Source organism: Bradyrhizobium sp. GW821-FHT13H06, assembly GCF_058803975.1.
Window position 1 is genome coordinate 169564 of record NZ_JBXAPN010000006.1, and the last position, 223428, is coordinate 392991.

General features: G+C 65.3%; 213 protein-coding genes, 3 tRNA genes and 2 pseudogenes (2 of these 218 cut by a window edge). 106 read left to right on the forward strand and 112 right to left on the reverse strand.

Annotation, left to right across the window (positions count from 1 at the left end):
- The 4 genes from ctrA to AC1RQP_RS24710 form a co-directional block, all read left to right on the forward strand.
- Nucleotides 1–246, forward strand: the final stretch of a protein-coding gene (ctrA, locus tag AC1RQP_RS24695; RefSeq protein WP_016848562.1) for a response regulator transcription factor CtrA. It extends 456 nt beyond the left edge of the window; only the last 246 of its 702 coding nucleotides appear in the window; its start codon lies off the left edge, out of view; its stop codon occupies nucleotides 244–246.
- A gap of 211 nt (nucleotides 247–457) precedes the next feature.
- Nucleotides 458–862 (forward strand): DUF350 domain-containing protein, encoded by a 405-nt coding sequence (locus tag AC1RQP_RS24700; RefSeq protein WP_239621571.1) that lies wholly within the window; start codon nucleotides 458–460, stop codon nucleotides 860–862.
- A 1-nt stretch (nucleotide 863) separates the two neighbouring features.
- Complete coding sequence (locus tag AC1RQP_RS24705; RefSeq protein WP_492938880.1) at nucleotides 864–1250, forward strand: hypothetical protein; 387 nt, start codon at nucleotides 864–866, stop codon at nucleotides 1248–1250.
- Nucleotides 1251–1253: 3 nt separating this feature from the next.
- Complete coding sequence (locus tag AC1RQP_RS24710) at nucleotides 1254–2414, forward strand: glutathionylspermidine synthase family protein (RefSeq protein ID WP_492938882.1); 1161 nt, start codon at nucleotides 1254–1256, stop codon at nucleotides 2412–2414.
- 48 nt (nucleotides 2415–2462) lie between these two features.
- Here AC1RQP_RS24710 and AC1RQP_RS24715 read toward each other — a convergent pair whose 3' ends face one another.
- The 7 genes from AC1RQP_RS24715 to chpT form a co-directional block, all read right to left on the reverse strand.
- Nucleotides 2463–3005 (reverse strand): hypothetical protein, encoded by a 543-nt coding sequence (locus AC1RQP_RS24715; protein ID WP_239621568.1) that lies wholly within the window; start codon nucleotides 3003–3005, stop codon nucleotides 2463–2465.
- A gap of 286 nt (nucleotides 3006–3291) precedes the next feature.
- A complete protein-coding gene (locus AC1RQP_RS24720; RefSeq protein WP_492938884.1) occupies nucleotides 3292–4164 on the reverse strand; it encodes a CheR family methyltransferase in 873 nt (290 codons plus the stop codon).
- Nucleotides 4161–5357 carry a protein-glutamate methylesterase/protein-glutamine glutaminase gene (locus tag AC1RQP_RS24725; protein WP_492938886.1) on the reverse strand — a complete coding sequence of 399 codons (1197 nt, stop codon included), beginning with the start codon at nucleotides 5355–5357 and terminating at the stop codon, nucleotides 4161–4163. Before AC1RQP_RS24725 ends, AC1RQP_RS24720 begins: the two co-directional genes overlap by 4 nt.
- Nucleotides 5358–5432: 75 nt before the next feature.
- Nucleotides 5433–5798, reverse strand: a complete 366-nt coding sequence (locus tag AC1RQP_RS24730) for a response regulator (protein WP_007600538.1) — start codon at nucleotides 5796–5798, stop codon at nucleotides 5433–5435.
- A gap of 72 nt (nucleotides 5799–5870) precedes the next feature.
- The gene (locus tag AC1RQP_RS24735) at nucleotides 5871–6344 is read right to left on the reverse strand and encodes a chemotaxis protein CheW (RefSeq protein ID WP_239620020.1); all 474 of its coding nucleotides are present in this window, start codon (nucleotides 6342–6344) and stop codon (nucleotides 5871–5873) included.
- Between the two features lie 24 nt (nucleotides 6345–6368).
- Nucleotides 6369–9161, reverse strand: coding sequence for a hybrid sensor histidine kinase/response regulator (locus AC1RQP_RS24740; protein WP_492938888.1), 2793 nt, complete (start codon nucleotides 9159–9161; stop codon nucleotides 6369–6371).
- A gap of 197 nt (nucleotides 9162–9358) precedes the next feature.
- Entirely contained in the window at nucleotides 9359–10012 is a 654-nt protein-coding gene (gene chpT / locus AC1RQP_RS24745; protein ID WP_239621564.1) for a histidine phosphotransferase ChpT, read from the reverse strand.
- Between the two features lie 178 nt (nucleotides 10013–10190).
- Here chpT and AC1RQP_RS24750 point away from each other — a divergent pair, with 178 nt between their 5' ends.
- Nucleotides 10191–11021, forward strand: a complete 831-nt coding sequence (locus AC1RQP_RS24750) for a 3'(2'),5'-bisphosphate nucleotidase CysQ family protein (RefSeq protein ID WP_492938890.1) — start codon at nucleotides 10191–10193, stop codon at nucleotides 11019–11021.
- Here AC1RQP_RS24750 and AC1RQP_RS24755 read toward each other — a convergent pair.
- The gene (locus AC1RQP_RS24755; protein WP_492938892.1) at nucleotides 11015–11500 is read right to left on the reverse strand and encodes a YHS domain-containing (seleno)protein; all 486 of its coding nucleotides are present in this window, start codon (nucleotides 11498–11500) and stop codon (nucleotides 11015–11017) included. The genes AC1RQP_RS24750 and AC1RQP_RS24755 overlap by 7 nt on opposite strands.
- A 138-nt stretch (nucleotides 11501–11638) precedes the next feature.
- Here AC1RQP_RS24755 and AC1RQP_RS24760 point away from each other — a divergent pair, with 138 nt between their 5' ends.
- The 3 genes from AC1RQP_RS24760 (at nucleotide 11639) to AC1RQP_RS24770 (ending at nucleotide 13911) form a co-directional block, all read left to right on the forward strand.
- Nucleotides 11639–12244: a DUF1134 domain-containing protein gene (locus AC1RQP_RS24760; RefSeq protein ID WP_035679986.1), complete on the forward strand. Its 606-nt coding sequence runs from the start codon at nucleotides 11639–11641 to the stop codon at nucleotides 12242–12244.
- Nucleotides 12245–12363: 119 nt separating this feature from the next.
- Nucleotides 12364–13677 (forward strand): hypothetical protein, encoded by a 1314-nt coding sequence (locus AC1RQP_RS24765; RefSeq protein ID WP_492938894.1) that lies wholly within the window; start codon nucleotides 12364–12366, stop codon nucleotides 13675–13677.
- Between the two features lie 159 nt (nucleotides 13678–13836).
- Nucleotides 13837–13911, forward strand: a tRNA-Val gene (locus AC1RQP_RS24770).
- A 284-nt stretch (nucleotides 13912–14195) separates the two neighbouring features.
- Here AC1RQP_RS24770 and AC1RQP_RS24775 read toward each other — a convergent pair.
- The 8 genes and pseudogenes from AC1RQP_RS24775 to AC1RQP_RS24810 all read right to left on the reverse strand — a co-directional run bounded on the left by AC1RQP_RS24775 (nucleotide 14196) and on the right by AC1RQP_RS24810 (nucleotide 22391).
- Complete coding sequence (locus tag AC1RQP_RS24775) at nucleotides 14196–15500, reverse strand: HlyD family type I secretion periplasmic adaptor subunit (protein ID WP_239621560.1); 1305 nt, start codon at nucleotides 15498–15500, stop codon at nucleotides 14196–14198.
- A complete protein-coding gene (locus AC1RQP_RS24780; protein ID WP_492938896.1) occupies nucleotides 15497–17260 on the reverse strand; it encodes a type I secretion system permease/ATPase in 1764 nt (587 codons plus the stop codon). Before AC1RQP_RS24780 ends, AC1RQP_RS24775 begins: the two co-directional genes overlap by 4 nt.
- A 184-nt stretch (nucleotides 17261–17444) precedes the next feature.
- Nucleotides 17445–18917, reverse strand: a complete 1473-nt coding sequence (locus AC1RQP_RS24785; RefSeq protein ID WP_492939285.1) for a PhoX family protein — start codon at nucleotides 18915–18917, stop codon at nucleotides 17445–17447.
- Nucleotides 18918–19100: 183 nt separating this feature from the next.
- Nucleotides 19101–19400, reverse strand: a pseudogene (locus AC1RQP_RS24790) (calcium-binding protein); the annotation flags it as partial.
- A 383-nt stretch (nucleotides 19401–19783) separates the two neighbouring features.
- Nucleotides 19784–20461, reverse strand: a complete 678-nt coding sequence (locus AC1RQP_RS24795; protein ID WP_239621559.1) for a hypothetical protein — start codon at nucleotides 20459–20461, stop codon at nucleotides 19784–19786.
- Between the two features lie 341 nt (nucleotides 20462–20802).
- Nucleotides 20803–21285, reverse strand: coding sequence for a transcription elongation factor GreA (greA, locus tag AC1RQP_RS24800; protein ID WP_492938898.1), 483 nt, complete (start codon nucleotides 21283–21285; stop codon nucleotides 20803–20805).
- Between the two features lie 60 nt (nucleotides 21286–21345).
- Complete coding sequence (locus AC1RQP_RS24805) at nucleotides 21346–21825, reverse strand: hypothetical protein (RefSeq protein WP_492938900.1); 480 nt, start codon at nucleotides 21823–21825, stop codon at nucleotides 21346–21348.
- 227 nt (nucleotides 21826–22052) lie between these two features.
- Nucleotides 22053–22391 carry a hypothetical protein gene (locus tag AC1RQP_RS24810; protein WP_492938902.1) on the reverse strand — a complete coding sequence of 113 codons (339 nt, stop codon included), beginning with the start codon at nucleotides 22389–22391 and terminating at the stop codon, nucleotides 22053–22055.
- A 254-nt stretch (nucleotides 22392–22645) separates the two neighbouring features.
- Between AC1RQP_RS24810 and AC1RQP_RS24815 the strand changes: the two genes are divergently transcribed.
- Nucleotides 22646–22879 carry a DUF3551 domain-containing protein gene (locus AC1RQP_RS24815; protein WP_239621555.1) on the forward strand — a complete coding sequence of 78 codons (234 nt, stop codon included), beginning with the start codon at nucleotides 22646–22648 and terminating at the stop codon, nucleotides 22877–22879.
- Nucleotides 22880–23269: 390 nt separating this feature from the next.
- Nucleotides 23270–25201 carry an AI-2E family transporter gene (locus tag AC1RQP_RS24820; protein ID WP_492938904.1) on the forward strand — a complete coding sequence of 644 codons (1932 nt, stop codon included), beginning with the start codon at nucleotides 23270–23272 and terminating at the stop codon, nucleotides 25199–25201.
- Nucleotides 25202–25301: 100 nt separating this feature from the next.
- Here AC1RQP_RS24820 and AC1RQP_RS24825 read toward each other — a convergent pair whose 3' ends face one another.
- Nucleotides 25302–25820, reverse strand: a complete 519-nt coding sequence (locus tag AC1RQP_RS24825; RefSeq protein WP_492938906.1) for a hypothetical protein — start codon at nucleotides 25818–25820, stop codon at nucleotides 25302–25304.
- A 38-nt stretch (nucleotides 25821–25858) separates the two neighbouring features.
- On the reverse strand, nucleotides 25859–27406 hold the full coding sequence (locus AC1RQP_RS24830; RefSeq protein WP_492938908.1) for an acetolactate synthase large subunit: 1548 nt from the start codon (nucleotides 27404–27406) through the stop codon (nucleotides 25859–25861).
- A 263-nt stretch (nucleotides 27407–27669) separates the two neighbouring features.
- Here AC1RQP_RS24830 and AC1RQP_RS24835 point away from each other — a divergent pair, with 263 nt between their 5' ends.
- Nucleotides 27670–28248 carry a L,D-transpeptidase gene (locus AC1RQP_RS24835; protein ID WP_061878977.1) on the forward strand — a complete coding sequence of 193 codons (579 nt, stop codon included), beginning with the start codon at nucleotides 27670–27672 and terminating at the stop codon, nucleotides 28246–28248.
- A 94-nt stretch (nucleotides 28249–28342) separates the two neighbouring features.
- Nucleotides 28343–29158 (forward strand): DUF2927 domain-containing protein, encoded by an 816-nt coding sequence (locus tag AC1RQP_RS24840; RefSeq protein WP_492938910.1) that lies wholly within the window; start codon nucleotides 28343–28345, stop codon nucleotides 29156–29158.
- Between the two features lie 116 nt (nucleotides 29159–29274).
- Here the strand turns inward: AC1RQP_RS24840 and AC1RQP_RS24845 are convergent, their stop codons facing one another.
- Nucleotides 29275–30402, reverse strand: a complete 1128-nt coding sequence (locus AC1RQP_RS24845) for a threonine synthase (protein WP_492938912.1) — start codon at nucleotides 30400–30402, stop codon at nucleotides 29275–29277.
- 385 nt (nucleotides 30403–30787) lie between these two features.
- Here AC1RQP_RS24845 and AC1RQP_RS24850 point away from each other — a divergent pair, with 385 nt between their 5' ends.
- From AC1RQP_RS24850 to upp, 3 genes are all read left to right on the forward strand, one after another.
- Nucleotides 30788–32044 carry a GTP cyclohydrolase II gene (locus AC1RQP_RS24850; protein WP_492938914.1) on the forward strand — a complete coding sequence of 419 codons (1257 nt, stop codon included), beginning with the start codon at nucleotides 30788–30790 and terminating at the stop codon, nucleotides 32042–32044.
- Nucleotides 32045–32051: 7 nt separating this feature from the next.
- A complete protein-coding gene (locus AC1RQP_RS24855; RefSeq protein WP_492938916.1) occupies nucleotides 32052–33290 on the forward strand; it encodes a URC4/urg3 family protein in 1239 nt (412 codons plus the stop codon).
- Between the two features lie 165 nt (nucleotides 33291–33455).
- Entirely contained in the window at nucleotides 33456–34085 is a 630-nt protein-coding gene (gene upp / locus AC1RQP_RS24860) for a uracil phosphoribosyltransferase (RefSeq protein WP_239621548.1), read from the forward strand.
- Nucleotides 34086–34198: 113 nt separating this feature from the next.
- On the opposite strand, the gene AC1RQP_RS24865 is transcribed toward upp, so the two are convergent.
- Together AC1RQP_RS24865 and AC1RQP_RS24870 are read right to left on the reverse strand one after the other, a co-directional pair.
- Nucleotides 34199–35302 (reverse strand): M48 family metallopeptidase, encoded by a 1104-nt coding sequence (locus tag AC1RQP_RS24865; protein WP_492939266.1) that lies wholly within the window; start codon nucleotides 35300–35302, stop codon nucleotides 34199–34201.
- Between the two features lie 12 nt (nucleotides 35303–35314).
- Complete coding sequence (locus AC1RQP_RS24870; RefSeq protein WP_492939267.1) at nucleotides 35315–36460, reverse strand: YjgN family protein; 1146 nt, start codon at nucleotides 36458–36460, stop codon at nucleotides 35315–35317.
- A gap of 311 nt (nucleotides 36461–36771) precedes the next feature.
- On the opposite strand from AC1RQP_RS24870, the gene AC1RQP_RS24875 reads away from it, so the two are divergent.
- On the forward strand, nucleotides 36772–38037 hold the full coding sequence (locus tag AC1RQP_RS24875; RefSeq protein WP_239621546.1) for a cytochrome P450: 1266 nt from the start codon (nucleotides 36772–36774) through the stop codon (nucleotides 38035–38037).
- Nucleotides 38038–38280: 243 nt separating this feature from the next.
- Nucleotides 38281–39555: a cytochrome P450 gene (locus tag AC1RQP_RS24880; protein WP_492938918.1), complete on the forward strand. Its 1275-nt coding sequence runs from the start codon at nucleotides 38281–38283 to the stop codon at nucleotides 39553–39555.
- A gap of 235 nt (nucleotides 39556–39790) precedes the next feature.
- Here the strand turns inward: AC1RQP_RS24880 and AC1RQP_RS24885 are convergent, their stop codons facing one another.
- Nucleotides 39791–40711 (reverse strand): LysR substrate-binding domain-containing protein, encoded by a 921-nt coding sequence (locus AC1RQP_RS24885; RefSeq protein ID WP_492938920.1) that lies wholly within the window; start codon nucleotides 40709–40711, stop codon nucleotides 39791–39793.
- A gap of 125 nt (nucleotides 40712–40836) precedes the next feature.
- On the opposite strand from AC1RQP_RS24885, the gene AC1RQP_RS24890 reads away from it, so the two are divergent.
- From AC1RQP_RS24890 to mdlC, 4 genes are all read left to right on the forward strand, one after another.
- The gene (locus tag AC1RQP_RS24890; RefSeq protein ID WP_061878966.1) at nucleotides 40837–42006 is read left to right on the forward strand and encodes an acyl-CoA dehydrogenase family protein; all 1170 of its coding nucleotides are present in this window, start codon (nucleotides 40837–40839) and stop codon (nucleotides 42004–42006) included.
- Between the two features lie 10 nt (nucleotides 42007–42016).
- Nucleotides 42017–43117, forward strand: a complete 1101-nt coding sequence (locus tag AC1RQP_RS24895) for a CaiB/BaiF CoA transferase family protein (RefSeq protein WP_492938922.1) — start codon at nucleotides 42017–42019, stop codon at nucleotides 43115–43117.
- 14 nt (nucleotides 43118–43131) lie between these two features.
- Nucleotides 43132–43983 (forward strand): HTD2 family dehydratase, encoded by an 852-nt coding sequence (locus tag AC1RQP_RS24900; protein WP_492938924.1) that lies wholly within the window; start codon nucleotides 43132–43134, stop codon nucleotides 43981–43983.
- Between the two features lie 168 nt (nucleotides 43984–44151).
- Nucleotides 44152–45774 (forward strand): benzoylformate decarboxylase, encoded by a 1623-nt coding sequence (mdlC, locus tag AC1RQP_RS24905; RefSeq protein ID WP_492939269.1) that lies wholly within the window; start codon nucleotides 44152–44154, stop codon nucleotides 45772–45774.
- Nucleotides 45775–45860: 86 nt separating this feature from the next.
- Here the strand turns inward: mdlC and AC1RQP_RS24910 are convergent, their stop codons facing one another.
- A complete protein-coding gene (locus tag AC1RQP_RS24910; RefSeq protein WP_492938926.1) occupies nucleotides 45861–46637 on the reverse strand; it encodes an SDR family NAD(P)-dependent oxidoreductase in 777 nt (258 codons plus the stop codon).
- A 77-nt stretch (nucleotides 46638–46714) separates the two neighbouring features.
- Here AC1RQP_RS24910 and AC1RQP_RS24915 point away from each other — a divergent pair, with 77 nt between their 5' ends.
- Nucleotides 46715–47176, forward strand: coding sequence for a MarR family winged helix-turn-helix transcriptional regulator (locus AC1RQP_RS24915; RefSeq protein WP_492938928.1), 462 nt, complete (start codon nucleotides 46715–46717; stop codon nucleotides 47174–47176).
- A 131-nt stretch (nucleotides 47177–47307) separates the two neighbouring features.
- Here the strand turns inward: AC1RQP_RS24915 and AC1RQP_RS24920 are convergent, their stop codons facing one another.
- On the reverse strand, nucleotides 47308–48102 hold the full coding sequence (locus tag AC1RQP_RS24920; RefSeq protein ID WP_131869338.1) for an SDR family oxidoreductase: 795 nt from the start codon (nucleotides 48100–48102) through the stop codon (nucleotides 47308–47310).
- Between the two features lie 57 nt (nucleotides 48103–48159).
- Entirely contained in the window at nucleotides 48160–48855 is a 696-nt protein-coding gene (gene trhA, locus AC1RQP_RS24925) for a PAQR family membrane homeostasis protein TrhA (RefSeq protein WP_239621538.1), read from the reverse strand.
- Between the two features lie 181 nt (nucleotides 48856–49036).
- Here trhA and AC1RQP_RS24930 point away from each other — a divergent pair, with 181 nt between their 5' ends.
- Together AC1RQP_RS24930 and AC1RQP_RS24935 are read left to right on the forward strand one after the other, a co-directional pair.
- Nucleotides 49037–50506, forward strand: a complete 1470-nt coding sequence (locus AC1RQP_RS24930) for a YcjX family GTP-binding protein (RefSeq protein WP_239621537.1) — start codon at nucleotides 49037–49039, stop codon at nucleotides 50504–50506.
- Nucleotides 50503–51531, forward strand: a complete 1029-nt coding sequence (locus AC1RQP_RS24935) for a YcjF family protein (RefSeq protein ID WP_239621536.1) — start codon at nucleotides 50503–50505, stop codon at nucleotides 51529–51531. Before AC1RQP_RS24930 ends, AC1RQP_RS24935 begins: the two co-directional genes overlap by 4 nt.
- Before the next feature lie 181 nt (nucleotides 51532–51712).
- Here the strand turns inward: AC1RQP_RS24935 and AC1RQP_RS24940 are convergent, their stop codons facing one another.
- The gene (locus AC1RQP_RS24940) at nucleotides 51713–53218 is read right to left on the reverse strand and encodes a glycosyltransferase family 39 protein (RefSeq protein ID WP_492939270.1); all 1506 of its coding nucleotides are present in this window, start codon (nucleotides 53216–53218) and stop codon (nucleotides 51713–51715) included.
- A gap of 410 nt (nucleotides 53219–53628) precedes the next feature.
- Between AC1RQP_RS24940 and AC1RQP_RS24945 the strand changes: the two genes are divergently transcribed.
- The 4 genes from AC1RQP_RS24945 (at nucleotide 53629) to AC1RQP_RS24960 (ending at nucleotide 57618) form a co-directional block, all read left to right on the forward strand.
- Nucleotides 53629–55362 (forward strand): adenylate/guanylate cyclase domain-containing protein, encoded by a 1734-nt coding sequence (locus AC1RQP_RS24945; RefSeq protein ID WP_492938931.1) that lies wholly within the window; start codon nucleotides 53629–53631, stop codon nucleotides 55360–55362.
- 328 nt (nucleotides 55363–55690) lie between these two features.
- Nucleotides 55691–56890, forward strand: a complete 1200-nt coding sequence (gene sorA / locus AC1RQP_RS24950) for a SorA family sulfite dehydrogenase catalytic subunit (RefSeq protein WP_239621534.1) — start codon at nucleotides 55691–55693, stop codon at nucleotides 56888–56890.
- 12 nt (nucleotides 56891–56902) lie between these two features.
- A complete protein-coding gene (gene sorB / locus AC1RQP_RS24955) occupies nucleotides 56903–57211 on the forward strand; it encodes a SorB family sulfite dehydrogenase c-type cytochrome subunit (RefSeq protein WP_239621533.1) in 309 nt (102 codons plus the stop codon).
- A gap of 206 nt (nucleotides 57212–57417) precedes the next feature.
- Entirely contained in the window at nucleotides 57418–57618 is a 201-nt protein-coding gene (locus tag AC1RQP_RS24960) for a cold-shock protein (RefSeq protein ID WP_008563500.1), read from the forward strand.
- Nucleotides 57619–57786: 168 nt separating this feature from the next.
- Here AC1RQP_RS24960 and AC1RQP_RS24965 read toward each other — a convergent pair whose 3' ends face one another.
- Nucleotides 57787–58248, reverse strand: a complete 462-nt coding sequence (locus AC1RQP_RS24965) for an Lrp/AsnC ligand binding domain-containing protein (protein ID WP_028182007.1) — start codon at nucleotides 58246–58248, stop codon at nucleotides 57787–57789.
- A 114-nt stretch (nucleotides 58249–58362) separates the two neighbouring features.
- Here AC1RQP_RS24965 and putA point away from each other — a divergent pair, with 114 nt between their 5' ends.
- The gene (gene putA, locus AC1RQP_RS24970; RefSeq protein ID WP_492938934.1) at nucleotides 58363–61362 is read left to right on the forward strand and encodes a bifunctional proline dehydrogenase/L-glutamate gamma-semialdehyde dehydrogenase PutA; all 3000 of its coding nucleotides are present in this window, start codon (nucleotides 58363–58365) and stop codon (nucleotides 61360–61362) included.
- Between the two features lie 328 nt (nucleotides 61363–61690).
- Nucleotides 61691–62896, forward strand: coding sequence for a CaiB/BaiF CoA transferase family protein (locus tag AC1RQP_RS24975; RefSeq protein WP_492938936.1), 1206 nt, complete (start codon nucleotides 61691–61693; stop codon nucleotides 62894–62896).
- Between the two features lie 15 nt (nucleotides 62897–62911).
- Here the strand turns inward: AC1RQP_RS24975 and AC1RQP_RS24980 are convergent, their stop codons facing one another.
- Entirely contained in the window at nucleotides 62912–63460 is a 549-nt protein-coding gene (locus AC1RQP_RS24980) for a TetR/AcrR family transcriptional regulator (protein ID WP_492938938.1), read from the reverse strand.
- Between the two features lie 144 nt (nucleotides 63461–63604).
- Here AC1RQP_RS24980 and AC1RQP_RS24985 point away from each other — a divergent pair, with 144 nt between their 5' ends.
- Nucleotides 63605–64252 (forward strand): glutathione S-transferase family protein, encoded by a 648-nt coding sequence (locus AC1RQP_RS24985; RefSeq protein ID WP_492938940.1) that lies wholly within the window; start codon nucleotides 63605–63607, stop codon nucleotides 64250–64252.
- Nucleotides 64253–64377: 125 nt separating this feature from the next.
- Here the strand turns inward: AC1RQP_RS24985 and AC1RQP_RS24990 are convergent, their stop codons facing one another.
- From AC1RQP_RS24990 to AC1RQP_RS25015, 6 genes are all read right to left on the reverse strand, one after another.
- Nucleotides 64378–64542 (reverse strand): hypothetical protein, encoded by a 165-nt coding sequence (locus tag AC1RQP_RS24990; RefSeq protein WP_165935865.1) that lies wholly within the window; start codon nucleotides 64540–64542, stop codon nucleotides 64378–64380.
- A 24-nt stretch (nucleotides 64543–64566) separates the two neighbouring features.
- Nucleotides 64567–66117: a hypothetical protein gene (locus tag AC1RQP_RS24995; RefSeq protein ID WP_492938942.1), complete on the reverse strand. Its 1551-nt coding sequence runs from the start codon at nucleotides 66115–66117 to the stop codon at nucleotides 64567–64569.
- A gap of 92 nt (nucleotides 66118–66209) precedes the next feature.
- Nucleotides 66210–67184: a hypothetical protein gene (locus tag AC1RQP_RS25000; RefSeq protein ID WP_492939272.1), complete on the reverse strand. Its 975-nt coding sequence runs from the start codon at nucleotides 67182–67184 to the stop codon at nucleotides 66210–66212.
- Between the two features lie 324 nt (nucleotides 67185–67508).
- Nucleotides 67509–68006, reverse strand: coding sequence for a TPM domain-containing protein (locus AC1RQP_RS25005; protein WP_492938944.1), 498 nt, complete (start codon nucleotides 68004–68006; stop codon nucleotides 67509–67511).
- 5 nt (nucleotides 68007–68011) lie between these two features.
- A complete protein-coding gene (locus AC1RQP_RS25010; RefSeq protein ID WP_239621526.1) occupies nucleotides 68012–68926 on the reverse strand; it encodes a TPM domain-containing protein in 915 nt (304 codons plus the stop codon).
- A 129-nt stretch (nucleotides 68927–69055) separates the two neighbouring features.
- Nucleotides 69056–69664, reverse strand: a complete 609-nt coding sequence (locus tag AC1RQP_RS25015) for a LemA family protein (protein WP_061028633.1) — start codon at nucleotides 69662–69664, stop codon at nucleotides 69056–69058.
- A gap of 270 nt (nucleotides 69665–69934) precedes the next feature.
- Between AC1RQP_RS25015 and AC1RQP_RS25020 the strand changes: the two genes are divergently transcribed.
- The 3 genes from AC1RQP_RS25020 to AC1RQP_RS25030 are packed head-to-tail and all read left to right on the forward strand — an operon-like array spanning nucleotide 69935 to nucleotide 73155.
- Nucleotides 69935–70789 (forward strand): enoyl-CoA hydratase, encoded by an 855-nt coding sequence (locus AC1RQP_RS25020; RefSeq protein WP_247800612.1) that lies wholly within the window; start codon nucleotides 69935–69937, stop codon nucleotides 70787–70789.
- Between the two features lie 5 nt (nucleotides 70790–70794).
- On the forward strand, nucleotides 70795–71943 hold the full coding sequence (locus AC1RQP_RS25025) for an acyl-CoA dehydrogenase family protein (protein WP_492938947.1): 1149 nt from the start codon (nucleotides 70795–70797) through the stop codon (nucleotides 71941–71943).
- 15 nt (nucleotides 71944–71958) lie between these two features.
- Complete coding sequence (locus tag AC1RQP_RS25030) at nucleotides 71959–73155, forward strand: acyl-CoA dehydrogenase family protein (protein WP_492938949.1); 1197 nt, start codon at nucleotides 71959–71961, stop codon at nucleotides 73153–73155.
- Nucleotides 73156–73259: 104 nt separating this feature from the next.
- On the opposite strand, the gene AC1RQP_RS25035 is transcribed toward AC1RQP_RS25030, so the two are convergent.
- The 3 genes from AC1RQP_RS25035 to AC1RQP_RS25045 all read right to left on the reverse strand — a co-directional run bounded on the left by AC1RQP_RS25035 (nucleotide 73260) and on the right by AC1RQP_RS25045 (nucleotide 77848).
- The gene (locus AC1RQP_RS25035) at nucleotides 73260–75584 is read right to left on the reverse strand and encodes a xanthine dehydrogenase family protein molybdopterin-binding subunit (protein WP_492938951.1); all 2325 of its coding nucleotides are present in this window, start codon (nucleotides 75582–75584) and stop codon (nucleotides 73260–73262) included.
- A gap of 125 nt (nucleotides 75585–75709) precedes the next feature.
- The gene (locus AC1RQP_RS25040) at nucleotides 75710–76801 is read right to left on the reverse strand and encodes a S1C family serine protease (protein ID WP_239629565.1); all 1092 of its coding nucleotides are present in this window, start codon (nucleotides 76799–76801) and stop codon (nucleotides 75710–75712) included.
- A gap of 171 nt (nucleotides 76802–76972) precedes the next feature.
- The gene (locus AC1RQP_RS25045) at nucleotides 76973–77848 is read right to left on the reverse strand and encodes a dihydrodipicolinate synthase family protein (RefSeq protein WP_492938953.1); all 876 of its coding nucleotides are present in this window, start codon (nucleotides 77846–77848) and stop codon (nucleotides 76973–76975) included.
- A gap of 174 nt (nucleotides 77849–78022) precedes the next feature.
- On the opposite strand from AC1RQP_RS25045, the gene AC1RQP_RS25050 reads away from it, so the two are divergent.
- On the forward strand, nucleotides 78023–79159 hold the full coding sequence (locus tag AC1RQP_RS25050) for a diguanylate cyclase domain-containing protein (RefSeq protein WP_492938955.1): 1137 nt from the start codon (nucleotides 78023–78025) through the stop codon (nucleotides 79157–79159).
- Between the two features lie 15 nt (nucleotides 79160–79174).
- Here the strand turns inward: AC1RQP_RS25050 and AC1RQP_RS25055 are convergent, their stop codons facing one another.
- Nucleotides 79175–80140: a VOC family protein gene (locus AC1RQP_RS25055; RefSeq protein ID WP_492938957.1), complete on the reverse strand. Its 966-nt coding sequence runs from the start codon at nucleotides 80138–80140 to the stop codon at nucleotides 79175–79177.
- Nucleotides 80141–80323: 183 nt separating this feature from the next.
- Here AC1RQP_RS25055 and AC1RQP_RS25060 point away from each other — a divergent pair, with 183 nt between their 5' ends.
- A complete protein-coding gene (locus tag AC1RQP_RS25060; RefSeq protein WP_492938959.1) occupies nucleotides 80324–81190 on the forward strand; it encodes a S1C family serine protease in 867 nt (288 codons plus the stop codon).
- Complete coding sequence (locus AC1RQP_RS25065; RefSeq protein WP_035674777.1) at nucleotides 81187–81558, forward strand: response regulator transcription factor; 372 nt, start codon at nucleotides 81187–81189, stop codon at nucleotides 81556–81558. The genes AC1RQP_RS25060 and AC1RQP_RS25065 overlap by 4 nt, the downstream gene beginning before the upstream one ends.
- 12 nt (nucleotides 81559–81570) lie before the next feature.
- Here AC1RQP_RS25065 and AC1RQP_RS25070 read toward each other — a convergent pair whose 3' ends face one another.
- The 4 genes from AC1RQP_RS25070 to AC1RQP_RS25085 all read right to left on the reverse strand — a co-directional run bounded on the left by AC1RQP_RS25070 (nucleotide 81571) and on the right by AC1RQP_RS25085 (nucleotide 86436).
- A complete protein-coding gene (locus tag AC1RQP_RS25070) occupies nucleotides 81571–82644 on the reverse strand; it encodes a sensor histidine kinase (protein ID WP_492938961.1) in 1074 nt (357 codons plus the stop codon).
- A complete protein-coding gene (locus tag AC1RQP_RS25075) occupies nucleotides 82631–83323 on the reverse strand; it encodes a response regulator transcription factor (RefSeq protein WP_492938963.1) in 693 nt (230 codons plus the stop codon). The genes AC1RQP_RS25070 and AC1RQP_RS25075 overlap by 14 nt, the downstream gene beginning before the upstream one ends.
- Nucleotides 83324–83423: 100 nt before the next feature.
- On the reverse strand, nucleotides 83424–83897 hold the full coding sequence (locus AC1RQP_RS25080; RefSeq protein ID WP_492938965.1) for a hypothetical protein: 474 nt from the start codon (nucleotides 83895–83897) through the stop codon (nucleotides 83424–83426).
- 202 nt (nucleotides 83898–84099) lie between these two features.
- Nucleotides 84100–86436 carry a Tex family protein gene (locus AC1RQP_RS25085; protein WP_492938967.1) on the reverse strand — a complete coding sequence of 779 codons (2337 nt, stop codon included), beginning with the start codon at nucleotides 86434–86436 and terminating at the stop codon, nucleotides 84100–84102.
- Nucleotides 86437–86719: 283 nt separating this feature from the next.
- On the opposite strand from AC1RQP_RS25085, the gene atzD reads away from it, so the two are divergent.
- Both atzD and AC1RQP_RS25095 read left to right on the forward strand, forming a co-directional pair.
- Nucleotides 86720–87832, forward strand: a complete 1113-nt coding sequence (gene atzD, locus AC1RQP_RS25090; RefSeq protein WP_492938969.1) for a cyanuric acid amidohydrolase — start codon at nucleotides 86720–86722, stop codon at nucleotides 87830–87832.
- 130 nt (nucleotides 87833–87962) lie between these two features.
- A complete protein-coding gene (locus tag AC1RQP_RS25095; protein ID WP_492938971.1) occupies nucleotides 87963–89432 on the forward strand; it encodes an amidase in 1470 nt (489 codons plus the stop codon).
- Nucleotides 89433–89472: 40 nt separating this feature from the next.
- Here AC1RQP_RS25095 and AC1RQP_RS25100 read toward each other — a convergent pair whose 3' ends face one another.
- On the reverse strand, nucleotides 89473–89793 hold the full coding sequence (locus AC1RQP_RS25100) for a hypothetical protein (protein WP_028179329.1): 321 nt from the start codon (nucleotides 89791–89793) through the stop codon (nucleotides 89473–89475).
- Between the two features lie 150 nt (nucleotides 89794–89943).
- Here AC1RQP_RS25100 and AC1RQP_RS25105 point away from each other — a divergent pair, with 150 nt between their 5' ends.
- On the forward strand, nucleotides 89944–90852 hold the full coding sequence (locus tag AC1RQP_RS25105) for a PaaI family thioesterase (RefSeq protein ID WP_492938973.1): 909 nt from the start codon (nucleotides 89944–89946) through the stop codon (nucleotides 90850–90852).
- Between the two features lie 67 nt (nucleotides 90853–90919).
- Nucleotides 90920–91285, forward strand: coding sequence for a hypothetical protein (locus AC1RQP_RS25110; RefSeq protein WP_492938975.1), 366 nt, complete (start codon nucleotides 90920–90922; stop codon nucleotides 91283–91285).
- A gap of 65 nt (nucleotides 91286–91350) precedes the next feature.
- Here AC1RQP_RS25110 and poxB read toward each other — a convergent pair whose 3' ends face one another.
- From poxB to AC1RQP_RS25125, 3 genes are all read right to left on the reverse strand, one after another.
- Entirely contained in the window at nucleotides 91351–93087 is a 1737-nt protein-coding gene (gene poxB / locus AC1RQP_RS25115) for a ubiquinone-dependent pyruvate dehydrogenase (protein ID WP_492938977.1), read from the reverse strand.
- 107 nt (nucleotides 93088–93194) lie between these two features.
- Nucleotides 93195–93827 carry a 2-dehydro-3-deoxy-6-phosphogalactonate aldolase gene (locus AC1RQP_RS25120; RefSeq protein ID WP_492938979.1) on the reverse strand — a complete coding sequence of 211 codons (633 nt, stop codon included), beginning with the start codon at nucleotides 93825–93827 and terminating at the stop codon, nucleotides 93195–93197.
- A 1-nt stretch (nucleotide 93828) separates the two neighbouring features.
- Nucleotides 93829–94755, reverse strand: coding sequence for a 2-dehydro-3-deoxygalactonokinase (locus AC1RQP_RS25125; RefSeq protein WP_492938981.1), 927 nt, complete (start codon nucleotides 94753–94755; stop codon nucleotides 93829–93831).
- Between the two features lie 219 nt (nucleotides 94756–94974).
- Here AC1RQP_RS25125 and AC1RQP_RS25130 point away from each other — a divergent pair, with 219 nt between their 5' ends.
- The 4 genes from AC1RQP_RS25130 to AC1RQP_RS25145 all read left to right on the forward strand — a co-directional run bounded on the left by AC1RQP_RS25130 (nucleotide 94975) and on the right by AC1RQP_RS25145 (nucleotide 99056).
- On the forward strand, nucleotides 94975–96072 hold the full coding sequence (locus tag AC1RQP_RS25130) for an LLM class flavin-dependent oxidoreductase (protein WP_492939274.1): 1098 nt from the start codon (nucleotides 94975–94977) through the stop codon (nucleotides 96070–96072).
- Nucleotides 96073–96129: 57 nt separating this feature from the next.
- Nucleotides 96130–96681 carry a flavin reductase family protein gene (locus AC1RQP_RS25135; RefSeq protein ID WP_492938983.1) on the forward strand — a complete coding sequence of 184 codons (552 nt, stop codon included), beginning with the start codon at nucleotides 96130–96132 and terminating at the stop codon, nucleotides 96679–96681.
- A 213-nt stretch (nucleotides 96682–96894) separates the two neighbouring features.
- Entirely contained in the window at nucleotides 96895–97281 is a 387-nt protein-coding gene (locus tag AC1RQP_RS25140) for a hypothetical protein (protein ID WP_492938985.1), read from the forward strand.
- Between the two features lie 119 nt (nucleotides 97282–97400).
- Nucleotides 97401–99056, forward strand: a complete 1656-nt coding sequence (locus tag AC1RQP_RS25145) for a YecA family protein (RefSeq protein ID WP_492938987.1) — start codon at nucleotides 97401–97403, stop codon at nucleotides 99054–99056.
- Between the two features lie 68 nt (nucleotides 99057–99124).
- Here AC1RQP_RS25145 and AC1RQP_RS25150 read toward each other — a convergent pair whose 3' ends face one another.
- The 5 genes from AC1RQP_RS25150 to AC1RQP_RS25170 all read right to left on the reverse strand — a co-directional run bounded on the left by AC1RQP_RS25150 (nucleotide 99125) and on the right by AC1RQP_RS25170 (nucleotide 107886).
- Complete coding sequence (locus AC1RQP_RS25150) at nucleotides 99125–101002, reverse strand: sigma-54-dependent Fis family transcriptional regulator (RefSeq protein ID WP_492938989.1); 1878 nt, start codon at nucleotides 101000–101002, stop codon at nucleotides 99125–99127.
- A gap of 267 nt (nucleotides 101003–101269) precedes the next feature.
- Nucleotides 101270–104575 (reverse strand): acetyl-CoA carboxylase family protein, encoded by a 3306-nt coding sequence (locus AC1RQP_RS25155; protein WP_492938991.1) that lies wholly within the window; start codon nucleotides 104573–104575, stop codon nucleotides 101270–101272.
- A gap of 12 nt (nucleotides 104576–104587) precedes the next feature.
- A complete protein-coding gene (locus AC1RQP_RS25160) occupies nucleotides 104588–106309 on the reverse strand; it encodes an AMP-binding protein (protein WP_492938993.1) in 1722 nt (573 codons plus the stop codon).
- Nucleotides 106310–106457: 148 nt separating this feature from the next.
- Nucleotides 106458–107114: an aspartate/glutamate racemase family protein gene (locus AC1RQP_RS25165; RefSeq protein ID WP_492938995.1), complete on the reverse strand. Its 657-nt coding sequence runs from the start codon at nucleotides 107112–107114 to the stop codon at nucleotides 106458–106460.
- Between the two features lies 1 nt (nucleotide 107115).
- Nucleotides 107116–107886 carry a GntR family transcriptional regulator gene (locus AC1RQP_RS25170; RefSeq protein ID WP_492938997.1) on the reverse strand — a complete coding sequence of 257 codons (771 nt, stop codon included), beginning with the start codon at nucleotides 107884–107886 and terminating at the stop codon, nucleotides 107116–107118.
- Nucleotides 107887–108086: 200 nt separating this feature from the next.
- Between AC1RQP_RS25170 and AC1RQP_RS25175 the strand changes: the two genes are divergently transcribed.
- Genes AC1RQP_RS25175 through AC1RQP_RS25195 form a run of 5 tightly spaced genes read left to right on the forward strand, consistent with a single transcriptional unit; the run spans nucleotide 108087 to nucleotide 112818 of the window.
- On the forward strand, nucleotides 108087–109208 hold the full coding sequence (locus tag AC1RQP_RS25175) for an ABC transporter ATP-binding protein (protein WP_492938999.1): 1122 nt from the start codon (nucleotides 108087–108089) through the stop codon (nucleotides 109206–109208).
- 1 nt (nucleotide 109209) lies between these two features.
- Complete coding sequence (locus AC1RQP_RS25180) at nucleotides 109210–110259, forward strand: ABC transporter substrate-binding protein (RefSeq protein WP_492939001.1); 1050 nt, start codon at nucleotides 109210–109212, stop codon at nucleotides 110257–110259.
- Nucleotides 110260–111117, forward strand: a complete 858-nt coding sequence (locus AC1RQP_RS25185; RefSeq protein ID WP_492939003.1) for an ABC transporter permease — start codon at nucleotides 110260–110262, stop codon at nucleotides 111115–111117.
- Nucleotides 111107–111916, forward strand: coding sequence for an ABC transporter permease (locus tag AC1RQP_RS25190; protein ID WP_492939005.1), 810 nt, complete (start codon nucleotides 111107–111109; stop codon nucleotides 111914–111916). The genes AC1RQP_RS25185 and AC1RQP_RS25190 overlap by 11 nt, the downstream gene beginning before the upstream one ends.
- 2 nt (nucleotides 111917–111918) lie before the next feature.
- Nucleotides 111919–112818, forward strand: coding sequence for a polysaccharide deacetylase family protein (locus AC1RQP_RS25195; protein WP_492939007.1), 900 nt, complete (start codon nucleotides 111919–111921; stop codon nucleotides 112816–112818).
- On the opposite strand, the gene AC1RQP_RS25200 is transcribed toward AC1RQP_RS25195, so the two are convergent.
- Nucleotides 112815–112970 carry a hypothetical protein gene (locus AC1RQP_RS25200; RefSeq protein WP_492939009.1) on the reverse strand — a complete coding sequence of 52 codons (156 nt, stop codon included), beginning with the start codon at nucleotides 112968–112970 and terminating at the stop codon, nucleotides 112815–112817. The two genes, AC1RQP_RS25195 and AC1RQP_RS25200, sit on opposite strands and share 4 nt — an antisense overlap.
- A 170-nt stretch (nucleotides 112971–113140) precedes the next feature.
- On the opposite strand from AC1RQP_RS25200, the gene AC1RQP_RS25205 reads away from it, so the two are divergent.
- The 4 genes from AC1RQP_RS25205 (at nucleotide 113141) to AC1RQP_RS25220 (ending at nucleotide 115131) form a co-directional block, all read left to right on the forward strand.
- On the forward strand, nucleotides 113141–113641 hold the full coding sequence (locus tag AC1RQP_RS25205) for a hypothetical protein (protein ID WP_239621492.1): 501 nt from the start codon (nucleotides 113141–113143) through the stop codon (nucleotides 113639–113641).
- Between the two features lie 11 nt (nucleotides 113642–113652).
- Nucleotides 113653–114126: a hypothetical protein gene (locus tag AC1RQP_RS25210; protein ID WP_492939011.1), complete on the forward strand. Its 474-nt coding sequence runs from the start codon at nucleotides 113653–113655 to the stop codon at nucleotides 114124–114126.
- 239 nt (nucleotides 114127–114365) lie between these two features.
- A complete protein-coding gene (locus AC1RQP_RS25215) occupies nucleotides 114366–114734 on the forward strand; it encodes a hypothetical protein (RefSeq protein ID WP_492939013.1) in 369 nt (122 codons plus the stop codon).
- 1 nt (nucleotide 114735) lies between these two features.
- Entirely contained in the window at nucleotides 114736–115131 is a 396-nt protein-coding gene (locus tag AC1RQP_RS25220; RefSeq protein ID WP_492939015.1) for a GFA family protein, read from the forward strand.
- Nucleotides 115132–115178: 47 nt separating this feature from the next.
- Here AC1RQP_RS25220 and AC1RQP_RS25225 read toward each other — a convergent pair whose 3' ends face one another.
- Complete coding sequence (locus AC1RQP_RS25225) at nucleotides 115179–116108, reverse strand: CobW family GTP-binding protein (protein WP_492939017.1); 930 nt, start codon at nucleotides 116106–116108, stop codon at nucleotides 115179–115181.
- Nucleotides 116109–116111: 3 nt separating this feature from the next.
- Nucleotides 116112–117602, reverse strand: a complete 1491-nt coding sequence (locus AC1RQP_RS25230; RefSeq protein WP_492939019.1) for an amidohydrolase family protein — start codon at nucleotides 117600–117602, stop codon at nucleotides 116112–116114.
- An 862-nt stretch (nucleotides 117603–118464) separates the two neighbouring features.
- Here AC1RQP_RS25230 and AC1RQP_RS25235 point away from each other — a divergent pair.
- From AC1RQP_RS25235 to AC1RQP_RS25255, 5 genes are all read left to right on the forward strand, one after another.
- Nucleotides 118465–118926: a type II toxin-antitoxin system TacA family antitoxin gene (locus AC1RQP_RS25235; RefSeq protein WP_492939021.1), complete on the forward strand. Its 462-nt coding sequence runs from the start codon at nucleotides 118465–118467 to the stop codon at nucleotides 118924–118926.
- A complete protein-coding gene (locus AC1RQP_RS25240) occupies nucleotides 118923–119126 on the forward strand; it encodes a hypothetical protein (protein ID WP_492939023.1) in 204 nt (67 codons plus the stop codon). Before AC1RQP_RS25235 ends, AC1RQP_RS25240 begins: the two co-directional genes overlap by 4 nt.
- 187 nt (nucleotides 119127–119313) lie before the next feature.
- Nucleotides 119314–120267, forward strand: a complete 954-nt coding sequence (locus AC1RQP_RS25245; RefSeq protein ID WP_492939025.1) for an alpha/beta hydrolase — start codon at nucleotides 119314–119316, stop codon at nucleotides 120265–120267.
- A gap of 856 nt (nucleotides 120268–121123) precedes the next feature.
- Nucleotides 121124–121843, forward strand: a complete 720-nt coding sequence (locus AC1RQP_RS25250) for a response regulator (protein ID WP_131869289.1) — start codon at nucleotides 121124–121126, stop codon at nucleotides 121841–121843.
- Entirely contained in the window at nucleotides 121840–123348 is a 1509-nt protein-coding gene (locus AC1RQP_RS25255; RefSeq protein WP_492939027.1) for a sensor histidine kinase, read from the forward strand. The genes AC1RQP_RS25250 and AC1RQP_RS25255 overlap by 4 nt, the downstream gene beginning before the upstream one ends.
- Nucleotides 123349–123591: 243 nt before the next feature.
- Here AC1RQP_RS25255 and AC1RQP_RS25260 read toward each other — a convergent pair whose 3' ends face one another.
- Nucleotides 123592–127650: an autotransporter domain-containing protein gene (locus AC1RQP_RS25260; RefSeq protein ID WP_492939029.1), complete on the reverse strand. Its 4059-nt coding sequence runs from the start codon at nucleotides 127648–127650 to the stop codon at nucleotides 123592–123594.
- 653 nt (nucleotides 127651–128303) lie between these two features.
- The gene (locus AC1RQP_RS25265; RefSeq protein ID WP_239621470.1) at nucleotides 128304–128999 is read right to left on the reverse strand and encodes a VIT1/CCC1 transporter family protein; all 696 of its coding nucleotides are present in this window, start codon (nucleotides 128997–128999) and stop codon (nucleotides 128304–128306) included.
- 276 nt (nucleotides 129000–129275) lie between these two features.
- On the opposite strand from AC1RQP_RS25265, the gene AC1RQP_RS25270 reads away from it, so the two are divergent.
- Complete coding sequence (locus tag AC1RQP_RS25270; RefSeq protein WP_239621468.1) at nucleotides 129276–130139, forward strand: transglutaminase family protein; 864 nt, start codon at nucleotides 129276–129278, stop codon at nucleotides 130137–130139.
- Nucleotides 130140–130265: 126 nt separating this feature from the next.
- Here AC1RQP_RS25270 and AC1RQP_RS25275 read toward each other — a convergent pair whose 3' ends face one another.
- Nucleotides 130266–130448 carry a hypothetical protein gene (locus tag AC1RQP_RS25275; protein WP_239621466.1) on the reverse strand — a complete coding sequence of 61 codons (183 nt, stop codon included), beginning with the start codon at nucleotides 130446–130448 and terminating at the stop codon, nucleotides 130266–130268.
- 258 nt (nucleotides 130449–130706) lie between these two features.
- Here AC1RQP_RS25275 and AC1RQP_RS25280 point away from each other — a divergent pair, with 258 nt between their 5' ends.
- From AC1RQP_RS25280 to AC1RQP_RS25295, 4 genes are all read left to right on the forward strand, one after another.
- The gene (locus AC1RQP_RS25280; RefSeq protein WP_239621464.1) at nucleotides 130707–131123 is read left to right on the forward strand and encodes a BA14K family protein; all 417 of its coding nucleotides are present in this window, start codon (nucleotides 130707–130709) and stop codon (nucleotides 131121–131123) included.
- A 192-nt stretch (nucleotides 131124–131315) separates the two neighbouring features.
- A complete protein-coding gene (locus AC1RQP_RS25285) occupies nucleotides 131316–131567 on the forward strand; it encodes a hypothetical protein (protein WP_239621463.1) in 252 nt (83 codons plus the stop codon).
- A 188-nt stretch (nucleotides 131568–131755) separates the two neighbouring features.
- Nucleotides 131756–132112, forward strand: a complete 357-nt coding sequence (locus AC1RQP_RS25290; protein ID WP_239621461.1) for a hypothetical protein — start codon at nucleotides 131756–131758, stop codon at nucleotides 132110–132112.
- Between the two features lie 159 nt (nucleotides 132113–132271).
- Complete coding sequence (locus AC1RQP_RS25295; RefSeq protein ID WP_239621453.1) at nucleotides 132272–132472, forward strand: CsbD family protein; 201 nt, start codon at nucleotides 132272–132274, stop codon at nucleotides 132470–132472.
- A gap of 25 nt (nucleotides 132473–132497) precedes the next feature.
- Here AC1RQP_RS25295 and AC1RQP_RS25300 read toward each other — a convergent pair.
- Together AC1RQP_RS25300 and AC1RQP_RS25305 are read right to left on the reverse strand one after the other, a co-directional pair.
- A tRNA-Glu gene (locus AC1RQP_RS25300) sits at nucleotides 132498–132572 on the reverse strand.
- A 57-nt stretch (nucleotides 132573–132629) separates the two neighbouring features.
- On the reverse strand, nucleotides 132630–132974 hold the full coding sequence (locus tag AC1RQP_RS25305; protein ID WP_061880466.1) for a hypothetical protein: 345 nt from the start codon (nucleotides 132972–132974) through the stop codon (nucleotides 132630–132632).
- On the opposite strand from AC1RQP_RS25305, the gene AC1RQP_RS25310 reads away from it, so the two are divergent.
- Entirely contained in the window at nucleotides 132973–133980 is a 1008-nt protein-coding gene (locus AC1RQP_RS25310) for an RluA family pseudouridine synthase (protein ID WP_239621451.1), read from the forward strand. The genes AC1RQP_RS25305 and AC1RQP_RS25310 overlap by 2 nt on opposite strands.
- A gap of 219 nt (nucleotides 133981–134199) precedes the next feature.
- Nucleotides 134200–135099, forward strand: a complete 900-nt coding sequence (rpoH, locus tag AC1RQP_RS25315) for an RNA polymerase sigma factor RpoH (protein ID WP_061880464.1) — start codon at nucleotides 134200–134202, stop codon at nucleotides 135097–135099.
- 237 nt (nucleotides 135100–135336) lie between these two features.
- On the opposite strand, the gene AC1RQP_RS25320 is transcribed toward rpoH, so the two are convergent.
- The 4 genes from AC1RQP_RS25320 to AC1RQP_RS25335 all read right to left on the reverse strand — a co-directional run bounded on the left by AC1RQP_RS25320 (nucleotide 135337) and on the right by AC1RQP_RS25335 (nucleotide 138948).
- Nucleotides 135337–135963, reverse strand: a complete 627-nt coding sequence (locus AC1RQP_RS25320; RefSeq protein ID WP_492939033.1) for a peptidoglycan recognition protein family protein — start codon at nucleotides 135961–135963, stop codon at nucleotides 135337–135339.
- Nucleotides 135964–136054: 91 nt separating this feature from the next.
- Nucleotides 136055–137257, reverse strand: a complete 1203-nt coding sequence (locus tag AC1RQP_RS25325) for a GGDEF domain-containing protein (RefSeq protein WP_239621447.1) — start codon at nucleotides 137255–137257, stop codon at nucleotides 136055–136057.
- A gap of 648 nt (nucleotides 137258–137905) precedes the next feature.
- The gene (locus AC1RQP_RS25330) at nucleotides 137906–138517 is read right to left on the reverse strand and encodes a LysE family translocator (protein WP_492939036.1); all 612 of its coding nucleotides are present in this window, start codon (nucleotides 138515–138517) and stop codon (nucleotides 137906–137908) included.
- A gap of 56 nt (nucleotides 138518–138573) precedes the next feature.
- Entirely contained in the window at nucleotides 138574–138948 is a 375-nt protein-coding gene (locus tag AC1RQP_RS25335) for a response regulator (RefSeq protein ID WP_492939037.1), read from the reverse strand.
- Nucleotides 138949–139067: 119 nt separating this feature from the next.
- On the opposite strand from AC1RQP_RS25335, the gene AC1RQP_RS25340 reads away from it, so the two are divergent.
- A complete protein-coding gene (locus AC1RQP_RS25340; RefSeq protein ID WP_492939038.1) occupies nucleotides 139068–139898 on the forward strand; it encodes an SDR family NAD(P)-dependent oxidoreductase in 831 nt (276 codons plus the stop codon).
- Between the two features lie 183 nt (nucleotides 139899–140081).
- Here the strand turns inward: AC1RQP_RS25340 and AC1RQP_RS25345 are convergent, their stop codons facing one another.
- A complete protein-coding gene (locus tag AC1RQP_RS25345) occupies nucleotides 140082–140888 on the reverse strand; it encodes a lytic murein transglycosylase (RefSeq protein WP_035674099.1) in 807 nt (268 codons plus the stop codon).
- Nucleotides 140889–141046: 158 nt separating this feature from the next.
- Between AC1RQP_RS25345 and AC1RQP_RS25350 the strand changes: the two genes are divergently transcribed.
- The 3 genes from AC1RQP_RS25350 to AC1RQP_RS25360 all read left to right on the forward strand — a co-directional run bounded on the left by AC1RQP_RS25350 (nucleotide 141047) and on the right by AC1RQP_RS25360 (nucleotide 142767).
- The gene (locus AC1RQP_RS25350; RefSeq protein WP_492939041.1) at nucleotides 141047–141571 is read left to right on the forward strand and encodes a hypothetical protein; all 525 of its coding nucleotides are present in this window, start codon (nucleotides 141047–141049) and stop codon (nucleotides 141569–141571) included.
- A 102-nt stretch (nucleotides 141572–141673) separates the two neighbouring features.
- Nucleotides 141674–142027, forward strand: a complete 354-nt coding sequence (locus AC1RQP_RS25355; RefSeq protein WP_492939042.1) for a hypothetical protein — start codon at nucleotides 141674–141676, stop codon at nucleotides 142025–142027.
- 503 nt (nucleotides 142028–142530) lie between these two features.
- Nucleotides 142531–142767: a hypothetical protein gene (locus AC1RQP_RS25360; RefSeq protein WP_239621431.1), complete on the forward strand. Its 237-nt coding sequence runs from the start codon at nucleotides 142531–142533 to the stop codon at nucleotides 142765–142767.
- Between the two features lie 102 nt (nucleotides 142768–142869).
- On the opposite strand, the gene rpoD is transcribed toward AC1RQP_RS25360, so the two are convergent.
- On the reverse strand, nucleotides 142870–145014 hold the full coding sequence (rpoD, locus tag AC1RQP_RS25365) for an RNA polymerase sigma factor RpoD (protein WP_239621425.1): 2145 nt from the start codon (nucleotides 145012–145014) through the stop codon (nucleotides 142870–142872).
- Between the two features lie 372 nt (nucleotides 145015–145386).
- Complete coding sequence (gene dnaG, locus AC1RQP_RS25370; RefSeq protein WP_492939044.1) at nucleotides 145387–147408, reverse strand: DNA primase; 2022 nt, start codon at nucleotides 147406–147408, stop codon at nucleotides 145387–145389.
- Nucleotides 147409–147671: 263 nt separating this feature from the next.
- On the opposite strand from dnaG, the gene AC1RQP_RS25375 reads away from it, so the two are divergent.
- On the forward strand, nucleotides 147672–148235 hold the full coding sequence (locus tag AC1RQP_RS25375) for a chlorite dismutase family protein (protein WP_239621416.1): 564 nt from the start codon (nucleotides 147672–147674) through the stop codon (nucleotides 148233–148235).
- A gap of 75 nt (nucleotides 148236–148310) precedes the next feature.
- Here the strand turns inward: AC1RQP_RS25375 and AC1RQP_RS25380 are convergent, their stop codons facing one another.
- Nucleotides 148311–148709 carry a gamma-glutamylcyclotransferase family protein gene (locus AC1RQP_RS25380; protein ID WP_239621415.1) on the reverse strand — a complete coding sequence of 133 codons (399 nt, stop codon included), beginning with the start codon at nucleotides 148707–148709 and terminating at the stop codon, nucleotides 148311–148313.
- Between the two features lie 76 nt (nucleotides 148710–148785).
- On the opposite strand from AC1RQP_RS25380, the gene AC1RQP_RS25385 reads away from it, so the two are divergent.
- Nucleotides 148786–149589: an N-formylglutamate amidohydrolase gene (locus AC1RQP_RS25385; protein WP_492939046.1), complete on the forward strand. Its 804-nt coding sequence runs from the start codon at nucleotides 148786–148788 to the stop codon at nucleotides 149587–149589.
- A 3-nt stretch (nucleotides 149590–149592) separates the two neighbouring features.
- Here the strand turns inward: AC1RQP_RS25385 and AC1RQP_RS25390 are convergent, their stop codons facing one another.
- On the reverse strand, nucleotides 149593–150213 hold the full coding sequence (locus AC1RQP_RS25390) for a LysE family translocator (protein ID WP_239621412.1): 621 nt from the start codon (nucleotides 150211–150213) through the stop codon (nucleotides 149593–149595).
- 148 nt (nucleotides 150214–150361) lie between these two features.
- Here AC1RQP_RS25390 and AC1RQP_RS25395 point away from each other — a divergent pair, with 148 nt between their 5' ends.
- Entirely contained in the window at nucleotides 150362–150676 is a 315-nt protein-coding gene (locus tag AC1RQP_RS25395; RefSeq protein ID WP_028178721.1) for an ArsR/SmtB family transcription factor, read from the forward strand.
- A gap of 27 nt (nucleotides 150677–150703) precedes the next feature.
- Nucleotides 150704–151216 (forward strand): SRPBCC family protein, encoded by a 513-nt coding sequence (locus AC1RQP_RS25400; protein WP_492939048.1) that lies wholly within the window; start codon nucleotides 150704–150706, stop codon nucleotides 151214–151216.
- An 18-nt stretch (nucleotides 151217–151234) separates the two neighbouring features.
- On the opposite strand, the gene AC1RQP_RS25405 is transcribed toward AC1RQP_RS25400, so the two are convergent.
- Complete coding sequence (locus AC1RQP_RS25405) at nucleotides 151235–151411, reverse strand: hypothetical protein (RefSeq protein WP_194391648.1); 177 nt, start codon at nucleotides 151409–151411, stop codon at nucleotides 151235–151237.
- 376 nt (nucleotides 151412–151787) lie between these two features.
- Between AC1RQP_RS25405 and AC1RQP_RS25410 the strand changes: the two genes are divergently transcribed.
- The gene (locus AC1RQP_RS25410; protein ID WP_239621408.1) at nucleotides 151788–152594 is read left to right on the forward strand and encodes a transglutaminase-like domain-containing protein; all 807 of its coding nucleotides are present in this window, start codon (nucleotides 151788–151790) and stop codon (nucleotides 152592–152594) included.
- A gap of 99 nt (nucleotides 152595–152693) precedes the next feature.
- Here the strand turns inward: AC1RQP_RS25410 and AC1RQP_RS25415 are convergent, their stop codons facing one another.
- On the reverse strand, nucleotides 152694–153467 hold the full coding sequence (locus tag AC1RQP_RS25415) for a DUF2189 domain-containing protein (protein ID WP_239621407.1): 774 nt from the start codon (nucleotides 153465–153467) through the stop codon (nucleotides 152694–152696).
- Nucleotides 153468–153706: 239 nt separating this feature from the next.
- On the opposite strand from AC1RQP_RS25415, the gene AC1RQP_RS25420 reads away from it, so the two are divergent.
- Nucleotides 153707–155938 carry an ATP-binding protein gene (locus AC1RQP_RS25420; RefSeq protein ID WP_492939051.1) on the forward strand — a complete coding sequence of 744 codons (2232 nt, stop codon included), beginning with the start codon at nucleotides 153707–153709 and terminating at the stop codon, nucleotides 155936–155938.
- Nucleotide 155939: 1 nt separating this feature from the next.
- On the opposite strand, the gene AC1RQP_RS25425 is transcribed toward AC1RQP_RS25420, so the two are convergent.
- The 7 genes from AC1RQP_RS25425 to AC1RQP_RS25455 all read right to left on the reverse strand — a co-directional run bounded on the left by AC1RQP_RS25425 (nucleotide 155940) and on the right by AC1RQP_RS25455 (nucleotide 161643).
- A complete protein-coding gene (locus tag AC1RQP_RS25425) occupies nucleotides 155940–156383 on the reverse strand; it encodes a hypothetical protein (protein WP_492939053.1) in 444 nt (147 codons plus the stop codon).
- Nucleotides 156384–156385: 2 nt separating this feature from the next.
- Nucleotides 156386–156754 (reverse strand): nuclear transport factor 2 family protein, encoded by a 369-nt coding sequence (locus tag AC1RQP_RS25430; protein WP_492939055.1) that lies wholly within the window; start codon nucleotides 156752–156754, stop codon nucleotides 156386–156388.
- Nucleotides 156755–156828: 74 nt separating this feature from the next.
- Complete coding sequence (locus AC1RQP_RS25435) at nucleotides 156829–157296, reverse strand: MarR family winged helix-turn-helix transcriptional regulator (protein ID WP_492939058.1); 468 nt, start codon at nucleotides 157294–157296, stop codon at nucleotides 156829–156831.
- A gap of 9 nt (nucleotides 157297–157305) precedes the next feature.
- Complete coding sequence (locus AC1RQP_RS25440; RefSeq protein WP_492939060.1) at nucleotides 157306–158916, reverse strand: acyl-CoA synthetase; 1611 nt, start codon at nucleotides 158914–158916, stop codon at nucleotides 157306–157308.
- A 244-nt stretch (nucleotides 158917–159160) separates the two neighbouring features.
- Complete coding sequence (locus AC1RQP_RS25445; protein ID WP_492939062.1) at nucleotides 159161–160297, reverse strand: epoxide hydrolase family protein; 1137 nt, start codon at nucleotides 160295–160297, stop codon at nucleotides 159161–159163.
- A gap of 128 nt (nucleotides 160298–160425) precedes the next feature.
- A complete protein-coding gene (locus AC1RQP_RS25450; RefSeq protein ID WP_492939064.1) occupies nucleotides 160426–160881 on the reverse strand; it encodes a GatB/YqeY domain-containing protein in 456 nt (151 codons plus the stop codon).
- Nucleotides 160882–160932: 51 nt separating this feature from the next.
- Complete coding sequence (locus AC1RQP_RS25455) at nucleotides 160933–161643, reverse strand: alpha/beta fold hydrolase (protein ID WP_492939066.1); 711 nt, start codon at nucleotides 161641–161643, stop codon at nucleotides 160933–160935.
- A gap of 146 nt (nucleotides 161644–161789) precedes the next feature.
- Between AC1RQP_RS25455 and carA the strand changes: the two genes are divergently transcribed.
- Complete coding sequence (gene carA / locus AC1RQP_RS25460) at nucleotides 161790–162980, forward strand: glutamine-hydrolyzing carbamoyl-phosphate synthase small subunit (protein ID WP_492939068.1); 1191 nt, start codon at nucleotides 161790–161792, stop codon at nucleotides 162978–162980.
- A gap of 46 nt (nucleotides 162981–163026) precedes the next feature.
- Here carA and AC1RQP_RS25465 read toward each other — a convergent pair whose 3' ends face one another.
- Nucleotides 163027–163242, reverse strand: coding sequence for a hypothetical protein (locus tag AC1RQP_RS25465; RefSeq protein ID WP_028178734.1), 216 nt, complete (start codon nucleotides 163240–163242; stop codon nucleotides 163027–163029).
- Between the two features lie 145 nt (nucleotides 163243–163387).
- On the opposite strand from AC1RQP_RS25465, the gene AC1RQP_RS25470 reads away from it, so the two are divergent.
- Complete coding sequence (locus AC1RQP_RS25470) at nucleotides 163388–163909, forward strand: hypothetical protein (protein WP_492939070.1); 522 nt, start codon at nucleotides 163388–163390, stop codon at nucleotides 163907–163909.
- Between the two features lie 129 nt (nucleotides 163910–164038).
- On the opposite strand, the gene AC1RQP_RS25475 is transcribed toward AC1RQP_RS25470, so the two are convergent.
- Nucleotides 164039–164560: a Dps family protein gene (locus AC1RQP_RS25475; RefSeq protein WP_239621392.1), complete on the reverse strand. Its 522-nt coding sequence runs from the start codon at nucleotides 164558–164560 to the stop codon at nucleotides 164039–164041.
- Between the two features lie 114 nt (nucleotides 164561–164674).
- Here AC1RQP_RS25475 and AC1RQP_RS25480 point away from each other — a divergent pair, with 114 nt between their 5' ends.
- Nucleotides 164675–165376: a class I SAM-dependent methyltransferase gene (locus AC1RQP_RS25480; RefSeq protein WP_492939072.1), complete on the forward strand. Its 702-nt coding sequence runs from the start codon at nucleotides 164675–164677 to the stop codon at nucleotides 165374–165376.
- A 234-nt stretch (nucleotides 165377–165610) separates the two neighbouring features.
- Here AC1RQP_RS25480 and AC1RQP_RS25485 read toward each other — a convergent pair whose 3' ends face one another.
- A complete protein-coding gene (locus tag AC1RQP_RS25485; RefSeq protein ID WP_239621389.1) occupies nucleotides 165611–165982 on the reverse strand; it encodes an ArsR/SmtB family transcription factor in 372 nt (123 codons plus the stop codon).
- 108 nt (nucleotides 165983–166090) lie between these two features.
- Between AC1RQP_RS25485 and AC1RQP_RS25490 the strand changes: the two genes are divergently transcribed.
- From AC1RQP_RS25490 to greA (AC1RQP_RS25500), 3 genes are all read left to right on the forward strand, one after another.
- Nucleotides 166091–167260 (forward strand): MFS transporter, encoded by a 1170-nt coding sequence (locus AC1RQP_RS25490; RefSeq protein WP_492939074.1) that lies wholly within the window; start codon nucleotides 166091–166093, stop codon nucleotides 167258–167260.
- 142 nt (nucleotides 167261–167402) lie between these two features.
- On the forward strand, nucleotides 167403–170867 hold the full coding sequence (gene carB / locus AC1RQP_RS25495; RefSeq protein WP_492939076.1) for a carbamoyl-phosphate synthase large subunit: 3465 nt from the start codon (nucleotides 167403–167405) through the stop codon (nucleotides 170865–170867).
- Between the two features lie 214 nt (nucleotides 170868–171081).
- Nucleotides 171082–171555: a transcription elongation factor GreA gene (greA, locus tag AC1RQP_RS25500; RefSeq protein ID WP_035710309.1), complete on the forward strand. Its 474-nt coding sequence runs from the start codon at nucleotides 171082–171084 to the stop codon at nucleotides 171553–171555.
- A 309-nt stretch (nucleotides 171556–171864) separates the two neighbouring features.
- Here greA (AC1RQP_RS25500) and AC1RQP_RS25505 read toward each other — a convergent pair whose 3' ends face one another.
- Nucleotides 171865–172344, reverse strand: a complete 480-nt coding sequence (locus tag AC1RQP_RS25505) for an Lrp/AsnC family transcriptional regulator (protein WP_028178740.1) — start codon at nucleotides 172342–172344, stop codon at nucleotides 171865–171867.
- A 266-nt stretch (nucleotides 172345–172610) separates the two neighbouring features.
- Here AC1RQP_RS25505 and trxB point away from each other — a divergent pair, with 266 nt between their 5' ends.
- From trxB to AC1RQP_RS25530, 5 genes are all read left to right on the forward strand, one after another.
- Nucleotides 172611–173576: a thioredoxin-disulfide reductase gene (trxB, locus tag AC1RQP_RS25510; RefSeq protein WP_492939079.1), complete on the forward strand. Its 966-nt coding sequence runs from the start codon at nucleotides 172611–172613 to the stop codon at nucleotides 173574–173576.
- Between the two features lie 4 nt (nucleotides 173577–173580).
- Complete coding sequence (locus tag AC1RQP_RS25515) at nucleotides 173581–174504, forward strand: LysR family transcriptional regulator (RefSeq protein ID WP_028178742.1); 924 nt, start codon at nucleotides 173581–173583, stop codon at nucleotides 174502–174504.
- A 440-nt stretch (nucleotides 174505–174944) separates the two neighbouring features.
- Entirely contained in the window at nucleotides 174945–175853 is a 909-nt protein-coding gene (locus AC1RQP_RS25520) for a 4-hydroxy-tetrahydrodipicolinate synthase family protein (protein WP_492939081.1), read from the forward strand.
- Between the two features lie 424 nt (nucleotides 175854–176277).
- The gene (locus tag AC1RQP_RS25525) at nucleotides 176278–176427 is read left to right on the forward strand and encodes a hypothetical protein (RefSeq protein WP_165935876.1); all 150 of its coding nucleotides are present in this window, start codon (nucleotides 176278–176280) and stop codon (nucleotides 176425–176427) included.
- Nucleotides 176428–176555: 128 nt separating this feature from the next.
- On the forward strand, nucleotides 176556–176702 hold the full coding sequence (locus AC1RQP_RS25530) for a hypothetical protein (protein ID WP_162131096.1): 147 nt from the start codon (nucleotides 176556–176558) through the stop codon (nucleotides 176700–176702).
- 77 nt (nucleotides 176703–176779) lie between these two features.
- On the opposite strand, the gene AC1RQP_RS25535 is transcribed toward AC1RQP_RS25530, so the two are convergent.
- Nucleotides 176780–177457, reverse strand: coding sequence for an AAA family ATPase (locus tag AC1RQP_RS25535; protein WP_061880428.1), 678 nt, complete (start codon nucleotides 177455–177457; stop codon nucleotides 176780–176782).
- Nucleotides 177458–177796: 339 nt separating this feature from the next.
- A complete protein-coding gene (locus AC1RQP_RS25540) occupies nucleotides 177797–178147 on the reverse strand; it encodes a hypothetical protein (RefSeq protein ID WP_492939083.1) in 351 nt (116 codons plus the stop codon).
- 472 nt (nucleotides 178148–178619) lie between these two features.
- On the opposite strand from AC1RQP_RS25540, the gene AC1RQP_RS25545 reads away from it, so the two are divergent.
- The 3 genes from AC1RQP_RS25545 (at nucleotide 178620) to AC1RQP_RS25555 (ending at nucleotide 180975) form a co-directional block, all read left to right on the forward strand.
- Nucleotides 178620–179786 carry a CaiB/BaiF CoA transferase family protein gene (locus AC1RQP_RS25545; RefSeq protein ID WP_492939085.1) on the forward strand — a complete coding sequence of 389 codons (1167 nt, stop codon included), beginning with the start codon at nucleotides 178620–178622 and terminating at the stop codon, nucleotides 179784–179786.
- Nucleotides 179787–179788: 2 nt separating this feature from the next.
- Nucleotides 179789–180712 (forward strand): HpcH/HpaI aldolase/citrate lyase family protein, encoded by a 924-nt coding sequence (locus AC1RQP_RS25550; protein ID WP_492939087.1) that lies wholly within the window; start codon nucleotides 179789–179791, stop codon nucleotides 180710–180712.
- 116 nt (nucleotides 180713–180828) lie between these two features.
- On the forward strand, nucleotides 180829–180975 hold the full coding sequence (locus AC1RQP_RS25555; RefSeq protein WP_492939089.1) for a hypothetical protein: 147 nt from the start codon (nucleotides 180829–180831) through the stop codon (nucleotides 180973–180975).
- A 79-nt stretch (nucleotides 180976–181054) separates the two neighbouring features.
- On the opposite strand, the gene AC1RQP_RS25560 is transcribed toward AC1RQP_RS25555, so the two are convergent.
- Complete coding sequence (locus AC1RQP_RS25560; RefSeq protein WP_256456200.1) at nucleotides 181055–181189, reverse strand: hypothetical protein; 135 nt, start codon at nucleotides 181187–181189, stop codon at nucleotides 181055–181057.
- A gap of 231 nt (nucleotides 181190–181420) precedes the next feature.
- A complete protein-coding gene (tenA, locus tag AC1RQP_RS25565) occupies nucleotides 181421–182095 on the reverse strand; it encodes a thiaminase II (RefSeq protein ID WP_492939090.1) in 675 nt (224 codons plus the stop codon).
- A 168-nt stretch (nucleotides 182096–182263) separates the two neighbouring features.
- Between tenA and AC1RQP_RS25570 the strand changes: the two are divergent.
- Together AC1RQP_RS25570 and AC1RQP_RS25575 are read left to right on the forward strand one after the other, a co-directional pair.
- Nucleotides 182264–182449: pseudogene (locus AC1RQP_RS25570) on the forward strand (hypothetical protein); the annotation flags it as partial.
- Between the two features lie 149 nt (nucleotides 182450–182598).
- On the forward strand, nucleotides 182599–182874 hold the full coding sequence (locus AC1RQP_RS25575; RefSeq protein ID WP_492939092.1) for a hypothetical protein: 276 nt from the start codon (nucleotides 182599–182601) through the stop codon (nucleotides 182872–182874).
- A gap of 117 nt (nucleotides 182875–182991) precedes the next feature.
- Here the strand turns inward: AC1RQP_RS25575 and AC1RQP_RS25580 are convergent.
- Together AC1RQP_RS25580 and AC1RQP_RS25585 are read right to left on the reverse strand one after the other, a co-directional pair.
- Nucleotides 182992–183068 (reverse strand) — tRNA-His (locus tag AC1RQP_RS25580).
- A 433-nt stretch (nucleotides 183069–183501) separates the two neighbouring features.
- Nucleotides 183502–183936, reverse strand: coding sequence for a phasin (locus AC1RQP_RS25585; protein ID WP_239621347.1), 435 nt, complete (start codon nucleotides 183934–183936; stop codon nucleotides 183502–183504).
- Nucleotides 183937–184590: 654 nt separating this feature from the next.
- On the opposite strand from AC1RQP_RS25585, the gene AC1RQP_RS25590 reads away from it, so the two are divergent.
- Nucleotides 184591–188094: a PAS domain-containing sensor histidine kinase gene (locus tag AC1RQP_RS25590; RefSeq protein ID WP_492939094.1), complete on the forward strand. Its 3504-nt coding sequence runs from the start codon at nucleotides 184591–184593 to the stop codon at nucleotides 188092–188094.
- A gap of 5 nt (nucleotides 188095–188099) precedes the next feature.
- Here AC1RQP_RS25590 and AC1RQP_RS25595 read toward each other — a convergent pair whose 3' ends face one another.
- Nucleotides 188100–188579 (reverse strand): YybH family protein, encoded by a 480-nt coding sequence (locus AC1RQP_RS25595; RefSeq protein ID WP_492939096.1) that lies wholly within the window; start codon nucleotides 188577–188579, stop codon nucleotides 188100–188102.
- 173 nt (nucleotides 188580–188752) lie between these two features.
- Here AC1RQP_RS25595 and AC1RQP_RS25600 point away from each other — a divergent pair, with 173 nt between their 5' ends.
- Nucleotides 188753–189733: a LysR family transcriptional regulator gene (locus AC1RQP_RS25600; protein WP_492939098.1), complete on the forward strand. Its 981-nt coding sequence runs from the start codon at nucleotides 188753–188755 to the stop codon at nucleotides 189731–189733.
- Nucleotides 189734–189795: 62 nt separating this feature from the next.
- On the opposite strand, the gene AC1RQP_RS25605 is transcribed toward AC1RQP_RS25600, so the two are convergent.
- The 11 genes from AC1RQP_RS25605 to AC1RQP_RS25655 all read right to left on the reverse strand — a co-directional run bounded on the left by AC1RQP_RS25605 (nucleotide 189796) and on the right by AC1RQP_RS25655 (nucleotide 201037).
- Entirely contained in the window at nucleotides 189796–190968 is a 1173-nt protein-coding gene (locus AC1RQP_RS25605) for a thiolase family protein (protein ID WP_239621340.1), read from the reverse strand.
- Nucleotides 190969–191234: 266 nt separating this feature from the next.
- On the reverse strand, nucleotides 191235–192824 hold the full coding sequence (serA, locus tag AC1RQP_RS25610; RefSeq protein ID WP_239621331.1) for a phosphoglycerate dehydrogenase: 1590 nt from the start codon (nucleotides 192822–192824) through the stop codon (nucleotides 191235–191237).
- A 219-nt stretch (nucleotides 192825–193043) separates the two neighbouring features.
- Nucleotides 193044–194216: a phosphoserine transaminase gene (locus tag AC1RQP_RS25615; protein ID WP_239621329.1), complete on the reverse strand. Its 1173-nt coding sequence runs from the start codon at nucleotides 194214–194216 to the stop codon at nucleotides 193044–193046.
- A 79-nt stretch (nucleotides 194217–194295) separates the two neighbouring features.
- The gene (locus tag AC1RQP_RS25620; RefSeq protein WP_028180066.1) at nucleotides 194296–194502 is read right to left on the reverse strand and encodes a hypothetical protein; all 207 of its coding nucleotides are present in this window, start codon (nucleotides 194500–194502) and stop codon (nucleotides 194296–194298) included.
- 158 nt (nucleotides 194503–194660) lie between these two features.
- Nucleotides 194661–195125: a GNAT family N-acetyltransferase gene (locus AC1RQP_RS25625; protein ID WP_131869240.1), complete on the reverse strand. Its 465-nt coding sequence runs from the start codon at nucleotides 195123–195125 to the stop codon at nucleotides 194661–194663.
- Between the two features lie 18 nt (nucleotides 195126–195143).
- Nucleotides 195144–195734, reverse strand: coding sequence for a glutathione S-transferase family protein (locus AC1RQP_RS25630; RefSeq protein ID WP_239621321.1), 591 nt, complete (start codon nucleotides 195732–195734; stop codon nucleotides 195144–195146).
- Nucleotides 195735–195803: 69 nt separating this feature from the next.
- Nucleotides 195804–196685, reverse strand: coding sequence for an outer membrane protein (locus AC1RQP_RS25635; RefSeq protein ID WP_239621319.1), 882 nt, complete (start codon nucleotides 196683–196685; stop codon nucleotides 195804–195806).
- Nucleotides 196686–196852: 167 nt separating this feature from the next.
- Nucleotides 196853–197683, reverse strand: coding sequence for an outer membrane protein (locus AC1RQP_RS25640; RefSeq protein ID WP_239621312.1), 831 nt, complete (start codon nucleotides 197681–197683; stop codon nucleotides 196853–196855).
- Between the two features lie 227 nt (nucleotides 197684–197910).
- Complete coding sequence (locus tag AC1RQP_RS25645; protein ID WP_492939102.1) at nucleotides 197911–199161, reverse strand: MFS transporter; 1251 nt, start codon at nucleotides 199159–199161, stop codon at nucleotides 197911–197913.
- Nucleotides 199162–199302: 141 nt separating this feature from the next.
- Nucleotides 199303–200646, reverse strand: a complete 1344-nt coding sequence (gene glmM, locus AC1RQP_RS25650) for a phosphoglucosamine mutase (protein ID WP_028180072.1) — start codon at nucleotides 200644–200646, stop codon at nucleotides 199303–199305.
- Between the two features lie 223 nt (nucleotides 200647–200869).
- Complete coding sequence (locus AC1RQP_RS25655) at nucleotides 200870–201037, reverse strand: hypothetical protein (RefSeq protein ID WP_492939104.1); 168 nt, start codon at nucleotides 201035–201037, stop codon at nucleotides 200870–200872.
- Nucleotides 201038–201151: 114 nt separating this feature from the next.
- On the opposite strand from AC1RQP_RS25655, the gene AC1RQP_RS25660 reads away from it, so the two are divergent.
- On the forward strand, nucleotides 201152–202288 hold the full coding sequence (locus AC1RQP_RS25660; protein ID WP_239621304.1) for an alpha-hydroxy acid oxidase: 1137 nt from the start codon (nucleotides 201152–201154) through the stop codon (nucleotides 202286–202288).
- 172 nt (nucleotides 202289–202460) lie between these two features.
- Here the strand turns inward: AC1RQP_RS25660 and AC1RQP_RS25665 are convergent, their stop codons facing one another.
- The 7 genes from AC1RQP_RS25665 to AC1RQP_RS25695 all read right to left on the reverse strand — a co-directional run bounded on the left by AC1RQP_RS25665 (nucleotide 202461) and on the right by AC1RQP_RS25695 (nucleotide 210668).
- Entirely contained in the window at nucleotides 202461–203087 is a 627-nt protein-coding gene (locus AC1RQP_RS25665; RefSeq protein WP_492939106.1) for a hypothetical protein, read from the reverse strand.
- Between the two features lie 58 nt (nucleotides 203088–203145).
- Nucleotides 203146–203985: a shikimate dehydrogenase gene (locus AC1RQP_RS25670; RefSeq protein WP_492939108.1), complete on the reverse strand. Its 840-nt coding sequence runs from the start codon at nucleotides 203983–203985 to the stop codon at nucleotides 203146–203148.
- Between the two features lie 123 nt (nucleotides 203986–204108).
- The gene (locus AC1RQP_RS25675; protein WP_492939110.1) at nucleotides 204109–205851 is read right to left on the reverse strand and encodes a SulP family inorganic anion transporter; all 1743 of its coding nucleotides are present in this window, start codon (nucleotides 205849–205851) and stop codon (nucleotides 204109–204111) included.
- Between the two features lie 93 nt (nucleotides 205852–205944).
- Nucleotides 205945–206217: a helix-turn-helix domain-containing protein gene (locus AC1RQP_RS25680; RefSeq protein WP_492939112.1), complete on the reverse strand. Its 273-nt coding sequence runs from the start codon at nucleotides 206215–206217 to the stop codon at nucleotides 205945–205947.
- A 333-nt stretch (nucleotides 206218–206550) separates the two neighbouring features.
- Nucleotides 206551–208599, reverse strand: a complete 2049-nt coding sequence (locus AC1RQP_RS25685; RefSeq protein ID WP_492939114.1) for an elongation factor G — start codon at nucleotides 208597–208599, stop codon at nucleotides 206551–206553.
- Nucleotides 208600–208811: 212 nt separating this feature from the next.
- Nucleotides 208812–209291 (reverse strand): DUF992 domain-containing protein, encoded by a 480-nt coding sequence (locus AC1RQP_RS25690; RefSeq protein ID WP_492939116.1) that lies wholly within the window; start codon nucleotides 209289–209291, stop codon nucleotides 208812–208814.
- 174 nt (nucleotides 209292–209465) lie between these two features.
- Nucleotides 209466–210668, reverse strand: a complete 1203-nt coding sequence (locus AC1RQP_RS25695) for a pyridoxal phosphate-dependent aminotransferase (RefSeq protein ID WP_028176678.1) — start codon at nucleotides 210666–210668, stop codon at nucleotides 209466–209468.
- Between the two features lie 550 nt (nucleotides 210669–211218).
- Here AC1RQP_RS25695 and AC1RQP_RS25700 point away from each other — a divergent pair.
- The 6 genes from AC1RQP_RS25700 to AC1RQP_RS25725 all read left to right on the forward strand — a co-directional run bounded on the left by AC1RQP_RS25700 (nucleotide 211219) and on the right by AC1RQP_RS25725 (nucleotide 215177).
- A complete protein-coding gene (locus tag AC1RQP_RS25700; RefSeq protein WP_239621290.1) occupies nucleotides 211219–211869 on the forward strand; it encodes a glutathione S-transferase family protein in 651 nt (216 codons plus the stop codon).
- Between the two features lie 153 nt (nucleotides 211870–212022).
- Entirely contained in the window at nucleotides 212023–212199 is a 177-nt protein-coding gene (locus tag AC1RQP_RS25705; protein ID WP_196232387.1) for a hypothetical protein, read from the forward strand.
- 85 nt (nucleotides 212200–212284) lie between these two features.
- Nucleotides 212285–212431, forward strand: a complete 147-nt coding sequence (locus AC1RQP_RS25710; protein ID WP_162131603.1) for a hypothetical protein — start codon at nucleotides 212285–212287, stop codon at nucleotides 212429–212431.
- Between the two features lie 128 nt (nucleotides 212432–212559).
- Nucleotides 212560–213372, forward strand: coding sequence for a PAS-domain containing protein (locus AC1RQP_RS25715; RefSeq protein ID WP_492939118.1), 813 nt, complete (start codon nucleotides 212560–212562; stop codon nucleotides 213370–213372).
- Nucleotides 213373–213523: 151 nt separating this feature from the next.
- The gene (locus tag AC1RQP_RS25720; protein ID WP_061877462.1) at nucleotides 213524–213979 is read left to right on the forward strand and encodes a GNAT family N-acetyltransferase; all 456 of its coding nucleotides are present in this window, start codon (nucleotides 213524–213526) and stop codon (nucleotides 213977–213979) included.
- Between the two features lie 256 nt (nucleotides 213980–214235).
- Complete coding sequence (locus tag AC1RQP_RS25725) at nucleotides 214236–215177, forward strand: aldo/keto reductase (protein ID WP_239621263.1); 942 nt, start codon at nucleotides 214236–214238, stop codon at nucleotides 215175–215177.
- A gap of 13 nt (nucleotides 215178–215190) precedes the next feature.
- On the opposite strand, the gene hmuQ is transcribed toward AC1RQP_RS25725, so the two are convergent.
- The 3 genes from hmuQ to AC1RQP_RS25740 form a co-directional block, all read right to left on the reverse strand.
- The gene (gene hmuQ, locus AC1RQP_RS25730; protein ID WP_024340421.1) at nucleotides 215191–215514 is read right to left on the reverse strand and encodes a heme-degrading protein HmuQ; all 324 of its coding nucleotides are present in this window, start codon (nucleotides 215512–215514) and stop codon (nucleotides 215191–215193) included.
- Nucleotides 215515–215656: 142 nt separating this feature from the next.
- Entirely contained in the window at nucleotides 215657–216874 is a 1218-nt protein-coding gene (locus AC1RQP_RS25735) for a DUF1501 domain-containing protein (protein WP_492939120.1), read from the reverse strand.
- Between the two features lie 2 nt (nucleotides 216875–216876).
- Nucleotides 216877–218433, reverse strand: a complete 1557-nt coding sequence (locus AC1RQP_RS25740) for a DUF1800 domain-containing protein (RefSeq protein WP_492939122.1) — start codon at nucleotides 218431–218433, stop codon at nucleotides 216877–216879.
- Nucleotides 218434–218546: 113 nt separating this feature from the next.
- On the opposite strand from AC1RQP_RS25740, the gene AC1RQP_RS25745 reads away from it, so the two are divergent.
- The gene (locus AC1RQP_RS25745; RefSeq protein WP_239621251.1) at nucleotides 218547–218744 is read left to right on the forward strand and encodes a cysteine-rich CWC family protein; all 198 of its coding nucleotides are present in this window, start codon (nucleotides 218547–218549) and stop codon (nucleotides 218742–218744) included.
- A gap of 72 nt (nucleotides 218745–218816) precedes the next feature.
- On the opposite strand, the gene AC1RQP_RS25750 is transcribed toward AC1RQP_RS25745, so the two are convergent.
- From AC1RQP_RS25750 to AC1RQP_RS25760, 3 genes are all read right to left on the reverse strand, one after another.
- Complete coding sequence (locus AC1RQP_RS25750; RefSeq protein WP_492939124.1) at nucleotides 218817–219515, reverse strand: glutathione S-transferase family protein; 699 nt, start codon at nucleotides 219513–219515, stop codon at nucleotides 218817–218819.
- Nucleotides 219516–219647: 132 nt separating this feature from the next.
- Entirely contained in the window at nucleotides 219648–219878 is a 231-nt protein-coding gene (locus AC1RQP_RS25755) for a hypothetical protein (protein ID WP_028176669.1), read from the reverse strand.
- Complete coding sequence (locus AC1RQP_RS25760; protein ID WP_492939127.1) at nucleotides 219875–220654, reverse strand: TSUP family transporter; 780 nt, start codon at nucleotides 220652–220654, stop codon at nucleotides 219875–219877. The genes AC1RQP_RS25755 and AC1RQP_RS25760 overlap by 4 nt, the downstream gene beginning before the upstream one ends.
- A gap of 328 nt (nucleotides 220655–220982) precedes the next feature.
- Here AC1RQP_RS25760 and AC1RQP_RS25765 point away from each other — a divergent pair, with 328 nt between their 5' ends.
- The 4 genes from AC1RQP_RS25765 to uvrB all read left to right on the forward strand — a co-directional run.
- On the forward strand, nucleotides 220983–221897 hold the full coding sequence (locus tag AC1RQP_RS25765) for a LysR substrate-binding domain-containing protein (RefSeq protein WP_239621243.1): 915 nt from the start codon (nucleotides 220983–220985) through the stop codon (nucleotides 221895–221897).
- Nucleotides 221898–222012: 115 nt separating this feature from the next.
- The gene (locus AC1RQP_RS25770; RefSeq protein ID WP_028176666.1) at nucleotides 222013–222237 is read left to right on the forward strand and encodes a hypothetical protein; all 225 of its coding nucleotides are present in this window, start codon (nucleotides 222013–222015) and stop codon (nucleotides 222235–222237) included.
- Nucleotides 222238–222292: 55 nt separating this feature from the next.
- Nucleotides 222293–222520: a hypothetical protein gene (locus AC1RQP_RS25775; RefSeq protein WP_492939129.1), complete on the forward strand. Its 228-nt coding sequence runs from the start codon at nucleotides 222293–222295 to the stop codon at nucleotides 222518–222520.
- 94 nt (nucleotides 222521–222614) lie between these two features.
- Nucleotides 222615–223428, forward strand: the beginning of a protein-coding gene (gene uvrB, locus AC1RQP_RS25780; RefSeq protein WP_239621239.1) for an excinuclease ABC subunit UvrB. Its footprint extends 2150 nt past the window's final position; only the first 814 of its 2964 coding nucleotides appear in the window; it begins with the start codon at nucleotides 222615–222617; the stop codon falls past the right edge of the window.

Here is a 223428-nt window from a genome sequence, read left to right on the forward strand (position 1 = left end):
AAGGAATATCAGATGCTGGAGCTCCTCTCGCTCCGCAAGGGCACGACCCTCACCAAGGAAATGTTCCTCAACCATCTCTATGGCGGCATGGACGAGCCGGAGCTGAAGATCATCGACGTTTTCATCTGCAAGCTCCGCAAGAAGCTCGCCAACGCCTCCGAGGGCCGCAATTTCATCGAGACCGTGTGGGGCCGCGGCTACGTGCTGCGCGAGCCGCACGAGGCCGACGAGCGCATCCCCGCCTGATCTCCTGGGTCACGTCGCGAGCCTCCGGGCTCGCTCCTCCCAGCCTGGACCCCGCCGCAAATGGCGGGGTTTTTGTTTTTGGGGACGTCTTCTCCCTTCCCGCTTGCGGAAGAGGTGCAGCAACCGCTGCTGATACGACTTCATCCCTCTCTAACGTTTGAACCACTAGCCTTCCCCTGCCGACGAATGGTCGCTGCACGATGGGGGAACGATGATCCTGCAATCACTCTCCGGCCTGCCCGCCTTCCTGGTCTATTTCTGCACCGGGCTGATCGCGATCGTGGCCTATCTGTTCGTCTACACCCGCATCACGGCGCATAACGAATTCCAGCTCATCCGTGACAACGAACCGGCCGCGGCGATCGCGCTCGGGCTCAGCCTGCTCGGCTTCGTGGCGCCGCTGGTGAGCGCCATCGCGCATTCGGCCAACGTGCTGGACTGCCTGATCTGGGCGACGATCGCGCTGGTCGTGCAGGTCATCGTGTTCTTCCTCGTCAAGGTCCCGGTCCCCAAGCTGTCGGAACGGATCTCCGCCGGCGAGCTTGCCCCGGCGATCTGGCTCGGCCTGTCCTCGCTCGCCGCGGGGCTGCTCAACGCCGCCAGCATGATCTACTGACATGGCCGACAGACCTGCCAAGAAGGAGTTCGGCAAGCGCCGGCCGGTGGCCGAGCCAGCGCCGCGGCCGCCGGTGAAGCGCTCGGGCCATGTCGCCCTGCTCGTGATGGGCACGATCGCGGTGGGCACCACCGCCTACACGCTGATGCCGCGGCAGACTTGCGAGCCCTCTCCCGGCGCCGTACCGGGCCAGACGACGACGACCTGCAGCAGCAGCGGCAGCAGTTCGTCAGGCGGCAGCAGCTCGCGCTGGTCGTCGCGATCGAGCTTCTTCAGCAGCGATTCCTCAAGCCATTCCTCGTCGGGAACGTCGTCCGATTCGGGCTCCCATAGCGTGAGCCGCGGCGGCTTCGGCTCGTTCGGCCATGGCTTCTCCGGCGGCGGCTGATCCATGCAGCGCATCGCCTGTCCCGAGCGCGACGACTGGCGGCAAACCGCCGAGCAATGTGGCTTCGTCTTCCACACCATCGATGGCGAACGCTATTGGGACGAGAGCGCCTATTACGGCTTCACGCTCGACGAGATCGAGCGCGGCATCGAGACGCCGACCGGCGAGATCGACGCGATGTGCCTGGAACTCGCCGGCCGCGTCATCGGCGACGAGCGCTACCTGCGGCGCTTGAAGATACCGGAAGCGTTCTGGAGCCTGATCGCCGAGAGCTGGGAGCGCGACGACCGCAGCCTTTACGGCCGGCTCGACCTGAAGTTCGACGGCAAGGGTCCGGCAAAGCTGCTTGAATACAACGCGGATACGCCGACCTCGATCTTCGAGGCCGCGGTGTTTCAATGGACCTGGCTCGAACAGGCGATCGAGCGGCGCATCATCCCGTCGCGCGCCGATCAGTTCAACTCCATCCATGAGCGGCTGATCGCGGCGTGGAAGGAAATCGCGGCCGGCCGCCACGTCCATCTCACCGGCGTCACGGGCAACGAGGAAGACGCCGGCACGCTCGCTTATCTCGAAGACACCGCGCGCCAGGCCGGGCTCTCGACCAGGCTGCTCGACATCGAAGAGGTCGGCTGGCGCGACGAGGGCGGCGGCTTCGTGGATCTCGACGATGACGACATCGCGCTGGCCTTCAAGCTCTATCCCTGGGAGTGGATGTTCCAGGACGCGTTCGGTGCAAAGCTCAAGGACGCAACCACGCGCTGGATCGAGCCGCCGTGGAAGGCGGTGCTCTCCAACAAGGGCATCCTGCCGCTGCTCTGGGAGATGTTTCCGAACCATCCCAATCTGCTGCCGGCCTTCTTCGAGGACGATCCGCGCGCCGCGGAGCTCGGAACGTCCTATGTCCGCAAGCCGCTGCTGTCGCGCGAAGGCGCCAACGTCACGCTGGTGTCCGACGGAATGCCGCTCGACGAGCAGGCGGGTCCGTACGGCGCCGAAGGTTTCGTGCGCCAATCATTGTCACCGCTTCCGAACTTCTCGGACTTCTATCCGGTGGTGGGAAGCTGGCTGGTGAACCACGAGCCGTGCGGCCTCTCGATCCGCGAGGACGAAAGTCCGATCACCGGCAACCGCTCGCGGTTTCTGCCGCATGCGATCTTGTGAGATGCGCTCGCGACCTCGTCGGAACGGGACGCGAGCGCACATGCCGACCTAGGGTGTCTTGACGATGAATCTTCCATCGTACAGGAATGCGCCCTTGAACCCGCTTTGAACACTTTCGAATCCGCCGGTGCCCGTCGCGTTCGCGTACGTACCAGTGCCCGACAAGATCGTATATTCGCCCTTCGCTTTGCCGTCCTTGACCGCGCCGGCGTAGCGCGCCGTGATCGAGGAGCCATCGTCGAAGGTGTAGGTGCTGTAGCCAAAGATAGGTCCTGAGCCCTTGAGCAGGTCGGAGGAATTGACAAAATCTTTCACGGCAATGCGTCCATCCTTGAAGAAGGCAACGCCAAACATTTTGCCGGACATGACCATCTGGCCTTCGACGTTCGCGACCTCGGTGACTTTGACATCCATCGGCTTGGTGACGAGCTTGAACTCGAGCACCTGCTCACCGGCGAGAGCAGTGGCGGGTAACGAAAGCGCTGCCAACAAGAAATACGAGGCACAAGACATTCGCATGGTATGTCCTCCCCAGTATGGTTCATGATGGAATGGAATCCCGCCTCGGTTCGGCGGGACGATCGGCAGCATAGCACAACCTTCAGAGGTTGATCAGGGCCGCGATTGCATTGCATCGCGGCACGCCCCTCCTGTTGCGCCGGTAGCTGAGTAGTCTGCAATGCGCAAACGCGTGGGAAGCGCCTCGCGCATGATCCGGAAAAGTGCGCAGCGGTTTTCCGAAAGGATCATGCTCAAACAACAGCGCGATGACGATTCATCCTAATCCCATCGCGCTTTAAGGCGAAGCGATGTCCGTCAGTTGTTGCCGATCATTTGCAACGACAACGCTCGGTGAGATCGCCTGCCGTTCGGCCAATCACCTCGCCGCTGCCACCTTCAATGTCGGCGGCATCAATCCGCCCATCGGGCGGCCGGAGCGCGCGGGGTTGAGCTGATAGAGACCGCGACGGTCGGTCATGGGGCGGAACGCGTCAGTGATGCCGACGACGGACTCGGCAGCGCCAAGCAGTAGCGTGCCGTCGGGCTCCATCGCCTTCGCCATGCGCTCGAAGATCACCGCCTTGGTGTCCTGATCGAAATAGATCAGCACGTTGCGGCAGAAGATCACGTCGAACGTGCCGAGATGCGAGAAGTCCTGCAGAAGGTTGAGCTGGCGGAACTGCACCATCGCGCGAATGTCGGCATTGAGCTGCCAGAGTTCGCCGACTTGCGTGAAGTACTTCATCAGGTGCTGGATCGGCAGGCCGCGCTGCACCTCGAACTGGCTGTAGACGCCGGCCTTGGATTTCTCCAGCACCTCCTGCGACAGGTCGGTGGCGACGATCTCGATGCGCCAGCCGGCGAAGGCCGCGCCCATCTCCTTCACGCACATCGCGATCGAATAGGGCTCCTGCCCGGTCGACGAGGCCGCCGACCAGATGCGCAAGCTCTTGCGCGCCGCGCGCGCCTGGATCAGGCCCGGCAGGATGGTCTCGCGCAGATGGTCGAACGGAATCTTGTCGCGGTAGAAGAAAGTCTCGTTGGTGGTCATCGCTTCGACCACGTCGGTCGCAAGCCGGCCGTCGCCGTTCCTGATCTTCAGCACGAGATCGGGGATGCCGGGAAGGCTTGCCTTGCGGGCGAGCGGCAGCAGCCGGCTCTCGACCAGGTACTGCTTGTCGGCCGAGAGATCGAGGCCGGAGCGCTCCTTCAGGAACTTGCGCAGGTAGTCGTAATCCGTCGGCGTCACGAGCGGTCTCCCGCGAACAGGCGATTGACCTTGGCGCCGATCTGATTGAGCGGCAGGATCGCCGCGCAGATGCCGGCATTGGCCGCCGCCCCCGGCATGCCCCAGACCACGCTCGAGGCTTCGTCCTGTGCGATGACGCTGCCGCCGGCGGCGACGATGTCCTTGCCGCCGCGCATGCCGTCCGAGCCCATGCCCGTCAGGATCACGGAGAGGATATTGCCATGCCAGACGTCGATGGCCGAGGTGAAGAGCGGATCGACCGCGGGTTTGCAGAAATTGACCGCCGGCCCGTCATCGAGCGAGATCGCGGCATCCGCACCGCTGCGCACGACGCGCATATGCTTGCCGCCGGGCGCAAGGTAGATCCGTCCGGCCTTCACCGGCTCGCCGTCGACTGCCTCGCTCGCCGGCCGGCGGCTCGAACGCGCCAGATGCTCGGCAAGGATGGTGGTGAAGGTCGGCGGCATGTGCTGGGTGATCAGCACCGGGAAGCGGTCGATCACCGGGCCGAGTTCGGTAACGAGCGACATCAGCGCCTGGGGACCGCCGGTCGAGGAGCCGATCAGCAGCACCTTCGGCGCCTGGGTCGAGAACGGACGCGTCGACAGCGGTCCTGACGACGGGGCATGCACGGCCGGAGCGGGCGCAGGCACGGCAGGCCGCGCAACAGGACCGCGCGCGGCCGGAGCCGGGCTTGCGGGCGCCAGCGGCGGGCTCGCAACCGCGGCCTTGCGACGCAGCCGCGCGCCGAGATGGCGGATCTTCTGGATCAGGTCGTGATGAAAGATGTCGGCCGCCGATGCCTCGCGCGTCGATTCCGGCTTCGGGATGTAGTCGGCCGCGCCGAGCGACAGCGCCTTGAAGCTGATCTCCGCGTTGCGGCGGGTCAGCGTCGAGGCCATGATGATGACGAGATCGCGCTTCTTCGCCAGCAGTTGCGGCAGCGCCGAGAGGCCGTCGAGCTCGGGCATTTCGATGTCGAGCACGGCAACGTCGGGGTTGATGCGTTCGATCTGGTTGACCGCCTCGAGCCCGGTGCGCAGCGAGGCCGCGACCTCCATGTCGTGCTCGGCGCCGATCCAACGCGAGATCAGACCGCGGATGACGACGGAGTCGTCGACGACCATCACCCGCAGCGGCCCCGCTTCGCGCGACGGCGTCGTGGTCGAATTCCCTGCGAACGCAACACTCATTACTCACCAACTCAGACTGAAACGGTATGGTTGAAAGCAGGCGCCGAAGGATCCGTTCAGCCTCCGGGCGATCGCTCAGATAAGGCCGACTTCCTGGAATTTCGCCGTCACGATGTCCTTGTCGAACGGCTTCATGATGTACTCGTTGGCGCCGGCATGCAGCGCGCGCGCGATATGAGCGACGTCGTTCTCGGTGGTGCAGAACACGACCTTGGGCTGGTCGCCGCCGGGCATGCGCCTGAGATGGCCGAGGAACTCATAGCCGTCCATCACGGGCATGTTCCAGTCGAGCAGCACCGCATCGGGCAAGCCGCGCTTGCAGGCCTCCAGCGCCTTCTCACCGTCCTCGGCTTCGAGGATCTGGAAGTCGAGGCCCTCCAGGATCCGCCGCGCAACCTTGCGGATGACGCTGGAATCATCAACGACGAGACAAGTGCGCATGTGAACCTCTGCTTCCTCCCCTTTTGCGGGGGCACTTCCAATTGCAAGTCCGTCGGCGACGATGCCGCCGTATCAGGCCGCCATCATTTCGGGTGCGAGCTCGAGGACGCGATCGACGTCGAGGACGACCATGAGCTGGCCGTCGAGGCGGTGGACGCCGCCGGCGAGCTTGGCCATGCGGGGGTCGAGGTTGACGGGGTTCTCCTCCATGCCGGCCTCGGGCAGGCGCAGCACCTCGCCGATCTGGTCGATCAGCAGGCCATAGGATTCGCCGCGCAGGTCGACGCCGACCGCCATCGGCACCTTGCCGTCCTCGGCCTTGGGTAGGCCGAGACGGGCGCGCATGTCGACCACGGTGACGATGCGGCCGCGCAGGTTCAACACGCCTGCGATCTCGCGCGAGGACAGCGGAACGCGGGTGACGCGCTCGGGCATGAACACGTCCTGGACGCGGGAGATCGGCAGGCCGAACAGCTGGCCGCCGATCATCGCGGTGACGTATTCGACCATGGCGCCTTCGCTGGACTGGGTCTTGTTGCTGGCCATAAGCCTATCTCCTGATCCCCTGGGTTACGCCGCGGCCCGGCTCAGCTCGGAAGCGCCGGCGGCGCCCGCGGTCTGTTCCTTCAGCGCCGCGATCAGGCCGGGACGGTCGAACTTGGCGACATAGTCGTGGAAGCCGGCCTGACGGCCGCGCTCGATCGCCGCCGGCGACACCAGCGCCGACAGGCCGATGATCGGCGTCGCGGCGAGGTTGTTGTCGGATCGGATCACTTCGGCGAACTCGAACCCGTTCATGTCGGGCATCTCGATGTCGGTCAGCACCACGTCGAAGCTCTGGGCGCGGAGCGCAGCTAAGCCCTCCTGCGCGGTCGGCGCGGTGCGGACGCGGTAGCCGGCGGCCTTGAGCACCGGAGCCAGCATGTTGCGGAAGAAGGCCGAATCGTCGACCAGCAGCACCGACTGCGAGTGCATCGACGGCTTCATCTCCTTGCGGGTGAACCAGTCGGAGAACGCCATCGGCAGGAAGTGGCCGACGTCGATCACCTCGGTGGCCTGACCCTTGATCACGGCCGAGCCCAGGATGCCCGAACTTGAACCGCCGACCTCGATGTTGAGCCGTTCCTCGACGATGTCGATGATCTCGTCGACGACGAGGCCCATGGAGCGGCCGTCGTCGGCGAACACCAGGATCGGCTGGACGCCCTGGCTGGCAATGGTGACGCCTTCCATGGCCACCAGCGGCATCAGCTGCTCGCGGTACTGCACCATGTAGCGGCCGTTGCTGAACTCGATCTTGTCGGCCGGCAGCTCTTCCAGGCGGGTGACGAGCCCGAGCGGGACCGCCTTGGGCTGGGACGAGCCGGCGCGGAACACCAGCAGCGAGGTGGTCTGCTCGCCCGATCCGATGTGATGGCCGGCCGCGTCCTCGCCCATGTCATGGGCCGAGGAGCCGGCGGCGCCGAGCGCCTTCGCAATGCCGTTGGGATCGATGATCATGATCACCGCGCCATCGCCCAGAATGGTGTTGCCGGAGAACATGTCGATGTGGCGCAGCTTGGTCGACATCGGCTTGACCACGATCTCCTCGGTGTGGAACACGCCGTCGACCACGATGCCGAAGGTCTGGCTGCCGACCTGGGTCACCACGATGAAGCCGTTCTCGGGATCCGAGGCCGCGCCGTCGTCGATCTTCAAGAGCTTCTTCAAGTGGATCAGCGGCAGCAGCTTGTTGCGGAGCCGAAGAACCGCGGTGTCCTTGATGCGCTCGATGCGGTGCTCGGAGTTGGCGCGGGCGCGCACCAGCTCGACCACCGAGAGCTGCGGGATGGCGAAGCGGTCGCCGGCGGCTTCCACGATCAGCGCCGAGACGATGGCGAGCGTCAGCGGGATCTTGATGGTGACGCTCGAGCCCTCGCCGGCCACGCTCTTGATGTCGATGGTGCCGCCGATCTGGTCGATATTGGTGCGCACCACGTCCATGCCGACGCCGCGTCCCGACACCGAGGTGATGGCGGCCGCGGTCGAGAAGCCCGGCGCGAAGATGAACTTGTGGATCTGGGCTTCGCTCATCTTCTCGAGCTCGGCCTCGGTGACGAGACCCGAGGAGATCGCCTTGGCCTTGATCTTCTCGGTGTTGAGGCCGCGGCCGTTGTCGGCGATGCAGATGATGATGTGGCCGCCCTCGTGATAGGCGGACAGGCGAATGGTGCCCTGCTCGCCCTTGCCGGCAGCCAGCCGCTCGGCGGGGGTCTCGAGGCCATGATCGGCGGAGTTGCGCACCATGTGGGTGAGCGGGTCCTTGATCAGATCGAGCACCTGGCGGTCGAGCTCGGTGTCGGCGCCGTGCATCTCCAGCTCGATCTGCTTGCCGAGTTCGCTCGAGAGGTCGCGGACGATGCGGGGCAGCTTCTGCCAGGCATTGCCGATCGGCTGCATGCGCGTCTTCATGACGCCTTCCTGCAGCTCGGCGGTGACGTTGGAGAGGCGCTGCAGCGGCACCTTGAACTCGGTGTCCTCGTTGCGCCTCGAGATCTCCAGCAGCTGGTTGCGGGTCAAGACCAGCTCGGAGACCATGGTCATCAGGTGCTCCAGCGTATCCACGTTGACGCGGATCGACTGGTTGGCGATGCGGTCGCCCTCGGAGGCGCCCTCGTCGGCCGTCGACTTCTTCGGGGCGGCCTTCTCCCTGGCGGGCTTTGCTTCCGCGACAGGCGCTTCGGGGGCGGGCTCAGGCTTTGCTTCGGACTTGGCTTCGGATTTGGCAACGGGCGCGGGCACCGGCGCCTCGATCGCGGTCTCGCGGAAGGCGCGCTCGAGCTCGTCGAGCGAGACCTCGCCGGGACGCAACGGGCGCTCCAGCGTCTGCTCGATCAGCATGCCCGTGGTCAGCTCCTTGGCCGGCGCAGTCGCAGCGGCAACCGGCGCCTCCGGCGCCAGCGGCGGGGATTCGGCGACAGGCGCTGAACCGGCCGCCATCGCCGCCATGCCCTGCTCCACCATCGCTTCCAGCTTGTCGATGAGGTCGCGGTCGTTGCCCTCCGGCTCGGCTTCGGTCGCCTCCAGGCCCGCCAGGATCTCCTTGATGCGGTCGATCGAGGACAGGATCACCGTCACCGCCTGCCCGGTCACCGGCATGCCGTCACGGAACTTGCCCATCAAGGTCTCGCCGGCATGCGCCAGCGCTTCCAGCCGCGGCAGCCCGAGGAAGCCGCAGGTGCCCTTGATGGTGTGGACCAGGCGGAAGATGTTATCCAGGATCTTGGCGTTGTTCGGCTCCTGCTCGAACTTCACCAGCTGATTGTCCACGGTGTCCAGGCTCTCGCTGGTCTCCGTCAGAAACTCCCGCAACAGATCATCCATGAAAACAGGCCTTCATACAGGAAGGGCGCGCACGAGGCGTGATGCGCCATTTCGGAATGGGACCAGCTTCACCGCAAAGCGTTTAATATTGGTTGAGTATGTGCAAAAGAACGGGACCAACAAAGAGATAAGGCGCCCCGGACAAGCCGAGGCGCCTCGTGAAGATTCGATTAAGAAGCCGGGCGCGACGCGTACGTTTACGAAGCGGAAACGATGATGGCTTCGCCTTCCGGCTTGAGCGTCACCGTGAGCCCGCAGGCCTGCGCGAGCAGCCGCGTATAATAAGGCTGGATCGCATGCGCATCCGCGGCGGGGCCACGCTCGCCGCTCAGGAGCTCGGCGATGTTCTGCGGCAAACGCGCATTGTGTCCGGTCGCAGTGATGCGAAAGCTCATCGTCTCGCCCTCGCCGATCGGGTCGATCGTCAGCATGCCGCCGCGCGGGATCGTATGCTGGGCGACGACCAGCATGTTGAGCAGCAGCTTGACGCGATTCTTCGGCAGCAGCAGCCGCGGCAAATTCCAGGTGATCGCGCACTTGCCGTCCTCGATGTGGCCGCGCGCCATGGTCTGGGCATCGCCGAGATCGATCTGCGCGCCGGAGGAGCCGGCGGCGCCGAAGGCAAGGCGGCAGAACTGGAGCCGGGCCGAGGCGGTCTTGGCGCTCTTGCGAATCAGATCGAGCGCGAACTCGCGGTCTTCGGGCTTGGGATCGTCGTCGAGCACTTCGAGCCCGTTGACGATGGCACCGACGGGGCTGATGAGATCGTGGCAGACCCGCGAGCACAGGAGCGCTGCGAGTTCGAGCATATCGGGAGCGGTAACGGGCGCGGGCGACGAGGCGTCAGACATATAAAGGGGTCCTGGAGGGTTCCTGGAATTGCACGGCGCTGGAGCCGCGAATCACGCATGCTTGACGGATGCTGTAGGTTCTAACATTCGCAAGCCCGCGGCAGCTAGCTTGCGATCGGCTCGGGGAGGCCATAAAGCGAATCAGTGGACGGGGAACGGAATTGCCGATGAATGAGGCATGCAGGTGATGCGGATCATCGACGGGGCGGCCGCATTCGGCCTGATGGAGCCGCTGACCGCGCTGGTGGTGAGGGCGGGCCAGGCGATCCTTGCCGTCGACCGCGCCGCCATGCGGATCGAAGGCAAGCAGGATGGCTCGCCGGTGACCGAGGCCGACCTTGCCGCCGACCGCATCATCGCCGATGGCCTCGCGCAGCTCGCGGGCGACGTTCCGACGCTGTCGGAAGAGCGGGCCCAGCTCGCCTCCCCGCCGTTTCAGGGCAGCTTCTTCCTGATCGATCCGCTCGACGGTACCAAGGAGTTCGTCGCCGGCCGCGACGAGTTCACCGTCAACCTCGCCCTCGTGACAGCGGGCGAGCCGCTGCTCGGCATCGTCAGCGCGCCCGCGCTCGGCCTGCTCTGGCGCGGCATCGTCGGCCGCGGCGCCGAGCGGATGAAGGTCGACGGCGCAACTATCGGGGCGGCCGAGCCGATCCACACCCGCAAGCTGCCGACGGGAGGGGAGCCCTGGATCGCGGCGGTGAGCCGCTCGCATGGCGATCCCAAGAGCGAGGCGTTCATCGACAACAGGCCCAATGCCGTCCGACGCACGATCGGCTCAGCCGTGAAATTCGGCCGGATCGCGGAAGGCAGCGCCGACATCTATCCCCGCTTCGGGCCGACCTCGGAGTGGGATGTCGGGGCCGGCTGCGCGGTCGTGACCGCGGCCGGCGGCAGGGTGACCGACGGCAAGGGCGGTGCACTCCGCTTCGGCCAACGCAGCGACACCGGCTTCATCGTCCCGGAGTTCATCGCCTGGGGCGATCCGCAGGCGGTAGGCTGCTACTGACCGAGCTGTTCCTGAAGCGCCGGCCAGCGCTTGCCCACCTCATAGAGGAAGCGCTCGGGATTGGCGATGAAGGCGTCGCGATTGGCTTCCCGGCTGAACAGATAGAGCCGCTGCGCCACGACCGCGAAGAAATAGGGATTACCGGCGACGGTGACGCCGCGGGCGATGTCGGCCGGGTCATAGCCGCCGAATTGCGGTCCGTAGATCTCGGGGTGGGCCAGGAAAGAGGCGCGGTTGCCCTCGTTCCGGAAGCGCCAGACAGCGCCCCAGAGATTCGCCTCGAACTCCGCCCTGCCCTGCTCGGCCGCGCCCGTGACGAAATAAGCGACGGGGTCGAAGCCCTCGATGGCGACGCCGGAGAAGCGGTTGACGACGATCCGCTCGGTGGTGGCGGTCCATGCTGGCGCCCCCGAGCAGATGATCCAAATGCCGGCCAACAGGCAGACGCGGAGGCCGATCAAGGCAATTCCGGGGCGCAAAGGGCTATCTTCCTGCCGTTGTGCCGTCATAGTTGCTGCGGATAACATCCGAGTCGAGGGGACATCCGGCGCAACCTAGAGCCGTGCCTGTTGGCGTCAGGTTAAGGAAGCGACCGGATTCGGTACCAGGGGTTCTTTATGACTTTCGCATCACGCCTTGCTGCGCTCGCGCTTGCCGCGATGGTCGGCTGGATCGTGCCGGCTTCCGCCCAGCAGGCGCCGCCGCCCGACCTGCCGCCGCCGCAGCGGACCCCGACGCCCAGCACCTATGGGCCGGACGAACTCGTCACGGCCGGCCACCGATTCTTCGGCAACGTCTCGCGCGGGCTCGCCTCGATCATCGAGAAGGCGGTCAGCCAATGGGGCCTGCCCAACGGCTACATCCTGGGTGAGGAAGGCTCCGGCGCTTTCGTCGCCGGCCTGCGCTACGGTGAAGGCACGCTCTACACCAAGAATGCCGGCGACCTCAGAGTCTACTGGCAGGGCCCCTCGCTCGGCTTCGACTGGGGCGGCGACGGCGCCCGCACCATGACGCTGGTCTACAACCTGCCCGCCACCAACGCGATCTACCAGCGCTTCGGCGGCATCGACGGCTCGGCCTATATCATCGGCGGCTTCGGCATGACGGCGCTCACCGCCAACAACATCGTGCTGGTGCCGATCCGCTCCGGCCTCGGCCTGCGGCTGGGCGCCAATATCGGCTATCTCAAATTCACCCCGCGGGCGACCTGGAACCCGTTCTAGGTCCTCTCCCTCCCATCCACCCAGGGATCAAGGTTAACGACAGGCCAGGGCTGGCTTTTTGCCGGCCCCGCATGCATTGTCGTTGGTAAATTTTTCCTTAGCTCTGGGAGTTCTGGCCCATGGTCGAACCGATCATGTACCTGGCGATCGGTTTCCTGCTTTCGATGCTGTGCGGGCTCGCGATCGTGCCGCTGGTGCATAACCGCGCCGTGCGCCTGACCACGCGCCGGCTCGAGGCCGCCACCCCGCTGTCGATGGCCGAGATCCAGGCCGACAAGGACCAGCTCCGCGCCGAATTCGCCATGTCGGCGCGGCGGCTCGAGATGAGCGTCGATCAGCTCAAGAACAAGACCACGAGCCAGCTCGCCGAGCTCGGCAAGAAGAGCGACGCCATCAACCGCATGAAGATCGAGCTCGGCGAGAAGAACGCCACGATCTTCGCGCTGGAGGCGCGCGAGAGGGCGGTGAAGGAGCAGCTGCGCGCCACGGAGGAGGAATTCAACGCCAAGACCGAAGCCTTGCGCGCCGCCGAAATTGCGCTGGCCGACAAGCAGGCCGAGCTCGCCAAGATCAACTCCGAACTGTCCGACCGCTCGATGATGGCGGAGAGCCGCCAGGTCGAGCTCATCGCGGTGCGCGCGCAGATCGAGGAATTGAAGAGCCGCGTCGGCGATGCCGAGAAGGAATTTGCCGCCACGCAGGCGCGCCTGGCGCAGGAACGGACCGAATCCGAGACGGCCTCGCGCCAGCTCAGCGAGGCCCGCGGCCGCGTCGAGAATCTGAGCCAGCGCGTCACCGAGCTCGATCGCCAGCTCATCGTGCAGGTCAAGGAAGCCGAGATGCTGTCCGGCCGCGTCGCCGACCTCGAGGGACGCCTCGCCACGCAAGGCAAGCTGCTCGCCGAGCGCGACTACGAGAACAACCAGCTGCGCCAGGCCAATGAGAGCAACGAGCACACCATCAAGGAGCTGCGCGTCGAGATCGCCGCCTTGAGCGGCGGCAAGTCGTCGGCTGCAATGGAGTCGCTGCGCGCCGAGAAAGCCGCGCTGGAGGAGCAGCTGCGCACCGCACGCGACGAGCGCGCCAAGCTTCAGCGCGACATCAACGCGATCCAGCAGCAGGCGGAGAGCTCCTGGGCCACCGAGCGCATGGAGAACGCGCTCCTGCGCGAGCGCATCAACGACATCGCGGCGGAAGTCGCAAAACTCGCGATGCAGCTCGAAGGCCCGAACTCGCCGATCGAGGCCCTGCTCGCGGCCGAGGCCGGCCAGCCGGCGAAGCCGGCACCGCGCCCGGCCAACGACGCCAAGACCAACGACGCCAAGACGGGCGGCGCTCCCGCGGCCCGCCTGCCCGAAGGCGGCGGAACGCTCGCCGAGCGCATCCGTGCGCTCCAGTCCCATGCCTCCCGCGCCCGCCAGCAGGGCGCGTAACGGGCCCAGAATCAGACTTCCGTTGCGGATTGCGCGATCGAGGCAAGGTTTTCCGCGCCCGCGGCGCCTGAAAACTTGACACCTTCGGCCCGCACTTCTAAATCGCGGGCTCCGATGTACCGGCCGGCCGAAAGTTGCGGCCGCCTGCATGATGGTCCCGGGCGCATAGCTCAGCGGGAGAGCGTTCCCTTCACACGGGAGAGGTCCAAGGTTCGATCCCTTGTGCGCCCACCATCCATCTTCCTGCCACCCTGCAGTATCGAACGATCCCGGACAGTTGACGGGCTCAGTTTGCGCTTGCCGAGAGCGTTCCTGCAAAAAGTCGAAAAACAACCCCATGCACAGTAGGCGGCACCAGCCGGATCAATGGGTTACGCCTTTTCCGAATTCGAATTTGACTTGTCGGGCAAAACAGGGGCAGGATGGCATGATCAGGGGAGAGGGTCACCGGGCGGTCGATCGTGCCTGAACGGGCCACTCGCCTGCAGACCTAGCGGGCCAATTTGCATCGCTCAGCATCAACGCTCGCGGAACGCCCGGGCAACCTGGTCCAGGAGGGGTTTTGTGAAATACGACAAGATGCTGCGATCGTAGGTCTTGGCAAAGACTTCCGCCGGCATGCCGGGCACGAGCTTGACATTGCCGAGTCGCGCCAGCTCCTCGGGCAATATCGAGACACGGATGGTGTAGAAGTTCTGGCCGGTGCGTTGATCCGGCATCACGTCGGCGGAGATGCGGCTGACCTTCCCCTCGATCTCCGGCGTGGTGCGCTGGTTGAAGGCAGAGAACCGCAGGCTTGCCGATTGACCGACGTAGAGCTGGTCGATGTCGGCCGGAGAAACCTTGGCTTCCACCATCAACAGGTCGGCTTCCGGCACGATCAGCATGACGGGGTCGGCCGGGCTTACCACGCCGCCCACCGTATGGACGTTGAGTTGATGAACCACGCCGGCTTGCGGAGCGCGTATGTCAACCCGCTTCAGTTGATCTTCGGCCGTCACCTTGCGCTCGACGAATTCGCCAATCTTGCCGTCGATCTCGCGCAATTCCTTGGCAACTTCGCTGCTGAGGTCCTGGTCGATCTGCAGGATCTGCAGCTCGATTTCGGTGACCTTGCCCCGGACCTGGGCCGTGGAGGCGATCGACTGCGCCAGCTCGCCCTTGAGCCGCGCGGCTTCGCGCTCCAGGAGGGTGAGACGGTTTATCTGGACGAGATTCTTCTCCCAGAGCCCACGCACTCCGGTCAGCTCACGCTGAATCAATTCGATCTCTTCCGCCTTGGCCTGCTGCAAGGCAGCATAGCCGCGGATCTCATCCTCGAGCTGCGCGATTCGCTGGCGAAGCTGGGACTTCTGGCCGCGACGCGCGGTGGCGCGCAACTCGAACAGCTTACGTTCGCTGCCAAGCGCAACAGCGAATTCCGCAGAAGCGTTATCCAGCAGCTCCTGCGGAACGACGAGATGGTCGGCACCGTCCCGCTCGCTGGCAAGACGAGCCTTGCGGGCGCGCATCTCGTCCAATCCCTTCGTATAGATGGCGAGGCCGGCACGCAGGGCGGTTTCGTCGAGCCGCACCAATGTCTCACCGGCGCGGACATGGTCGCCTTCGCGAACCATCAGCTCGCCGACGATCCCGCCGGTGAGGTGCTGGACTTTCTTGACATTGGAGTCGACGACCACCGATCCAGCGGCGGTGACCGCTCCCGACAGCTCGGTTGTCGCGGCCCAGCCGCCGATGCCGCCGGTCAACCCTGCCGCCAGAATGATTCCGGCAAGCAGATGATGACGCATGCTGCGATCTTCGCCGTGTATCGCGGTGGTCATGTGGATGCGGCCGATTGAGGGACAACGACCTTGAATGGCGCGGCCGGCGGCCCGGCTTCCCGCCTCGCCAGCAGCGACTGCACTTCTTCCTTGGGCCCGAAGGCCTGCTGCCGGCCATGGAACATCGTCATCACAAAGTCCACGGCAGCCAGCGCGCTGGAGCGATGTGCGACGATGACGACGACACCGCCTCGGGCCCGAACGGCGAGAATTGCGCGCGTCAGCGCCTCTTCGCCCTCGATATCCAGGTTGGAATTTGGTTCGTCGAGCACGACCAGGAAAGGATCTCCATACAGCGCCCGCGCGAGCGCCACGCGCTGTCTCTGGCCCGCCGACAATAGTGCGCCCTGTTCGCCGATCTGGGTGTTGTACCCATCGGGCAGGCTGACGATGAGCTGGTGGATGCCGGCGGCATTGGCAGCGGCAAGGATCTGCTCCATCGAAGCATCAGGAGCAAACCGTGCGATGTTCTCGGCGATGGTACCCTCGAACAATTCGACGTCCTGAGGCAGGTACCCGATATGATTTCCCAGTGCGTCAGGCGACCATTGCTCGAGCGATGCGCCGTCGAGCCGGACAACGCCGCGTGATGGCCGCCATGCGCCGACCAGGGCGCGCACCAACGAGGATTTTCCCGAGCCGCTGGCGCCGACGATGCCGAGCCCGCTGCCTGCCTTCAGATGAAAGCTGACATCGGCAACAAGGAGCTTTTCCGATCCAGGAGCCGGGACGGACAACTTGTCCACGACGAGGAGCCGTTCCGGCGGCCGCAAAGGCAGCTTGTCGGCTGACGCCGGCAACGCCGACATGAGCCCGGTGAGGCGCTGCCAGCTTTGGGCAGCTGCGATGAAGTTCTTCCAGTTGCCGATCGTGACGTCGACGGGCGCAAGTGCGCGACCCGTCAGGATAGAACTGGCAATGATGATTCCGCCGGATGCTTCCTGTCGTATGACGAGATAGGCCCCGACTCCGAGCACGGCCGATTGCAGCATCATGCGCAGTATCCGTCCCGTGACGCCGAAACCTCCCGAGATATCGTTGGCGACCCTTTGCTGCCTGCGATGAGCATCGCCCAGCTTGCGCCATCGCTCCAGAAACCGGGACGACATCGACATTGCGATCAAGACTTCCGGGTTGCGACGACTGGCTTCCGCAAGGCGATTGCGTGCGGCGGCATAGCTCGACGCCTTTCGGACGGATTGCCGCGACAGTCGATCGGTGACCAGCGTCAACATCACCAGCACGAGTGCACCGCCGAGCGCCGTCACGCCAATCAGCGGATGGAAAGCAAAGCAGATGGCGAGGTAGAACGGCAACCAAGGCAGATCGAACAGGGCTGGCAAGCCGGGGCCCGACATCACCGATCGAACGGTGTCGACGTCGCGAACCGGCTGCAGCCCGTCTCCGCCGCCGCGTGTGCGCAGCGGAAGGCGAACCACCAGATCGTAGATGCGGTCACTGATGCGCCAGTCGATCTGGTTCCCGATGCGAACCAGCATACGGCCGCGAACCACTTCCAATGTACCCTGAAAGACGAACAGCAGGGCCGCAATGATCGTCAGGCCCGCCAGCGTGGATACGCTTCGGCCAGGCAGCACGCGATCATACACCTCCAGCATGTAGAGGGAGCCGGTCAGGCTGAGGATATTGATCAATCCGCTGAACGCTGCAATGCCCGCAAGGGCCGTGCGGCACGATCGAACGGCGGCACGCAGTTCCGATCCTGCATCCGTGGAAGGGCCTGCTTGCGTAGCCAACATCACACGCAATTACTCCGCGGCTTACGATGAGGTGATTGTCCCGAACCGATCGCCCTTCACCGAAGAAGCGATAAAACTGCTCCTAACTGTCGATGATTCATGACAGCCGTTTGACAATGACAGAGGTGCCGGCCGGGGAGCCGACACCTCCGCATTGAGCAACATCCTCGTCGGGCGACTGGCGTCAGACGAGATATTGGTGGATCAGTTGCAGCTGGCCGCCTTCGACGAGCTCCCCTCCCACGTTGAGGTGAGACTGGGTGTCGATCAGGTAGACGTTTTCCCCGGCGCTCCCGAGGATGTGCGAGACGTCGATGACGCCCGATGCCTCTTCGTCCTGGGTCTGGAAGTTCGCAGCTCCCGTAACGAAACGGCTCGGATCGTGCTCGGCAAGCTGTGTGAGCGAGTCGGTCGCAGGATCGTATTGCCAGACCTTGCCGAGGTGGGCGTTGTTGCCGACGTCCTCGGACAGAATGAGCTTGCCGTGCGAATCGACGGCAATGTTGTCGAGCATCTTCTGACCTTCGCTGCCGTTGAGCAGCAGCTTGATGGTGCCGCCGAGCTCGGGGTGCGACGCGTCGGTGAAGTCCAGCGCCCAGAGCTGGCTCGGTGCGTTGAACGCATTCGTCGACACGAAGTAGAAGCGGTTCGGGTTGAGTGTATCCCATGCGCCGTCCTCCGGCCGCAGGAAGCTCGTTACGCCCGCAGTCTCGCTGTCCGCGTCGATTTGCGCGCCGGTCTTGCCGCTGACGTCGCCGAGATCGATCATGGTGAAGGCGGACTTCTCGTCGGTACCCAGCGCACTGGTGCTGCTCGGCGCATTGTTCGCGGAACCTTCGAACTCGCCGACGTGAATTCCGAGCAGATGGCCTCCGGTCAGACCGGCCTTTTCGACGACATTTCCGGTCGCCTGCTTGGTGCCGGAATAGAAGTAGACCTGGCCGTTCTGGCCGTCATCCATCATGGCGACGACGGTCTTGTCCCCGGTATGCGCATTGGCGACCACGTTCTCGTAGGCCATGTTGCCGAGCCAGGCCAGCTCGTAGCTGTTACCGTCCTGGGAGCCGCCGACGACGTGAGCGAAGGCCCGTCCCTCGACGCCCCCCTCTTCACCGGTGAGATACAGCCTGCCGTCGAAGCCGAGACCCGTCTGCGCATTGTAGAACGCGCCGGAATCGGCCAGGTCTGCCGAACAGAACCGGTTGAACGTCACCGGGCTGTTGCCGGCGTTGTGGTCGACATAGGTGCCGCCCTCGTACATCCAGACGTCATGGATGAGGTCCTTGCCCGAGACGACCTGCAGCGTCGTCTTGTCAATGACCCACTCCGACACGAACGAGCCGGTGCCGCCATGCGCCCGGGCAATTCCGGCCGTTCCGGGAAGCTCATGGTTCATCAGGACGGTGAAGGTGCCGTCGCCGTTGTCGAACGCGCCGAGGCCGTCGGGAATGCCGGCCATCTTGTAGCCGTTCACGCTGTCGCCGGTCGTCAGCAGCGACTCGGTATAGACGTGCGAATTGCTGCTGAGCAGGTAGGGCGTCTGTGAGCTCGAGGTGCCCGTCACCTCGTTGGAAAGAATGAACTGCTCGGCGTGAAGATCGGATATGCGGGCATGCTCGATGATCAGCGTATCGCCATGGCCGAGATTGATCTGCACGTGATGACCGACCTGGCGCGCGGAATTGATCAGCGTCTGAAAGGACGGAATGTTGAAGTCGCGAACGTCGATGCGATCGCCCGCTTCAAGCCGCTCGATCGTGTCCACGCCCATGCCCTTGCGGAGCAGGAACTTGTCGTTGCCGTCGTCGCCGCTCAGATGATCCCGGCCTGCGCCGCCAAGGAGCAGATCCCGGCCGCGGCCGCCATGCAGGCCGTCATTGCCATCGCCGCCGATCAGGGCGTCATTGCCGCTTTCGCCGAACAGCGCATCGTTTCCCTTGCCGCCGTCGATCCAGTCATTGCCGCGGCCGCCGAAGACGATGTCATTGCCGAGGCCGGCGACGACGGTATCATTGCCGCCGAAGCCAAGGATGATGTCGCTGTGGTTCGACCCTGGAATGGCGTCGTCTCCGTTGGTCCCGAACTTGATCTTTTTGAACGGACCGACGTGGCGATGATCGTCGTGGTGATTGTGCGACATGCTTGCTCCCTGGCTGTTTGGCTTGGTACTGGCACGAACGCTCCGTTAACCAACGGCTGTGACGTTGACACGACATTGATATGAATGGGCCATGCCTGCATTTGGCTCGAATGGACGATTCGGCGACCGGTCAGAGCACGGGTTTGCCCAGGCCGACGCCGAGGCCGCACAAGCGCAGTGGCGCAATGTCGCCGGTCAACTCCGCCCCAAGCCGCCCACGCCCGCAGGCTTGCGCGACGAGGCCGAAACCGATGCACGCGGCTCTTTGGCCTGCCGGCATGCGGCCGTCGGCGGGGCACGCACCGCGAGGACTGGGTTGCTTCGCTTCCGCCGTCGCTCGTCGAGCTATGGCGGACGGGCCGCTCGCAATGCCGGAGCAAGCCTCAAGCGGCCCTTGCCGGCCGCCAGGCCGCGTAGAGACCGACGAGGGTGCCGATGGCGACCAGCGCTGCCGCCAGCAATACCTGCAATCGCCCGTCATCGGTGGGACCTACGGACGACACAAGTCGGGTCACGATGACGAACAGCACGCCCACGGAGGCTGCAGCACCCAGGCAAAGGTGGGCGAGCTCTCGCGTCAGGTTTCCGCCGAGAAGTCCGAGTGCCGTGAAATACATCGAGCAGGCGTTGGGATGAACGAACAAGGCGACGCGCGCGTAGGGACCGTAGGCGTGAAGAAGGGACTCGCATCGACGCAGCGCCGCTCTTGAGGCAACCCGCTGCAAAAGCGGCCTGAAAAAACGAGCCTGTCCGTAACTCAGAACGGCACCGACCATGATCGCCAGCCACGCCACGGTAAAAACGGAGAGATCCGCGGACTTCGGATTGAGCGCCACCGACATCAGGATGAGGGCGGTCCCGGGAAAATAGCCGAAATACGGAAAGATCGACTCCAGGAGCACGCAGACGAACATGAAGACCAGAAACCATGTTGAACCGGTCGCACCCTGAACGATGGCGTTCAAGTCGAAGAGGTTCGTCCTGTACAGGACGAGGTACATGCACATGGCCAGTCCAGCCAGCGCGTAAAACGGCAACGCTCCCGCCAGAAACCGTCTCATCCAGCCATCGCGCCCTGTCTGGCGGACACAGCGGAGACCATCGGTATCAACAGAAGACCACCGAAACGTCTCGCAGGCCGAATTCCGGCACGGCTGCCGGGGCTCTGCTTCCTTCGTGCTTCAGGTATCATGGTCTCCGTTCCGGACAGCTCTGGCGCGATGGACATCAGGTCGGGTCGACTTCGCGCCTCAGCTTCCTGTTGGCGCAGGATATTTCCGGAGAACCGCTTCGCGCTTTGCGCTAACGCGGACCTTCGGGTCCGGCTCATGCTTTAGGCGAATGAGATTGCTCCTGTCGAGTGCCGTTTGCTCATGCGATTCTCGCCTCACCCTGAGCGCCGCTACGCAATCGACGAGATCTCGATCTCTTGCGCGCCTGCCCCCACGACGTCTCCGACCGCCTTTCCCATCAGCGACCTCGCGACCGGCGAGACGAACGAGATCGACCCCGCTTTCGGATCGGCTTCGTCCTCGCCGACGATGCGGTAGGTCTGCACGCGGCCATCGGTGCGGCTGAACGTTACCGTGCTGCCGAAGGCGACGACGTCGGTCGAGGTCGGATCGGGCATGACCTGCGCCGTGCGCAGCCTTTCGGTGAGATAACGGACGTCGCGCAGGGGCACGGCCGACTGCCGGCGCTTCTCGTTGACGTCATCGATGCGTTGCGCGGCTTCATAGGCCTCCCGCGCTTCGGCAAGCTGCGTCTGCAACGCCTTGTGGCCTGCTTCGGTCACGAGGTTTGGATGCGGCGAGATCGGGCGATCCGGCAACAGCGTCTCGGACGCGGTTTCGGCGCTCTCTTCCTTGGTAAAGGCGACGCTCAATTGAAGATCCTGTCGAGCTGTTTTGGGATGGCGGCGCCGCGCGCCGCCGATTGCACTGAACTATATCTCAAGTTCGACGAAACGGCGCAGCTTGAACACAAGGTCCGGCATGGCCTGGCGGAACCGCGTTGCGTTCTGGAACGTGGTCGAGAACGGCGCGAAGGTGAGCATGGCGTTCCAGTTCCGGAAGCCATAGACCGTGACCGAGACGCCAGAGCTCGGGAAATCCTCCAGCTTGCGCAGCTCGCCGAGCACGAGATCGGCGATCGCCTCCGCCGGCAGCAGGCGCTTGCCGTCCCGCGTGGTTGCGATTTGCGCGGGCGGCTCGACCGGTATCGTGGCAGCCGGCGCATCATCGGACGCGTTCCCGGCCGGGGCCGGTGCCGGATCGGAGCTGGACGTCTCGCCCGGCTCCATTCCATCCGCGGGCACAGTCGGCGGAACATCGGCGAGCGGTGCAAAACTGTCTGCGCGCCTGTTGCCTCCCAGGATGCCGCTGATCATCGCCACAAGGCCGGCGTCCTTCACCTCTTCATTCATTGCTCCCCCCGGGGCTTCGGCCTACTCTAGCACCGCTCCCGCAGACCGCCACCGGCGATGTGGACCGGAAGCCTTCCGGCCAAGACCTCATCACCAAGACCTCATCACCAAGACCGGATTAGCAAGACCGGATTAGCAAGACCGTATCATCAACGCCGTATTCCAAGTGCGCCTCTCGATGGCACCGGCGGCACGACGTTCGATCGCGTCACGCCGCTTGCGATCCGCTACCGCTTGTCGAACGGAATATACTGCTGGTACTGCTTCGGCACTGAGCTGCGGTAGCGCGCCGGCACGGTGCCGGTGTCGATCGAATGATCGATCTCCTGCTGCCGGGTCATCTTCTTCTTCGCAGGCTTCTTCGATGCGCTCTTCCTGGCGTCGGTCGGCTGGCTGGAACTGTCGGTGGTTGCGCTTGGCGCTGTCGTCGTCGCGGCAGGCGCAGCGGTTGTCGCGGGAGGCGTAGCGGTTCCGCCGGCGGCCGGGGCACTTTGCGCCAGCGCAAGCGGCGTCTGCATCACGAGCAGCAGCGCGGCCGTCGCAGCCAGCAAATATGAATTCTGCATCAGAACCTCCAAAATGCCTGATCCGAATGAAGGCAAGCCTAGTCCCGCGGGATCGAGGCGTGCAAGTTCGTCGAATAGCCCGGAACCCGCGCGCGAACTGTGGTGGAGATCACATTGCCCGCCACCGGCTGCGGTCACGATGATCTCCCCTCGAACGCATCCGGCGTCGCGGACACCAATATAGGCATGACCGTGCATCAGACAGTCCAGCGGGAACGCCAAGCACGGCCGTTCCATCCTCGAAGGAGATTGAAATGCGTCGCACCATCCTCACCCTTGCATCGTTCGCGACCTTGATCGCCGCTTCAGTGTCGGCGGTCCCGGCCCAGGCCGCAAACGACAGGTACTGCCTGCAAGGCCGCCACTGGGGTTACCCCGGCAACTGCCAGTTCGCGAGCTACCAGCAATGTGCCGCCACCGCCTCCGGCACATCGGCCTATTGCGGCATCAACCCGCGCTACGCCTACTCGCAACCCTATTACTATTGACGAGGCAGCGGCGCGCGCACCACGCGCGCCCCCCTCGATCATACCGTTCTCTTGGTGACGGTCTGGGGCTGCTTAACCCGCAGATCGGGCGAACTTCGGGCAAAGGGTCCAAGCGGGAACGGTCGGCCGCGGAGAGCTGTGCATCGCGCACTTCATTGCCGCAGCCAGGAACCTTTTCAGCGCGGCGCGGTTGGCGTCGCGATGGCGACCGGAGTTCGGCCGCCACCCATGAAGACCGCGCGGACGAGTGCCCTGAGCGGCCGTCCTCTGCAGTGTCGTCCTGCGCCCTTGCAGCTGACATCGGTGCACGCTCAGCGGACGACGGGACAGGGACAGCAAATGAGGCCTGTAGCGCGACAGCCCTTCAAACCACGCACCACCGAAGAACTGATGGCGCTGCTCAGCGCAGTCGCGACCGCAATTCTGACCGTCATCATCATCTCGATGCTCTATTTCGGCCGGGATATCTTCGTACCCGTTGCGCTTGCTATTCTCCTCAGCTTCGTGCTGGCGCCGCTGGTCGGAATGTTGCAGCGCATCCGTGTCCCGCGGGGTTTGGCGGTCGTCAGCGTGGTCGTCGTTGCGTTCATGCTGATCTTCGCGATGGGAAGCCTTCTCGCCGCTCAACTGACGCAACTCGCGGGTGACCTGCCCCGATATCAATCGACGATCAGCGAGAAGATCCAGGCATTTCGGGATACCAAGGCCGGCAGGGGCACGCTCGAGCGTGCGTCCGACATGCTGAAGGATCTCAGCAAGGAGCTCGATAAACCGAAAGACGCCCCATCCGCGCGCAGTCCCGGCATTATCGCGGGCTCGAATCCCTCCGCACCACCGGTGCCGGTCGAAGTACGCCAACCCGATCCCGGCGCGTTGGAAAGTCTGCGAACCTTGATTTCACCGCTCATTCATCCGCTCGCGACCACCGGCATCATCATCATCTTCGTCGTCTTCATTCTCATTCAACGCGAGGATCTTCGTAACCGCTTCATCCGGCTGGCGGGCTCGTCGGATCTGCAGCGTACGACCGCTGCGCTGGACGATGCAGCGAGCCGCCTCAGCAAGCTGTTTCTGACCCAGCTCATCCTGAACGGCGCATTCGGCGTGGTGATCGGCACCGGCCTCTGGTTCATCGGAATTCCAAGCGCGATCCTCTGGGGCATCCTTGCGGCCGCGCTTCGCTTCGTGCCCTATGTGGGCGCCGTCATCGCGGCCGCATTCCCGCTGGCGCTGGCGGTCGCCATCGATCCCGGCTGGTCGATGCTGCTTTGGACTCTCGCTCTGTTTCTCGTCGTCGAACCGCTCGTGGGCCACGTCGTCGAGCCGATGGTCTACGGCCGCAGTACGGGGCTCTCCCCCGTCGCCGTGGTCGCGTCGGCAACGTTCTGGACAGCGCTTTGGGGACCGATCGGGCTCGTCCTCGCGACCCCTCTCACGATTTGCCTCGTGGTCCTCGGGCGGCATGTGGAGCGATTGGAGTTTCTCGACGTCATGTTCGGAGACCGACCGGCGCTTTCTCCTCCGGAAATATTCTATCAGCGGATGCTGGCGGGGGATCCCACGGAAGCGGCCGAGAAGGCCGAAGAGTTCCTGAAGGAGCGTTCGCTGGCTTCGTACTATGATGAGGTCGCCCTGAAGGGTTTGCAGCTGGCGCAAGCCGACGCCGAGCGCAATACGCTCGACCAGGAACGTCTCACGAAGATCCGGGACGCCGTCAGCGAATTCGCCGCCGATCTTGCCGATCAGGACGACCGGCCGCCGGCGAAGAGCAGTTCAACCACCGATGCCGAGGCATCGTCCGCGGTGGAAGGCGTTGCGGAGAATACCGCCAATGAACACTTGCCTTACCTCCGCAGGGATACTCTCCCACCGGATTGGCAGGGTGAACACCCCGTCCTGTGCGTGGCCGGACGTACCCTGATCGACGAGGCGGCCGCGATCATGCTGGCTCAGCTCTCGACTGAGCACGGCCTCGCTGCGCGGGTCGAAGCGGCAGCATCGCTTTCCACGACGAACGTCTTTCGCCTGGATACGACGGGCGTTGCGATCGTCTGCCTGGTCTATCTCGATGCCCGCGCCGCGGCACACATGCGGTACTCCGTCCGGCGTCTGAGACGGAAATTGCCGAAGGCAACCATCATCCTGGGCTGCTGGGTCAAAGACATGGACCCGGCGGCCCTGGAATTGCTGCGCGAAGGCGCTAAAGCTGACCTCGTTGCGACGAGCATCGGCGAGGCCGTCAGACTGTGCATCGAAGCGACGGGGGCAAGGGAACACGGCCACGACGCAGGGACGGATAAATCCACAACGGCTGCAGCGTGAGGCTGCCATCGATGTCGGCTCCGGGCGACAAGGGGGGACGCTGCCAGACAGAGCGACCTCCGCCTCATCCTCGAAAGCTGACCTTATGTGAGTACGCGTGCTACGGCGCGGCGCCGAGCCCGACCTCAGCGAGCCGCGCCGCGAACCAGCGCGACAGCGGCTGATCGACGATGTTGCTGACATACACTTCCGAGATCTTGACGCCTTGCATGTCCAGCACCAGCAGCAGACCGATCCAAAAGGGAAACCAGACATGCACGTCGGTCAGCGCCCGCAGCTTGTGCTCGTCGTGCTCGAGCGGCGTGTGATTGCTTGCCTTGCGGATCTCGATCGCGAGCAGATTGTTCGGGATCTCGCGCTGATGCACGACGACATCGGGGTAGATCGACTTGCCGAGATGGTCGTCGGTCGAGATGATGGTGCCGTGCGGCAGATGCAGCGTGCGCTCGCCGAGCCTGTCGTAGTTGCAATCGACTGACCAGCCCGGAAACTGCTTCTCCAGATGCACGGCGAAGCGGTGGGTGACCGCCCGCTCGCCGACGTCCTTCTCGAACAGGAAACCCTCGTGGGCGTAGAAGTCCTGGAGCGCCGCGATCACCTTGTTCAGCTCGGTCTGCATCGTGCCTCCGGGCTCGCGGCGCTTTGTCTGGTGACGTCCTACATCTGGACTTCGATCAGCCGCGGCCCAGGCTCGGCGACCGCTTCGGCCAGCGCCTTGTTGAACTCGTCGGCATTGGTGACGGCGCGGCCTGGCACGCCCATGCCCTTGGCCAACGCCACGAAATCCAGCGTCGGACGGTCGAGCCTGAGCATGTCGTTGGCGCGCTGGCCGGGTTCGCCGGCGCCGACATTGTCGAACTCGCCGCGCAGGATCTGGTAGATGCGGTTGGCGAACACGATGGTGACGATGTCGAGGTTCTCGCGGGCCTGCGTCCACAGCGACTGGATCGTGTACATCGCGCTGCCGTCGCCGACCATGGTGATCACCTTGCGATCCGGGCAGGCGATCGCAGCGCCAATCGACAGCGGCGTGGAGAAGCCGATCGAGCCGCCCATGTTCTGGAGCCAGTCGTGCGGGGCGGCCGCCGCCGTCGGCGGGAAGAAGCCCCGGCCGGTGGTCAGGGATTCGTCGACCATGATTGCGTTCTCGGGGATCGCACAGGCGATCGCCTGCGCGATCGAGGCGAAGGTGAGCGCGCCGGTCGGCTTGACCAGTTCGGCCAAAGCCTGCGGCTGGACGTCCCTGGCGCTGGCCTTCACCGCGCCGGCGAGCGCCTCCAGCGCCGCGACCGAATTCTCGCCCCAGGAGGTCATGCGATGGACCTCGCAGCCTTGCGGCTTGAGCATGCTCGGCTTGTTCGGATAGGCGAAGAAGGCCACGGGATCGTCGGACTCGACCAGCACGATGTGACGGAACTTTGCCAGCATCGGCAGGGCCTGATCGATGACATAGTGGATGCGGTCGATCGAGAAACGGCCGCGGCCGCGCGCCATCTTGGGACGGAAGGTCGGGCCCATCACGGTGCAGCCGGTCTTGCCGGCGATGCGCTCGGCAAGCGCCAGGCCCTGCTCGCTCAGGGCGCTCCCGGTCATCAGGAGCAGCGTGCCCTCGCCGTCGCCGTGGAGGATTCTTGCGGCCTGCTCGACCGCCTGCGGCGAATAGCTCGCGCGTTGCTGCTCGGCCGGAACCTCGGCGATGCCGTCGGCCTCGTTCCAGGCGGTGTCGGCGGGCAGGATCAGGGTCGCGATCTGCGGCGGCGCGCTTTTGGCGGCGGCAATCGCCGCGGCACCGTCGGCGGCGACCGATTTGGCGTCCGGCGAGGTGCGGACCCAGGACGACATCGGCCGGGCCAGGCCCTCGATATCGGACGTCAGCGGCGCATTGTAGCCGATATGGTAGACGGCGTGCTGGCCGACGATGTTGACGATGCCGGAGTTCGCCTTCTTGGCATTGTGCAGATTGGCAAGCCCGTTGGCGAGGCCGGGGCCGAGATGCAGCAGCGTCGAGGCCGGCGTTCCCTTCATGCGGAAATAGCCGTCGGCAGCGCCCGTCACCACGCCCTCGAACAGGCCGAGCACGCAGCGCATGCCCGGCACGCGGTCGAGCGCTGCGACAAAATGCATCTCGGAGGTACCGGGGTTGGTGAAGCAGACGTCCACCCCACCCTTAACCATCGTCCGCACCAGGCTTTCCGCACCGTTCATCCCAAAGCTCCCGCAACCGGCCATGTCCAGATATCCGTCCGATCAATCATTGTTCGCGCGTCCCGTCAAAGCAATAGCCGGCATCGCCGCCCTGCCCCGCGCGACGATGCGCCGGTTTGGCTAATGGTTTTCGGCAAATTGTGGTTGCCGATTTGGTAACGCCGATCGTCAAGCATGGCATCCCTCACGGGCCCGTGGCTTGCGGAATCCCTGCAAATATGGCCTGTGGCATTCATTGAATCGATTTCTTTCTGGGGGAGACAATGATCCGGTTTTTTGCCGCGCCGATTGCCGCCATCGCACTGCTGTCGGCCACGGCGGGTGGCGCGTTCGCCGAGGAGTTCGACACGCGCGACATCATGGGCGGCGGTCCGAACTTCTTCCGTTCCGGCGCAAATCCCGTTCCCCGCACCACCGTCATGTACAACGGCAACTACGCCCCCGGCACCGTCGTCGTGAACACCAGCGAGCGCCGGCTCTACCTGGTTCTCCCCAACGGCCAGGCCCTGCGCTACGGCATCGGCGTCGGCCGCGACGGCTTCCGCTGGGGCGGGGTGCACAAGATCACCGCCAAGAGGGAATGGCCGGACTGGACGCCGCCGTCGCAGATGCTGGCCCGCCGGCCCGACCTGCCGCGCCACATGAAGGGCGGCGTCGACAATCCGCTCGGCGCCCGCGCGATGTATCTGGGCTCGACGCTGTACCGCATCCACGGCTCCAACGAGCCGGAGACGATCGGCCAGGCGGTCTCCTCGGGCTGCTTCCGCATGACCAATGACGACGTCACCGACCTCTACAGCCGTGTCGCGGTCGGCACCACGGTGGTGGTGCTGAACAACTGAAGCGAGACCTGGGGCTTCAACGCGGCGGAACCCGCAGGGCGCGTGAATTTGCGGACTTGTGTGCGCGAGGCGAATGCGGCAGCGTCGGGCAACGATGAACGCATTGACTCCGTCCTCGCCCGCCCTTCGCTTCGCCCTATTGGCGCTCGCCGCGTTCATATTGGTGCCTGACACCGCCTCCATGGCTGCCGCGGGCGAATTGCCCGCGGTCTCCTCGCGCCAGCGCGCCGAGAAGAAGAGCTTCACCGACGGCGAGATCATCGAAGGCTTCCTGAAGACGGCATTCGGTGCCGAGTATCACCTCGCCGGCCGCGTCGACCGCATCCGCAAGTTCGACGGGCCGGTGCGCGTGTTCGCCGAGAGCGACCGCGCCGATCGCAAGACGCAGCTTGCGAGAGTGGTGAGCGACATCGCCAAGCGCGTGCAGCATCTCGACATCGCCATGACAGACACCAACGAAGCGGCGAATGTGCGGGTGAAGCTGGTGCGCGACCGCGATCTCTACCGCACCCTCACCAGCTTCTACGGCGCCGAGAAGGCGCGCGAGATTCGCACCTCGCTCGACCCGCAATGCCTGTCCGGCTTTCGCAAGAACGACGATTTCGAGATCGAGCATTCCGACGTCATCCTCACCGTCGACAACGGCGATTTCGTCTTCCTCGACTGCGCCTATGAGGAGCTCCTGCAATCGCTCGGGCCCATCAACGACACCGCGAGCGTGCCGTGGACCATGTTCAACGACAACGTCTCGATGGGCTATTTCGACGTCTACGACCAGTACATCCTCAACCTGCTGTACGACCCCCGCATCAAGGCAGGCATGACCGTGGCGGAGGTCAAGGCGGTGCTGCCCGCCGTGCTCAACGATGTGCGCGCCTGGGTGAAGCGGGTGAATGATCTGAAAGAGTGAGGCGCCCACCCAAACGCTGAAGTCGTAGGATGGGTAGAGCGAAAGCGAAACCCATCGAGCTGCTGCGACGGCGGCGAAGCTGATGGGTTTCGCTGCGCTCTACCCATCCTACTGCCCTACTGCACGAGATCGGCGACGGTGGTTGCGGCCTTCAGCCCGGTGCCGGTGAGGACCGCGACCGTGGTCTCGTTCGCCTTGATGGCGCCAGCCGCTGCGAGCTTGTCCAGTGCAGCGGCCGCGCTGGCGCTGGTCGGCTCGGCGAACAGGCCCTGGCGCGCGAGACGGCGCAGCGCGGCGACGATCTCGTCCTCGGTGAGGGCGATCGTGCTGCCACCGCTCTCGCGCAAGGCGCCGATGATCTCGCGCAGACGCAAGGGATGCTTGATCGCGGTGCCTTCGGCGATGGTCTTGTGCACCTCGCGCGCGACGGGCGTATCGACGCCGGCCTTGAAGCTCGCATCGATCGGCGAGCAATTCAGCGGCTGCGCCGCGAACAGGCGCGGCAGCTTCGATATCTGCCCGGCCTTCAAGAGCTCCCGGAAGCCGAAGGCGCAGCCGAGCAGGCTGCTGCCGGCGCCCACGGGAACGATGACGTTGTCGGGCGCGCGAAAGCCGAGATCCTCCCAGATCTCGTAGGCGAGCGATTTGGTGCCTTCGAGAAAGAAAGGCTGCCAATTGTGGCTGGCGTAGAATGTCTGGCTCGACTGGCGGATGGCCTCGGCTTCCGACTCCTCGCGTGGCCCTTCGACGAGTTGCACCTCGGCGCCATAGGCCCTCACCTGCGCGATCTTGGCCGGCGACGTGGACGCGGGCGCGAGGATCTTCACACGCATGCCGCCGGCGGCGCCCAGCCCTGCCATCGACGAGCCGCCATTGCCCGACGAGTCCTCCAGAATGGCACCGACACCGATCTGCCGCAGGAAAGACAGCATCACGGAAGAGCCGCGGTCCTTGAAGCTGCCGGTCGGGTTGAACCATTCGAGCTTGAAGAAGGGGCGCTGATCCCCCCAGGCCTGCTGCACCAGCGGCGTGCAGCCTTCGCCGAGCGTGATCGGGTTCACGATTTCGACCGGCAGCGCCGCCCGGTAGCGCCAGAGCGAGCGCGTGCGGCTATCGATGTCATCGCGCGAGATCCCCGCCCCCGGCGTGATCAGCAGCGGCGTGCGCTCGTCCGAGCACCAGCGCGGCTGGTCGAGCGGATAGAGCTGTCCGTTGCGGGGGTCGATGTAGCTGGCGGCGGGCATTGGGGGTCTCCAAGACAAGGACGATCTGCGATCGGTCGGATGACACGTTTAGTCCGGGATTCGGCGCGGGCCGAGCGGAAGGATGCTCAACCTCTTGAAAACATGAAAAATACAAATATTTCAATTCCTTAAGCCGAGTACGCCGGCAGGGCGGGCACGCTTGGCCCGCGCGAGGACCCGGCGCGGAAGGCGACCCTGCAAGCCCGCCAATGACGGGAATGTGGTCGCAAACGGCCCTGCCCGCCCGGCACGATTAACTTGTCTGTCGTCGCCGGCCGCTACAATATGTTGGATTGAGCTTGCGCCACCGCTGTTCTTCGGCAGGCAACGCAAGCGAGCCAGGCCCGTCCGAGCGGCGGGCCGTTGGCTTTTTGGGAGCCTGGACATGAGCCGTGCCAACCGTACCGACCACATCCGCCTCACCTCCCATCCGGAGCCGGGCAGGAAGGCCGCCTTTCCGATCCATTGGGGCGCTGCGGATGCGCGCGCCCGCGGGCCGATCGTCGGCACGGTGTCGCGCGCCGGGGATCGCAATGTGATCGGCAGCCATGGCGGGTCCTACGCTATGTACCGCGCGCTCGCCGTCTCCGCCGGCGCACTCGATCCGATTCGCAGGCCCGATCTCACCAACACGTTTCCCGCCGCGACCATCGGGCCGTTCCCGCAATGGAGCGATCCCGCCAAGATCGTCGCGCTCGATCCCTGGGGGCATCTCGTCGCCGAGAACTTCCGCCAGGAGATCGCCGAAGGCGCCGACATCCGCCCGAGCATCGCAGTGACGCGGGCGCGGCTCGACCTGCCGGAAATCCGCGAGGCCCTCGCCGCAAAGCGGCTGCGCGCCGACGGCGAGGTCGTGCATGCCAATGGCAGCGTCTCCGTGGTGAAGATCGCGATCGATCCGGTCTGGTACCTGCCGGGCCTTGCGGCACGCTTCGGCACCGGCGAGACCGAGCTGCGGCGCACGCTGTTCGAGCAGACCGCCGGCATGTTCCCCGAGCTGGTGACACGACCAGACATGAAGGTGTTCCTGCCGCCGATCGGCGGCACCACGGTCTATCTGTTCGGCGACGTCACCAAGCTGCCGGACCATCGCACGAAAATCACCTGCCGCGTCCATGACGAGTGCAACGGCTCCGACGTGTTCGGCTCCGACATCTGCACCTGTCGTCCCTACCTGATCCACGGCATCGAGGAATCCGCGCGCGGCGCGCAGGAGGGTGGGCTCGGGCTCGTCGTCTACAACCGGAAGGAGGGCCGCGCACTCGGCGAGGTCACGAAATTCCTGGTCTACAACGCGCGCAAGCGCCAGGAGGATGGCGACGCGGCCGCCGCCTATTTCGAGCGCACCGAATGCGTCGCCGGCGTCCAGGACGCACGCTTCCAGCAATTGATGCCGGATACGATCCACTGGCTGGGCCTCAAGCGCATCGACCGCTTCCTGTCGATGAGCGACATGAAACACGACGCGCTGACCTCGCAGGGCATCGACATCGTCGAGCGCGTGCCGATCCCGCCGGAGCTGATCCCGGCCGACGCCTATGTCGAGATCGCCGCGAAGAAGGCCGCCGGTTACTACTCGACCGACATCGCGCCGGAGCAGGACGTGACCGGCGTGGTCGGGCGTTCGCTGGAAAAATACTGATCGCGTGATGGGGGACGCATTGGAAATGCAGGCACGCTCGCTGCTCACCGCAAAGGCGGTGCGCGCGCGAGCGGGGCAGATGCTCGATCTCGGCCTTGCCGGCAAGCTCTCACATTTCACGATCGATCTCGACCGCATGGATGGCGTTGCGGAGGCGGTGCTTGCGGTCACGCGCAAGGCCTATCCGACGCTGGATATCCCCTTCCACGCGCGCTGGCGGCATTTTGTGCTTGGCGGCGTCGACCGGTGGGCGCGGCTCGCCGATCCTGCGTCCTGGCCGGATCGCGCCGCGCGGGCGCGCGCGGAATTCGACCTCGCCATCGTCAGCGTGCTGCTTGATGCCGGCGCGGGCGCTGCATGGCGATACCGCGACGCTGTGACCGGCGAAGCCATCGGCCGCTCCGAGGGGCTTGCGATCGCAAGCCTCGACATGTTCGCGGGCGGCCTCTTCTCGCGCGATGCGCGTGCGCCATTCAGGGCCGATGCGGATGTGCTCGCAGTGCTGCCGCCCGCCGCACTCACATCCGCCTTTCAGGCGAGCGACGCCAATCCGCTGCTCGGCCTCGAAGGACGCACCGATCTGCTGCGACGACTGGGCAAGCTGGTGACAGAGCGTGCGGTCGTATTCGGCCTGCACGACACGCCGCGGCCGGGCGGCCTGTTCGATCACATCGCGGCGCAGGCGGATGGCGGCGCCATTGCAGCGCCCGCAATTCTGTCCGCGGTGCTGAACCAGCTCGGACCGATCTGGCCGTCACGGCTCGAACTCGCCGGCATCCCGCTCGGCGATTGCTGGCGTCATCCGGCGATCAGGACCGATGATGCGACCACGGGCCTCGTGCCCTTGCACAAGCTGTCGCAATGGCTGAGCTATTCGCTGATCGAGCCGCTCCAGCGCGCCGGCTTCGCGGTCACCGACATCGACGGCCTGACCGGGCTGGCCGAATACCGCAATGGCGGGCTGTTCGTCGATCACGAGGTGCTGCGCCTGCGCGACGCCGCCGACGCCGGGCGCGCGCATGCGGTGGATTCGCTGCTGGTCGTGGAGTGGCGCGCGCTGACGGTCGCGCTGCTCGATCGGCTGGCCGACCTGGTTCGCACCAAGCTCGGCCGCACGGCCGAGACATTGCCGCTCGCCAGCATCCTCGAAGGCGGCACCTGGGCCGCAGGCCGCACGATTGCCTTTTCGCGCCGTCCCGATGGTTCACCGCCGCTCAAGGTGATCAGCGACGGTACCGTGTTCTAAGCCTCTCCCCTTGCGGGAGAGGGAGGCTTCGCGACAGCGAAGCCGGGTGAGGGATTGTCTCCGCGGGCATATCTCTCGCTTGAGTTCGTGGAAGCAGACCCCTCATCCGGCGCTTCGCGCCACCTTCTCCCACAAGGGGAGAAGGGAAGAAGAGAGCATCCCATCATGCAAGGCGTCACGATCGTCGATCATCCGCTGGTGCAGCACAAGCTGACGCTGGTGCGGGACAAATCCATCTCGACCAAGTCGTTTCGGGAGCTGATCAAGGAGATCGGCATGCTGCTGTGCTACGAGGTGACGCGCGACCTGCCGCTCGCCGACACCGTGATCGAGACGCCGCTGGCGACGATGCACTCGGCCAAGATCGCCGGCAAGAAGCTCGTTTTCGTGCCGATGCTGCGCGCCGGCACCACCTTCGTCGACGGCATGATGGACCTGGTGCCGACCGCGCGGGTCGCGCATATCGGCCTTTATCGCGAGCCGCATAGCTTTGCCGCGGTGGAGTATTTCTTCAAATCGCCGTCCGATCTCAGCGAGCGCCTGGCAATCGTGGTGACGCCGGTGGTCGCCACCGCCAACACCGCCGTCGCCGCCATCGACCGGCTGAAGGAGCGCGGCGCCAGGGACATCCGCCTCGCCTGCCTGATCGCCGCGCCGGAAGGCCTTGAACGGCTGCGCGGATTGCACCCGGACGTGCCGATCTGGACGGCGGCGGTGGACGAAGGCCTCGACGAGAACGGCTTCATCCTGCCGGGCCTCGGCGATGCCGGCGACCGCGCCTACGGGACGCGATAGGCAGGAGCATGATGGTGTCAGGTTCGGTCGGCTGGCCGTGAGTCACCTCTCCCCAGCGGGGAGAGGTGATTTGCATGCTGGGCTCGCACCAATTTAGCCAAGACTCATCCTGCTCACACCTTCCCGCTGCCGCAGATCAGCTTCAGCGACTGCCATTCCTTGTCCGTCAGCAGCGGCGGGCCGGAGGCCGGGCGATCTTCCCTGGTCATGCGGGCGAGGCGGTCCTCGGTCAGCGGGTGGCTGGCGAGGATCGTGGTGAGACCGGAACCGCCCTCCTTGCCGGTGATGCGGAACATCAATTCGGCGGCAGGCTTCGGCGAGCGGCCGAGCTTGTGCATGATCTCGATCGCGAACGTATCGGCGGCGGTCTCCGCCTCGCGCGAATAGGAGGCTTCGACCAGGCTGCGCGAGGCGAAGATCACCGCGGACGAGCCGGTGACGTCGCCGAACAAGAGGCCGATCAGGAACGAGGTGCCGCCGTTGTAGATCAGCCCGCGCATGTTGTCGTAATGCTTGAGATGACCGAGCTCGTGCGCGAGGATGCCGGCGAGCTCGTCGGGGCTTTCGGCCTTGTCGAGCAGCCCCTTGAGCAGGTAGACCTTGCCGCCCGGCAGCGCGAACGCGTTCGGCACCGAGGTCGGCAGCACGCCCGCGGTCATGGAATCGTCGTCGAGTTCGGCGGCATCCCGCAGGCGGTTGACGAGCTTGGTGAAGGCGGCCTTGCCTGCGGGGTCTTCACAGACGCTGCGGCCGAAGATGGTCTTCACCTGCACTTCGGCGGCGTCGCCGATGCGCCGTTCGACCGGCTTCGGCACCAGCGGTGCGAGACGATCGGCGGCAAGCGGCACGCCAAACAAGACGACGCAGACGATGGAAACGGCGGCAGCCACCGACCAGCCCACGATCTTTGCAGTGCCGCGTCGTGTGGTCCGGTGCTCGTCGAGGTGCAGGCAGCGCGCGGTCACATCTGCCGCCACTGCCGCGTCGCGGATCTCGAGCCGCGCCAGGGGCGGGGCCGACGTGCAGGCCAGACGCAAAACGCCGGCCGGGCCGTCGGCGCGGCGGATATCGGCATAGGCCCAGCGAACGGGTGCTTCGCCGTCCTCAGCGATTTCGAGCGCATCAGCGAGCGTCAGCATCACCTGACGCCTGCGGCTAGAGACGCCGTCGAAGAAGATGGTCGGCTTTGAGGACCCTGCCGGGACCCCGGTGGACACGTCATTCACGGCTCAGAATCCTGCAACATCCAGTCCATCGGCAAACCCTTCGCCGAGCGCGCCGGCGAGTTCGCCGCGCCCCTGCACATCCGCCGCGGCCGCGATGTCGTGCACCTCGACGGTCTCCAGCACCTTCGCCCAGAGATCGCGCTGGAGATAGACGCGCATGACGATGTTGATGGCAAGCGCTACGGCGAAATAGCCGATGATCATCATTGCCACCACCGGGATGCTCTTGGCGCCGTCGCCAGGCTCGAATACCTCATCGACCGGCACGCCGGTGAGCTGAACGACGAGCAAGGTACCGACGACCATGTAAGCACCGAATGCGGCCGAGAGCAGCGCCCACCAGCCGACCACCTTCCAGTACAGGCCGTAGAAGGCGTCATGAGGCAGGTTCGAGGACAGGCTGACGCCGCCGATGCGGATGCCGTCGAGCCACCAGCGCCACTCGCGGGCCTTGAACTCGGCGTAGAAGAACGGTGCGAGCGGGAAGATCACGAGCGCAACCGGGCTGAGCAGCCACAGCCACCAGCCGCGCTTGAAGAAGGTCCAGCCGTCGCCTTCGAAGTCGCCGGAGAGATCGCCGTAATGGGTGTGCTGCATCTTGTAGCGCTCGAGCGCGGCCTCGCGCCATGGCAGTGCCAGGCCGAGCGTCAGGAACACCAGGAGGCCCCACAGCATGGCGCGGAGCGAATAGGCCCAGCCCGAGCCGTCCATCCAGAACCGCACACCGCGCCAGACCGTACGCGTCAGCCGGTAGCGCCGCGCGCGAAAGATCGCGAACTGACCGAAGGCGTAGAAGCCGATGAACAGCGGCAACGAGGCGAATCCCTGCCAGCGCTCGAACTCGATGCCGATCAGAAAGTAGGCGAGGTAGATCGGCACCAGGATCGCGAGCGCGACCAGGAAGCCGATCAAAAGCTCCTTGCCCCGCCCGGTATATTCGGCTGCATCGCCGTCGATCGCAGTGTTGGCCCACAGATGGCGGCGAATGTCGGTGACCAGCCAGAACCGGTAGAAGCCGAAGGTGACGAGCTCCAGCATGGCACCCTTGGTGACCATTCTGCGGAACTCGGAGCGGTTGCCGGAGAAATCGACCCGCGTGGGCGGCAGCGGCGGCGGTAAGGGTTCGGACCCAATGGGGGTCCATTGCATGTCGTTCACGTCAGCAACCTCGGGGTGCGGATCTGTTGCGGTCAAACTGTAGATCAGAGGTTAGTAGATCCCCAAGCTGGGCGGGTTCGATTTACCTCGATTCCGATAGGCTTCTTGCACGATTCTCCACCCCGCGGCGTGCGGGAGGTCACGTTCGCGTGGCGGCGTGACGGCCGTCCGACGCTCTCGTGAAGGTTGGATGTGGCAAAACTCTCCCTTGCCCCGACGCAGACAACCGGCTGTAATTGCAAATCAAATACCGCAGCGCAGAATTCAACGAGAACGCGCGGTTCATGTCAGGGAGAACGGTCATGCATGGGACCATCGAGAGCGCGACCAAGCTCGACGAACTTCGCGCGCGCGCCACGTCACTGCCGCTGGAGCAGTTCGATCCGGGCGACCCGGAGTTGTTCAGGACGGATGCGTTCTGGCCCTATTTCGATCGCCTGCGCCGGGACGATCCCGTGCACTACTGCAAGGACTCGATGTTCGGGCCGTATTGGTCGGTGACGCGCTACAACGACATCATGGAGATCGAGACCAACCATGCGGTGTTCTCCTCGGCCTCCGCGCTCGGCGGCATCACCATCCGCGACATCGATCCGGACTTGCGTCGCGAGAGCTTCATCTCGATGGACCCGCCGCGTCATGCAGCCCAGCGCAAGACCGTGGCGCCGATGTTCACGCCGACGCATCTGGACAATCTCGCGATTAACATCCGCAAGCGCTCGGCCGAGTGCCTGGACAACCTGCCCCGCGGCGAGGTGTTCGACTGGGTCGACCGCGTCTCGATCGAGCTGACGACGCAGATGCTGGCGGTGCTGTTCGACTTCCCCTGGGAAGACCGCCGCAAGCTGACGCGCTGGTCGGACATCGCCACCACCATTCCCGGCCCCGACGGCCTCGTCGCCACCGAGGACGAACGGATGGCCGAGCTGACGGAATGCGCGGCCTATTTCTCCCGCCTCTGGAAGGAGCGCATCGAGCAGCCGCCGAAGAGCGATCTGTTGTCGATGATGGCGCACAGTGCCGCCACGCGCGACATGGACGCCAGGAACTTCCTCGGCAATCTCATCCTTTTGATCGTCGGCGGCAACGACACCACCCGCAACACCATGTCGGGCTCGATCTACGCGCTGAGCCAGCATCCGGAGCAGTATCGCAAGCTGCGCGAGAACCCTGATCTGCTCGACAGCTTCGTGCCCGAGGTGATCCGCTGGCAGACGCCGCTCGCGCATATGCGGCGCACGGCGCTCTCCGACTTCGAATTCCGCGGCAAGCAGATCAAGAAGGGTGACAAGGTCGTAATGTGGTACGTTTCGGGCAACCGCGACGAAGAGGTGATCGAAAAGCCCTATGATTTCATCATCGATCGCGCCCGCCCACGCACGCATCTCTCCTTCGGCTTCGGCATCCACCGCTGCGTGGGCCTCAGGCTCGCCGAACTCCAGCTCAAGATTATTTGGGAAGAAATTCTCAAGCGGTTCGACCATATTGATGTGGTCGGCGAGCCCAGGCGGGTCTATTCGAGCTTCGTGAAGGGTCTCGAGACGCTGCCGGTGAAGATTGCGGCGTAAATTCGCAGTAAGATGAACTTGAACTAGATCCACACGGAAGCTGCGCCCCGTCCCCCGCTTGCGGGGGAGGGTTGGGGAGAGGGTGCCTCAACAACGAAGGCTCCCCAGGAAGAAAGAGCCCTCACCCGGCGCCATGCCATAGCCGAGGCTTGCCTCGGCGTCCTTAAGGAGACGGCCGCCCTGGGCGGCCTATGCCTCTCCCGCCAGCGGGAGAGGTTAGAAACCAACACTGGAGCTAACATCATGAACATCCAAGCGCCGGTTACAGTGGACAAGGCCGAACGCATGCGCAGGGCGCGCGAGGAGGCCTATGCGACGCCGCTTTCGCAATTCCACCCCGGCGCGCCCAGGCTGTTCCAGGACGACACGCTGTGGCCGTGGTTCGAGCGGCTGCGCAAGGAAGAGCCGGTGCATTACTGCACCAACGCGCCGATCGAGCCGTACTGGTCGGTGGTGAAGTACAACGACATCATGCATGTCGACACCAATCACGGCATCTTTTCTTCGGATTCGAAGCTCGGCGGCATCTCGATCCGCGACGTGCCGGAAGGCTACGACTATCCAAGCTTCATCGCGATGGACCAGCCCCGGCATTCGGCGCAGCGCAAGACGGTGTCGCCGATGTTCACACCTCAGCATCTGGACGAGCTGGCGAGATTGATCCGCCAGCGCTCGCAGACCGTGCTGGACAAACTGCCGCGCAACGAGACCTTCAACTTCGTCGAGCGCGTCTCGATCGAGCTGACGACGCAGATGCTGGCGACCCTGTTCGACTTCCCCTGGGAAGAGCGGCGCAAGCTGACGCGCTGGTCCGACGTCTCGACCGCGCTGCCCAAGAGCGGCATCGTCGCCTCCGCCGAGGAGCGCCGCCGCGAGATGGACGAGTGCTACGCCTACATGTCGAAGCTGTGGAACGAGCGCGTCAACTCCGCGCCGCGCAACGACCTGCTGTCGCTGATGGCGCACAACGAGGCCACGCGCCACATGGACCCCGACAACCTCATGGGCAACATCATCCTGCTCATCGTCGGCGGCAACGACACCACGCGCAACACCATGACCGGCTCGGTGCTGGCGCTGAACGAGAATCCCGAGCAGTACGACAAGCTCCGCGCCGATCCGGCGCTGATCGATTCCATGGTGCCCGAGGTGATCCGCTGGCAGACGCCGCTCGCACATATGCGGCGCACCGCGCTAGAGGACACCGAGATCGGCGGCAAGCACATCAGGAAGGGCGACCGCGTCGTGATGTGGTACGTCTCGGGCAACCGCGACGAGGAGATGTTCGAGAAGCCGAACGAGTTCATCATCGACCGGCCCCGGCCGCGCACCCACCTCTCCTTCGGCTTCGGCATCCACCGCTGCGTCGGCATGCGGCTTGCCGAACTGCAGCTGCGGATCGTCTGGGAGGAGATGCTGAAGCGGTTCGACCGGATCGAGGTGGTCGGCGAGCCGAAGCGGATCTATTCAAGCTTCATCAAGGGATACGAGTCGCTGCCGGTGCGGATACCGGGGTAGGCTCCATCCTCCGTCATTGCGAGGAGCGAAGCGACGAAGCAATCCAGACTGCCACTGCGGAAGCAGCCTGGATTGCTTCGCTGCGCTCGCAATGACGGAGGATTTGGACGCAGCTGCCTGCCTCTCCCGCAGCGCGGATCGCGTGAATACCTTCCAGCTATAAAATTCCGGCATGACAGCTCGCGCCAGATGCGAAGGCAAGACGGCGCCTGACTGTTCTACGACACGAGCGCATCTAACTCAATTTGATGTCCCACAGGCCTTCCTTGCGGCAGGCGGCGACTTCCTCACGCAGGAGGGCGGTGATGGCGAGCGAGGCCGTCGAGGCCGGGCGATCGATCGGAGAGGCAAAGATGAGCTCGCGCGTCATCGGCCTGGATACGGGCGCGGTTTCAAGCCTCCCGTCCGCGACCTCGCCGTGGACCGACGAGGGCGGCAGCAGCGCGAAGCCGAGGCCCTCCTCGACGAGGCTGGTCAGCACGCGGAAGGAATCCGCCTCGAGCTGGACGTTGAGCTTGATCCTGCGCTGGGCCGCCGCATGCTCGATCAGCGCGCGGAGACCGTGGGAATGAGAGGGCAGCACCAGGCGCTGGCGCAGCAGCCAGCCGATGTCGACGCTCTTCTTGCGCGCCAGCCCACAGCCGCGCGGGCCGACCGCGACGATGTTGTCGCGTCCCAGGCTCTGGACATTGAGATGCAGATCGGCCGAGCGGCCGTAAAGGATGGCGAGATCCATCTCGCCGCGATGCAGCCATTCGACGAGATGGCCGCTGTAGCTCTCGACGATGCGCAGCGAGATGCCGGGAAATTTTTCGACGCAGCGCCGCGCAAAGCGCGCCGACAGCACGCAGCTCACGGTCGGAACCAGGCCGAGCACGACCTGGCCGGACGGCGGCCCCTTGGCCGACTGGATATCGTCGCGGATCTGGTCGATCTGCCGCACGATGCCGGAGGTGCGCGAAAGCAGAAGCCGGCCGGCCTCGGTCAGCACCATGCCGCGGCCGTTGCGGGTGAACAGCTCGGTGCGGAGCTCGTGTTCCAGCAGCTTGATCTGCCGGCTGAGCGCCGGCTGCGCCACGCGCAGCGTGTCGGAGGCCTTGGAGAGGCTGCCGAGCTCCGCCACGCAACTGAAGGTCCTGAGCTGCCGGAAATCCATGCTTGCCAATCCTGGAAGGCTACTCCATACGCTATAGCAAATGAGCATAGGGGGCTGGCGTTGTTTTCACAACGCCGGGGGATTGGCCGGCGTTATCTTAACTGCCGCTACCGAATGGAAACGCCATGAGTCAAGAACACCACACCGAAGATCACGCCGACATTCGCGAGGCCGTCGCCAAGCTGTGCGCGCAGTTTCCCGGCGAATACTGGCGCAAGCTCGATCGCGAGATGGCCTATCCCAAGGCGTTCGTCGATGCGCTGACCGAGGCCGGCTATCTCTCGGTGCTGATCCCCGAGGAATATGGCGGCGCCGGCCTGAAGCTTTCTGCGGCCGCCGCGATCCTCGAGGAGATCCAGCGCGCGGGCTGCAACGGCGGCGGCTGCCACGCCCAGATGTACACCATGGGCACGGTGCTGCGGCACGGCAATGCCGAGCAGAAGGCGAAGTACCTGCCGAAGATCGCGAGCGGCGAGCTGCGCCTGCAAGCCTTCGGCGTCACCGAGCCGACCAGCGGCACCGACACCTCCTCGCTGAAGACCTTCGCGCGCAAGGACGGCAACGACAGCTACATCGTCAACGGCCAGAAGATCTGGACCAGCCGCGCCGAACATTCCGACCTGATGGTGCTGCTGGCGCGCACCACGCCGAAGGACCAGGTCAAGAAGCGCACCGACGGCCTGTCGGTCTTCATCGTCGACATGCGCGAGGCCAAGAACAACGGCCTCGAGATCAGGCCGATCCGCACCATGATGAACCACGCCACCACCGAGGTGTTCTTCACCGACATGAAGGTGCCGGCGGAGAACCTGATCGGCGAGGAAGGCAAGGGCTTCCGCTACATCCTCTCCGGCATGAATGCCGAGCGCATCCTGATCGCCGCCGAATGTGTCGGCGACGCCAAGTGGTTCATCGCCAAGGCGACGAACTATGCCAAGGAGCGCAGCGTGTTCGGCCGGCCGATCGGCCAGAATCAGGGCATCCAGTTCCCGATCGCCAAGGCCTATGCTTCGATGCGCGCAGCCGAGCTGATGGTGAAGGAGGCCACGCGCAAATACGAGGCCGGGCTTGACTGCGGAGCCGAGGCCAACATGGCCAAGATGCTGGCGGCGGATGCATCCTGGGAAGCGGCCAATGCCTGCATCCAGACCCATGGCGGCTTCGGCTTTGCCGAGGAGTACGACGTCGAGCGCAAGTTCCGCGAGACGCGGCTCTACCAGGTGGCGCCGATCTCGACCAACCTCGTGCTCTCCTTCGTCGCCGAGCACGTGCTCGGCATGCCGCGCTCGTATTGAGGTCGCGGCCATGGGAGCACTTGACGGGATCAGGGTGATCGCGGTCGAGCAGGCGGTCGCGGCCCCATTCTGCTCGTCGCGGCTGGCGGATGCCGGCGCGGAGGTGATCAAGATCGAGCGGCCCGAGGGCGATTTCGCCCGCGGCTATGACGCGGCAGCCAAGGGCCAGAGCAGCTACTTCGTCTGGCTCAACCGCGGCAAACAGTCCGCCGTGGTGGATCTCGCAACGAAAGAAGGTCGCGACGAACTCGAGAAGCTGATCGCCAGCGCCGACGTGCTGATCCAGAACCTCAAGCCGGGCTCGATGGACAAGCTCGGCTTCTCGCGCGAACGGCTCTTGAAGGACTATCCGAAGCTGATCTCCTGCACCATCACCGGCTATGGCGACACCGGGCCTTACGCCAACCGCAAGGCTTACGACCTCCTGATCCAGGCCGAGAGCGGCCTCGCCTCGATCACCGGCAATCCCGATGGCGCCTCGCGCGTCGGCATGTCGATCGTCGACGTCGCGACCGGGGCGACCGCGCATGCCGCAATACTGGAGGCGCTGATCGCGCGCGGGCGCACGGGCAAAGGCGCCGACATCCGCATCTCCATGTTCGACGTGATGGCGGACTGGTGCACCGTGCCGCTGCTCAACGCGGAAGCCGGCAATCCGCCCAAGCGCATGGGCTTGCGCCATCCCTCGATCGCGCCCTATGGCGTGTTCACCTCCAAGGACGGCAAGGACATTTTGATCTCGATCCAGAGCGAGCGCGAGTGGAAGACGCTGTGCGCGAAGGTGCTGGACCAGCCCGATTTGCCGGCCGATCCGCGCGTCGCCAACATGGTCGAGCGCGTGCGCAACCGCGACTTCACCGACAAAACGGTTGCTGACGCCTTCGGCCAGATGACGCGCGACGAGCTCTTGAAGCGGCTGTCGGACGCCGACATCGCCTTTGCCGAGGTCAACACCATGGCCGACCTCACCAACCATCCGCATCTGCGCCGCATCGAGGTCGACACGCCGAACGGCCGCGTCAGCTATCCCGCTCCGGCGCCGATCATCGTTGGCGAGACCCGCAGCTATGGTGCCGTGCCGGCGATCGGCGAAAAGCCCCAGAAGAAGTAACAGAGCGAGGCGTCATGACCGAGAGGCTCGACATCGACCACTTGCGGCAATGGATCGGCCGCAGCACCGAGGCCACCGACACCGTCACTGCGCACCTCGTCATGGGTTTGCGCGCGACACTGTTCCAGGAGGTCGGCGAACCCAAGAAAGGCGACGCCGCGCCGTTCACGGTGCATTGGTGCCTGGCGCAGCCGGTGTTTCCGATGTCGATGTTGGGGCCTGACGGTCACCCGACCCGCGGCGGCTTCCTGCCGCCGGTGCCGCTGCCGCGCCGGATGTGGGCCGGCGGCGAGATCGAATTCCTGCAGCCGCTGCAGGTTGGCGATGAATCGACGCGGACCTCGCGCATCGCCGACGTGCAGGTGAAATCAGGCTCGACCGGCACGCTGTGCTTCGTCTCGGTCGAGCACAGCATCTCCTCGCCGCGCGGCACGGCGATCCGCGAGCGGCAGGACATCGTCTATCGCGAGATGACGAGCAGCGCGCCTGCGACGGCGAAGGCGCCACCCCCGCCGCCGAAGGCGCAGCACCGAGAGACCCATGTGTCGGATCCCGTGCTGCTGTTCCGCTACTCCGCGCTGACATTCAACGGCCACCGCATCCATTACGACCGCGACTACGTCACCAAGGTCGAGGGCTATCCGGGCCTGATCTTCCACGGGCCGTTGCAGGCCGCGCTGATCATCGAGATGGCGGCGAAGCTGCACGGCGGCAAGGCGCCGAAGAAGTTCACCTATCGCGGCCTGCAGCCGCTGTTCGAGGGCAGCGAGTTCTCGGTCAATGCCAATGAGACCGCTGATGGCATGGAGCTGTGGACCGCGAACGCGGAGGGACAGCCGACCATGAAGGGCACGGCGGTGTGGTGAACTCCGTCCGCATCGTTGCGAACAGCGATGTAGGAAGTTAGACCCTCACCCTGAGGAGCGCGCCCTTCGCGCGCGTCTCGAAGGGCGAGGCCACCAGCCGGGCCTTCATCCTTCGAGACGCGCGAAGACGCGCTCCTCAGGATGAGGAATAAGAAGGGACCGGAAACCATGGCCAAGAACGGCAAGAGCGGCAGCAAGTCCGTCACCGTGAAGCAGGCAACGCTCGACCTGCTGCGGGCCTTCGGCATCACAAAAGTGTTCGGCAATCCCGGCTCGACCGAGCTGCCGTTCCTGAGCGACTGGCCCGACGACATCGACTACGTGCTGGCGCTGCAGGAGGCATCTGCGGTCGGCATGGCCGACGGCTATGCGCAGGCCACGCGCAATACCGGCTTCGTCAATCTGCATTCGGCGGCCGGCGTCGGCAATGCGCTCGGCAATATCTATACCGCGCATCGCAACCAGACGCCGCTGGTAATCACCGCGGGCCAGCAGGCGCGCTCGATCCTGCCGCTGCAGGCGTTCCTCTATGCCGAGCGCGCGTCGGAATTCCCGCGGCCTTACGTCAAATACAGCGTCGAGCCGGCCCGGCCCGAGGACGTGCCGGCCGCGATCGCGCGGGCCTATTACACCGCGTTGCAGCCGCCATGCGGGCCGACCTTCGTGTCGATCCCGATCGACGACTGGGCGCATGCGGCTGCTCCGATCGAAGCGCGCAAGGTCAGCCGGGAGATCGGTCCGGAGGCTGACGCGATGAAGGCGCTGGTCACAGCGCTCGGTTCCGCAAAACACCCTGCCCTCGTCGTCGGCCCCGGCGTCGACCGCGCCGGCGCGGTCGACCTGATGGTGCGCGTCGCCGAGAAGGCTAAGGCCAGCGTCTGGGTCAGCCCGTTCTCGGCGCGCTGCTCGTTCCCCGAGCGGCATCCGCAATTTGCCGGCTTCCTGCACGCTTCGCCCGCGCAGCTCTCCGATGCACTGCGGGAGCACGATCTCGTCGTCGTCATCGGCGCGCCGGTATTCACCTTCCATGTCGAGGGCCATGCCGCGATCTTCGATGGCGGGACGACGATCTTCCAGATCACCGATGATCCGGATGCCGCCGCCGTGACGCCGGTCGGCACCAGCATCATCGCGACGATGAAGCCGGCGCTCGCTATGCTGCTCGAGTCGCTGCCGGAGAGCAAGCGCGCGGCGCCGAAGGGCCGGACGCTGCCGCCGGCCCCGCAAGCCTCCGATCCGCTGCCGGTCGAATTCCTGCTGCACTCGCTGTCGCAAGCGATGCCGGACGGGGCGTCACTGGTCGAGGAAGTGCCCTCGCACCGGCCGGCGATGCAGAAGTTCATGCCGATGCGCGGCCAGGACAGTTTCTACACCATGTCGAGCGGCGGGCTCGGCTACTCCCTGCCCGCCGCCGTCGGCATGGCGCTCGGCAAGCCGAGCAGCCGCACCGTCTGCCTGATCGGCGACGGGTCGGCGATGTATTCGATCCAGGCGCTGTGGACCGCGGCGCAGCGCAAGCTGCCGCTCACCGTCGTCGTCATCAACAATTCCGGCTACGGCGCGATGCGCTCGTTCAGCCAGGTGATGCAGGTGCGCAACGTGCCCGGGCTGGAGCTGCCGGGAATCGATTTCGTCCGGCTCGCCGAGGGCATGGGCTGCCATGCGGTGCGGGTGACGAAGGCGGCGGAGCTGGGCGAAGCGCTGAAGCGCGGCATGGCCTATGCAGGCACGAGCCTCGTCGAGGTCATCGTCGATTCAGCGGTGCCGGTGTTGTACGGGCAGAAGCATTGAGGTGCCGTAGCCCGGATGAGCGAAGCGATATCCGGGGGGCTGCACCAAAGGTCCCGGATGTCGCTTCGCTCATCCGGGCTACGGAGCTACGACGCCAGAAATCCGCCGTCCGCCGCCAGCACATGCCCGACGACATAGGATGACGCGTCGGACGACAGCCACACCACGGCTTCCGCCACCTCCTCCGGGCTTCCCATCCGCCGCAGCGGCAGGCCGGCGCTGACGGTTGCGACGTCGCCGACGCCGGCACGCAGCATCATATCCGTGACGACGCGGCCGGGGGCGATGGCGTTGATGCGGATGCCGCGCGGAGCGTTCTCCATCGCCGCCGAGCGCGTCAGCGAGATCGCCGCGGCCTTGGAAGCCGAGTAGAGCGAGAAGCCGGGATTGGGATTGCGCACGCCGCTGACGGAGGCGTTGACGACGATGCTGCCGCGGCCTTGCGCGAGCATCGCCGGCAATTGGTGGCGCAGGCAGAGAAACAGCGCGCGGACATTGGTGTCGAACACGCTGTCGTAGGTCTCGGTGCCCTGCTCCTCCAGCGGCGCGCGGCGCTCCTGGAATCCGGCATTGTTGAAGGCGACGTCGAGCCTGCCGCAGCGCTCGACCGCCGCGCGCACCAGCCGCGCGACGTCGTCCTCCTCAGTGATATCGGTCTTGACCGGCACGGCCTCCGCACCGAGCTCGCGGCACGCCGAGGCTGCGGCGTCGATCTCGGCTTCGCGCCGGCCAGCGATGAAGATCGCTTCGGCTCCCTCGGCCGCCATCCTGAGCACCGTGGCGCGGCCGATGCCGCTGCCGCCGCCCGTGACGAGGCAGACCTTGCCCCTCATCCGCATGCCGGTTGGCAAAGTTCCGCTCATCGCCCACTCCAAAACGCTTGCGCGCGGCGTTGCGCCCATATAGTTGTATGATACAACTATATGCCGGGAGTCAAGCGGTGAACCAGCTTGCGCTGATCGACGACATCCGCGCCGCGTCGCGCCTGATGGTGCGCGAGCTCGGCTTCATGGACGCGACGGTGGCGGCATCGGACTATCCGCCCTCGGCGGTCCACACCATCCTGGAAATCGGCATCCGCGGTCCGATGACGTCAGGCGAGCTCGGTGATTTCCTGCGTCTGGAGAAATCGAGCGTCAGCCGCATGGTGCGCAAGCTGATCGACTGCGGCGAGCTCAGGGAGACGCCTGACGAGCTTGATGCGCGCAGCAAGCTCTTGTCGCTGACGGCGAAGGGCTGCCGCACGCTGGAAGCGCTGCATGCGTTCGGGCGGCAGCAGGTGCGTGGTGCGCTGGCGGCGTTGACGCCGGCCGAACAGCGCATCGTGCGCGAGGGCATGATGCTCTATGCGCGGGCGCTGCGGGCGAGCCGGGAGGAGGAGGTGGGGCGGAGTGTGGCGTAGCTGCACTCTCTGTGTCATCGCCTGGCTTGACCGGGCGATCCAATACTCCGGGACGGTCGCTGTTCAATCGATAGGCCGCGGCGTACTGGATGCCCCGCCTTCGCGGGGCATGACAGCGTCAGGTGTGGCGGTCACTTCCCGAACTCTTCCCGCATCTTCGCCTGGATCTTGGCCATGCCGCCGATCCAGCGGTCGTAATTCTCGGTCTTCTTGCGCATGTAGCCGAGCACCTGGGGGTGCGGCAGGATCAGGAATGTTTCCTGCTCGAGGCCGGCGAGCACGTCTTTCGCGACTTGCTCCGGCGTCAGGTCGCCGTCGCCGGATTGCGGGCCCTTGGGGATCGAGCGCAGCATGTTGGTGTCGACGCCCTGGGGGCAGAGGATCGAGACCTTGATGTTGTGGGCCTTGTGCGAGATCGCGAGATTTTCGGCAAAGCCGACCGCAGCGTGCTTGGTCGTCGAATAAGCGGGGCTGCCGACCTGCGACAGCAAGCCTGCGGCCGAGATCGTGTTGAGGAAATAGCCGCCGCCACGCGCCCTCATGCGCGGGACGAGATGCCGCGCCGCGTAGACGTGCGCCATGACGTGGATCGCCCAGCTGCGCTGCCAGGGTTCATCCGAGGCGCCGCCGGCATTTTCCGACATCGGATCGAAACCGCCGCCGATGCCGGCATTGGAGCAGAACAGCTCGATCGGCCCGAACTGACGTTCGGTCTCCTCAATGACGTGAGCGATGTCCTTTTCCTGAGCAACGTCGCATTTGAAGGCGGCGCCATCAACCATGGCCGCGACCGCCCGCGCATTGGCGGCGTCCATGTCCGCGACCACGACCTTGGCTGCGCCCGCATGATGAAAGGCCTCGCACAGCGCCTTGCCGATGCCGTTTGCGCCGCCCGTGACGACCACGACCTTGCCGGTCACCTGCATGCGACGTCTCCTCTTGTCTTGGACCGCGTCTCTTATACCGCTTCGCGGAAAGCTCGCTCAGCTCAACACGAGGTCGAGCACCGCGGTATAATGGCATGCCGCGCCAGCCAAGACAAAGCCGTGCCAGATCGCATTCTGGAAGCGCAGACGCCGCCAGGCGTGGAAGATCACGCCGAAGCTGTAGAGCAGGCCGCCCGCAACGATGAAGCCCAGCACCAGCGCGGGCAATGCCCTGACCACGGCGTCGTAGAGCATCATGCCGCTCCAGCCCATCGCGAGGTAGATGCCGACCGAGACGCGGTCGAACCGGCCGGGATAGAGAAGCTTCAACACGATGCCGAGGATTGCCACGCACCAGACCCCGGCGAGCAGCACCAGCGCGAACACGCTGTCCTTCACCTCCAGGATGAACGGCGTGTAGGTCGCCGCGATCAGCAGATAGATCGCCGAATGGTCGAACCGGCGCAGCAGCCATTTGGCCGGCGAGACCGGCCAGAGATTATAGGTCGCCGACAGCACCAGCATCGAGAGCAGGCCGGCGACGTAGATCGAGACGCCGACGACGTCGGTCGCATCGGCATAGATCGCCGTCAGCACCACCAGCACGGTCGCGGCGACGATACCGGCGAAGACGCCGATCGCGTGGATGACACCATCGGCGATCAGCTCGGCACGGTCGTAATGCCAGCCGACCATGTCGGCTGCGGCGTGGACGGAGCTGGATGCGAACTCTTTCAATTGGAAGACGGTCATGGGCAATCCGCTAACGTGAGGCAATTGTCCTCTGGTATGGGTGTTTCGGGATCGGCACGTCGTTCAAACGGCTGACTGGCCGACAAAGGCGGTGGAAGTATGGAGCTTGATTTTCCTTATGCAATTGCCACTTTTGTGAACGGCCGCACATTCCTTCCGCCCCGGATCCTCTAACGTTCATATGGCATTCAGTTTCCAGGATATGGTCGAAGAGGCGCGGCTGTCGGCAAGGGCGCTGATCGACTATGGCGAGCACTTCTTCAACCCGACGGTGCGGCTCGGCGTCACCGGGCTGTCACGGGCGGGTAAGACCGTATTCATCACCGCCCTGATCCACGGACTGACGCGCGGCGGCCGGTTTCCGGTGTTCGAAGCCTATGCCTCCGGCCGCATCGCGCGGGCGCATCTGGCGCCACAGCCGGACGACGCCGTGCCGCGCTTTGCCTATGAGAACCACCTGCGCGCGCTGGTCGAGGAACGGCGCTGGCCGAACTCCACCGTCGACATCAGCGAGCTCAGGCTCGTGATCGAGTACCAGCGCCCGAACGGCGCGGACCGCATGTTGACGCTCGACATCGTCGACTATCCCGGCGAATGGCTGCTCGATCTGCCTCTGCTCCAGAAAAGCTATGAGCAATGGTCGGCGGAAAGCCTGGCGCTGTCGCGTGAGACACCCCGGGCACATCTCGCGGCGGACTGGCATGCGCATCTCGCAACGCTCAAGCCCGAGGCGCGCGAGGACGAGCAGGCGACGCTGACGGCCGCAAAGCTCTTCACCGACTATCTGCGCGCGTGCCGCGAGGAGCGGTTCGCGATGAGCCTGTTGCCGCCGGGCCGCTTCCTGATGCCCGGCAACCTCGCAGGCTCCCCCGCGCTGACCTTCGCGCCGCTCGATCTGCCCGCTGGCGGACAGGCGCCCGACGGCTCGCTCTGGGCGATGATGGTGCGGCGCTACGAGGCCTACAAGGATGTCGTGGTGCGGCCGTTCTTCCGCGATCATTTTGCGCGGCTCGATCGCCAGATCGTGCTGGCGGACGCGCTGGCCGCATTCAACTCCGGGCCCGAGGCGCTGCACGATCTCGAAGCCGCGCTTGCCGGCATTCTCGGCTGCTTCAACATCGGCCGCAGCACCTTGCTCTCCAGCCTGTTCCGGCCGCGCATCGACCGCATCCTGTTTGCGGCGACCAAGGCGGACCATCTGCATCATTCCAGCCACGACCGGCTCGAGGCCGTGCTGCGCCGCGCCGTTGCGGGCGCCGTCGCACGCGCGGAAAATACCGGTGCGGCGATCGACGTCGTTGCACTCGCCGCCGTCCGCGCCACGCGCGAGGCGCAGGTGTCCCGTGGCCGCGACAAATTGCCGTCGATCCTGGGAACACCGGCCGCAGGTGAAAGCGCCGGCGGCGAGTTCTTCGACGGCAACACGGAAGTCGCGACCTTTCCGGGGGATCTGCCCGTCGATCCCGAGCCGCTGTTCAACGACACGGATGCATTCCGCGGGCTCTCGACGGAGGCGGCCGAGACAAGCGACTTCCGCTTCCTGCGCTTCCGCCCGCCCAAGCTCGAACGCGAGGGCAACGACGAGCCCGCACTGCCACACATCCGCCTCGACCGTGCCCTGCAGTTCCTGATCGGAGACAAGCTGTCATGACGGAGCGATCCCAGCAGCGGCGGCCGGCGACGTTCCGGCTCGACGATCCCGGCGTCGTCGTCACCGAGGCCGACGAGACGGGACGGCTCGGTCGCGGCACCATCCAGATCACGCCGGAGAGCGATCCATCGACGCTGCCGGTGCCGATTCAGGCCACACTTCCCGCGCGGCGCCGCTTTCCCTGGGGCGCGCTGTTCTGGTCCGGCCTCGCCGGGTTGACGCTGCTCGGGGTCGGGCTCGGCGTCGTCCATCTGATCGAGGATTTGTTCGCGCGCAGCGAGAGCCTCGGCTACGTCGGGCTTGCCTTTGCGCTCGTCACTGCGTCGGCGCTTGCCGTCGTGATCGGACGCGAGGCGTTTGGACTGGCGCGCCTCGCGACAATCGAGAAGCTGCATCAGCGCGCCGCCGACGTGCTCGCCAGTGACGATCGCGCCGAGAGCCGCGTCATCGTGCAGGACCTGCTGAAGATCGCGCACCAGAACCCGCAGCTCGCGCGTGCCCGCGCCACGCTGGAGAGCCATGCCGGCGAGATCATCGACGGCGCCGACATGATCCGGCTCGCCGAGCGCGAACTGATGTCGCCGCTGGATGCCGAGGCGCGGCGGCTGGTGTCGTCAGCCGCGCAAAAGGTCTCGATCGTCACAGCCGTCTCGCCCCGCGCGGCGATCGACGTGCTGTTCGTGTTCGTCGCCGCGCTGCGCCTGATCCGCCAGCTTGCCTATCTCTATGGCGGCCGCCCTGGCGCGCTCGGCATGATCCGCCTGCTCCGTCACGTCATCGCCCATCTCGCGATCACCGGCGGCATGGCCGCGAGCGACAGCCTGGTGCAGCAGATGCTCGGCCACGGCATCGCGGCGAAGCTGTCGCAGCGGCTGGGCGAGGGCGTGCTGAATGGATTGCTGACGGCGCGGCTGGGGCTGGCGGCGATTGATGTGACGAGGCCATTGCCGTTCGCCGCGCTGCCACCGCCGAAGCTGTCGGACCTCGCGACGGATTTGCTGCGGAAGAAAGATGGGGAAGAGTAGCCTCTCGCCACGCGCTCGCTGTCCCCTCTCCCCTGGTGGGGTGGCTCGCCGCAAAGCGGCGAGGCGGGTGAGGGGTATCTCTCCGCGTACGCAGCTTTTGCCGTGTGGAGAGATACCCCTCATCCGGCGCTTCGCGCCACCTTCTCCCATAAGGGGAGAAGGGAAAGAGGAGTCTGCCGCTCTATCCGAGCGCACGCTCTTCAAACTCCCCCGCCAGCACCTTCCACTGGAACAGCGGCGAGTCCTTCGGCGGTGACAGCTCCGGGGTCCAGCCGGTGAGCTTTTCGAGCACATAGGTGTCCATCACGAGGCCGCGCCAGCGGCGTTCGACGTCGCCGAGCTGCTCGCGCCTGGCCGGGATGTTCTGCCACAGCGACGAACGATCGTCCGGCGCACGCCCGACATAGACGCCCGCCTGTCCCCTGATCCTGTCCATGCCGGGATCGCGAAAATCCTGGAAGCGGCCGCGCTCGTTGATCTCGATCACGGGCACGCGGCCCCTGAACAGCCAGCGCATCATGGCATAGGTGCGGTAGTCCGTCGTCGCGATCCAGGTCGCGCCGGTCTCGTCGAGCGCGGCCTGCGCGCGCGCGGCGACCTGCTCGTAGCCGGCCTCGGCGCCGATCGGATCGCTCTTGCCGAGGAAATTCCAGGGCGCGGCGACGTAATAGAGAAACACGATGACGACGAAGGCGATGCCCGAGACGATTGCGGTCCTGACCCAGAACAGTGACGATTCCAGCATCCGGGCCGACCATCCCTCCTTTGTCATCGTTGCGAGGTTCACCGCGGTAGCCGCGAAGCCGACCGGCCACATGAACATCGGCCAGGTGTCGCCGACCCGGAGCGTCATCGACTTCGCAAGGAAATAAAGAAACGGCACCAGCACGGCGGTCGACAGCAGGATCGCGACCGGCTCGCGCGTGCGATAGCCGCGCCACGCCGTCAGCACCAGGCCCGTCAGAACCACCGGCAGCATGACGAAGCCGACCAGGCCGAATTGCAGGCCGATGTAATCGCCGATCGTCCGCAGCGAAATGCCGTAATTGGCGGTGGCGCGCACGCCCTGGAAGCGGAACGAGGCCCAGTCGTGCTGCGCATTCCAGATCAGTACCGGCGAGAACGCGGCGATCGCAACCAGCACGGCGAGGTAAGGGTAAGGGCTCCGCAGCCAGCGCCAGCGCCAGTCCGGCACCAGCAGAAAGGCGGCAACCGCCGGTGCGAACATGATCGCTGTGAATTTCGACAGCATCGAGAGGCCTGCGAACAGGCCCGCCGCGAGCCACCAGCGGCCGTCGCCGCCCTGTGCGAGCCGCACCAGCGACCACACCATCGCCATCGCACACGGAATCATCGCGACATCGGGCGCGACCTTGGCCATCAGCAGGCCGTAATAGAGCGCGGCCTCCGGCATCAGCACCGCGAAGATGATCGCGCGCGCATCATGGGTGAGGCGGCGGACGATGTCGGCGAGCAGCAGCTGTGTCACCAGCATGGCGACGATGCCGCCGAAGCGGACGCCGAGCGCAGTGTCGCCGAAGATCGCGGTACTGAGGCGGATCATCCAGGCGATGCCGGGGGGATGATCGAGAAAGCTGAGCGCCGTTTCCTTTGACCAGGTCCAGTAATAGGCCTCGTCCGTGCGCAGCTCGATCGCGGAGGCGTAGACGATGCGCAGCACGGTCATCGCGGCGATGATCAAAACGGCCAAGACGAGAGGCCGGCGCGCGGCGCCGCGGAGGGGCACGGAGATGTCAGGGGCTGTCGTCACGGCCGCGCTTTTCGCCAACCTGAGAGGGGGAGTCAATGCGGGGGGTAGCGCCGCAAAACGCCGCTGTCGTCCCGGGCAAGCGTAAGCGCAGACCCGGGACCCATGGCAACAGGACGGAGTTCGGTGATGGCTCGTAGCTACCAACCGGCCCTAAACCGCTCCCTGGGATTATGGGGCCCGGATCTGCACGCGCCTCCGGGCGCGCTTGTCCGGGACAACGGCGGTGTGTGTGGCTCCTTGCCGCGCAAGTGATCCCGCGGCCTGTCCACATCAGGAATTAAACGCTACGCTGGCTGTTCTCCCTGGTGAACTGATACAAGCGAATCATGGCCACCGCTCCCGTACACATGCCCGAACTCGTCCGCGCCACCGGCGTGCGGCAGCTGCGGCTCATCTGCGGCATCATCCTGTTCGCCTATGTGGTCAGCCATTTCCTCAACCATGCGCTCGGCAACATCTCGGTGGATGCCATGGAGGTCGGGGTCTACTATCATACCCTGTTCTGGCAGTTCCTCCCCGTCGCGATCGTGTTCTACACGGCTGCACTCACCCATATGGGCCTCGGCATCTACGCCCTGTATCAGCGCCGGCAGTTCCGCTGGCGGACGATCGAGCCGCTCCAGCTGGTGCTGGGCCTGAGCATCCCCGCCCTGGTCATGGGGCACGTGGTCGGGGTGCGGCTCGGCTACACGCTGTACGATCATCAGAAGCTCTATCCGCAGGAGCTCTATCTGTTCTTCGTCGCAGCGCCGGGCCGGCTTTGGCAGATGACGATCCTGCTCCTCATTGCCTGGGTGCACGGCTGCATCGGCATTTTCTTCTGGCTTCGCCTGAAGCCGTTCTTCACGCGCGCGGCGCCCTATCTGCTCGCGGCCGCCGTGCTGATCCCGACGCTGTCGCTGCTCGGCATCTATCAGGGCGGCCGCAGCGTCGCCGTCGAGAGCGAAGATGGAGAATGGCGTAGCCAGAACCTTACCCGCCGTCAGGTCGGCACGGTCGCTGAAGGCAATATGCTCGACCGCATCGCGGGCGGCCTCACCATCGGTTATTTCGGTCTGCTGGGACTGGCGCTGGCGGCACGCGGCGCACGTGCGTTGCGCGAGCGGCGCGGCGGCATGATCGCGCTGTCCTACGGCAACGGCAAGACGGTGCGCGTGCCAAAAGGCCTCTCCGTGCTGGAAGCGAGCCTGCGCCACAACGTGCCGCATGCCAGCGTCTGCGGCGGCCGCGCGCGCTGCTCGACCTGCCGCATCCGCATCATCGGCGATCATGAGGCCCTGCCCGAGCCGTCGCAGCGCGAGGCCTTCGTGCTCACCCGCGTCGGCACCTCAGATCCCTCGATCAGGCTCGCCTGCCAGCTGCGGCCGACCTCCGACCTCTCCTTCTTCCAGCTCTTCACACCGCACACAGTCTCCGCGAACGCGCAGGCTTCGACGCCCGCCAGCATCGGCCAGGAGCGCTATCTCGTCAGCCTGTTCGTGGACATGCGCGGCTCGACGCAGCTTGCCGAGAAGCGGCTGCCGTTCGACACGGTCTTCATCGTCAACCGCTTCCTCGGTGCGGTCTCGCAGGCCGTCATCGAGAATGGCGGCCTGCCGAACCAGTTCGTCGGCGACGGCATGCTGGCGCTGTTCGGGCTGTCGGCCGACCCGCAAACCGCGTGCCGGCAGGCGCTGAAGGCCGCCGGCGGAATCGCCACGCATATCGACGAGCTCAACGAGCTCCTGAGCCACGATCTTCGCCAGCCGATCCGCTTCGGCATCGGCATCCACGGCGGCGAGGTCATCATTGGCGACATCGGCTATCGCGATCACATCGTCTTCACGGCGCTGGGCGATGCCGTCAACGTCGCCGCCCGCCTGCAGGACATGACCAAGACCCTGGCCTGCGAGGCGATCGTCTCGGAGGAAATCCTCCGCACCGCGGACCTCGCCGACGACGCCCTGCCGCAGCAGGAGGCCGCAATCCGCGGCCGCGACGAGCCGATGGCGGTGCGCGTCGTGGCGGATGCAAGAACGTTGACGGCGCTGGTCGATCGAAGCGAGCGCGTCGCGGCGTAAGGCGAAGCCACGGAGGCGGTGCGCTCCTCCCCCGCTTGCGGGGGAGGGTTGGGGAGAGGGTGTCTCCGCAACGGGACAGCCCTCTAGAGGAGAGAGCCCTCACCCGGCACTTCGTGCCGACCTCTCCCGCAAGCGGGAGAGGTGCACCACCGTCGCGGCTACAGCTTGGGCTCAATCTCATCGCCGCGTAAACACCGGCCCGCTGCAACACAGCGGCATGGGCTTGCTGCGAAAGCACCAATTGACATCATCCAGATCGTTGCGACAGATGAGCGCAGGATCGCGGTGATGACCGCGCTCCAACGAAAAGCTCCGGGAGGAGACCAGAATGTTCGACCGACGCAACCTGCTCAAAGGAGCGGGCCTTGCCGCCGTTGCGGCTACACTGAACTCCACCAAGGCGCTGGCGCTCGACACCGTCACCCTGCCCTTCGCCAATGGCGAACGACCGCTGGTGAAATATCCGCAGAAGCGACCGATGATCGGCCTGACCAGCCGGCCGCCGCAGCTCGAGACGCCGTTTGCCGTGTTCAACGACGGCCCGATCACGCCCAATAACGCGTTCTTCGTGCGCTATCACCTCTCCGACCTTCCTTACGATCTCGACCCCGACAAGTTCACGCTCGAGGTCAAGGGCAAGGTCGACAAGCCGCTGAAACTTTCGCTGAAGGACATCAGGAAGATGAAGGCGACGGAGATCGTCGCCGTCGCGCAGTGCTCCGGCAACAGCCGCGGTTACTTCGAGCCGCGCGTCGCCGGCGGCCAGCTCGCCAACGGCGCGATGGGCTGTGCGCGCTGGCGCGGCGTGCCGCTGAAGTCCGTGCTGGACATGGCCGGCGTTCAGAGTGGCGCCAAGCAGGTGACGTTTGGCGGCATGGACGGACCGGTCAGCGACAAGACGCCCGATTTCGTCAAGGCGCTCGATCTCGATCACGCCACCGACGGCGAGGTGATGCTGGCCTATGGCATGAACGGCGAGGACCTGCCGTTCCTCAACGGCTTCCCGCTGCGCCTGATCGTGCCCGGCTATTTCGGCACCTACTGGGTCAAGCACCTCAACGAGATCACCGTCATCGACAACGTCTATGACGGCTTCTGGATGAAGTCGGCCTATCGCATTCCCGATACGCCCAACAACGCGGTCGAGCCGGGCACCGCGCCGAAGGCGACCATCCCGATCAACCGCTTCACCATCCGCTCCTTCATTACCAGCGTCCCCGATGGCGCCAGGCTGAAAGCGGGAGCGACGACCCTGCGCGGCATCGCCTTCGACGGCGGCAAGGGCATCAAGGAAGTCCAGGTCTCCACCGACGGCGGCAGGACCTGGACCCGCGCAAAGCTCGGCAAGGACCTTGGCAAATACGCCTTCCGCGAATGGAAGCTGCCGGTGAAGCTCGCCGCCGGCAGCCATGAGCTCAAGGTGCGCGCCACCGGCAATGGCGGCGAGACGCAGCCGGACACGCCGCGCTGGAACCCGGCGGGTTATCTGCGCAACGTCGTCGAAACCGTCCGCGTGACGGTCGCCTGAAGGAGAATGATCATGCAGCGCACCGTTCTCCTCGCCGTGATGCTCGCCCTCGCCGCCGTGGCGGGTTCGGCACTTGCCGCGCCGGTCAATTACAAGACTCCCGACGAGGTCGCCGCCTTCAAGCCCGGTCCCAATCTCGAGGTCGTGCAGGGCAATTGCAGCGCCTGCCACTCGTCCGACTACATCGCCACGCAGCCGCCGATGAAGGACAAGAAAGGCTTCTGGCAAGCCGAGGTGACCAAGATGATCAAGGTCTATGGCGCGCCGATCGACGATGCCGATGTCGGCAAGATCGTCGACTATCTGGCTGCGACGTATTGACGGATGCGGGACGCGTACGGGCATTTGACCGCGAAACGGGCAAAACCGGCAAAAACGCCGCGAAGTTGAGCGGAATTCAGCGAAATGCCGATGTGGTTTGAGCTACCAAGCCTGCCACATTCCGCGTATCCTGTAGGACCGAACCGGCCGGTTGGCGGGGACTGGCGGTTCGGAGATCTCGGAGGAAGACCCGCGGAGAAGTCGTGATGGCTAAAGGTACGGTCAAGTGGTTCAACCCGACGAAGGGTTATGGATTTATCCAGCCTGCGTCGGGGGGCAAGGATGTGTTCGTGCATATCTCGGCAGTGCAGAAAGCCGGTCTGTCGACCCTCAACGAGGGACAGACGGTGGAATACGAAGAGATCGCAAACCGGGGCAAGACCTCCGCAGAAAACCTCAAAGTATAAGCCCGCCAGCATTTGCTGCCTCCTGGACTAATCCGGGAGCCGGGCCAAGAAATTTAAAAGACGGCCAGTGCAGTCGACGACAGGCGTTGCGATTGCACGGGGATAGTTATTTTTCCTTGGAAGACCGCTCGTCCACGCCACAGCAATGACAATCGCGACGGCATGTCGTCAGCCTACCGGCAACGGTGCGTCGCGCTTGATCTCCTCCATCACCGCATAGGTCCGCGTCTCGCGCACGCCCGGCATCGACAGCAGGGTCTCGCCGAGAAAGCGTCGATAGGCGGCCATGTCCGCAAGCCGCGCTTTCACAAGATAGTCGAAGCCGCCGGCAACCATGTGACACTCCAGTACCTCAGGCGCGAGCTTCACCGCGCGCGCAAAGCGCTCGAAATTGTCGGGCGTGGTCTTGTCGAGCAGCACCTCTACGAACACCAACAGGCCAAGTCCGAGCCGGTGCGGGTTGAGCCGCGCACCATAGCCTTCGACAAAGCCCTCGCGCTGCAAGCGCTTCAGCCGTTCGCCGATCGACGTTGGCGACAGCCCGATACGCTCGGCGAGCTCGACATTGGCGATGCGCCCATCTTCCTGGAGAATCGAGAGGATTCTGCGGTCGATTCGATCAAGTTCCATATTATATCTGACAAAATTGCAAGATGTCTTCATTTTCTAAGGCAATTCGGCTTATTTGTCTATCGAACTACGGTAACGTTGGCCTTATCCTGTCATTCAGCCACAGGACACGCCATGCCGAACACCCCGCCTCCCTTCTCCGCTCCTTACGCACCCGATGACACCGAGATCGCCGCGCGCCTCTTGCCGGCGTCGCAGCTGTCCCCGCCGCAGGAGGCGCGGATCGACCGCAGCGCAACGCGGCTGGTCGAGGCGATCCGCAAGCGTGACGACCGGCTCGGCGGGGTCGAGGACATGCTGCGGGAGTTCGCGCTCTCGACCAAAGAGGGGCTCGCGCTGATGGTGCTGGCCGAGGCGCTGCTGCGCGTGCCGGACGCGCGCACCGCCGACCAGTTCATCGAGGACAAGCTCGGCGAAGGCGACTTCATCCACCACGAGACCAAGTCCACCGCGTTCCTGGTCAACGCCTCGGCCTGGGCGCTCGGCCTCTCCGCGCGCGTGATCCAGCCCGGCGAGACGCCCGACGGCACCATCGGCCGGCTCGTGAAGCGGCTCGGCGCACCGGCCGTGCGTACCGCCACGCGCCAGGCGATGCGGCTGATGGGCAATCATTTCGTGCTGGGCGAGACCATCGAGCAGGCGCTGGAGCGGGGCCGGCCGCGCTCCAGCCAGAAGACGCGTTATTCCTTCGACATGCTCGGCGAAGGCGCGCGCACCGCGGCGGATGCGAAGCGCTACTTCGACGCCTATGCCAGCGCCATTGAAACGATCGGCAAGGCGGCAGGCAACCATCCCCTGCCCGACCGGCCCGGCATCTCCGTCAAGCTCTCGGCGCTGCATCCGCGCTTCGAGGCGATCAGCCGCGGCCGCGTGGTGGCCGAACTGGTGCCGCTGCTGCTGGACCTCGCCCAGCGCGCCAAGGCCCATGACCTCAACTTCACCGTCGACGCCGAAGAGGCCGACCGTCTGGAACTGTCGCTCGACGTGATCGCGGCGACGCTCGCCGACCCCTCGCTCGGAGGCTGGGACGGATTTGGCCTGGCCATCCAGGCCTATCAGAAGCGCGCCGGCGCGGTGATCGACTATGTCGATGCGCTTGCCCGCGCACATGATCGCAAGCTGATGGTGCGGCTGGTCAAGGGCGCCTATTGGGACACCGAGATCAAGCGCGCGCAGGAGCGCGGGCTCGGCGGCTATCCCGTGTTCACGCGCAAGGCGATGACGGATCTGAACTACGTCGCCTGCGCGACGAAGCTGCTGGCCTTGCGGCCCCGCATCTTCCCGCAATTCGCCACCCACAACGCGCTGACGGTCGCGACCGTGCTGGAGCTTGCCGCCGGCAGCGGCGGCTTCGAATTCCAGCGCCTGCATGGCATGGGCGAAGCGCTGTATGAGCAACTGGCAAAAGATCACCCGGACATCGCCTACCGCACCTACGCGCCGGTCGGCAGCCATCGTGATCTGCTCGCCTATCTCGTGCGGCGGCTCCTGGAGAACGGCGCCAACTCCTCCTTCGTGGCGCAGGCCGCCGACTATCGCGTGCCGGTGTCGGCGCTGTTGCAGCGTCCGGCAGATGCCATCGTCCGGCCGCAGGCGGCGGCCCATCCAAAGATCCCATTGCCCTGCGATCTCTTCGCGCCGGACCGGCGCAATTCGCGCGGCATCGAATTCGGCGAACGTGCCGCGCTCGATCGGTTGCTGACCGACGTCAGGGCCGAGACGGCCCGCCTCGAGGCGATCGCCGATGCCTCTGCGGATCAGGCCAATGCGGCGGTCGCCGCGGCACGCGCCGGCTTTGTCGCCTGGAGCCGCACACCGGCAGCTGCGCGCGCGGCGGCGTTGGAGCAGGCCGCGCATCTGCTGGAGAGCCGAGGCGCTCACTTCATCGCGCTGCTGCAAGCCGAGGGCGGCAAGACGCTTGACGACGCGCTGTCGGAGCTGAGGGAGGCCGCCGACTTCTGCCGCTACTATGCCGCGCAGGGCCGCAAGCTGTTCGGGGTCGAGGCTGCCATGCCGGGCCCGACCGGCGAGAGCAACGCGCTCGCCCTGCGCGGCCGCGGCGCGTTCGTCGCGATCTCGCCCTGGAATTTTCCGCTGGCGATCTTCCTGGGACAGGTGACGGCCGCGCTGATGGCCGGCAACAGCGTGGTCGCAAAGCCCGCCGAGCAGACGCCGCGCATCGCGCGCGAGGCCGTGGCCCTGCTGCACGAGGCGGGCATCCCGAAGAGCGCGCTGCACTTCGTCACCGGCGATGGCCGCACCGGGGCCGTGCTGACCGCGCACGCTGACATAGCGGGCGTGGTCTTCACCGGCTCGACCGAGGTGGCACGCTTGATCAACCGGACTCTCGCCGCCAAGGACGGGCCGATCGTGCCGCTGATCGCGGAGACCGGCGGCATCAACGCCATGATCGCGGACGCCACCGCGCTGCCCGAGCAGGTCGCCGACGACGTCGTGACCTCGGCCTTCCGTTCAGCCGGCCAACGCTGCTCGGCGCTGCGGCTGTTGTTCGTGCAGGAGGACGTCGCCGACCGCATGATCGAGATGATCGCGGGCGCCGCGCGCGAACTGAAGATCGGCGATCCCTCGGACATCGCAACCCATGTCGGTCCGGTGATCGACGAGGAGGCCAAGCAGCGCCTCGACGCGCACATCGCGCGGATGAAGCGCGAGGCGCGGCTGCACTTTGCAGGCCACGCGCCGGACGGCTGCTTCGTCGCGCCGCACATCTTCGAGCTCAGGGAGCCCGGCCAGCTCACCGAGGAGGTGTTTGGCCCGATCCTCCATGTCGTGCGCTATCGCGCCGAGAACCTCGAACGCGTCTTGCAGGCGATCGGGCGCACCGGCTACGGGCTGACCCTCGGCGTTCACTCGCGCATCGACGACACGATCGAGGCGATCATCGACCGCGCCCAGGTCGGCAACATCTACGTCAACCGCAACATGATCGGCGCCGTGGTCGGCGTGCAGCCCTTCGGCGGCAACGGCCTGTCCGGAACCGGCCCGAAGGCCGGCGGCCCGCACTATCTGTCGCGCTTCGCGACCGAGCAGACCGTGACGATCAACACGGCCGCGGCGGGCGGCAATGCTGCGTTGCTTGCGGGTGAGGAGTGAGACGGCGTCCGAGCCCTCTTATCAGCGCACGATAGCAGTTCCGTCATCCTGAGGTGCGAGTGGCGCGATGCCACTCATCGCGCCGGGAGCCTCGAAGGATGTACGGCCGGGATACAGCCGGGCCGTCGCCCTTCGAGGGCCGCTGAAGAAGCGGCCGCCTCAGGGTGACGGGGATGAATTCGGGCTACCGGACGCGCGCCGACCACCGCAATGGGCCCTGCGCCGGGCGCCGTTGCATCCCGCGGAAACATCGGTCTAATGCTCCCATGATGAGCCCGCGCCAATTCCAGCGTGCGGGAAACGACAAGAGCGAGGGAGCAACGCCGCGATGGACAAGGGCATTTTTGCGGGGCTGAAGGTTCTGGACTGCGCGAGCTTCATCGCAGCCCCCGCGGCCGCGACCGTGCTGTCGGATTTCGGCGCCGACATCATCAAGATCGAGCCGCCCGGCACCGGAGACCCCTACCGCAATCTGCCGAACCTGCCGGGCTATCCGACCGGAGAACACAATTTCGCCTGGCTACTGGAGGCCCGCAACAAGAAGAGCATCGCGCTCGACCTCTCCAAGACCGAAGCGCAGGCCGTGCTCTACAAGCTGGTGGCGGAGGCCGACGTCTTCATCACCAACATGCCGCCGCCGGTGCGCGCCAAGCTCGGCATCACCTACGACCATCTCGCCCATCTCAACGACCGGCTGATCTACGCCTCCTTCACCGGCTATGGCGAGAAGGGCGAAGAAGCCAACAAGCCAGGTTTCGACAGCAATGCCTATTGGGCGCGGTCGGGCCTGATGGACCTCGTGCGCGCCGACACCGACACCACCCCGGCGCGTTCGGTCGCCGGCATGGGCGATCATCCCTGCGCCATGGCGTTCTACGGCGCCATCGTCACCGCGCTCTATCAGCGCGAGAAGACCGGCAAGGGCTCGCACGTCGCCTCCAATTTGATGGCGAACGGGGTGTGGGCGGCGAGCGTGCTGGCACAGGCAAAGCTCTGCGGCTCCAAGTTCGGCGAGCGGCGGCCGCGCGAGCGCGCGCTGAACGCGGTCGCCAACCACTACCAGTGCAAGGACGGCCGCTGGCTGATCCTGTCGCTGCTGAGCGAGGAGAAGCAGTTTCCGACGCTGGCCCGCTGCCTCGGACGCGAGGATTTGATCAATGATCCCCGCTTCGCCACCAAGGCCGACCGTCACGCCCGCTCGGTCGAGCTGATCAAGATTCTGGACGACACTTTCGCCACCAGGGATCTCGCCGAATGGCGGCAGATCCTCGACGGCAACGGCCTCGTGTTCGGCGTCGTTGCCATTCTCGACGACATCCCAAACGACAAGCAGATGCTCGACAACGAGGTGCTGGTGCCGTTCGAGAACGACACCATGCTGACCATCAGCAGCCCGATCTGGATCGATGGCGCCAGGAAGGTGCAGCCGCGCAAGCCGCCCGCCGTCGGCGAGCACAGTGACGAGATCTTGCGCGGCGCGGGGTACGACGAGGCGGCGATCAAGCAGCTGCGGTCGAAGGGGGCGGTGGGATAGGCCGGCGCGCCGGCGTTACTTCCGCGCGATCAAGCCGCCCACCAAGTCCAGCAGCTCCGCCTTCGCCTCACGTCGGAAGCCGGCTCTGGGCGTGGCGAGTTGGCGAAAGAGCAAGCCAATCAGCGCCGAGACGAACAACTCGGCGTGGCGGCGTGGGTTTGGTGACTTCGCAGCTTTCAGCGCAAGCTCCGCACTCTGCCGCCACGTGTCAAACCACTCGGCGACCACGGGCCGATAGTGCTCTTGCCTCGCGGCGGCCAGGAAGGCCTCATAGCAGGCGATATGCGTCTCGGCTTCCGTGCTGATCTCGCGGACGTAGAAATCGACCAGCGCGTCGATCCAGGCCTCCACCTCGAACGCCTTGTCCTGAAGGCTGAGAGCCAACGCACGCAGCCTGCCGATTTCGCGCGCCAGAGCGAACTGCAGGGCGGCCTCAATCAGCGCATCACGGGTTCCGAAATGATGCGTGACCGCACCGAGCGAGACCCTGGCCTCGGCCGCGACCGCCCGGTGGGTCACGCCGTCGAGTCCATGTCGCCCGATGATGCGCAGCGTTGCCTGCATCAGGGGGCGCTCGCCCGCCCCTGTTTTTGAATTCCTGCTCATCCGGCCCAGCATCCAGCTCTTGACCCGCGACAGAACAAATGTTCTGTTGTACGGATCATATGTTATATCGTTGTCCAGGCCCCCGAAGGCAAGGAGCGTTCAATGCCCCGCTACCGCCTCCACTATTTCCCCGAGTCAGGCAACAGCTACAAGCTGGCACTGATGCTGACGCTCTGCGGCGAGACGTTCGAGCCGGTGTGGACTGATTTCGGCGGCGGCGTCACGCGCACGGCGGAGTGGCGCAGCGCCGTGAACGAGATGGGCGAGATTCCCGTGCTCGAGATCGACGGCGCGAAGATGACGCAGACGGCGCCTCTCCTGCTCAAGCTTGCCGATCAGCACGGCCGTTTCGGCGCCGAATCGGACGACGAGAAATTCGAGCTGCTGCGCTGGCTGTTCTGGGACAACCACAAGCTCACCGGCTACATGGCGACCTACCGCTTCATGCGCGCCTTCACCGAGAAAAGCGATCCGCAGGTGCTGAAACATTTTCGCCGGCGGCTCGACGACTTCCTCGGCATCCTCGACGGGCATCTCCAGCACAACGACTTCGCGATCGGGGCGAGGCCAACGGTCGCCGACATCTCGATGATGGCCTATCTGCACTATCCGAGCGACGAGCACGGCTTCGATTTCGCGGCGAGCCATCCCGCCATCCACGCCTGGCTCGGCCGCATGGCCGCGTTGCCCGGCTGGAAGCCGGCCTATGAGCTGCTGCCGGGCAAGCGGATGACGAATTACGCGAAGTGAGAGCGCTAGCGCCAAAGCCTTAGCGCCGTCATGGCCGGGCTTGTCCCGGCCATCCACGATCTTGAGCGTGGATACGAGAACGTGGACGCCCGGGACAAGCCCGGGCATGACGAAAGAGAGCGAAGCTACCGCAGCGACAGCCAGCCGAGCGTGAACAGGATCCCGCCGATGATGACGGCCGCCGCGACAGCCCAGGTGCTGACGCGGACGCTGCCGGTGACCTGCTTGGCTTCCTCATTGCGCGCGATCTCGCGATTGCGCTCCTTGGTGGACTCGCTGGTATCCGTCATGGGTCATCCAAATCGCTTGTTGGTTTAACGCGTCTTGATGAAGCACATGCCGATGCGGCGCGAGGCCGCGGCAGCCTGACAGGCGAGACCGTTAGCACAGCTCCATGACGTAAAACTCCTGTCCGGCGTTCCCGATCCCGCATCCTGCAGGGAACAATGCGCGCCCCAGCCGTCCTGATATTCGGTGCCGGCGAGTTCCCGGCTGCCGCGGGTCTGCGGCCGGTTGGCAAATCCGCGTGAGAAATCAGGCCGTTTGCCGGAGGCAAACGCGGTCAGAATGTCGCGGCGGCGGAGCTGGTCGCCGAAGAAATGCGGCGAGGCCGGCACAATGGCGGAATTGGACGGGTTGTCCGCGAGCCAGTCGGCGCCAGGGAAATGAAAGCCGCCGATGCCGCGGGTCTGGTGGCAGCCGGCGCAGGTGACGTCGTTGAGACGACGCTGGAAACCGGCGACCGAGCGGACGTTCTGCATGTCGGCGCCGCGTGCCGCCGCCTGCTTCAGCGCGCTGACCACGTCACCATCAGTGAAGACGGGATCGCCTTTGCCTTCCGCTTGTCCCTCTCCTTGCATCATGCCGAACTCGGGCTGCAGCGCCGAGGCATCGAGGCCGGCGGGGGTCGGCACCACCGCGGCCCTGGCGAGGAATTTCTCCGGGATCAGCACGGTGCCGCGATCGAACTCGCGCAGATGATCGGGCGCGAGCAGCCAGGCCTTGAAGTCGCGCCGGAGCACATCGTCGGCGAGGATCCTGTCGCGGTCGATCTGGTTCTCCAGCGCCGATTCCTCGAACGTCTTGGTGGCAGCGTCGTACTTGAACACCTTGAGCAGATAGTCGGAGCGGAAATCGTGCAGCGCCGATTTCGGCGCCACCGAGACCTGGATGTTGGTCTCGATGCGGTCGAGCATGGCGTCGTAAGGGGGAATACGACTGCCGATCAACCCTTGCCAGTCGCCATTGTCGAGCCAGCGCCGGGCAACCTCGGCGCAGGTGACCGGCCTGCCGTTCGCATCCGTCTGGCGCGGATCGCGCGCCTTCATCACGAGGTTGAGCGTCATCGGCAAGCGCGTTGCGGTCTTGCCGCCATCCGGCCTGCCGTCGAAACGCGCGAGACGGTAGATCAGCCGGATCTCGCCGCAGGACTCGTCCGACACATAGGCACGGTCCATGCGGTTCACGATCCCGGCCAGCACGAACCGCGTGTCGCGCGATTTCAGGTTGGCGAGGTCGAACAATTGCACGTCGAAGCCCTCGCCGACGCCGATGGTCTCGGTCGGATATGTGGCCTTGTACCGCGCGATGTAGCGGTCGAATTCCGCATCGATCGCCGGCGGAATCCCTTTCAGCTGCGGCAGCGACGCGAACATCAGGTCGGTCGTGAGCGGGACGTCCGCGTTCCGCTCCGGCGTGAGCAGACGCGAGATCGTCAACGTATTGTTCTGGTCGAGCTTGCGCAGGAGATCGGGATCGGTGATCGCAGTGCCGCGCGTCAGCGCAGTATTCTCCGCCGCGAACAGCGAAACGACACCGCCCAACAATGCGGTGACAGCAAAGAGAATTCGCAACGCGCGGCTCATGCCTCAGGTAACACCGCGCAGGGACGCCTATTCAAGTAAAAAGGCGCCTCACATGGTGGTGAAGCGCCTTTTTGAAAGTCGATAGCGAACGCTCAGCGCGACACGATGAGGCCCCTGCTGGTGACGACGACCCAGCGGCCATCCTGACGACGGATCGCATCGACGCGGCCAACGCCGGGGATGGGATCGCCGGGATAGACCTCGTAGAGCCCGTCGCGGCCCTCGATCAGCGCACCGCCATTGCTGGCATTGCGCAGCCTCCAGCCTTCGATCGTCGGCAGACGCCCGACCTCGGTCTTGGGCGCGGCAGGCGCCGGTGCCGCGGCGGCGGTCGCAACCTGGGTCGGCGCGATCGAGCCGGTGGTCTCCCTGGCGGGAGCTGCTGCAGCCTGCGCGGACGCTGCGGGCGGCGTGGCGCGGAGCTTGTCGACGGTCTCGGACAGTTTTGCGATCTTGGCCAGCGGCTCGGCCTGCGCTTTCTCGAGCTTGTCGAGGCGGTCGTTGGTCCGGTTGAGCTGGCTGACGCCGGTTTTCGAGCTCTGCTCGACATTCGCCTTCAGCGCGACAAGGTCGGCATCGATCCGGGCGACCAAAGCATCCAGCGCGCTGGTGTCGGCGACCTGCACCGGCGCCTGGGCCGGGGCGGCGAAACGCATCATGCCGGCGGTCGCAAGCGCGCCGCTGATCGCGCCGACGCAGGCGGCGATCGCCACCACCGCGGCCATCGCAGACAAGCGGCGCTTGCCGCCGATCTCGCGCGGCTCGTCCGCCTTCACATGGGGGGCGAAGTCCTCGCGGTCCCAGGACCGGTCCGAGGGCGCCATGACGATCAGCTTGCCCGGCTTTGGCTCGGGCTTGGGTTCGGCTTTGGGCTCGGCTTTCGCTTCGAATTTCGGCACGTCGATCCGCGGGGGCTCGACTTTGGGAGCATCCGCCTTGACCGGATCCGGCTTGGGCGGCGCCTCGTGGTCGGGGGCGATCGAGGGGGCGTCGATACCGGCGGCAGCTGCGAGGGCCTGCGGCGCTGCGTCGGCAGCACCGGAATCCTGGGCAGCCTGGTCGGGCATTGGTTCGCTCACGGCTCAAATACTCCAGTCTGGATTGACCTTTTGGTAACTTTCATTGCTTGCGAAATCCTTACCTTCGGACCCGCTTACCGAAACTTTAGGAATTGATCCGGGGCCGAATTGGGCCGGGAAAATGGAACCGGCGTGGCGGGTGTGAAACAATTTGTAACCGGGGGAAGATGAACGGCGGCGCAATGCCCGGGCCGTTGCTCTCGAGCTTCGTCGCGCTCGAACCTCAGGGTAACCGCGATGAAGCAAGTGCCCGCCGCCTCCACATCGTCACTACGACGGAGCAGCGGCACCTGCCGCCCACATCACAGTCCGTCACATCACCACCGGCGCATCCGGCAGCTCGTTCGATTGCGGGCCCTGCGGCGGGAAATGCCGCGCCAGCTCGCGCGACACCGCCTCGATGCCGCCGATCACGCCGCGCTCGAACCGGCCCGACCTGAACTCGGCCTCCATCGCGCGGCAGATGCTCTCCCACCCTTCGCCGCAAACCTTCGCATCGATGCCGCGATCGGCGACGATCTCGACGTCGCGGTCGGCGAGCAGCAGATAGATCAGGACGCTGTTGTTGTGCGCGGTGTCCCAGATGCGCAAATGCGAGAACACGTCGAGCGCGCGCTCGCGCGCCGGCTGGTTACGGAACAGCGGCGCGCCGTCAAGCGCGCCTTCGACGACGAAGCGGACCTGACCGGAATGAGTGGCCTCGCCGCGCTTGATCGCCTGCTCGATGCGCTCGAGCACGGCTTGCGGGAAGATCTGCTTCGCCCGCCAATGATGCTGCACGAGATGCCTGGCAATGCGCTTGATGCTCATGATCGCTACCAGCTCCCCGAGGCGCCGCCGCCGCCGAAACTGCCCCCGCCGCCGCTGAAGCCGCCGCTACTCGACGATCCGCTGCTCCAGCCGCCTCCCGACGAGCCGCTCGACCAGGAGCCGCCGCGCGAGCGCCCGGTGCCCGGCGCCATCGCCGAAAACAGGTCGGCGACGAAGCCGATGACGACGCCGAGAGCGCCGAGCGCCATGGCGAGTGCGAAGGAGCCGAGAATGAGCCAGGTCAGCGCCGCGATGATGCCGCCGACCGCCAGCGAGCCGAGCAGCCGCCCGAACACGGCCCGGAAGAACCCGCCAACCCCGATCGACGCGAACAGCGTCACGATGAATAGCGGCGCGAGATCGTCCAGATTGTGGGCGAAGTTGACGCTGCGCGAGGGCGCCGGCAGCGGCTCGCCGTCGATCACCCGGATCATGCGATCGACGCCCTCGGAGATGCCGCCGGCAAAATCGCCGGTCCTGAATTTCGGTGTGATGACCTCGTCGATGATGCGCCTTGACGTGACGTCGGTCAGCGCACCCTCGAGGCCATAGCCGACCTCGATGCGCAAGTGCCGGTCGCTTTTGGCAACGATGAGGATCGCGCCGTCGTCGACCTTCTTGCGGCCGATCTTCCAGGCCTCCGCGACCCGGATCGAGAATTGCTCGATCGTCTCCGGCTGCGTGGTCGGGACGATCAGGACGGCGATCTGACTTCCCTTGCGGTTCTCGAAGTCACGCAGCTTCTGCGACAGCGCGGCGATGTCGCTGCTGGAGAGCGTGCCGGTCTGATCGACGACGCGGCCGGTGAGTTCGGGTACGGCGACGTCGGCGAAGGCGGGGAACGCAAGGGCGAGGAAGAGTGCAATGGCGAGGACAAGCGCGGTGAAGGCCGAATAAGCCCGCCACAACCTCGCTGTCATCGCCCGGCTCGACCGGGCGATCCAGTATTCCAGAGACACCAGCGGACTATGGAGAAGCCGCGGCGTACTGGATTCCCCGCTTTCGCGGGGAATGACAGTGGTGGGTGGGATGCACACGGGGCGAACGAGCTACTTCGATGGCGCCGGGGCCGGGTTGAAGTCCACCTTGGGCGCGGTCGAGATTGCCTTCTCGTTCTCGACCGTAAAGTTCGGCTTCTCCTTGTAGCCGAACATCATGGCGGTGAGGTTGCTTGGGAACGAGCGGATGGTGACGTTATAGTCCTGCACCGACTTGATGTAGCGGTTGCGCGCCACCGTGATGCGGTTCTCCGTCCCCTCGAGCTGCGACATCAGGTCCTTGAACAAGGCATCGGACTTCAGCTGCGGATAGTTCTCGGTGACGACCAGCAGTCGCGACAGCGCGCTGGAGAGTTCGCCCTGCGCGGCCTGAAATTTCTGAAAGGCGGCGGGATCGTTCAGCACCTCGGGGGTCGCCTGGATGCTGCCGACCTTGGCCCGGGCGTTGGTGACGCCGAGCAGCACGTCCTTCTCCTGCTGGGCAAAACCCTTCACCGAGTTGACGAGATTGGGCACGAGATCGGCGCGGCGCTGATACTGGTTCACGACCTCGGACCAGGCGGCCTTGATCTGCTCGTCCTCGCTCTGAATCGCATTGTAGCCGCAATTGGTCAGGCTCAGCGAGGCCAGGGCGGCCAGCACGGTCAGGATCTTGCGCATCAAATTTCTCCCGGTGGAATCCTGTGACTCAATATCAGATAGCGATCCCGCGGTGCCAGCTTTCCGGCGTCATTCCCGGGGGCGAAGCGAACCATGGTGCGCCATTGCGCACCTGGGAATCCCGCGATTCCGGGTTTGGTCCTTCGAATGATCCCGGAATGTCTACGCAGGACGATTGCACGCCAGCCGGCTGACGCAAGCCTCTTGCCTATCCGAAGCCGACATAGTCAACTCCGGCAAAACAAAAGCGGAAACGCCGGAGGAGACGCTATGTCCTCGTTCGAGACCATCCTCGTGGAGAGGCCGGATCCGGCGATCATCCGGGTCGTGATGAACCGGCCCGAGGCGCGCAATGCGCAGAACCTGCAAATGACCTACGACCTCAATGCCGCTTTCGACGCGGCGGTGCAGGACGATGCGGTCAAGGTGATCATCCTCGCCGGCAATGGGCCGCACTTCTCGTCCGGCCATGACCTGCGCGCGGGCGGCAAGAATGCCGCAGGCGTCGATTTTCCACCGATCGGACATTGGGGCGGTTTTGCCGAAGCCGGCGCCCATGGCCGCTTCGCCCGCGAGCAGGAAATATATCTCCAGATCACCCGGCGCTGGCGCAACCTTGCCAAGCCTGTCATCGCCGAGGTGCATGGCAAGTGCATCGCCGGCGGGCTGATGCTGGCCTGGGCCTGCGACCTCATCGTCGCCAGCGACGATGCGCAGTTCTGCGACCCCGTCGTCACCATGGGCGTCTGCGGCGTCGAATGGTTCGTGCACCCCTGGGAGCTCGGCCCGCGCAAGGCCAAGGAATTCCTGTTCACGGCCGACAGCTGGAGCGCGCAGGAGGCGCACCAGCTTGGCATGGTCAACCAGGTCGTGCCGCGCGCGGAATTGTCTTCGCGCGTGCTCGAGCTGGCGCGCCGGATCGCGGCAAAACCGTCCTTCGCGCTGAAGCTGACCAAGGAAGCGGTGAATCGTTCGGTCGACGTGATGGGCCAGCCGGCGGCGATCGACCAGGCTTTCGCACTGCACCAGCTCTGCCACGCCCATAATCTCCAGGAGTTCGGCATGATCGTCGATCCCTCCGGACTGCATCCCTCCGTGCGCAAGCCGCCGGCGGCCGCGGAGTAGACGCGATGGACCTCAATCTGAGTGACGAGCAAAGATTGCTGCGCGAAAGCGCGGACCGCTTCGTGGCCGGGAGCTACGATGCCGATCACCGCCGCAAGATGGCGAACGACCCGCTCGGCTTCAGCCCGTCGGTGTGGAAGCAATTCGCCGAGCTCGGCTGGCTGGCGCTGCCGCTTCCCGAGGAGTTCGGCGGGCTCGGCGGTGGCGCGGTCGAGATCGGCATCTTGATGGAAGCCTTCGGTCGCGGACTGGTGTCGGAGCCCTATGTCGCAACCGCGGTGCTAGGCGCGGCGCTGATCGCGAGATGCGGCACCATCGAGCAGAAACAGGCGAGCCTGCCCAAGGTGGCGGATGGATCACTGAAGCTTGCCTTTGCGCATTCCGAGCGCGCGGCCCGGTTCGATCTTGCCAAGGTCACGACCAGCGCCAACAAGACGGCGCAAGGCTGGCGCCTCGCCGGCAGCAAGGTCGCCGTGCTCGACGGACACGCCGCCGACCAGATCATCGTTTCCGCGCATATCCATGACCATCGGGGGCCGTCGGGGCGGATCGGCCTGTTCCTCGTGCAGGCGACGACGCCGGGCCTCGTCATCAGCGATTATCCGCGTCTTGGCGGCGGACGTGCCTGCAACATCGAGCTGTTCGACGTGCATCTGCCGGAAGACGTGCTGCTCGGTGACGGCAGCGATGCTCTGCCGGCGATCGAATGGGCCGTCGACCGCGCCATGGCAGCATTGGGTGCGGAAGCCGTCGGCATCATGCAGACGCTGCTGGACACGACGCTGGAATACACCAAGATCCGAAAGCAATTCGGCCGGCCGCTTTCCGCCAACCAGGTGATCCGCCACCGCCTCGCCGACATGGCGATGCAGGTCGACGAGGCCCGCTCGATGGCGCTGCGGGCCGCGTTGAAGGTGGATGCTGCGCCGATCGAGCGTGCACGGGCGGCATCGGGCGCGAAAGCGAAGATCGGCCGATGCGCGCGGTTCGTCGGCGAGCAGTCGATCCAGCTCCATGGCGGCATGGGCGTCACCGAGGAGCTCGAGGTCGGCGCCTATTTCAAGCGGCTCGTCGCCTTCGACACGCTGTTCGGCGGCAGCACCCATCACTACGGCCGCCACGCCGAGCTGAGCCGCAGGGCCGTCCCGGCCTGACACAAGGAGCGCATCATGGATCTCTCGTTCGATGCCGAGGAGCGTGCCTTCCAGAACGAGGTGCGCGGCTTCATTGCCAAGAACCTCACCGAGGAGATGAAGCGCGCGACGGCGCTGACGCCGTCGGTGTTCTCCGACCCTGACATCGGCATGGCCTGGCAGCGCGCGTTGCACCGCCAGGGCTGGGGGGCGCCCGGCTGGCCGGTCGAACATGGCGGGCCGGACTGGACGCCGGCACAGCGCTGGATTTTCGAGACCGAATGCGCGCGCGCCGGCGTGCCCAATGTCAACGTGATGGGCGTGAAGATGGTCGGGCCCGTCATCATCGGCTTCGGCAGCCCCGAGCAGAAGAACTTCTACTTGCCTCGCATCCTCTCCGGCGAGGACTATTGGTGCCAGGGCTATTCCGAACCGGGCTCCGGCTCCGATCTCGCCTCGCTGAAGACCCGCGCGGTGCGCGACGGCGACGACTACATCATCAACGGCACCAAGATCTGGACCACGCATGCCCACCACGCCAACCGCATGTTCGCGCTGGTGCGCACCAGCGACGGCCCGCGACAGCAGGACGGCATCAGCTTCATCCTGATCGACATGAAGACGCCGGGCATCACCACGCGCCCGATCCTCACCATCGGCGGCGACCACGAGGTCAACCAGGTGTTCTTCGACGACGTGCGCGTGCCGGTCGCCAACCGCGTCGGCGAGGAAGGCAAGGGCTGGACCTACGGCAAATATCTGCTCGAATTCGAGCGCGGCTCGGGGATTGCCTCGGCCAAGCTGCGCGAGGGGCTGAAGGCGATCGCAGACCTTGCCGAGTCCGACCTCACCGGCCGCGCGATCGACAGCCCCGATATCGCCACGCGCATCTCCGAGGTCGAGGTCGACATCGACGCGCTGGAGATGACGGAGCTGCGCGTGCTCTCGGCGCTGCAGACCGGGCAGAATCCCGGCGCTGTGTCCTCGATCCTGAAGCTGCGCAATAGCGAGATCCGCCAGGCCGTGACGCGGCTGGGCGCCGACGTGATCGGCCACGACGCGCTCGCCGTCGAGCCGATGCGCCCGCTCTACAAGCTCAACCACGAGCCGGCGACGCCCGAGGAGATGCTGACGGTGATGCCGGAATATCTCAACGGCCGCGCCTACACCATCTTCGGCGGCACGTCGGAGATCCAGCGCGACATCATCGCGAAGATGATGCTGGGGATTTGAGGGGCACAACACGTACCACACGCTCGATGTCGTCCCGGACAAGCGCAGCGCAGATCCGGGACGACAGCGGAGTGTGTGGCAGCAGCCAGCGCGATAACTCGACGCTAACCCGCCGCCTTCGCGTCCCGGATCGCCTGCCAGATCTTCTGCGGCGTCAGCGGCGTGTTCAGCTGGGTGATGCCGAGCTCGGCGAGCGCGTCCATGACGCCGTTGGTGACGCAGGGCGGGCCGCCGATGGCGCCGGATTCCCCGCAGCCCTTGGCGCCGAGCGGATTCGTGCGGCAGGGCGCGGAGCCGTCCAGCGTCACCTCGATCGGCGGAACGTCGTCGGCGCGCGGGATGCAGTAGTCCTGGTAGCTCGCGGTGAGGAGCTGGCCGTCGGCATCGTAGGACACGCCTTCGTACAGCGCCTGGCCGATGCCCTGCGCCACGCCGCCATGGATCTGCCCCGTCACCAGCATCGGGTTCACGGCGACGCCGACATCGTCGACCGTGGTGTAGCGCACCACCTTGGACACACCGGTCTCGGGGTCGATCTCGACCTCGCAGATATGCGTGCCGTTCGGCCAGCTCGGACCATCGACCTCACCTTCGGAATCGACGCTGAGCCTGGCGCCGTTTTCCTTCTCGGCGAGATCGAACAGGCTGATGCGACGGTCCGTGCCGACCACGGTGAGCATGCCGCCCTGGTACTCGATGTCCTCGACCGAGGTTTCCAGCACGTTGGCCGCCTTCTCGCGCGCCTTCTGGATCAGATCATTGGAGGAGACCGCGACCGCCGTGCCGCCGACGAACAGCGAGCGCGAGCCGACGCTGCCGAAGCCCATGGCGAGATCGGTGTCGCCCTGGACCACGTCGATCTTGTCCATGGGAACGCCGAGCGTGTCGGAGATCATCTGCGTGTAGGTGGTCTGCAAGCCCTGCCCCATCGCCATGGTGCCGGAGTGCAGCACGACGCGCCCTTGCGAGGTCGCGTGCAGGCTGACCTTCTCGGTGTGCGCGCGGCCGCCGGTCCACTCGATGTAAGAGGTGAGTCCGCGGCCGTAGAGCAGGCCCTTCTTCTTCGCCGCCTTCTTGCGCGCGGCAAAGCCGTCCCAGTCGGCAAGCTTCACGGCCCGATCGAGCATGTGGGCGAAGGCGCCGGAGTCGTAAACCTGGCCCGCCGCATTCGTGTACGGCAGCTGCGCCGGCTTGATGTAATTGGCCTTGCGGATCGCGCGCGGATCCATGCCGATCTTTCGCGCGGCCGCGTCGAACAGACGCTCGACGATGAAGACAGCCTCGGGGCGGCCCGCGCCGCGATAGGCGCCGACCGGGGCAGTGTGCGTCATCACCGACTTCACCTCGAAATGCACCAGCGGCAGATCGTAGACGCCGGTCTGCACGAAGGGCCCGAGCACCAGCGGGATGATGTTCGCCGCACCCGAGGAGTACGCGCCGGTGCAGCCGATCGACTTGACGCGATAGGCCAGCACCTTGCCCTTCTCGTCAAGCGCGAAAGCCGCCGTCGAGGTGAGATCGCGGCCGTGGGTGCCGCCGACGAATTCGTCGGTGCGGTCGCCGCGCCAGCGGATCTTCTTGTTCAGCTTGGTCGCGGCATAGGCGACGATGCCGTCCTCCGGATAGACGTTTGTCTTCTGGCCGAAGCCGCCGCCGATGTCGCCGACCAGCACGCGGACGCTGTCCTTCGGACGCTTCAGCACGGCTTCCGCCAGCACGTCGCGGGTCGAAGCAGGGGTCTGCGACTGCACATGCAGCAGGAGACGGCCGGACTTCTTGTCGATCTCGGCAATGGTCGAACGCGGCTCCATCGCGGAAGGCACGAGGCGCTGGCTGACGAGATCGAGCTCGACGGTGTGCGCGGCCTTGGCGAAGGCCTCGTCGACCTTGGCCGCATCGCCATAGCTCATGGCGCCGACGATGTTGTCGGGCGCCTCCGGCCACACCACGGGCGCCCCGGGCTTCACGGCCTCGACGGGATCGACCACCGCGGGCTGAACGTCGTACTCGACGACGATCGCTTCGGCGGCGCTCTGCGCCTCCACGCGCGATGAAGCCACCACTGCGGCCACGGCCTCGCCAGCGTAGCGCACGATCTCGTGGGCCAGCAGCCGGCGCGGCGGCACGGTCATCGGCTTGCCGTCGGGTCGCTTGAAGATGTTGAGCGTCGGGATGCTGCCGACGTCGTCCTTGACGAGGTCGGCGCCGGTGTAGATTGCGGTGACGCCGGGCATTCCGGCCGCGGCGCCGGTGTCGATCGAGACGATCTTCGCGTGGGCGTGCGGCGAGCGCAGCACGTGCAACCACAGCGCGCCGTCCTCCGGCTTGTCGTCGATGAACTGTCCCTTCCCGGTGAGCAGCCTCTGGTCTTCCAAACGCTTGACGGGCTGGCCCGCTCCGAAACGCAAATTGCCGGGAAGAATGTTCATTCCGTTATGTCCTCGAAATCCGGAAAACGACCGCGGCGGTTTTAACCGATTTTGCGGGCCAGACAACCGAGCCGCGGCACAGCTGCAATGCGTGCCGCGCCCCCTTTAGCCGGGCAAATCGCGGGTCAGGAACGCTCGATGTCGATGATGCCCACATTCACGTCACGGGTGTCCGAGCCCCGCTTGACGGTGAGGCGAACGGTCTTCCCGGCGCCGGCCTGCTCGAGCGCATCGGTCAGGTCGGAGAGGCGCCGCACCGGCTTGCCTTCGACAGCGGTGATGATGTCTCCGACCGCTCCAGTCGAAAAATTGACACCGCGGATCCCCGCCCGCTCGGCAGGGCTGCCGGGGGCCGTCCGCACCACGATCACCCCCTCGACGCCAAGCCGGGTCGAAACATCCTCGCCGGCGGCCACGATGCCGATGCCGGGTGTCGGCACGCGACCGTTGCGAATGAGCTCGGGCACAATCCGGTTCACGACATCCACAGGCACCGCGAAGCCAATGCCGGCATTCGAACCGGACGGGGATATGATCGCCGTCGTGACGCCGATCAGCCGGCCGGCAGAGTCCAGCAACGGTCCGCCCGAATTGCCGGGGTTGATCGCGGCATCCGTCTGGATGACGTTGGCAATCTCCCGGCCGCCATGGGTCGGAAGCCTGCGCTTGAGCGCGCTGATAATGCCGCTCGTCATCGATTGATCCAGTCCGAAGGGATTGCCGATCGCGAAGGCGGACTGCCCGACCTTCAGGTCGCTCGAACTGCCGAGAGCCACCGGCGGCGGAAGCTCACGCACGCTGCGGATCCGCAGCACCGCAAGATCGTAATTGGGGGCCGTGCCGACGAGATCGACCTGGGCCACCTCTCCCGAGGCAAAGCGCACGGCGATTTCGCCGCCATTGGCGACGACGTGATTGTTCGTCACGAGATGCCCGTCGCGATCCCAGACGAATCCCGTACCGGACGAGCCGCCCTGGCCTTCCTCACCCATGAGAGGATTGGCCGCGGATTTCACCGCCACCTGGACGACCGAAGGAGACACGCGCTCGAAGATTTCGATGGTCGCCTTCTCGCCATCGGACAGCGGACCGCGCTGCTCGACCGCGCGTGCGGAGGGCGCCGCCCATGGGACAGGGACATGCAGGACTTTTGCGGCGGTGACGGCAAGCAGCAGGGCGGCGAAGGCTGCCGCGGCAATCGCATAGCGACGATTCATCGGTGACCACCGTCTCCAGTGCTGAATACGGCCTTGGGATGCATATGCATGGGGTGACAGATCCGGCTTACGCAGCAACGTCGCAAACGAACGGAAGTTTCCCGGTTGGGCAGGTAAGGGCTTTTCTGGCTCATGCACGGGTGCCGGGGCATATTGCCGCGCGCCAAACAGCTAGGTCAGCTCGCGCAGTGCCATTTCCACGACCTTCCGCGCCTCGGCCGTGAGCGGCGCCTGCGGCGGGACGGGGTCGCCGACGTCGTAGCCCTGGATCGAAAGCCCCGCCTTGATGCAAGCGGCGAGGTTGAAGCGGGCGAAGGCTTCGTTGATGCGCCACAGCCGGCGCTGCAGCGCCATGGCCTCGTCCCAGCGGCCGGCCTTGCAGAGGTCGTACAGCGCGACGCTCTGGCGCGGGATGATGCAGGCCGGGCCCGCCATCCAGCCGCGGCCGCCGATCAGCATCACTGCGGCGGGGATATGAGCCGATGCCGAGAAGACCTGCAAGGCATCACCGCAGCGGTTCATGATCGAGAGCAGCCGGCCGGTGTTGGTCGAAGCATCTTTGATGTAGCCGATGCGCGGATGTTCGGCGAGGCGCGCAATGACGTCGAGGGTGAGATCGGAACGCTGAAATTGCGGATTGGTGTAGATGACGACGGGGATGTCCACGGCATCGGCGATGGCGCGGAAGTAGCATTCGACCTGGGCATCGGCGAGCGGGAAATAGGCTTCCAGGATCGCCAGGATGCCAGCGGCGCCAAGCCGCTCGTAGGCTTTCGCCTGCGCTACCGCATCCGCCGTCGAGGTGGACGCAACGCCTGCGATGACCGGCACGCGGCCCTGCGCAGCCTCGATCGTGGTCTGCACGATCGCCGTGCGTTGCTCGGCGTTGAGATAGGCGAATTCGCCGGTCGAGCCCAGCGGCGTCAGGCCGTGCACGCCGGCGCCGATCAGGTCGTCGCAGAGCTTTGCGAGCACGTTGGTCCGCACCGTGCCGTCGGCATCGATGGGCGAGACGAGATAGGGAAAGACACCGTGGAATTCGGACATGTCAGGTGCATTCGGGACATCAGGCCGCCATGGCGCCCCTCAACCGCTGCTAACACGAGGCAAAATCGCCAGCAAGCCTGTGCATTGACGACTTTTTAAGGACGTTGCGCAGCAACGATCATCTCGTGTCCCTTCCCTACCCCTTATTAGGAACAAGCAGAGATGGTGCCGGCCATGTCTCTGACAATGTTGTCCAGATTCCTGCATCCCGATCCGCGCATCCGGCGCGAACTCGTGGATCTCCTGTACACGTCGCTTCCGCAGGTGTCCGCCATTGGCGTCACGTCGGTGACCGGTGCAGCCGCGCTGACGCTCATGAGCGGCGATACCGGCTATGCCGTAATCTCTGTCTTCATCTTCATCACGGCCGCAGCCCGCATCGCTTCCCTGTTCCGCTACAAGTCGCGCGCCGCGCAATTCTCCGATGCCGACGTGATCCGCTGGGAAGGGCTCTACGGCGCCGGCGCGTCCGCCTTCGGCCTTGCGCTCGGCATGTTGTCTTTCCGTGCGCTCCAGCTCGACGACGGACCCGGCGCCTGGATCGCGTTCGGGCTTTCGATGTCCTTCTGCGTTGGCATGGTCTCGCGCGCTGCGATCCGACCCTGGATCATCCTGACCACCGCCGCGGTGCTGTTGATGCCGACCATCCTGGCCGGCCTGCTCCGCCCCGAGTTCGCCTACAAGCTCGGCGCAGTCATGCTGGTGTTCTTCTGGCTCACATTGCGCGAGGCGTCCAAACATCTCAGCGCCGCCTTCGTCGAGCGGCTCGAAGCAAAGCACCGGCTGGCGCGCCAGGCGACCCATGATTTCCTGACGGGACTGCCCAACCGCGCCGCGTTCTTCCAGGCGCTTGCGGAGACGCGCGGAAACTTCGCGATCATCGCCATCGACCTCGACGGCTTCAAGCCTGTCAACGACCGCCACGGCCATCACGTCGGCGACGATCTGTTGCGCCAGGTGGCAGAGCGGCTGTCGGTCTGCATCGGCGGGACCGGACTTGCCGCGCGCTTCGGCGGCGACGAGTTCATGATACTCAAGCCGGTTGCCGGCGGCGAGGACGGCCGCGAGGAAGCACTCGCCCTGGCGCGCCGGGCCATTCTCGATCTTTCGATCCCGTTCCTGCTGACCGACATCCCGGTCCGCATCGGCGCGAGCGCAGGAATTCTCGTCAGCGCCGGCGCTGCAACCGCCGGTGCGACGGCGCAGCTTCTCGAGCAGGTCGACCGCGCCCTCTACGCAGCCAAACGTGCCGGAGGCAGCCGCTGCGCATGGGCGGATGAGGACATCCGCCTCGAACGTGCAGCAGGCTGAAGCTGCCGCCTTCGATCAGGCCTTGAGCAGCCGCACCCGCGTGCCCCATGGATCGATCGCCTCCACACCATTCGCAAGCGCGGTGAGCTGCGCGCCGCCCTTGCGCAGGCGTTCCTCCTGTGCGGCGAAAATGTCCTGCTTCGCCGTCACCAGCGAGAACCATGCAAGGCCCGTGGTGGCATCGTCGCGCCGGCCGGCGCCCTGGCTCTGCCAGACATTCATGCCGAGGTGATGGTGATAACGGCCCGACGACAGGAACGCGGCGCCGCTGCGCTTGCGCGTCGGATCAAGGCCGATCGTACCGTGATAGAAGCTCTCGGCCTGCGCCAGGTCGCCGACGCGCAGATGCATGTGGCCGACGCGCAAGCCGTCCGGCGCCCTGGCATAGTCGGCGACGCGTGTATTGGTCAGCGACAGCAGGTCGGGGATGTTGAGCTCGTCGGTCGCCATCTTGACGCTGCCTTCGCTCCATTGCCATTGCGAGGGATCGCGGTCGGCATAGACCTCGATGCCGTTGCCCTCGGGGTCGTCGAGATAGACGGACTCGCTGACGAGGTGATCGGCAAAACCCGACAGCGGCACGCGATGCGAGGCGGCATGCACCAGCCAGCGCGCGAGGTCTTTTCGGGTCGGCATCAGCAAGGCGGTGTGGTAGAGGCCGGCGGCATTGCGCGGCTCGATTTCCGCATCGGGACGGGCCTCCAGCACCAGCAGCGCTATGCCGGCCGTGCCGAGCTTCGCGGCGGTCGCTGAACGCTCCATCACGGCAAGCCCGATCACGTCGCGGTAGTAGTCCGCAACCTTGTCGAGATTCTTCACCCGCAGCGTCACCATGCCGACCCGCATCGGCGTGCGGCTGGCAAAGGTCGGCCCGCCGCCTTGAGGAACGCCCTCGGCGCGCGCCGCGGCTGCAGCCGCCATCGCGAGCGAGGTTGCACCGGCGAGTTGCAGCAGGGTGCGGCGGGTGAGATCGATGGTCATCGGTCAGGGCTCGTTCGAAATGGTTGAGGCCATGCGGCGCAATGTCGGCCGATTGCTACACGTTCCCGTGAGCGGGTCCCAATCACATGTTCGTCGGCCGCGCGGAGGGAAGTCCTGGCCACCCGGCCAGTTTCGCACGCGCCCGCGATATCCCAGATTGAGGACAGCTTACAGGAGCCTGCCATGACCGCCCCTACTCCCCTGTCTTCCCTGTCGTCCGCCCTCGCGGACATGGTGGCGCGCACGGCGCCGTCCATCGTCTCCGTGCATTCGCACCGCTCCCGCGCCACCGGCTTCGCCTGGAAACCCGGCCTGATAGTCACTGCCGACGAGGCACTGGCGGACGAGGGCGCGGTCGAGATCGGCCTTGCCGACGGAAGCACCGCGGCCGCCACGATCGCCGGCCGCGACCATACGACCGACATCGCGCTGCTGCGCGTCGATGCCGCCGTCGCGCCGGTCAAGCTCGCCGCGACGGTCCCGCCGCTGGGCGCCTTGTCGGTGGTGGTCGCCACCCATCGCGAGACGCCGAGCGCCGCGCTCGGGATGGTGTCGGCATCCGGCAAGAGCTGGCGATCCTTGCGCGGCGGCGACATCGATGCGCGGATCGAGCTCGACGTCCGTCTGCGCGGCAGCCAGCAGGGCGGCCTCGCGCTCGATGCATCGGGCGAAGCTTTCGGCATGGCCGTGCTCGGACCGCGGCGCGTCCTGGTGATCCCGACGGCCACGATCGAGCGCGTCGCGGCGCAATTGGAGGCGCGCGGCCGCATCGCGCGGGGATATCTCGGCCTCGGGCTCCAGCCGGTGCGGCTCGACGACGGCATCGGCGCCATGGTGATGAATGTCGACAAGGCCGGCCCCTCGGCCGCGGCCGGCATCCGTCAGGGCGACGTGATCGTCGCGGTCAACGACCAGAAGCTGTCCGGCGTGCGGGCGCTGGCGCAGACGCTGGGACCTTCGAGCGTCGGCACGGTGGTCGATGTCGCGGTGCGCCGCGGCGGCGAGCCGGCCAGCTTCAGGGTCACGGTCGCCGAGAGGCCGGAGGCGTGAGCGAGGACAAGACGGCCGAGATCGTGCTCGCGCTGGAGATCGACGACCCCGCCCTCGCCGATCGCCTGACGGCGCTGCTCGGCAATATCCCCGGGCTTCGTCTCGCCGCGCCCGGCGAGCAGGCGGCCGCAGCGATCGTCGCGCGCGATCCGCGCATCATGCCCGAGGACATCGCGCTGACGCAGCGCGAGCTCGACGTGCTGGCGCTGATGGCGGAAGGTGCCTCGAACAAGATGATCGCGCGTCAGCTCGGCATCTCCGTGCACACCGTGAAATTCCATGTCGGCTCGCTGCTGGACAAGCTGGATGCCACCGGCCGCACCGATGCGGTGGCGCACGCCGCGCGTCGCGGCGTGATCGAGCTTTGACGCCGCCAAGCCTCACGGCGCTGGCGCCGCCGGGAAGCTGAGCTCGACCGTCAGGCCCGGCGCATTGTCATGCAGCGCAATCTCGGCGCCATGAAGGTGCGCAACCGCGGCGACGAGGCTGAGGCCGAGGCCATTGCCCGGCGTGTAGCGGCTCCGTTCGAGCCGGTAGAAGCGCTTGAAGACGTGATTGCGCTGCTCGGCCGGAATGCCCGGACCGTCGTCGGCGATCGTGATCACCGCAGCGCCATCGGCTCTGCGGCAGGTCACGGTCACCTGCCCGCCCTTGCAGCCGTGCTTGATCGCGTTGTCGACGAGATTGGCAATGGCGTCGAACAGCAGGTCGCGGTCGCCCGTGATCGCCACGTCGCGCTCTCCGGCAAGGCTGAGCTTTGTAGCAACCTGCTCGGCGGCGGCATCGTAGAGCTCGACGACCTCTCCGGCGATCTCGGCAAGATCAAGCGCGCGGAAGGCGCCGGTGCGGGCGCGGGTCTCGATCTCCGAGATCCGGGTGATGGAAGCGAACATGCCGAGCACGGCATCGAGATCGGCGATCGTGTCCCCGATCAGCGCGGCGTCGGTCTGGCTGTTGCGCGGGGCGTGATAGGCCTTTTCCAGCCGGCCGCGCATGCGCGTCAGCGGCGTCCGCAGATCGTGCGCGACGTTGTCGCTGGCCTGCTTGACCTCGCCCATCAGCGTCTCGATGCGGTCGAGCATCTGGTTGAGGTTTTCGGCGACGCGGTCCCACTCGTCGTTGCTGCCGCGCAGGGGGATACGCTGGTCTAGGCCGGAGAGCATGATGGCTCGGCTGGTGGCGTTGATCTGTTCGATCCGTCCGACCGTGCGCCGCGTCACCAGCACGGCCGCGAGCCCGGCGAGCACCAGCAGCAGCATGGCGACCGCGACCATCGCGAGCTCGATCATGCCGGTGAAGCCGTCATGATCGACGGCCCCGAGCCGGCGCTCTACGTAAGCGAGCGTCCCGAAATAGACATAGGCCATGATCGCCGCGACGATCAACCCGAACGCCGCGATCGCGATCAGCGCGAGGCGGAAGGTCGAGGAGCGAAGGGTCTTAGCCAGGAGCACGGAGGCAATATCCGATGCCGCGGATGGTATGAATCAGCGGATAGGCCTGGGCATCGTCGACCTTGCGACGAACGCGCCCCACATAGACGTCGATGATATTGGTCGACGGATCGAAATGCAGGTCCCAGACGTGCTGAAGCAGCATCGCGCGAGATACGACGCGGCCCTCGTTGCGGACGAGATATTCGAGCAGCTGGAATTCGCGCGGCAGCAGCGGAATCTTGCGGCCGCGGCGGCTGGCGCTGCGTGCGATCAGGTCGATCGCAAGATCGCCGACGCGCAGAAGCGTCTCCTTGGCGATGGTCTCGCTGCGGCGGCCGAGTGCTTCGAGCCGCGCCAGCAATTCGGTGAAGGAGAACGGCTTGACGAGATAATCGTCGCCGCCGGCGCGCAGTCCGCGCACGCGGTCGTCGACTTCGCCAAGCGCGGAGATGATCAGGAACGGCGCGGCGATGCCATCGTCGCGCAACCGGCGCATCACGCTGATGCCGTCGATATCGGGCAGCATGCGGTCGATGGTGATCACGGCATAGTCACGCGTGGCGCCGTGGCTCAGGGCTTCGCGGCCATTGGCTGCGAGGTCTACGTCGTAGCCCGAAACCGTCAGCTCCTCGACGAGCTGACCTGCGGTTTCCGGATCGTCCTCGACGACCAGGATGCGACGGTGACCTCCGCTCATGACAAGCTCCGCGCGACGATCGCCACCAGACTATCCCGTTCCGGGGCTGAGCGGAACCGCCCGGTGGCGATCGCGACAATGGTGCGGTACGGCGATGCGACTACCAGTAGTCTCCGCACACATTGACCCATTGCCACCCATAGGGCGTCCAGCTCCTGCTCCAGCAGCCGTCATTGTAGCCGGCGTAGAAATAGGGCGCGCCGAAGACGGCGAAACGACGGAAATGATGGTGATGGAAGCCGTGGCGGCCGTGCCAGCCTGCGCCGGCGAAGCGCGGACCGATCGCCGCATGCGCGAAACGCGAGCCGCCGATGGCGGGCCCGCCGACGTGAGCGAAACGTGCGCCGCCCATGCCGCCAGCCCGCATGCCGCCGAAGCCGCCGGCGTGCATGCCACCGCCGAAATGGCCGCCACCACCGAAATGGCCGCCACCGCCAAAGCCGCCATGACCGCCACCGCCGAAGCCACCACCGCCATGGCCTCCGCCACCGCCACGGGCGAGCACCGGTGAAGCGAGCGCCATCGCGGCGGCGACCGTCACCGCGGTGAAGCCTTTGAGAAGCCTGTTGTTCATCGAAGCATCCTCCTTGCAGTGCGGCGATCACCGCGCCGCACGAGGATGGTCAGATGAAAGGAAGGGACCGGCACCTTCAACTTACAAACACGCCAGATTCTGACGCGGGTGTCAGGAAGGCACCGCTCTCCCCACGTCAATGCCGACGTGGATAGAGCTTGATCTGATCTCTCCCCGCAACGAGCGGGGAGAGATCGAGGGCTCACACCCGCTTGCCGCCGCTCTTCTCGGCCGCACGTCGCAGCGCCTCCGCAAGCGCACCGCCGCCCGAGGACTCCTGCTTGCGCGGCGCCGACGAGGTCATGCGGGCAGGATTGCGTGAGCTGTTGTCGCGCTGCATGCCGGGAGCATCCTTCTTCGCGCCGACCTCGTCGTCGAGGCGCAGCGTCAGCGAGATGCGCTTGCGGGCGACCTCGAAGTCCAGCACCTTCACCTTGACGATATCGCCCGGCTTCACCACCTCGCGCGGATCCTTGATATAGGTCTTGGACATCGCCGAGATGTGCACGAGGCCGTCCTGGTGCACGCCGATGTCGACGAAGGCGCCGAAGGCGGCGACGTTGGTGACGGTGCCCTCGAGGATCATGCCCTTCTTGAGGTCCTTGATCTCCTCGACGCCCTCCTTGAACACCGCGGCCTTGAACGCGGGGCGCGGGTCGCGGCCCGGCTTTTCCAGCTCGCGCAGGATGTCGGTGACGGTCGGCAGGCCAAAAGTCTCGTCGACGAAATCCTTCGGCTTGAGGGTACGCACGATCTCGCTGCTGCCGATCAGCGCCTTGATGTCGCTCTTGGTCGCCGCGAGAATCCGGCGCACCACCGGATAGGCTTCCGGATGCACGCCGGAGGCGTCGAGCGGGTCCTCGCCACCGAGGATGCGCAAGAAGCCCGCGCACTGCTCGAACGCCTTGGGCCCGAGCCGCGGCACGTCCTTCAGCGCCTTGCGGGACTTGAACGGGCCGTTGGCGTCGCGATGCGCCACGATGCTCTGCGCAAGGCCTGCGCCGACGCCCGACACGCGGGCAAGCAGCGGCGCAGAGGCGGTGTTGACGTCGACGCCGACGGCGTTCACGCAGTCTTCGACCACCGCATCGAGCGATTTTGCGAGCTTGGCCTGGCCGAGGTCGTGCTGATACTGGCCGACGCCGATCGCCTTGGGCTCGATCTTGACGAGCTCGGCCAGCGGGTCCTGGAGCCGCCGCGCGATCGAGACGGCGCCGCGCAGGGTGACGTCGAGGCCGGGCAATTCATCCGAGGCGAAAGCCGAGGCCGAATAGACCGACGCTCCGGCTTCCGAAACGACGATCTTCGTCATCTTCAATTCGGGCAGGCCCTTGACGAGGTCCGCGGCGAGCTTGTCGGTCTCGCGCGAGGCGGTGCCGTTGCCGATCGCGATCAGCTCGACACGATGCTTCAGCGCGAGCCTGCCGAGGGTCGCCAGCGACTCGTTCCACTGCCGCTGCGGCTCGTGCGGATAGATCGCGGTGGTATCGACCACCTTGCCGGTCGCGTCGACGACCGCGACCTTGACGCCGGTGCGGTAGCCGGGATCGAGCCCCATGGTGACGCGGGTGCCTGCTGGGGCGGCCAGCAGGAGGTCGCGCAGGTTCGAGGCGAACACGCGCACGGCCTCGGTCTCGGCCGAATTCCACAGCCGCATGCGCAGGTCGATGTTGAGATGCACCTGGATCTTGGTGCGCCAGGCCCAGCGCACGGTGTCGACCAGCCAGCGGTCGCCGGGGCGCTTGAGGTCGGCGATGCCGAACCGCTTCATGATCTTCAGTTCATAGGCGCTCGGCACGCCCGGCGGCGGCGCCTCCGCCTCGGCCTGGATCTGAAGATCGAGGATCTCTTCCTTCTCGCCACGGAACATCGCGAGAATGCGATGCGATGGCAGCTTGGTCAGCGGCTCGGAGAAATCGAAATAGTCGGCGAACTTCTCGCCCTCGGTCTTCTTGCCGTCGCGCACCTTGGAGGCCATGCGCGCGTTGGTCCACATCTCCTCGCGCAATGCGCCGATGAGGTCGGCGTCCTCGTCGAAGCGCTCGACCAGGATGGCGCGGGCGCCGTCGAGCGCGGCGGCGGCATCCGCAACGCCCTTCTCGGCGTTGACGAAGCCTTCTGCCACGACCTTCGGATCGTTGCCGGGCTCCGCCAGCAGCTGATTGGCGAGCGGCTCGAGGCCCGCTTCCTTGGCAACTTCCGCCTTGGTGCGGCGCTTCGGCTTGAACGGGAGATAAATGTCTTCGAGGCGAGCCTTGCTGTCGGCGGCCATGATCGTGGCTTCGAGGGCTGCATCGAGCTTGCCCTGCTCGCGGACCGATTCGAGGATGGCCTTGCGGCGGTCCTCGAGCTCGCGCAGGTAAACCAGACGCTCCTCCAGAGTGCGCAATTGCGCGTCGTCGAGCGCACCGGTCGCTTCCTTGCGGTAGCGGGCGATGAAGGGAACCGTGGCGCCGCCGTCGAGCAGCGTCACCGCCGCCTCGACCTGCTCGGCGCGAACCCCAAGCTCCTGCGCAATTTTGTGGTTGATGTTTGCCACGCGAGATTCCCTCTATCAAAGCACGCGACGCAGGGCGAAAACCACCGGCCGCGGGACGCCGCTTATGGACCAACCGAGGTTGATTCATCAAGGTGGGGCGCGCAACCGTCGACAGAGGATTTTTTTCGTGGGATCGATGCGATCTCGCCACATTCGTGGGGACGCGCGGCTTCCCTCTTGCGTCGCGGCAGACCAGGATAGCCGACCCGCCATCCTGCTTGACAGGAGCCGCCGTTCAGCGGCTGTTTGCGCCGCCGGGCCCCTGAACTCCACAAGGACAGTCATGCGTACAACATCGGTCGGCGTCTTCAGGATCGCCACCACGGGCCCCGGCGATGTCTCCGGTCTGATGGCCATGATCGGTTCGGGCACGATCGACCCGCGCGAGATCCTGGCGGTCCTCGGCAAGACCGAGGGCAATGGCGGCGTCAACGATTTCACGCGCGAATACGCCGTCAGCGCCCTGTGCGCGGCGCTGGCACCCCACCTCGACCTGCCGCCGCGCGAGGTCGAGCAGCGCATCGCCTTCGTGATGTCCGGCGGCACCGAGGGCGTGCTCAGCCCGCACATCACGGTGTTCACGCGCCGAACCGTCGACGCCCGTCCGGCAGGCCCCACCGGCAAGCGGCTGAGCATCGGCATGGCGCAGACACGGGATTTCCTGCCCGAGGAGCTCGGCCGCTCCGCGCAGATCACGGAGACGGCGACCGCCGTGAAGGCCGCCATGGCGGATGCCGGCATCAGCGATCCCGCCGACATCCATTTCGTGCAGATCAAGTGCCCGCTGCTCACCAGCGATCGCGTCGCGGCTGCAGCGGCGCGCGGCAACAAGACAGCGACGACCAGCGCCTACGCCTCGATGGCCTATTCCCGCGGCGCCTCCGCGCTCGGCGTCGCCGTCGCGCTCGGCGAGATTGCAGCCGATCTCCGCGATGAGGACGTGCTGCGGCGCTATGATCTGTTCTCGTCCGTGGCCTCCACCTCATCAGGCATCGAGCTGATGCACAACGTCGTCATCGTGCTCGGCAACTCGGCGGCATCAGCAAGCGAATTCGAGATCGGTCATGCCGTGATGAGCGACGCCATCGACGCCGCCGCGGTGACCGCGGCGCTGGAAAGCGTCGGACTCCGCATCGCGTCGCAGGCAACGAAGGGCCGCGAGCTCGTCAACATCTTCGCCAAGGCGGAGGCCTCTCCTGATGGCAGCGTGCGCGGCTTTCGCCACACCATGCTGGAAGACACCGACATCAGCTCGACACGCCACGCCCGCGCAGCGGTCGGCGGCCTGATCGCTGGCCTTGCCGGCACCGGGGCGGTCTACGTGTCCGGCGGCGCCGAGCACCAGGGTCCGCCGGGCGGCGGGCCGGTTGCAGCGATTGCACGACTGTCGGATTGATACGACCCGGCATCTTCCGGGGCTTGCGACCTGTCCGCCCCACGCAACCCTGCCCTTCGCGCCGGCTCGGTTGATTCGGACCGTTCCTTGCGAAAGGAAGATAGCCTCTATCCAAGAGGATTTTGACGTCATGACTTTGCCGATGAGCTGGAATGAATGGGCGCAGCACGACGGAGTCGCGCTGGCAGGGCGCGTCCGCAAGGGCGAGCTGACGGCGAAGGAATTGGCGCGGCAGGCCGCGGCAGGCGTTGCCAAGGTCGATCCGGCATTGTCGGGCGTGGTCGAGCTGTTCGAGGACGTGATCGCCGACCCCGCCAAGGATGGCGCCAACCTCTCCGGCCCGTTCGCGGGCCTGCCCTTCCTGATGAAGGATCTTGGCCCGACCATGAAGGGCCGGCTCCAGGAGATGGGCTCGCTGCTGATGCGCGGCAATCGCGCCAGCGCCGACACGTTCCTGACCGGAAAATTCCGCCAGGCCGGCCTCAACCTGATCGGCCGCACCACGACGCCGGAGTTCGGCGTGTGCAGCTCGGCCGATAATCCCGCCGTCTACGTCACGCGCAATCCCTGGAATACCGACTACACCACCTGCGGCTCATCCGCAGGCAGCGCCGCGATGGTCGCCGCGGGCGTGGTGCCGATCGCACACGCCACCGACGGCGGCGGCTCGATCCGCATTCCCGCCGGCGTCAACGGCAATATCGGGCTGAAGGTCTCGCGCGGCGTGTTCTCGCTCGCCCCGCAGATGTCCGATCTCACCGGCCTCGTCTCGATCCAGGGCTGCCAGTCGCGCTCGGTGCGCGACACCGCCGCCTTCGTCGACCACGCAAGGGGACCCGCGCCCGGCGAGTTCATGCCGTTCTGGACCACGGCGCAGCCCTATTCCGAGATGATCAAGCGCGATCCCGGCAAGCTCCGCATTGCGCTCTCGCACACATGGGGCGATTACACCGCGACGCCGGAGATCGCCGCCGAGCTGGAGAAGGCCGGCCGCTTCCTCGAAGGGCTCGGCCATCATGTCGACTATGCGCTGCCGGAGATCGATTTCCGTGCCGCGTTCGCGGCGCAGACCACCTGCTACATCTCGAATTTCGCGGTAGTGATCTCCAATATGCTCGCTGCGCGCGGGCTGGAAAAGCCGCCGGAAGATCTGATCGAACCCATGAACATTCGCATCTGGGAGGCCGGCCGGCACACGAGCTTCGCCGAGCGGGCGAAGATGCAGGGCGTGTTCAACACGACCTCGCGCGGCTTCGGCGCCTTCTTCGAGCAGTGGGACGTGATCCTGACGCCGATCACGGCGCTGCCGACGCCGAAGGTCGGCACCAGGGAATACCTCACCATCTCCGACAATCCCGACGTGCTCGACTGGTTCGGCAATCTCTGGCGCAACTTCGCCTTCACGCCGCTCGCCAATCTCTGCGGCATGCCGGCGATTTCGATGCCGATGGCAACCCAGGACCACGGCCTGCCGCTCGGCATCCAGGCCATCGCCAAGCAGGCCAATGACGGCCTCTTGCTGCAACTCGCCGCCCAGATCGAGCGCGCGCTCGACGGCAAGTGGAACGGCGGCAGGAAGCCGAAGGTGCATGTGAGCTGACGGGTGCGCGATCGCACCGACATGCGATCGCGCTCCTGCCTCAGTTCTTTACTGTCGGAATTTCCTCCGGGCGCGGCTGCTGCTGGCCCTGCTGGTACATCGCCAGTGCCTTGTCGAGCGCTTCGCGCAGCGCCAGCGCCGCGGCCACGCTGCAACGCAGGTGCGCGGTCTGGACCACGTCGACCCTGACGGCGGCGCCGACCGGCATCAGGAGGTTTGCGGCGAGCTCGATCTGGATCGCGCCGTTGTGGTGACCGAAGCAGGATGCGCCGTCGAAATAGATGATCGGCGCCCGCTCCGAGCTCGAGGTGGAAATCGTGACGGGCCCCTGATTGGTGCCGGGTGTCTCGGGGTCGGTCATGGGCGCTCCTTGCGGGCATTGGACGAACGAAGCGCCCACCATCGTTGCTTTGGCCCGCCCTGTCGAGGCCAAACCGCCTCCGGCAAGGGGTCCCGAGCAAGGCACAATCGGGGTTTTGCGCAGCGCGCGGCACTGGTCTAGAACATCGCCATGTCCACTGTACCTGTCACGCTCCCGTTCAAGGAACTCGCCGAAGCCATCAAGGGCCGCCGCTCCGATTACGGCCACATCAGCGGGCTCCAGCTCGACCGCTTCGCGCCCGCCGAGGCCTGGTCCAGCCTGCCCTACCGGCCCGTATTCGTCGGCGACACCGAGACCGGCGTGCTGCACGGCGGCGTCGTCACGGCGATGCTGGACGAGAGCTGCGGCATGGCCGTGCAACTCGCGCTCGACGGCACGCGCGCGATCGCAACCCTGGACCTGCGCATCGACTACCAGAAGCCGGCGACGCCGGGCCTCGACATCAAGGCGCATTCGGTCTGCTACCGCACCACACGCTCGATTGCCTTCGTACGCTCCACCGCCTATCAGGAATCCGAGGACGATCCGGTCGCGACCGCGACGGCCTGCTTCATGATCGGCGCCAACCGCACCAACATGCTCGCGGACCGCAGGATGGATTCGCGCAGCATTCCGACGCTGGAGGCGCCGGAGGATCCAAACGGCCCGTTCGCGAACAGCCCGTTCGCGCGCTGCCTCGGCATTCGCGTCAACGACGACGGCACGCTGACGATGCCGTTCTCGCCGAAGATCATCGGCAATCCGATCCTGCCCGCGATCCATGGCGGCATGACCGGCGCCTTCCTGGAGACCACCGCGATCGTCGGCGTGGCGCGCGAGCTCGGCGCTGCCGCGCCGCCCAAGCCGATCGGCCTCACCGTTAACTATCTGCGCTCAGGCCGTGCCCTCGACACGTTTGCCGACGTCTCGATCGTGAAGCAGGGCCGGCGCATCGTTGCCTTCGAGGCGCGGGCCTGGCAGGACGATGCCGCCAAGCCGATCGCCACCGCTTTCGGTCACTTCATGCTGCGCCCGACGCCGGGAAGTGATGAGGAATAAGCGCATTTTGACTTGACGACCGAAGTTCCGGCCACAACGATAGCGCGTCCCCGCGAGAGGTATTGGATTGCGGCATCCGCTCGACATCGTCGCCATGTTCGCCGCGCTCTGGCTGCTGGCATCGATGGTGCTCGACGCGCTGACGCCGAAGGAGCTGACGGCGATCATGATCGCGGTCGCCATCGGTCCCGCCATCATCATCACCGCCGTGTTCTACTACCTGCGCTGCCCGCGCATGGACTTTGCGGTGATGTTCGCAGCGCTGTGGCTGATCTCGGATATTGCGATTGCGTTCGTCTCAGCGAAGGCGCTGCCGCATTTCCTGATCGCGCTCGGCTTTGTGCCGGCGCTGCTGATCGGCATCGCGCTGCACTGGCAGCGCTTCCAGCGCCGCCATGAGCAGATGCCCGTGCCATCGGTGAAGCGGGGCTGAGGCCCGCGCAGTCCGTGGTTCACCTCGCCCGGTGGGAGAGGTGAACCGAACCGCCTCGGCCGAAATCAGCGCGGCAAGAGATTGGTCTTGGCGAGGTCCAGCACCTCGTCGCCGCGGCCGTTCATCACCGCGCGCAGGACCCAGAGGCTGAAACCCTTGACCTGCTCGGCCGTGATGGTCGGCGGCATCGACAGCTCCTGCTTGGCGGTGACGACGTCGAGCAACGCCGGCCCATTGTGCGCCAGCATCTCCTTCATCGCGCCCGGGAGCTCGCCGGGATCCTCGACGCGTTTCGCGAAGATACCCATCGCGCGCGCCATCGCGGCGAAATCGGGGTTCTCCAGATCGACACCGGTGTCGACGAACCCCGCCGCCTTCATCTCCAGCGCGACGAAGCCCAGCACGCCGTTGTTGAACACGACGACCTTCACCGGCAGCTTCATCTGCGTCAGCGTGATGAGGTCGCCCATCAGCATGGTGAAGCCGCCGTCGCCGGAGAGCGAGATAACCTGGCGGCCGGGCTGCGCGGCCTGCGCGCCGATCGCCTGCGGCATCGCATTGGCCATCGAGCCGTGCACGAAGGAGCCGATCAGCCGACGGCGGCCGTTCATGTCGAGATAGCGCGCGGCCCACACGGTCGGCGTGCCGACGTCGGCGGTGAATACGGCATCCTCGGACGCATGGTCGCTGATGACCTTGGCGAGGTATTGCGGATGGATCGGCTTGCTTCCCGGCGTGCCCCTGGCGAGCGAATCGAGCCCTTCGCGGGCCTTCTTGTAGTGCGCGACAGCATCGTCGAGATGCTTGCGCTGCGTCTTGGTCTCGAGCAGCGGCAGCAGCGCCTCGATGGTGAGCTTGACGTCACCGACGAGGCCGAGATCGATCTTGCAACGCCGGCCGAGATTTTCCGGGCGGATGTCGATCTGCGCGATCTGGCAATTGGTCGGGAAGAACTGCTTGTAGGGAAAATCGGTGCCGAGCATCACCAGCGCGTCGCAGGCGTGCATGGCGGCATAGCCCGATGAGAAGCCGATGAATCCGGTCATGCCGACGTCGTAAGGGTTGTCGTACTCGACATGCTCCTTGCCGCCGAGCGCATGCACGATCGGGCTCTTCAGAGCTTCCGCCAGCTGCATCAGCGGCGCATGCGCGCCGGCGCAGCCTCGGCCGCAGAACAGGGTGATGCGCTCGGCGGCGTTCAGGAGGTCCGCCAGCGCCTTCAGCTCATCGGCCTGCGGCACGACCTTCGGCGCCGACAAGGCAAGGCCGCGCGCCGTCGACAGCTCACGCTTCGGAGGACTACGGAAGGCGACGTCGCCGGGCATGGCAACGACGGCAACGCCGCGCAGGCCGACGGCGGCACGAATCGCGTTCTCCAGCACGTAGGGAAGCTGGCTCGAATCCGAGACAAGCTCGCAATAATGACTGCATTCGCGGAACAGGTTCTGCGGATGGGTCTCCTGGAAGTAGCCGCCGCCGATCTCGGCGGTGGGGATCTGCGCCGCAATCGCCAGCACCGGAACGCGGCTGCGGTGAGCATCGAACAACCCGTTGATCAGATGCAGATTGCCCGGGCCGCAGGAGCCGGCGCAGACTGCGAGGCTCCCGGTCATCTCCGCTTCGCCGGCCGCTGCAAACGCTGCAACCTCCTCGTGCCGGACGTGGATCCACTCGATGGTGCCGCGACGGCGCAGCGCTTCGGTCAGCGCATTCAGACTGTCGCCGACGATGCCGTAGATGCGCTTGACGCCAGCTTGCTCGAGCGTTGCCACGAAAAGATCGGCTACGTTGTTGATCGCCATGTCGGTCTCCTGCTTCAGCCAGTCGCATGTGTACGATGCGCAAACATCGGTTGCGACACCGCAATCGACAATAAGCTATGACACGATCATGGCTTGTCTGTTCCGGCTCAACTTTTCGCAATCGCCCGATCGTAGGCCGCGATTGTCACCCTCGCGCGAGCTGCGACATCCGCCGCCGTCATGCCGGGCTTGTAGAGGCTGGAGCCGAGCCCGAACGCCGTCACGCCGCCCTTGATGTACTCCGCAAAGTTCTGGTCCGAGACGCCGCCGACGGCGGCGATCATCACGCCGGCCGGCAGCACGGCCCTGATCGCGGCGATGCCGGAGGCGCCGAGCACGCTCGCCGGGAAGAATTTCAGGCTCGACGCACCCGCGCGCGCGGCGAGCAGCGCCTCGGTCGGCGAAAACACGCCGGGCATCGTCACCATGCCGTGCTGATGCGCGCGCGCGAGCACCTCGGTGTCGACATTGGGCGAGACCATGAGCTTGCCGCCGACGTCGTCGAGACGATCGACATCTGCCGCGGTCAGCACCGTGCCGGCGCCGATCAGCACGCCGGCCGGCGCCTGCTTCACCGCCATCGCGATGGAGCGGAACGGATCCGGCGAGTTCAAGGGAATCTCGATCGCGGTCATGCCGGCTTCGATCAGCACGCCGACAATGGCCTCGGTCTCCTCGGGCTTGACGCCGCGCAGGATCGCGACCAGCGGCCGCTTCATCGGCGGAAAGGCAACGCTCATCTCAAAAATCCTTCTGTTTCGTCCAGATCGCGGCAGCCGCCATCGATAAACCGCGGCGGACGGCTTGATCCGCATCGACCGGCCTTGCGGTCACCGACAGCGCCTCGAAAGCCAGCCGGTACAACACCGCGAGCCGTCCCGAAGCAATCAGCATGACACCCGCTTGCGGTTCGGTGCCGGAGAGCCCTGCCGCCAGCTCGACACCGATCAACGTGCCCGATAGCGTCTCGCGCGCCGCCGCCGGCGTGCCGCCGAAGAGAAGCTGCCGCGATCGCGCGCCGAACAGGAGATTGGCCGCGAAGGCCGGCGCCTCGTACGCGGCCTTCACTGCCGCCCTGAAGCTCGCGACATCCTCGGCGTCGTCTGCGCCGGCGACCGCGAGCGACAGGATCGTCTCGCGCGAGACAGCACTGAACAGCTCGCCGGTCATGAAGGTCGAGAAATGCGCGACCGTGCCGTCCTTCACGCGAACCCATTTCGAATGCGTGCCGGGCATGCAGACCAGCGTCTCTCCCGCGGCATCGAGGCCGAGCGCGCCGAGCAGTTGCGTCTCCTCGCCGCGCATGACGTCCGGCGCCTTCGGGTCGCGCTGCGCGATGCCCGGCAGGATCCGGATATCGCGCGTCTCGCCTGGCACGCGCACGGCCTGCTTCAGAACGGCAGAGAGCGGAGCCGGCGTGTCGACATAGCCGGCCTCGACCCAGCCGGTGCGGGCACCGGCCATGCCGCAAACGAGCACCGGCACATGATCCGGCGCTTCGACCGCCGCGAGATGCGATCGCAGCACCGCCGGGAAGCCGGCCTTCGCCGCGGCCAGCATGCCCTCGCCGCTGCGGCGCTCGGCCAGCACCTGGCCGGCGCCATCGATCAGCCAGAGCCGGAAGCTGCTGGTGCCCCAGTCCGCCGCGACATAAGCGGGTTCGGTCATGTCAGGTCTCTCGTCCTCGTCTCACGGCTAAGACACCGTCTCGCGACAAATGAGACGATGTCTTGCAGGCTCCCGTCGAGATACCGGCTATTGCGCGGGCAAACCAGCGCTTTCTCTTCGATTTGGGGCTCCGCCGCGCTGGCACACCGCTTGCTGAAGGCTGGTCGTTCAACGCCGTCAACGCGCGACAAGACGCGTCAACATCAGATGAGGAAACCCATGGAGATCGGCTATTTCACGATGCCTTCGCATCCGCCGGAGTGCGGGTTGAAGGAAGGACACGATTGGGATCTGCAGGTCCTGCGCTGGCTCGACGAGCTCGGCTATCAGGAAGCCTGGATCGGCGAGCATCACACCGCGCCCTGGGAACCCAATCCCACGCCGGACCTGCTGATCGCGCAGGCGCTGATGCAGACCAAAAAACTTCGCATCGGACCGGGCGGCTTCCTGCTGCCCTATCACCACCCGGCCGAGCTCGCCAACCGCGTCGCCATGCTCGACCATCTCTCCGAGGGCCGGCTCAATTTCGGCGTCGCGGCTTCGGGACTCCCGAGCGACTGGGCGATGTTCAACGTCGACGGCATGAGCGGGCAGAACCGCGACATGACCCGCGAGGCGCTGGAGATCATCCTGAAGATGTGGAGCGATCCCGCGCCCTGGACCTACAAAGGCAAGTTCTGGACGGTCTCCAAGCCGGACACGATGTTCGACTTCCTCAAGCCACACATCAAGCCGCTGCAGGCGCCGCATCCGCCGATCGGCGTCGCTGGCCTGTCGAAGAACTCGGACACGCTGAAGCTCGCCGGCGAGCGCGGCTTCATCCCGATGAGCCTCAACCTCAACCCGGCCTATGTCGGCAGCCACTGGGACTCGGTCGAGATCGGGGCCGCCAAGACCGGGCGCAAGCCGAACCGGCAGGACTGGCGGCTGGTGCGCGAGGTGTTCGTTGCCGACACCGATGAAGAGGCATGGAAGCTCTCGACCGGCGACATGATGGGCCGGATGATGAGCGAGTACTTCCTGCCGCTGCTCGGCCATTTCGGCTTCAAGGACTATCTGAAGCACGCGCCCGACGTGCCCGACAGCGACGTCACGGTCGAATATTGCGCCAAGCGGAACTGGATCGTCGGCTCGCCCGCGACGGTCGCCGAGAAGATCGAGAAGATCTACGACGAGGTCGGCGGCTTCGGAGTGCTCTGCGTGTTCGGCTTCGACTACAAGCACAAGCCGGAAGCCTGGCACCACTCGCTCTCGCTGCTCAAGAACGAGGTGATGCCGCGCCTGAAGCATCTCGGCTCCGCGAAGAAGGCGGCTTGACCGACAGCGGGTGCGGCGCGATCGTGCCGCACCCGCATTCATTTCGGAGATCTCGGCGTGAGCGTGGACGCAAAGGATTTCAAGCAGGCGATGCGCCAATGCGCCGGCGCCGTGGCGCTCGTCACCGTGGGCGCCGAGCACGGCAAGCGCACGGGATTGACGGTTACCTCGGCCTGCTCACTGTCGGATAACCCGCCCTCGCTGATCGTCTGCGTCAACCGCAACGCCAGTGCCTATGCACGCATCCGCGAGGAAGGCGCCTTTGCGATCAACTTCCTGCACGAGGATCACGCGGTGCTGGCGCTGACCTTCAGCGGCCAGAAGGGCGTCAATGGCGACGATCGCTTCGCCTTCGGGCAATGGACGCGTGGCGTGACCGGCGCACCGGTGCTGGCAGACGCGGTGGCCGCGTTCGACTGCGTGCTGGCGCAGGAGTTCGAGACCACGACGCATTCGATCTTCATCGGCGAGGTGCGCAGCGCTTCGCATTCGGCGGCGACGCCGCTGGTGTATCTGCGCAGCAATTTCCACACGCCGCGCGAGATACGGGAAGGGATCTCGCTCGGCGATCTCGATGCACGCCATCTGAGCTGGACGGATTTTTCGTGAGAGAGCTGCCCTCTTGCCTTCTCCCTTGTGGGAAAGTCAATAGCGGGAATTGCCGAGCAAAATCAATCGGCAATCGTTCGCGTGTATGGCTGGTGTAAAAAGTAGAAATCGCTGACAATGCGGGGGACATCAGTGTCGCGCCGTCACGCAGATCAGCGCCTTATTCACGCCCGGCCAATACTTCAGAGAATCGCGCGTGCATCTGTGCCAGCTATGTTCCGCGCCGATCTCACCCTTCTTGCCGAAGCACCAGCCCGAACGAACAGCGATCCTATAGGCACCATCGCGCGCATCGCAGATGTCGTTGATGCAGCCAACCGTCCTGCATTGCCTAAGATCAACATTGATCTGCCGTACCTCAAGCGGCTGTGGCGTCGGCAAAAGGGCTGCTGTGCGCTGACAGGAGCGCCACTCGAATTCAGCGGTCCGTTCGGCGTCACCATTGACCGCACCACGCCAGCACGCGGTTATACGAAGCGGAACGTTCGGCTGGTTGGGCGCAGTGCCAATGCCGCCAAACACGGTATGACAACCGCCGAATTTCATTGCTTTATCATCCAGTCATATCGCTGGCTTCGGCTAAAAAAGCTGGCACGCTGACGTCTAACCCCGGTCTTGCTGCCTGTGAATAACCCGGACAAACGTCCTAATCCTCGTACCGCTACCCTGCATTGTGCCACCGTAGCCACGCCGATTCGGAAGACGGAGCACTAGCAGCCTTGGCGAAGATCGGACGAAATCAGCCGTGCGACTGTGGCAGCGGGTTGAAATACAAGAAATGCCACGGCAAATACCCCAATGCTGCTCCGTTCCGCGATGCAGAGCACGAGCGCGCGTTCAAACAAGCGATGCGTAAAATGGAAGCGGAGCGTGCCCAGCGAGAAAAACAGCAGGGCTTAGGAAAGGGAATTATCTCTGCGCCATTTAATGACCATCGAATAGTCGCGGTCGGCAACACAGTCTACTTTTCCAAGAATTGGAAAACTTTTCAAGATTTTCTGAGAGAATTTCTGATCGGCTCTCTCGGCAAGGAATGGTTTCAGGCCGAATCCAACAAGCCAGATACAGAACGCCATCCAATTGTCCGCTGGTATCATCAAGCCATCGCAGATTCGAAACGAAATCATACCAAAGTCGGCAATCTGCTCGTCGGGCCGATGACCGGGGCACAGCGCGCGTTTATCAACCTCGCTTACAATCTGTACCTAATCGCTCATCACGCAGACCCGAAGGATGTTGATCAACTCACTTCAAGTTTCGTCGACAAGTTAAAAAGCGAACGCTCCGACGATTTCATCGGGAAGCTGTTCGAAACCTATGCGGCCGCTGCATTCTTGAAGGCTGGTTTTAAGTTGGCTTACGAGAATGAAAAGGATGGGCGTTCATCGCACGTGGAGTTTGTTGCCACCTATCCAAAAACTGGAGCAAACTTTTCGGTCGAGGTAAAGGCGAGGAATAGATCATCGACCGAGGACGGGCCAATAGATGAGGTCAAGCGGTTGCGTGTTGGTAACAAGCTGAACAAAGCTCTATCCAAGCACGCACAACACAAGCGCATCGTAATGATCGAAGTGAATGTGCCCGACATGCTGACAGAACCGTCCTTTGACGATGGATGGCCAAAGGCAGCCCTTGATCAGATACGTAACATAGAAAAGACCCCGGCTCCCGATGGGGGCGAGAAACCGAATGCATACGTAGTAGTCACTAACCATTCGTTCCACAACAATCTGAACGCGATTGGCAGCGGCACACAAGTGATCGCAGCGGGTTGTCGTATTCCCGACTTTGGACCTGACGTCGGCTTCAATCGATTGAAAGATGCGATCGAATCGCACGAGCGTCACAAGGAAATGCTCGCGCTTCTCGATTCCATGAGAGCGCACTACGAAATTCCTTCGACATTCGACGGTGAAAATCCAGAGTTCGCTTTTGCCCCCGAAGGATCGCCGCCACGTCTGCGTTTTGGCGAAGTTTACTTGATCCCAGACCCGAGTGGGAAAGAAATCAGCGCTCGGCTCTATGAGGCCATCGTGTTGGAGAACGAGAAAGAAGTCATCGGTTTCTATCGGTCAGTCGATGGAATGCAGAACATGACCATGCGAACGCCGATGACTGATTTGGAAATAGCTGCGTGGAAGCGTCATCCTGAGACGTTCTTTGGAGAAGTACGCCCGCTCCCTAGTAAGGCACAGAATTGGCTGGAGCTGGCATTGTTCTTCTACGAAACCTACAAGTCCACGCCTCGCGAGAAATTGCTCGAGTGGATGGCTTCGTCTGACGATATAGAGTATCTCAAGACGCTTTCGCAAGCCGACCTCGCGATACTTTATTGCGAACGTCAGGCTTTCGGAGCGGCGCGGAAAGATGATTAGCTCCCCGCCCGCAAATTCTCGCCAACTTACGCCAAAGCCTTGGTGACGGTCCTTGGGCTCTTTCAAACCTAGCTCTCGCACCAGCCGCGTTGCGCCGTCTCGATCTTCAGCTGCTTGATCTTCCGATACAGCGTTGCACGGCTGAGCTTGAGCGCGCGCGCCGCCTCGGTGACGCGGCCGCCGTGCTTGCGAAGGGTGTCCACGATCGTCGCACGCTCGGCTGCTTCGAGATCAGGCTCCGTCCGTCCACCAAACGGCGGGAGATCGAGATCCGCATCGGTGATGACACCGTCTTCCGCGGTGCAGCCGGCGAGCCGCAGCACGTGGCGGAGCTGGCGCATGTTGCCGGGGAACGGATAGGCCGCGAGCTGCGACCAGGCCTCGTCCGACAAACGACAATTCGGCGCCTCCTCGTGCGCGATCTGGCGAATGACATCGTCGCGGTCGGCGCGCTCGCGCAGCGCCGGCAGCCGCACCTCGATGCCGCGCAGACGGAAATAGAGATCGGCGCGGAACGCGCCCTGCTCCGCCATGCGGCCAAGGTCGCGATGTGTGGCGCTGATCAGGCGGATGTCGACGGCGACAGGCTTGAGCGCGCCCAGCGGCCAGACCTCGCGGTTTTCCAGAACGCGCAACAGGCGCGTCTGCAAGCCGATCGGCATATCGCCGATCTCATCGAGGAACAGCGTGCCGCGATCGGCCTGCACGATCAGGCCCTTCGATCCGTCGCGCCGGGCGCCGGTGAAGGCGCCGGCCTCGTAGCCGAACAGTTCGGCGTCGATCAGACTCTCCGGCATCGCCGCGCAATTCAGCGCGACATAGTTGTGACGCGCCCGGTTGCTGGCGGCGTGAATGGCGCGCGCGAACACGTCCTTGCCGACACCGGTCTCGCCATGCAGCAGGACCGGCAGATTGTGATCCCCGATGCGCCTGAGCCGGTTCACGCTCTTGATCAGGCCGGGATCGCGGCCGGCGAGCCGATGCAGCGCATCGAAGCGATCGACTGGCGCATTGCGGCGCGGCGCGAGCGGACGCGCCCTCCTGCGCAGCGGCGGCGCGACATGGCCCTGGCCCAGGGCGCTACCATCGGCACGGCGCAGCCGAACGACATCCTCCGCGCCACCTTCGGCCTGATGGTCGAACTCGATGTAGCGCGACAGATCAATGCCGGAGGCGATCATGCCGTCAGTGAGGCCCAGCAGTGCACGTGCGGAACGGCAGGCGCCGATGATGCGACGGTCGTCGTCATAGGCGATGAGGCCGCTGCCGCCGTCGCCGGGCACGGTGGCGATCCAGGCGTTGTGGAAATGGCCACGGAAGATCGCGCCCTCCATCCGCCGCGTCGCCTCCATGGTCACAGCCAGCGCAAGCTGGTGCGCGGTACGTTCGAGATCCTCCCGGCAGGAAGTGATGTTCACCGCACCTGCGAGACGTCCGGCCTGGTCGAACAGCGGCGCCACGGCACAGGAGAACATGTGCCACTGCGCGCGAAAATGCTCGTCGCGATGCACCAGGATCGGCTTCTCCTCCGCGAGCGCGGTCCCCAGCCCATTGGTGCCCTCGAAGGTCTCGGCGAAGTTCGAGCCGGTATAGATCTTCCAGTCCAGAAACAGCTTGGCATCGGCTTCGCCCGGCAGGCGGCTGAACAGCATGGTCGCGTTCGCATCCGCGAGATTGACGCAGTAACCGGCATCGCGCAGCACACGGGCGAGATCGTCGAGCTCGGGCATTGCGAGCCTGATCGTCTGCTCCATCGGCTCGGCGGCGTGCCGGATTTCGGCTTCGGTCAGCGTCTGCGGCGGACCCTGGCGGGCCGGATCGAGCTTGTGACTGACCAGGCAGCGCCGCCAGGAACTGGCGATCCGCGACGAGGCATCGACGTCGGCAACATGATTGGCGACGGACAAGACCCGGGCGACATGGTTCGAGGCCGAAAGGCTGGCCATCGCGGACGTCTCCACCCTGTATTATTGTGCAAAGTCTGGCACCACGGGGCGGGATGTCAATCGGGAACCGGGAACGGGAATGGAGGAGGCACACTGCCTCGACGCCGTCATGGCCGGGCTTCGTCCCGGCCATCCACGTATTGCCGCGACTGCGAAAGAACTTGGATGCCCGGGACATCTAGCGCGAAGACGCACTTCGCGCTTCTGCCCGGGCATGACGATGTGGATATAGATTGCCTCAGGCGACTCAAAATTGCTGCACCGCCCTCACCACGTATCAATGCACGGCCGCTTCTTCGCCGTCCTCGGCTCGGGCTTCGGCACCGAACGCAGACCCGCCATGATCCACCGCCGGGTCTCGGCGGGGTCGATGACGTTGTCGATTTCGAACACGGAGGCGATCGAGACCGCCTTGCCGTTGGCATAGAGCTCGGCGACCTTGTTGCGGTAGTAGGTCTCGCGCTCCGCGGGATCGGCGATCGCCTCCATCTCCTTGCGGAAGCCGAGGCGGACATAGCCTTCGAGCCCCATGCCGCCGAACTCGCCGGTCGGCCAGGCCGCGGTAAAGAACGAGGCGTGGAAGCCACCGCCGATCATGGACTGCGCCCCGAGCCCATAGCCCTTGCGCAGCACGATACCGAACAGCGGCACGGTGAGGCTCGCGCCGGTCACGAACATGCGCGAGACGTGGCGGACGATCGCGGTCTTCTCGGCCTCCGGGCCGACCATGAAGCCGGGCGTGTCGCAGAGCGAGACGATCGGCAGATCGAAGGCGTCGCAGAGCTGGAGGAATCGCGCGGCCTTGTCGCCGGCATCGGCATCGATGGCGCCGCCGAGATGGCGCGGATTGTTGGCGATCAGGCCGAACGGCTTGCCCTCGATGCGGATCAGCGCGGTGATCATGCCGACGCCGTAGTCGCGGCGCAGCTCCAGCACGGAATCCTTGTCGGCGACGAGATCGATCACGCTGCGGATGTCGTAGACGCGCAGGCGATTCTCGGGGATGGCGCGGCGGAGCAGGCGCTGGTCGGCGGCTTCCCAATCCGTAACCGCGCCCTGGAAATAAGACAGGTATTTCTGCGCGACGGACGTCGCTTCTTCCTCGTCCTCGACCAGGACGTCGATGACGCCGTTCGGCGACTGGAACGAGACCGGGCCGACCTCGGCCGGGTGATAGACGCCGAGCCCGCCGCCCTCGATCATGGCCGGACCGCCCATGCCGATCGAGGCGTTCTTGGTGGCGATGATGACGTCGCAGCAGCCGAGCATCGCGGCATTGCCGGCGAAGCAATAGCCGGAGACCACGCCAATCACCGGCACGAGGCCCGAGAGCCTCGCGAACTGCACGAAGGACGGACCGTCGAGCCCGGTCATGCCGAGCCGGTCGGTATCGCCGGGCCGGCCGCCGCCGCCCTCGGCATAGAACACCAGCGGCACGCGCCAGTCTTCCGCGAGCGTCAGCATGCGATCGATCTTCTTGTGGTTCATGTGGCCCTGCGTGCCCGCGAGCACGGTGTAATCATAGGCCACGACGATGCAGCGGCCGCCCTCGGGGCCGAATTTCCCGGCATTCACGGTGGCGACGCCCATGACGAGGCCGTCGGCCGGCGTGTTCTTGATGAGGTCGTCCAGCTTGCGCCGGCGGCGCTGTGCCGCAATCGCAAGGCTGCCGTACTCCATGAACGAGCCGTCGTCGACGAGCTGGGCGACGTTCTCGCGCGCGGTGCGCTGGTTGGTGTTGCGGCGGCGCTCGACCGAGGCCGGACGGTTCTCGTCGAGCGTATTGGCCTGGCGCGCGATCAGCTCGGCGAGATCGGGACGGACATGGTCGAGATCGACATCGGCTTCCGCCGCCGTGCTGTCAGCCGCAACATCAAGCGGCTCGAGATACAGGATCGGCTCGCCATGCATCAGCGTGGCCCCGTCACCGGCAAGGAGCTTCGTGACCCGGCCGCCCTGCTCGGCCATGACCAGATGCTCCATCTTCATGGACTCGATCACGGCGAGCTGCTGGCCGGGGCGCACGATCTCGCCTTCCTTCACCTGGATGGTGACGATGGTTCCTTGCAGGGGCGCTGCCACCATCACCGCCCCTTCGGGCACGGCTTGCGTGACGTGGGACTCCGCGGAGTGCGCGCCGCTTCGCTCGCTCGCCGCGAAATAGAGCGGCTTTGCCGCGCCCTCGGCCGCCCCGACGAGCTTGCCGATGTTGCGGTCGATGAAATCGGTCGCGATGCGGTTGATCCTGAAATCGGGATGCGCGAGCACCGCCTGGAGGAAAGCGATGTTGGTGACGACGCCATCGATCCGGAATTCGCGCAGGGCCCGCGAGGCTTTCGCGACCACGTCGTGCCAGGCCTCGCCCGGGGTATGGACGATGACCTTGGCCAGCAGCGAATCGAAGGCGGCACTGGTCTTGTAGCCGGCATAGCCAAAACTATCGACGCGCACGCCCGGGCCCGACGGCGGCTCGAACACGGCAAGCACGCCGCCGGTCGGATGGGTCGCCCCCGTCTCGTCCAGCGTCTCCATGTTGACGCGAAGCTGCATGGCATAGCCGCGCGGCGTCGGGATCGATCCCTGCGCAAGGCCGAGCGCGGCCAGCGTGCTGCCCGCAGCGACCGCGAGTTGGGCGCGGACGAGGTCGAGCCCGAGCACCTCTTCGGTCACGGTGTGCTCGACCTGGAGCCGCGGATTGGCCTCGATGAAGGCAAAGCTGTCCTCGGCCGTGCCGTCGACCAGGAACTCGAAGGTGCCGAGATTGTCGTAAGAAGCCGCCGCCGCAAGCTGCTTCGCCGCTTCGATGATGCGGCCGCGCAAGGCGTCGCTCAGCGAGGGGCTCGGCGCCACCTCGATCAGCTTCTGGTGACGGCGCTGGATGGTGCATTCGCGCTCCCAGAGATGGGAGATCGCACCATGGCAGTCGCCGATGATCTGCACCTCGATGTGGCGCGCCTGCCGGATCAGCCGCTCGGCATAGACGCCGTCGAAGCCGAACGCCGCCCTGGCCTCGGACTGGCAGCGCGCATAGGCTTCCGCGAGATCGGGCGCGTTCTCCACCACGCGCATGCCGCGGCCGCCGCCGCCGGCCATCGCCTTGATCACGATCGCCGCGTTGCTGCCGAGCGACGCGAAGAAGGCCGTGATCTCCTCGAGACTCGACGGCCCGCTGGTGCCGGCGATGATCGGCACGCCGCAGCGCTTCGCCAGTTGCCGCGCCGCGACCTTGTCGCCGAACAGTTCGAGCGCTGTCGCCTTGGGGCCGACGAACGTGATCCCTGCGTCGGAGCAGGCCCTTGCGAAGGCCGCGTTCTCGCTGAGAAAGCCATAGCCGGGGTGCACGGCGTCACAGCCCACTGCTTTGGCCGCCTTCACCACCGCGTCGATGTCGAGATAGGCCCGCGCGCCCCGACCGGGAATTTCGATCGCCTCCTCCGCAACGCGCACATGCAGCGACAGCGCATCGTCCCCAGGATGGATCGCGACCGTCGCGATGCCGGCATCGGCTGCCGCGCGCGCGATGCGAATGGCGATCTCGCCGCGATTGGCGATCAGGAGCTTCTTGAACGACATGATCTCTCTCACTCAGACAGCAGCAGGCAGGCTTGGATTGAGGTCCTGCTTCTTCACTTTACCCGTGGCCGTCAGCGGCAGGGCTTCGATGATGCGGATCTCCGGGACCTTGTAGACGGCCATGCGCTCGGCGCACCAGCTGCGCAGGTCTTCCGCAGAGACGGTGCCGGCCGCCTCCGGCTTGAGCTGGACAAAGGCAACCGGCACCTGCCCCCTGTCGGGATCGTCGCGGCCGACCACGCCCGAGCCCAGCACCTTCGGATGCTGCCCGAGCAGTGCCTCGATCTCCGGCGGAAAGACGCTCATGCCCTTGACCTTCAGCATTTCCTTGCGGCGGCCGAGGAAGTGCAGGAAACCGTCCTTGTCGATGGTGCCGATGTCGCCGGTGCGCAGCCAGCCATCGATCAGAGACTCCGCGGTCGCCTCCGGCTTGTTCCAGTAGCTCTTGAGCAGCGACGGCGTGCGTACGCGGATCTCGCCTTCGGCACCCAGCGGCAACAGCGCACCGGTCTCGAAATCGGTGATCTTGAACTCGGCACCGGGAACCGGCAGCCCGACGAAGATCGGCTGGTTGTTGAGGTCGAAATCGTCGTCCTGGAAGCCGGCCGTGAAGGTGTTGGAGGTATGGGTCTCCGTCATGCCCCAGGCCGCTTCCATGAGGATCGTGCCGGTGAGATCCTTCCAGCGCTTGCGATAGTCGGCGTTGAGCTTCTTGACGAAGGAGACCACGCGCACCTGCTTCAAGGACGACAGGTCGAACTCGCTCCAGCGCGGATGGTCCATCAGCTCGACCGCGCCGTCGACCGGCATCGCGATGATCGTGACCTTGTATTTGTCGATCGCGGCCATCGCGCCGACGGCATCCCAGCGTGCGAGCAGGACCAGCGTCGCGCCGGAGAACAGCGGGAAGATCAGCCCGAAATTCTCGCCCGCGATCCAGAATTCCGGAAAGAACGACAGGAACACGCTGCTCTCGTCGGACAGGACCGAGATGCCGTAATTGGCGGCGGCCGTGTAGACCATGTCGCGATGGGTGTGGACGCAGCCCTTGGGCATGCCGGTCGTGCCGCCCGTATAATTGAGAGCTGCGACATCATCGAGCCCGGGCGGCGGCAGCGGTACAGGTGTCGGCATCGCAGCGAGCGCCGGCAACAGATCGGTTGCGCCTGCGACCGCGACACGCGGCGCCCGGATCGAGTCCGGCGCCGGAAATGCCGGCGTTGGCGGCACGACATCGGCAAAGCTGGTGACGATGATCTCGCGCAGCCGCACCTCGCCCCTGACCTGCCCGACGACCGGCATGAGCTGGTCCAACGCGACGATCACTTCGGCCTGGGTATCGTTCAGCTCGTAGGACAGCTCGAACGCGCGCGACAGCGGGCTGACGGGAACGTGGACCGCGCCGAGCTTCAGGATACCGAAAAACACGATGTGGAATTGCGGGCAGTTCGGCAGGAAGACGGCGACGCGGTCGCCCTTGCGCACGCCTTTGGCCAGCAACAACGCCGCAAAGCGGTCGCTCTGCCGGTCGAGGTCAGCGTAGGTGGTGACGTGACCGTAGAAGATCACCGCTGGACGCTCCGGACTCCGCTTCGCCCAGGCGCGCAGATATTCCGTCAGGGGAACTTCACCGTGCAGATAATTCGGCGAGCGCGGCATGCCCTTCGGCCAGGCCTTGTCCCACAACCCGCGCAAGGCGGCGAGATAGTCCTTTTCGTCGAGGCCTGCACTCATGGCGTCTTTCCCGTGCTGCTTTTTCTTGTCGCGAGAGACGCAACGTGCCGTCACGCGACCGCGTTACACGTCGAGCACGGCAGAGTTCATGTCAAGGAAAACAGTTTTCCGCAGCACGGCCGATGCCGCGGCGCGGAAAAACCAGACGTTACGCCCCGACGAGGCGAATGATCCGCCGCACGGCTGACGGGATCGGCGCGATGACGGGCACGGTGAAAATCGGCTGAAGCGCGCCTGCTGCTTCACCCAGCGGGCCGCCGCCGATGATCACCGCCTCCGCGCCGTCCTGCGCAATGCAAGCCTCGACCGCGCCGGCCAGCGCGGTGCGCAACAGCGATGGATCTCGCATCAACACATGCGGATCGCCTTCGGTAAAGCGTGTGCCGGTGTAGTGCGATCGCAATCCCAGCGCGTCCGGCATCGCATCGATCTTCGCCTTCAGCAGCGGCGTCGTGGTCGCCACGCCGAAGCGTCGGCCGTTCTCCGCGGCCTCCAGCATCGAGGACTCGCCGATGCCGACGGCGGGCAATTTCGTCGTCGCCTTGATCCCGGCAAGACCGGGATCGCCGAATGCCGCGACGATCATGCCGTCGCACTCGCCGCTGCGGGCACGCGCGATCTCCTCGACCTCCGGCGCTGCTGCCTCCAGTTCATCCCCCGAGACGATCATCGTGGGCGCACGCGTTGCCGTGATACCGGCAATGTCGAAGCCATCCGCGGCTGCAGACTTGGCAATCGCCACCATCATCGCGGTGGTCGCCTCGAGGCTGTTCGGATTGATCAGGAGGATACGGCGGCCAGCCATGCTAGCTGCCCGCCCGCGCCCGCGCGCCGATCTCCTGGAAGATCGCGGTGAGCTCGTCGACCTCGTCCTCGCCTTCCTTCGGCCGGATCCGCTGCTCCATCTCCTCGATGTGATGACGCATGGCATGGACCGCGCCGGCCTTGTCGCGGGCGAGGATCAACGCGCCGATGTCGGGATGGGCATCGGGCGAGCAATCCGGCTCTCCCGGCTGCTCGAAGGTCGCAATCGCCAGCGACGTTCGCAGCATCAGCTCGCGCGACATTTCCAGCAACACGCGGTTGCCGGCGAGCTTGGCGACCAGGATGTGGAACTCGGCCGTCAGCGACAGCGAGGCCCAGCGGTCATTGCGATCGTGACGCGCCTCGCGCTCCATATGCGCCTTCAACTCCGCCTTGCCGGCTTTGTCCAGCCGGTCGACCGCGGCGCTGACCGCTGCGGTCTCGATGATCCGGCGCGCGGCAAAGATGTCCTGCGCCTCCGCCCAGCTCGGCCGGTACACGAAGGCGCCGCGGTTGGGGATCTGCATCACCACCTTGCGCGAGGCGAGATGGGACAACGCCTGGCGGATGTGAATCCGCGTGGTACCGAAGGCCGCGGCGAGCTTGTCCTCGCCGAGCTTGGCGCCCGGCTTGAGCCGCTTCTGGCTGATCGCGGTCAGGATGCCCTGGACCACCGGATCGTCGTCGATGCTGCGCGGATCCACGGCCTCCGGCTCCCCGAGCTTCGGCTCGGAGCGCTTCGGCTTGCGCTTGAGGGGACGGGTTCGCTTCATGCGTCGCTTTTACAGGATTCTGGAGTGCTGCCGGAGCCCATTTTTTATACAAACTGGTGGTAATACTGTTCACAATATCGCCAATAAATTGGCGCCAATATTTGGCGCCTAAAAACTATCGCAACGCTGGCAAGGCCTTAGCGAACGAGGCGCGCTGGCACGGCGATTGCTAATTCCCCTCGCGCAGGACAACGCGAAGGATGGAGCTGGCGTTGAGCGATGTACGCGGACTCTCGCTGGATTTGAAAGGCATCGGCCACGCCTTCGGCGCGACCGTCGCGCTGGACGACATCGATCTCACTGTTGAAGCCGGTGAGTTGATCGCCCTCCTCGGTCCGTCCGGCTGCGGCAAGACCACGATGCTCCAGATCATCGCGGGCTTCCTGCGCCCGTCCCGGGGCGAGGTGCGCTTCGACGGCGCGCGGGTCGAGCATATTCCGGCCAATCGCCGCCGCATCGGCATGGTGTTTCAGAACTATGCGCTGTTTCCGCATCTGACCGTGTTCGAAAACGTCGCCTACGGCCTGCGGGCGCGCAAGACGGCGAAAGACGTGGTGGCGGCGAAGGTCGAACAGATGCTCGGCCTCGCCCAGATGGCATCGTTCGCGCGAAGGCTGCCCGGAGAGCTCTCCGGCGGACAGCAGCAGCGCGTCGCGCTGGCACGGGCGCTTGCGATCGATCCGGGCCTTGTCCTGCTCGACGAACCGTTCTCGGCGCTCGACAAGAATCTGCGCCTCGACATGCAGATCGAGATCAAGAGTCTGCTAAAGACCTTTGGCGTCACCTCCATCATCGTCACGCACGACCAGGAGGAGGCGCTGTCGATGGCCGACCGCATCGTCGTACTGAACAAGGGACGCATCGAGCAGATTGACAGCCCGGACGCGCTCTACGACCGCCCGGCGAGCCTGTTCATCTCGAGCTTCATCGGCCACACCAATCTCCTGCGCGGCACCGTCACCGACGCCGATCGCGTGCAGCTCGATGCCGGGCCCGAGATCGATCTCGGCCGTTCGGCTCAGCGCAGGCGCGGCACGCCGGTGACGATCTCGGTCCGGCCTGAAAACATCACGTTCGGCGCCGAACGGCCCGGTGCCATCCCCGTCACGATCCGCGCCACCGTGCCGCTCGGCGCCGTCAGCGTCACCGAGGGCGTCACCGCGAGCGGCGAAGCCGTGAAGGTCAGCCAGGCCCGCGCCGCCGGCCTCGCGAAAGCGCAGGCCGGGGAGACGGCCTGGCTCGCGATCTCCGATGTCTCGCGCGTCAGCATTTTCAGCACGCCAGTCGACGACGTTTCCAAGCATCAGCAAAGGAGTGTTTGACATGAGCCTATCCCGGAGATCGCTGCTCACCACAGGTTCGGCCGCGCTTGCGGCAGCTGGTCTCGGATGGCCGACATCATCACGCGCGGCCCCCTCGATCGTGGCGACGACCTATCCCGGCAGTTTCGACGAAGCCTTCCGCGCGGTGGTCGGGCCGGCCTTCAAGAAGTCCAGCGACGGCGGTGTCACCTTTACGCCCCTGCTCGGCGTCGACCAGATCGGCAAGATCCAGGCATCGCGCAACACGCCCCCCTTCGACGTCGTGCTGTTCGACGAGGGACCGCTGATCCCGGCGATCGCGAGCGGCGTGCTGGAGAAATTTCCGGTCGAGCAGTCGAAGTCATATGCCGACATCCCCAGCGTATTCCGCCATCCCGACGGCTACGCCCCTGTCATCACCGCGCAATTGATCGGCATCGCCTACAATCCGAAGAAGATCACGACGACGCCGACCTCGTGGGAGGATCTCTGGAGACCGGAATACAAGGGCCGCGTCGGCATCACCGGTCTGGGATCGAGCCTCGGCACCGCCTTCATGGTCGAGATCGCGAAGCTCAACGGCGGTTCCGAGACCAATATCGAGCCGGCCTTCGAGGCCATGAAGAAGCTGCTGCCCAACGTCGGTGCGATCGCGGCCTCGCCCGGCGCGCTGGCTGCGCTGTTCCAGCAGGGCGAGATCGATATCGCCTTCAATTTCTGGAACAACGTGGCGCTGCTCGCCGCCAAGGGCGTCGACATCGCTTTCGCCAAGCCGAAATCCGGCGCCGTCGTGATCCGCACCAGCGCCCAGATCGTCAAGAACAACCAGGATCCGAAGGCGGTGCTGGACTATCTCGACACGGTGATGTCGGTTGAAACGCAGAAAGGCCTTGAGGCGGCGCCCTGGATGATGATGCCGACCAACGGCAAGGTGGCGCTGACCGGCGCCAATCTCACCGTCGCCAAGAGCCTCGACGACCTCATTGCCAACAATGTGCTGCTCGACTGGACCAAATTCCAGCCGCTGCGCGGCGAATGGATTACCCGCTTCAGCAAGGAGGTGAAAATCTAGATGACGCCGGCAAGCACGACTGCATCACGACAAATGCTGCCGGTGATCCCACTGGCGGCGTTGTTCCTGGCCGCCTTCGTGCTGCCGCTGATTGCGCTTGTCGCGATCAGTCTGTTCCGCACACCAGAGTTCGCAGAGCTGTCGCTGGCGCAATATCTGCGCTTCTTCTCGGACCCGTTCAGCATCAAGGTGCTGACGGACACGCTTTGGCTGGGGACGGAGGTCGCATTGGCGACGCTGATCCTCGCCTACCCTCTCGCACTCGTTTACGCCGCGAGCGGCCAGCTCATGCGTACCTTGATCACGTTCCTGATCATGCTGCCGCTCCTGACCAGCACGGTGGTGCGCACCTTCGCCTGGATCGTCCTCCTCGGCCGCGACGGCATCATCAACACGGCGATGCTGTCGCTCGGGCTGTGGCAGGCCCCGGCTCGCTTGCTCTACACCTGGGAGGGCATGGTTCTGGCGCTGACCCAGATCCAGCTCCCTCTGATGGCGTTGCCTGTCATCAACAGCCTGCTGCGGCTCGACGGCAATCTGACGCGTGCGGCTGAAGGTTTGGGCGCAAGCCGCGCCCGCATCTTCATCACCATCATCCTGCCGCTGACGCTGCCGGGCGCCATCGCCGGCTGGCTGCTCGTCTTCGCCGCCGCTGCGACCGCCTTCATCACCCAGACGCTGGTCGGCGGCGGGCGCATTATCCTGATGCCATCCTATATTTACCAACAGGCGGTCGGCGTGCAGGACTGGCCGTTCTCGGCGGCACTGTCGCTGATTTTCACGCTGGCCGTGACCGGCATCGTCTTTGCCGTCGGCGCGCTGTCGCGCCGCTATGTGCGAGGCGTCGATGCAGCGTAGCCTCATTGATCGCGTCTATTCCGGCATCATTGGTGCCATCACCGGCTTCGGGATGCTGCTGCTGCTGGCACCGACGCTGGTCGTGCTGATCATTTCCTTCACCGGCGGCATCACGCTAAAATTCCCGCCGCCGAGCTGGTCACTGCGCTGGTATGCCGAGTTGCTGCAATCGCAGGAAATCGTCGAGCCCGCGTTGACGAGTCTCAAGGTCGCAGCGGCGGCGACAGTTCTCTCCGCAGTGCTGGGCGGCGCGGCGGCACTCGGACTGGCACGAAGCCGGTTGAAGATCGCACGCGTCCTTGACGCCTTGTTCATGTCGCCGATGGTCCTGCCGGCGATGGCCCTCGGCCTGTCGCTGCTGCTGGTCTTCAACCTGCTCGGCATCCGCCTGTCGGCGGCGACGCTGGTGCTCGGCCACACCATCATCTGCGTGCCATTCGTCATCCGGATGGTCGGCGCCTCGGTGCAGCAGCTCAATCCGGTGCTGATCACCTGCTCGCTCAGCCTGGGTGCCAGCCGCTGGTACACCTTCCGGCGCGTCACGCTGCCGCTGATCCGCCGCGGCATCGTCGCGAGCTGCTTCGTCGCGTTCCTCACCTCCTTCGACAATGTTCCGGTGTCGCTATTCCTTGCCGATGCCCGCACCGAGGTCCTGCCGATCAAGCTCTGGGCGATCCTCGAAGGCAGCCTCGACGTACGCGTCGCCGCCGTCTCCGGCGTGATCGTGCTGCTGACCCTCGCCGGCCTCGTCTGCGCCGAGATCTTCGGCGGCGTCAGCCGCCAGATCGGGAGCCGCTGATCATGCCGATCGAACGCGATCTTCGCGGATATGGCCGGGCCCGGCCCGATATCGTCTGGCCGAACGGCGCCCGCGTCGCGGTGTCGCTGGTGGTGAATTTCGAGGAGGGCGCCGAGCTCGCGATCGAGCAAGGCGATGCGGAGACGGAGCGCTACGGCGAGGTCGCCTCGACATCGCCGCCGGGCGTGCGCGATCTCGTGCAGGAACAGGTGTTCGACTATGGCATGCGCGCAGGCCTGTGGCGATTCCTCGACGCCTTCACCGAGGCCGGAATCCGCTCCACCTTCATGATGTGCGGCCGCGCCGTCGAGCGCGTGCCGGACCTTGCCCGCGCCGTGGTCGAGGCCGGCCACGAACCGGCGGTGCATGGCTGGCGCTGGCTGCCGCACGCGCTCTATGGTCATGCCGAGACGGAACGCCGTGACATTGAGAAGACGCGCGACGTCATCGCCCGCGCGACCGGTCTCACGCCGGTCGGCTTCATGTCGCGCGGCAGTCAGAGCGCATGGACGCGCGATATCCTGATCAGGCTCGGCTTCGCATACGATTCCAACGCACTCGACGACGATTTGCCCTATTGGAGCCCGTCGCCACAGGGGGCGATGCTGGTCCTGCCCTACGGCTTCGACACCAACGACATGAAGTTCTTCCACCCGAATGGCTTTGTGCAGCCGGAGGATTTTTCAAACTATGTCAGCGCCGCACTCACCACGCTGGTCGAGGAGGCAGAGCGTGGCCGCTCCGCGATGCTGTCGGTTGGATTTCATCTGCGCATTTGCGGCCGCCCGGCGCGCTTCCGCGCCGTGAAGACCATTCTGGCCGAGCTGGCGCGGCTTGAGGGCCGGGTCTGGGTCGCAACACGCGCCGACATCGCGGCACATTTTTGCAAAGTCGCGCGCTAGGCGGCCCGCACGCCCGCAGCGAGGGTGCTGTGCTTGTCCCGTAGCGATCGCAGCTCCTTCATCAGCCGGCCGCTCGACTGCGGCACGAGGCCGGCGGCCATGCCGGTCTCCGCGGCCGCGTCGGTGACGCCGGAGATGTTTTGCCCCCGCAATTCCGCAGGAGATCTGCCTGCACGCTCCTTCCGAGATACGAGTGCTTCCAATCTAGAACACCTCGACATCGCCTCTCCGAGCGTTGACTTGGAGGGGTCTCTGGCGGAACGATCGGCGCAGATCATCCGCGCCAGCTCTGCCGCGCGCGCAGCCAAAGGCCAGAGGCTCAATGCATCAATCGACACATACCAGGCCGCTCGATCTGCCTGCGCTGAGCGCAGCGGAGCGGCTCTTCATCTGGGGTTTCAGGGCGAAAGCACGCCGCGGAGGTGCGGTTCCGACCGCGGCCGATATCAAGGAGGTGTACGACCACTTCCGCGTGGGCGACGCCGTGCCCTCGCTGGAGTCCATCATCGAGATCTTCGCCTGCACGGCCCATACGGCCATCGAAGTGCATTGCCCGACTTGTCCACGCATGTCGGACAGCGAGCACGGACTTCTGCGTGCCATCGCCGCTGCGCAGCAGGAACGGATCGAGGTCGCCCGCGAGCAGTTCGAGTGCTGGCTGCCGCCCGTCGGCGCCGATTGGGCGCTTGCGCCGGTCCAGGGGCTTGCAACGATCTTCCGCATGGCCGGTCTCATCCTGCCCGACCGACACGTGCGGTCTTTCGACCAAGACCGGATGATGGCGATGAAGACCTGGCTGGTCGGTAGCCCCACGCTGCACTGACGGGAGCATTCATGATGCAGGACGCATGCGAGTCCCTTGCAGTCCCGGACGCAGGCCGGTCGCAGCTCTGTCCGCTTCAGGCTGCGCTTGGGGCGCCACGAAGCGTCGAAGGCTACGATGACTTCTGCCGCATCGCGCTGTCGCTGTGCCGGTTCATCGGAGCGGCCTACGCCACCGGCGCGTCCGATTGCTGGGAAGCGGCCTATCGCTTCGCGGACGAGGCACCCGGCGTTGCCGACAGCCCGCTGCTGGTCGCACGGGCTGCCGCACTCGTCAGAGTCCTGCGCAGCCGCCGGCCGTGCGAGCTGTGCTTCATGCCGCCATCCTGCCGGCGCCTCTCCAAGGACGAGGCAGAGTTGATGCGGCTGCTGGCGACAGCGCGCCGCAAGCAGCCAGGCGAGCTCGAATCCGTCGTCTGCCAGTTCGTCGGCAATGAGAACGAGATTGCGACCACGCGGGCGGTCAACGCGCTGGCGTTCTGCTGATGCTTTGACGGGTTCCAGTCGCATCTGGAGTGGCCTTGCGCTATCATGTCGTTATGGAGGCGCAGTGCTCGATGCCCTCCATGAAACCTCCAGACGATCCCAGCGCAACCACCGCTGGGATCGTCGTTCTGGATGGCCGCGCACGATCGGGGCGGTCCCCTCTTGAGAATTGACCGCCGGAAAGGTCTGATGGGGTGCGGGAGAGGCCTCCCGCCAATGCAACCCGGGACCTGAGCGGCATGACCATGTCGGTCGAGCAATTGTGGAGCCTGCCGGAGACCGCGCTGATCGGCGCCTATGCCGAGGCACGACGACGCTACGCCGAGAAGAAGTTCGAGCGCGACACGCAGCGGGCGCGGCTGGAATGGATGCGCGCAAAACTGTTCGTCAACACGCAGGGCAACGTGACCGAGCGCAAGATGGCGGTCGACGTGTCGGAAGAGCTGGCGCGCAAGGGTCAGGAGGTACGCGAGATGACGCGCGATCTCGACATGATGAAGATCGACGTCGACGTGATCGACACCATGATCCGACTGCGCGGCGCGCACGGTGCTCCGCCGGTCCACGAAGAGGCGACCGAGAAGCCGGTCGAGCCGGAGGGGGAGTGACATGGCCGCATTCCGCGGAAGCTGCCTGTGCGGCGAGATCGCCTTCGAAGTCGAAGGACCGTTCGAGCGTTTCCTCAATTGCCATTGCTCGCGCTGCCGCAAGGCAACCGGGGCGGCGCATTCCTGTGAGGTGATCGTGAAGGCGCAAGCGCTGCGATGGCTGCGCGGTGAAGCATCCGTCATGCGCTTCGACCTGCCCAATGCGCGGAGCTTTGCCACCGCATTCTGCAAGATCTGCGGCAGCCCGATGCCGCACCTCACGCGCAGCGGGCGCGAGGCGATCATCCATGCCGGCGCGTTCGACGAGAGGCTGGACGCGACACCCGACCGGCATGTGCACTGGACCTCCCGTGCGGATTGGTATGCGCACGGGGACGCGCTGCCGGTCGAGGATTAAAGGGGCGCCCGATTTGAGCCGATACGCGTGCGATCGGGGCGGACGCGCTACTCGCCCGCAACGCACGCTTCCATGATGCCGTCGAGCTCCGCCTTCGAGAGCACGCCAAGCTCGGCGATGAAGACGATCCGCGTCCGTGCCGCGCCCGCTGCGGGCGCTTCGCCCGGTGCGAGCGTGGCGCGGCCGCCGGCGAACTGGAAGACCATCATGCGACCGGGCTGCTCGATGCTCTCGAACAGTCCCTTGGCGCGCGCGAGCTTCGGCGCCAGGCGGTTGATGGCCTGCTGAAAGCGGGGTAGCGAGACCGGCTTGTCCGAGGTCCAGCTCAGCGTCTCGAAGCGCTCCTCTGCCGGTCGCCGCGGGCCCACTTCACGCGGCGCGGGCGGGCGATCGATTTCCGCGGGAAACAGCAGCGCGGCAGGAATCTCGCCATGCTGCGCATCGACCACGACGGCGGGAACACGCAGCGCGCGGATCGCCGCGCGCATGCGCGCTCCCGCGCCCGCGTCGGCCAGATCCAGCTTGCTGAGCGCCACGATATCGGCGACGCGCAGCTGCGAACGCTGGAGCGCGTCGTCGAGGGCGGCGGGCGGGGCCGTCGCGTCCATCACGCAGAGCACGGTCTCCAGCCGCACCTCGCGCAGGATCACCGGGTCCATCAGATTGCGGACGATGTCGGCGGGATCGGCGACGCCGCTGGTCTCGATGACGATATAGTCGGGCCTGGGATCGCGCCGCAGCAGCGTCGAGAGCGTGCGCAACAGATCACCCTCGAGCGAGCAGCAGATACAGCCATTGGCAAGGCTGACCACGCCGTCGCTGGCGCCCGCGATCAGCTCCGCATCGATGTTGATCGCACCGAAATCGTTGACCACGGCGGCGATGCGCCGCCCCTCCGCATGCGCCAGCAGATGGTTGACGACCGTGGTCTTGCCCGCCCCCAAAAAGCCCGTCACCAGGAGAATGGGGACCGGCATGGATCAGCCCTCGACCACGGGGCGGCGCACAGGCTTACCCGGCCGCGCCGCCACGTCCAGCACGCCGTCGGAAATCAGCACCTGGCCGCTGACCACGAGATGCCGCACGCCCTCCGAGGGACGGTTCATCGCGGTGAAGGTCGCGAGGTCCGAGAGCTTCTCGTAGTCGAACACGACGATGTCGGCATCCGCATCTTTCGCGAGCCGGCCCTTGGCGCGCATCGCGGGCGTGCTCTGCGACAGGATCTCCGCCGGGATCAGCGCGCATTTGCGCACGCCTTCCAGCAGCGACACGGTCTTGCGCTCGCGCACCCATTCGCGGATGAATTTCGTGAAGCAGCCGGCCGAGCGCGGATGCGAGGTGGCATCATCCGGCAGCGGCCAAGCATCGCCGGTATAGGTGGTGCCGTCGGACAGCGTCCACGGCATCGCATCGGAGGCGATGGCGCCACCGGGATACAGCACCGACATGTCGAGCAGGTCGCGGTGATGCGCATTGTTCTCGGTGTCGAGGATGTGCCAGAGCACCAGCGATGACGGCTCCTCGGCCTGCGCCTTGAGCAGCTCCTCGCGATCGTGGAAGCGATAGCCGTCGGTGACGCGCTGCACGGAATCGTAGCCGGTGCCGTTGCGCTCGACGAACTCGGGATCGCTGAAGAAGGCGGCGGCCAGCACGGTGGAGCCGGTGCCGTAAGGATAGGCCTCGACCGTGATCGGCAGACCCTGCGCCTGCGCCTTCTCGATCAGCACGCGGCAGCGCTCGACGTCGGTCTTGCTCGACGAGTTGAAATGGCAGATGTGCATGTGCGCGCCGGTGGCGCCGGCATAGCCGATCAGGCGGATATAGGCTTCCGCCGCGCTCTCGGGGTCGATGCGCGACATGAAGGCGACGTGGGTGAAGGTCGGCACGTCCTTGGCCGCAGCCAGCTGGCAGACCGCCGTCAGCTCCTGCACGCCTGCGCCCGGCGCATAGGCGTTGAGGATGCCGATACCGATGCCGCCCTCGTTCAGGCCGCGGGTGAGGCGCTCGAGAATGCCCGATACCTCCGCATCGGTCGCGACGTTGTCGATCCAGCGCCGGTCGCGCATGGCACTGCCGAACGCCTCCAGCGAACTCTCCGCATTGGAGCCCGTCATCGCGCCGATGCGGGCAAAGGCCCAGTTGGTGGCGGCGCCGTAATTCAGCACACGGCCTTTCCGCGCCTGGCGCTCGTACCAGGATGCGACCGGCAGCACGCCGGCCTCGAGATCCAGCGTCGTCGTGACACCGTCGAACGCCTGCATGCGGTCGGCCGGGACCGACTGGCCATGCGCATGCAGATCGATGAAGCCGGGCGCCACCACGAGCCCGGTCGCGTCGATCACCCGCTCGGCGCCGCCGAGGCCCGTGCCGACAGCGGCGATCCTGCCATCCACCACCGCCACGTCACCAACGGCGTCCATCCCGCTCGCGGGATCCACCACCCGGCCGCCGCTGATCACCAAACCGCTCATATCGTCACTCCGAAAGCTATTGCCAAAACCTCCAAAGGCCCGGCGGCCGCTTCGGAGGCGAAAGACCGGCCGCATCGCGCACCGTGCCGGCGCGCATAGATGCAGATTTTGGCGGACACGACCACCACCACTGATGCCGATCCTGCATGCTTTCATGTGAGGCCGATCAATGTCGAGAGTTATTGGGACCGGAGCGCGACAACGCCGTTGCGTCAATTCGTCGGTCCAATCGACACGCGCTCGCATCCTCGCGGCATGATTTGCCCGAGCTGTGCTTCGCTTCGCACCCTTTCAAGGAAAGGGCGCAGGGAAGGCCGGGCGCCGGCTGGCACCCATACGACCCCTGCGCTGAACGAATGCACACGCAATGCACAGGGGAGACACAGGGTAGCCGAAACCAGGCCTTCCCTGCGCGATGGTCTGACGGCCTATGCCGCGCTCTCCCCGGAGCCGAATTCCTTCTGGCCTCCGTCACCTCCGCGAAATGCACGCTACCCGCGCCGGTTGACGCGAGTGACGCCTTCGCCGAGGCTTGACCGTAGCAACGACGGCCAGGACCACACGGTTTCGCCGTACGCAGGCGATCCTGCGTCGCCAAGAGGCTTCGCAAGACATTGAGCGCCGTTCGTCTTCGCAGGAAGCGACATGCTCACGAGGTTCATCTCGCCCTGCACGCGCAAGCTCCGCCTTTAACGCCGCCCGCGTCCACCGCAACTCCCAGCCCGCGCTCGAAACGACGTACGACCGCCCCTTAGGTGGGCTGAGATGGGCGAGACATACGACAAATCCGAATTTCGGTAAAGTGGAATATTTTCGTGGGGAGGGATTGACAGCGGGTTGGGGTGTTTCGCTTAAATGGGCAATGAACCTGTTTGCATCGATCGTATTGCAAAATGCGCTACAAAGTATATTGGCGCCTGTGGAGGTGTTCATGTCGCGAGCAGAACGCAAGGAGCATCCGCTTTCGATGAGGATGCCGGAAACCGACATTGCCATCATCGACCGGGCCGCGGCGCTGCGCGGGCGCTCGCGTACGGACTTCGTGCGGGGCGCAGCCGTGCGCGCCGCCGAGGACGTGCTGATGGAGACGGCTCCCATTCGCATGAGTCCGGCCGGCTTCAAGGCGTTCATGGCGACACTGTCAGGACCGGCCGCCCCGGTGCCGGAAATGGTCGAGCTCTTCAAGCGCACCGCGCCATGGGAAAGCAAAGCGTCTCTGGGTGACGTTGACGCCGGTCCGCCTGCAGCAGCTGCGTCCACGACGAGACCAAATACCTGCGGATCCCGAATACACGACACCTCGACCTCGGCAAGCCTCTTGTGATCGCCTTTGTCCGCGAGTTCCTGCCTGATGATTTGGACGAGGTTCGTTATTTCTTCAGCAAGCGAGGCGCCTATCAGAAGTTCAAGGCCCTGCTCTCCCGACGGGGAGCGATCGATGCTTGGCATGACTACCGGAACAAGGCGACAGAGCGGGTATTGCGCGATTGGTGCGAGGTCCATTCCATCGAGATCGTCGACTGACTTGGCATTCACCTGAATGCCACGAGGTACGCGACGCGGCTCCGCCGCTATCTCGCCCCCATTGTCATTCAGAGAGCAGATGGGGCGGCGCCGTCGGGGGCAAAGTTCCCATGGGTTCCTTGTGATACGTCGACGTCCTCTACAAACAAATCATTCCATTTCGCGCCGCGCTTTCCTCGGCGGATTCATGTCGGCAGGCAGTGCCCTCGCGCTCGGCGGATGCGCCGGCCTGGGCGCGACCGGCGCGCGCTTCGATGCCTCGTCGCTCTCCGCTGACCCCACATTGCTTGTCGCCACCACGCGCAAGCCCGTGAATGGTGCTCGCGCCAAACCCTGGTTCGGTCCGGAGCGCGCGACGAGCATGACGGTCGCGCGGGCCAAGCTGGTGGCGCCCGACGAGAGCCGCCTGTCGCTCGCCTCGGTCGGGCTTGGCGGTTGGCGCCTTGATCGGATCGAACCGGCGCCGGCCGACGCCGGCGACCTCGCCTCGCAGGCCGGCGGAGGAGACGTGCTGATCTATGTGCACGGCTTCAAGCAGACGTTCGAGACGGCGGTGCTGGATGGCGCCTATCTCTCCGATGCGATCAAGTTCCGCGGCCGCACCATGGTGTTCGCCTGGCCCTCCAAGGCCGGACTGTTCGACTACGCCTATGACCGCGACAGCGCGATGTGGTCGCGCGACGATTTCGAGCGCGTGCTCTCTGCGCTGGTGTCGGCACCGGGCGCGGGCCGCGTGCACATCGTTGCGCACAGCATGGGAACTATGCTGACGCTCGAAAGCCTGCGCCAGCTCCATGCGCGATACGGCGACACGGTCACCAGCAAGATCGGCGCGGTGGTGTTTGCAGCCCCCGACATCGACATGGACGTGTTCTCGTCCGCGGTCCAGCGCATCGGCCCGCTCGCGGGCAAGATCACCGTGATCGCCGCGACGAACGACCGCGCACTGGCGCTGTCGGGACAGATCGCAGGTGGAATGACCAGGGTCGGCGCTGCCGAGAAAGCCGCCATCGCGCGGCTCGGCGTGCGCGTGATCGATGCGTCAGCGGAAGGCTGGGGCATCGTCAACCACGATCTGTTCCTGTCGAATGGGGAGGTGCAGCAGGTTATCCGGCGGTCGATCGACGGCACGACGGCGTGAGCGGCACGCTATACTGATTTTCGCCATCACGGCGCTCGTGTCGTTCGCTCCGCAGGAATTCGGACCGAGAAAACGGCTCTTGTGGGCGCTTCGCCTGGGAACCTGACATGCGGCTCGGGAGGAAAACGGTCGCTGTCCGCCACGAGGCGCGAAATCGCCATGCGGCTCGCACCCTGCGTCAAATCAACGAGCGCGGCCGAAGACGAAGTGTTTCGCAGCACGAGAACGAGCAGGCAGGTGATCCGAAATGCGGCCTTGCGAAGAAGCCGTCCCCTCGTGGCGTCGCCATCATCGTTCCCGACCGTCGAGCCTTTCGGGATTGCCGGAACTGCTCCGTGAGAAACGGCGTCCATCGCGCACATGCAGCGCTCCTGCTCGGTTGAACATGCGCACGATGGAATTCGGTTGTCGCAGAACTTTGCCGACGGCTACCGGGAATTGTCGCGATCTGTCTCAGGCATGCTGCATCGCATAGTTCGCGACAACTCGGCCCTCTCTACCTGCCGGCTCCCCTCATCTGCCCTTCATCGATCACGTTGCCTTCAGTGCGGCTTTTCGAGATCGCATCAGATCCTGATGGACATGCGAGCTTGCGACAATTTGCGACAGAAACGGGCTGCCGGGACAAAGTTTTGCGACAGCTTGTGGCCAAGATGTTTCGGCCACGCTTGGAAATCGTTGCAGATGAGGGCAGTTCCCCGGAACAAGTTGGCCCCCTCGCGATCGCGATTTGACGCCACGTTCCTTTCAGGGATGCCATCCCGCAAGGATGTGATTTCAGCCGATCGTAACCGGCCGGTACATTCTTGATGGGCTGGCTACTGGAATTCATTTTGATGCGGAACGGAGCAATCGGATGGACTCGGCACCGCACATCGCCGTCGTGGACGACCATCGTGACATCCGCGACCTCGTCGGCAAATACTTGATGCAACATGGCTACCGCATCAGCCTCGCAGAGAGCGCTATCGCACTGCGTCGCTTGCTCGAACGAAGTGCTCCGGACCTGATCGTTCTCGACATCATGATGCCGGGCGAGGACGGATTGTCCCTCTGCCGCCATCTGCGCAGCACCACCGAGCTTCCCGTCATCCTTTTGACTGCCATGGCGGAGGAGACCGATCGCATCGTCGGTCTGGAAGTAGGCGCCGACGACTATCTGTCCAAGCCGTTCAATCCCCGCGAGCTGCTCGCCCGCATCAAGGCGGTGCTTCGGCGAGTGCAAAGCCTGCCGCCGCAAAGAGGTCGGCTGGCGAGCAAGATCGTACGCTTCGACCGATGGACCTTTGACGTCAACCGGCGCGAATTGCTGGGAAACGACGGCGTTGCCGTGCCGCTCAGCACGGCCGAGTTTCGTCTCCTGTGCGCATTTCTCGATCATCCGGGCCTGGTACTCAGCCGCAACCAGCTCCTTGACCTGACAGTCGGCCGAGATGCTGATCCGTTCGACCGGAGCATCGACAATCAGGTCAGCCGCTTGCGGAAGAAGATCGAGGCCGACCCGAAAGTACCAGCCTTGATCAAGACCCATTGGGGCGGTGGATACAGCCTCGTCGCGGAGATCGGGCAACCATGACGAGCTTGTGGACGCGCAGCCTTGCGGCCCGTTTCATCTGCTTCACGCTGCTGTCTCTCGTGCTGTCGCAGGCCATCGTATTCTTCATTTCCTGGGACGAGCACGGGCAGTCGATCCGGAAGGCCGCCAAGGGCGAGATACTCAGCAGGTGTGCCTCGCTGGCCCGGGTCCTGGAAGCGACGCCTCAATCGCTGCAGACCGACATCCTCAATGCCAGCAACACGAGCTCGGCGAGATATTGGATATCGACCAACGGCCTGAAGGGTGCTTCGGAGTGGCGAGAGGAGGCATGGGAGCGCCTGGCGCAGCCATTGCCGCGCGTCTCCTTTCCCGGTCACAACGTGCCCGCCGAGGTGAGACCGGACTTCACCCGAAACACAGCCAAGAGCAGCGGCGCCACCTCCTCCCAGTGGGTCGACCTGAAACCGGAAGCCTGGCCACTCTCCCGGCCGGCGAAGTTCCTTTATCTCGATGACACCACCGGCATGGGGCTGGCCGTTCAGTTGGCGAATGGGGCGTGGCTGAACACTGCCTTTGCCAAACCCGCACAAGACGGCTTCTGGACCTCCAAATCCACCCTGGCGCTCGGCCTTTCAGCGTTGTCGTTGTCCATTATCGCCGTGTTTGCCGCACGCGGCATTGCGCAACCCTTGCGCCGCCTCGCCGTAGCGGCCGAGGCGCTCGGCCGTGGCCAGGAGGTCGTGCCGCTGCCGGAAACCGGCCCCGACGACATCCGACGCACCGCCGAGGCATTCAATCGCATGCAGGCGCGCCTGCATCGTTTCGTCGACGACCGCACCAAAATGCTGGCCGCTATCGGTCATGACCTGCGCACACCTCTGACCTCGCTCCGTTTGCGTGCGGAATTCGTCCGCGACGAGGAGGTCCGCGAGAAGATGCTGTCCACCATTGCCGAAATACAGACGATGACAGAGGCGACCCTCGCATTCGCCCGCGAAGATGCGACCGCGGAGACTACGCGAACCCTGGATCTCACGGCTCTCGTGGAAAGTCTCTGCGACGATCTCGCCGAACTCGGTCATGACGTGTCTTTCTCGAACGGACAGAAGATCGGCTACAGCTGCCGGCCAGACGCACTCCGCCGCGCGTGCCGTAACCTGATTGAGAACGCTATCCGTTATGGCGAGCGGGCGCGCGTTACCCTGGAGCGAGGTGCAGACAACATCGAGATCACCGTCTCGGATGATGGACCCGGCATTCCCGACAGCGCCCGCGAGCAGGTTTTTGCGCCATTCTTCCGGATTGAGAATTCGCGAAATCGCGAAACAGGAGGCGTGGGCCTCGGTCTTTCCATCGCCCGGACCATTGTCCGCCACCACGGCGGAGACATCATCCTGAAAAACGGGCCGAAGGGATTGCACGCGGTCATCAGCCTGCCGGCGCAGGAGGGCGTGCCGCCTCTCGTCAGCCGCCCGACCACGGCCGCAGCAGCGAAGGACGCTATCAACGATCTCGAACCGGCAGCGCGCGGCATTTCTGCTTGAAACCCGGCCCGCGCCGCTCTCGCCACCGGTAACGCGCCATGCCGTTGCCGGAGCGCGCGACATCGGAGAACTCACCCTCGAAGGTCGCGGCGAGCGAGAGGCGCATGGCAAAAACCAGGCGGAATCGCTGGCGACCGCGATGGATCAAACTGCAACAAAGGCGAGCCAAGTGGAGACGCCCGCCTTGCGGCGGAGGGCCGTTCCCGATGAGTTTGCTCGTTGCCCGCTCATTGTTTGCGAGCGTCACCACGCATACCGAAAGGCACCCTTGCCGGCGTAGCTGCGGGTGACGTTGGAGAACTCACCCTCGAAGGTCGCCACCAGCGAAACGCCGTTGAGCCATTTCACCTCGGCGGATGCGGTGGTGAGCGCCGCGTCGTGCGCCTGCGTCGCACCGCTCAACACGAACGACGCGCCCGGCAGCGCCTGGAAGGTCGCCGCGATCGAGCGCTCCGGATTGAAGTCGTGCGCCCACGCCGCGCGTCCCCGCAGCGTCAGAACCGCATCAACAAGCGCGAACGACCTATCGGCGCGCAAGCCGAGCTCCGACCGCGAGGCCGTGACACTCTTGGCGCCGTAGCTCAATGCAAAGGTATTGGCGCCCGACAGCGCCTGCTCGGCGTAGGCCGGCAGATCGAAGGTGACGAACTGGCTGGCCGCATAGGGCGTCAGGCCCATCCACGGCATCGCGACGCGATAGCCGCCCTCGACGCGGCCCGAATACGCATTGGCGTTGAAGCGCGCCTGCAACTGATCTATCCCGGCGATGGTGACGGTGCGGCTCGTGGTGACATCCTGCCAGCCATAGGCCAGCGCTGCGGAGAGATAGGCCGCACCCATGGTGTGCCGCACGAACGCGCCGGCCTGGAACAGATCGGACCGCCCGGTGCCGCCATTGGCGACGCTGAAATTGGTGCCGCCGCCGGCGAGTGCGAAGCCCGCGACGGTGTTCGGCGAGAACCGGTAGTCGGCACCGACGGCCGTGCCGAACAGGCGGCTGGTCGCGGTGTTCGATCCCGTCGTGGCGTTGCCGTCGGTGGTCTGCGTACCGCCATAGCCCGCAGCCCACACGCTCCAGCCTTGCGTGAGGGGACCTGCCGTCACCGGCGCCTTGCGAAAGATCGCAGCATAGGCATCCCGCTCGGAGGTGGAGCTTTTGCCGCCGGTGGAGGCGTAGGCTGCGGCCGCGGCCGCATCGGCGAACTGCGCAGCGCCGGTCGACGCCGGTACGCCGTCGCTCCGACCGAGCACGAACGGATCGGTCATCGCGCCCATGAATTGAGACATCGCGTTGAAGGTCGTCTGCTGCGATCCGCTGGCGGTTTCGCCGGAGAGCTGGCCGAGCGCGCCGGCGAGCGGAGCGCCGGACAGCCCAAACACCGTGACAAAACCGGGGGGCAGCGTGCCTCCACCATTGAAGAAACCGTTGATGGCATTGGCGACGTTCGACGGATTGGTCGCAAGCTCCTGCCGTGCGCCCAGCGCCGCCTTGAGGCTCAGCAACACATCGGTCGTGCCATAGCTCAGGCTGGCCGTGAAATTGACTGGTAGACCGCTTGTCGTAAGCAGATCGAAGGTGGTGCCGCCGAGCCCACCGGCCGCGGACAGGATCGTATAGTTGCGCGCCATATAGCTGCCGGGGGCGAATACCGCGTTCACCGTGCCGGCGAGCGTGGCCGTTCCGGTGATATTGGTGCGGTCCGCGGCGTTCGGCGAAACCTCGACAGCATAGCTCGCGCCCGTGTCGAAGGTCAGGCTGCCGCTCACCGAAATCGTGCCGATGGAATTGCCGGGCGCCAGCGTGCCGCCACCGGCGATGACTGTCGACGACAAGGTGCCGGTGCCGCCGACAGTCCCTCCTGAATTGACGGTCAGCAGGCTGGACGACGCGATCGAGCCATTCACCGCGAGCGTGCCGCCATCGACCGTCGTCGCGCCGGTATAGGTATTGATGCCGGAGAGGATGGTCGTTCCAGTCCCGTTCTGCCGGAACGCACCGCTGCCGGAAATCACGCCGGGAAGCGTCAAAATATCGGAGCGATCGATCGCGAACACGCCGTTGTCGACGACATCGCCGACGAGCGATCCCGTCGTTCCACCATTGCCGAGCCGCAACGTGCCGTTCGCAATGATGGTGCCGCCGCTATAGGTGTTGGTACCGGTCAGGACGGTCGTGCCGCTCCCATCCTGCCGAAATGTGCCGCTGCCAGAAATCGCGCCGGCGAGCGTCAGGGTATCGGAGCGATCAATCGCGAGCACGCCGTTGTCAACGACATTACCGACGAGCGATCCCGTCGCGCCGCCATTGCCGAGCTGCAACGTGCCGCTCGAGATGATGGTACCGCCGGTATAGGTGTTGGTGCCGGTCAGAACGGTGGCGCCGCTCCCATCCTGCCGAAACGTGCCGCTACCAGAAATCGCGCCGGCGAGCGTCAGGGTATCGGAGCGATCAATCGCGAGCACGCCGTTGTCGACGACATCGCCGACGAGCGATCCCGTCGTCCCGCCATTGCCGAGCTGCAACGTGCCGCTCGATATGATGGTGCCGCCCGTATAGGTGTTGGCGCCTGAGAGCGTGAGCGCGCCGGTCCCGTCATAGGTCAGGCCGCCGGCGCCGATCGCGATCGTGTTGCTGACGAGAATCGCGCCGGCGCCGCCGAACGTCAGGGTTTGGCCGGCACCGGTGATCGTCCCGGTCAGCGACAACCGGCCGGCATCGGAATCGATGCGCGCGTCGGATCCCAGCGTAATGGCGCCGGCGAAACTGTTGTTGCCGGACATGTTGCGCAGCGCCCCGCCGTTCGCGACGCCGTCGCCTTTGAGCGTCAATGGCGAATTGCCGATCGACAGGCCGCCCTGGAGCTCGAGCGAAGCACCGCTCTCCACGACAGTGCCGCTGAGACCGCCGAGAAGGTCGGCTCCGTTTGAATTGCCAACCAACAGGGCCCCACCATCGATGGCAAGGGCGCCGCCAGAATTCAAAGTCAGGCCGCTTGGCGCGAACAGCACGGTGCCGGTCGCCGTCGCCGAGCCGAAGGTAAGCGTCGTTCCCGTGCCGCCACCGTAGGTGAAGCCGCCGCCGAGTGTCAGCGTGTTGCCCGCGGCGGCACCGATCGTGGCTGAATTACCAACTGCGATATTGATGTCGTTACCGAACGTGCCGCTGAATTGTGCCGCCAGCGTCGAACCGGCGGTCCCGCCGGTAAACTTTATCGTGCCAGTGCCCAGCCCGCTGGCATTGTTGATGACCGTCGTTCCGCTGACCAGATTCGTGGTGCCGGTGAAACCACTGTTCGAACCGTTCAGCGTCAGCGTCCGCGCGCCGGCGTCGATCGAGAGGGTTCCGGAGCCGACAAGGGCCGTGGTGAAAGGAATACCGAAGGTTGCGTCGACGCCGGCGCTTGCCTGGTCGATGGTCAGGCTGGCGCCCGCTTCGATCTTGACATTGCCGTTGATGAAGGAGCCGGACAGCAGTTGCAGAACGTTTGAGCCGCTGAGAAAGTCAATCGCCGCGCGACCGCCGCCATTGCCGCCGGAGATCGTTCCCGCATTCAGGATCGTGAGATTGCTTCCGACGACGGCGGCCCCGGCCTGGGAAGGATCAAAGCCGCCGGGATCGCCGGAGCTGCCGCCGTAAATGGTGCCGAAATTGTTGAGAACACCGCCGGCGGTGAAAATGGCACCGACACCGCCGTCACCGGCGTAACCACCCCGCGCAAGATCGGCAGGCCCGCCGGCACCACCGGAACCTCCGGAGATCGTCCCGTAATTGGTGAGCGTGAGAAACGTGGTTTCGACAACGCCATAGCCGCCGCTTCCGCCGCCTCCGCCGCCGCCACCGCCAAGCCCGGAGGACGTTGCGACCCCGGCCTGCCCCTGGCCGCCCGCGCCGCCACTGATCGTTGATCCCGCTGACACGGACGTAATGTCGGTGGCACCATTCGTGCCACCGATGCCTCCGGCGCCGCCGGAGGCCGAACCGCTGCCGTCGAGTCCACCAGCCCCGCCCGCGCCGCCGCCGGCGGCACCACCGCCACCACCGCCGCCGCCGAAATCACCGGTGCCATTCTGACCGGCATTGCCCGTTTCGCCGCTATATCCGGTGGCGCCTGATCCGCCGTCGCCGCCGGTCCCGGTCCCGAGGAAGCTTCCGCTTCCTTCAGCGCCGGCGCCGCCCGCCGCAAGCGTCGGACTGGATGGCCCGAGCGCAAGGACAAAAACCACCGAGGACAACGCGGTGCCGCTCAACAAGCCGATGCCCAGTTTCGAACCTCGCCTGACGCCCGCGCGCAACTTTGCCATGAATCCCAACGCCCCCGCGCCCTGCGCTCTTCATGCGATCGATGTCTTCGCCGAGCACTAGCAGGCCGGCCGACCGGGCAATGTGCCGAGCGTCTCAGGTGCAGATTCCGAAGGGTACTGATGCGCGCACGACACATAACTCCAGATTCCGGCCCAACGTCCGACCTCACGTCGGGCCCCAACATCGTAGCGAGGGAAACGCCCGTGCACGGCTGACGTCGATCATATTGCCACGTGCCATGCCGACGCCGCGGCTGGCGCATCCAGATTCGGTGACGGCGTCATTTCTGCCGAGCGAGCCGAGCACCGCCTGTATCTTGCGACGATCAAGCGCCACATCGCAGCCAATCTCGAGAGCCGCTCGCTCAACGCCCAGGCTCTCGCCGCCTAAGGGGTGAGCCGATCTTCAATGGGACAAGCACGCCGGCTGGAAGGACATTGGGCCAAGAGAAAGAGAAAGCGAGTGGCCTCAAGTGCCGTCATGCAGCCGAGACCGGCGTGACAGCCTGCCGATAGACCCCGTCCCCCGCGTCGGCTGCGTCCATCGACCACCTCTCCGGTCCAAATGGCCAGCACGGAAGGAAACTACGAGGGCGCATGTGCCAGGAAGGCCGAGACACTGCACGACGTGGCGTCGCAAGCGCGACCAGCGCTCACACAACCCTGCCAACAACTGCGCCAATTCCGGCCGTCAGTCCCATCGCGCAGGCCCCCCAAAATGTCACTCGTATGGTTGGCTTCAACAGGCCGGCGCCTCCTGCCTTGGCGCCGATTGCGCCGAGCAGCGACAGGAAGAGCAGCGATCCTGCAGCGACGACCGGGATCAACACATTGGATGGCGAGACCAGGACAAGCGCAAGCGGCGCTGCCGCTCCGGCGGAGAAGGTCGCAGCCGATGCCAACGCTGCCTGCACCGGACGAGCGGTGCTGATCTCCGAAATGCCAAGTTCGTCCCGCGCGTGCGCGCTCAGGGCGTCCTTTGCCATCAATTGCTTCGAAACCTCGCGGGCGAGACCGGCCTCGAGGCCTCGCGCGACGTAGATCTGAGCGAGCTCTTCTCGCTCGAACACCGGGTCGCCTGCCAGTTCGCGCTTCTCACGCGCGAGGTCGGCATGCTCCGTATCGGACTGCGAACTGACTGAAACATATTCGCCAGCCGCCATGGACATGGCTCCGGCAACCAGCCCGGCAATCCCGGTCAAGAGAACATCGCTTCGGGAGACGGCAGCCGACGCCACTCCCAGGATAAGACTTGCGGTCGATATGATCCCATCATTGGCGCCGAGCACGGCCGCTCGCAGCCAGCCGATGCGCGCAACGAGGTGGGTCTCTTTGTGGATGCGACTCATCTGTCCAATACTCTTCCGACCGCCCTTACCTGCCCCGCGGAGGCCGCTTGAAGAGCTCGGCATCACGATCGATGGCTTGATCTCAAGTCTCCGGGACTTGGAGCCTGCCGTCATGATCTAAATCAACGGGATGACGGAGGTCCGTCTAAGCCTCGATCAGGCCGCGCTCATGACAGGACTTGGATCGACATTTGCATGGGCTCGTCAACTCGGCCACACTTCCCGAAGGGGACCGCCGGACAAGGGGCTCGGCCAGAGGCTCGATCGGAGCTTTCGTTGATCACGCTGAAGATTCTTCACACCACGACCTATCGATTCAACGAACACGTGCGCCTGTTGCCGCACCGCATGATGCTTCGTCCGCGCGAAAGCCGCGAGCTTCGTTTGATTTCAAGCAACATCACGGTGACGCCGCCTGCGGCCTTGACCTGGGCCCACGATGTGTTTGGCAATGCAATCGCGACGGCCACGTTTCAGATGACAGCGTCGAACCTGGTGATCGCCAGTGTCGCAGAGCTTCAGCTCGACGCGGTTGCATGGCCGGTGTTCGATATCGCGGCTTCGGCGATATCCTATCCATTCCGCTATTCCGATGACGATTGGACCGATCTCGGCGCCCTCGCTCTCCCCCAGTTCTCGGACACGGCTGGGGTCCTGCGAAGTTGGGCAAGAATGTTCGTTCGAGGAAGTCGGACGGACACGCTGTCGCTGCTCAAGGACCTCAGCGTCGGCGTTTCCGAAGCTGTCCGGTATCAGAGCCGTGAGGACGAGGGCACCCAGACGCCGGTAGAAACCCTGAATCGCGGCTGGGGGTCATGCCGGGATTTCGCGGTGCTCTTCACCGAAGCAGCACGCATGCTCGGGTTCGGAGCCAGAGTCGTCTCCGGCTACCTTCACAATCCAGGACAACAGAGCGTCGGATCGAGCGGCGCGGGTTCAACCCATGCGTGGGCGGAGGTGTTCGTACCGGGAGCCGGCTGGATCGCGTTCGACCCAACTAATCGCAGCCTCGGCGGGTTCAATCTGATCCCGGTCGCGGTGGCGCGCGATATCCGGCAGACGACCCCTGTGTCCGGCAACTTCGTCGGAAGCACCGGCGCCTTCGCCGGGATGTCCGTAGAAGTTCTTGTCACGTCTTAGGCCGACGGGATCTTTGGCGATCGCCGTTGAGCTTCGCATTCCTGACGCGCCTCACGCGCCGGTTCGATCTGCTGCGTGAGCGCCGCATCCTTTCACGCAACACATCGGCGGCGAATTGCCGGTCGGCTATAGCCAATTGATTCCCGCCAGCGGCAACAGCCGTTGAAGGATCGCGGCCAGGCAGACCAGCCCCACCAACAATTTGAGAAGACCCGCCAAACGGGATTCATTGACAAACTTGTCGATGAGCCAGAAACAAATTGCCCCGACGACGCAAATGATCAAGATCCCGATGATGAGTGAAAGCATGGAAGCCCCTTGTTCTGTCGTGGCAGCGACACGCATGCGCCACCGCGGATGAAAGGAGGAGATCAGCGCTCGCTCATGCGTAGGGCGCTGCTTCGCGAATGTCTCCGAAGAGCAAGTTAAGTCTGTCCAATCGATGCACACTCACGTTGCGCTGGATCAATTCACGTAGGCTTTCCTGGATCATTGTGACGCGTCCCTTCCCGAAGATGGCCGGCTGCGCTGAAGGCAGCCGCTCTGCCAGAACTTAGAGATGCTGTCATGAACAAGACGTCCAAGACTGTGCTTCTTGCGCTCATCGTCGCCACCACACCGTGGGTCGTCGCGCCGGTCACAGCGGCACCGGCAACCTCCGCGCTGATGCTACGCGGCGCGGTGGCGCCATCGGTAGAGACCGTGCAATATCGCCGCGGCTGGCGCGGTGGTTATCGTGGCGGTGTAGGCATTGGAATTGGTGCAGGCATCGCTGGCGCGCTGATCGGCGGGGCAATTGTTGGCGCAACGCAGCCCTACGGCTATTACGGCTACGCTCCCGGCTATTACGGGCCGGCCTATGTCGCTCCGCCACCCTATATTGGTGGCGACGCAGACGGCTATTGCGCGCAACGCTTCAGGTCCTATGACCCGTATTCCGGCACCTATCTCGGCTACGACGGCCTAAGGCATCCCTGCCCGTGAGGAGGGCAACCTAAAATCTCGGCGGCCTGATATTAAGTGGTCATATAGTTCGGCTGCCAACAGGCATTCGCAATCGTCATTGATCCACATCAATCGGTGCGCAAAAAACATATCCGCCATAGCGGGAACGCCTGCCCGCCGCTTCTATTCGTTCATTGTCCGGTTCCGGACGAACTAGAATTGGTGGATTCCATGAAAAGCACCCTATTGGCGACGGTCGCAGTCCTTGCGCTCGCTTCGCCGTTATTCGCGGCCGAGACGGGCAAGACCGTTGGGCAATCGCCCTCATCGTTTTACCTGGCTCAGGATAGCGCGACCATGAGATGTCAGATCGTCGAGAGCCAGCCTGCGACCGACAGCAAGATGAAGGTTGTCGGCGTCGCGCACACGACAAGGACTTCCGCAGAAGCGGCTTTGAAAGCCGACAAGACTTGCGCCAAGTGATCGATCAAGTCGCGGCGCGGGTCTATTGCTTCGCTAGAAGCACGAGACTTTAGACCTGCCACGTGACCTTCAGAGCACTCTGCGTTGAGGCTCTTCGTCAGCAGCTGCAACAAAGGCAATCATCAAGCCGGCCAGTGACACGCAAGCCACTTGCCGCTTGAGATGCTTCAAGTTCGAGAGGTACAGCGATGAATAGGCAGACTAGGACATGCGCGACTGCCGCCGCGCTCTTCGGCGCCGCGATGCTCGGCTCGGTACTTCCTTCAGGGGCAGCTCCGATCTCGCCGAGCGCGCCTCTTCTGACAGAAGGGACGTCCTCGTCCGAAGTGACGGAGGTCGGCTATCGACGCCATTACCGCAGTCGCGGCTATCGGCCTGCTCCCGGGGCGGCCATTGGTCTTGGAGTTCTTGGTGCCGCAGCGGGAGCCGCCGCCTATGGGGCCTACGGCCCCGGCTACTACGGTCCGGGTTACGCGCCGGGCTACGCACCAGGTTACTACGGCGGTCCCTACCCGTATCGCCGCCAATACTACGCCCCCTACTAAGGGCACCTTTAACGCCATTTGGGCGTGGCAAGCTCTGGCGCAGGCCCGCGCCACTGAACGCGCTCTCGAGCGGCCGTCGCTCGAAAACACGATTAACGCTGCGGTTCAGTGACCGCGATGACGCGGCAGCGTATTCAATCTGGAATTTGGAGACACACCATGGACTGGAATCAAATCGAAGGAAACTGGAAGGAGCTCCGAGGCAAGGTGAAGGAGCAATGGGGCAAACTTACCGACGACGATCTCACCGCAATCAACGGCAAACGCGAGCAGCTCGAAGGTCGGCTTCAACAGCGATATGGCTTTGCCAAAGATCAGGTTCGCAAGGACATCGATAGCTGGTTCTCTTCCCTCAAGTAGGTTTCCAACCGAGCCCTTGATATCTTGGCGCTCCCTAGGGGAATCGAACCCCTGTTTCAGCCTTGAGAGGGCCGCGTCCTAACCGCTAGACGAAGGGAGCGTGAGGGCTAGCCAATAACCTCGAAATTTGTCCGCCGCAAGGACCCCGACGGGCCTTTTACGGCTCGTTGGCAAATTTCAGCTTTCCGGCCGGCTTCAGGGTGTGGGCGTCGAAGGTGCGGATCTCGGTGATGCCGCCGACGTCCAGCGTGACCACGAGGCGGTCGCCGGCGACGCCGGTCGAGACGATCCTGGCGCCCTTCGGCAGGGTGGCGATGACGTCGCCCACCGGTTCGGGCGCCCTTCCCTCGGACTTGAAAAGGCGGTAGCCCACCGCGATCAGCACGGCGCAGATCGCCAGCGCCGTGGTCAACCCCGCGATCAGCATCATCCGCCGCACCCGCGCGAACAGCGCGGCCTGCTCGGGGGTCGGTTCGGGAACAGCGGTATCAGACGTCGTCATGGAAAGCTCTGGGTCTGCGCAAAGGTTGGAGGTCGTGGTCGCCGGCGACGAGGGCTCGGCCCGGCTCGACCGCGTGCTGGCGGCGCGCCGGCCGGAGCTGTCGCGATCGAGGCTGAAGGCCCTGATCCTGGCGGGCGCAGTGCACCTGAAGGCCTCCGCGGTCCGCGACCCCGCTTATCACGTCAATCCCGGCGATACGATCATAATCGACGTGCCGGAGGCGGCGCCCGCCGAGCCCAAGGGGGAGGAGATCGCCCTCGATATCGTGTTCGAGGACGACGACATCATCGTCATCAACAAGCCGAAAGGGCTGGTCGTGCATCCGGCGGCAGGCCACGAGACCGGCACCCTGGTGAACGCGCTGATCGCCCATTGCGGCGCCTCGCTGTCGGGCATCGGCGGGGTGCGCCGGCCCGGCATCGTGCACCGGCTCGACAAGGACACGACCGGGCTGATGGTGGTCGCCAAGAACGACCTGGCGCATGCCTCGCTATCGGCCCAATTCGCCGATCACGGCCGCACCGGCGAGATGCGGCGCGGCTACATGGCCTTTGCCTGGGGGGTGCCGAACCGGCATCGCGGCACGGTGGACGCGCCGATCGATCGCCACCCGCATGCGCGCGAGAAGATGGCGGTGCGCCAGGGCGGCCGCGAGGCGGTGACGCATTGGGAGATCCTGGAGAGCTTTGCCGGGCGCGATGGAAAGCCGGTCGCCGCCCTGCTCGCCTGCGAGCTCGAGACCGGCCGCACCCATCAGATCCGCGTCCACCTCGCTCATATCGGCCACCCCCTGATGGGGGATGCCGTCTATGGCCCGCATTTCAAGACCAAGGCCAACCAGCTCGGCCCTGAGGCGCAGGCCGCTTTGGCGACGCTGGGGAGGCAGGCCCTACATGCTTACCTGCTGGTATTGGAGCACCCGAGGACAGGAGAATTACTCCACTGGGAGGCGCCTCTGCCGGAGGATTTGCTTCTCCTCGAACGCGCCCTCAAAGCGGCGCTATGACGCAGGCCGCTTCAGAAAGCCTTTACATTACAAAAAGTTATAGCTGCCACACGGGGACGTGACGTCAGCAATCCTTCCCTTTTCGACCCCCGATGAGGTATATTGCGTCTGCGTTGAAATGACCAACGCGGAACATCGCAGCTACGACCGGCTTTAACACAGCGGTCGTCTGCCTGGCCCGCCGCTATCGGGGGCCTGAACCTTTTTGGAGGGCGCACTATGGCCCGTACCGCTGCTTTGCCGGTCCTCAATGGAGAATCCGGCCTTTCTCGCTACCTCGCCGAGATCCGCAAGTTTCCGATGCTGGAGCCCCAGCAGGAATACATGCTCGCCAAGCGTTGGCGCGAGCATGACGATCGCGACGCGGCGCACCAACTCGTCACCAGCCACCTCCGCCTCGTGGCCAAGATCGCCATGGGCTATCGCGGCTACGGCCTGCCGATCTCCGAGGTCGTCTCGGAAGGCAATGTCGGCCTGATGCAGGCGGTGAAGCGTTTCGAACCCGAGAAGGGGTTCCGTCTCGCCACCTACGCCATGTGGTGGATCAAGGCGTCGATTCAAGAGTACATCCTGCGTTCCTGGTCGCTCGTGAAGATGGGCACCACCGCGAACCAGAAGAAGCTGTTCTTCAACCTGCGCAAGGCGAAGAGCAAGATCAACGCGCTGGACGAGGGCGATCTCCGCCCCGACCAGGTGAAGATGATTGCCAAGCGCCTCGGCGTCACCGATCAGGACGTGATCGACATGAACCGCCGCCTCGGTGGCGACGCGTCGCTCAACGCTCCGATCCGCGACGACGGCGAAGCCGGCGAATGGCAGGACTGGCTGGTCGACAACACGCCCAACCAGGAAGCCATGATGGCGGAGCACGAGGAATATGATCACCGCCGTGACGCGCTGAACGGCGCCATGGGCGTGCTGAACCCGCGCGAACGCCGCATCTTCGAGGCCCGCCGCCTCGCCGATGAGCCGATGACGCTGGAGGACCTTGCCGCCGAATTCGGCGTCTCGCGCGAGCGCGTCCGCCAGATCGAGGTCCGCGCCTTCGAGAAGGTGCAGTCCGCGGTCAAGGGCACGATCGCAAGGCAGGAACAGGCCGCACTGGAAGCCGCGCATTAAGCGGGCTCTCGCCGCGGAGACGGATTGGCGGATCGAAAGAGAGAAAAAGCCGGCGGCAACGCCGGCTTTTTTGTTTGTGTGACGCGCTTGTTCGGCTGGATGGCGCAGGCGGTGCAAGCTCCGCTGTCATTCCGGGGCGCGCGGGGCGCGAGCCCGGAATCCCTGGGTCGCAGAGTTGGCGGATCAATGGATTCCGGGCTCGCGCCAAGAGGCGCGTCCCGGAATGACGGCTGAGACCTACTCCCCCCACTCCCTTGCCATCGTCGCGAGCGAGCAGCCTTCGCAATAGCGGGCGTCCTTGTAGTCGATCCAGTTGTGCGCATAGACGCGGTCGAGCGGGATGTCGTAACGCGCGCGCAGCACCTTCACGAGGATCTTCCACGCCGCGACCTGGGCTTCGGTCGGGCCCGCCGTCACGTCGGGATAATTGCCGGCGAACTCCACGCCGATCGAATTGTCGCGCACCACCTGGCGGTAGGTCGAGCGGTTGTCGATGTATTTGTTGTCGTTGCGGTTGGCGCCGTCGCCATGGGTCGGCACCAGATTCTCGGCGACCGCCCAATAGACCGTGCCGTCGGTCTCGACCCAGACCGTAACGCCGCGCCGTGTCGGGTGCTTCGCCTGCGCTTGCGCGCCGCCGCGCGCCGAGCCCGCCGGTCCCTCGGTCTGGTGCACGATGATGTTGCGCCAGGGCTTTGCGTTGCGGACATCGCCCCACGGCGCCAGCCAGACGATCTTCAAGCCGGGAATGTCGGGCGTGCCGGAGGCGCGCGCGAGCTTTGCGAACTCGGCATCGGTGGCGGCGGCAGGAGCGATCAGAAGGAGAGCGGCGAAAACGGCCGCGGGCAGGCGAAACATCATCATGCGAGGTCCAATGCGGCCCAAGATCATGCTCAAACAAACAAGCCGAAGCGCGATGGCTATTCATCCTGATCGCGTCGCGCCTTGACAGGCTTTACGCGAATTTCCTCAACGCCTCGACCGTCTCCGGCGAAAGCGGCGGGGCGGGATCATGGATCGCGAAATCGTTCTTGCCGTTCTTCTTGGCGGCATAGAGGGCATGGTCGGCATTGGCCATCAGGCGATCCGGGAATTTCCCGATGTCGCGGTCCCACTGCGCGACCCCGATCGAGATCGCGATCGGAATGTCGCTGCCGGTGCAGGTGGCGGCATCCTGACGGCAGACCTCGATCACGCGGCGGGCGATCGCGGCCGCCTCGCGCAAGGACGAGGACGGCAGCACGACGCAGAACTCGTCGCCGCCGGTGCGGGCGAGCATGTCGCCGGGCCGGAGGCGCGTCTGCGCCATCAGGGTGAAGTGCTTCAGGCAGGCATCGCCGGCGGCATGGCCATGGGTGTCGTTGATGGTCTTGAAGCCGTCGAGATCGATCAGCAATAGCGCAAACGGCGCGCCAGAGCGCTCCGAGCGGGCACATTCCTCGGTCAGACGCTGCAGCAGGTGCCGCCGGTTGGCGACGCCGGTGAGATCGTCGAGCAGCGCGAGGTCGGCAACCTCGTTGCGCAAGCGATCGATCGCCATCAGCAGGAAACCGAAATTGAGCGTCATCGACAGGAACAGCAGCACCAGAACCAGGAAGCCATGGACCTGACCGGCGCCCTGCGCCGAGAAGTCGTAGCCGAACAGGTTGCCCGCCGTTCGCACCGCGAACATCCCGATGACGGCGATAATGACGATAGCGGACAGCCGCGCCCCGGGGCTGGCGCGACCTTCAGGCGGCGACAGCAACAAAGGTAACGCCAGCACCAGCGGCACGGCCTGGCCGAGCGTGTAGCTCGCCATGCGCAGCAGCATGTGATCGACGACGAACAGGAACACCACGATGCCGGCGAGGCTCAGCATCGTCGTTGCCGCCATCAGACGCCACGACACCGGCCGGTCGTAGAAGCGCTGGATGCCCATGGCGGCGAGGCAGCAGGCCATGATGATGCCGACGGCGCCGGCCACGGTTGGCACGGCAGAGTCGATGAACAGGCGCAGCAGCGCGGTCGTCGCGCCGGCCGAGCCGACGAAAGCGGATCCCATCCAGAACCGCGCCGCCATGAATTTCGGATAGGAACGCGCTACATAGGCCCAGATTAGCCCGAGCGCGAGAAAGTTGACGATGAACACCGTCCAAAGTGTCGGCACGCTCAGCATGACGGCCGCAGCCCGCCCTCTCCGTTTGGCAAAACTCCGTCCATCACCACCCCCGGGTTCTTGCGGAGGACCATGCGCCCGGCGCGCTTAATGGAGTCTCACCGCAATCGTGCAAAGTCGGGCATTGGTTTTGGATTGATGAATCCGCGAACGGATTGCGGCATCGTTAATCAAGCCTTGCCGCGGAGGAGCGGGCTGCGCGGCGGAAGCCCTGTGAGGCGGATTCGCGGCCAAAAATCACCCGAAAATGCATCTGAGCTGTGGATAACGCAATGACGGAGATATGACAGCGCGGGGCAGCCGGCTCCGAATCTGCTGAGTTTGTCATCGAGGATGTTGCGAGGCTGGCCCTCCGCCGAGCATCCCTCGTGTCGCGTTCCACCATTAACCCTTGAGAGGATACTATGGCTAAGAAAGCGAAGAAGGCGGCGAAGAAGAAGGCGAAAAAGGCCAAGAAGGCGAAGAAGAAGTAACGAGGCTTCTGTTTCTTTGCCCGGGTGGAGTCTCGCTCCGCCCGGGCGTCGGGTCGGATCGGGCGGGTTTGAAGGCGGCGGGCGCAAGGCCCGCTTTTTTATTAGGTGGATGTTCGAGGCGCTTTGCCCGGGGAGAAGCCCGGGCATGACCACCTTTCGAGACGTGAAGAAGAATCTACCGCTCCGAAAACGCGAGCCTGGCGCCGAGCGCGGCAAATCCTGCGGCGAAGCTCCGCCGCAGCCACGCCATGACGCGGGGGCGGGCGATGACGCGCTCGCGCACCGAGGCGGCGCAGAGGCCGTAGAGGACGAACACCGCGAACGTCATCGCCATGAAGGCGCCGCTCAATTCCAGCATGCGCGCCAGCACATGGGCCTCGTCCGCCGCAATGAACTGCGGCAGGAAGGCGAGGAAGAAGATCGACAGTTTCGGATTGAGGATGTTGATCAGGAAGCCGGTGACGATGACGCGGCCGCTCGACCGCTCCTTGATCTCGCCGTCAACCGCGAGCGTCCCCGTCTCGCGCAGCGCCTGCCAGGACACATAGAGCAGATAGGCGACGCCGCACCATTTCAGCACGGCGAAGGCGAGCGCGCTGGTGTGGAGCACGGCGGCAAGGCCGAGCATCGCCGCTACCATGTGCGGCACGATGCCGAGCGTGCAGCCGAAGGCGGCCGCCATGCTGGCCCGCGAGCCGCGGGTCAGCGCCGAGGCGAGCGTGTAGAGCACGCCGGTGCCGGGCGATGCGACGACGATGAGCGAGGTGAGCAGGAAGGACAAGGTCATGAGCGGACCTTACCACCGCGGCTCGCGGCGAGAAAGCGAGCCCGCGGGGGGAGCCGTCAGGACAGCTGAGCGATCTCCGCCTCGCGCAGCACGTCGAGCGGCGCCCAGGGTTTGGCCCAGAACTTGGCGCCATCGGGCAAGGGCTGCTTCAAGGGGCGGCCGGAGGTGACGACGACGTCGAGGTTCGGATTGCGGTGCTTGGCGACATGCGCGAGCTCGACGCCGTTCATGCGGCCGGCAAGCTGGACGTCGGTCAGCATCAGACACAGCACGCCGGCGCTCTTGTCGAGGACGCGCTCGGCGGCCTCCGCGCTTTCGCACTGGATGACCTGGTAGCCGCTTTCTTCCAGGAGAACGCAAAGCATCTCCCGCTGCATGGCGTCGTCTTCAACGATCAGCGCTGTCGCGCGAAACGGCTCTGCTTGTCCCATCGGCGGCTCCCAATGCATGCCCCATAACGCATGTTAAAAACCGAGGCCGGCAACGGTTCGGTTTCATTTCAAAAAAAGTAACTCATAGTTCCACGATCGGGGACTTGACGGGGGAATTCATGACGACGATTCGGGGGGCGGCCGCCATCACGGGAGCGGCGAGCGGCATCGGCAGGGCGCTGGCCCTCGAGCTGGCGCAGCGCGGCTGCGATCTCGCGCTGGCCGATCGCGACGAGGCCGGATTGAAGGCGCTCGCCGCGGAGATCGGAACAACGCGCAAGGTCAGCGTGCATCGCATCGACGTCGGCGAGCCCGCCGACATCGTGCGGTTCGCGAGCGAGGCGACCACCGCGCATCCCGCCCTCGGCATCGTCGTCAACAATGCCGGCGTGGCGCTCATGGGCTCGTTCGAGGAGATCGATCAGGCGCAGATGGACTGGTTGTTCGACATCAATTTCTGGGGCGTGGTGCACGGCACGCGCGCTTTCCTGCCGCATCTGAAGACGAGGCCCGAGGCGCACATCGTCAATCTCTCCTCGATCTTCGGCATCATCGCGCCGCCGGGGCAAGCGGCCTATGCGGCGGCAAAGTTCGCGGTGCGCGGCTTCTCCGAGAGCCTGCGGCATGAGCTTTCGGCGGCAGGAAGCCCGGTGAAGCTGTCGGTGGTCCATCCCGGCGGCGTCGCCACCGCGATCGCGCGCAACGCGCGCACCGGGGTCGGCGTCACCGACAATGCCCGCCGCGCGCAATCGATCGAGCGGTTCGAGAACGCAGCGAAGACCACGCCGAAGGATGCCGCGCTGCGCATCATCAGGGGCATCGAGAACAACGAGCCGCGCATCCTGATCGGCAATGACGCCCGCTTCATGGACCTGTTGCAGCGCTTCCGCCCGGGAACGTACTGGGCGCCGCTGCAGCGGCGGCTGGAGAAGATGGCGAAGGGGACGTAAGTCAGGGACGTGATTGGCGACGCGGCGAGTTCCGCTGTCATTCCCCGCGCAGGCGGGGAATCCAGTACGCCGCGGCTTATCGAGTGAACCACGACTGCCTCGGCGGACTGGATCGCCCGGTCAAGCCGGGCGATGACACCGCGTGTGGTGCGTGAGTGCGCGTTGCTTCTCGAAGTGCTTCCCTCACTGCCCCGCCAGCCGATCGGCGAAATACCCGATCGTCTTGCGATAGACCACCGCCCTGTTCCACTCCCGCATCGCCTCGAAATTCGGCGTGCCTTCATCATAGGGCTGGCCCATCTTGAAGCCGTTGGTGTGCAGGAGGTTCGCAGTCGAGGCGAGCACATCGGGGACGCTGTGGCGGAGATCGACGTGGCCGTCGCCGTCGAAATCGACGCCGTACTTGATGTAGGACGACGGCAGGAACTGGGTCTGGCCGATCTCGCCGGCATAGGCGCCGATGAGGTCGCGCAGCGGCAGGTCGCCGCGCTGCACGATCTTGAGCGCGGCGAGCAGCTCGCCCTGGAACAGGTCGGTGCGGCGGCAATCATGCGCGAGCGTCGCCAGCGTGCGGACCACCGGCAGCTTGCCGGTGTCGCCCTTGCCGAAATCGCTCTCCAGCCCCCAGATCGCGACCAGGATATGGCGGGGCACGCCGAACTGCTGCTCGATGCGGGAGAGCAGCGCAGCGTGGCGCTGGAGCATCGCGCGGCCGCCATTGATGCGGCCGGGGCCGACACGGGTCGAGACGTACTGCTCGAAGCTCTTCTTGAAGGTGTAGCGCTGGCGCCGGTCGAAGGCGAGCACGGCAGCGTCCTGGGTCACGCCGCCGAGCGCCGCATTGGTCACGCCCGCCGAGACGCCGGCGGCCTGGGCTTCCTGCGCCATGCTGGCGACGAAACTGTCGAAATCGCCGCCGCAACGGGCGGCCTGCGCCGACCCGCCGGTCAGACAGACGACGACGGCGGCGGCGAGAAGCGGTCTCAGCATGTGCAGCAGTTCCCCAGATTCCTTGCGCGAAGCAGCTGGCGATCATGCCCGGGAACACCGCGAGCGTCAAAGCGCAGGACCTTGAAGCGCAAGGCTTGATCCGCATCAAACCGTCTCACGCCGTGCTTTCTAGATTGAGGCAAACAGGAGAACCGCACATGACCGGAATCACCTTGACCGCCGAGCAGATCCGCAATGCCCCCGCCCCGGTGCGGCAATGGATCGAGCAGGAGGTGATCGCCACACTCGGGCTGGCGCCACGGACACCGGAGGCCGCGCCGCCGCCACAGGCGGCCCATCTCGTCGCCTGCAGCGTGGAAGAGATGGCCGGCGTGCTCGAGCACATCCGCGGCGTGCTTCCTGCGGTGAACGTGCTGTTCGAGCTCGGCCGCCCCGGCATCAGCTTCGGCCGTCCCGCGGTGATGACGTTCCGCCTGATGGACATCCTGCATCATACGCGCCTGCAGGACATCGGCCAGGTGATGACGTGCCTTGAGATGATCAACCAGGCGCTGACCGAAGTGAAGAAGGACCCATCGGTTCGGTTCTGCGGCTTCGACAATGAGGGGCACTGCCTGATCGCGCCGCAGACGCAGGTGAGCATCGCAACGCTGTGGCAGACCATGATGGAGCGGCAGCAAGCGGCGCAGGAGTCGGACAGTCGGATCGCGCCGGCGGCGTGAGGTGGATAGTATCGCCAAGACCACTGCTCGTCATTCCGGGGCGAGAGTTGGCGCTACAATGCCGATGCCTGAGCAACCGTCAGTCACTGCATCAAAGCCAGCATGAAGCGATCATCCATGGCCGATCACCAGCCTCAATCAACCCGCGCCCTCCTCCGCATCCCGCTGTTCCGCCTGCTCGCCATCAACCTCGCGATCGGCGCCAGCGCGGCCGCGCTGCTGGTCGGCGGCCTGCTTTGGCTCAATCCCGGACATCTGCGCGAGCTGATCTTCGCCGACCGTGCGCCCGGCGTGGCGCTTCTCCTGCTGCTCGCCTCCTTCCTCATCACCTTCGGCTCGGCCGCGATGGGCAGCGCGATCATGGCGCAGGGGCACAAGGAGGACACCGACAAGGGTGGCGGCCACGGGTCGCGACTCGCCCTGCAGGAATTGACGCAGCGCACACACACGCATTGAGATACGCGCCGCCGGGAGGATGGCACCGGCCTTGCTTTGCGATCACAGAGCACGCAAGCGGGAATACGTGCAGGCCAACGCACGTTCCTACAGAGCGCGTTGCTCTCGCAGGGTCGCAACAGCAAGCGAGATGAACAAATGATTTGGCAGCCCAAACCATGTCTCGATGTATGCCCACGTCGCACATCGGAACAAACGCATATCTGATGCGCTCGCTGCGACATCGACACCACCACGATTTGCCTTGCCATCGCAGCGCGCCTTCTATAATCTTCTATTTTAAGTTGTCGCCCTGCCAGCCCCGGGCGACGGTGAGACCAAGATAAACGGCGGGCTTCGGGCCCGCCGTTTATTGGAGGCGAAAGTCTCCCCGAAGGGTCGCAGAAGATCCCTGGCTCCCTCTCCGCATCAGGTACCTTCACAGCCGCGTCAAGCCTGCCGCGTTCGGTTACGGCGGTGGCGAAGTTATTTGACTGTGGCGCGATGATCGACGACAAGCCGCCATGGCCAAGAAACCCGGAACCAATCCCAAAGGCGAATTCGCCTTCTTCAACGTCGTCTATGAAGACGATTCCCAACGCTCCAATCGCCGCGTACCCGCCGAACTGCTCGGCGGCCTCGACGGCGATGAACCCGCGCGCGGCTTCATCATGGAGCAGGACCGCGTAATCGCCGAAAAGAGCGGCCGCCCGCCGCTGGAGATCAAGCGGCTCGAGCGGGTGGGGGCAAAGAAGAAGTAGCGCGGTGGACGCGTGATACTCGAAGCTCCAACATGAACAAAACGGCGGGCTTTCGGCCCGCCGTTTGCGTTTGGATAGATTGCCCGGGTCTGACGATCCGAATTAGTTGTCCAGGAACGACCGCAGCTTCCGTGACCTTGACGGATGCTTCAGCTTGCGCAGCGCCTTCGCTTCGATCTGGCGGATGCGCTCGCGGGTCACGCTGAACTGCTGGCCGACTTCTTCCAGCGTGTGGTCGGTGTTCATGCCGATGCCGAAGCGCATGCGCAGGACGCGCTCTTCGCGCGGCGTCAGGGACGCCAGCACGCGCGTGGTGGTCTCGCGCAGGTTGGACTGGATCGCTGCGTCGATCGGCAGGATCGCGTTCTTGTCCTCGATGAAATCGCCGAGATGCGAATCCTCCTCGTCACCGACGGGCGTCTCCAGCGACAGCGGCTCCTTGGCGATCTTGAGGACCTTGCGGACCTTCTCCAAGGGCATGCCGAGCTTTTCGGCGAGTTCTTCGGGGGTCGGCTCGCGGCCGATCTCGTTGAGCATCTGGCGGGACGTGCGCACGATCTTGTTGATCGTCTCGATCATGTGCACGGGGATGCGGATGGTGCGGGCCTGGTCGGCGATCGAGCGGGTGATCGCCTGCCGGATCCACCACGTCGCGTAGGTCGAGAACTTGTAGCCGCGGCGGTACTCGAACTTGTCGACCGCCTTCATCAGGCCGATGTTGCCTTCCTGGATCAGGTCGAGGAACTGCAGGCCGCGGTTGGTGTACTTCTTGGCGATCGAGATCACGAGACGGAGGTTGGCTTCCACCATCTCCTTCTTGGCCTGGCGGGCCTCGCGCTCGCCCTTCTGCACGGAGTGCACGATCTTGCGGAACTCGACGATCTCGAGGCCGGTGAGGGCAGCTAGCTGATGCACCTCGTGGCGAAGGTCCTTGATGCGGTCCTTCTCGTGGTGGACGAAATTCTTCCAGCCTTTTGCGGAAAGTTTCGAGACGCGGTTGAGCCAGCGCGGATCGAGCTCCGAGCCGGTGTAGTTGCGCAAGAAGTCCTCGCGCGCGACGCCGTGGCTGTCGGCAAGGCGCATCAGGCGGCCCTCATGCGAGACGAGGCGCTTGTTGATGTCGTAGAGCTGCTCGACGAGCGAGTCGATGCGGGCCTGGTTGAGGCGCAGCGACTTCACCTCGACGATGATCTCGTCCTTCAGCTTCTTGTACTTGCGCTCCTGGTGCGGCGAGAGCGACTCGTTCTGGAGCTGGTTCTGGATGTCCTGCTCCTGAAGCTTGCGCAGCTTCTTGTAGCTGTCGGCGATCTTGTCGAAGATCTCGACCACCTTCGGCTTGAGCTCGGCCTCGATCGCCGCGAGCGACATCTGGTTCTCGAACTCGTCGTCGTCCATGTCGGCTTCGGCGGCGGCCTCGCCCGGATCCTTCTCCTCGCTCGCCTCGGCGCCAGCGGCGGCAGGCGCGGCACGGAACGGGGTCGGCGCCGGCGGCGCCGCAGGCGGCGCCACATGCGCGGGCGCGGCGGTGGAGACGGCGGCGGCCTCGCCGCCCTCGGCCGAAGCTTCACCGGCCTCGCCGCTCGGACCTGCGATCATCGCGGTGTTCATGCCGCCCTTGGCGTCCGGGCCGGCATACGTCGCTTCGAGATCGATGATGTCGCGCAGGAAGATCTTGCCTTCGTTGAGCTCGTCGCGCCAGATGATGATGGCCTGGAAGGTCAGCGGGCTTTCGCACAGCCCTGCGATCATCGCCTCGCGGCCGGCCTCGATGCGCTTGGCGATCGCGATTTCGCCTTCGCGGGAGAGCAGCTCGACCGTGCCCATCTCGCGCAGATACATGCGCACCGGATCGTCGGTGCGCTCGCCCGGCTCGCTCTTCTTGACCTCGGTGACGGCCTTCTGGGTGACCTCGACGAGCTCGTTATCGGTCTCGTCGTCGGCCTCGTCCTTCTCCTCCTCGCCTTCGGTGTCGTCGGCTTCGGTGACGTTGATGCCCATGTCCGAGAGCATCGACATGATGTCCTCGATCTGTTCGGGCGAGGTCTGGTCGGACGGCAAGACTTCGTTGAGCTGATCGAAGGTCACGAAGCCGCGCTTCTTGGCCTGCTTGATCATCTTCTTCACGGCGGCGTCGGACAGGTCGAGCAAGGGCGAGGGCGCGTCCTGGGAGTCCTTCTCCGGCGCGTCCGCTGCCTTGTCGTCCTTTTCCTTGTCCTTCGCCTGCAGCGTCTTTGCCTTGGTGGCCATCCATTGCTCCTAAACGCGCTTCATGCGAGACGCCCGCCGCGCCTGCCTGAATTCACTTGAACCTGTTGCTCGACGCTCTCGCTTCGGCAGCTCTCGACACGGAAAGGGCGGCGCACAAACCTCTCGCCACCCCCAACTTTCTCTCGCCGGAATTGCCTAACGCTTCGTCAGCCTCTTTGTCGCGGCGGATGCAGGTGTAGTGCCAACAGCGATTGCGCGGATTCATTCCTGACGCGTCTGTTCTGCCTGCGGCCGCCTCTGGGCCAAAGTGCTACAAGACCGTTAAGCCTCGATTAACCCTGTTTCTGCCGCCAAACCTTGGATTTGGCGAGTCTTTTAGCGGTTCCGGCCCCGGCCGTCCGCATGATTCTTTCACACACTCTTCTGAAGCCGGCCCGACAATTCGCCAAAACCCTCGATCAGGGCCTCGGTGCCGTCGACCTCGGCCATCCGGGCCTTGACGTCACGCAGCCACGCCAAATTGGCCTCGCTGGGGTCCTCCCCCAAGGCCAGCTCGGCGTCCTTCAGCTCCCTAAGTAGTGAATGCCATTGCCGATGCAAGACAACGAGCTGGTGCCAAGTCGCAAGAACGTCATCCCGCGCCGCGCCTTCGCGGGCACCCCACACCGCCTGGGTCGTGATGCCGTTCTCAACCCTTTGAAGAGCTTGCGAAAATCCGCCCCGTTCGAGATCGCTGCGCATCTTTTCGGCCAGCTCGCCGGGTTCCGGCAAGTGGTGGTGGTCGTTGGCGAAGGCGGCGATGATGCCGGCCCGGAGCTTATGGGCCTCGGGATGGGCCAGCTCCAGGGCGGCGACCTCCTCGAGGTGCTCATGCAGCAGCCAGGGGTGGTTGATCAGACATTGCAGGATCAGGGCTTCCCGGCGGGACATGGCGCTGCGCTGGCCCTTCATGATCGGGCTTGCCGCCAGCTGGGGGCTCGCCGCCTGGTAGGGACCGGACGGGAGCGGGGTCGGGCCGGGGGCGCCGCGGCGACCGCCGCCAAATCCTTGGCCGCCAAACCCCTGGCCGCCGAATCGATTCGCGCTTCCCCCTGCCCTCGGCTGGAACGGCCGGCCACCGCCGGAGCGGAAATTGCCCCGGCCGCCAAAGCCGCGCCCACCTTCGGGCGCGAAGGTGCGCTGCAGCCGCTCGACGAACTCGTCGCGATAATAGCGCCGCACCACCTCGTCACGGATGCCGTTCGTGAGCTCCTTAATGCGCGCTTCCAGCGCAGCGCGGCGCTCGGGCGTGGCGAAATTGCCGCCTTCGAGCTCGCGCGACCAGATCATGTCGGCGAGCGGACGGGCAGCTCCGATCACCTCCTCGATCGCGCCGCGCCCGCCGGAGCGCACGAGATCGTCGGGGTCCTGCCCCTCAGGCAGCAGCGCGAAGCGCAGGCTCTTGCCGGGGCTGAGGAACGGCAGCGCGAGGTCGGCGGCACGATAAGCCGCCTTCTGTCCGGCGCGGTCGCCATCGAAGCAGAGGATCGGCTCGTCCGCCATCTTCCAGAGCAGCGCGAGCTGGCTTTCGGTCAGCGCGGTGCCGAGCGGCGCGACCGCACCTGCAAAGCCCGCGGTGACCATGGCGATGACGTCGACATAGCCTTCGACCACGATCAGAGCGCTGCCGTCATGCGTGGCTTTGCGCGCGGTCTGGTGATTGTAGAGATTGTCGCCCTTGTGGAAGAGCGGCGTCTCCGGCGAGTTCAGGTATTTTGCCGGAACGTCCTTCTCCAGCGCGCGTCCGCCGAATGCGATGACGCGGCCGCGCAGATCCGTGATCGGAAACATCACCCGATCGCGGAAGCGGTCGTACGGCACGGGGATGTCGTCACCGCCGATCAACAGGCCGGTCTCGACCATGTCGTCGACGGAGATGCCGAGCTTGCCAAGATGCTCCTTCAGCGCGAAGCGGTCGGGCGGGGCATAGCCGAGGCGGAACTGCAATTGCGTCGCCGGCGAGATGGCGCGGTCGGCAAGGTAGCCGCGCGCCTTGGCGCCGAGCCGCGAGGCCAGCGTCTCCGCGAAAAACTTCGCCGCGAGGTCCATGACGTCATGCAGCGACTTGCGCCGCTGCTCGTGCCGCGCCGCATCAGGAGTCACCGCCGGCAGCGGCAGGCCCGCCATGTTGGCGAGCCGCTCGACGGCCTCGGCGAACGGCAGGCCGTCGGTCTCCATCACGAAGGTGATGATGTCGCCGTGCTTGCCGGAGGAGAAGTCGTGATAAAAACCCTTCTGGTCGTTGACGTAGAAGGACGGCGTCTTCTCCTGCTGGAACGGCGACAGCCCCTTCCACTCCCGCCCCGCCTTCTTCAGCTTGACGCGCTTGCCCACGACTTCGGAGACCGAAAGCCGGGCACGAAGCTCGTCGAGGAACTGGGGCGTGAAGCGCATGGGCTGTGTCTAGCGCGAAACCGGGTGAGTCGGGCGAAGGATCAGGGATATAGGTGCGGGCTGGCCAGAAGTCAGGTTTGTCGGGCTTATACGCGCTGTTCACAGCCTGCCTTCCTTCCGGTCATTCCGGGGCGCCCGCAGGGCGAACTACGGTGCGCAATTGCGCACCTGAGAATCTCGAGATTCCGGGTTCGATGCTACGCATCGCCCCGGAATGACTGGAAAAGCTTGAATCCGCCCTGGTTCCACGCTTCCATAGCCTCATGTTCAGGACGTTTCGAGGCGGCCACAGCGGGGGCTGGCGCATCACCTCGATTTCGCCAGTGACGGGCGAGCCCCTGCCCTTCGTGCCGGCGCTGTCGGTCACCGACAGCGAGGCCGTGTCGCTGCCGCTGGTGCCCTCGCGCAATGCCTGGCGGCTGGTCGGCGTTGCGAGCAGCCTGCGCTACACCGAGCGGTCCGAAAAGCAGCAGCTCGTCGCCGTGCAGGCCGGCCTCGGCCGCATCGAGGCAACCAGCGCTGCGCTGATTCCGATCCGCAAGTCGCAGGCCTGGTGGGAGCTGACGCAGGAAGAGCGCCGCAGGATCTTCGAGGACAAGTCGCATCACATCGCGAGCAGCCTGCGTTTCCTGCCGGCGATTGCGCGCCAGCTCTATCACTGCCGCGACCTCGGCGGGCCCTTCGACTTTCTCACCTGGTTCGAATTCGCTCCCGCGGACGCCGCACTGTTCGAGGAGCTGGTGGCAATGCTCAGGCAGACCGAGGAGTGGACCTATGTCGAGCGCGAGGTCGACGTGCGCATGGTGAAGGAAGTGCTGTCGGCCTAGAGCAAGATCCGGACCCCAAGGCCGCGCTGGCCGCAAAGCGTGCAGCGGTTCGCCGACAAGATCATGCGCAACATACTAATGCTCGAGGAAGCGGCCCGACTCGATGTGCGGCAGACCGGTGACGGGCCAGTTGTAGACGTAGGTCCAGGCCTTCTCGGTGGCGCCGCCGGCGCGCGTCACATCGACCAACTGGCGCAGATATTCGGTCGGCTCTGGAAACCCCTCGCCGCAGGCTTCGTACATGTCGAGCTCGCGCAGGAGCTCGTCGGGCACGCGCAGGCGGAAGAGCTCGCCATGGACGATGTCCGTCGGCGCGTCGGAGAGCAGCAATCCCGGATAGTGCTTCACCAGGACGAGCCGGCCGCGGCAGGTCGCCTCGCCCAGAAACTCCGCGTGGCCCGCGAGCAGCCGCGCCATCGGATGGTCGAAGCCCCGCATCAGGGTGCCGTAGACGAAGAGGCGATCGGAGCTCATGGTGTTCCAACGTTGCGACGACGGCGCGATACCGTTAATCCGTTTACACACGTTGTTCTTCCATAGGCAAATCAGGATGGCTTTCGACACAGCCGAGGCGACCGACCAACTGCTCGGCGAGGGCGACATTCCGCCCGTGCATGAGGTGAATGCGGCAGGCGCATCTCCCTTCCTGCTCACCGCGGATCATTACGGACGGGTGCTGCCGCGCGCGCTCGGCGATCTCGGCCTCGCGGAAAGCGAGCTTGTCAGGCACATCGCCTGGGACGTCGGCATCGCCGGTGTCGCCGAGCGGCTCGCGCACATGCTGGATGCGCATCTCATCGCGCAGCGCTATTCACGCCTCGTGATTGACTGCAATCGCCCGCCGGGCGCCGCGAGCTCGATCCCTGTGATCTCCGAGGCGACCGTGATCCCCGGCAATGAAAATCTATCGGCTGCCGCCAAGGAGATGCGCCGGCGCGAGATCTTCGATCCCTATCACGGCCGGATCGGCGCGGCGATCGATGCGCGCGGGCGGGCGGGCAAGCCGACGGTGCTGGTGGCGTTGCACAGCTTCACGCCCGTCTATCACGGCGATCCGCGGCCCTGGCACATCGGCACGCTCTATCACCGCGACACCGTGCTGCCGCGGCTGATGCTGCAGCACCTGCGGGGCGAGAGCGGCCTCGTCGTCGGCGACAACCAGCCTTATGCGGTGAGCGACGCCACCGACTACACCATCCCCGTCCACGGCGAGGCGCGCGGGCTGATCAACACCGGCCTCGAAATCCGCCAGGACCTGATCACCGGCGAGACCGGCCAGCAGCAATGGGCCGAGCGGCTGGCGCGGATCCTGCGCGAGATCGCAGCCACGCTGCGCAAGGACGGAATGGCGTGATGCTCACTTCGCCCGTGTCAGCGCCAGCCAGATGCCGCCGCCGATCATGAAGCCGCCGGAGACGCGCGACATCATCCGCGTGCGGCGTGCCGAGAAGAATTTTCGGGCGCGGCCGGCGGCGATGGCGTAGAGCGCATCGGTCATTACCGCCGTCACCATGAAGGTGGCGCCCAGCAGCGCGACTTGCGGAAAGTGCGGCTGGTTCATGTCCATGAACTGCGGAATGAAGGCGCCGAAGAACACCAGCACCTTGGGGTTCGACAGCAGCACCAGGAATCCCTGCAGGAAGAAGCCGCCGCGCGGCGGCGGTGGCGGCGCCTCGAGATCGACGCCCTCGACCGGCGCCCAGATCAGCCTGATGCCGAGCCAGATCAGATAGGCGGCGCCGGCAAAGCGCACCCAGTCGAACCAATAGCCCATCGTCGCCATCAGCGAGGTCAGGCCGACCGCGACGATGCCGATCACGATGGCAAGGCCCGCTTGCGCGCCGGCAACGTTGGTGAGCGCCGCGCGCGTGCCGTGGCGCAGGCCGTTGGCGATGACGAGCGTGACGATCGGCCCCGGCAGCAGCGCCAGCGCGATACAGGCGGCGACGAAGGCGAGATAGGCTTGCATGGACATCATGGGAGGACTCGCTGCGGTTTGCGCGCATTTATGCATGGCGGAGGCGGGAACGGAAGCTTGCTCGTTCCTCGCCCCGCTCGCAGCCGATCAGGCGCGCCAAGAACGGCATCTTGACATGCAACTATTCGGTTGCCAATTATGCGCAACCATGGATGAAGTCTTCAGAGCGCTCGCCGATGGGTCGCGACGGTCGCTGCTGGACAGGCTTCACGCCAGGAACGGCCAGACACTGAACGAACTCTGCGAGGGCCTCGCGATGACGCGTCAGGCCGTTGCCAAGCACCTTGTCATTCTGGAGAAGGCCAATCTGGTCACGACCATCAGACATGGCCGCGAGAAGCTGCACTACCTCAACCCCGTGCCCATCCATCAGATCGGCGAACGCTGGATCAAGAAATTCGAACGCGGCAAGCTCGCTGCGCTCAGCGAATTGAAACGTCAATTGGAGAAGCGCGAGGAATAAGCCTGCTCAACAAAGGATTGATGCGCGATGGATCTCGACCAGTTCAAGCCGCTCACCGTCTACACAATCTACATCGCCTCCACGCCGGAGAAGGTGTGGCAGGCCCTGACGTCGGCCGAGTTCAGCCGGGAGTACTTTTCCGGGTTCGCGGTGGAGATGGAGCCCCGGCTCGGTGGCACGTTCGTCGTGCACGCGCCGGACGGATCGGAGCACATCTCGGGCAAAGTCTTCGAATACGATCCGCCCAAGAGGCTGACGGTGACCTGGAACGTCAACTGGCCCGGCCTCGTCGAGAAACTCGGCACCACGCTCGTCACCTACGAGATCGAGCCCGCCGGCGAGGCCGTCCGCCTCACCCTGAGCCAGCGTCATGATCGTCAACTCAGCGAAGACATCCTCTCAGGCGGCCGCACCGGTTGGCCCGCGATCCTGTCGGGGCTGAAGAGCCTGCTGGAGACGGGCAAGGCGCCGCAGATCAAGATGTCGCCGCCAGTCAGGATGCTGGAAGCATTGAAGGCGATGGGGATCAAGATACCGTAGCGGCCGGACTCCGCCTGCTCATCGCTTCTTGGTCAGCGGCGGGTGAATCTCGTCGATCTTGCGACGGCAATCCGCTTCCGACTCGTGCGGGCCCGAGACAAAGGTCCCGCTGACCTTGATCGCGTACCAGCCGGACTCAACTCCGAGCCGGAGCGCTTCGTCCGTCTTGACCTGCCGTGGAGAGAGAATTTGCATCTGGTGCTTTCGGTTGGCGTTCGACCTCAAATCGAACCGCGGTGACGTTTCAGGCAATGCAGCAGGCGGCTCCGCCGAAACGGGCAATGCACAAAACGACCGCCCCTACGGCGTCGCGATGTGCTCGCTCCACCGGTGCGGGGACTGAGCCATCTCAGGTCGCCCGCGCACGGTCGAGGAACTGCGTGTTAGCAGAAGCGACAGCCATTCGAACGTTGCCGCACCGTGCGCGCTTTCACTGCAATTAGCTATCGATTTCTCGCCCGCACGCGCCTTTGTGCGCCAGATGCATCGCCCGAGCGAAACAATGCCGGCGAAGTCTTGTGCCCGACCGCTTCGTAGCCATGTTAAAGGCGCAGCCAAGGGAACGTACCGCATGAAGCTCCGCGTCGGGTTCGAGATGCTGTACGAGTTCCCGCAGCCGACGCCTATGATCATGGTGTTGGGCACGCATTTCACGCGCGCCTCCGATGTCATCGTGCCCGACTTGCTCACCACCAGCCCCCCGGTGACCATTAGTCCCTATCGCGACCTCTTCGGCAATTGGTGCAGCCGCATCGTGGCTCCGCCGGGCGCCTTCCGCCTTGCCGCCGACGGCGTCATTCGCGACAGCGGCTTGCCCGACCCCGCGTTCCCAGACGCGTTTCAGCATGCCGTCGAAGCGCTGCCGACCGACACGCTCGTCTATCTGCTGGGCAGTCGCTATTGCGACACCGATCACCTGACGGATATCGCATGGAAGTTGTTCGAGAAGACGCCGCCGGGCTGGGCGCGGGTCCAGGCGATCTGCGATTTCGTTCATCGCCACATCACATTCGGCTATGAGCACGCGCGCGCAACCAAGACGGCACGCGAAGCCTACGAGGAAGGCAAGGGCGTTTGCCGCGACTATGCCCATCTCGCCATCACGCTCTGCCGCTGCATGAACATCCCGGCGCGTTACTGCACCGGCTATCTCAGTGACATCGGCACACCGCAGCCATGGCCTCCAGGAGACTTCGCTGCCTGGTTCGAGGCGTTCATCGGAGGAAGCTGGCGCATGTTCGATCCCCGCAACAACACACCGCGAATCGGCCGCGTGCTGATCGCGCAGGGACGCGATGCCGCAGACGTCCCGATCACCCAGACCTTCGGTCCGAATACTCTGGTCAATTTCAAGGTCTGGACCGACGAGGTTCCCTGATGGAGGACGCGCCCGCTGCGCTCTGCTTGGCAGGGACAAGGCGCGCCGGGCGAAATTCCGCAAGCGCGTGAGCGCCTGACCGTTGCAACCGGCTCCCTCTCAGGCGACCGGCGCCACCAGCCGCCGGTAGAGATGCCAGGTCGCATGCCCAAGCACCGGCAGCGTCACGATCAGCCCGAGAAAGTAGGGCAGCGCCGAGACGATCAGCAGCATCACGATCAGCGCGGCCCACGAGATCATCGGCAGCGGGCTCGCGACGACGGCACGTACGCTCGTCACCATGGCCGTGACGAAATCGACGTCGCGATCGAGCAGCAGCGGGAACGACACCACGGTCAGCGAGAACAGGATCAGCGACAGCACGGCACCGACCGCGTTGCCGATGCCGAGGAACAGCAGGCCCTCGTTGGTCGTCAGCACCACCGTCATGAACTCCTGCAAGCTCGAGAACGAGGCATTGAGGCCGAGCAGCAGCGCGATCAGGAGCCGCACCTGGTACATCCAGACCACGAACACGAACAGCGTCACGAAGGCCATCCAGCCGATCTCGCTGCGCGAACGGATCGCCGACCAGATCGCACCGAATGAGACCGGCTCGCCGCGCTCGCGGCGGCGGCTGATTTCGTAGAGGCCAATTGCCACGAACGGTCCGATCAGCGCAAAACCCGCGGCAAGAGGATAGACCAGATAGACCATGCCGAAGGCGGTGAGGCAGAGCATGATGGCGATGCCGCCGGCGGCGTAGAGCGCGCCGAAGCAGACACCGTAAAGAGGCAGCGCCTGGAAGTCGCGCAGGCCTTCGACCAGCGCCTCGGCGATGTCGGTCCCCGCCACGGGACGCACCACCGGATCGACCTTGCCCGAGATGGACATCAGCTTCCTCCGTAAACCGGCGCGATTTTTCGTTGCGCGCTTGCCGCGATATTAGCGCCGCCGCGCGGACGCGCAACTTGATGCCGGCCGGCGCGAAGAGAGCGGCGACGAGACGATGATCGCAATGCGAAATCTTGGCCTTTCGTGCGATATTCGCGGCGATGACTATGGACGGGGCAGATGATCGTGCCTCAAATTGTACCTCCGAGCACCCTCGCCTGAGAGCCGATCGCCCACCGATGAGCCTGCGTACCCGGTTACTGATTCTCGTCATCGCGGCCATGCTGGTGCCGGCGATCCTGGTCGGGCTCCGTTTTGTGCAGAACCGGGCCAGTGAGATCGACGCGGCGCTGGCCAATCTGGTCGCATCCGCCGACGACATCGCGGGCGATTTGGACGAGAAGATCAAGGGCACCGCCCAGCTTCATTATGGGCTCGCCCGTGCCCGCGATCTCGACACGCGCGACAAGGCGGCGTGCTCGGCATTCCTGTCTGATGTCCGCGAAGAATATCCGCAGTTCACGGGCATCCTGACCATCGATCCCGACGGAAGTCTGTTCTGCGACTCGCTGCGGACCAACCGCTCGCTCGACCTGAATGACCGCGGCTATTTCAAGCAGGTGAAGGGTCTTCATGGCGTCGTCGCAGTGGAGCCGGTGTTCGGCCGGCTCACCGGACTATCGGTGCTGCAGATCGCCTATCCCGTGCGATCGGAGGCGGGTGCGCTGAAATTCGTGCTGCTCGCGTCGTTCAACCTCAACAAGTTCGCAGAATTTCACGACAAGCGGCTGCTCGCCGAGAAGGACATCCTGCTGATCGACGCCAAGGGTGCAGTGCTGGTCGCCCCCAAAGGCGGCGGCTGGAGCGAGCCCGTCGGCGGATCCATTGCAGGTTCCGACCTGTTCCGCTTTGCGGCAGCGCCCGATCGCGAGCCGTTTCGCGAGGTGAGCGACCGCGAGGGCCGCACACAGATCTGGGCCGTTGCCCGCTCACCTTCGATCCGCAAGGCCGGCCTCTATGTCCTGGTCGGACGATCCAAGGACGGACTGGTGGCGGCGGCCAATCGCCGGCTGCTGGAGGACATGGCAATCCTTGCGGTGGCTTCGCTGCTGTTGCTCGCCGGTGTCTGGATCCTTGCGACCGTGAGCGTCGGGCGCCAGGTCGGACGGCTCGCCGCCATGGCCAAGAGTCTCGGGCACGGCGATCTCAGCGCGCGCATTCCGGATCCCCACCCGGGCGGCGAACTCGGCGGATTGATGACCCTGCTCAACAGCACGGCCGAATCGCTCGAGCAGCAGCGCGCCGCCATCGCGGATCTCAGCCACAAGCTCAGCCAGTCCCAGAAGATGGAAGCCATGGGCCAGCTCACCGGCGGCGTGGCGCACGATTTCAACAATCTCCTGACCGTCATTCTCGGCAACTCGGAGCACCTCGCCGACAGGCTTGCGGGCAACAAGGGATTGCAGCGGATCGCCGACGACATTGCGACCGCCGCCGAGCGCGGCTCCGACCTGACGCGGAGCCTGCTCGCCTTCGCACGCAAGCAGCCGCTGCGACCGCGAGAGATCGACATCGCCGAGCAGGTGACCGGCATGAAGCAGCTTCTGCGGCGGACCCTGGGCGAGCACATCGACTGCAGCTTCACGCTCGCGCCGGATCTATGGCTCGCCAGCGTCGATCCCAGCCAATTGGCGACGGCCGTGCTCAACCTCGTGCTCAACGCGCGCGATGCGATGCCCGACGGCGGCAAGCTGATGGTCGAGGTACGAAACATCTCGCTCGGTGAATCCGACCTCGACGTCAACGGCGAGCCGCGGCCAGGCGACTACGTGATGCTGGCCGTGAAGGATACGGGGACCGGCATGAGCCGCGAGGTGTTGGGACGCGCGTTCGAACCGTTCTTCACCACCAAGGAGGTCGGCAAAGGGACCGGCCTCGGCCTCAGCATGGTCTACGGGTTTGCGCGACAATCCGGCGGACTTGTGCAAATGCAATCCGAACCGGATCAAGGCAGCGTCGTCAGGCTGTTCTTTCCCCGCCTCGCGACGCCGCCGAATGAGGAACCGCTGCCGGCAGAGCAGGTCACCGCACCGGACGGATACGAGACGATTCTCGTCGTTGAGGACGACGACATGGTGCGAGCCTATGTCGAGAACGAGCTGAAGTCGCTCGGCTATCGCGTCATCGCGACATCGAACGGGCCGGCGGCGCTGGATGTGCTGCGCCAGCCCGGAGACATCCAGTTGCTGTTCACTGATGTCGTGATGCCCGGCGGCATGTTCGGACCGGAGCTGGCGAAGCAGGCAACCGGCCTGCGGCCTGGTCTCAAGGTTCTCTTCACCTCCGGCTACAGCCAGAGTCCCGTCAGGACGCCCGACCAGATCGGCGACGCCCGCATTCTGACCAAGCCGTTCCGGCGCAAGGATCTTGCTGCGATGCTGCGGGCCGCCCTCTCGGAGCCGTCGCGGTAGATCAGGAGCCGATCGCGAGCTGGAGCGCCACGCCGAGATTTGCCGCGAACAGGACCGCGTCGATGACGAAGATCCGGAGCATCGGGCCCTTCAACACGGGCCAGTAGGCCACCCCGACGCGGCCTCCGCGCATCAGCACTGGAACGTTATAGACGAACTGGCTGAAATGGCAGGCGGCGAAGAACAGGAACAGCGCGAGCTGCGCTTCGCTCGGCTGGAAGAAGGATGGACGGGCAGCCAGAAGATAGAGCGACAGGAGCCCGAGCGGCAGATTCATCCCGCCCAGGAACGCCACGCTGGCCGCCAGGGTCGGCGCGATCGGATTGCTGCGCTCTTCCCGCGGCAGCAGGATCTTCAACGTGTTGGCTTGCGCGATGCTGAACTGGATGAAGGCGCCGACGAACCAGAGCGTGTTGAGAAGCAGGACGAGATCAGAAACGTGCATCGTCATTTTCCATAGAAGGCTTCGCTGCGCACGACGCGGCCGGCATCGTCGAAATCCATGAATTCGCTGGCGCGCGTGTCGCCCAGCTGCCACCACACCGTCAGGCGCGCGATCGCCTCGTCCCAGCTCCAGCTCAGGATCTTCAGGTCGGCGCGCTCGACGTGGCCATAGGCCTTCCGCCAGTAGGCGCGGATGTTCTCGGCGCCGGTGACGACAGGAGAACCCGTCAGTGTGAGAGCGAGAGGGCTGCGCATCTGCGCATCGTCGGCGAAATGCGCGACGACCGCGTCGATGTCGACCCTGCACCAATTCGCGCACCACGCCGCGACAAAGCCTTCGGCAGTCGCGCGGCTCATTGCCTGTCCGCTCATGACACGGATCCTCCCTGGCCGGGAAAGTGGCAAAGCCCGCGCCTCATGTCAATCATGTTGACCTGAGAATTCCGTCAGTTGTTGTCGGCGATCGCCTCCATCACGCCCATCCACCCGGCCGCACCCGACGCCCCGACGCGATCGAACGCCTCGCGCAGCACCTTGCGCTCGTGGTCGGAGGCCCGCTGCTCGACGCGCCGCCCCGCCTCCGTCAGGCGCAGCAATTTCGAGCGGTGCTGCTCGGGCGAACGCTTCGACGTCAGGAGCTTGCGCTCCACCAGCAGATTGAGCGGCCGGTTGAGGGCTTGCTTGGAAATGCCGAGGATCTCGATCAGCGCGCCGATCGCGATGTCGGGCCGGCGCGCCACCACGTAGAGGATACGATGGTGCGGACGCGACAGGCCCTGCTTCGCAAGATATGCGTCGGCCTCCAGCGTCATCCCGCGCCAGCCGTAATACATGAGCTCGAGCGCCGCATCCAGATCGTGCAGCTTCGTCAGTGAGGCGCGGTGGAGTCCCGCGGCTTGAGGCGCCTTTGCCATTGCAGGACGCTAGCCTCTCGCCCGCAGCTCGCGCCGCAGCACCTTGCCGGTCGCCGTCATCGGCAGCGTCTCGGCAAACTCGACGAAACGCGGATATTCGTGGGCTGCGAGCTGCACCTTGACGAACTCCTGGATCTCGCGCGCGAGCGCATCGCTGCCGGCAAAGCCGGGCCGCAGCACGATCCAGGCCTTGATCGATTCGGTGCGGATCGGATCGGGGATGCCGACGACGGCAGCCATTGCCACCGACGGATGCTTCATCAGCGTGTGCTCGATCTCGGACGGGCCGACGCGATAGCCGGCGGTGGTGATGACGTCGTCCTCACGGCTGACGTACCAGAAATAGCCGTCCTCGTCCTGCACGCCGAGATCGCCGGTCAGCAGGAACTCGCCGGCATATTTCTTCGCCGTCGCCTCCGGATTGCGCCAATATTGGAGCATGGTGACGGGGCATGGCTGGCGCACGCCGATGATGCCGCGCTGCCCGCGCGGCAATTCCTCGCCCCTCTCGTCGACGATGCGGACGTCGAAGCCCGGCGTCGCCTTGCCCATCGAACCGGGGCGGATCGGAAACAGGTTCGAGTTGCTGCCGATCACGAGATTGCACTCGGTCTGGCCGAACACTTCATGCGCGTCGATGCCGAACGTCTCGCGCACCCAGCCGAGCAATTCGCCGCCGAGCGACTCGCCGCCCGTAAAGATGCTGCGCAGCTTGACGCCGGAGTGCTTCACGCCGGCCTGCCGCATCAGCTTCAGCGCGGTCGGCGGCAGGAAGACGTTGCGCACGGAAAGATCGGCCATCATCTGCATCGCAGCCTGCGGCTCGAATTTGCGTGCGCGGTGACCGACGAGGGGGATGCCGTGATACCAGAACGCGAACAGGCCATTGATGAGCCCGCCGATCCAGGCCCAGTCCGCCGGCGTCCACATGAGATCGCCGGGGCGCGGCAGGAAGTCGTGACACATCTCCACGTTCGGCAGATGACCGAGCACGACGCGGTGCGCATGCAGCGCCCCCTTCGGATTGCCCGTCGTGCCCGAGGTGTAGATGATCAGCGCGGGATCGTCGCACGACGTATCGACCCGCGCGAAGTCGGGCGATGCGGCCTTCACCGCATCCCAGAACGACGTCGTTCCCGCCGGCGCGCGCCCGCCGACCACATAGATCGTCTTCATGTCAGGCAGACGATCGCGAATTTTTGCGAGCTTCTCCCAGCCACCCTCGTCGGTGACGATGGCCTTCGCCTCCGAATTCGACAGGCGGAATTCCAGCGCGTCCTCGCCGAACAGCGCGAACAACGGGATCGAGATCATGCCAGAGCGGAACGCCGCCATATGTGCGATCGGCAATTCCCGGGACTGCGACAGGAACACCGCGACGCGGTCGCCACGGGAAAGCCCGTCCGCCTTCAGCACATTGGCGAAGCGGCGCGACATCTCGGCGATCTCGTCGAAGGAGGTGCGGCTCGTTCCGCCGTTCTCGTCGACATAGATCAGCGCGAGGCAACCGGTGCCGTCGGCATGGCGATCGCAGCACGCTTCCGCAATGTTGAAGCGCGCGGGGATGTCCCAGCGGAAATTGCGGACGAGTTCGTCGTAGGTTGCGGCTTCGGTCAGCATGGCTTGGTCGTTTCCGCGCTCTCGTCGTCATGGCCGGACTTGTTCCGGCCATCCACGTTCTTCTTGGGACCAGTCTAAGGCCGTGGATGCCCGGGACAAGCCCGGGCATGACGGTGGGGAGATCTTATCTCTCAGTCATTCCGGGGCGATGCGAAGCATCGAACCCGGAATCCATTACGCGGCATTTCCGCGGCTCGATGGATTCCGGGTTCGCCCTGCGGGCGCCCCGGAATGACAGTGGGAGCTATCGCACCGTCGCGAAGAACTTCCTGACATCGCGCACGAACAGCTCCGGCTGCTCGAAGGCGGCGAAATGGCCGCCCTTCTCCATCTCGCTCCAGTGGGTGATATCCGGGAAGTTCGGCTCCATCCAGCGCCGCACCGGCGTGATGATCTCCTTGGGAAACACCGCGACGCCCGTCGGCACCTTCACCACGGGCGTGGTGCGGCGCTTGCCAAAACTCTCCCAGTAGAGCCGCGCCGAGGAGGTCGCCGTCTGCGTCGTCCAATACAGCATGACGTTGTCGAGCAGCTCGTCCTTGCTGAAGATGTTCTCAGGGTGCCCGTTGCAATCGGTCCAGGCCCAGAATTTTTCCAGGATCCAGGCCGCCTGCCCACTCGGCGAATCCGCGAGGCCATAGCCGAGCGTCTGCGGGCGCGTCGACTGCTGCTTGGAGTAGCCGGAGTCGAGATCGACATAGTGCTTGAGGCCGGCGAGAGCGCGCTTCTCCTCCGCCGTCGGCTCGCCCTCGACCTTGGGCGCCGCACTGAAGGCGAGCGTGATGTGGATGCCGGCGCAATGCTCGGCATCCTGTGCGCCGAGCGAGGTCGTCACCGCCGAACCCCAATCGCCGCCTTGCGCGCCGTAGCGCGCATAGCCGAGCCGGTCCATCAGCTTCGCCCAGGCCGCGGCGATGCGGTCGACGCCCCAGCCGGTGGTCTTCGGCTTGGCCGAGAAGCCGAAGCCCGGCAGCGACGGACAGACCACGTGGAAGGCATCGGCAGGATTGCCGCCATGCGCGGCGGGATCGGTGAGCGGCGCGATCACCTTCTGGAACTCGACGATCGAGCCCGGCCAGCCGTGGGTGATGATCAGCGGCAGCGCGGACCGCTCCTTCGAGCGCACATGGATGAAGTGAATGTCGAGCCCGTCGATCTCGGTGGTGAACTGCTCGAAGCGATTGAGTTTTGCCTCGCGGTCGCGCCAGTCGTAATCGTCGGCCCAGTAGGCGCAGATCTCCCGGATCCATTGCAGCGGCGCGCCCTGGCTCCAGTCGTCGACGAGCTCCGCATCCGGCCAGCGCGTGCGGACGAGGCGTGACTCGAGATCGGACAGGATGTCGTCGCTGATGGCGATGCGAAACGGCTCGATGGCGGTCATGGCGGCCTCCCTTGTTCTTGTTGTCATTCCGGGGCGCGCAGGGCGCGAGCCCGGAATCCATTTCGCAACGGGGTTCGCGGCCCAATAGATTCCGGGCTCGACGCTTCGCGTCGCCCCGGAATGACAGGTCAGCCCGACAGCGCCGCCTTCACCAAGCCGCTGGCCTTGCCGAAATCCATCTGGCCGGCGTATTTCGCGCGCAGCACAGCGATCACCTTGCCCATGTCCTTCATGCCGGCGGCGCCGGTCTCGGCGATCGCGTCCGCGATCGCCTTCTTCACGTCATCCTCCGACATCTGCTTCGGCAGGTAGGCCGAGATCACCGCGATCTCCTCGCGCTCCTGCGCGGCGAGTTCGGCGCGGCCGCCCTTGTCGTAGAGCTCGACCGCCTCCTGGCGCTGCTTGATCATCTTCTGAAGCACACCGAGCAGGTCGGCGTCCGATAGCGGCGGCTTGCCGTTGCCGCGGGCGTCGATGTCGGCGTTCTTGATGGTCGAGTTGACCATGCGCAGCGTGGACAGCTTGCGCTCGTCCTTGGCCTTCATGGCCTCCTTGACCGCATTGTTGATGTCGTCGCGCAGCATGATCGTGATCCCTTCGAATATCTGCCGCCTGATCTAGGCCGTTCGCGGCCCCTAGACAACCTCGGTTCCGAGCCATTCCGTGAGCGCCCGCGCTGTCGCTTCCGGCTGTTCGGCTTGCGGCAGGTGCCCGCAGCGATCGAGGACCATGAGCCTGGCGCCGGCGATGCCTTCGGCCATCTCCTTGGAGAGTGCGTTCGGGATGGTGTTGTCGGTATCGCCCGTCAGCACCAGAGTCGGGCATGCGATCGTCGCCAGCGTCGGGCGCGAATCCACCCGTGCGATGATCGCGGTCTGCTGCCGCAGATAGCCTTCGACGCCAACGTCCTCGTCCTGCGCATGCACGAGCGCGAGAATATCGGCATCATCGCGCCGCGACGGATGCACGAGCTCCGGAAAACTCTCCTCGCGGACGGCGCGAAGCTCGCCGCGCCTGGCGCGCTCCATCTGGGCGTGTCGGCGCGCCGTCGCCTCCGGCGTGTCGGGCCGCGCCTGCGTGTTGATCAGCGCGAGCCTGGTCACGCGCTCGCCCGCCTGGCGCATGATCTCGAAGGCGATGTAGCCGCCCATCGAATGGCCGGCGAGGGCGAAGCGCGGCGGCGCCTCGGCGAGGATGCGGCGGGCGATCGCCGCGATGCTGTCGTCGCGGATGTGGTTGGCGATCATCACGGGGCCAAACCGCCATAGCGGCGGGATCACCGGGGCGTAGATCCGGGCTGAGGAGGCCAGCCCCGGAACCAGCAGAATCGGGGTGGTCTGGTCCATTATTGCCTCGCAAGCCCAGGAAATTGCCGGAAATTGTGCGGCCGAGCTTAAGTGCCCGAGACGGGCTGTCAAATATGCAAAAACGCATGTGAATCAGCCCTTCTCCGCTTTGACGGCGGCGCCTGCGGGGACTATGAAGCGGGCTCATGACACAACATGACAACGATCCCGCTTGGCCGGACCACAAACCGACCGCGCTCCTCGTGCTTGCCGACGGCACGGTGCTCGAGGGCTTCGGTCTCGGCGCCGAAGGCCACGCCGTCGGTGAAGTCTGCTTCAACACCGCGATGACCGGCTATGAAGAGATCCTCACCGATCCTTCCTATGCCGGACAGCTCATCACCTTCACCTTCCCGCATATCGGCAATGTCGGCACCAACGAGGACGACATCGAGACGGTGAACATGGCTGCGACGCCGGGCGCGCGCGGCGTGATCCTGCGCACCGCGATCACCGATCCCTCGAACTACCGCGCCACCAGGCATCTCGACGGCTGGCTGAAGGCGCGCGGCATCATCGGTCTCTCCGGCATCGACACCCGCGCGCTGACCGCCTTGATCCGCTCCAAGGGCATGCCCAACGCCGTGATCGCGCATTCCAGGACCGGCGAGTTCGACCTGCATGGCCTGAAGGAAGAAGCGCGGGAATGGCCGGGCCTCGAGGGCATGGATCTCGTGCCGCTGGTCACCTCCGGCCAGCGCTTCAGCTGGGACGAGACGCCGTGGCTGTGGGACAAAGGCTTTGGCCGCCAGGACAATCCGGAATTCAACGTCGTCGCGATCGACTACGGCATCAAGCGCAACATCCTGCGCCTGCTCGCCGGCGTCGGCTGCAAGGTGACGGTGGTGCCGGCAACGACCTCAGCCGAGGACATTCTGGCGATGAAGCCGGACGGCGTATTCCTGTCCAATGGTCCGGGCGATCCGGCCGCGACCGGCAAATATGCCGTGCCTGTGATCCGGGACGTGATCAAGTCGGGCACGCCGACCTTCGGGATTTGCCTCGGCCACCAGATGCTGGGCCTCGCCGTCGGCGCCAAGACGAAGAAGATGCACCAGGGCCATCACGGCGCCAATCATCCCGTCAAGGACGAGACCACCGGCAAGGTCGAGATCACCTCGATGAACCACGGTTTTGCCGTCGACGAGACGACGCTGCCGAAGGGCGCGACGCAGACCCACATCTCGCTGTTCGACGGCTCAAATTGCGGCATCCAGCTCGACGGCAAGCCGGTGTTCTCGGTGCAGTACCACCCGGAGGCTTCACCGGGCCCGCGCGACTCGCACTATCTTTTCAAGCGCTTCGCCGATCTGATGCGGCAAAGAAAGAGCGCGTAAGGCCACAAGACCTCCCGGCGGATGAGTCCGCCGGGGTGGGGCTCCGTCACGGACGCATGAACATGAAGTCCGTGTCGGGATCGCAGTTCTCGGCGATGAAGCGCAGCTCCGCCTGGATGTCGGCGACCGACCTCGTCTCCAGATATTTCGAAATCACCAGACCGAGCAACGCCCGGCAGACGGCTTCGTGCCCGAGGCCGGCCGTCTCCGCCTCGTTGACGGCCGCCGAGAAATGACGCTGCGCAACGTCGGATGCGTACATGGCGTTCCCCCTCCTTCGCTTCGATCTGCGTGCCCGCCATTGGCTGCCAGCGCCTTGATCTCGGTCAAGCCGGCGTATGGCGTGTCGTGAGGAACAAGAGGCCCTGCGCCCTCTTGATTCCGGTCCGTTGCCAGTGGGAGCCCCCATGTCCGTCGTCCGCGCCAATGCCGAGCCGCTCGCCATCGTGTTCGAGGATGACGGGCTCGTGCCGAACAACATCCTGCCGTTCCTGGTCTACCAGGGCGCGGTGACGCTCGACCCCGAGCGACCCGAGGAGACCATCGAAGACCTGTTCGAAGGCAACGGCTGGGGCGGGACGTGGCGCAACGGCGTCTACGACTATCTGCATTATCACGCGACGGTGCACGAAGTGCTCGGCGTCGCGCGCGGCAGTGCAAGCGTCCGTTTCGGCGGCGATCATGGCCAGGAGCTTCAGATCAAGGCCGGCGACGTCGCGATCCTGCCGGCCGGCACCGGGCATCAGTGCATCCAGGCGAGCGATGATTTCTGCGTGATCGGCGCTTATCCGCCGGGCGCGAGGATGGAGATCACGCGGGCGACGCCCGAGAACCACGCCAGGGCGCTGAAGACGATTCCACAAGTCGCCCTGCCGCCGGCCGATCCCGTGACGGGGACGGATGGCGCGTTGATGCGGTTGTGGCGCTAGCCAAGAGCAAAGGTGCGTAGGGTGGGCAAAGGCGGTCTTACGCGCCGTGCCCACCACCGCGCGATGAACGAGCAGTCGTGGGCACGCTTCGCTTTGCCCACACTACAAGAACTATGGCAGCCTGTGGCCTTACGCTTCGTTCGCACCTTCCTGCCGGGTCGCCTCGAACAGGAACCAGGTGCGGCGCTCGGTCTCGTCGATGAAGTTTTCGAGGATGCTGGCGCTGGCGACGTCACCGGCCTCGTCGCAGACCTCGTGCGCCTTGCGCATCGCGGCGGCGACGTGCTTGTTGTCCTGCATCAGCTCGCGCAGCATCTCGCGCGGCGGGACGTAGTCCTCGTTGTTGTCCTTGATGGTCTGGAGCTTTGCGACCTGGCCGATCGACTTCAGCGTGGTACCGCCGATCTTGCGGACGCGCTCGGCGAGCTGGTCCGTGGTGGCGAAGATCTGGTCGGACTGCTCGTCGAGCAACAGATGGTAGTCCCGGAAATGCCGGCCGCTGATGTGCCAGTGGAAATTCTTGGTTTTGAGGTAAAGCGCGAACGCGTCGGCCAGAAGCACGTTGAGCGCCTCCGAGACCTTCTTGACCCCTTCGGACGACAGATCAGTGGGGGTATCGAGATCGGGCGAGACCTTGCTGGTTTTGCTCACGGGAAACCTTCCTGTTAGGACGCGGACATTGACGGCGCGCCGTCGCACCCCTAACGCAAGGCGGGCAGCGCCGGTTCCTCCATCGGAACCGCTTGGGCGGGATCTTCGAATAGCATGGACGATTGGATCGATTATTACGACTCGACGCATACGATCTATGTCAGCAAGCTGCATCGCGACCTGCACTTCCAGATCATTGCGCGGGACATCATCGGCTACATCCCCTCGCCGGATGCGACGGTGCTGGACTATGCCTGTGGGGAAGCGCTGTCGGCGAGCGAGGTGGCAGCCGCCTGCGGCAAGCTGATCCTGGCCGAGCCCGCGCCGGGCGTGCGTGGTCGGCTGATCGCGCGGTTTGCCCCGAACACCAAGATCCGCGTCCGCTCGCTCGATGACATCCGCAAGATGCAGGACCAGTCGATCGACCTCGTGGTGATGAACTCGGTCGCGCAATACATGACGCCGGAGGAGCTCGATGCCGCCCTCCTCAACATTCGCCGCATCCTGAAGCCCTCCGGCAAGCTGGTGCTCGGCGACATTCTCCAGCCCAATGTCGGCATGGGCAGGGACGTGATGGCGCTGCTCGGCTTCGCCCTGCGCCATGGCTTCCTGAAGGACGCGCTGATCGGGCTGATCAGCACCGCGCTGTCGGATTATCGCCAGCTGCGCTCGCGCATCGGGCTCCAGCGCTACAGCGAGGACGAGATCACCGCCAAGCTGAAGGCGGCCGGATTCGCGGTCCAGCGCGCCCACGGCAATATCGGCCACAATCGCTGGCGCATGACCTTCATCGCCCGGCCGCCTCTGGTTCGTTAAGCATAAAAAACAGGCGTGGTAGCTTGTCGCGCGCCGATCGGGAATAATCCTGATGGCCCGGTGGCGGAAGTGTCTACGCGGGGGCGGTGCATCGCTCTTCATCCTGGTTCAAATCCAGGCCGGGTCTCCACGCTTCGCCCCTGCGGGGTTACGCGTGGCGCAGCCACGCAAGGGCGAAGCGTGTCCGGCGTAGCTGGAGCGGAGCGAAAGCGAAGACGATTGCCCGCCCAAACCTCAATCCGCCTTGATCACGTCGCATCCGGGCAGCAATTGCAGCCGGTCCGCATCCCTGGCTGCGGAGCTGATCACGGCGTCAAGCAGGCCCGGGAAACGCGCGTCCAGATCCTCGCGGCGTAGGCGCATGAACCGGTTGGTTCCCGCCACGCGCGTCTGCATAAGCCCGCATTCGCGCAGCTTGGCGAAGTGATAGGCGAGGTTGGACTTGCCGCCCAGCCCGCTGAAATCGCCACAGCAGAGCTCGCTGCTGACACGTTCTTGCTGGGCGAGCTGGTAGACGATGGCGAGCCGGATCGGATCGCTCAGGCAATCCAGCACCATCGGCAGCTCGATCTGCTCCCTGGTCGGATGAAGAGGTGCACGGCTCATGTCCCGATCATAGCGAAGCAGCCATTATGTTCAATAGTTCTTGAACCAATTGACTCCTGAACCGCGATACCGAATAGTTCAATAAACGTTGAACATGGGACTTTCCCAATGAGCGTGTTCTGGCTGGCCCTCGCAGCCTTTGCGATCGGCACTGAAGGCTTTGTCATTGCGGGGCTTTTGCCGGCAATCGCCACCGACCTTTCGATTTCGGTCTCGGCCGCGGGTCAATTGGTCACCGCCTACGCCCTCACCTATGCCGTGGGCTCGCCAATCCTCGCGGTGGCGCTGAACAACATCGACCGCCGCACCGTGCTGGCCCTGGCGCTGGCGACCTTCATCGCCGGCAACCTCGCGGCGATGGTCGCATCCAGCTACGTCCTGCTGCTGGCCTCGCGGATGCTGATGGCATTGGGCTCGGGGCTGTGCATGCCGACGGCAATGGCTGTGTCCGTGGCAGTCGCCACTCCTGAGCGCCGCGGCCGCGCCGTGGCGCTGGTCACCTCGGGGATGACGGTCGCGACCGTGATCGGCGTTCCCCTCGGCAATCTCGTCGGCAGCCTGCTCGGTTGGCGGGCGACCTTTGCCATGGTCGCCCTGATCGGCGCGGTCGCGCTCGCCGGCCTGCTGCTTGGCCTGCCCAAAGGCTTGCCCCGCAATACGGCTTCGCTGAGCGAACGGCTGGCGGTGGCGCGCCACAGCCACGTTCTGGTCGCGCTCCTGATCACCATGTTGTGGGCCCTGGGCGGCTTCACCGTGTTCACCTATTTCGCGGTCCCGCTGAGCGGGCTCGGCTTCGATGCCTCGCAAATCAGCCTCGCTCTGCTGGTGTTCGGCGGCGCGGCCGCGATCGGAAACATGCTTGGCGGCGTCCTCGCCGATCGGCTCGGCACGCTCGCCACCGCAGGCCTCGGGCTCGCCGGCATGGCGGGTGCCCTGATCCTGCACTCGCTGGTCCTGAAGCTGATGCCGGGACAGGCGCATTACGCGGTGCTGGGCGCGATCTTCCTCTGGGGCCTCTCGGGATGGGCGTTCTATCCGGCCCAGCTCGCCAGCATCATCCGGATCGAGCCGCAGGCGTCGATGATTGCGCTCTCGCTCAACGCCTCGTCGATGTATCTCGGCTTCGCCATCGGCGGAGCGCTGGGCGGCGCGGTGCTGGCGACCCTCTCATCGACCGACCTCGGCTGGATCGGCGGAACGAGCGTTGCGGCCTCGCTGCTGGTGCACCTCGCCCGTGGCTGGCAGGCCCGGCCAAAACCCGTCAAAATTGCCGGTTGATGGGCATTTTTCGGGGTTTCGCCGCCCCTAAAACTGGTCTAAGACCCACCCGCGCGCGAGGGAGACCACCGCGCTCTCGGCCAAAGGGACGCGCAGCAGCGCGCCCTTTTTTTGTGCCCAAATTCCACTTCGGCGAGAGTTGATGCCCAAACGTACAGACATCACCACCATCCTGATCATCGGCGCCGGTCCCATCGTGATCGGCCAGGCCTGCGAGTTCGACTATTCGGGCACGCAGGCGGTGAAGACGCTGAAGGAAGAGGGCTATCGCATCGTCCTCGTGAATTCCAACCCGGCCACCATCATGACCGATCCGGAATTGGCCGATGCGACCTATATCGAGCCGATCACGCCCGAGATCGTCGCCAAGATCATCGAGAAGGAACGTCACGTCATTCCCGGCGGCTTCGCGCTGCTGCCGACCATGGGCGGACAGACCGCGCTGAACTGCGCGCTGTCGCTGCGCCGCCAGGGCACACTGGAGAAGTTCGACGTCGAGATGATCGGCGCCACCGCCGACGCGATCGACAAGGCCGAAGACCGCCAGCTGTTCCGCAACGCCATGGAGAAGATCGGGCTGCAGACGCCGAAGTCGCGGCTCGCCAACGCGTCCGAGCTGAAGAAGTCGTTCCGCGACAAACACCAGGCCGAACGCGAGAAGCTGTCGGGCGCGGCGCTCGAAGAGCTCGACCGGCAATGGACTCTCGGCGAAGGCGACCGGCGCAAGCGCTATCAGGAATATGCGCTCGGACAGGCGATGATGGCGCTGTCCGAGATCGGCCTGCCCGCGATCATCCGCCCCTCCTTCACCATGGGCGGCACCGGCGGCGGCATCGCCTACAACAAGGAAGAGTTCCTCGACATCATCGAACGCGGTCTCGATGCGTCTCCCACCAACGAAGTGCTGATCGAAGAATCCGTGCTCGGCTGGAAAGAGTACGAGATGGAGGTCGTGCGCGACAAGAACGACAATTGCATCATCGTCTGCTCGATCGAGAACCTCGATCCGATGGGCGTGCACACCGGCGATTCCATCACGGTGGCGCCGGCGCTGACGCTGACCGACAAGGAATACCAGATCATGCGCGACGCCTCGCTGGCGGTGCTGCGCGAGATCGGCGTCGAGACCGGCGGCTCCAACGTGCAGTTCGGCGTCAATCCCGAGGACGGCCGCATGGTCGTCATCGAGATGAATCCGCGCGTGTCGCGCTCCTCCGCGCTGGCCTCGAAGGCCACCGGTTTTCCGATCGCCAAGGTCGCCGCCAAGCTCGCCGTCGGCTACACCCTGGACGAGATCGCCAACGACATCACCGGCGGCGCCACGCCGGCCTCGTTCGAGCCGACCATCGACTACGTCGTCACCAAGGTGCCGCGCTTCGCCTTCGAGAAATTCCCGGGCGCCTCGACCACGCTGACCACGTCGATGAAGTCGGTCGGCGAAGTCATGGCGATCGGGCGCACCTTCCAGGAAAGCCTGCAAAAGGCACTGCGCGGGCTCGAGACCGGGTTGACCGGCCTCGACGAGATCGAGATCGAGGGCCTGGGCCGCGACGACGACAAGAACGCGATCCGCGCCGCGCTCGGCACGCCGACGCCGAACCGTCTGCTCCAGGTCGCCCAGGCCATGCGGCTCGGCTGGTCGAACGAGGACATCTTCAAGTCCTGCAAGATCGATCCGTGGTTCCTCGGCGAGATGCGCGGCATCGTCGACATGGAGGAGAAGGTCAGGAAGAACGGCCTGCCGGGCAACGCCTTCGGCATGCGCACGCTCAAGGCCATGGGCTTCTCCGATGCACGCCTCGCCGTACTCGCCGAGACGACGGAAGCGGAGGTGACGGCGAAGCGCCACGCGCTCGGCGTTCGCCCGGTCTACAAGCGCATCGACACCTGCGCGGCTGAATTCGCCTCCCCCACCGCCTACATGTATTCGACCTATGAGGCGCCGTTTGCTGGCGCGCCGGCGGACGAAAGCACGCCGTCCGACAAGAAGAAGGTCATCATTCTCGGCGGCGGTCCCAACCGCATCGGCCAGGGCATCGAGTTCGACTATTGCTGCTGTCACGCCTGCTTCGCGCTGCATGACGCCGGCTACGAATCCATCATGGTCAACTGCAATCCGGAGACGGTGTCGACCGACTACGACACCGCCGACCGGCTCTATTTCGAGCCGCTCACCGCCGAGGACGTGCTGGAGATCATCGCGAAGGAGCGCAGCAAGGGCACGCTGCACGGCGTGATCGTGCAGTTCGGCGGCCAGACGCCGCTGAAGCTGGCGCGCGCGCTGGAGGCCGCCGAAGTGCCGATCCTCGGCACCTCCCCGGACGCCATCGACCTCGCGGAGGACCGCGACCGCTTCAAGCGCGTGCTCGACAAGCTTCGTCTCAAGCAGCCGAAGAACGGCATCGCCTATTCGGTCGAACAGGCGAGGCTCGTCTCCGCCGACCTCGGCCTGCCGCTGGTGGTCCGCCCGTCCTACGTGCTCGGCGGCCGCGCCATGCAGATCATCCGCGAGGAGAACCAGCTCAACGACTACCTGCTCGGCACGTTGCCGGAGTTGGTGCCGGCCGACGTCAAGGCGCGCTATCCGAACGACAAGACCGGGCAGATCAACACGGTGCTCGGCAAGAACCCGCTGCTGTTCGACCGCTATCTGTCGGACGCGACCGAGATCGACGTCGACTGCCTCTCCGACGGCAAGGACACGTTCATCGTCGGTATCATGGAGCACATCGAGGAAGCCGGCATCCATTCCGGCGACAGCGCCTGCTCGCTTCCGCCGCACTCGCTCGAGCCTGAGATGATCGAGGAGCTGGAGCGGCAGACCCGCGAGCTCGCGCTCGGCCTCGACGTCATCGGCCTGATGAACGTGCAATATGCCATCAAGGACGGCGAGATCTACGTGCTCGAGGTCAATCCGCGCGCTTCGCGCACGGTGCCGTTCGTCGCCAAGGTGGTCGGCACGCCGGTCGCCAAGATCGCCGCGCGCATCATGGCGGGCGAGAAGCTCGCCGATTTCAAGCTGAAGAAGGCCAGGCTCAAGCACGTCGGCGTCAAGGAATCGGTCTTCCCGTTCGCGCGCTTCCCCGGCGTCGACACGGTGCTCGGCCCCGAGATGCGCTCGACCGGCGAGGTCATGGGCATCGACCGTTCGTTTGCGGTGGCCTTCGCCAAGAGCCAGCTCGGCGGCGGCACGCGGGTGCCGCGCAAGGGCACGGTGTTCGTGTCGGTGCGCGAAAGCGACAAGACGCGCATCGCCGAGGCCGTTCGCGAATTGCACTCGCTCGGCTTCAAGGTGCTGGCGACCTCGGGCACCCAGCGCTTCCTGACCGACCAGGGCATCCCGACCGAAAAGGTAAACAAGGTGCTGGAGGGGCGGCCGCACATCGTCGACGCCATCACCAACGGGGACGTCCAGCTGGTCTTCAACACCACCGAAGGCCCACAGGCCCTGGCCGACAGCCGTTCGCTGCGGCGCGCGGCCCTCTTGCATAAAGTGCCGTATTACACCACTCTTTCCGGGGCCGTGGCGGCCGCGCAGGGCATCCGCGCCTATTTGGGCGGGGACCTTGAGGTTCGTACCCTGCAGAGCTACTTTTCGGAAACCTGATCGCTAGCTCCGGCGAAGCCGCTGCTAAGTGATTGGCGATGAAGCCACAATGGCCGGAGGAACTGTCCGGCCAGGTGGTGGTTCTGTTCCGGCGCTAAAAGCCCATATCTGTCAACGTCCGGCAGTCCCTGCGTTGGGCTCCGGAAACACTGACGAATCAAGGTTGCGGCGCCCATCCGCGTTTGGGGCGCACGATCGAAGGACGAGAGAGACGATGGAAAAGGTTCCGATGACCCAGGCCGGCTTTGTCGCGCTCGGGGAAGAATTGAAGCAGCGCCAGTCCGTGGATCGTCCGCGGATCATCGAGCATATCGCGGAGGCGCGCTCGCACGGAGACCTGTCGGAAAACGCGGAATATCATGCCGCGAAGGAAGAGCAGTCCCACAATGAAGGCCGCATCGCCGAGCTCGAGGACAAGCTCGCGCGCGCCGACATCATCGACATTTCCAAGCTCTCCGGCGACACTATCAAGTTCGGCGCCACCGTGACGCTGGTCGACGAGGACACCGAGAAGAAGACGGTGTGGCAGATCGTCGGCGAGGTCGAGGCCGACGCCAAGAAGGGCCGCATCTCCATCACCTCGCCGCTCGCGCGCGCGTTGATCGGCAAGAAGAAGGGATCGACCGTCGAAGTCAATGCACCCGGCGGCGCCAAGGCGTATGAGATCACCAAGGTGGAGTGGCGGTAAGGATTTGCCGCTGCATGTGACGTTTTAAGAAGGCCGCGCGATCCGCGCGGCCTTTTTTGTTTCGGGGTGAGCGCTTGCGCGAGTGGAGCGCGCGCTCTCACCGCGTCATTGCGAGCGTAGCAGGAGCAGCGAGCATCACTCCATCACCGTCACCCTGAGGTGCTCGCCTCTTCGGCGAGCCTTGAAGGGCGACGGCCCGGCTGCTGCTGCATCTCGGCCGTGCATCCTTCGAGGCTCGCCATGGGACGCGTTGCATCCCATGCCTCACACCTCAGGATGACGGGACTGACAGCGCCGCTACGCCGGCCCCTACCTTCTTCCCTTCACATCCAGCGGCACGGCCGCCTCGTACTTCGAATTGTGCAGCACCAGCGAGGTCCGCACGTTGCGGACATGTGGCGCGGCAGTCAGGTGCGTGACGAAATCCTGGAAGGTCGCCATGTCGGGCGCGACGCATTTCAGGATGAAATCGACCTCGCCCGACAGCATCCAGCATTCCCGCACCAGGGGCTCGGCGCGGACGAAATCCTCGAAAGCGCGCAAATCCGCCTCGGCCTGACTGGACAGGTGCACGGCCGCGAACACGGTGACGTCGAAGCCGAGTTTGCGGGCGTCGAGCAGGCCCCGGTAGCCGTGGATGTAGCCCTCTTCCTCCAGCGCCCGGACACGGCGCAGGCAGGGGGGCGGCGAGATGCCGACGCGCTTGGCCAGCTCGACATTCGTGATTCGACCGTCGGCCTGAATCTCGGTGAGAATCTTCAGGTCGATCTCGTCTAGGTTCCGCGACACGTGATTGGAACTCCTGCCCTTTGCAGCGGTATTGGATGGTTTGTCGAAATCCTCATAGCCCAGTCGGCACGGGCAGCGCAATTTTATTGCGCGTGCAACGCAATCGACTTTTGTTCCCTGTTGGAAAAATCCGCCGAGAGGGAATGCAATTCTTGCATAGCTCACCAGAAGGCTTAGATTAGCTCTGATATTTCAGCGCCTCCGCGAGGCCTCCCGGCACCTTCCGCGCCCGCGCTGCAGATCCCCCGTGAAAGGCGTCCGTCGAAATGTCCGCTCCTGTTCATGCAAAGGTCGTCATTATCGGCTCCGGCCCTGCTGGCTACACGGCGGCAATCTATGCCGCGCGGGCGATGCTCGAGCCGATCCTGATCCAGGGCATCCAGCCCGGCGGCCAGCTCACCATCACCACCGACGTCGAGAATTATCCGGGCTTCGCCGACGTGATCCAGGGCCCCTGGCTGATGGAGCAGATGGAGAAGCAGGCGGTCCATGTCGGCACCAGGATCGTCACCGACCTGGTCACCAAGCTGGAGACGGCGCAGCGGCCGTTCCGCCTCACCTGCGACAGCGGCGATGTCTATCTCGCCGACACCGTGATCCTCGCCACAGGCGCGCAAGCGCGCTGGCTCGGGCTGCCGTCCGAAGCCAAGTTCCAGGGCGGCGGCGTGTCGGCCTGCGCCACCTGCGACGGCTTCTTCTACCGGGGCAAGGACGTGATCGTGGTCGGCGGCGGCAACACCGCGGTCGAGGAGGCCCTGTACCTCACCAACCATGCCTCGCAGGTCACCATCGTGCATCGTCGCGATCATTTCCGCGCCGAGCGCATCCTGCAGGAGCGCCTGTTCAACCACCCGAAGATCAAGGTGATCTGGGACTCGGCCGTCGACGAGATCTGCGGCACCGAGAACCCGAACAAGGTCACCCATGTCCGGCTCAAGAACGTCAAGACCGGCGCGCTCACGGACGTGAAGGCGGATGGCGTCTTCATCGCCATCGGCCACGCGCCAGCGACGGAGCTGGTCAAGGACCAGGTCAAGCTGAAACCGTCGGGCTATGTCGAGGTCGCCCCGAACTCGACCGCCACCTCGGTGCCCGGCCTGTTCGCCGCCGGCGACGTCGCCGACGAGACCTTTCGCCAGGCCGTGACGGCCGCAGGCCTCGGCTGCATGGCCGCACTCGAAGCCGAACGTTTCTTGGCCCTTCGCGCCAGCGAGCGCGCGGCAGCGGAATAACATCATGCCTCGAACACGCGACGGATTTACGGATATGGATTGGGACAAGCTGAAGGTGTTTCACGCGGCGGCGGAAGCGGGCAGCTTCACGCATGCGGGCGAGCAGCTCGGCCTGTCGCAATCGGCGGTCTCGCGCCAGGTCTCGGCGCTGGAGCAGGAGCTTTCGGTCTCGCTGTTCCACCGCCACGCCCGCGGCCTGATCCTCACCGAGCAGGGCGACCTGCTCTTCCGCACCGCGCATGACGTGTTCATGCAGTTGCAGGCGGCGCGCGCCAAGCTGACCGACAGCCGCGAGCGGCCGAGCGGTGATCTCAAGATCACCACCACGCCCGGCGTCGGCATCAACTGGCTGATCCCGCGGCTCGGCGAGTTCACCGCGCTCTATCCGGAGATCCGCATCTCGCTGATCGTCACCGACGAGGAGCTCGATCTGTCGATGCGCGAGGCCGACGTCGCGATCCGCACCCGCAAGCCGACGCAGCCGGACCTGATCCAGCGCAAGCTGTTCGCGATGGGCTTCCACGCCTATTGCTCGCCGGAATACATCAAGCGCTTCGGCACGCCGCGCACGCTGGAGGAGCTCGACTCCCACCGCATCATCACGCTCAGCGACGGCAGCTTCGCGCCGCATCTTCAGAACCGCAATTGGCTGATCGAAGCCGGGCGCAACGGCTCGGGCCCGCGCGAAGCCTATTTCAAGGTCAACAACATCCTCGGTCTCGTGCGCGCCTGTCAGCAGGGCCTCGGCATCGCCGCGCTGCCGGACTATCTCGTCGAGGAACAGAACAAACTCGTGCAGCTGTTCGGCGAGTCGGATTCGATCCAGCTCGACACCTACTTCGTCTATCCCGAGGAGTTGAAGACGGTCGCGCGCGTGCAGGTGTTCCGCGACTTCGTGGTGAGCAAGGCACAGCGCTGGCCGTCCTGATTTCCGCATGACTGACATGCGGCCTCGGCTGTTGCTGCATGATACTGGCCAAGCCCATAATGTTTGCACGCTGAGCCTTCGCGTTGCGCATTTGTCCCCCTCCTCCAGTGGCGCGGGAGTTCAGTAATCCCTCTTGGAAGGTGATTGTGTCGGCCTCACGTGGCCAATACCTAAGCCGGGCCTTCGGGTCCGGCTTTTTTTCGTCTGCATGAGCTTTCGCCCTCCGCGTGTATTGACAGTTCCAGGCATACCCCGCATCATTTGCAGATGATCACGAAGTCGTGCGCAGCCAATTCGAAAAAAGGCCCCCATTCGGGGACCTCGGATTTTTGCGCGCACTAGCTGACTTCGTCATCGCTGCAAATCCCGAAAACCCCGCCGCCTGGACGGGGTTTTTTCATGTGCCCTCCGTCTCAGGCTTCCCGAGAAGGAGATGGAACATGACCGAACTTGAAGATCACTTGCACGGGCTGTGGCTGCCGCTGGTGACGCCGTTTCAGGGCGGCGCGCTCGACGAGAGATCGCTGCGGCGGCTGACGCGGCACTACGGCGCGGGAGCCGTCGACGGCTTTATCCTGGGGGCGACCTCCGGTGAGGGCATGACGCTGCGCGAGGCCGAGCTCGAACGTCTCGTCGCCGTGGTGCGCGACGAGATGGCGGCCGGCGGCCGCACCATGCCGATCTGCCTCGGGCTCTCGGGCGCCGACACCGCGCGGCTGAAGGAGCGCCTCGACGAAACCGCGGACTGGCCGATCGACGGTTACCTGATCGCGAGCCCCTATTACGTGCGGCCGTCGCAGCGCGGCCTGCTGGCGCATTTCGAGGCGCTCGCCGATCACGCGGCATGGCCGCTCGTGCTCTACAACATCCCCTATCGCACCTCCGTCAACATCACCAACCAGGCGCTGCTGCGGCTCGCCGAGCACAGGAACATCGTCGGGCTGAAGGATTGCGGCGCGAGCCGCGAGCAGTCGATCGCGCTGCTGCGCGACCGTCCGAAGGCATTCCGCGTGCTCACCGGCGAGGATGCCAACTACTTCGAGGCGCTCAGCGACGGCGCCGACGGCGGCATCGTGCTGTCGGCCCATGTCGAGACCGCGACGTTCGCGGCCGTCCATGCCGAGCTGAAGCGCGGCAACCGTGATGCTGCACTGGCGCGCTGGAACGAGGTCGCCGAGCTGACGCGGCTATTGTTCGCCGAGCCGAGCCCCGCGCCGGCGAAGTACTGGCTGTGGCGCAGCGGCCTGATCGACAGCCCCGAAGTGCGCCTGCCGATGGTCGAAGTGAGCAGCGAGCTCGCAGCGGCGATCGATCGCGAGATCGAGCGACGGACGAAGGTCGCGGCGTAGCGGCTTCGCTTACCCTCCCCTGGAGCGGGGTGGGGTGACGGTCTCTCCACATCGAACACTGCTCGAGCTGAGAGATCACCCCACCCCGCTCGCGCTACGCGCGATCGCCCCTCCCCCTCCAGGCAGGGCAATCGCATTTGAATATTGCAGAGGTCGTCATGCCCGGGCTTGTCCCGGGCATCCACGTTCTTTGTGCTGCGTGGAAAGGCGTGGATGGCCGGGACAAGCCCGGCCATGACGCTGTGGAACAATCGGTACCCATAGCCACGTCTCATATGCGATAGCCCTGCCCTCCAGGGGAGGGTAAGAGCACCGCCCCGTGGTTAACCGCTCCTCAATCGCCTTCGCTCCCGCCGCATCGCGCATCCACGGCTCGTTTACGCAATCGCGCCTATCCTCCGTAACCTACAGAGGGGGAATGACCATGGGGCATCGCATCCGGCCGACGGCCGCGCGACAATTCGCGCCGGCCGATCTCTTGCAGGGAATTCTGGTGGTGTCGTCGTTCGGGTTCTGGGCGGTGATGCTCGGCCTGATGCCGGTGCTGCTGTTTCGCCTCTGGCTGGTCGGCTGACGGACGCGCGCGGGATGGTTAACCCGCGGTAGCACCTGTGTTCAAAAAGCAGGGGCAGCTGCGATCCGGATCTTAAAACATCCCCGCTAACACTGACGCCCATAAGCGAAGAAATCGCGGAGGCGTTTGTGAATAGTCAGAATGAAATGGCGTCGCATTACGACGCCGGACAGCAGGGCTTTACCACCGAGGACATTCTCTGGGCCGCCGGCATCTGGTCGGTGATCCTGACCCTGTCGCCGGTCATCGTGTTCTACATGCTGATGGTGGCGTAACTCGTCTTCACCGGTTCAAAAACGCAAAACGCGCGGCTCGTCCGCGCGTTTGTCGTCCGGGGAATGAACAATGAAAATTAAGCTGCCTGCTTGTGCATTGCGCCGGAAGCCGACGCCGTGCCGCGAATAGCCTTGACCGAACGCTCGATCGCCGCCCACAGCCTTGCGATCTCCTGGGCTGCACGGCTCTCGGCCTGATACTCGCGCGCACCCTCGCCGTGGCTCAGCGCCATCAGCAGGTCCGAACGATTGGTGATCTGGCCGCCCCACACCGGAGCACGGAATTTGGCCAGCGCTTCGCGGGCGATGGTGACGATCGGGCTTTCGGATTCGTCGCGCTTGGCCGGCGCACCGTTGAGCACGACCGCGTAGGGCTTGCGCGCGGCGCGGCACATCTGGATGGTTTCCTGCACCGCGTTGACGTCGAACACGCCCGGACGGGCGGGGATCACCACCATGGTTGCGTTCTTGATCGCGTCGTCGACGACGGCCGACAGGTTCGGCGGCGTGTCGATCAACACCCATTCATAGCCGTCACGCTTGGCAGCGGAGACGATGCCGCTGACGGAGTTCACGGCAGCCTTGATCGGCGGTTCGTTGGTGCCACGCAGCTTGTGCCACAGCGTGAGCGAGCCCTGCGGATCCGCATCCACGAGCATGACCTGCTTGCTCGCCTTGATCTGCGCGGCGAGATGTGCAGCCAGGGTACTCTTGCCCGAGCCGCCCTTACGCGATGCAAAAACAATAACGTTCATACCTTCGGCCTCCAGATTGACCCCAGGCCGCGAAAATGAATCAGCGCGCTGATTCGGGAAAGAAAAATTTATCAGGGGTTGCGTTACGGCCACGAAATAACAAGGCGTGTTGGCTTTTGAGTCACACTGCATCGCCGGACGGAGACGCGGACCCAAGCGAAACACCGCTCGCCCGGGCATTTGTGCGTTATTTGAGCAACAAGCGGGACAACGCAACCTTGCCGCGCAAACCTGCGGGCGCCTCTTTTCCGTCCCCGGGGGCTGTCATGGCCGCAAGCCTCGCGCGACGGCGCGTGAACAAAAGGAGTCCAGTGGCTGTCGCCAAGCCGACGTCCGCGCTCAGCCTTCGCTGGATTTCTTTCTGGCCACCTTCGGCGCCGGCTTGGTGGTCTTCTTCGCAGCCTGGGGCGCGATGTTGGTCGGCTTGCCGGCGCGGACCTCGCCCGGCTCGGGGCCGGAGCGGAAGAACACCCGGCATTGCGGCGAGAGCTGCGCCTTCTTCTTGATCATGCAGGCGGTGATGGCATCGACGTTCGGAACGAACTCGCTGCACAGCCGCATCGCATCCGGCGAGCAGGCCTGCTGCTCCTCCTGGGTGTAGGCGAAGCCGGCGCGCGGCAGGGCCAGGACGGCGAGGGCAAGCGAGAGGCTTGCAGCGGCCAATGACGTCTTGAAGCGAAATGCCGGCATTGATGTCCCCACGTGATGTGTCCTTGGGAATAGTGGGTGAACGGCGGTGCGTTGGCAACGAGGGCAGATGCGAAAGCCGCAACGTGTGCGGTCTCGGCAACAGGGCGGTCAGCCTGCCGTCTTCTCCGCTGTCATCCCCGCCTTGTGCGCAAGTGCGCACTGGGGCGGGGATCCAGTATTCCAGAGACGCCTGCTGTTCCCAGAGGGGCCGCGGCGTACTGGATCCCCGCCTGCGCGGGGATGACAGTTGTGGGTGGGGAAGCGCTGAACACAAAAACTGCGAAAACAACCCCATGCACAGTAGCCAAGTGGCGGCAATCCCTCGGCATTTTCATTATTAGGATTTAACGAAGTCGAATTTGACTTGTCGGGCAAAACAGGGGCATGATGGCATCATCAAAAAAGATGCGCGTGGGGTGGTCGGCCTGTCTCCTGCGCCGGTCAAAAGCGTTGGCGGGAGTGGAGCGATCGCATGGAGGGGAATGAGGCGGAATTGCCGCTGGCGGGCGTGACGGTGGTCTCGCTGGAGCAGGCGATCGCGGCGCCGCTGGCCAGCCGCCACCTGGCGGACTGGGGCGCACGGGTCATCAAGATCGAGCGGCCGGGCGCGGGCGATTTCTGCCGGGACTACGATCATGTGATGAACGGCATGTCGAGCCAGTTCGTCTGGACCAACCGTTCCAAGGAAAGCCTCGCCATCGACCTCAAGAGCGAGGGCGGCCGCAAGGTGCTCGACGCCCTGCTGCCGCGCGCCGATGTGTTCATCCAGAACCTCGCGCCCGGCGCGGCGGAGCGGCTCGGCCTCGATGCGGCATCGCTGGTGCGAAAATTTCCGCGCCTCATCGCCTGCGACGTCTCGGGCTATGGCGCCGGCGGCCCCTACGGCAACAAGAAGGCCTACGATCTCCTGGTGCAGTGCGAGGCCGGCGTGCTCGCCATCAACGGCACCGAGGCGGAGCCCGCCAAGGTCGGGCTCTCGGTGGTCGACATCGCCACCGGCATGTACATCCTCAACGGCGTGCTGATGGCGCTGTACGCCCGCGAGCGGACCGGCAAGGGCACGGCCTTCCAGGCCTCGCTGTTCGATTCCATCACGGACTGGATGAGCTATCCCGCGTTCTACACCGAGCACACGGGCCGGCCGCTGCCGCGCACCGGCGCGAAGCATGCGACGATCGCACCTTACGGACCGTTTCGCGTGGGCGACGGCAACACCATCTTCTTCGGCATCCAGAACGACCGGGAATGGCGGTCGCTGTGCCGCATCGTGCTTGGCGATGCCGGCTTTGCCGACGACCTGCGCTTCCGCACCAATCCGCTGCGCATGCAGAACCGCGACGACCTGCAGGCGCATATCGAGCAGCGCTTTGCCTCCATGACCAGCGAGGAGGTGCTGCGGCTGCTGGACGAAGCCGCGATCGCCAATGCGCATCTGAACTCGGTCGAAGCCTTCCTGAAGCATGAACAACTCCACGCGCGCTCGCGGGTGCAGACCGTGGGATCGCCGACCGGGCCGGTCATGAGCTTCCTGCCCGCGCTCACCATTCCCGGCGTGAGCCCGCGGATGGATCCGGTGCCTGATGTCGGCGAGCACAACGAGTCCATCCTCAGTGAACTCGGTCTGGCCAAGGAGACGTGACGATGGTCTCGCTGCGACCGAGCCGGGCCTATCTGGCCGTCCCCGCGCATCGCGCCCGCCTCGTCGCCAAGGCAGCGGCTTCAAGCGCGGATGCCGTGTTCATGGATCTCGAGGACGCGGTGCCGCCCTCCGAGAAGGCTGTTGCGCTGGAGGAAGCGGTGCGGTCGCTGTCATCGCTCGACTGGGGCAGCAAGCGCGTCGCGGTCAGGCTCAATGCTGTCGACAGCCCGTTCATCGCGCAGGAGATCCGCACGCTGGCGGCGCTGCCGCGGCTGGATGCGGTGATCGTGCCGAAGGCGGAGCGCGCAAGCGACATCGTTGCCATCGCCGATCAGCTCCGCGCCGCCGCGCCGGATCGCGCCGCGCCGGTCGCGCTCGAACTCCTGATCGAGACCGCGCTGGGCCTCGTCAATGTCGATGCGCTCGCCGCCGCACACCAAAGCGTGGCCGCGCTTCACCTCGGCGTCGGCGATCTCGCGGCCTCGCTCGGCGCCCGCACCTCCGACATCGGAATTTCGCCGGATGGCTATCGCCATGTGGGATCGGCTCAGAGCGGCTACGCCTCCGCGCCGCTCGACCTGTTCGCCTATCCCATGATGCGCCTGCTGGTGGCCGCGCGCGCGTTCGGCCTGCGCGCCATCGACGGCCCCTGCGGCGCGTTCCGCGATGCCAGGCTGACTGAGGCCAGCGCGCAAAAGGCCGCGGCGATGGGGTTCGACGGCAAGCAGGTCATCCATCCCGACCAGATCGAACCGACGCTGCGCGCGTTCACGCCATCGGCCGAGGAGCTGGCGCAGGCGCGGCGGGTGGTCGAGGCGATGGAGCAGGCGGAGGTGCAAGGCCAGGGCGCGGTGACGCTGGACGGCAAGATGATCGACTATGCCAATGTGCGGATGGCGCGCAGGATCATCGAGCTGGGGTCGTAGCTGCGCATGGCCACCTTGCTGATCGTCGCGCCGGTGTTTGCGCTGATTGCGGCCGGCATGATGCCGGCGGCGGCGTTCGTGCTGGCAAAGCTGCTCGGTCTGCCGCCGGCGTCATCGTGCTGTTCGCGGCGATGCCGACCGACGCGAACGCCTGCATCTTCGCGGTCCAGTATCAACGGCTGGTGAATCCGGTGTCGGGCGCGGTGGCAGTGGGGACGCTGCTGGCGGCGGCGACGTTGCCGGTGGTGGCGGGAGGGAGGTAGCGCCGCGCCGACACAAACTCGGCTGCTGGGTTTACGGTGCTCGGCATGACCAATCGAAGGCGAGCATTTTGACTTTAGCCTAGGCAGCCCAGTCCATGATCGCGTCGATGAAGGTCTGAGCCTGGCGGATCGCGTCGAGCCTCGTCGCACAGACACCGACCGACACTGTTCGGCCCTTTCCGACAGTCCACTTCCAACCAGCCGGGTAGCTCATTTCAACGATCGAGAAGCTTACGCCGCGATGTTCCACGGAGAACCTCCGCTAGCATGTTGCTGTGTCTGAAAAGGCTACTCCAAATGGCGAATTTGTCCAGCCGAACGCAGGCCCACAATTCGCTCGCGCGGCTTGGATATAAGCGTTCAGGAGAGCGCATGGAGACTTATTGCGGTGGTGGTGTTGATGGTGGCGGGAGGAAGTAGGGGCGCCTGACGATTGCCGACCCCGCTATTCAACACGTTGGCCCGCGCGCCAGGCCATCTCCCAGAAGTCTGCCTCGAGGCGGGTGGCTTCCTTGAAGATCGCAATCAGCTCGGCCTCGCGGGCCGGCGTGGCGTAGAGATCGGCGAGCTGCTCCATATGCGCTAGAGCCTTGGCAGCGACCTCCTGGTACGCCACGCCGGCGTACTCGGCGATCCAGACGCGATAGGCGTTCCTCGCGGCGTCAGCATCGGGGCGCGAGGCGAGCCGCGTTGCGATTTCCGCGTACCCGATCACGCAAGGCGCAAGCGCCACCTTGAGCGCCAGCAGATCGCCGCGCATTCCCGCATCTAACACGTAGCGCGTATAGGCCAGCATCTCGGCCGCCGGAGGGGCCTGTTCAAGGTCGCTCGGGGATAGACCCCATTCGGCACAGAGCTTCACATGCAGCTTCATCTCGACATCAAGGATGGCCGAAAGGCCGGCCGCGGCTTCACGCATGTCGGCAAGTCTGGGCGACTTGTAGACCGCCAGCGCGTAGGCGCGCGCGAACTCGATGAGGAACAAATAGTCCTGAACGAGGTAGTGACGAAACGCCGCTTCGGGGAGCGAGCCGTCTGCCAATCCGTTCGTGAAGGGATGCTCGGTATAAGCCCGCCACTCAACGGATGCTTCTGTCTTGAGACGCTCGAAGAAACTCACGATGTTTTTCGCCTAGCTTGCTTGTCCATGAACGTCCGTGGCTCGCTACCGATAGCGCATTGCGAACCGGGGAGCTACGGTGACCGCGCACTAAGCTAATTACAAAATTGGCTGACCAGCGCTTCAGATAGCGCGCCGTGCGGAGATTAGTGCACTGTCACCTTAGTTCATATGCTCCGCGTCGAATGTTCGCGCTGCTCTCGCATCGTCGAGATGCAGACGGCCGAGGCCATCCGCTATTTCGGGGCGGACGCGATCTGGAAAGATGTTGGGCTGCGCTTGCTTGACCAGACCTGCACCAATCGCACCGGCCGTCACGAGGAAGATGGCTGCTGGCCAAATTGGGGAAGCTAAAAATCAGGGCGTGTTCGTACCGTCACGGGGAGATTACGCCATTTTGGCTTTGGCTCCATCGTCCAGTACATAGCGCTCACGCGCGCATCTCGCTTCCGGCTTCGCGCAGGCTGATAGATGAGAATGGAGCTGCGAACGCGCGAGGTTTCATGCGCGAGTACTGGGCGACATACGACGTACGACACTATCATGTTGCCGACGTGATCGCGCTACTACCAGAAGGCGCATCGATTACTGCCGATCTCAAGCAACTCGAGAGTCAGTTCCGTTATCGGCTAAAAGCCGGCCAGATCGAATTGACGTCTTGGGGCATGCCTTACATTGGCCTAGCAATCACGGCGGCGGGGAAAGCGGTGCGTGACGGCTGGTATCGCCGAGTGCCAAAGCAGCCGCAAACGCTGCCACGCTTGTTGTCATCTGCGTAATCGCCGTCGACGAAGTCGCGTCATCGCTAAGATGGCGCGGCTTCTTCGATCAGAGCGGAATCTCCGCTAAGCGAAACGCGACGATCTGCGTACACCTGACTAGAACATTGAAATCATTGGTACAGTTGGGTGGGCTCGAACCACCGACCTCCTGTTCCACAGACAGGCGCTCTAACCAACTGAGCTACAACTGCATCCTGGCGAGCCGCCGCTTGGGGCGCCCTTGAGAAGGGCCGGTCACCGAGGGGGCTGGACGGGGCGGAAACTAGGTGCAACGGGCGTTTTTGGCAAGGCCGCAAAACCCGATATTTGCCCGTCTCCGGCGCAAGAAAATGTGGATCGGCTGGAGTTGGTTCACCTCTCCCCAGCGGGGAGAGGTCGGATTGCTTCGGCGCGCACATGCGCGCCGGAGCGATCCGGGTGAGGGGCCGCATCCCGAAAAGTGAGACCTGATCCCCTCACCCGGATCGCATCTTTGATGCGATCCGACCTCTCCCTTTGGGAGAGGTGGTCGGAGGTCTTGGCGGGCGTCGATTGAACCCAGGGCGAGATCGCCCGCAGCGCTGTTTCCAAAGAAAAAACCCGGGCGCCAGGCCCGGGTTTCGTCGTCAATTCCAGTCCGGTCGCTCAGGCGGCGGACGGATAGTACTTCGAGGCACTGGCCTTGATCGGCTCGGCGGTCTCGGCGGCGACGCGCTGGGAGAGCTCGACCAGCTCCTTGGCCTGGGACTGCAGGGTCTCGAACTGCTTGCGGGTGTGGCCGGTCCACAGCTCCAGCGCTTCCGCCGGCGACTTCAGGCCGAACAGCTGCTGGGCGAAGTCGAGCTGGGCGCTGGTGTTGGCCTTCATGAACTCGACCAGCTTGGCGGTGTATTCGCTCGCACCCTTGGAGGCGCAGGTGAAGACGGCCTCGACGGTGCCGTTGTGGGTCTCGGCGGCGTCCTTGAACTTGGCGTAGTTCTCGCGGGCCTGCGACACGCCCTTTTCGGCGAACGCACGCATCTGCTCGGGAACCTCGAACGGAATGATCGAGGCAGAAAACGGATCAGTCGCACCTGTCATGGTTGTCCCTCACGCTAATGGAAAAATCGAGTGAGCCTTCTGGCGCGCCCGCCGGCCCCGATCGCGGGCCCTAACCTTCAGCGGGTACGAAAGACTGGAAACGCGGAACGAATGAGATGGCTCGCCCAGCGCCCAGCACTATGACTGCCTATCATGTCAACATTGTGCATCGCAACGCGCCACAAGGGTGCGCTGCGAAATTTAATCTAGGTCAGGGTGAGGTTCCGGGTCGGGGGAACCGGGGGTTGAGGTAGTCGGGTGTGTTGGGCAGGTGGCTCTTCACCTCTTCCGCTTGCTTGCGGGAGAGGTCGGATCGCACAAGCGATCCGGGTGAGGGCTCTTTTCTCTGGGGGAGTCTTCGCTGTCGAGACACCCTCTCCCCAACCCTCCCCCGCAAGCGGGGGGAGGGAGCGCACCTTCGACGGAGCTCTCAGCGAATCTCACTCGTCAGGCCGGCCTGACCCGCTGCTCTTCGAATCCCTTGGATGCAACGGCGCTTCGGCTTGCGGGGTCGGCACCATTAAGGTTATCGCCGCTTGGGGCGCCGTTTCGGGCTGGCGGCCGTGGACCTGCCCGCGCCTCTCGGGCGATAACTCTTTCTTAAGGCTGCCATTCCGGCAGCCGCCACCTGATGCGTGAGCGACAGCCGGCCTTATGAAGCGTTCGGATTTCCAGTTGCGAGGTGTGGGCGATCCGCGGCTGGCCGTGCATGCGACCTCGCCGCTGGCCACCTGGCTGTGGTCGGTCGACGGCGCGCGCGTGCTGTGGGCCAATCCGGTCGGCGCAAACCTGTTCGGCGCGGCGAACAGCGCTGGCCTCTCCGAAAAGGTGTTCGGCCCGGCGGACAGCCATCGCCGCCAGGTCGCCCGGCTCGCGGGCCAATTGCCGGCGAACGGCACCGTGCGGCTCGAACGGCTGCGCGGCTTCGGCGCCCGGCTCGGCACGCTGATGACCTGCGCCTGCGCGCGGCTCGACTTTGCCGATGGCGGCCATGCCGTGCTGGTCACCGCCATGTATCCCACGTCGCGCCCGATGCCGCTGGTCGAGCGGCTGTCTCGCCTGGTCGCGGGCGCCAAGGTGCCGATGGCCGCGTTCGCGCCGGACGGATTGTTCGTCGGCGCCAGCGAGGCCGCCCGCTCCCTGCTCGGCTTCCGCGATCTCTTTGAGGCCGGCCTCGACCGGGCACGCAGCGATGCGCTGGCAACCGGCCGCGCCGCGACGCCGATCGGCATCGGCCAGATGGTGCTGCAACGGGTCGGCACGGGGGCCGATGTCGGGCTTGTCGCGCTGATCGAGCCTGCCGCCTGGACAGCAGCGGCGCACGAGGCCGCGCCTGAAGTGGCGCCCAATATCGCACGCGGCCAGCCGGCTCCGCCCGCGCCCGAGGTCCTCCCTGTCGAGCCTGCAGCCGCAGGGCCGGAGGAGCCTGCGCCTTCGAACGCGCCGCCGAACGCGTTCGCGCTGTTCGACGCCTTCACCGATCCGGTCGAAACAGCTGCGCCAGCCGAGACTGCACACACGCCCGGGCAGCCCGCCTGCGAGGCGATACCGGACGTCGCACCGGTCCAGACCATTGAAGAGCCGATCGTCCCCGCGGCGGCCGACGCCGCGCCCAAGACTCCGGTTGAAAACCCGGCAGAGGCCATTGTGTCGCCGCAGGTTGTGCCGATCACTCGAGGCATGGTCGAGCCGGAGTCGGGCCAAGAGTCCTCGGGCCAGCAGGAGCCGCCCGCACCGCGTCAGCATCCGCTGCGCTTCCTCTGGCAGATGGATGCAGAGGGCCGCTTTGTGCTTCTCTCCGATGAATTCATCCGCCTGATCGGCGCGCACACGGCCGCCGGCTTCGGCCGCCCCTGGCGCGAGATCGCCGAAACATTCTCGCTCGATCCGGACGGGCGCGTCGCGCAGGCGCTTGCAAGCCACGACACCTGGGCCGGCATCACCGTGAACTGGCCGGCCGACGGCGGCGAGCGTCTTGCGGTCGAGCTCGCGGGCCTGCCGATCTACGACCGCGAGCGCAATTTCGCGGGCTTCAGGGGATTTGGCGTCTGCCGCGATCTCGACGGCCTCAACCGGCTCGAGGCGCTGCGCCGCTTCGAGCTGCTCGTCGCGCCGCCGGCGCAGCAGGACATCGCCGCTGACGCCGCCGAGCCCGCTCCGGAGCCGGAGGCCAAGCCCGAAATTGAGCCCGAAGTTGAGCCCGAAGCCAAGCTCGAAGCAGAGCCCGCGGCCGAGTTGGAAGCAACGGCAGCGCCTCCGCCGGTCGAGCCGCCCGAGCCCGAGCCGACACCCGAGCCTGAACCGGCAGCCGCCACAGCCGACGCGAATTCACACCCAACCGATCTGGAAACGCCCGTGGAAACGCCCCCCAATGTCGTGCCGTTCCGACCGGCCGGCGACACACGACCGCCGACGCTGACGCCGGTCGAAAACAGCGCGTTCAACGAGCTCGCGCGGCAATTGTCCGAACGGCTCGAACGCGATCGCGAGACGATCGCGGCCGATGCGGCCGAGCCGGCGGCGGAGACCGCAGCCGAGCCGCCGGAGCCGGAGGCGCCGCACACCGCGGCCGAATGGCTGACCGAGCCCGCAGCCCCGGCGCGCGGCGCCAGCGCGCGCGACCGCACGCTGCTCGATCTGTTGCCGACGGGAATCCTGATCTACCGGCTCGACCGCCTGCTCTACGCCAATCCCGCCTTCCTCGCGCGCATGGGCTATGCCAGCCTCAACGCGCTGGAGAATGCCGGCGGGCTGGATGCGCTCTATGTCGAGCCGGGCGTGTCGTCAGCAAGCAGCACCTCGCAAGGCGGCACGCCTGTCACGATCAGCGCGACGGTCGCGAACGGCGAAGCGCCGCTTGCGACGACCGACGCGCATCTGCACACGATCGACTGGGACGGCGAGAGCGCGCACGCGCTGATCTGCGCGCTGCCGCAGGCGACACCGGTCGCCGCGGCGCCTGTGATCGCAGAGACCGTGATTGCCGAATCCGTCGTCACCGGGTCCGTCGTCGCAGCGTCCTACACCTACGAACCCGAGTCCGCGGCGGGCGAAGCCGAGGCCGAGGATCTCGCCGCCATCCTCGACACCACGGCCGAGGGCATCGTCATGTTCGATGCGGAGGGCAACATCCACGCCTGCAACCGCAGTGCCGAGGCGCTGTTCGGCTATGACGGCGAAGCGCTGCTCGAGCAGAACCTCTCGACGCTGTTCGCGCCGGAAAGCCAGCAGATCGTCGCCGATTATCTCGAAAGCCTGAAGAGCCAGGACATTGCGAGCCTGCTCGACCACGGCCGCGAGGTGCTGGGACGCGAGAAGAAGGGTGGCGTCATTCCGCTCGCGATGATCATGGGCCGCACGCGCCCCGACGGCCCGAACTTCTTCGCCGTGTTCCGCGATCTCTCGCAGAGCAAGAAGGGCGAGAGCGAGCTGACGCAGGCCCGCCGCCTCGTCGACGGCGCGGCCAATGCCAAGGCCGACATGCTGGCGCGGATCAGCCACGAGATCCGCACGCCGCTCAACGCCATCATCGGCTTTGCCGAGGTGATGATCTCCGAACGCTTCGGCGCGCTCGGCAACGAGCGCTATGGCGAATACATGAAGGACATCCGCGCCTCCGGCGAGCGCGTCATCGCCATCATCGACGACCTGCTGGAGCTGTCGCGGATCGAGACCGGCAAGCTCGACCTCACCTTCGACAACCTCAACCTCAACGACCTCGTCGAGGCCTGCGTCGCGGTGATGCAGCCGCAGGCCAACCGCGAACGCATCATCATCCGCACCTCGCTCGCCCATGCGCTGCCGCAGGTGAACGTGGATGCCCGCGCGATGCGGCAGATCACCATGAACCTGATCTCGAACTCGATCCGGCTCGCCAGCGCCGGCGGCCAGGTCATCGTCTCGACCGCGCTGACCGACCACGGCGAGATTGCCTTGCGCATCCGCGACACCGGCCACGGCCTCACCGAGCGCGAGGTCGCCGCCGCCATGGAGCCGTTCCGCACCCCGCCGCCCGGCGATGCCGCCGACAGCTCGGCGCTCAGCCTGTCGCTGACCAAGGCGCTGGTCGAAGCCAACCGCGCCCGCTTCAACATCAAGAGCGCGGGCCACGGCACGCTGATCGAGGTGGTGTTCGCGCCAGCGCTGGCGGGGGCTTGAGGCGCTCACTGGCTTGCGGGCAGACCGCGCCCCAGCGCCGCCGCCTGCTGCAGGCTGATGCCATTGGCCAGCGGGTCGGCGTGGCGATGCGCCAGGCGCCACTCGGTGCCCACCCGCCGGTAGACGAGCGTCACGCGCAAGGCCCACTCCTGGGCCGGCAGCCCTCCGACCTCGACGCTGTCCCGCTCGATCAGCGCCAGGACGACCATGTCCTGCGAGCCATAGGTCTGCACGACCTCCTGCCTGTGCGTTCCGTTCCTGAAGAAACGGCCCATCCGCTCCCACCTTTCTGGCGTGTACTCCGCGGCCTTTGACGGGACCCCGCCGAACGGCGACATCAGCACGAAGTCGTCGGTGAGGGAGACCATCTGCCGGTAGATGCCGGCGTCGCCGCGCATCAGCGCCGTGTTCGCTTGCTGCGTATGGTCGATCAGTTTCGCGATCACGTCGTCGGCCGTGGCCGCCTCGGCGACGACGAGCGGCATGCATGCCATTCCTGCGAGCGTGTGACGCCTGGACACCGCCGCGGGCGCGGCTGCGCGATGCGGATCTTGATCATTCTTCATCCGAGGGCTCCGGTGTTGACGGTTCATGCGGTTGCACAAGATGCTGGATGCCGCTTTGACCGTGATGAAGCCAGTGATAAGATCTCAGGACCATGCTGAATCCTGCTCAGCTTGCACGGATCGACGTCAGCCTCCTCGTCGTGTTCAGCACCGTGCTGGAGGAGCGCCAGGTCTCGCGCGCGGCGGACAAGCTCAAGCTCACGCCCTCGGCGGTGAGCCACGGATTGGCCCGGCTGCGGCGCATCTTCCACGATCCGTTGTTCCTGAAGACGCCGAGCGGCGTGAAGCCGACGGAGCGCGCGCTCGCGCTTGCAGGTCCCGTCGCCGAACTCCTGTCGCGCCTCGATGCGATCGTGTCGGCCGCCGAGCCCTTTGACGCGCGAACGGCGAGGCGATCGTTCACGATCGGCACACCGGATGCGTTGGCCGCGGTGTTTCTCGCTTCTCTCCTCGAGACCCTCGCCCGGGAAGGCCCGGGGATCGACATCCGGCTGCTGCAGCTAATGCCGCAACGTCATGGCAAGGCGTCGAGCCAGGTCTGGCAGGACACGCTCTCCGAGCTTGATTCGCACCGGCTCGACCTCGCCGTGCTGCCGGTCGGTCCGCTGCCGTCACGTTACGCCGAACGGCTGCTGTTCGAGGAGGACTTCGTCGTCGCCATGCGCAAGGGCCACACGATGGCCCGCAAGGTCACGCTCGCGACCTATCTGGCAGCACGGCACATGCTGGTCTCGGCGACCGGTGATGCGCTCGGGATCGTCGACGTCAGGCTTGCCGAACGGGGCCATTCCCGGCGCGTGGCGCTGACCGTGCCCAACTTCATGTTGGCGCTGGCGCAGCTCGCCGAGAGCGATTTCATTGCGACCTTGCCGCGCCATCTGGTCGAACGCCACGCCGCGCGTTTCGACCTCGTGATCCGCCCCGTACCGTTTCCGTGGACGCCCGACCCGGTGCGCGTCGTCGCCTCACAAGCTGCGATCGCGGATGCCGGTGTCGCCTGGCTGTTCGAGACAGTGGCGCGCTGCTTAGGTCCGCCGACGCCGACAGCGCCCAGGCGTCGCGTCTCCGCCTGATGCCCGAATAGCAAAAAGGGCACGGCGCGCGCCGTGCCCTTTCGCATTCCTGTCGCATGGTCTCAGCTGTAGATCTCGAACAGGCCGGCGCCGCCCTGGCCGCCGCCGATGCACATCGTCACCACGCCCCACTTGGCCTTGCGGCGGGCGCCTTCCTGCAAGAGGTGGCCGGTGAGACGGGCGCCGGTCATGCCGAAGGGATGGCCGATCGCGATCGAGCCGCCGTTGACGTTGTACTTGGCGGGATCGATGCCGAGCTGGTCGCGGCAATACAGGCACTGGCTGGCGAAGGCCTCGTTGAGCTCCCACAGATCGATGTCGTCGATCTTGAGGCCGGTGCGCTTGAGCAGCTTCGGAATCGCGAACACCGGGCCGATGCCCATCTCGTCGGGCTCGCAGCCGGCGGTCGCCCAGGCGACGAAGCGGCCGAGCGGCTTCAGCCCGCGCTTCTCCGCGTCCTTGGCTTCCATCAGCACCACGGCGGCGGCGCCGTCGGAGAGCTGGCTGGCATTGCCGGCGGTGACGAACTTGCCGGGACCCTTCACCGGCTCGAGCTTGGCGAGACCTTCCAGCGTGGTCTCGGGCCGGTTGCACTCGTCGCGGTCGACGACGTAGTCGACGATGCTCTCGGCCTTGGTCTGCTTGTCGACGACCTTCATCCGGGTCTTCATCGGGACGATCTCGTCCTTGAACTTGCCGGCCTGCTGCGCCGAGGCCATGCGGCGCTGCGACTCCAGCGAGAACTCGTCCTGATATTCGCGGCTGAGCTTGTAGCGCTCGGCGACGATGTCGGCGGTGTCGATCATGGCCATGAAGATGTCGGGCGCGACCTTAAGCAGCTCCGGGTCGACCGACTCCTTCGGCGTGGCGCCGCCGGGGATCGAGATGCTCTCGACGCCGCCGGCAACGATGCAGTCGGCGCCATCCGAGCGGATCGAGTTGGCGGCCATCGCGATGGTCTGCAGTCCCGAGGAGCAGAAGCGGTTCACCGAGACGCCGGCGGTGGTCTTCGGCAGGCCGGCGAGCAGCGCGGCCTGGCGGCCGATGTTCGGTGCGCCATGGGCGCAATTGCCGAGATAGCAGTCCTCGACATAGTCCTTCTCGACGCCGGCGCGATCGACCGCGTGCTGGATGGCGTGGGCCGCGAGCGACATCGGCGGCGTGATGTTGAACCCGCCGCGGCCGGATTTTGCCAGGCCCGTGCGCGCATAGGAAACGATGACGGCTTCACGCATGTGTTTCTCCCTTGTCGAACGATTTGAACGGAGCGTAGTTACGAGGCGTTCTGGGCGCCATTGGTACACAAAGTCAGCAGATCGCGGGAAATAAAAATGCCGCCCCCGGTGACGGAGGCGGCGTTGTTCCGCGGGTCGGAATATCAATGTGAGCGTCACTCTATCCACACGTCATGCCCGGGCTTGTCCCGGGCATCCACGATCTTGGACATGCGTGGGAAGGCGTGGATGGCCGGGACAAGCTCGGCCATGACGACGGTGAGAGTTCAGAACGTCAGCGCCTTGGCCTGCTTGACCTGCGGCAGGGCCTGCACCTTGGCGAGCAGGTCCGCCGGCACCGCGCCGTCGACCTCGACCAGCGCAATGGCATCGCTGCCGGGCGCGACGCGGCCGAGATGGAAGGTGGCGATGTTGATCTTGGCGTCGCCCAGAAGGCTCGCGAACTTGCCGATGAAGCCCGGCTTGTCCTCGTTGGTGACGTAGATCATGGACTTGCCGAACTCGGCATCGACACGGATGCCCTTGATGTCGACGAGGCGCGGCTTGCCGTCGGCATAGACGGTGCCCGAGACCGACCGCTCCTGCCGCTCGGTGGTGACCGCCACGGTGATCAGGCTCTCATAGTCGCTCTGGGCGGCGCGCACGATCTCGTCCACCACCATGCCGCGCTCCTTGGCGACGACCGGCGCGGAGACGACGTTGACCTCGCCCAGCATCGGCCGCAGCAGACCGGACAGCACGGCGGAGGTGATCGCCTTGATCTTCATCTCGGCGACGTGGCCCTCATAGGTGATCTCGACCTTGAGAATGCCGGTCTCGGTGAGCTGGCCGGCGAAGGAGCCGAGCTTCTCGGCAAGCGCGATGAACGGCTTCAGCTTCGGCGCTTCTTCGGCCGTGATCGAGGGGAAGTTGACGGCGTTCGAGATCGCGCCGGTGAGCAGGTAATCCGACATCTGCTCGGCGACCTGGAGCGCGACGTTCTCCTGCGCTTCGGTGGTGGATGCGCCGAGATGCGGCGTGCAGATCACGTTGGGATGGCCGAACAGCACGTTCTTGGTCGCGGGCTCCTCGACGAACACGTCGAAGGCGGCGCCCGCGATGTGCTTGGAGTTGAGCGCATCGACCACCGCCTGCTCGTCGACGAGGCCGCCGCGGGCGCAGTTGATCAGGCGCACGCCCTTCTTCATCCTGGCGATCGCAGCCGCGTCGATGATGTTCCTGGTCTTGTCGGTGAGCGGGGTGTGCAGCGTGATGAAATCGGAGCGCTTCAGCAGGTCGTCGAGCTCGACCTTCTCGACGCCGATGTCCTTGGCGCGCTCCGGCGACAGGAACGGGTCGAACGCGATCACCTTCATGCGCAGGCCGAGCGCACGGTCGGCGACGATCGAGCCGATATTGCCGCAACCGACGACACCGAGCACCTTGCCGGTGATCTCGACGCCCATGAATCGGTTCTTCTCCCACTTGCCGGCCTGGGTCGAGGCGTCGGCCTGCGGGATCTCGCGGGCCAGCGCCAGCATCAGGGTGATGGCGTGCTCGGCGGTCGTGATCGAGTTGCCGAACGGCGTGTTCATCACGATGATGCCCTTGGCCGTGGCCGCTGGAATCTCGACATTGTCGACGCCGATGCCGGCGCGGCCGATCACCTTCAGCTTCGCCGCCTTCTCCAGGATCTTGGCGGTCGCCTTGGTCGCCGAGCGGATCGCAAGGCCGTCGTAATTGCCGATGATCTCGGCGAGCTTGTCCTTGTCCTTGCCGAGATTGGGCTGGAAGTCGACCTCGACGCCGCGATCCTTGAAGATCTGCACGGCGGCGGGCGAGAGCGCGTCGGAAATGAGAACTTTGGGTTTGGTCATGGTGATGTGTCCTTCACCGTCCCTGAGGGAGGATGGGCCCCGAGGGCCGGAATGAGGAATTGCGCAGAAGCACTTTGCTCTCCCTCTCCCCGTTCTTACGGCGAGAGGGTTGGGGTGAGGGGCAGCCACAGGCGAGGTGCTCGTGGAGAGAGCCACTCACCCGGATCGCTGCGCGACCCGACCTCTCCCCGTAAGAACGGGGAGAGGTGAAGAAAGCAATCACGCCGCCTTGGGCAGAGCGGCCTTGGTCTCGGCGAAGGCCCAGTCGATCCACTGCGTCAGCAGCTCGACGTCCCTGGCCTCGACGGTGGCGCCGCACCAGATGCGCAGGCCGGCCGGCGCATCGCGGTAATAGGCGAAGTCGAAGCCGGCGCCTTCCTTCTCGACCAGCGCGACCAGCTTCTTGCAGAAGTCGGCCTGCGCGTCCGCCGAAAGCGAAGTGATCGCGGGATCAGTGAACTTGAGGCACACGGAGGTGTTGGAGCGGATCGAAGCGTCCTTGGCGAGGAAGTCGATCCAGGGCGTCTTCGCCTTCCAGTCGGCGAGCACCTTGGTGTTGGCGTCGGCACGCGCGATCAGCGCCTTGAGGCCGCCGATCGACTTGGCCCAGTTCAGCGCGTCGAGATAATCCTCGACGCAGAGCATCGAGGGCGTGTTGATGGTCTCGCCGACGAAGATGCCTTCGTTGATCTTGCCGCCCTTGGTCATGCGGAAGATCTTTGGCAGCGGCCAGGCCGGCTTGTAGGTCTCGAGCCGTTCCACCGCGCGGGGCGACAGGATCAGCATGCCGTGCGCGGCTTCACCGCCGAGCGCCTTCTGCCAGGAGAAGGTGACGACGTCGAGCTTCGGCCAGTCAAGAGCTTGCGCGAATGCGGCGGACGTCGCGTCGCAGATGGTCAGGCCTTCGCGGGTCGCGCTGATCCAGTCGGCGTTCGGCACGCGCACGCCTGAGGTGGTGCCGTTCCAGGTGAAGACGACGTCGCTCTTGGGATCGACCTTCGACAGATCGGGAATCTCACCGTAAGCCGCATTCAGCTTGGTGACGTCCTTGAGCTTCAATTCCTTGACGATGTCGCTGACCCAGCCCTCGCCGAAGGATTCCCAGGCGAGCGTGGTGACGGGGCGCGCACCGAGCAGCGACCACAGTGCCATCTCGACCGCGCCGGTATCGGACGCCGGCACGATGCCGATGCGGTAATCGGCGGGGACCTCGAGCACTTCGCGCGTCAGGTCGATCGCGAGCTTGAGCTTGGTCTTGCCGATCTTCGCGCGATGCGAGCGGCCGAGCGCTGCGTCCTTGAGATTTTGGGCGTTCCAGCCGGGGCGCTTGGCGCAGGGACCGGAGGAGAAATGCGGCACGGCGGGCCGCGAAGCGGGCTTCGCTACAGTCATGATCTACCCTTCCAGATAGTAAGCCTCCCGTTGGGGGGAGGTGTCCCGCCGCGGCTGATACGGGAATCGGGAAGACCAGTCAAGGAAGTTCCGGGGCCTCACGTGCGAGTGATGGCGCCTCGGGTGCGATCTCCGGGGATTGGACGACGGCGAGCGCATTCAGCAAGTCCGTGGCATCGCTGATCAATTGCGCGGCCCTGCGCCGGCTGCCGACCTTCAAAATGCATTTGTCATGGGCCTGCACGACGTAGTCGTTGCCGACCTTGATCATTGAATAGCTTGTCATCGAAATCCCCGAACCGACCGAGCCCGGTGCCAAAAGCTGCCGTAGCACTGTTCGTTCCCGATTCAACGTGAACGACGGACGGGTAGTTTACCGCCCATTAAGATGAACGAATGCGCGATCCGAATTTGCTGATCGTGCAAGGCTCGCGAGAAGCTGCCTCAAAAGCGGACAGTCATGCCCACATGACTCGCGGCAAATCCGAGCCGCTTGTAGAAGCGCTGCGCGTCGACGCGCGTCTGATGCGTCAGCAGTTCGACGAGATTGCAATTGCGCGCCTTCGCTTCCGCGACCGCCCATTGCACCAATTGCTCGCCGATGCCGCGGCTGCGACAATCGGAAGCAACGCGGACGTCCTCGAGCAGGCCGCGCACGCCGCCTTGGGAACTCAGGCCCGGCAGGATCGCGAGTTGCAGGCAGCCGACCACCCTGCCCGCGCTCTCGGCAACGACGAGCGTGAGATTCGGATCGCGCTCGACCCGCGCGAATGCGTCGTAATAGGAGGCGGGCAACGGATCCTCCACGCGCTCGCGCGCGCGGCCGAGATGATCGTCGGCGAGCATCGCCACGATCGCGGCGACGTCCTCGCGGCGCGCGGGACGGATGGAGACGGCTTCGGCATTCATGTCAGACAACTCCGCACCTCAGCGCGCCGGCGCAAGGCCGAGAAACGCTTCGACTTCGCCGATCCAGCGGCGGACGGACGCATGGCGGCCGAGATCGAAGCCGCCTTCATGCGCGAGGCGCGTATAGGCGAGCAGCGACACGTCGGCGAGCGAAACCTCATCGCCGGCGAAGAAGCGGCTGCCGGAGAGATGCTGCTCCATGCGGTCGAGCGCCGCATAGCCGCGCTTGACCTTCTCGGGATCGAGCTCGGATGCGTCCTTGCCCAGGTAGACCAGGAGGAATCGGCACACCGCGATATAGGGCTCGTGGCTGTACTGCTCCCAGAACAGCCATTCGTCCATCTTGGCCGCTGCAAAGGCGTCGCGCGGAATGAGCGTACTGTCGCGGGCGAGATAGCGGATGATGGCGTTGGACTGTGCGAGCGTGCGGCCGTCGTCGAATTCGACGGTCGGCACCTGGCCGGCGCCGTTCATCCTGAGGAATTGCGGCGTACGCGTCTCGCCCTTGCGCGTGTCGATCTCGATCCACTGGTAGGGCACTGCGAGCTTGTCGCAGACCCACTTCACCTTCAGGCAGTTTCCGGAATTGCCGTCGCCGTAGATCTTCATCGCTGCCGCCCCGTCTTCGGGCGACAGAGCATCAGGACAGAGGGAATCTGTCAACAGGAAGCGGGCGGCTCAGAACTTGTAGCCCAGCCCGACGCGCGCGTTGTTCAGCGTGACCTGCGTGTTCATGACGGGCGAGAATCTCACATACTCGTATTCCACGCGCGCGAACAACCCGTCCCAAATGCAATATTCGAGCCCGAGGCCCGCGGTCCAACCCACAGCGAAAGTGTTGGTCCTGTGCTGGCTCTGAGTCTGCGATTGCACCGGAACAGCATACGTATTGCTCGTGGTCGTCGTAACGCCGCCGACCGTTGTCGATACGACCTGCGTGAGCGTCACGTCGCTCGTCACCGTGCGGGAGACGTCCATTCGGCCAACCGCGGCGCCAAAGAAGGCATACGGCATGAAATCGCCGCCATCCCAGCCCACGCGGCCACGGAGCGAAATCATGTCCTTGACCTTCGCCGCGGCCGTGCCGGTCAAGGTCACGTTGTAATTGTTGGTCGTGCCCTCGGGCGGGTTATCCCCGGGCGGGTTGGTGATGACGAGCGAGTTGTAACCGCTGGTCTGCGTGTAGAGATTGTCGAAGTAGCTGTAGGTGCCTTCAAGACCGAGAATGGCATCGTACCATTGCCAATTGCGGCCGACGAAGCCGCCGAAATTGACGCCTTGCGTGTTGGCCTTGTTCAGGAGCGACCAGTTCGCGGTCGGTTGCTGCAGGACGCTGTCGCGGAAGATGTAGTTGGTCAGGCCGACCACGCTCTGGCTGAAATCAGTCGCGTCGGTCGTGTAGCCGGCGTTGCCGCCGATATAGGCGCCATCCCAGTTGCGGGTCGTCTTCGACAGGCCCTCGGTGTAGCCGCCGCGCAGGACGGGCAGATCCGGCATGTCGGCCGCGTGCGCGGCAGACACCGTCCCCAACATCGCCGCCCCCAACAAAAGCCCACGCATCGCAACGCTCCATCGACTCGAACTTTCGCCCGTGATCATGGCTCGTTAACCTTAACCAATGGTTGCGGTAGGCAATTTCGTCAGTGCGAGCCGTGAAAAATACGCAAAGCAAAACGGCGCGGGATGATCCCGCGCCGTTAAGAGACGTTAAGCGATGAGGCTGACGATCAGCCCTTGGTGACGAGCGGCGGCGGCATGTAGGCCGGCGGGCTGCTGAGATCCCAGCGCACGCCGAGCTTGATGTCGTGCGAGGTGATGTCCTTGATCTTGATCGAGGTCGGGCCGGAGGCACTGTTGTCGAACAGGCGGTAGTTGCCGGGCGCGGCGTCGCCGAGGTCCATGTAGCTGTAGGCCAGTTCGACCGTGAAGCCGGGGTTGACCTTGTAGGCGAGACCGGCGTGAGCGGCCCAGGCGAAGTTCCACTTGCCGCTATCGGCGAAGTAAGCGACGCTGTTGTTGAGCCCCGGGCTGTACGAGACGCCGTCGTCGCGGAAGCCGCTGATCTTGTTGTAGGAGCCGCCGACACCGGCACCGATGAACGGCGTAATGCACCACCAGGTGCCGAGGTCGACGTAGGCGTTGGCCATGACGACCCACTCGGACTTGCTGCCGCTGTAATTGTTGGAGCCGACGAAGCCCGGCCCGATGACGTTGTCAGCACCGTGCAGGGTGGCCTTGCCCCGGTACTGGCCGATCACGTCCGCACGAAACCAGTTGTTGAAGCGATAGCCGACGCCGAGACCGAACAGCGGCGACGAGTCGAAGCCGAATCCCTCCGTCGTCTTCTGATACCCAGCCGGCAAGGCGGCGTCGATGCTCTTGGCGCGCTGGTTGGTCATGCCGATGTCGCCGCGCAGATACCAGCCGCCGAAATCGGCGGGCGGGGCGGGCGGCGCGTACATGGGAGGGGGCGCCGCGATCGGCATATCGGCGGCGAACGCCATCGACGAGATCAGGGTTGCCGCACCCGCGGCAAGCAGAGACTTAACGCTACGCATTGCTTCGTCCTTTTGGCCGGTGAGGCAAAGACGGGCGCCCCACGTTCTGGAAACTCACGCCCCGGACGATGGCAGCAAATGTTTAAGCGCCACTTAACCCTAATTTTTAAGGTTGATTTTTTCTCACCGCACACGCCGATGCGACGGCAGCGTTGCAAAAATGCAGCGCGGGGCGGGCCGCATTTCCTAACGATGTATGAAGCTGCAATGCAGCGAATAGTAATGCGTTAACGCGCGTGCCGCGGCAGCTTGGGCAGGAACACCGCGAGCAGCCCGATCGCCGGCAGATAGGCGCAGACCTGGTAGACGAACTCGATCGAGGTGTGGTCGGCGAGCTTGCCCAGCACGGCGGCCCCGAGACCGCCGATGCCGAACGCGACGCCGAAGAACACGCCGGAGATCATGCCGAAGCGGTGCGGCACCAGCTCCTGCGCGAACACGATGATCGACGAGGTCGTCGAGGAGATGATCAGGCCGATGGCGACGCTGAGCACGGCGCTGGCATAGAGGCCGGCATAAGGCAGCGCCAGCGTGAAGGGCAGCGCGCCCAGGATCGAGATCCAGATCACGATCTTGCGGCCGAAGCGGTCGCCCAGGGGACCACCGAGAAACGCACCCACGGCGTTCGCGGCGAGGAAGATGAAGAGATAGATCTGGGCTGCCTGCGTCGACACGCCGAAACGATCGATCAGGTAGAAGATGTAGTAGCTCGACAGGCTCGAGACGTAGAGCTGCTTCGAGAACAGCAGCGCGACCAGCACGGCCAGCGCCACTGCGACGCGGCGCGAGCTCGGCGCGTCGGGATGGGCCTGAATCGTGGCCGTCTTCTTCGCCTTGATCTGCGGCGCATACCAATTGCCGATACGCCAGAGGATGAGGATCGCGAGAAACGCGATCGAGGAGAACCAGGCGATGCTGCCCTGACCGAACGGCACCACGATCAGCGCGGCGAGCACCGGCCCCATCGAGGTGCCGAAACTGCCGCCGAGTTGGAACACCGACTGCGCAAAACCGTAGCGGCCGCCGGACGCGAGCCGCGCGATGCGCGCCGACTCGGGGTGAAACACCGCCGAGCCGAGGCCGACCAGGGCGGCAGCGACGAGGATGACGAGATATTGGTGCGCGGCGCTGAGCAGCAGCAGGCCGAAGAAGGTCGAGGCCATGCCGATCGCCAGCGAATAGGGCTGTGCCTTCTTGTCGGTGTAGTGCCCGACCACCGGCTGGAGCAGCGAGGCCGTGAACTGGAAGGCCAGGGTGATCATGCCGATCTGCGCGAAGTCGAGCGCGTAGGTGTCCTTCAGGATCGGATAGACCGAGGCGATCAGCGACTGCATGGTGTCGTTGAGGAAGTGCGAGACGCTGATGCCGGCGAGCACGATGTAAGCCGGCCCTGCCGCCTTGGCGGCGGCGGGCGATACGTCGCTGACGACGACGGGCTCGGTCAGCGTTTCCTCGGAGACGACGACAGGCTTGTTCAATGGAGCGGTCCCGGCGGGCGCGGCGAACCGCCGCATCCGCTAGTTACGATGCAAGCGGCGGTCGAACCACCGTCAATCGTCGATGGCTGGGATGCGTGGGTGTTCTCGTCGTTTACCCTCCAGGGGAGGGTAAGAAAAACATCAAGCCGCGGCCTGGCCGAGCGCCAGGACGATGGTGTCGACGACGTCCTCGACCAGGATGCGGTCCTCGCCCTCGCCCATGACGCGGATCACGGGCTCGGTGCCGGAAGAACGGATCAGCAGACGGCCGTGGCCGTTGAGGCGCATCTCGCCGTCGGAGATCGCCGACTTGACGTCGGAATCGTCGAGCGGCTTGCCGCCCTTGTGACGGACGTTCTTGAGGATCTGCGGCAGCGGGTCGAATCGGTGGCAGACTTCCGAGACCGGCCGGCGCAGCTTCTGCACCACGGCCAGCACCTGCAAGGCAGCCACGAAACCGTCGCCGGTGGTGGCGTAGTCGGAGAGGATGATGTGACCGGACTGCTCGCCGCCGAGATTGTAGCCGCCGTTCAGCATCTGCTCGAGGACGTAGCGATCGCCGACCGGCGTACGCACGAGATCGAGCCCCTGCCCTTTCAGGAAGCGCTCTAGGCCGAGATTGGACATCACGGTGGCGACGATGCCCGGGCGCGACAGGCGTCCGTCCTCCTTCCAGCTCTGCGCGATCACCGCGAGCAGCTGGTCGCCGTCGACGATGTGGCCGCGCTCGTCGACCAGGATGACGCGATCGGCGTCGCCGTCCAGCGCGATGCCGATATCGGCGCGCATCTCGCGCACTTTCTTCGACAGCGCTTCGGGCGAGGTCGAGCCGCATTCCTTGTTGATGTTGAAGCCGTCGGGTTCGACGCCGATCGCCACCACGTCGGCGCCCAGCTCCCACAGCGCTTCCGGCACCACCTTGTAGGCGGCACCATTGGCGCAATCGATCACGACGCGCAGGCCATCGAGCGACAGGTCGCGCGGCAGCGTGCGCTTGGCGAATTCGATGTAGCGATCGTGCACGCCGTCGATGCGGCGGGCGCGGCCCAGGCTCGCACTTTGTGCCAGCCTCCTGTCGAGAGATTCGTCGAGCAGCTGCTCGATCTGCTTCTCGACGTCGTCGGAAAGCTTGAAGCCCTGCGGGCCGAACAGCTTGATGCCGTTGTCCTCGAACAGATTGTGCGAGGCCGAGATCATCACGCCGAGATCGGCGCGCATCGACTTGGTCAGCATCGCGACCGCCGGCGTCGGCATCGGGCCGACCAGCAGCACGTCCATGCCGACCGAGGTGAAGCCTGCGACCATCGCGTATTCGATCATGTAGCCGGACAGACGGGTGTCCTTGCCGATCACGACCCTGTGGCGGTGGTCACCGCGCTGAAACGCAAGGCCTGCGGCCTGGCCGACCTTGAGCGCGAGCTCCGGCGTGATCAGCCCGTTGGCGCGGCCCCGAATCCCGTCCGTCCCGAAATATTTGCGGCTCATATCGTCCCCCAAAGGCAACAACCAGGGGATCCCCTCTACAACCACGGGATGCCCGAAAGGGCCCCGCATCCCTGATTTGCTGGGGTCTTATAATGCTATCGCGGCTAACTTGGCTTCAAGAAATATGATGAATCATTACGGAACCGGGCGCGGCGCCGGCTCAGTAAGATGTTGTTAACACTATATTTCCGGCCGGAACGCGGCGCCGAGGCGGAACCCGCCCCTACCGGCTGCGCTTCACATGGCCATCCTCGCGGCTCGGTGCCGGCTGGGTGACATTGACGGGATCCGAGCCCGGAAAGGTCTCCTCCAATCCCTCTTCCAGCGCCTCCTCGAGATCGTGCTTCTCCTTGATCTCTTCCGGCGAAGGTCCAGCGTGCGGCCTCGTCATCGCACCCTCCTGCAAAACGTCCTGCAAACGATTTGGCTATGCATCCAACCATGCTAGATGACCCCGAAATCTTCCGATGCAAGACTTCCAAGCAAGACGGGCCGGGGAAAAGACATGAAGCACATCACCTGTATCGATGATCTTCGCGCGCTGCATCAGCGCCGCGTGCCGAAGGCGTTCTTCGATTATTGCGACCGCGGCTCCTATGCGGAGGAAACGCTGCGCGCCAACCGCGAGGACATGCAGGCGATCAAGTTCCGCCAGCGCATCCTGGTCGACGTCTCCAAGCGCGACACCTCGACCACGATCCTGGGCGAACCCTCGACCATGCCGCTGATGCTCGCGCCCGTCGGCCTGCTCGGCATGCAGCACGGCGACGGCGAGATCCACGCCTGCCGCGCCGCGCAGGCCGCCGGCATCCCGTTCACGCAATCGACCATGTCGATCTGCTCGATCGAGGACATCGCCGCCAATGTCGAGAAGCCGTTCTGGTTCCAGCTCTACGTGATGAAGGACCGCGGCTTCATCAAGGCGCTGATCGAGCGCGCGATCGCGGCCAAATGCTCGGCGCTGGTGCTGACCGTCGACCTCCAGGTGATCGGACAGCGCCACCAGGACATCAAGAACGGCATGACGGTGCCGCCCGAATGGTCGCTGTCGAAGCTGATCGATTTCGCCACCAAGCCGGCCTGGGTGTCGGGCGTGCTCCAGGGCAAGCGCCGCACCTTCGGCAATCTCGCGGGTCATCTGAAGGTCAGTGACGACATCACCTCGCTGTCGACCTGGATCAACTCGCAGTTCGACACCTCGCTGAACTGGAACGACATCGACTGGATCCGCTCGATCTGGCCGGGCAAGCTGGTCCTGAAGGGCATTCTCGACGTCGAGGACGCCGAACTCGCCGCAAAGACCGGCGCGCAGGCGATCGTGGTCTCCAACCATGGTGGCCGCCAGCTCGACGGCGCGCCGTCCTCGATCGAGGTCCTGCCCGAAATCGTCGACACCGTCGGTGACAAGATGGAGATCATGTTCGACGGCGGCATCCGCTCCGGCCAGGACGTGATGCGCGCGCTCGCGCTCGGCGCAAAATCCTGCATGATCGGCCGCGCCTATGCCTATGGCCTGGGTGCCGGCGGCCAGGCCGGCGTCGCCAAGGCGATCGACATCATCCAGAAGGAGCTGCTCACGACCATGGGCCTGTGCGGCGTCAACCGGATCGACGAGATCGACGATCATATCATTGCGATGTGAGCGCGGAGACGGTGCCCTAGCGTAGGGTGGGCAAAGCGACTTGTCCGCCGTAGCTCGCAGAGCGAAGGCGGAAGCGTGCCCACCACCTTTCGCGCGACGTAAAGCAGATGTGGGCACGGCGCAAAGGCGCCTTTGCCCGCCCTACGACGCTACGGAAGCGTCCCTCCCCGCCTCACATCGGCGGCGTCAGGCCGTCGCGGCCGACGCTGACGCGGTTGGTCTCGAACGAGCCGTCGGGCAATTGCTTCAGGAAGGCGATGACCTTGGCACCCGGCTTCAACTCGGATTTGTCGCTCGGCACGAAGGTCACCACCGGCGTGTTGTCGGCGACGAACACCTTCTTCTCGCCGTCCTTGTACTTGACCAGCAGCGTGTGACCGTCATTGCCGACGACGCTTTCGGCCACCGTCGCATTGGTCATGCTGGAGTTCGGCTTGAGGTCCCAGGGCCGGGAGCCCTCGCCGGTGCCGCGCATGCTCTCCGGAAACACGTGGACCTCGACCGCGTTCTGGCTGCCGTCCGGTCCCGGCACGGTGGTCGCACCGATGAACGAACCCGGCTTGATGTCGGCGAGTGAAATCCTGGTGATCCCCGACACGTTCACGTCGGAGGCGATGTGAAGCCTGACGTCTTCACCGCTGCGCGACTTGACCTGCATGGTGTCGCCATTGACGCTCTCGATCGTGCCGCGCACGCGCGTCGGCACCGGCGCCCTCTGGGCGAAGGCGCAGTAAGTTGAGACGGCCACCATCGCGACGGCGATCAGCGGACGTGTGAAAGTTGCACGTTGTACAGACATGACGGTCTCCGATTGCCCCCACCGGATAGAGAACTCCGGAAGACCGCGCGCTATTCTCTCAAGTCTTTGTGAGATCGGCCTCGACCAATGCGCGCAGCTCGGCCGTGACCTCGGGCCGGCGGCCGAACCACAGCTCGAAGCCGCGCACCGCCTGATGCAGCAGCATGCCGAGCCCGTCGGCGGTCTTCAGGCCGCGCGCCCTTGCAGCGGCCAGCAGCGGCGTCACCAGGGGAACATAGACTAGGTCGGCGACGACCGCCGTTTGCGGCAGGCGCGCGACGTCAACATCGAGCGAAGGTTGGCCGTGCATGCCGAGCGAGGTCGTGTTCACGAGAAGTTTCACGCGCGGCAGCACGTCGTTGATCGCATCCCACGGCAGCGGACGCACGTTCGGCCCGAACTGCGTTGCCAGCGTCTCGGCCCGCGCGACGGTGCGATTGGCGACATGCACGCATTTGATGCCGCGTTCCAGCAGGCCGAACACGACCGCGCGCGCGGAGCCTCCGGCGCCCAGCACCAGCGCCTCCTCGGCCGCGCCCCAGCCGGGCGCGCTGGCGTCGAGATTGCCAATGAAACCTTCGACATCGGTGTTGGTCGAACGCAGCTCGCCGTCGGCAAACCACAGCGTGTTCGCGGCGCCGACCGCCTTTGCGCGGGCGTCAGGCGTCGATAGCGACAGCACGCTTTCCTTGTGCGGGATGGTGACGTTGGCCCCGACAAAACCGCGGAGCGACAGCCGCAGCACGAAATCGCGCAGATTCTCGGGCGGCACCGCCTCGATGACGTAGCCGCCTTCGATGCCGAGCGTGCGCAGCCAATAGTGATGAATCAGCGGCGAGCGCGAATGCGCGGCCGGCCATCCGATCAGACAGGCTGCGGGAGCCTTGGTCAGGGTCATCCGTCCCTCGGGAAGTGTGGGAGGCGATCCATTTCGCGTCCCGCAGGCCCTGTCAAGGTGCGGATGCCGGCCGCGAGGCCGCTGCAGCGGTCGATCAAATCGGCCGGCTTAAGAACGGCGCCGTCAGCTCGCAGCAGCCTCCTCGGCCACAGAGCCCTTGATGTCGGCGATGGCGCGCTCGAGGCTCGTGCGATAGCGCGCGCGCGGCGGCGTCACGCCATGGGTGAGCAGCGCGCGGCGGACCGTAGGCGAGGCTCCCGTGATGAACAGCCTGATGCCCTGGCGGTGCGCCTTGGCGGCGACGCGGCCGAGCACGTTGGCCGCGGTCGAATCCAGGAACGGCACCGCGGCGAAATCGACCACGAAGGCCTTGCGCTTGTCGGCGATCCCGTCGAGCACGCTGCCGATCGCCGAGGCCGCGCCGAAGAAGAACGCACCGGTGATGCGATAGACCAGCACGTCGCGGTCGACCGCGAGGGCGGAATCGTAGGGAACGCGATCGCCATTGCCGTCGTCGGGGCGATCGGCCGCCGCCAGCGGCGTGCGTTCCTCGATGCCCGTCATCTCCGCCATGCGGTGGATGAACAGCACCGCGCCGAGCGCGAAGCCGACCAGGATGCCTTCGGTGAGATCGCGGAAGATCGTGAGCAGGAAGGTCGCGAGCAGCACGACGGCATCGCCCCATGACGAGCGCACGAGCGTGGCGAATTCGTGCTTCTCCGCCATGGTCCAGGCCACCACGACCAGCACGGAAGCGAGCGCGGCCAGCGGAATGTAGCTCGCCAGCGGCGCCGCGATCAGCATGAACAGCAGCAGGAACACCGAATGCAGCATGCCCGCGAGCGGTCCGCGCGCGCCGGCGCGGATGTTGGTGGCGGTGCGTGCGATCAGGCCGGTGACGCAGATGCCGCCGAACAGCGCCGAGCCGACATTGGCCGCTCCCTGCGCCACCAGCTCGCAATTGGAGCGGTGACGGCGGCCGGTCATGCCGTCCGCGACCACCGCCGACAGCAGCGATTCGATGGCGGCCAACAGCGCGAACGCGATCGCATCCGGCAGCACGGCGGTCGCCTTCGCGACCGAGAACGCGGGCAGCGCCGGTGACGGCAATTCGCGCGGAATACCGCCGAAGCGCGAGCCGATGGTCTCGACCGGGAGCGACAGCACTGCAGTCGCCACCGCCGCAAACACGACCGCGATCAGAATGCCGGGCCAAGACGGCCGCCAGCGGCGCAAGCCGGCGATGATGGCGATGCTGACGATGGCGACGGCAACGGCGGACGGATTCACGGTGTCGAGGCCGCCGGCGAGCGCGACAAGCTTCGGCACGAACTCGCTGGGCTCTTTCCCTGCGAGCGTGATGCCTGAGAGATCGCGGAGCTGGCTGGCGAAGATGATCACGGCGATGCCGGCGGTGAAGCCGACCGTCACTGGATAGGGGATGAACTTGATGTAGGTGCCGACCCGCAACAGCCCTGCGGCGATCAGGAACAGGCCCGCCATCATGGTGGCGAGGATGACGCCATCGACGCCCTGACGCTCCGCGGTCGCCGCGACCAATACGATGAACGCGCCCGCGGGCCCGCCGATCTGGAAGCGGCTGCCGCCGAGCAGGGAGGCGATGAAGCCGCCGACGACGGCGGTATAGAGACCGCGGTCCGGCGTCACGCCCGAGGCGATCGCGATCGCCATCGACAGCGGCAGCGCGACGATCGCAACCGTCAGGCCGGCGAAGACGTCGGCACGGAAATCCGCGATGCCGTAGCCTTCGCGCCAGACGGTGACGAGTTTCGGCAAATACAGTTCGGCAAAGGTCGGCTGACGCAGCTGGTGCAGCCGGCTTGCCTGATTGGTCGTGATGCTCATGCCCACAATGCTCCAAAGCACCGTGCGCTCCTTCGTTGCCGAGGTGCGACGATGCGCCAGCCCATCCTGATTCCGGGCACGATCAACGCGCGATCATGCTCCGACGCGGCGCGGCTGCCCCGGCTCCTTCAGGCGAACGCCACGCCCGCCGCCGTCGCTGCGGGCCTGGTCGCCGATCAGCTCGACGCCGGCCCGGTCGAACGCCTCGACCACCTTGATCAGGGTTTCGACCACGCCACGAACATTGCCGGTGCTGGCCTCCATCCGCTGGATAGTCGGCAGCGAAACGCCGGCGAGCTCGGCCAAGGTTTTCTGGTCAATGCCGAGCAGCGCGCGGGCTGCCCGCATCTGGAATGACGTGATCACCTTGGCCTCACTTACCAGAACGCATAAATGATATCTGGAACATATACAATGATATAAAATACATCATCCCGCGGCGAGCGCAAGTGGCTGCCCGTCTGTCTCCTCCGTCATTGCGAGGAGCTCTTGCGACGAAGCGAACCAGGCTATTTCCGCAGAGACAGCCTGGATTGCTTCGCTTCGCTCGCAATGACGGTGGTTTGGGCGCCGGCCTGAATGGGACGCCGAGCTCGCGGAGGCAGCCCCCACCCCGCCCTCGCCCCGTAAGAACGGGAAGAGGGCGTGAGAGAGCGGCGCCTCCCTTACTGTCCGTCTGTCACCGCGCGAGAGGCAGATTCACGCCGCGTGCTGATGCGCGGCGATGATCTGGTCGGCGGCGCGGCCGGTGACCTCGGCCATGTGGTCGAACTGGCGGGTGAAGCTGCCGGCGCCGGCGGTGGCCGAGCGCAGCTCGACGATCAGCTCCCCGATTTCGGCTTCGGGCATCATGGCGCGGACGCAGTCCCAGCCGCTCCAGCCCTCGCGGGTATCGAAGCCGAGAATCTGGCCGCGCCGCGCCGACAGGATCGCGTTGATCTTGGCAGTGGCGTCGGTCGGGCAGACGATCTCGACCATGTGGATCGGCTCCAGCAAGACCGGCTGGCATTGCGGCAGGCCTTCGTTGAGCCCGATCCGCGCGGCCGTACGGAAGGCGAGATCGGAGGAGTCGACGCTGTGATAGGAGCCGTCGGTCAGCGTCACCTCCACGTCGGTGACGGGGAAGCCGAGCGGGCCGCGCGCCAATCCGTCGACCACGCCTTCTTCCACCGCCGGGATGTAGTTGCGCGGCACCGCGCCGCCCACGACCTTCTCGCCGAACCTGAAGCCGTCGCCGCGCGGCAGCGGCCTGATGTCGAGCACGACGTCGCCGAACTGACCGTGGCCGCCGGACTGCTTCTTGTGCCGCCCGCGCTGGGTGATCGGCTTGCGGATGGTTTCCTGGTAGCCGATCCCGGGCGGATGCGAGGTGACCTTGACGCCGAAGCGATCGCGCAGCCGCTCGCCGGCCACGCGCAGGTGCATCTCGCCCTGCCCCCACAGCACGGTGTCATGGGTCTTGGCGTTCTGCACGACGACGAGTGACGGATCCTCCTCATGCAGCCGCGCCATCGCCTGGCCGAGCTTGACGTCGTCCTTGCGATCGACGGCCGCGATCGAGATCGCGAGCACCGGCGGCGTCGGCGCGATCGTGATCAAGGCCGCGGGCGGCGTCTTGCCGCTCGACACCGTGTCGCCGGTCTTGATCGCATCGAGCTTGGCCAGCGCCACCGTGTCGCCGGCTTCGGCCGAGGCACGCTTGGTGTCGTAGGCGCCGTTGACGGCGAGGATACCGGAGATGCGCCCCAAGCCCCCGGAGGCGGATTGCAGCGTCGCTCCGTCGTCGAGATGGCCGGCAAGCAGGCGCGTTAGCGACAGCTTGCCGCCATGCTGCGAATGCAGTGTCTTGAAGACGTAGCCGAGCGCGTCCTTGGACTCGGGAACGCCGAGACGTTTCGCCGTCTGCGCGATGCCGGGCGCCTCGTGGCGCAGCGCCTTCATCAGGCGCAGCACGCCGTTTTCGCGCGCAGCCGAGCCCAGCAGCACCGGGCAGATCAAGCCTTCGCGCAATTCGCGGGCGAGATCGTCGAACACGGCATCGCGCGGCGGCTGGATGTCCTCGAGCAGTTGCTCCATCAGCGCATCGTCGTGATCGGCAAGCTTCTCCAGCATCGAGAAGCGGGCTTCCTTCTCGCGATCGAGATCGCCGCCTGCGAGCGCGATCACCTCGGAGGCCTTGTGCTCGCGATAGATGAAGGCGCGTTCCAGCGCGAGATCGACGAAGCCCTCGATCAACTCGTCCTTCCAGATCGGGATCTGGCGCAGCACCAGCGGCACGCGCGAGGCGGGCTGCAGCATGGCGAGCGTCTCGCGGATGCGCTCGTTGGCGCGATCGATCTTGTTCAGGAACAGGAAACGCGGGACCTTCAGCTCCTCCAGCTCGCGCAGGATGATCTGGAGCTGCGGCAGCTTCTTCTCGTCGGCCTCACAGACCACGATCGCGGCGTCGACCGCGGGAAGCGCGGCGCGCATGTCGTGGGCAAACTCGACGGAACCGGGACAATCGAGGAAGGTGTAGCTGTCGCCCATGAAACTCGTGGTCGCGGCAGTCAGCCCGACGGTCATCTTGTGATGACGGGCCTCCGGCGTGGCGTCGCCGACGGAGGTTCCGGCATCGACGCTGCCGGCGCGCGGGATTGCGCCCGTTCGCGCCAGGATTGCTTCGAGAAGTGTGGTTTTACCGCTTTGGAAAGGGCCCACCAGCGCGATGCACCGTGGACCTCGGGGACTTCTGACGTCTTGTCCCATTCGCCGCCTCCTTGATGTGGAGCTCGGCCCGTGATTGGGTCGGCAAGCGCGGATGCTCTGCCCCTCCCCGAGATTTGGCAAGCATCAAAAGTCGCTGCGGTGCGTCGTCAGTCGGATCTAGTTTTATAGTGCCTGTTGGGATCCAATTGGCCCATCGGCGATGTTCCACCTCTCCCGCAGCAGGAGAGGTGAACGCGACACAGTGTTGGAGTTTACCGCCCCGGACGCAGTTCCAGGCTTTCGAGTCCGGCGGCGACGTTGAGGCCGACCTGGCCCTGCACGCTGAGCGGCTGGAGCGCGATGGAGTTGTTGGAGCCGCCGACCAGAACGTTGCCGCCAAGTCCGACACCGACCGAGGCGCTGCCCTGCGCGCCCACGTAATTGCCGGAGAGGTCGCCGGGGCCGAGCCGGTCGACCGGTGCGAACACACCCCAGGCCAAGGCCGTCTCCTGGGTGATGCCGATGTCGAGGCCGACCTTTTGGATGGTCGCGACGTAACGGTCGTCGGGCAAGCCGTCGGCGCGCAGCACACAGCCGAGATGGGTTACCGATCCCACGATGAAGCCGACACTGGCGCCGCCGCGGCACTCGAGCACGCCGACCCGCGTCATCCGCTGCTGCGCGCCACCGGTCGCGACGGAGGCAAGGAGGCTGGCGGCGGTGAGCCCTGCGAGGAGGAATGAACGGCGCATGAATGTCTCCGGCGATGATATGATGCGAGCAGAGAGAGCGCCCCACCCGTGTTGCGTGACGGTCTATGCCACAACAGCCGTGGTGGGGCCAGATCGCGCACGGGGATAAGCGTGCAAACAATTAAAAAGGCCCGCCGGAGGCGGGCCTTTTCGATGTCTTGTCGCAGCAGAGCCTCAGCGCAGATTGCCGCAGAAGCGCTGGATGCGCTTGCAGGCGTCTTCGAGGTCCGAGGTCTTGGTCGCGTAGGAGATGCGGAACGCAGGTCCCAGGCCGAAGGCCGAGCCCTGCACCACGGCGACGCCTTCGGTCTCCAGGAGCTCTGTGACGAACTGCTCGTCGTTGGAGATCACATTGCCCGACGGCGCTTTCTTGCCGATGGTGCCGGCGCAGGACGGATAGACGTAGAACGCGCCTTCGGGGCGCGGGCACTCGATGCCGCTCGCCTGGTTGAGCATGGAGACGACGAGGTCACGGCGCTCCTTGAAGACCTTGTTGTTGGCGGGAATGAACTCCTGCGGACCGTTCAGCGCCTCGACCGAGGCCCACTGCGCGATCGAGCACGGGTTCGAGGTCGATTGCGACTGGATCGTCGCCATCGCCTTGATGAGATGCGCCGGACCGCCGGCATAGCCGATACGCCAGCCGGTCATGCAATAGGCCTTGGAGACGCCGTTCACGGTGAGCGTGCGGTCGTAGAGACCAGGCTCGACCTGCGCGACGGTGGTGAACTGGAAGTCGTCATAGACGAGATGCTCATACATGTCGTCGGTCATCACCCAGACATGGGGATGCTTCACCAGCACGTCGGTGAGTGCTTTCAGTTCCGAACGCGTGTAGGCGGCTCCCGTCGGGTTCGACGGCGAGCACAGGATGACCCATTTGGTCTTCGGCGTGATCGCGCGCTCGAGCGCTTCTGCCTGGAGCTTGAAGCCGGTCGCCGCGGTGCAGACCACCGGCACCGGCTCGCCGCCGGCGAGCGCAACCATCTCGGGATAGCTGACCCAATAGGGCGCGGGAATGATCACCTCGTCGCCCGGATTGATGGTCGCCATCAGCGCGTTGTAGAGCACCTGCTTGCCGCCGGTGCCGACGATGATCTGGTTCGGCTTGTAGGCGACGCCGTTCTCGCGCTGAAACTTGGCGATGATGGCTTCCTTCAGCTCGGGGATGCCGTCCACCGCGGTGTACTTGGTCTTGCCGGCCTCGATGGCGTGGATCGCCGCCAGCTTGATGTTGGCGGGCGTGTCGAAGTCGGGCTCGCCGGCGCCGAGGCCGATGACGTTGCGGCCAGCCGCTTTCAGCGCGCGTGCTTTATCCGTGACCGCGATGGTCGCGGACGGCTTCACACGGTCGAGCGCAGCGGCAAGGAAGGACATCATCATCTCCTGGCGAGCGTCGTGAAGCCTTTCGCCTCACGACTCCAATTGTGGGAATGAGCCACCCTAAAACGTGTGCCGCTGCGCCGCAAGAAACTTCGGCCCGATCTCGAAAAAGATTGCCGATTTCCGGCGTTTCGGAGCGCCCCCGACCGCAATGTTCCGTAACTTTGCCGGCCAAATTCCTCATATCCGGCAAGGCCTGTCCTCGGAGCAATTTTTCGGATGGGCCGCCGTGAAAGAAACATTGCCGTCAGGCCCGGGCTGGTCCCGGCCATCTCGATGCGGAGGCATCAATCCGTCTCCGATCGTCGATACGATGCACACCTGCCTGACGTCTCGCAGAGCGATGCCTCCCCGCGTTGACGCAAGCGTGAACGGAGTTGCATCGTCGCGCGGAAATGATCTTCCGCAACATTGCAGTGCGGCAGGGTTTTCAAGTTTTTCTATTGGCCGGCTCTTGCGGCGGATTCGCATCGGCATCATTGTTTAGCCGCCTCGCGGGGGCAACGATCGCCGCGTCTTCACGTCCTCGGATTCGAACTGCAGAATGTACAAGCTCTATTCGATGCAACGCTCGGGCAACAGCTACAAGGTCCGCCTTGCGCTGGCGCTGCTCAACCTGCCTTACGAAGCGGTGGAGGTCGACATCCTGCGCGGCGAGAGCCGCACGCCGGACTTTCTCGGCAAGAACCCGTCGGGACAGGTGCCGCTGCTCGAGGTCGGCGAGGGCCGCTATCTCGCCGAGTCCAATGCCATCCTCTGGTACGTCGCCGTCGGCACGCCGCTGGCGCCGGAAAACCGCATCGATCGCGCCGAGGCGCTGCAATGGATGTTCTTCGAGCAGCACGCGCTCGAGCCGAATATCGGCGCTGCCTATTTCTGGCTGTCGCTGGTCAAGGGTGGCCGCGATCTCCAGACCCATTCGCTGGAGGACTGGATGGAGCGCGGCTATGGCGCGCTCCAGGTGATGGAGAACCATCTCAAGACCAACGCCTACTTCGCCGCGCGCCAGCTCACGGTCGCCGACATCGCGCTGTATGGCTACACCCACCTCGCCGACCGCTGCGACTTCGATCTTTCCACCTTCCCGGCGATCCGGGACTGGCTCGAGCGCGTCGAAGCCGCGCCCGGCTTCGTGACCATGGACTGGCGCCCGGCCGACATCGACGATCCCGCCAGCATCGCGGCGGGCGCCTGACGGCGCCACGCCCGGGCGAATAGCGGGCACAAGGGCCTGCTTTGCCGCAATCTCGCCATTTTTGGCGCGATAGCCGCCGCAATATTGCCGGTTGAAACTGGGAAATTCCGGAGAGTCGCGGGTGATTCGCTCGCGTGTTGAAGGATTTAGACCATGATGCGGGCGTCCGGCACGGCAGGCTTTCAGGGCCCATCCGCTACCGTCGCGTCTTCCCGGCTCACCCATGCGGTCGCGGCCTCGCTCGCCGTCGCCGCGCTCTCGCTGTGCCTGATCGTCACCCTGACGGTGCTGTCGACCAAGGCGACCATGGCGATGGGCCTGCCGGTCTGATTCCCGTTTCATCCTGGACCTGCCTTCAGGGCGCCGTGCGGCCCGCGCCGACCGGCATCGCGACAGGACGTCGATGAAATCACCTGTGGTAGTCGTTGCAATCACCCTGACCGCGGCCATCCTGGTCGCGGCGTCGCTGTTGATCATCGTCGGCACGCGCAAGGGCGTGGGGACGTCGACGCTGAATGCTCCCGCACTGCAACAACGCGTCAAGCACGCGCACATGGTCTAAAATCATCCGAAAGCTTGAGGCTTGCACGCAAGCGCGCCTTAAGCACGCCGCACGAAACCGCATCGCAGTCACGCAACAATCAGTCAGTGTTGCGGCCTGACCTCGTTCGTGAGGAGCGAGACTGGTCCATGCGGTTCGGATGGCGCGCGATCTCAGGTCCGGCGCTGACGGCAGCGGCCCTGCTGCTGGCAATGCTGTTCGATCGCCTTTTCCCCACCCCCTCGCCCGCGCCGCTGTTGGTCTGCATCGTGGCTCTCGCCGGCGCCCTCGCGGGTCTCGCCTCCGCCATGACCACCGCCATTGTCGCTGTGATCGGCGCGGCGCTGTTCTTCCTCAATCGCCACGGCGTTTCCGGCTATGGCGCCGCCGATCTGGTCCGGCTCGGTCTCCTGACCGTCACGGCTGTCGGCACCGCCGGCATCACCGGCCTGATGCGCGAACGGCTGCTCGGCACGGTCGCGGCCGAGCGCCGGAGCCACGCCACGGCCGCGCGGCTGTCGGCCGCGCTCGACCAGGTCGATATCGGCATCGTGCTGCTCGATGCCGAGACCCGGGCCGAATTCATCAACCGCGCGTTCCGCGATTATTTTGCGGTGCCGGACGTGATCGCCGAAAGCAAGCCGCCCTTCATCGCGCTGATGTATCACGGCCGCGACACCGGCGCGTTCGAGCTGCCGGAGGAGGAGCTCGGCACCTTCATCGCACGACGCATGGAGATGGTGCGGGGCGGCGATGCCACGCCGATCAACATCAAATTGAGCAACGGCGAGGTGCTGCGCTTCGTCTGCACCGCGCTGCCCGACGGTGGACGCATGCTGAGCTACACCCCAGTGACCGACCTCGTGCGCCACACCGACGAGCCATCACGCGCCGACTACTACCGCTCGCTGCGCGACCCCGCAAACCGCAAGCTGACCCGCTACCTGCGCATCGCGGAGTAGAGCATGTTGAAATCAAAGCTCTGACAGCGCTCGGGGGAGTTCTGAGCCTGCACCGATTCACCCAATGCCATCTTGCCCAGGTGACGGCGCAATTGATCGGGGCGCCCTTCATCACGTATGAAGGACGCTTCATAGATCCCGGAATTCTCTCATGTCCCTCACTATTCGCGCCGTCACCAGGCAGGATTACGATCAATGGCTGCCGCTGTGGGACGGCTACAACGCCTTCTACGGCCGCTCGGGCCCGACCGCCCTGGCGCCCGAGATTACGAAGATGACGTGGCAGCGCTTCTTCGATGCCTATGAGCCGATGCATGCGCTGGTGGCCGAGGACGACGGCCGCCTGCTCGGGCTGACGCATTATCTGTTTCATCGCAGCACCACCGCGATCGAGCCGTCCTGCTATTTGCAGGACCTGTTCACGCTCGAATCCGCGCGCGGCAAGGGCGTTGCCTCGGCGCTGATCCATGGCGTCTATGAGCGGGCAAAGCTCGCGGGATCGCCGCGCGTGTACTGGCAGACGCACGAGACCAATCTCACGGCGCAGCGCCTGTATGACAAGGTCGCGGAGCGGTCCGGCTTCATCGTCTATCGCAAGATCTTCTGAGTGCTGCGCCCTGGAGTCCTGTGGATAACTCCGCCTGTCACCCGCGCGTAACACAGCAAGACTACGCTGCGCCTGCGTCTGGTCAGGCCCCCGTCACCGATCAAGCGCCCCAAAGCGGCCCCCGTCAGTCGCCGCGTCTGACAGGGGCCGCATTTTTTTGTCCGGGATTGTCTGCATGGCAGCAGCGCAGGCATCAGCTTGCTGATGCGGCGCACGGTGGTCACAATGTGCCGCTGCTCATCTGACAGGATCTCCCATGGAAATTCGCAATCTCGGCGCCTCCGGCCTTCGCGTGTCTGCGGTCGGGCTCGGCTGCAACAATTTCGGCCAGCGCACGGATCTGGAGACCTCGCGCAAGGTGATCCATCGCGCGCTCGATCTCGGCATCACGCTGTTCGACACCGCCGACATCTATGCCGGGATGGGCGGCTCGGAGACGGTGCTCGGCACCGTGCTCGGCGACCGCCGCAAGGACATCGTGCTCGCCACCAAATATGCCAAGCCGATGGCGACCGACGGCACCCGGCAGGGCGCCTCGCGCCGCTACATCATGGATGCGGTCGAGGCGAGCCTGAGGCGGCTCAAGACCGACTACATCGACCTCTACCAGCAGCACGATTATGATCCGCTGACGCCGATGGAAGAGACGTTGCGTGCGCTCGACGATCTCATCCGGCAAGGCAAGGTGCGCTACATCGGCAACTCCAACTTCCCGGCCTGGCGGATCGCGGAAGCCGAGTTCACCGCACGCGCGATGAATGTCAGCCGCTTCGTCTCCTGCCAGGACGAATACTCCCTGCTGGTTCGCGACATCGAGAAGGACCTGCTGCCGGCGGCCCAAGAGTACAGGCTCGGCCTGCTGCCGTTCTTCCCGCTCGCGAGCGGCCTGCTGACGGGCAAGTACCAGCGCGGCGCGGCGGCCCCCGCCGACACCCGTTTCGCCAAGGCGCCGGCGCTGCGCGACCGCTACGTCACGCCGCGCAACGAGGACATGGTCGAGAAGCTCCAGGCCTTCGCCAAGTCGCGCGGCCGCTCGATGCTGGAGCTCGCCTTCTCCTGGCTCGCCGCGCGCCCGCAGGTGTCGAGCGTGATCGCAGGCGCCACGCGCGTCGAGCAGATCGAGGAGAACGTGAAGGCGATCGCCTGGAAACTCAGCGAGGATGAGATGGCGGAGATCGACAAGATCACTCTGGGCTGAGCTCTGCGGCGCGCTACTTCGCGCCGCGCCCGACCGTCTGTACCACCTCGAAGCCCTCGAACTGGGGATGGCCGAGATAAAGCGGCTTGTTGTCACCCGCCTTGTGATGCGCCGCGCGAAACGCCTCCGACTTGGTCCAGGCCTCGAACGCGGCGTGGTTCGCCCACACGGTGTGGGAGGCGTAGAGCGTGTGGTCCTCGAGCTCGGGGCCCCTCAGCAGATGGAATTCGACGAAGCCCGGCACCTTGTCGAGATGGGTGTCGCGCGAAAGCCAGACCTGCTCGAAAGCAGCCTCGGAGCCCTTGGCGACGCGGAAGCGGTTCATGGCGATGTACATTGGGTGGTCTCTCCTGATGCTCGGCCCATCATGTCGTCATTCCGGGATGCGCCGCAAGGCGCAGGCCCGGAATCCATTTCGCCACGGAACAAGTCGATGAACGGATTCCGGGTTCGCGCTCCGCGCGCCCCGGAATGACGGCCTAAGCCACCAGCCCCTTCATCGGCCGTGCGCTTGCGCTATCCGGAAACACCGTCTCCGCCAGCACGCGGTCGGACAGGCCGAACCGGTCCTGCAGCACGCCCTTGATCACGGAGCGCAGGTCCGTCGTCGGCTTGAGGTCGCGGGCCTCGTGGAGGTTGGCGAGCTTGAGGCCAGGCCAGTCGGCGATGACACGGCCGCCCTTCACCGCGCCGCCGGCGAGCAGCGCGATCGTTCCTGTGCCGTGATCGGTGCCGTCGGTGCCGTTGATGCGCGCGGTGCGGCCGAACTCGGTGGCGACGACGACGACGGTCTCGCGCCAGCGATCCCCCAGGCCGCTTTCGAACTCGGCGAGCGCTCCGTCGAGGCCGCCGAGCAGGAAGGCGAGACGTCCCACAGGGCCGCCTTCATTGGCATGCGTGTCCCAGCCGTCGAAGGCGAGCGCGGCGATGCGCGGGCCGTCATCGGCCGCCATCAGCTTTGCCGCGCCGCGCGCGACCTGCCGCATCTGCGCGACGGCGTTGCCGCCCTTCGCCTTCATATCTGCGCCGGCTGCGACCTTGTCGAGCTGGAGGCCTTGCGACAACGCCGACGCCAGTGCGGGATCGCGGTGACGGTAGAGTTCCATGAGGCGCATCGCGGTGTCGTCGTCCGCCTGCGGCAGCGCCACCGGCGCCCAGCCGACAGTGGGGGCGTTGCCACGCAGCACCAGCGGCGTGGTCGGCCCGACGGCGAGACCGCTCGACACGCGTTCGCCGCGCGGCAGCGCTTCCAGCGCGCGGTTGAGCCAGCCGGACTGCACGCGTCCCGGGCCGGCAAAGCCGCTTTCGAGCACGTCCTGGCCGTCGAAATGCGAGCGGTCGCGGTAGGGCGTCGCCACCGCGTGAACAACTGCCGCATGCCTGTCGCGATACATGCGCGCAAATTCCGGCATCGCCGGATGCAGCGCGAAGAAGGAATCGAGCATGACCGCGGGATGCGCACCATCGGCGGTGAGCGCGATCGATCCGTGCAGGCCGGCATAGTCGGGGTCGCCGATCGGCCCGACCGTCGAGAGACCGTCGAGCGCGCCGCGCAGGATCACCACGATCAATCGCGGATCGCGCCCATCGGCGGCGCGGGCGAATTTCGGCAGGTAGGCCCAGGCCGCGAAGGAAGCGCCGCCGAGCAGCAGGCCGCGGCGCGAGGTGAGGAGCCGGTTTTCGACGCAGTCGATCATCTTCATCTCCGCTGCATTTCCGGCGACATCAACAGCAGCGCCAGCGCCTGCTGTCGCGACTCCGCGCGCTCGATGGTCCGCCGCGTCTCGGTCGAGGCAGCATCGGCGGCTGCGAACTCCAGGAGGTCGAGCGGATCGATGTTGTTGCCGAGCTGCGCGCCGATCTGCGCCGCAATGTCCAGCCTGAGCTTGATGCCTTCAGGCGCGGCCCAGGCGGCATTGGTGTCGGGAAAGCCGTTGGGGCCGGGCGGCGACCATAGCGGCTGACCGAGCAGGTTGAGGCTGTTGAGATAGCGGCTCGGATCCTCCGGCACACGCGCGAGCAGCCTGCCGCTCGCGACCAGGAAATCGTAAGGCGAGCGCATCTTGGTCAGCGGCGCCTTCCACGCCTCGTCGGAATCGACCAGCGCCATGGCAAACGCCTTGAGATCGCCGTCGGACTTGACGAAGACGCCGCGCAGGCGCGCAACGAGCGCTGGCGGCGGATCATCTGCGACGAAGTGACGGACGAATTTGGTGGCGATGAAATTCGCGGTCGACGGATGCCGGGCGAGGTCGGCGAGCGCGGCTTCGCCCTGTGCGAGCCCGGTGGCCTCGTAGCTCTTGCCGAGCAGGACTTGCGGCCCGGGCTGATGCGCATTGACGTTGAAGACGAAGGAGCCGGGGGACCCTAGCTGCCCCTGCCGGCCCGCGAAGGTCCAGCCGGTGATGATGCGCGCGAGCGAGGTGACGTCGCCTTGCGTGTAGCCGCCGCCGACGCCGAGCGTATGCAGCTCCATGATCTCGCGCGCGAGATTTTCGTTCAGCCCGCGTTTGCGGTTCTGCCCGGCACGCGAATCCGGTCCCAACGATTGCTGGTTGTCGAGAAAGAACAGCATCGCGGGATGCTGCTCGACCGCCCTCAGCATGTCGGCGAAACGCCCGAGCACGTGCGGCCTGATCGCCTCGCGCTCGAACGCACCGGCCCAGATCCGTGTCAGCTCGCCTTTGCCGGCGGAGATGCAGAAATGGTTGGACCAGAACGCGACGAGGCGCTCGGTGAAGCCGCACTCGGCCAGCGTCGCCCGCTGCAACCGCGCCAGCGCTTCGGCGCGAAAGGTCTTCTGGATCACGTTGAGCGGCTGCGGCGCGGGCTTTGCGGCCGGCGGTGCCGCCGCGTTGGGCTGCATGGCGTCCGGCTTTGCCGCATTGTCCGCAGGCTTCGCCTCCGCCATCTGGCCGGCGATCTCCGTCGCCGCCGCGTTCAGCGAGGGATTGCGGCGGAGCCCGGCGTTCCGTTCGGTCGGCGCGGCCGGCGGCGTCTCAGCGGGCGCGGCGGCCTTCGCAGCTTCGCGCGCCTGCTTGACCTGGTCCTGATAGGCAAAGACGACCTGCCCGAGTTGCGGCGTCGATTGCAGTCCCGGCGCTTCCAGCAGCACGCCGTTCGCGCGCGCGAGTTCCGCCTTCACGAAGCCGCGCGGATCGGAGGCCGCATTGATGAGATCGCCCGATGCGCCGCCCCGGGCGCCAAGGCCGAAGCGGTTGAGCGCGACGAGGGCGGCTTGCGTATCGCGGGCCATCGATCTGTCCTTCGCGCGTTGGAGCCGCTTTCCTGATACATGCGCGGCGCGTAATATACCGCAGCGACAGATGAACCCGACATGAAAATGACGGCGAAGCTTCGGCGTAGATCATGACAAATCCGAAAGAATCCGCGTTGCAGGAACCTCGCCGCCTCGCCTGCTCCCGCTGCGGCACCGAGTTCGGCTGCGACCTCTCGGGCACGTGCTGGTGCGCGGAGGAGACGGCAAAACTGCCGATGCCGCTCGAGGGCGAGGATTGTCTCTGCCGGGAGTGCTTGCGCAAGGCGGCGGCAGAGGCTGCTGGTTAGACGCGAGAACGTATCCGCACTCTCCGTGTCATCCCGGCGTTCCCCAAGACAACAGTATGGAGGCAGCGAGCCCTACAGCGCAAACCCCGGCGATGTCCGCGCCATGCCGTCGAGCGCGTCGAGCAGTCTTTCGCGCCAAGCATAGACCGGATCGTCCGCCTCCAGCAGCTTGAACGGACTGACCACCCGCGCCCACTGAAAACCGCCGAACACGATGTAGTCCGCGTAGTTCGGCGCGTTGCCGCCGAGATAGGGCTGCTTCTTCAGGGTCTGCCGCATCACCTCCAGCGATTTGCGGAACGCGACCACGCCGGTGTCGCGGCTCGCCATCACCTCTTCCAGGCTCTTGCCGCCGAATCGCGCCTCGCGCGACTTGCGGAAATAGGCGGCGTCGACCTCGGCGAGGTTGTTCGGGATGTCGGCGACGATCAGCGGAAAGATTCCGCCGACGATGGCGATGTCGCCGAAGGCATTGATCATGCGCGCCATGGCGCGGCCTCCCTCGCCGCCGAACAACGACGGGCGATCGGGAAATCTGTCCTCCAGATAATTCGCGATGGTCCAGGAATCGACCACCGCCTTGTCGTCGTGCAACAGCACCGGCACCTTCTCCGAGCCGTGCGGCTGAAGCGTGCTCTTCTCGGTGAAGCGCCAGGGCAGCGATTCCGCCGCCAGCCCCTTGTGCGCCAGCGCCATCCGCGTGCGCCAGCAATACGGGCTGAACGGACGCGACGCGTCGGTGCCAACGAGCTCGTAGAGTTTGAGTGACATGGGCTGGCAGCCTCCTCGTGCTCCGTCGTTGCGAGGAGCTCCTGCGACGAAGCAATCCAGACTGCCGCCGCGGAAGCATTCTGAATTGGTTCGCTGGCGCTCGCAATGAGCATGTGGAGACAGATCTGCGGATCACCGTCCGTTCGTGCGCAGCAATCTCTCGCCGTCCTCCGTCACCGCGATGACCAGCCCCACGCCGGCTATCGTCTCGCGGGCGACGTAGCCGCGATCCGCGGCGTCTTCCCAGATGGTGAGGCGCGGGCAGGAGGTTTTCCAGGTCGCGATCACCTCGGCATAGGCGCGCGGCTCGCGCGCGACCCATTCGACGAAGTCCAGCACCAGCGGATCAGCGTTGCGGCTCATTGCAAACCTCCCTTGTCGAAGGCGGCCAGCACCGGGGTACGAACCAGGAGCCAGCCGCCATAGGCGATGTAGTAGCAGGCAATGGTGGTGATCAGCTTGTTCGACCATGCCAGGAATTGCTGGTCGGTCATGGCTTCGAGGATGCGCCGCGCCAGCGTGGTGCCGAGCATCGAGGCGGCAATCGCAACGCCGGCGAGCACGGGATCGAGGCTCGCCGCCTGGTCGATGATGCCGCCGAAATAGAGGAGCTTGGTGAAGTGGCTGACGAGCTGGCACATCGCCTTGGTGGCGACCTTCTCGCGCCGGCCGAAATTGCCGCCGAGGAAGAAGGTGTCGAGCAGTGGGCCGGAGACGCCGGTCATCAGCATCAGGCCCATGCAGATCGTGCCATAGACGGTGCCCTGCCAGAGACGGTCGGGATCGGGCTTGATGTTCGCCGGCAAAAGCCGCGCCATGAACGGCGTGGCACCCAGCATCAGCAGCGCCACCGGCTTGTCCGGCACGTAGCGGGTGAGCGACCAGGCCGCGAGCGCGACCGCAGCGCCGACCATATAGTTGGCGACCGGCCGCCAGCGGATATGCGCCCGCCACAGGAACGCGCGCCAGCCGTTCGAGGCCATCTGCGTGATCGCATGCAGCACCATCGCGGTCGGCAGCGGCATCAGGGCCAGCAGCACGCCGATCAGGACCAGCCCGCCCGCCATGCCGAACAGCCCCGACAGGAACGCGGTGGCGACCATCAGCAATCCGAGGGCCGCAATCATGATGGGCGTCACGAGCAAAATCTCCGTGGTGCATGTAAGGGACGTGAGCTGCTCATTCCCCCTCGCCCCGCTTGCGGGGAGAGGGTTGGGGTGAGGGGGAGCCTCCGCAAGGGAAGTGGCAGTTGGACTCGCGGAGAGTCCCCCTCACCCGGAATCCAAGCTCTGCTTGAATTCCGGCCTCTCCCCGCAGGCGGGGGAGAGGCGAAGAGGCCGCGCCCGCGCTCCAACAAATCAGCAGGAATTGCGCTCATTCTAGTGCCTCGCTTGCTCGCCTCGCGCAAACTGAGTTATCTTGCCCTGGCATCAGCTTTCCTGAGGGTCTTGCATAAGGGTCTTGCATTTGCGGCGGTTGCTGTTTCTCAACGGCATCAAGGCGTTCGAGGCGGCGGCGCGGACCGGCAGCTTTGCTGCGGCCGGGCTGGAGCTGAGCGTGTCGGCGGCCGCCGTCAGCCGCATGGTGCATCTGCTCGAGGAGCGGCTCGGCGTCGCGTTGTTCGAGCGCAAGGCCAACCGCCTGGTGCTGACGCAGGCCGGCCGCGCCTATCAGAGCGGGCTGACCCCGATCTTCGATGCGCTGGCGAGCCTCACCGCGCAGGTGACGGCGCCCTCGAGCGTGCGCGTGCTCACCATCGGGGTCGGCCATACTTTTGCGATGCGCTGGCTGATCCCGCGCCTGTCGGAGTTTCGCAGCGAGGAGCCCGACATCGAGGTGCGCTTCACCACCGGCGGCGCGTCGGTGCCGTTCGGCGAGGACTGGAGCTGCGGCATCAAGCTGGGCACCGGCGACTGGCCCGGCCTCGTCGCCGAGCCGCTGTTTGCCGGCGACCTCACGCCGGTCTGCGTGCCCCGCCTCGCGGGCGGGCTGAAGCGCCCGGCCGACCTGAAGGGTCCGAGCCTGATCCGCGTCGCGCACTCCGCTGAGGACTGGCCGATCTGGCTGAAGGCCGCGGGCGTTGCGCGGATCAACGCGCGTGGGCCCGAGTTCCAGTTCTACGGCCAGGCGCTGCAGGCAGCTGCCGACGGGCTCGGCATCGCCATGGGCATCCGCCCCTATATCGACGACGATCTCGCTGCCGGCCGGCTGGTGGCGCCCTTCGACCTCTCGGTGCCCAAGGGCATGCGCTGGTACCTGCTCTATCGCAGCTTTCAGACCGAGCAGCGCGACTTTGCCGCCTTCCGCCGCTGGATCATGCGCGCGGCCTCGGAACCCGCCGCCCGCCCCCGCCGGATCGGCCGCGCCAGCGCGCGGAACTGAAGCCTTTTCGACAAGCTTGAGCAAAAAAAGCCGCGTCGCTTGTGAACCGTTTCACATTCTGAAACTCGCAATCGTGGTCCCCTGACCCTCCGAAAAAAAAGTGGGACCTACACTCATGACGACCCTTTACGACGGCTTTGACATCGAATCCTTCGAAGCTGGCAAGGGGCTGTGGCACGCGCGGATCCGCCGGGCCGATTTCAGCCCGGTAGCCATCGACGGCGTGCTGTTTCCTGCCATGGAAGTCGGCTTCGCCTGGCCCGATCCCGATGCGGCGATCGCCGATGCCAAGCACCATATCGATCGCTTCCGTCGGCGGGCCGAAGGCGACGACGAATAGCCCAGCGGGTCCGCGGGCGGACCAGGGAAAAAGCGCGCAGGGGGGAACACCGGTCATGTCCATCATCGAAACCGACGCAGCGCGGCCGCGGATCTACACCCGCGTGGTGCTGTCCAACTGCCCGGAATGCGACGGCGATCTCGCGGTGCTCCGCGTGATCGCCGGCCGCGCCGGATGCGAGTACTGGACCATGCGCTGCAGCGATTGCGGCGGCATCCATCTCGACATCCTCGAGCCGCATGTCCCGGCCGAGGACGACGGCGGGCCGCTGCCGGCGGCCTGAAGGTCCCGGCCTGCTGCCAACCTGCTGTCAGCAGCCTGCATCGCGGCGGGCATTCGCCCTTTATCGCGGGGCGGACTCGTCCCATATTCGGCTGATGGCGAAGAAACCTGCATCCTCCGAAAAGTCCGGCAAATCCCCCAAGACCAAGGCCCCGAACTCGAAGGCGCATCGCCCCGATGTGCAGCCGATCGGGCCGGCGCTGGCCGAATTGCTCAATCCCGCGATCAATCGCGGCGATGCCGGCCTCGGATCCGGCACCGGGCTGCAACCGCCGCCGGATAATTCGCGCGACCGCCGCGCCGGGGGCGAGGCTGCCGCGCATCGCGCGCGGGCTTCGACGCCGAAGGAGTTTCCGCAGGATACTGCGCGACCGATGCCGCTACGGCCCAATCCGCAGCCGCCGGGCGCACGTCAGGCCGGATTGGAGGAGGCGCCACAGGCCAATTACGGCACCGCGGCCACGATCCCGACGCTCGATCCGGAACTGGCCCGCCAGCTCGGACTTCCCACCGAGGAGGACGATGCCGAGGCGCTGGCGCGGCCGCCGCGCAGCAAGATGGAGGCGCTCGGCGTCAAGGCGACCGCGGATGCGCTGGAAGCGCTGATCCGCGAGGGCCGGCCGGAGTTCCGCAAGGGCGACGGCTCCACGAAGGTGTGGACGCCGCACCGGCCGCCGCGCCCGGAGAAGTCCGAAGGCGGCGTGCGCTTCGAGATCAAATCGTCCTACGAGCCCAAGGGCGACCAGCCGACCGCGATCGCCGAGCTGGTCGAGGGCATCAACCGCAACGACCGCTCGCAGGTGCTGCTCGGCGTCACCGGCTCGGGCAAGACCTACACCATGGCCAAGGTGATCGAGGCGACGCAACGCCCGGCCCTGATCCTGGCGCCGAACAAGACGCTGGCCGCCC

What these genes read in the sequence shown, in the direction of transcription:
- carA (WP_492939068.1), top strand. Translation starts at nt 161,790, where the DNA reads ATGACACAACATGACAACGATCCCGCTTGGCCGGACCACAAACCGACC.
- AC1RQP_RS25720 (WP_061877462.1), top strand. Translation starts at nt 213,524, where the DNA reads ATGTCCCTCACTATTCGCGCCGTCACCAGGCAGGATTACGATCAATGG.
- AC1RQP_RS25010 (WP_239621526.1), bottom strand. Translation starts at nt 68,926, where the DNA reads ATGACAGCGAGGTTGTGGCGGGCTTATTCGGCCTTCACCGCGCTTGTC.
- AC1RQP_RS25775 (WP_492939129.1), top strand. Translation starts at nt 222,293, where the DNA reads ATGTCCATCATCGAAACCGACGCAGCGCGGCCGCGGATCTACACCCGC.
- AC1RQP_RS25195 (WP_492939007.1), top strand. Translation starts at nt 111,919, where the DNA reads ATGCCGATCGAACGCGATCTTCGCGGATATGGCCGGGCCCGGCCCGAT.
- AC1RQP_RS25230 (WP_492939019.1), bottom strand. Translation starts at nt 117,602, where the DNA reads ATGAGCGGTTTGGTGATCAGCGGCGGCCGGGTGGTGGATCCCGCGAGC.
- AC1RQP_RS25465 (WP_028178734.1), bottom strand. Translation starts at nt 163,242, where the DNA reads ATGTACGCATCCGACGTTGCGCAGCGTCATTTCTCGGCGGCCGTCAAC.
- AC1RQP_RS24895 (WP_492938922.1), top strand. Translation starts at nt 42,017, where the DNA reads ATGGGAGCACTTGACGGGATCAGGGTGATCGCGGTCGAGCAGGCGGTC.
- AC1RQP_RS25585 (WP_239621347.1), bottom strand. Translation starts at nt 183,936, where the DNA reads ATGACAGGTGCGACTGATCCGTTTTCTGCCTCGATCATTCCGTTCGAG.
- hmuQ (WP_024340421.1), bottom strand. Translation starts at nt 215,514, where the DNA reads ATGTACATCGCCATGAACCGCTTCCGCGTCGCCAAGGGCTCCGAGGCT.
- AC1RQP_RS25705 (WP_196232387.1), top strand. Translation starts at nt 212,023, where the DNA reads ATGATGCGGGCGTCCGGCACGGCAGGCTTTCAGGGCCCATCCGCTACC.
- AC1RQP_RS25125 (WP_492938981.1), bottom strand. Translation starts at nt 94,755, where the DNA reads ATGACCGAACCCGCTTATGTCGCGGCGGACTGGGGCACCAGCAGCTTC.
- AC1RQP_RS25400 (WP_492939048.1), top strand. Translation starts at nt 150,704, where the DNA reads ATGGATCTCGACCAGTTCAAGCCGCTCACCGTCTACACAATCTACATC.
- AC1RQP_RS25215 (WP_492939013.1), top strand. Translation starts at nt 114,366, where the DNA reads ATGACCATGTCGGTCGAGCAATTGTGGAGCCTGCCGGAGACCGCGCTG.
- AC1RQP_RS25120 (WP_492938979.1), bottom strand. Translation starts at nt 93,827, where the DNA reads ATGAGCGTTGCCTTTCCGCCGATGAAGCGGCCGCTGGTCGCGATCCTG.
- AC1RQP_RS24735 (WP_239620020.1), bottom strand. Translation starts at nt 6,344, where the DNA reads ATGGCCAGCAACAAGACCCAGTCCAGCGAAGGCGCCATGGTCGAATAC.
- AC1RQP_RS24815 (WP_239621555.1), top strand. Translation starts at nt 22,646, where the DNA reads ATGCGTCGCACCATCCTCACCCTTGCATCGTTCGCGACCTTGATCGCC.
- AC1RQP_RS25755 (WP_028176669.1), bottom strand. Translation starts at nt 219,878, where the DNA reads ATGAGCCGCAACGCTGATCCGCTGGTGCTGGACTTCGTCGAATGGGTC.
- rpoD (WP_239621425.1), bottom strand. Translation starts at nt 145,014, where the DNA reads ATGGCCACCAAGGCAAAGACGCTGCAGGCGAAGGACAAGGAAAAGGAC.
- AC1RQP_RS25685 (WP_492939114.1), bottom strand. Translation starts at nt 208,599, where the DNA reads ATGGGACAAGACGTCAGAAGTCCCCGAGGTCCACGGTGCATCGCGCTG.
- AC1RQP_RS24885 (WP_492938920.1), bottom strand. Translation starts at nt 40,711, where the DNA reads ATGGATTTCCGGCAGCTCAGGACCTTCAGTTGCGTGGCGGAGCTCGGC.
- AC1RQP_RS25640 (WP_239621312.1), bottom strand. Translation starts at nt 197,683, where the DNA reads ATGCGTAGCGTTAAGTCTCTGCTTGCCGCGGGTGCGGCAACCCTGATC.
- AC1RQP_RS24900 (WP_492938924.1), top strand. Translation starts at nt 43,132, where the DNA reads ATGACCGAGAGGCTCGACATCGACCACTTGCGGCAATGGATCGGCCGC.
- trhA (WP_239621538.1), bottom strand. Translation starts at nt 48,855, where the DNA reads ATGACCGTCTTCCAATTGAAAGAGTTCGCATCCAGCTCCGTCCACGCC.
- AC1RQP_RS25620 (WP_028180066.1), bottom strand. Translation starts at nt 194,502, where the DNA reads ATGACAAGCTATTCAATGATCAAGGTCGGCAACGACTACGTCGTGCAG.
- AC1RQP_RS24820 (WP_492938904.1), top strand. Translation starts at nt 23,270, where the DNA reads ATGGCGCTGCTCAGCGCAGTCGCGACCGCAATTCTGACCGTCATCATC.
- AC1RQP_RS24940 (WP_492939270.1), bottom strand. Translation starts at nt 53,218, where the DNA reads ATGACCGTGCTGCGCATCGTCTACGCCTCCGCGATCGAGCTGCGCACG.
- AC1RQP_RS24980 (WP_492938938.1), bottom strand. Translation starts at nt 63,460, where the DNA reads ATGCAGGCAACGCTGCGCATCATCGGGCGACATGGACTCGACGGCGTG.
- AC1RQP_RS25575 (WP_492939092.1), top strand. Translation starts at nt 182,599, where the DNA reads ATGCGCGAGTACTGGGCGACATACGACGTACGACACTATCATGTTGCC.
- AC1RQP_RS25175 (WP_492938999.1), top strand. Translation starts at nt 108,087, where the DNA reads ATGGAGCTGGCGTTGAGCGATGTACGCGGACTCTCGCTGGATTTGAAA.
- AC1RQP_RS25290 (WP_239621461.1), top strand. Translation starts at nt 131,756, where the DNA reads ATGAATAGGCAGACTAGGACATGCGCGACTGCCGCCGCGCTCTTCGGC.
- AC1RQP_RS25445 (WP_492939062.1), bottom strand. Translation starts at nt 160,297, where the DNA reads ATGACCGCCATCGAGCCGTTTCGCATCGCCATCAGCGACGACATCCTG.
- AC1RQP_RS25060 (WP_492938959.1), top strand. Translation starts at nt 80,324, where the DNA reads ATGACCGCCCCTACTCCCCTGTCTTCCCTGTCGTCCGCCCTCGCGGAC.
- AC1RQP_RS25740 (WP_492939122.1), bottom strand. Translation starts at nt 218,433, where the DNA reads ATGGCCCGCGATACGCAAGCCGCCCTCGTCGCGCTCAACCGCTTCGGC.
- AC1RQP_RS25185 (WP_492939003.1), top strand. Translation starts at nt 110,260, where the DNA reads ATGACGCCGGCAAGCACGACTGCATCACGACAAATGCTGCCGGTGATC.
- AC1RQP_RS25285 (WP_239621463.1), top strand. Translation starts at nt 131,316, where the DNA reads ATGAAAAGCACCCTATTGGCGACGGTCGCAGTCCTTGCGCTCGCTTCG.
- AC1RQP_RS24775 (WP_239621560.1), bottom strand. Translation starts at nt 15,500, where the DNA reads ATGACCACCGCGATACACGGCGAAGATCGCAGCATGCGTCATCATCTG.
- carB (WP_492939076.1), top strand. Translation starts at nt 167,403, where the DNA reads ATGCCCAAACGTACAGACATCACCACCATCCTGATCATCGGCGCCGGT.
- AC1RQP_RS25235 (WP_492939021.1), top strand. Translation starts at nt 118,465, where the DNA reads ATGAACCTGTTTGCATCGATCGTATTGCAAAATGCGCTACAAAGTATA.
- AC1RQP_RS25715 (WP_492939118.1), top strand. Translation starts at nt 212,560, where the DNA reads ATGCGGTTCGGATGGCGCGCGATCTCAGGTCCGGCGCTGACGGCAGCG.
- AC1RQP_RS25490 (WP_492939074.1), top strand. Translation starts at nt 166,091, where the DNA reads ATGAGCGTGTTCTGGCTGGCCCTCGCAGCCTTTGCGATCGGCACTGAA.
- AC1RQP_RS24890 (WP_061878966.1), top strand. Translation starts at nt 40,837, where the DNA reads ATGAGTCAAGAACACCACACCGAAGATCACGCCGACATTCGCGAGGCC.
- AC1RQP_RS25250 (WP_131869289.1), top strand. Translation starts at nt 121,124, where the DNA reads ATGGACTCGGCACCGCACATCGCCGTCGTGGACGACCATCGTGACATC.
- AC1RQP_RS25450 (WP_492939064.1), bottom strand. Translation starts at nt 160,881, where the DNA reads ATGCTGCGCGACGACATCAACAATGCGGTCAAGGAGGCCATGAAGGCC.
- poxB (WP_492938977.1), bottom strand. Translation starts at nt 93,087, where the DNA reads ATGGCGATCAACAACGTAGCCGATCTTTTCGTGGCAACGCTCGAGCAA.
- AC1RQP_RS25030 (WP_492938949.1), top strand. Translation starts at nt 71,959, where the DNA reads ATGGATCTCTCGTTCGATGCCGAGGAGCGTGCCTTCCAGAACGAGGTG.
- AC1RQP_RS25380 (WP_239621415.1), bottom strand. Translation starts at nt 148,709, where the DNA reads ATGAGCTCCGATCGCCTCTTCGTCTACGGCACCCTGATGCGGGGCTTC.
- AC1RQP_RS25540 (WP_492939083.1), bottom strand. Translation starts at nt 178,147, where the DNA reads ATGCCGGCATTTCGCTTCAAGACGTCATTGGCCGCTGCAAGCCTCTCG.
- AC1RQP_RS25035 (WP_492938951.1), bottom strand. Translation starts at nt 75,584, where the DNA reads ATGAACATTCTTCCCGGCAATTTGCGTTTCGGAGCGGGCCAGCCCGTC.
- AC1RQP_RS24835 (WP_061878977.1), top strand. Translation starts at nt 27,670, where the DNA reads ATGATCCGGTTTTTTGCCGCGCCGATTGCCGCCATCGCACTGCTGTCG.
- AC1RQP_RS25245 (WP_492939025.1), top strand. Translation starts at nt 119,314, where the DNA reads ATGTCGGCAGGCAGTGCCCTCGCGCTCGGCGGATGCGCCGGCCTGGGC.
- AC1RQP_RS24920 (WP_131869338.1), bottom strand. Translation starts at nt 48,102, where the DNA reads ATGCAGGTGACCGGCAAGGTCGTGGTCGTCACGGGCGGCGCAAACGGC.
- AC1RQP_RS25470 (WP_492939070.1), top strand. Translation starts at nt 163,388, where the DNA reads ATGTCCGTCGTCCGCGCCAATGCCGAGCCGCTCGCCATCGTGTTCGAG.
- AC1RQP_RS25355 (WP_492939042.1), top strand. Translation starts at nt 141,674, where the DNA reads ATGAAGCGATCATCCATGGCCGATCACCAGCCTCAATCAACCCGCGCC.
- AC1RQP_RS25265 (WP_239621470.1), bottom strand. Translation starts at nt 128,999, where the DNA reads ATGAGTCGCATCCACAAAGAGACCCACCTCGTTGCGCGCATCGGCTGG.
- AC1RQP_RS24765 (WP_492938894.1), top strand. Translation starts at nt 12,364, where the DNA reads ATGGTCGAACCGATCATGTACCTGGCGATCGGTTTCCTGCTTTCGATG.
- AC1RQP_RS25080 (WP_492938965.1), bottom strand. Translation starts at nt 83,897, where the DNA reads ATGAACAACAGGCTTCTCAAAGGCTTCACCGCGGTGACGGTCGCCGCC.
- AC1RQP_RS24730 (WP_007600538.1), bottom strand. Translation starts at nt 5,798, where the DNA reads ATGCGCACTTGTCTCGTCGTTGATGATTCCAGCGTCATCCGCAAGGTT.
- AC1RQP_RS24715 (WP_239621568.1), bottom strand. Translation starts at nt 3,005, where the DNA reads ATGCTGCCGATCGTCCCGCCGAACCGAGGCGGGATTCCATTCCATCAT.
- AC1RQP_RS24810 (WP_492938902.1), bottom strand. Translation starts at nt 22,391, where the DNA reads ATGCAGAATTCATATTTGCTGGCTGCGACGGCCGCGCTGCTGCTCGTG.
- putA (WP_492938934.1), top strand. Translation starts at nt 58,363, where the DNA reads ATGCCGAACACCCCGCCTCCCTTCTCCGCTCCTTACGCACCCGATGAC.
- AC1RQP_RS25305 (WP_061880466.1), bottom strand. Translation starts at nt 132,974, where the DNA reads ATGACGACGTCTGATACCGCTGTTCCCGAACCGACCCCCGAGCAGGCC.
- AC1RQP_RS24740 (WP_492938888.1), bottom strand. Translation starts at nt 9,161, where the DNA reads ATGGATGATCTGTTGCGGGAGTTTCTGACGGAGACCAGCGAGAGCCTG.
- AC1RQP_RS25050 (WP_492938955.1), top strand. Translation starts at nt 78,023, where the DNA reads ATGTCTCTGACAATGTTGTCCAGATTCCTGCATCCCGATCCGCGCATC.
- AC1RQP_RS25325 (WP_239621447.1), bottom strand. Translation starts at nt 137,257, where the DNA reads ATGCTGAGCGTGCCGACACTTTGGACGGTGTTCATCGTCAACTTTCTC.
- AC1RQP_RS25750 (WP_492939124.1), bottom strand. Translation starts at nt 219,515, where the DNA reads ATGTCACTCAAACTCTACGAGCTCGTTGGCACCGACGCGTCGCGTCCG.
- AC1RQP_RS25220 (WP_492939015.1), top strand. Translation starts at nt 114,736, where the DNA reads ATGGCCGCATTCCGCGGAAGCTGCCTGTGCGGCGAGATCGCCTTCGAA.
- AC1RQP_RS25410 (WP_239621408.1), top strand. Translation starts at nt 151,788, where the DNA reads ATGAAGCTCCGCGTCGGGTTCGAGATGCTGTACGAGTTCCCGCAGCCG.
- AC1RQP_RS24930 (WP_239621537.1), top strand. Translation starts at nt 49,037, where the DNA reads ATGGCATTCAGTTTCCAGGATATGGTCGAAGAGGCGCGGCTGTCGGCA.
- AC1RQP_RS24880 (WP_492938918.1), top strand. Translation starts at nt 38,281, where the DNA reads ATGAACATCCAAGCGCCGGTTACAGTGGACAAGGCCGAACGCATGCGC.
- mdlC (WP_492939269.1), top strand. Translation starts at nt 44,152, where the DNA reads ATGGCCAAGAACGGCAAGAGCGGCAGCAAGTCCGTCACCGTGAAGCAG.
- AC1RQP_RS25255 (WP_492939027.1), top strand. Translation starts at nt 121,840, where the DNA reads ATGACGAGCTTGTGGACGCGCAGCCTTGCGGCCCGTTTCATCTGCTTC.
- AC1RQP_RS25165 (WP_492938995.1), bottom strand. Translation starts at nt 107,114, where the DNA reads ATGGCTGGCCGCCGTATCCTCCTGATCAATCCGAACAGCCTCGAGGCG.
- AC1RQP_RS24975 (WP_492938936.1), top strand. Translation starts at nt 61,691, where the DNA reads ATGGACAAGGGCATTTTTGCGGGGCTGAAGGTTCTGGACTGCGCGAGC.
- AC1RQP_RS24830 (WP_492938908.1), bottom strand. Translation starts at nt 27,406, where the DNA reads ATGAACGGTGCGGAAAGCCTGGTGCGGACGATGGTTAAGGGTGGGGTG.
- AC1RQP_RS25615 (WP_239621329.1), bottom strand. Translation starts at nt 194,216, where the DNA reads ATGACTGTAGCGAAGCCCGCTTCGCGGCCCGCCGTGCCGCATTTCTCC.
- glmM (WP_028180072.1), bottom strand. Translation starts at nt 200,646, where the DNA reads ATGAGCCGCAAATATTTCGGGACGGACGGGATTCGGGGCCGCGCCAAC.
- AC1RQP_RS24965 (WP_028182007.1), bottom strand. Translation starts at nt 58,248, where the DNA reads ATGGAACTTGATCGAATCGACCGCAGAATCCTCTCGATTCTCCAGGAA.
- AC1RQP_RS25725 (WP_239621263.1), top strand. Translation starts at nt 214,236, where the DNA reads ATGGAAATTCGCAATCTCGGCGCCTCCGGCCTTCGCGTGTCTGCGGTC.
- AC1RQP_RS25515 (WP_028178742.1), top strand. Translation starts at nt 173,581, where the DNA reads ATGCCTCGAACACGCGACGGATTTACGGATATGGATTGGGACAAGCTG.
- AC1RQP_RS25525 (WP_165935876.1), top strand. Translation starts at nt 176,278, where the DNA reads ATGGGGCATCGCATCCGGCCGACGGCCGCGCGACAATTCGCGCCGGCC.
- AC1RQP_RS25375 (WP_239621416.1), top strand. Translation starts at nt 147,672, where the DNA reads ATGTTCAGGACGTTTCGAGGCGGCCACAGCGGGGGCTGGCGCATCACC.
- AC1RQP_RS25435 (WP_492939058.1), bottom strand. Translation starts at nt 157,296, where the DNA reads ATGGCAAAGGCGCCTCAAGCCGCGGGACTCCACCGCGCCTCACTGACG.
- AC1RQP_RS25170 (WP_492938997.1), bottom strand. Translation starts at nt 107,886, where the DNA reads ATGAAGCGAACCCGTCCCCTCAAGCGCAAGCCGAAGCGCTCCGAGCCG.
- AC1RQP_RS25340 (WP_492939038.1), top strand. Translation starts at nt 139,068, where the DNA reads ATGACGACGATTCGGGGGGCGGCCGCCATCACGGGAGCGGCGAGCGGC.
- AC1RQP_RS24825 (WP_492938906.1), bottom strand. Translation starts at nt 25,820, where the DNA reads ATGCAGACCGAGCTGAACAAGGTGATCGCGGCGCTCCAGGACTTCTAC.
- trxB (WP_492939079.1), top strand. Translation starts at nt 172,611, where the DNA reads ATGTCCGCTCCTGTTCATGCAAAGGTCGTCATTATCGGCTCCGGCCCT.
- AC1RQP_RS25520 (WP_492939081.1), top strand. Translation starts at nt 174,945, where the DNA reads ATGACCGAACTTGAAGATCACTTGCACGGGCTGTGGCTGCCGCTGGTG.
- AC1RQP_RS25405 (WP_194391648.1), bottom strand. Translation starts at nt 151,411, where the DNA reads ATGCAAATTCTCTCTCCACGGCAGGTCAAGACGGACGAAGCGCTCCGG.
- AC1RQP_RS25665 (WP_492939106.1), bottom strand. Translation starts at nt 203,087, where the DNA reads ATGTCTGTACAACGTGCAACTTTCACACGTCCGCTGATCGCCGTCGCG.
- AC1RQP_RS25025 (WP_492938947.1), top strand. Translation starts at nt 70,795, where the DNA reads ATGGACCTCAATCTGAGTGACGAGCAAAGATTGCTGCGCGAAAGCGCG.
- AC1RQP_RS25590 (WP_492939094.1), top strand. Translation starts at nt 184,591, where the DNA reads ATGAAGCGTTCGGATTTCCAGTTGCGAGGTGTGGGCGATCCGCGGCTG.
- AC1RQP_RS25130 (WP_492939274.1), top strand. Translation starts at nt 94,975, where the DNA reads ATGGAGATCGGCTATTTCACGATGCCTTCGCATCCGCCGGAGTGCGGG.
- AC1RQP_RS25360 (WP_239621431.1), top strand. Translation starts at nt 142,531, where the DNA reads ATGGCCAAGAAACCCGGAACCAATCCCAAAGGCGAATTCGCCTTCTTC.
- AC1RQP_RS25140 (WP_492938985.1), top strand. Translation starts at nt 96,895, where the DNA reads ATGTTCCGCGCCGATCTCACCCTTCTTGCCGAAGCACCAGCCCGAACG.
- chpT (WP_239621564.1), bottom strand. Translation starts at nt 10,012, where the DNA reads ATGTCTGACGCCTCGTCGCCCGCGCCCGTTACCGCTCCCGATATGCTC.
- serA (WP_239621331.1), bottom strand. Translation starts at nt 192,824, where the DNA reads ATGACCAAACCCAAAGTTCTCATTTCCGACGCGCTCTCGCCCGCCGCC.
- AC1RQP_RS25350 (WP_492939041.1), top strand. Translation starts at nt 141,047, where the DNA reads ATGACCGGAATCACCTTGACCGCCGAGCAGATCCGCAATGCCCCCGCC.
- AC1RQP_RS25335 (WP_492939037.1), bottom strand. Translation starts at nt 138,948, where the DNA reads ATGGGACAAGCAGAGCCGTTTCGCGCGACAGCGCTGATCGTTGAAGAC.
- AC1RQP_RS25745 (WP_239621251.1), top strand. Translation starts at nt 218,547, where the DNA reads ATGACAAATCCGAAAGAATCCGCGTTGCAGGAACCTCGCCGCCTCGCC.
- AC1RQP_RS25655 (WP_492939104.1), bottom strand. Translation starts at nt 201,037, where the DNA reads ATGACGAGGCCGCACGCTGGACCTTCGCCGGAAGAGATCAAGGAGAAG.
- AC1RQP_RS25210 (WP_492939011.1), top strand. Translation starts at nt 113,653, where the DNA reads ATGATGCAGGACGCATGCGAGTCCCTTGCAGTCCCGGACGCAGGCCGG.
- rpoH (WP_061880464.1), top strand. Translation starts at nt 134,200, where the DNA reads ATGGCCCGTACCGCTGCTTTGCCGGTCCTCAATGGAGAATCCGGCCTT.
- AC1RQP_RS25330 (WP_492939036.1), bottom strand. Translation starts at nt 138,517, where the DNA reads ATGACCTTGTCCTTCCTGCTCACCTCGCTCATCGTCGTCGCATCGCCC.
- AC1RQP_RS24960 (WP_008563500.1), top strand. Translation starts at nt 57,418, where the DNA reads ATGGCTAAAGGTACGGTCAAGTGGTTCAACCCGACGAAGGGTTATGGA.
- AC1RQP_RS25560 (WP_256456200.1), bottom strand. Translation starts at nt 181,189, where the DNA reads ATGAGCTACCCGGCTGGTTGGAAGTGGACTGTCGGAAAGGGCCGAACA.
- AC1RQP_RS25055 (WP_492938957.1), bottom strand. Translation starts at nt 80,140, where the DNA reads ATGACCATCGATCTCACCCGCCGCACCCTGCTGCAACTCGCCGGTGCA.
- AC1RQP_RS25670 (WP_492939108.1), bottom strand. Translation starts at nt 203,985, where the DNA reads ATGACCCTGACCAAGGCTCCCGCAGCCTGTCTGATCGGATGGCCGGCC.
- AC1RQP_RS24995 (WP_492938942.1), bottom strand. Translation starts at nt 66,117, where the DNA reads ATGAGCCGCGCGTTGCGAATTCTCTTTGCTGTCACCGCATTGTTGGGC.
- AC1RQP_RS24935 (WP_239621536.1), top strand. Translation starts at nt 50,503, where the DNA reads ATGACGGAGCGATCCCAGCAGCGGCGGCCGGCGACGTTCCGGCTCGAC.
- AC1RQP_RS25320 (WP_492939033.1), bottom strand. Translation starts at nt 135,963, where the DNA reads ATGATGATGTTTCGCCTGCCCGCGGCCGTTTTCGCCGCTCTCCTTCTG.
- AC1RQP_RS25015 (WP_061028633.1), bottom strand. Translation starts at nt 69,664, where the DNA reads ATGCGCAAGATCCTGACCGTGCTGGCCGCCCTGGCCTCGCTGAGCCTG.
- AC1RQP_RS25535 (WP_061880428.1), bottom strand. Translation starts at nt 177,457, where the DNA reads ATGAACGTTATTGTTTTTGCATCGCGTAAGGGCGGCTCGGGCAAGAGT.
- AC1RQP_RS24910 (WP_492938926.1), bottom strand. Translation starts at nt 46,637, where the DNA reads ATGAGCGGAACTTTGCCAACCGGCATGCGGATGAGGGGCAAGGTCTGC.
- AC1RQP_RS25310 (WP_239621451.1), top strand. Translation starts at nt 132,973, where the DNA reads ATGGAAAGCTCTGGGTCTGCGCAAAGGTTGGAGGTCGTGGTCGCCGGC.
- AC1RQP_RS25105 (WP_492938973.1), top strand. Translation starts at nt 89,944, where the DNA reads ATGTCCACTGTACCTGTCACGCTCCCGTTCAAGGAACTCGCCGAAGCC.
- AC1RQP_RS25415 (WP_239621407.1), bottom strand. Translation starts at nt 153,467, where the DNA reads ATGTCCATCTCGGGCAAGGTCGATCCGGTGGTGCGTCCCGTGGCGGGG.
- AC1RQP_RS24945 (WP_492938931.1), top strand. Translation starts at nt 53,629, where the DNA reads ATGGCCACCGCTCCCGTACACATGCCCGAACTCGTCCGCGCCACCGGC.
- sorB (WP_239621533.1), top strand. Translation starts at nt 56,903, where the DNA reads ATGCAGCGCACCGTTCTCCTCGCCGTGATGCTCGCCCTCGCCGCCGTG.
- greA (WP_035710309.1), top strand. Translation starts at nt 171,082, where the DNA reads ATGGAAAAGGTTCCGATGACCCAGGCCGGCTTTGTCGCGCTCGGGGAA.
- AC1RQP_RS24855 (WP_492938916.1), top strand. Translation starts at nt 32,052, where the DNA reads ATGGGGGACGCATTGGAAATGCAGGCACGCTCGCTGCTCACCGCAAAG.
- AC1RQP_RS25040 (WP_239629565.1), bottom strand. Translation starts at nt 76,801, where the DNA reads ATGAATCGTCGCTATGCGATTGCCGCGGCAGCCTTCGCCGCCCTGCTG.
- AC1RQP_RS25295 (WP_239621453.1), top strand. Translation starts at nt 132,272, where the DNA reads ATGGACTGGAATCAAATCGAAGGAAACTGGAAGGAGCTCCGAGGCAAG.
- AC1RQP_RS25420 (WP_492939051.1), top strand. Translation starts at nt 153,707, where the DNA reads ATGAGCCTGCGTACCCGGTTACTGATTCTCGTCATCGCGGCCATGCTG.
- AC1RQP_RS25605 (WP_239621340.1), bottom strand. Translation starts at nt 190,968, where the DNA reads ATGCGTGAAGCCGTCATCGTTTCCTATGCGCGCACGGGCCTGGCAAAA.
- AC1RQP_RS25150 (WP_492938989.1), bottom strand. Translation starts at nt 101,002, where the DNA reads ATGGCCAGCCTTTCGGCCTCGAACCATGTCGCCCGGGTCTTGTCCGTC.
- AC1RQP_RS25225 (WP_492939017.1), bottom strand. Translation starts at nt 116,108, where the DNA reads ATGCCGGTCCCCATTCTCCTGGTGACGGGCTTTTTGGGGGCGGGCAAG.
- AC1RQP_RS25660 (WP_239621304.1), top strand. Translation starts at nt 201,152, where the DNA reads ATGAAGCACATCACCTGTATCGATGATCTTCGCGCGCTGCATCAGCGC.
- AC1RQP_RS25390 (WP_239621412.1), bottom strand. Translation starts at nt 150,213, where the DNA reads ATGATGTCCATGCAAGCCTATCTCGCCTTCGTCGCCGCCTGTATCGCG.
- AC1RQP_RS24850 (WP_492938914.1), top strand. Translation starts at nt 30,788, where the DNA reads ATGAGCCGTGCCAACCGTACCGACCACATCCGCCTCACCTCCCATCCG.
- AC1RQP_RS25735 (WP_492939120.1), bottom strand. Translation starts at nt 216,874, where the DNA reads ATGATCGACTGCGTCGAAAACCGGCTCCTCACCTCGCGCCGCGGCCTG.
- AC1RQP_RS24875 (WP_239621546.1), top strand. Translation starts at nt 36,772, where the DNA reads ATGCATGGGACCATCGAGAGCGCGACCAAGCTCGACGAACTTCGCGCG.
- AC1RQP_RS25695 (WP_028176678.1), bottom strand. Translation starts at nt 210,668, where the DNA reads ATGTCCTTCCTTGCCGCTGCGCTCGACCGTGTGAAGCCGTCCGCGACC.
- AC1RQP_RS25020 (WP_247800612.1), top strand. Translation starts at nt 69,935, where the DNA reads ATGTCCTCGTTCGAGACCATCCTCGTGGAGAGGCCGGATCCGGCGATC.
- AC1RQP_RS25190 (WP_492939005.1), top strand. Translation starts at nt 111,107, where the DNA reads ATGCAGCGTAGCCTCATTGATCGCGTCTATTCCGGCATCATTGGTGCC.
- upp (WP_239621548.1), top strand. Translation starts at nt 33,456, where the DNA reads ATGCAAGGCGTCACGATCGTCGATCATCCGCTGGTGCAGCACAAGCTG.
- AC1RQP_RS25675 (WP_492939110.1), bottom strand. Translation starts at nt 205,851, where the DNA reads ATGAGCATCACGACCAATCAGGCAAGCCGGCTGCACCAGCTGCGTCAG.
- AC1RQP_RS25595 (WP_492939096.1), bottom strand. Translation starts at nt 188,579, where the DNA reads ATGCCGCTCGTCGTCGCCGAGGCGGCCACGGCCGACGACGTGATCGCG.
- AC1RQP_RS24990 (WP_165935865.1), bottom strand. Translation starts at nt 64,542, where the DNA reads ATGACGGATACCAGCGAGTCCACCAAGGAGCGCAATCGCGAGATCGCG.
- AC1RQP_RS25700 (WP_239621290.1), top strand. Translation starts at nt 211,219, where the DNA reads ATGTACAAGCTCTATTCGATGCAACGCTCGGGCAACAGCTACAAGGTC.
- AC1RQP_RS24710 (WP_492938882.1), top strand. Translation starts at nt 1,254, where the DNA reads ATGCAGCGCATCGCCTGTCCCGAGCGCGACGACTGGCGGCAAACCGCC.
- AC1RQP_RS24760 (WP_035679986.1), top strand. Translation starts at nt 11,639, where the DNA reads ATGACTTTCGCATCACGCCTTGCTGCGCTCGCGCTTGCCGCGATGGTC.
- AC1RQP_RS25770 (WP_028176666.1), top strand. Translation starts at nt 222,013, where the DNA reads ATGACGACCCTTTACGACGGCTTTGACATCGAATCCTTCGAAGCTGGC.
- AC1RQP_RS25425 (WP_492939053.1), bottom strand. Translation starts at nt 156,383, where the DNA reads ATGCACGTTTCTGATCTCGTCCTGCTTCTCAACACGCTCTGGTTCGTC.
- AC1RQP_RS25260 (WP_492939029.1), bottom strand. Translation starts at nt 127,650, where the DNA reads ATGGCAAAGTTGCGCGCGGGCGTCAGGCGAGGTTCGAAACTGGGCATC.
- sorA (WP_239621534.1), top strand. Translation starts at nt 55,691, where the DNA reads ATGTTCGACCGACGCAACCTGCTCAAAGGAGCGGGCCTTGCCGCCGTT.
- AC1RQP_RS24805 (WP_492938900.1), bottom strand. Translation starts at nt 21,825, where the DNA reads ATGAATGAAGAGGTGAAGGACGCCGGCCTTGTGGCGATGATCAGCGGC.
- AC1RQP_RS24725 (WP_492938886.1), bottom strand. Translation starts at nt 5,357, where the DNA reads ATGAGTGTTGCGTTCGCAGGGAATTCGACCACGACGCCGTCGCGCGAA.
- AC1RQP_RS25545 (WP_492939085.1), top strand. Translation starts at nt 178,620, where the DNA reads ATGGAGGGGAATGAGGCGGAATTGCCGCTGGCGGGCGTGACGGTGGTC.
- AC1RQP_RS24840 (WP_492938910.1), top strand. Translation starts at nt 28,343, where the DNA reads ATGAACGCATTGACTCCGTCCTCGCCCGCCCTTCGCTTCGCCCTATTG.
- AC1RQP_RS25550 (WP_492939087.1), top strand. Translation starts at nt 179,789, where the DNA reads ATGGTCTCGCTGCGACCGAGCCGGGCCTATCTGGCCGTCCCCGCGCAT.
- AC1RQP_RS25005 (WP_492938944.1), bottom strand. Translation starts at nt 68,006, where the DNA reads ATGAGCATCAAGCGCATTGCCAGGCATCTCGTGCAGCATCATTGGCGG.
- AC1RQP_RS25345 (WP_035674099.1), bottom strand. Translation starts at nt 140,888, where the DNA reads ATGCTGAGACCGCTTCTCGCCGCCGCCGTCGTCGTCTGTCTGACCGGC.
- AC1RQP_RS25280 (WP_239621464.1), top strand. Translation starts at nt 130,707, where the DNA reads ATGAACAAGACGTCCAAGACTGTGCTTCTTGCGCTCATCGTCGCCACC.
- AC1RQP_RS24870 (WP_492939267.1), bottom strand. Translation starts at nt 36,460, where the DNA reads ATGCAATGGACCCCCATTGGGTCCGAACCCTTACCGCCGCCGCTGCCG.
- AC1RQP_RS25440 (WP_492939060.1), bottom strand. Translation starts at nt 158,916, where the DNA reads ATGCTGACCGAAGCCGCAACCTACGACGAACTCGTCCGCAATTTCCGC.
- dnaG (WP_492939044.1), bottom strand. Translation starts at nt 147,408, where the DNA reads ATGCGCTTCACGCCCCAGTTCCTCGACGAGCTTCGTGCCCGGCTTTCG.
- AC1RQP_RS25480 (WP_492939072.1), top strand. Translation starts at nt 164,675, where the DNA reads ATGGACGATTGGATCGATTATTACGACTCGACGCATACGATCTATGTC.
- AC1RQP_RS25485 (WP_239621389.1), bottom strand. Translation starts at nt 165,982, where the DNA reads ATGAGCCGTGCACCTCTTCATCCGACCAGGGAGCAGATCGAGCTGCCG.
- AC1RQP_RS25635 (WP_239621319.1), bottom strand. Translation starts at nt 196,685, where the DNA reads ATGCGTGGGCTTTTGTTGGGGGCGGCGATGTTGGGGACGGTGTCTGCC.
- AC1RQP_RS25455 (WP_492939066.1), bottom strand. Translation starts at nt 161,643, where the DNA reads ATGGACCAGACCACCCCGATTCTGCTGGTTCCGGGGCTGGCCTCCTCA.
- AC1RQP_RS25205 (WP_239621492.1), top strand. Translation starts at nt 113,141, where the DNA reads ATGCATCAATCGACACATACCAGGCCGCTCGATCTGCCTGCGCTGAGC.
- AC1RQP_RS24985 (WP_492938940.1), top strand. Translation starts at nt 63,605, where the DNA reads ATGCCCCGCTACCGCCTCCACTATTTCCCCGAGTCAGGCAACAGCTAC.
- AC1RQP_RS25155 (WP_492938991.1), bottom strand. Translation starts at nt 104,575, where the DNA reads ATGTCGTTCAAGAAGCTCCTGATCGCCAATCGCGGCGAGATCGCCATT.
- AC1RQP_RS24795 (WP_239621559.1), bottom strand. Translation starts at nt 20,461, where the DNA reads ATGAGACGGTTTCTGGCGGGAGCGTTGCCGTTTTACGCGCTGGCTGGA.
- AC1RQP_RS24780 (WP_492938896.1), bottom strand. Translation starts at nt 17,260, where the DNA reads ATGTTGGCTACGCAAGCAGGCCCTTCCACGGATGCAGGATCGGAACTG.
- AC1RQP_RS25100 (WP_028179329.1), bottom strand. Translation starts at nt 89,793, where the DNA reads ATGACCGACCCCGAGACACCCGGCACCAATCAGGGGCCCGTCACGATT.
- AC1RQP_RS24700 (WP_239621571.1), top strand. Translation starts at nt 458, where the DNA reads ATGATCCTGCAATCACTCTCCGGCCTGCCCGCCTTCCTGGTCTATTTC.
- AC1RQP_RS25395 (WP_028178721.1), top strand. Translation starts at nt 150,362, where the DNA reads ATGGATGAAGTCTTCAGAGCGCTCGCCGATGGGTCGCGACGGTCGCTG.
- AC1RQP_RS25045 (WP_492938953.1), bottom strand. Translation starts at nt 77,848, where the DNA reads ATGTCCGAATTCCACGGTGTCTTTCCCTATCTCGTCTCGCCCATCGAT.
- AC1RQP_RS24845 (WP_492938912.1), bottom strand. Translation starts at nt 30,402, where the DNA reads ATGCCCGCCGCCAGCTACATCGACCCCCGCAACGGACAGCTCTATCCG.
- atzD (WP_492938969.1), top strand. Translation starts at nt 86,720, where the DNA reads ATGCGTACAACATCGGTCGGCGTCTTCAGGATCGCCACCACGGGCCCC.
- AC1RQP_RS25630 (WP_239621321.1), bottom strand. Translation starts at nt 195,734, where the DNA reads ATGAAGATCTACGGCGACGGCAATTCCGGAAACTGCCTGAAGGTGAAG.
- AC1RQP_RS25160 (WP_492938993.1), bottom strand. Translation starts at nt 106,309, where the DNA reads ATGAGTGCAGGCCTCGACGAAAAGGACTATCTCGCCGCCTTGCGCGGG.
- AC1RQP_RS24750 (WP_492938890.1), top strand. Translation starts at nt 10,191, where the DNA reads ATGCAGGTGATGCGGATCATCGACGGGGCGGCCGCATTCGGCCTGATG.
- AC1RQP_RS25690 (WP_492939116.1), bottom strand. Translation starts at nt 209,291, where the DNA reads ATGCGCCGTTCATTCCTCCTCGCAGGGCTCACCGCCGCCAGCCTCCTT.
- AC1RQP_RS24705 (WP_492938880.1), top strand. Translation starts at nt 864, where the DNA reads ATGGCCGACAGACCTGCCAAGAAGGAGTTCGGCAAGCGCCGGCCGGTG.
- AC1RQP_RS25180 (WP_492939001.1), top strand. Translation starts at nt 109,210, where the DNA reads ATGAGCCTATCCCGGAGATCGCTGCTCACCACAGGTTCGGCCGCGCTT.
- AC1RQP_RS25625 (WP_131869240.1), bottom strand. Translation starts at nt 195,125, where the DNA reads ATGAATGCCGAAGCCGTCTCCATCCGTCCCGCGCGCCGCGAGGACGTC.
- AC1RQP_RS25385 (WP_492939046.1), top strand. Translation starts at nt 148,786, where the DNA reads ATGGCTTTCGACACAGCCGAGGCGACCGACCAACTGCTCGGCGAGGGC.
- AC1RQP_RS25430 (WP_492939055.1), bottom strand. Translation starts at nt 156,754, where the DNA reads ATGAGCGGACAGGCAATGAGCCGCGCGACTGCCGAAGGCTTTGTCGCG.
- AC1RQP_RS25075 (WP_492938963.1), bottom strand. Translation starts at nt 83,323, where the DNA reads ATGAGCGGAGGTCACCGTCGCATCCTGGTCGTCGAGGACGATCCGGAA.
- AC1RQP_RS25095 (WP_492938971.1), top strand. Translation starts at nt 87,963, where the DNA reads ATGACTTTGCCGATGAGCTGGAATGAATGGGCGCAGCACGACGGAGTC.
- AC1RQP_RS25275 (WP_239621466.1), bottom strand. Translation starts at nt 130,448, where the DNA reads ATGCTTTCACTCATCATCGGGATCTTGATCATTTGCGTCGTCGGGGCA.
- AC1RQP_RS25000 (WP_492939272.1), bottom strand. Translation starts at nt 67,184, where the DNA reads ATGCCCGACCAGGCTGCCCAGGATTCCGGTGCTGCCGACGCAGCGCCG.
- AC1RQP_RS25600 (WP_492939098.1), top strand. Translation starts at nt 188,753, where the DNA reads ATGCTGAATCCTGCTCAGCTTGCACGGATCGACGTCAGCCTCCTCGTC.